The organism is Rathayibacter caricis DSM 15933, assembly GCF_003044275.1.
GTDB lineage: Bacteria > Actinomycetota > Actinomycetes > Actinomycetales > Microbacteriaceae > Rathayibacter > Rathayibacter caricis.
Genome location: NZ_PZPL01000002.1, coordinates 57,672 through 251,932, shown reverse-complemented (window position 1 = coordinate 251,932; position 194,261 = coordinate 57,672). Strand labels below are relative to the sequence as shown.

Genomic DNA, 194,261 nt, shown 5'->3' with positions numbered 1-194,261 from the left:
TAGACCGCCTCGGAGGACGTGTTGACGATCGATCCGCCACCGGCCTCGACGAGGTGTGGGATCGCGTACCGCGCCGTCAGGAGGTACCCGGTGAGATTGACATCGATCATTCGCTGCCAGACTCCGAGGTCGATGTCGACCACATTGGTGTCCTGCTCGACCTGCGACGGGTCGACGTTCGCGGCGACGTTGAAGAGGCCATCGATCTTGCCGTATCGCTCGATCGCGAGATCGATGAGCGCCTTCACCTGCTCCTCGTCGGCGATGTCCAGAGTCGTCGCCACGCCCTCGCCGCCTCCCTCGGCGGCGGCCTGCACGGTGCGCTCGGCCGATGCCGGCGAGACGTCTCCCACTACGAGTCGGGCTCCGCCGGCTCCCAGAATCGCCGCTGCGGCGGTGGCGATACCGCCGGCTCCTGCGAATACGATGACCTTGTCCCTGAGACCCTCCATCGGGTCCTCCTTTTCCTGTCGGTGACGTGACTGCCGCCCGTTGTCGGGCGCGGAGACGGTGCCTACTGGCTGACGCCCGCCTGGACGTCCTGCTCGCGCTGGGTTTCCCTCAGCCGTACCCGATTGGCGCGACGCGCTTCCTGGCGCACCGGATCGGCGACCGGGGCGGCGAGCAGCAGCCGCTGAGTGTACGGATGCTCCGGTTCCGATGTGACGGCGGCGCGGTGCCTTCCTCGATGATCTCGCCCCGGTACACCACCCCGACGCGATGGCTGATGTGTCGCACCACGGTCAGATCGTGGGAGATGAATAGATAGGCGACGCCGGTGCTGCGCTGCACATCGACGAGCAGGTCGAGGATCGTAGCCTGGGTCGACAGGTCGAGGGCGGATACCGGCTCGTCGCACACGATCAGCTCGGGCTCGGGCGCAAGCGCCCGGCGATCGCCACACGCTGCCGCTGGCCACCGGAGAACTCCCGGGGTAACCGCTCGGCCGCGTTCTTCGGCAGCCCCACGCGGTCGAGGAGGTCGAGCACCCGCGCTTGGGCGTCTCGGCGAGTCGCACCCTGCACGACGAGGGGTTCGCTGAGCGTGTCGCCCACGGTCAGGGAGGGGTTGAGCGAGGTGTAAGGATCCTGGAACACGACCTGCAGGTGCTTCGCGAGCTCCCGCCGATGCGTACCCGTCGCTTTGGAGATCTCCTGGCCCGCGAACCGTACGCTTCCACTCGAGACCGGCGCAAGGCCCAGGATGGCCCTTCCGATGGTGGTCTTGCCCGAGCCCGACTCCCCCCACGATGCCCAGCGTCTCGCCGACGCCGATCGAGAAAGACACGCCGTGCACGACCTCGACGGGCGGCTTGCGGAATCCGCTGACGGGATAGCTGACCTTCAGGTCGTTCACTTCCAAGAGGCTGTGGCTCATGATCCCTGCTCCTCGAGGGTGATGGGTCGTGCGGGCGGACCATCCGAGCGGACCGTGCTCTCGTCGAGGATCGCGTCGAGGAGCATTCGCGTGTACGGATGCTTCGGGTCGGCGAATACCTCTCGGGTGCCGCCCGTCTCGACGACCTCGCCGTTCCGCATAACCGCGATGCGGTCGCAGATGTCGGCGACGACTCCGAAGTTGTGCGTGACGAGGATGATCGCCATGCCGATCTCCTGCTGGAGGTCGCGGAGCAGGTCGAGGATCTCGGCCTGCACCGTCACATCGAGCGCCGTCGTCGGCTCGTCGGCGATCAGGAGCTTCGGTCGACTTGCGACTGCACCAGCGATCAGCACGCGCTGGGCCATGCCTCCCGAGACCTGGTGGGGATAGGAGTCGAAGGTGCGCTGGGGGTCCGCGATTCCCACCCTCTCGAGCAGGGCGAGCACCCGCGCCACAGCGTCCTTCCGCGACATGCTCGAGGATGCCCGGAGCCCTTCGACCATCTGGGCACCGATGGTGTAGACGGGATCGAGGTTCGACATCGGCTCCTGGGGGATGTACGCGATGGTCGAGCCCCTCAGCGCATGCAGATCCTTCTGCTTCGCCCCCAGCAGTTCACGCCCTTCGACGAGGACCGAGCCGCGTGTGACGATCGCCTCCGACGGCAGGACGCCCAGGACGGCGAAAGCGGTTTGCGTCTTGCCTGATCCGGACTCGCCAACCAGCCCGAGGACCTCGCCGGGGTTGACCTGCAGCGACACTCCGCGGACTACTTCGACGCGGTCCCCGGAGGGCGACTGGTAGGCGATTCCGAGATCGTGCACGTCGAGCATGGCTCCGGCCTTGTGGTCGGCGGCGCGCTGCTTCACCTCGTCGAGAGCGGTGCCGTTGACGGTGAGTTTCGCCGGGCGGGGACGGGCACCCTCGAACGCGTCCCGAAGGGCGTTTCCGAAAAGGACCAGGCACGCCGTGAGCAGACCGAGCCACAGCGACGGCCAGATGTACTGCAGCGGATCGACATACAGGTTGCGGAATCCGTCGCCGATCATCGCCCCGAAGCTCGGGATCTCCTTCGAACCGACTCCGAGGAACGCGAGCCCCGCCTGCACTCCGATCGCCGATCCGGCGAGGAACGACGTCGCGACGATGATCGGCCCACGGACGACCGACAGGACGTGTCGCGCGAGGATGCGCGTGTTCGTCACGCCGGAGACTCGAGCCGCGTCGACGTAAAGCTCGCGGCCGACGCCGATCGTCTGATTGCGCACGATGCGGTAGATGCCCGGCGACAGAAGCACACCGAAGATGGCCATCGTGTAGCGGTAGTCGCCCGCGGTGAGCGGCATCAGCAGGATGAGCAGGAGCAGACCGGGGAAGGTCATGATCAACGTGAAGAGCCACTCCGTCACACCCCTGACCCGCTGGAAGTATCCCCCGACCAGGCCGGCCGCGGTGCCGATCACCAGCGCGATCGAGGTGCCGATCAGAGCGGAGACCGTCGCGGTGTTCATCGAGTGCAGCAGTCGGCTGAAGATGTCACGACCGAACTGGTCGGTACCGAGGGGGTAGGTGTCGGAGAACAAAGGAAGGTTGTACGAGTCGAGGCGCGCTTCGTTCGGCTCATGCATAGGGAGCACAGACGCGAGCAGCCCGAATACCACCATCACGAGGATGATCGTGCCGGTGATGACAGCCTGCGGATCCCGAATGAGCTTGCCGAATGTGCTGCGGCGGGAGCTGCGATCGGGCGGATCGACGGTCTCCGCGATGACGGGCAGTGTCGCGCTCAATGGACTCTCGCTTTCGGGTTCAGCCAACCATTGGCCAGGTCGGTGATGAGGTTGATGGCGACAGTGAGACCGACGGAGAAAATGACGAGCCCCATGATGACCGGGAAGTCGCCCTGGATGGAGGCGTTGAAGCTGTAGAGACCGACGCCGGGGAGGGCGAATACCTGCTCGATGACGAGCGCGCCGAAGAACATCGACCCGAACTCCAGACCCGCGACGGTAAGCGCCGGCCCCGCTGCGTTGCGCAGTGCGTGACGCAGTACCAGCGCTCTCGTGCTGACGCCCCGCGTACGCAGGGTCCGCACGTAGTCCTTGCGAAGCTCGTCGATCATCGTGCCGCGTACCTGGGTGGCGATGTTGGCGGCTCCCCCGAGGCACAGCACGATGACCGGGATCGTTATCGACCGCACCCATGCCTGGGGGTCATCCTGCGGCGAGGTGTAGCCGCCGGCCGGAAGTACCTGCAGGGTGACGGCGAGAACCGACACGAGGAAAATGGCGACAAGCAGGCCCGGGATCAGGAGACCGCTGAGCATGACGCCCTGCAGCATCTTGTCGATCCAGCCGCCTCGGGCTGCAGCGACAACGCCGAGCACCACGGCGATGACGACGGAGATGATCAACGCCGGGATGATCACCGACAAGGTCACCCCCATGCGACGGGCGACCGCGGAAGCGACTGGCTCCCCCGTGTAGAAGGACTGGCCGAGGTCTCCGGTCAGCACCCGACCGAGCCAGTCCACGTATTGCACGGGGATCGGACGGTCGAGGCCGAGTTCGGCCTTGAGCGCGGCGACGGTCTCGGTGTTGGCGGCGGTCAGAAGCCGGTTGGCCAGGATGCTGTCGAACGAGAAGCTCAATAGCCAGTAGGTGATCGCTGAGACCAAGACGATCAGGATGATGCCTGTCGCGATCCGGCGCGCTGCGTATCTCAGCAAGGAATCCTCGATTTCAAGAGAGGTGGGGGTAGTACGGCAAGCGTGCCGGTCGGCGGGGAAGGTAAGGCAGGCGCGCGGGTCGGCGGGGCCGCCAGAAGCGGTCGGCCCCGCCGGTCAGGTCACTCGGAGACGTCGAACTGGTCGAGAGTCGGGGCGATCTGATAAGAGGTGTTCACGACTGCGTACCCCTCCCGCGCGGCGACCAGCGAGTGGCTCTTGACGATGGGGGCAGACCAGGCGTTCTCGACGCCCCACTCGTTGATCTCCTGGTAGACCGCGCTCGCCTCTTCTGCAGAGACGGCCGCACGCGCTCGGGTGAGCATCTCGGTGAGCTCGGGATCCTCGCTGCCGAAGGGGTTCAGGAATCCCTGCGGCGAGAAGTGACCGAAGGCGACCGTGCCGTCGGGGTCGTTGCCGTCGGGCCAGACCACGAGGGGGAACGACTTGGACGTGATGGCGGTAACCGTGTCTTGGGCCGGGATCGGCTGCCATGTCACGTCGATCCCGATGTCCGCCAGAGCCTGCCCCACAACGGGCTCGAGCTGCCCCGAGTAGATGATGCTCGGCATCGTCACCGAAAAGCCGTCGGGATAGCCTGCTTCTGCCAACAGATCTTTGGCCCCCTCAACGTCGTATTCATAGGTGTCGTTGAGGGCTTCGTCGAAGGCGTCGAAGGTCGGATAGAACACCTGCTCGGATGGAGCGCCCAGTCCGTTCATCGCATTCGCCACGATGTTCTCCCGGTCGAAAGCCATGTTGATCGCCTGCCGAACGCGCACGTCGGCGAGGGCCGGCTGAATGGTGCCGTCCCGGTCGGCGATGATCAAGGTCTGCTGGCTGGTGTTCTCGACCTCGGAGATCTCGATGCCCGGCACTGACTCCAGTGAGGCACGCGAGGCGGGAAGCACGCTCGGTGCGACGTCGACCTCCCCGGAGCGGAGTGCGTTCTCGAGCGCGGTGGAGTCTTCGATGACGCGGACCGTGACGGTTGAGAAGGGGTAGTTGTCGGCGTTCCAGTGATCATCCCGCTTGGTCAGCACATACTCCGCCCCGGGCGTCGAAGCTTCGAGATCGAGGATGTACGGTCCGGAGCCGATCGGATTCTGCCCGTAACCCGGTTCCGCCAGCTCGCCCGCCTTCGCGATGATGCCGGCTGGGCCGGTGAACTTCCGCAGGAGGCTGGGGTCGGGCTGGCTCAGCGTCAGCGTCAGCGCCGTGTCGCTGGTGACCTCGATCGACGCTATGCCCTCGACCTCGCGCTGGCTCGGCCCCGGGGTGTCCCGGATGCGCTCCAGTGTCGCCTTCAGGTCATTCGCGGTCGCGGGTGTGCCGTCCGAGAAGACGAGGTCGTCGCGAAGCGTCAGGTTCATCGTCAGACCGTCTTCGGAGAAGGACCACTCCGTAGCAGCCCTCGGCTCGTACTCGCCGTCTGGTCCGGTGAAGACGAGAGTGTCGTAGACCGACTTCCAGATGTACCCATCCGTGCCCGATGAGGCACTGACAGGGTCCAGCTGGGAGGGCTGCCGCGCCACGGGGATCGTGAGTTCGGTCGGCGCTTGTCCGCCGCCTGTCTCGGTACCGCCGCCACCGGGCGAGCATGCGCTGACACTCAGTGTCGCGACAACGACGGCCGCGGCCGCCGCCAGACGCCATCCGCGGCTGCTTCCGGCGGATGCTCTCAGAGACTGCATAAAAACTCCTTCGTCTTACGCGAGACACGCTTCGTCGCGTTCCGCCGACAATAGCCGTACTGACAACCGATTGCCACTCTTGTACGTGAATCGTTACGAGGGGGCGGAGCGGGCCGTTCAGCATCGTCCGGCGGCAGCCGTTCTTCGACGATTACGCCTTCCGCGATCAGGATCGACCGTCTCGCCGCCTTGCTGTGGCAACCGCTTGTCAAGGCGCTGGTGGTGGTGTTCACTATTACACGGGATGCGCGTCCTGACCTGCACCCGCGTCGCCTGACGAAGGAGTTGGTCGGTGGCCGTGCACAGGGAGATCTCAACACCTCAGGGCGTGCTTCGCGGCGTGGAGTCCGGCGGCGTGTTCACGCTCCTCGGAGTCCGTTACGGCGACGACACCGCGGGAGCGAACCGCTTCCGCGCGCCCCGTCTGCCGAGAGCCTGGGACGGTGTCCGCGACGCGGTGATCTTCGGGCCCAGCGCACCGCAGATCGACAACCGCGACCGCCTCGGTCGCTTGATGCACCCGCGGAACGGCTCTCCGCTCGAAGGCGGCCCCACGAGCGAGGACTGCTTGCGGCTGAACATCTGGGCCCCTGCGGCGCGCACAGGGGAAGAGCTTCCCGTGTTGGTGTGGCTGCACGGGGGTGGCTATCTCGCGGGATCCGGGAACGAGATGTGGTTCAACGGCGACGTACTGGCGGCTACGGAAGAGGTGGTGATCGTCACCGTCACCCACCGACTCGGCATTCTCGGATTCCTCGATCTGCGCGCGGAAGGCCTGCCCGATTCGGCCCACGCCGGAATGCTCGACATCGTGATGGCACTGCAGTGGGTTCGCGACAACATCTCCTCGGTCGGCGGAGACCCCTCTCGCGTCACCATCGCCGGGCAGTCCGGCGGAGGTGCCAAGGTCGCCGCACTCTGCGCCATGCCTGCGGCGACCGACCTGTTCGCTCGCGCGATCATGATGAGTGGGCCGTTCCCCCGCGTCCTTCCGCAGACGGCCGCCTCGGAGTTCCGTGATCGCGTTGTCGGCGCTGCAGAAGGCGGAGTCGCCTCTCTCCTGGACGTCCCGGTCGACGACCTCATCCACCTCCAGGCCGATGCTCTCGCCGCGGCGGGGCTCAGCTTCGGGCCCGAGTCGATGGAGTCCTCGGGTGGTATCGGACCGACACTCGACGCGGTGCACCTTCCCGAGCACCCCTTCTGGCCGGTCGCCACCCCCCGCTTCACAGGCAAGCAGCTGTTGATCGGGTGGACTACCCACGAGGTCGGGTCGCTGTTTGCGGCGGATCCACGATTCACAGTGGACCTCACCGCCGACGAGGCCATCGCGCGGCTGACAGAGCTGGGAGTTCCTCGGGCGGAAGCAGCATTCACGACCACCGCAACCGAGGTGCTCGACGAGAGACCGCACCTCGTCTTCGCGCGGGTTCTGAGTTCAATGCTCTTCGAAGGCCCCGCACGCGATCTCGCCTCGATCGCCGCGACGGTAGCCGACTCGGTATGGGCCTATGAGTTCCGCGAGATGAGCGACGTTCTTGACGGTCTCGTCGGCTCCTGTCACTCGTTGGACATCCCCTACGTGTTCGGCACCGTCGAGCGCATCCCTCTGGTTGGCGTGAATCCTTACCGCGCAACGCTCTCCCGCGAGATGAGCCGCGCATGGGTCCGATTCGCCACGGTCGGCATCCCGGAAGCCGATACGGAGTGGCTGCCGTGGAACGACGATGAACGCTTCGTGCATGCCTTCGCGTGCCCATAGCTCGGCGGAAGGGTCCCATTTCATTGTTCTGGGTCCTGCGACCGCCCGCGGTGGTTGACCACTGCTTCATTTGTAGTACACGGTCCGATCCGCGGGAACGACGACGGGCCCGCCCCACGCAGTGAAGCTGGACCCGACGCGAGCTCCGGTGCGGAGCGCAACGACACGGAAGAAGATGAACATGGCAGGAAAGCTCGACGGCAAGGTCGTCCTGATCACCGGATGCTCCAGCGGACTGGGAAAGCAGCAGGCGCTTCGCATGGCGACGGAGGGCGCGAAGCTCGCGATCTGCGCGAGGAACGAAGAGAAGCTGGCGGAGACGAAGAGGCTCTGCGAGGAGCGGGGCGCCGAGGTGCTCGCGATGACCGTGGATATCACCGACTACGACAATCTCGTCGCGTTCGTCGACGCCACGGCGGCGCAGTTTGGAACGATTGACGTACTCGTCAACAACGCGCACACCATCACCATCCCGAAGCCGTTCCTCGAGAAGACGATCGACGATCTCGACGTCGAGATGCGCAGCTCGGTCTACGCCTACTGGCACCTCATGAAGCTGTGCTTCCCCTACCTCCGCGACAAGGAGGGCGCAGGCTCGTCGATCATCAACTTCGCGTCGGAGGCAGCGGTGTCGGGCGAGGCTTATTACGCGCCCTACGCGGCTTCCAAGGAGGCCGTGCGCGGGCTGTCGCGCAGCGTCGCCCGAGAGTGGGGCCAGTACAACATCCGGATCAACACGCTCTGCCCCAACGGGCTCACCGAGAACGCCTCGGGGGGTCTCACCACCCTGAGTCCGGAGGTGCGTGAGCGCGTGCAGGAGATGTTCATCGCGAATCCGTTCCGTCGTGCGGGCAACCCCTATGACGACGTCGCGCCGGTCACCGTGTTCCTCGCCTCCGACGACAGCCACTGGATCACCGGCCAAAATCTCCACGCCGACGGCGGCGCCCTCATCAACGCCTGACCCGACGCGAGCAACCTGCACCCGTCGCCGACCCCGCTTGAGAGGTCGGGCCGAGACTCCCGTACCGCACGAACCGCACACTGAGAGAGAGCCACACCATGCAGATCGCCGACAGAGTCTTCGCCGTAACCGGAGGCGGCAATGGCATCGGGCGCGAGGTCGTGCTCGCCCTGCTCGCGAAGGGCGGGCACGTCGCAGCACTCGACCTGGACGCGGACGGCCTCGCCGAGACGGTGCGCCTCGCCGGCAGTGATCGCCTCTCCGTACATCCGGTCAACATCTCCGACCGTGCCGCTGTCGAGAGCCTCCCCGACGACATCCTCGTCGTGCACCGGTCAATCGATGGTCTCATCAACGTCGCCGGCATCATCCAGCCTTTCGTCAAGATCGCCGAGTTGGAGTACGGCACCATCGAGCGCGTCATGAATGTGAACTTCTGGGGGGTCGTGAACACCACGAAGACCTTCCTGCCCCATCTGCTCGAGCGGCCCGAGGCGTCCATCGTCAATGTTTCGAGCATGGGGGCGCTCACCCCGGTGCCTGGACAGGCTGCGTACGGCGCGAGCAAGGCGGCGGTGAAGCTCTTCACGGAGGCGCTGTTCGCCGAGCTGCAGGGCACCAGGGTGGCCGCGACGATAGTTTTCCCCGGCGCGATCGGCACGAACATCACCGCCAACTCCGGCGTCACCATGCCAACCATGACCGCCCCCGGCGGTAAGGCTCCAAAGCCGACCACCCCCGCCGAAGCGGCTCGACGCATCGTCGGCGCCGTCGAGAAGGGTAGCTACCGCGTAGTCATCGGCAAGGACGTGACCTTCCTCGACCGGCTGTCCCGCCTCGCGCCGAAGCGCGCCACCCTGCTTCTCGCGAACCAGATGAAGGCGCTGCTCAAGTAGTGAAAGCGCCGCACCTCGCGTCGGCGCCGACAGTGTCGGCCGTGGCTTCCGCCGGCGAGCAGCGAACGGAACATGTCGACCAGCGGACCCGCGAGCTCCGCGCGGACCGAGCACTGCTTCGCGTCATAAGGGGTGTACAACGCATCCCCCATGACGGCCGCTTCGGAGGCGAAGATGATGGAGGCTCCGGCGCCTGGCTTGTCACGCAAGTAGGGAAAGCTGAGCTGCATCAGGCGCCAGTAGGCGTCGACGTCAATCAGCCCGGGCCCGAGGCGGTGTCGACTGGTCACAATGGGGTGTGACCACTGCCAGCGCTGCGCCGCTCGACCCCCCGTACTGGTTCTACAGCAGCCGGACGTTGGATCGCGTCTCGGTGCTCGTGGCCGTTGTGGCGTGCGTGGCATACCTAATCGTCCTGCTCGTGGCATCGGGCGGAGTGGTCGGTTACGTCTCGCTCACGCTCTATGTCGTCGCCCTCTGGATCAGCCGGCGCCGGGGCCTTCAGGGACTGCTCGTCGCCGCGGTCGGAGCGGCTCTCGCGATCACAGCCAGCGACCAACCATGGGCGGGCTGGATCCTGGCGATCGCCCTGCTTTTCTCCCTCGGCCTCCGCGGATATCGGGTCTTCGTCGGAGCGCTGACGGTCGCCGTCACGCTGTACTCCGCTACCGTCTTCAGCGGTTCGACCGACTTCGGCGACCCCGGGGCATACATCGCTTTCAGCACCACCATCGCCGCAGCGGCGACAGGCTCCACAATCCGAGTGCACGAGAGTTATCTCCTCGCCGTCCAGGACCTCGCTCGTGACGCGGTCACCTCACGCGACTCCGAGATCACCAGACGGGTGGCGGAGGAACGGCTTCGGATCGCCCGAGACCTGCATGACGTCGTCGGACATGAGATCGCTGTGATCAGCATGAATTTAGGAGTGATCGACGTGCATCTCGACACCACACAGACCAAGCCTCGCGCCGCGCTCAATACCGCGCAACGAGGAGTCCAGAGCGTTCTCCAGGAGACCCAGAGGATCCTCGGCGTGCTGCGTCGAGGGGAGAAGGATCCGCAGGACGCCGTTCGCGCTATGCCCAGTGCGCAGAGCATCCCCGCTCTGCTCGGGCCGCTCGTTTCCGCTGGAGCACAGATCGAGTCGTCCTTCCCGGCTCAGATGCCACCCGTGGACAGCTCCGTGAGTGTCGCCGCCTACCGGATGGCGCAAGAGGCCCTGACCAATGCCCATCGACACGGGAGTGGACGCATCGACGTCGGAGTGACCTGCCCGGCCGATCACCTCGTCATCACCCTCGACAACGTCGTCGACGGGACGAAACCCCCCTCCGACCAGTTCGGCTACGGACTCATCGGTATGCGCGAGCGCGTCGAAGCCGCAGGGGGCCGACTCGACATCAGATCGACACCCACACGATTCAGCGTGACGGCCACGATGCGCCGCGATGGCGGGGCCGTGTCGTGATCCGACTCATGATCGTCGATGACCAGGAGATGATCCGCATGGGGCTTCGAGCCATCCTGGAGACGCAGGACGACATCGAGCTCGTCGCCGACCTCGACGACGGCTTCGCCGCCCTCTCGACCCTCGACGAAGAGGCGATCGACGTCGTGCTGCTCGATCTGCGGATGCCAGGAATCGATGGGGTAGAGGTGACGCGCAGAATCCGAGTCCGGTACTCCAGCGCTCAGGTGCGGATCCTGATCCTGACGACCTTCGACAACGACGAGAACGTCCTTTCCGCTCTTCGGTCGGGTGCCAACGGATTCCTCAGCAAGGGGGTCAGACCCACCGAGCTGGCCAGTGCTATCCGCGAGGTGTTCGGCGGTGGTGGCGCTCTGTCTGGAGCCGCCGCCCAACTGCTGATCGCTCAGCTCGCCGACTCCCCCAGCGGCGCGACCGATCCGGTGCTCACCGCACGGTTCGACCAGCTCACGGCGCGCGAGCGGGAGGTCGTCACCGCCATCTGCCGAGGTGCGAGCAACGACGAAGCGGCAGCGACGCTCTTCGTTTCACCCTTTACTGTCAAGACGCACGCGAGCAGGGCGATGAGGAAGGTCGGAGCTCGAGACCGCGCCCAGCTCGTCTCGATGGCGTTCGACTCCGGTCTCGACGAGTTTCGGCGATCCCACTGAGGCGAATGTTGTGCAGCGGACCTTCGTCGAGAGCAATTCTCGATGAAGTAGTCCGCCGCCCGCGAGAACACGACGCTGGCGCAGAGCGACATCGGTCTTCTCATCCAACGTCCGGGCGAGCGGCGTCGCCAACCCGACTCGATGCAGAGGACCGGACCCCTTTCCGAAAACCGCGGTCGGCGACAAGTCGTGGGCGGGAAGGCCTCACCCAACTTCGTCAAGCGTCCGGGCCGCGACCCTTGACCAGGGCGGCACTCGCGTCGTGAATCCTTACCTTCACGCGCAGCGGACGAGCAGGGCCAGCTGCTGCACGTGGAACGGGACCAGTCGGGCTCGCCGACAACGCCTACGCCGAGCTCGACTGGCTGCAGGACGGCACTGTCGATCTCGATCGCTCTGCAGTGCACATGCGGGGCACGTGCCGACTGCACCGGCGGCCCTGACGAGCGAGGCGCCAGATGACGGGCAACCCGTCGAGGGCGCTGCGCCGAATCAATCTCGCCGCCATGTACTGCAATCAGACCAGTCCGAGAGGTCCACGGAGATGACGACGTAAGGGCGCTACAGCGGCATCGTTGATTTCAGCGCGGCGCATTCCGCGCCGCCTCTGAGGAGGTCTTCATTTCCGCCGTCATTCTTCCCGCCGCGCCTCCGCGCGCCCGTACGCTCATCGCGGGCGCCCTTCGTGGGCGCCGATCGTCGTGTACGTCCTCTCCGTGATCGGCGGCGCCTTCCTTGCGAGCCTCGGCTCCCTTTCGGCGGTCGGTCTCCGCCGACTCGTCGAAGCGACCTCGTGAGCGCAACGGACTGTCCTCCCGCTGACTGGAGTTCGGCTGAGTCCTTCGCAGCCACGCTCGCCTCAACGCGCGTGCTGACGACGATCGCCCTCCGCGACAGCGTCGAGCTCTATCTGGCGCTGATCACGCTCAACTCTCAGCGCCGCTCATTCTGAGCGTCCCTGCACAAGGCAGCTGGGCATTGGCGCCATGCCGTCTCGTGCATAGCCGCCGTTCCAAGGACGTTCAGGCGCGGTCCGACCCGTGAAGGTGCAGTACCGGCTCGCGCGAGATCTGAGTCGTTGCTGGTTGGCTGTCGCTACGGAGTCTTCGGTCGCAGAACGCTACTGCGAGCCGCCACGCAGGTCTGCAGATCGACACCTCGTCATCCTTCCGAACTGAGGTCTCCTTCGCTGACCGAGACGACGTCAGCGATACGAAAAGGTGGCCGATGCACCAGGCGGCTCGGCCGGTGGCGCACCTCTTCAGCGTTCGGGAGTCTCTATGCCGAGCAGCGCCCGGAGCGCCGATCTCAGTGGTTCATCGAGCTGTGCGGCTGTGGCCGAGGTGGTCGGCTCGACGACGGCGGAGGCGCGCAGCATCACCAGGCCGACAAGTGTGGCGATCGCGAGCTGCGCGCGGAGCATGAGATCCTCGCCCTGCGGCGCGCCCGGTTCAAGTCCGGCTATACCGGCGATGCTCGCGGTGAACGACTCCAGGGTCTCGCGTCGAATCCGGTCAGCACCCTCGTCGCCGGAGGAGCGGAGCAGGAGCAGCATCTGCAGCGGCTCGTCGGAGTCGGGTGAGCGGACCACGCGCTCAATCAACCGGTCGATCAGAGCATCTAGACCCGCAGGCGCTGCCGCTGGGCTCATCTCGTCGACGCTGCGCTGGACGCACGCCGCGAAAAGTCCCTCCTTGGAGCCGAAGTACCGACTGATCAGAGCCACGTTCACGCCGGCGTCGGAGGCGATCCCCCGCACCGTCGCCGCACGATAGCCCTCGGTCGCGAACCTCCGACGCGCAGCTCGAACGAGCTCGTCGCGAGTGCGATCGGCATCGCGCGCGTGCCGCCTCGAATCGTTGCCCGTCATGCGGACCTCCTCGGCCGTGCGCGTTCCCTACGCGACGATAGCCCACCGTGGAGAGATGTAATCAATCGTTGACATGATGTGCTCCCACCGCCATCATCAATAAGTCAGCAGACGTTTACATCGGACGACAGGAGCACCATGACCGCGACCGACCAGCAGGCGCGCACCGCGCCGAAGAAGGCCGGGGGGACGGCGATCATCGCCTACCTTTCCCTCGGCGGTCTCTCCTTCGCTGTCCTGCAGTCGCTCGTCGCCCCGGCGCTCGGCACGATCGGGCAGGACCTCGACGCAACGACGAGCGAGGTCAGCTGGGTGCTCACGGCCTACCTCCTGTCAGCGTCCGTGCTCACTCCGATCCTCGGGCGGCTGGGCGACATGGTCGGCAAGCGCAAAGTGCTCCTCGTCGTCCTGTCGCTCCTCCTGGTCGGCACCGTGCTCGCCGCACTCGCGCCGAACCTCAGCGTCCTGATCCTCGCGCGGGTCCTGCAGGGCGCGGCCGGCGCGGTCATGCCGCTCTCGATCGGCATCGTCCGCGACGAGCTCCCTCCGGAGCGCGTGAGCATCACGATCGGACTGCTCTCGGCGATCTTCGGCATCGGCGCGGGCGTCGGAATCGTCGCGGCGGGTCCAATCGTCGCGGCACTGTCGTGGCACTGGCTGTTCTGGCTCCCCGCGGTGCTCGTCCTGATCGCTCTGCTAGGCGCGATCTTCGGCATCCCCGAGAGCCCCGTCCGCACGCCCGGGCGCCTCGACCTCGTCGGCACCGCGATCCTGTCCGTCGGCCTCGTCTCGGTACTGCTCGCCATCGGCGATGGGCAGTCGTGGGGCTGGGGCGACGTCAAGACCGTCGGCCTGCTCGCCCTCGGCGCCGTCGCGCTGATCGTCTTCGTCCTCGTCGAGCTCCGGGTGGCCGAGCCGCTGATCGACGTGCGCCTGTTCCGCCACCGGGGCGTGTGGACCGCGCACGTCGTCGCCCTGGTCTTTGGCTTCGCGATGTTCGGCACGTTCATCCTCATCCCAACGCTGCTGCAGCTGCCCAGCGCCCTCGGTTACGGCTTCGGCAAGTCGGTCAGCGAGGCGGGACTCTACCTCCTGCCTACGGTCGTCGCGATGATCGTCTCGGGCGTGGCCGCCGGCGCCCTTGTGCGCGCGGTCGGCGCCAAGGTACCGATGATCGTCGGCTCCGTCGCCGTGATCGCCGCGTTCGTCCTTCCTGCTGTGGCGCACGGAGAGGAGTGGCAGATCCTCGTCTCGGGAGTTCTCACCGGCATCGGCATCGGCATGGCGCTCGCGGCGACCTCGAACGCGATCGTGGAGAGCGTGCCCGCCGAGCAGACCGGAGAGGCGATCAGCGCCAACACCGTGCTGCGGACCATCGGCAGCAGCATCGGCACAGCCGTCATCGCCGCACTGCTGTCGTCGAACATCACGGCGCAGGGAGCCCCCACCGACGAGGCCTTCTCGATCGGGTTCTGGGCCTCCGCCGCAGCAGGCGTGCTCGCGCTGATCGCCGCTCTGATCGCGCCGGGCATCCGGCGGCGCGTCGGCGCGTCGAAGTCGACCGACTCCAGCGTCATCCGCGACGGAGCCGGAAGCTCTCGGCGCTCAAGACCCGCACTTCGGGCGCCGAGAGCCGGGTGAGGCGACGAATTTCAGAGCTTCGACCGCGGACCAGCACAGGGATACAAGATCGATGGGTCGGTCTTGCTAGGCCTGGATGTCAGGCTCGAACATTCCGTCGGGCGGTTCGGCGTATGGCAGCGGCTCGCCCGGCAGGTTCTCGTCCGTCGCGTTTGTGAACGGTCCGTCGGTTGCTAGCAGGGCGCCCATGTGGGGTTCAGCGTGATTGATCCACCACGTGCTCATCCCGAGGCCGGCGTCGAGTCTTGAGGTCTCCCAGCTACGCCACAGCGCTTCGATGCGTTGCACTGCCTCGTCGACGCTCCACCAGTCGGCGCGCCAGCGGCCGGTGCCGTTTCCTTTGGCGGAGACGCGGCGGCGGTAGGTGTACCGCCAGTATTTCCGTAGCCACTCGTCTGCGGAGCCGTAGATGAGCGTCGGACCGGATTCGTCCTCGAACGAGTGCTGCACGGCCGCTTCGGCGCAGGCTTGCATCAGCTCGACCCGCTCGGGTGTGAGGGCTCGTTCCAGGGCCTCCTTCGTCATGCCGGCGATAATCCCGGTGATGACGTCCGCAACCTCTTTCGTGGCAATCGCGTCGATGTCGAACGCGCCGAGGAGCGAAGGGCCCGCAGCCTGTCCGTCCGCGTCGACAGCGGGCAAGACGCCGGCGGCTTCCTGAACGTCGCCTCCAGCGAGCGGGTCGTCGTCAATCACGCTGCGCCTCCGCGCGCCTGGCGTCCTCGTTCTCCATCAGAGCCCGCATCGACGCTGCGAGGTCGATCGCCGGTGCCGGCTCGACGGTCGCCACGACGGGCTCGGCGGCCGTCACGACCCGCTGCGCCGACGTCGCGACGATAGGGGCCGGTGCGGTGACGCTCGTCGAGGCCGTTGCGGGGTCGTGTGCGGCGATGGATGCCTTGATTGCCGCGACCTTCTGCTTTGTGCCCTCGTACCAGGGCACGGTGCGCAGCAGCGCAGCGCGGGATTCGGTAGAGAGCAGTACGGCGCGGCCGCGGGGCATTGCTCCGAGCTCATCCACGGTCAAGATCCGCTCGCGCTTCAACGCGGTCGAGGTCGAGCGGACGCCCTTGTTGTAGCTGGCGGAGGTCGTTTCGCGGTCGTAGTCCCCGACGAGCTCGGAGACGTTCTGGAGGAAGTCGTTCTCCTTCACGCTACCGAGGTAGAGGAATGCGTTGGACGCGCTCCACAGCTTCAACATGCCCTCCTTGCCGAACACGGCGACGCCCTGCGACCAGGACTGGAACACCGACATGATCGGGATTCCGCGGGAGCCGAAGTGCGAGTACAGGTCGGGGAGGTCCCGCCACCGGCACACGTTCGCGGCCTCATCGAGGATCCCGACGAGAGGCGTGCGCAGCCGCCCGCCGGGTGAGGTGTCCGCGAGGTCCGTCGCCGCCTCAAGCGTGGCCGCGGTGAGAGCCGTAACGAGGGGGCCGGCGGTGCCGGCGCCCTCCTTGGACAGCGAGTAGAGAGTCCCCGAGCCGCGGACGAAGTCTGCCGCGTCGAACTGCGGCCGCGGGTCCGCGGTGCCGCGGGGGTTCACCCAGTCCGCGACCTGCGTGTTCTTCAAGCACGCCGCCATCTCCTGCGTGGTCGAGTAGACCGACCCTCGCAGCTTCTCAGTCGACTGGATGATCCCGAGCACCGCGTCCCCGGTCATCGGATACCCACCCGAGCGCAGCAGCCGCACCGGCTCTTCGTTCGTGACGTCCGTGAGCCACGCGAACACCTGACTGATCGGCTTCTGCCCGACTGCGGCGGCGAGCAGCATGCCGGCGAGGAGGTTCTGGCCGGCGCCGTCGAAGAAGGCGTCCGTCTTCGCGTCCGTCGCCCGGGATCCCGAGGCGAAGTACTGCGCGAGCTTCGCGGCGCGCACATCGTCGGTGACGTAGGAGAGCGGATTCCACCACCACGTCGCGTCCTCGCGGGCGACGCGCTGCGGGTCGAACACCCACACCGGCCCGTCCTTCTCGCGGACGTCGCGGGTCGCGTCGAGCACATCGCGCTTGTTCGACGTCGTGACGACCGCGCCAGGAGCGACGATGATCGCGGGGATGACCAGGGACGTCGACTTGCCGACGCGGGGGCCGGCGACGACGGTGATCATGTCCTCGAACGAGGCGTAGAGCATCTTCCCCGTCGACACGAGCCGCCCTACCGGCACGCCGGGCGACCCGTCGACGCCCAACCGCTTGGACTTCTTCATCGCCTGCTTGCTCAGCATCGGCGCCAGATCCCGCTCCGTCGCCATGTACCGGGCGGACCGGTCGACGTTCGCGCGGCCCTTCCGGCCGAGCGCCTTCATCCAGAGGAACCACAGTGCGACGAGGGCGATGACGCCGCCGGCGGCTGCGGCGATCATCGTCGCGGACGAGGACCAGGTGACCGTGCCGCGGGCGAGGCCCGACAGGATCTCGAACGGGTCGGAGGGCAGGCCCTCGTTCACGCCGTCGAGCTTCGAGCCGACCGCGACGGACACCCAGGAGATGCCGACGACGGCAATCGCCGTCACGGCGGCGCTGAGCATCAGGCCGTCGGTGCCTGCCTTGCCGGGCTCGCGGCGGCGGTTGTTGGCGGTGGCGCTCATGCGGACTCCTCCGTGTAGATCGGGCCGACCCGCTGCGGGATGCAGTCGTCGGCGGATGCTTGGTGCGAGGTCCCCCACGAGAGGACGGCGAGGCCCCGCTCAGCGAAGGAGACGGGAAGGTCGGTCGTGTGGAAGCCGTGCTCCCCCGGCGCGGATCGCTGGCACGCCCAGCGGTAGCTCTCGAACGCGACCGTCGACGGGCAGCTCACGCGATCACCCGATCCCACTGGTCCCGGGCGACGAACGCAGCCATGAGGCCGATCCCTGTCCAGCACCCCGTGAGCAAGAACCGATCACGATCCGCGGTCCGCTGGCGGGCGTGGATCGCGCTGACGATTGCGGCACCGGCCGCGCTGACCGCGACGCAGCTCGCGCCGAGGGTGACGAGGACGCTCACGGGAGGATCTCCACCACGACCGGGTCGGTCGCCAGCGGCTCGTTCGCGCGTCCGGCGCGGGACGTGGTGTGCCAGAGCTTGTTGGTGTCGTTGACGTCCAGCTCGGCGGCGGTGAGCTGCACCCGGATCGGGATACCTGGCCGGCCGCCCACCTTAATCAGGAACCGTCCGCGCCCGGGAGGCTCGGACTCGTGTCCCGATACCGGGTCCCAGGCCGGCGGGTCCTGCCAGCTCGTGAGCATCGACTGTTCCGCGTTCGACAGCGGAACCGCCGAGGTCAGCAGGGGCATCTCAGCGCCCGGCAGGCCGCCGCAGATGACCATGCCGGAGCGTTCCACGAAGCCCTTGGCCTTCATCTGGTCCTCCTGCGAGGCGAGTGCGAGGAGGTCGGACATGGTGTGGCTGATCATTGCCAGGCCGACTCCGCGGGCGCGGTTGAGGCGGGTGAGCGCGTCGACGCGATCGACCATGCCCTTCCCCGCTCGGAGCGCCCGCCACAGCTCATCGAGGATGACGAAGTAGTGCCGGCGCGGTTCCAGCCCTGCTTCTGCGAGAGCGGAGGCGACGTTGACGGTGCCGAAGCCGGCGGACCAGCAGGCGAGGAGGATGCTGGCCTGCAGGTCGCCTTCGGAGTCATCGATCGAGGACACGTCGTAGACCACCGGCCGGTCCCGCCGCATCGGGGTGGTCGTCTGGCGGGAGAAGATCTCTCCCAGGCGGCCACCGGTGGTGAGGCCGATGAGGGAGGCTTCGAGGTTCTCGGTGATGGCCTTGTAGCGGGTGAGGTCGCCGCGGTCGAGGGCGACCTGGCGAATCTCGTCCGGCGCCGCCTGGATGACGGCAAGGAGATCCGCGAGGACGGGAATGCCCTCGTGCGTCTCGTCCAGGTACTTCAACGCCCGGTCGATAATCGTCTCCTCCCGGTCACTCGGCGGCTCGGAGCGCAGGATCGTCAGCAGCGCGGCGATCATCGTGTGCCGCCGGCCATGAGCGTCCGCGAGCACCTGCGACGCGAGGCGCTGCGACTTCACAGCATGCAAGCGTTGCTCCTTTGAGCCTTCGCCGAGAGCGTCGAGCTCGACGGCCCGCTCGAGCGCCGTGTCGGCGTCGGCGCGGAGGCGCGCGGCTGCGGTGGTCGCTTCGCCGGGGTCGAGGATGTTCAGGTAGCCGCGGCCGCGGCCGAGGGTGATGACCTGCCCGTCCATCGCGCGAATCAGGTCCACGTAGTCGGGCTTCAGATCGCCGAGGACCAGCGGGAGAGTGCCATATCCGGCGAGCCCGGTCGCCATACGGCGGGTGAGCGAGGACTTCCCCAGGCCCGGCTTGCCGAGGACGAACATCGACGGGTTGGAGATCAGCTGCGCCCGCTGGAACCAGCTGATCGGATCGCAGAGCACCGACGCCCCCGTGGCGAGGTTCTTCCCCAGCGGCACCCCGATCATGGGCGTTCCGGTACCGACCGAAAACGGATACAGGCCGCACACCTGCACGGTCGTCGCACGGAACTCATCGGCCGGCTGAATCGACACGGCCTGCCCGCCGCCGCGGCCCAGCCAGCCCGTCGACGTCGGCCGCATCGGGCGCTTCAGGGCCGGCCCCTTCTCGGTCCTCTGCTTCCCGCCCTCATGCGGGATGGCCCGCTTCTTCCATGACCGCCTCGACGGCTTCTCGCGGGTCAGCGGCGACGCCGCGGCGCGGGCCGCGGCACTCTCCTGCTGTGCCTTCCGAGTCCGGCGAGACCCTGCCCGGCTGTCCGCCGCCGCTTCCGCTGCGTCCGTCGACGGCGCATCGACCGCACCCATAGGGACGGCCGTGTCGAGCGCGTCGACGTCGCCGGCCTCCTGGTCGACGGGGGTGGCGCCGGTGGGCAGCTCGTCCCCGTCGATGGAAGCTGTCGCGTCGTCGGCGATCGGGTCGACGGGCTCGGTGTCGCGGTGGCGGGAGAAGAGCTTGGTGGTGATGCTCACTGAGGACCTCCGGCAGTGATCGGTGAGGGGAGAAGGGGCTTAACAGGGGACGGCACCGGACACTCGTCCAGTGCCGTCCCGTGGGCGCTCGTTGTGGTCACAGGGCTTCCCGGACCTCGTTGGGGATGCGCAGGTGCCGCGGAAGGACCAGGCCGAGCGGGAGCGCGGCGGCGAACGCGGAATCCTGCGACCCGAACGCTGGCCGCATCCGCAGCCGTGCGGCCGAGGTGAGGGAGTCGATCGCGGCGCGCGCTTCGGGCTCCTGCGTGCGCTGCATCGTCGTCGCGGTGACGATCAGGCCGAAGTTCATCAGCCCGGCGCCGGAGGCTTCCTCCGCGGCCGTCGCCTGCGCCGAGCGCGTCGAGAGCGTCGACCGTGCGGTCGGCTTGGTCGATGTCGAGGAGTTGAATTGCGCGGCGTTCAGGTCCGCCTCCACCAATGCCGCGGCGCGGGCGGGGTCGATGGGGCGGTAGAGCAGGGTGACGCGCTTGCGTGCGATGTCGCGGTGTGGGGCGAGTAACCGGGCGAGGATACCGGCCTGCACGACGCCGCGCGGTGGCGCAGTCATCGTCCACGACGTCGACACGGCTCCGTCGTGACGGTACGAGTCCCACTGCGCTTCCGCCGCGGCAGGGCCGACGTCCGTCCATGACAGGTCCGCCGTCTCTCCCGCGGCACGGGCCTGATCGATCAGGACTGCCACGTCGGGGTCGTAGGCGGTGCGGATGACTTCGCAGAGCTCTTGCGCGTTGAGGGGGCGTGCGGCGCCGGCGCCGGTCGCGGCGAGGGAGGACGTCAGCCCGGGGATGCGGGCGGCGAGGTCGGACGCGACCTCCTTCGCGTTGCGGCGCTTCCCTCCGATGCGGGCGGTCGCCGTGAACGTGAGGGCGATGTAGGCGCGGATGGTCGCCGAGCCCACGGGATAGGTCTCCACGACCTCCTCGAGCATCGCTCGGGCGAATAGCGGTGCGTCCGGGTCCATCGATCCCTCGACCTCGCCGCGCAGGCGGGTGCCGGTGTCGGGTGCTGTCTCGACGGTGACGGAGGCGGCCTCGATGCCGGGTTCGTCTCCGAGGTTGGCGAGCCAGATGCCGTACTCCGCGACCTGGTTGTTGATCTGCTCTTGATCCACCAGCGCTGCCCCGTCCGGCTCTGTGGCGAGGACCACGGTGAAGTGCCGGGTGGTCGGGGTGCTGATCAGCGCGAACCGGCGTCCGTGGGAGTCCTCGTGCTCGGTGAGTTGTGATGCCGCGGCCAGGCCCGGGAGCTGGAAGGTGCCCCACTTCGCGCGGCCGATCGGGCCGGAGCGGTAGATGTTCGCTCCCTTGCTCTTGGTGCGCCACCAGTTCACGCGGACGACCGTCCTTCCGAGGGCTGATTGCCCGTGCTTGTCCTTGACCGAGACGGTCAGGAGGATGCCGCCGAAGATCCCGGCGACGATGAGTGCCGGACCGAGGCCGGAGAACATGGACGCGATGATCGAGGACACGATTCCCACGAACATCACGAGGGTGGCGAGCTGCCCGAGCCCGCCGAGGCCGGCGGTCTGGGGCTTTCGCCAGTTGCCGTAGGTGCGGGCCTTGACCGGATCGGTCGCGGTAGCGGTGCTGGTCATGGGTTAGCTTCCGTTCTCGTTGCTGCCGGTCGCGTCATCCGTGGCCGCCTTTACGGCCTCCGCAGCGTGCTTCGCGCCTTCTGCGGCCTTCGTGGCGACCGCGATACCGGCGCCGACCGGCCCCGCCGCTGCTGCTGCGCCGCCTGTTGCCACGCCTCCGCCTGCTGTTGCCGCGCCGCCGCCGCTTGCTGCGCCGCCACCCGCTGCGCCGGCATTTGCCCCACCGCCGGAGGCCGACGCCGACCCGGACGGGTCTGCTCCGGGCGACGAGGACGCGGGAGAGCCGGGAGTGGACTTGCTGCCGGTCGGCCCGTCTGTGGACGAGCTGCCGCCACCACCCGACGCACCACCGGAGCCGCCGCTACTGCTGGCACGGACCGCACCCGTCGCGATGTCCCCGGCGCCCGAGACGGCCGCCGCGCCCAGGAGCAGGCCAGCTCCTCCCCCGCCGCCGCCGACGCTGGCGATCGCCGGGACGAGGAAGCGCATCAGTGCGGGCAGGGCTACGAGCGCGATCAGCATCAGCGCGAGGCCTGTGACGATCTGGAACAGGCCCGTGCCGTCTGACTTGAACAGGTCGGTGCCGGTCATGCGGAACGCGATTGCGTAGACGATCGCCGCGGCGGGCTTGTAGAGGATGAACGCGAGGGTCCAGGCCATCGCCTTCTTGAACCACTGGCGGCCGATCTCCGTGTTCGTGAACGACGCGGCGAGAGGGAAGATGCCGGCGAGGACGACGAGCATCGCGCCGCGGAACACCATCAGCGCGATCTGCACGTAGGTCATGAACACCGCGAGCATCCCCAACAGAAAGAGACCGATGAGGCCGATTCCGGAGGTCGCGGTGAGGCTGATCATCGCGAAGATGTTGGTGCCGAAGCAGTTGCTCTCGCCCTGCTGGGACACGTCGCAGTCGGTCGAGTTGTTGAGGATCCAGATCGAGAACTCATCGCCCGCTTGGGTCGCCAGGCGGATGACGACCAGCCCTGCGCCGGCCACGGCGATCAGAGTCAGCACGGAGCCGGCGAGCTCGCGCAGGGGCACCGCGCGCTGCGTCCACACCATGCGGCCGGCGGCGACGAGGATCGCGAGGATCGCGAGCCCGCCCGTGTACCACTGCAACTGACCTTGCACCCAGCCGACGACCGAGGAGGACTCGTTCAGGTGCATCGCCAGCGGCAGGAACCCCGTCACCAGCGCCGACGCGGATGACAGCAGCAGCACCGCCAGTAGGATGACGCCGACGCGGCCCAGGTGAGCTTCGCCGTCGCCGTACCGGCGACGGGAGGCCATCATCACGCCCGCGATGATCAGGGACATGACGGCCAGGCCCGCGCAGACCCACGTCACGTAGCCGAGGATCGTCTCGAACGCCTCCGGTAGCGGCGGGGTCCCGCCGCCGTTCACGCCGCCGCCCTGGTCCACGACGGTGACCGGGGAGGGCACGTTCATCCAGACGGTGCCGAGGGAGGCGATCGCCTTGCCGTAGCCCTCGAGGATGTTGTTGACGAACTGCTGCAGGGCGTCGTTCGACGCCTGCGAGACGATGTCGCCCACGGCGGCCCCGGTCCAGCACGGGACGTCGATGGGAGAGCAGGGCTCTCCGGCGCCCGTCTCGGTCAGCGCGATCACTGGACACCTGCCCAGACGATGTAGCCGCCGAGGTTCTGCAAGGTGCTGGGGCGGTAGGGCGGCTGTCCGTCGTCGGTGACGACGAGTTTCCAATCGCCATCGCTCCACGTCACCGCGGACGGGAAGCTGATCAGCGAGCCCGTGTTCAGCTCGAAAGCGGTGTCGATCGTGGCGTTCTCGCCGTCGTAGGACAGCACCTTGAAGCCGGCGATCTGCACGCTGGTCCCGGTGTTGCTCTGTTGCGTGTCCGCGGCGATCGCCGCGTCACGGCCCGGCCCGGGAGCGGTGAGCTGCTCCACAGCCAGAGGAGCGAGGCGTGCGTCCGAGCCCATCGCCCACAGGTTCGAGACAGCGAAGAGGGCACCTTCGACGGTGTGCACGTAGCAACTCCGCACCCCGACATTGTCGGTCTCCCCCGGTCCAGCCTCAGCGGAGCTCGGGGCGGCCATCGTGCCGACGATGGTCCATCCCGTCGTCGGCGGGGCGGTGAGCGTGCCGCTCTCCTCGAAGCCCGAGAGTCCGCACACGCTCTCGGCCTCAGCTGAGACGGTCGATGTCGGGGTGGGAGTGCCGGGGTCGACGGCGGTGGTGCCGCCGTCCCCGGTGCCCTGGGACGTCACGCCGAGCACGAGGCCCGAGAGGGCGAGTACCACGACGATGGCGGCGCCGACGATGAAGCCCCTCTTGGTGAACGGGTTACGCGGTTCGGAGTCGTTCATGACGTCCCTTGCCTTCCTGGTGATGGCTGTCGTGGTGGCTTCCCTGGGCGCTACGCGCCCATCAGGAAGCCGACGACCGTGAAGGCGGCGGAGATGATGATCACGCCGATGAGGAGTCGGCCGAGCCAGCCGCCGATCTCTCCGCCCTCGCCGCGGCGGGCGGAGACGGTCATGGAGACGCCGAGGATGATCAGGCCGACGACGGCGACGCCGAGGCCGACCCACTTCGCCCAGCCCATGACGGTGGTGAAGGCCTCGAACCCGGGGGGCATGCCGCCCGGGCCCGGGTCGGGCACGACGGCGCCGAGCGCGCCCGCGGTGGTGAGGATGTCGGTCGTTGCTGCGAGCAGTGCAGACATGAGGTGCTCCGTTTCGTGTTGGGTGGTGCGGGGTGATCGGCGCCGCGGTCGCGACGTCGAAGGGGTCCGGTTATCCGGTGGTGAGGGGGCCGTCGGCGTAGGCGACGTCGAAGTGCAGGTGGTTCGGGGAGTCCGTGAACTGCGTGATGTGCTGATAGGTGCTCGAGCGGCACTGGATCTGGCCGGCGCGGGAGCCCTGCGGCACCTGCGGGTCGAGGACCGTCAGCAGCTGCAAGGCGTTGGCGTCGCAGCCGGTCGTGGCCGTGCCATCGAAGGAGAAGAAGTCGACCGCGTTGCCGCCGCCGTTCATCCAGTGGGAGGAGCCGGTGCCGGCGCCCAGGAGCGAGCCTGTGCACTGGCGGTTGAGGTCGGAGACGCCGACGCGCTCGAACGTGTTCAGCGCGATCGTGATCACCTGGAGGATGCGGACGTCAGTGCCGCAGTTCTCCTTCGCGGTCCCCGCGGCCATGTTGCGGATCTGCTGCGCGTATCTGTCCTCAAGCAGGCGCAGCCGCCCCTCTTCCATCGCGGTCACGAGTCCAGCCGCGAGGGCCTGCGCGTCGCCGGAAACGGCAACGCATCCACCGATCGGAGCAGGAGTCGCAGGCGCGGTGCCGGTCGGTGTCGACAGAGCGCTGACCGGTGCGGCGGTCGTTGTCGGAGCGAGCGTGCTGCTGCCGAGGCCGCCCAGGTAGGTCATGATCGCCACGGCGTCGGCGCGGTACTTCGTGTAGTGGTTCGGGTCGGCGTTGCGCTGCACCTTGTTGATCGCGATGGACGGCTCCATCGCCTGCCAGCCCTCGACGGCCACGAGGCGGTCGTAGAAGAAGCCGGCCGAGGTCGTCGGGTCCATCCGCTGCTCGACAGTGCCCCAGCTCGACTGCTGCTGGAACAGGCCGATCGAGTCAGCGACCGACCCGTCCGGGTTGACCGCACCGTCGCCGTAGCTGGTGTTCACCAGGGAGGACTCCCCGATTGCCGTCTGCACGCCGAGCGTCTGCCCATCGGCACCGAGGCCCTTCGCGGCTCCGGCGTTCACGATCAGCGCCGCGTTCACGAGCTGGTCATGACCGTAAGCACCGACCCTCGCGTCTGCCGGAATCGCGGAGACGTCGACCGGTCCACCGCCCGGCAGGCACGCGGCAGCCGCGTCCTCAGCGGCGCCGAAAAACAGCAGCCACAGCAGCAGTGCAATCGCGAGTAACGGTGCCAGCACCGCCGCGAGAACCCCCGCTCCCCCCTTCGTCACCGGGCTATTCCGAGGCCAGCGCGGTGATCTGCTCCACTGCCCAGGGAGTGCTCTCCGTGGTCCGGTGGACGTACACCGAGTACTCCCCCGCGTCGGTGGGGACGAGAATGCGCATCGTGAACGCACCGTCACCGTCTCGGACTGTCGCATCGCCGGTGAGGGTCGTGCAGGGCACGTTCGTCGGGTCGACCGTTTCGTAGGCCACCGCAGCGTGCTGACTGAGGAACGGGTAGAGCTCGGCGATCCACGTGTCGTAGTCCAAGGAGGGTCGGCAGAAGGCGGTAGCCGCCTTCGCGGCGATACCGATCGTGGCCATTTCCACAGCCAGCTCCGGTGCCTGCTCCGCATCACTTGCAGAGGCTTCCGTCGACGGGACGTTCTCCGTCGGTGCGGGCGCAGCCGGCAACCGTTCTGCGGCCGTCGAGGAAGCACCGCCGGAGGGCGCGCTCGCAGCGGACGAGAAGGAAGCGGCGCTGGGGCTGGTGCAGCCGGCAGTAGCGAGAGCGAACGCTACGACCACGACTGCCTTGCCAGGCACCTTCATGTGCATCCCCCAGTGCTCGTGCCGAGACCGGCGATCCCGGTTGCGCGCTACTCCTCACTATAAGGATAAATCTAACTTCTGTAACAGTTGTGCGAATAGATGCAAGGGAACAATCGCGTCACGCAGTGCGCAACCTTCGATCCGAAGGAGGAAACGGCCGATGCGCCAGAATGGGTTCCATGTCGCCTACGCTCCCTCCGCCGTCCAGGGAGGTGATGCACATGCGCGCCCTTACCAGTGAGATTGGCAACCGCGTCCTGCACTTCTTGTCTCAGGAGCCGGCGCGAATCCACGGAGCGACCGTGGCGGAGATTCTCGACGCCGTACCGGAGGCCCGGAACAAGGTGACTCTCTTCGGTTACCTCAACCCGCTCGAGGAAGCCGGAGCGATCAGTGGACGCCCGGCGCCCGGCGTCCGCCACCGGAAGACCGTGACCTACAAGGTCGACTGGGAGGCGATCGATCGCCTGCACGAGGTCAGTCGGGCGTATCAGAAGGGCCAGTCGGACCTCGCTGATCCGCCGCCCGCTATATGACGCAGAAGGCGTTCCCTGTCCCCGCCGGGATCCGCTCGAGCAAGGTCACGCATCGCTGCGCGAGAAGAGCGTCCTCGTCTGCGACCGCCCGAAGTCCTGTGGCGAACTGCAACTCGAAGGCGTCGGCGGCAAGCCACCCCTCGACCGCGAACTGATCCCCTTCGGGTGAGGTCACCGCGACGTCCTCGAATCGTTCTCCGGAGTGGAGCTCGTAGCCGGCCGCGATGACGTCTCGGCCGAACCAGTACGTTTCCAGCGTCACTGCTCGCAGCACCGCGTCCTCCGCGGCATCCTCGAGTTCGGAGACGGGGTAGTGGCGCACGAGGCCCGTCCGCGCGTCCAAGTCGTCGTCAGCCATCGACGGCTCGCGGGTCGCCAGGCAGCAGCGGCAGTCGCAGTCGACGGAGTGGCTGTTACCGAGCCGGAAGAAGTGAACGACGGCGGACCATCGCGTCTCGATGGCCCGGCCGTCGTCGGAGTGTGCACGGTCCACTCGTGATGCGCCATGAAGAGCCCCCATGGCATTAACAGTAGGCCAGTGCTAGCGCTTTCGTTACTGGTGCTGCGAAATCCATCGAGCGATGGTCGAGTCGAAGACCTCGGGATCGACGTTGTACTCGGTGTTGTGAGCGGTAGCCGCCGTCTCGACCATTTCCACAGCGGGCGCGTTCAGCTTCGCGAACCGCTGGGATACCTCCATCGGGAGGGTCGTGTCGCCGGCGGAGTGGAACAGGAGGATCGGGCAGCCCAGCGCCGCGGCGCGGGGCTCGCGCACCCAGTCGAGCGCATCGAAGTCGACAGGCTCAGGGAGGCCGACGAGACGGCTCGCGAGCTTGCTGCGCAAGCCGACGAGGCCGAGGATCGCGACCTGACGAGGCAACCCCATCTCCACAGCGCCCTGCTCGATCGCCGTCTTCCAGTTCAGCGCCGGTCCAACGAGGACGAGGCCCGAGAGCAGGTCGCGGCGGCTCGTGCGCTCTGCAGCCAGCAGCGCCACGCCACCGCCGAGGGACCAGCCGATTAGGACGATCTTCTTCGCGCCATGGGCGGCTGCGTAGTCGATCGCCGCGGCTACGTCGGCCCACTCGCGCTGACCGAGCATCGAGGCGCTGTGAGGAACCGCCGGCCCGTCTCCATCGCCACGGAAGGAGACCACCAGGGACGTGTAGCCGAGCGCGGTCATCGCGGGGACGCTGCGGAGCGCGTGGATGCGCTTGGTGCGGATGCCGTGCACGTGGATCGCCCACGTGCACTCGGCGTTCTCGTCCGGTCCGAACTGCCACGCTGGGCAGTCCCCCAGGGGGCCCGGGACGAGGACCTCCACGAAGTCGGGGTCGACCGCTTCCGGCCCGGCGAAGACGTCGCCCTCGCAGATGACGGCCTTCTCCCCGGCGAAGCTCGCTCCCCAGGTCGACTCGATACGCCGGGTGGTCGCACCTGTCACCGGGTCGGTGTGGATCGGTCGGCTGAGCGTCGCGTGTCCGGTCCGGTCGGTGCGAAAGACCCCGAGGATGCCCGGGGAGACGGTCTTGCCGTCGACGGCAAGGGTCATCGTCTTCCCGTCCTGGCGGAGGATCGGGATCTCAGGCGGGTCGACGGGAAGAACGACCTGCCGAGCGGCGAAGATCGAGCCGACGACGCCAGCGACGGCGAGGCCTCCTGCTGCGGCTGCTCCGACGATCATCTTGTTCATTTGTTCCATCCCATACCTGCTGCTAGCAATTCGCCGTCGATCAAGCGCTCTGCCCGATAAACGGCATTATTTTCGGTGTCATTCAGTTTCATCGCACCGACCATAACGGCATCAGTGACTCGAACTTGAAGCGTCATCAAGCGGACAAGCTTCTTCTCGCTGTCGGTGCCTTCTCTTACGAAGGACACCGGTGGGGCGGAAATCTCCCGCGCTGTCAACATTCCGACGAGATTTCGCGAGCACAGATCGACCGCGACGTCACGAATTGTGCGCCGAAGCGGGAAGCTGCACAGGCCAGCCGTGAACAACAGCGTTCCACCAAAGAATCCCGGCGTGAATACCAAGTAGAGACTGTCTGTCACCAGTGTCGAGTTGGGTGCTGTACGCGCGACGATCATTCCTGTGATTTCACTGACGGAGGCTGTGATGATGAGCCCTCCGCCGACCGTAAAGGGCCAGGAGGCGAGGCGCGGGTACTTCCGGATCTTGAGGATCAGTCTCACGAAAAGAACGATGAGCCCGAGGAAGTAGATGCCGCTGCACAGGATCATCGGGAGCTGTTCGACCGTCTCGTGTGAGAACTTCGGTGACGTCTCCGGACGGTCGATGGCCGCGAAGGCCGCCACATAAGCGCCGATCCAGACGACGAGGAGCCCAAGCGAACGCCAACGCACACGACCGACGTCAGTGACGGCCTCGACCAGTAGCCACAACGCCGTGCCGGCGGCGACGATCATCACGCAGTAGTAGATGTTCGTCCCGCCCAGCAGCCCGTCAGCCTCCTCGAGGGGCAGCCAGGGCCAAGCGCCGAGTGCAAGTAGGGCGACAGACCCGAATCCCGCGGCGACCCACGGCCGCGTCGGCGGCCGCCGGCGCAAAATTATCGCGACGAACCAGCCAAGGAAGTAAGGGACAACGGCGAGGAAAGTGGCGGTGAAGAAGAAGCTTTCGATCGGGCTCACCTAGCCGAACCTCCGCTCTCCTGTCCGGTACCGCGGGTGCATCACCAGCGACACCATCAGGCGGGCGAACTCCTCCGCCTCGCCCTCGATGACGCGGCGAGCCGGAGTGACTTCTTCCCCGTCGAACACGAACTGCTTCGCGTGACGGACGGCGCTGTCGCCGGTCGTGACGCCCATGGACTCGAAGTTCAAAGTGTCGGGAAGCTGCACTTCGCTCGGAGGATGACCGAGGAGAATGTGCGCCAGCTCGTGGAACACATTAAACATCCGATAATATGCTTTTTTTGTCGCTGCGGATAAGAATCTTATATTTGCTCGGCATCAACACGTTTATTGTGACCGTCAGCGTTAGTGCAAGGTAGTTCTCCCAGGACTCGTCACCGCCCTGATACACCTCGATTTCGGCGCCGAGGACTTCCTCGGCCCGCTCAATAATCGCTTCTTCGGTCGACAGTTCTCCCGGGTACTCTTCGGTGAAGATGTCAGCGAAGGCGCGCTCGGCGGTCTGGCGAATCTCGTTATTCACGAGCCACGGGTCGTTCATGAATTTCCCTTCCAGATCGCAGTAGCTACTTGCGCAAAGCGCGGATGGAAGCGGCGATACCGCGGATGGCGGCCGGCGACAGGCTCCCTCCGAGAGACCGAGCGGCCAGAGTCTCAACGCCCTTCGACGCGAGCGCCCGACGCAGCTCGAGGTCCGCTTCGATCATGGCTGTGTCTTCAGACGTGACTAGCTCGGTCAAAAACGCCTCAGGGACTTCAAAATGAGATGCCAGACGGGTGAGCTCGCTTTGTGTCACGCCGAAGTGCGATGTTGCGCCCAGCATCTCGATGATTCGCGGCACTGGGATCCCTGCGACATCATCGTTCGTACCCGCTGGCAAGAGGACGCTTAGGCGCCTAGCGAACTCGGCGCCGTTCGTGAGGACGACCATCTCATCGATCTCTTCAGCGGGTGCACCAAAATCGTCCGCGATCGTGAAGATGTGGGCGACTCTCACACCCAGGACGCGAGCGATGCGCTCGAGGTCGTTGGTGTCGAACATCGCGTCGCCGCGCATGCGGGCGTAGAAGTAGGTCAACGTCATGTCGGTGCGCGCCGCGAAGTCCACGTTGGAGAGGCCCGCCTTGCCCATCAGAGCCTTGATCGCGGCGTGAACGCGCATCGAGTACTCGGACGCGCCGTTACCAGTTCTCGCAGCCATGCTGTCCACGGTAGCCCTCCGTCCGAGAGGACTGTTACTTTCGACAGCCCCCTTCCGGCTTCGGAGGCGGCGCCGGCGCTACGGAGGGAGAGCACGTGCACGACTCTCTTGCTCCGGTGCTGAACCTCGTCCGCCAACGAGGAGGGTCCGCGCAGCTCGTCGTCCTCCGCGACGACGAGGTCCTGGTCGACCACGCCCAGGGGCACGGACCCGATGGCCTCTTCTGGTCATGGTCCGTCAGCAAGCCGTACCTGAGCATCTTGGTGCACCAGCTGGCCGCGGCCTCGGTCCTCGACCTCGATGCTGCCGTGTCCTACTACTGGCCCGAGTTCGCCCGTCACGGAAAGGGCTCTATCACTCTCCGGCAGGTGCTTCACCACCGGGCCGGCTTCTCGACGTCGCGAGGGCTGCTCGGTGACGCGCTCGCGATGACCGACTGGCGTCGCTCCATCCGCAACATCGAAAACGCCCACCTATCGACGGTGCCTGGCGCTGTGCCCTCCTATCAAGTCTTCACCTACGGCTTCATCCTCGGTGAGGTGATCGAGCGCGCGACCCGGAGGCGGCTGCGGCCGCTGATGGATGAGTGGCTGCTCACCCCGCTCGGCGCGACCAACACGATGCTGGGCGTCACTGAACACGCCTTCTCCCGATGCGTGCCCATCCGTAGCTCGGTACCGCTGGCGACGACGGCATTGAACAGCCGCTCCGTCCGCATGGCCGTGATTCCCAGCGCCGGCGTCTCCACGACCGCCCGAGACGTCGCCCGGCTCTACGAGATGCTGCTCAACGACGGACGCGGCCGCGACGGCGCGCAGGTTGTCCCACCCGAGATCCTCCTGCAGGCAACCGCCGCGAGCTCCACCGAAGCTGACGTCGACGGATTCGCACGCACCCCTATTCTCTGGGCGAATGGCTTCCAGCTCGGCGGACGCACCCCGAACCTGTACCCGCCGCTCGGATCCGTCGCCGGACCGCGAGCCTTCGGTCACAACGGATCCAACGTCTGCGTCGCCTGGGCTGACCCGGACAGTCGACTCATCGTCGCCTACCTCACCAACAGAGTCACCTCGGACGGCGCTCGGCACATGACGGCGGTGTCGAACGCCATCGCCAGCATCGGGCTCACCTTTCGAAATGACTGTTAACAATTCTTGCGTAGTATCGTTTACGTTAGGCGAGGCGCGGATGAAGCTGCGCCGCAACTTCGTTACGACGAAGTCCGTCCAGGCGAAGGGAGATGACCATGCTGGTGACCCTCTTGGCGATGGGCGACTCGAAGATCACCGCAGGAGCGCCGATGCGGCGCGCGGACTTGGCGACACACCGTCGACCTAACGTTTCCGTTAACGGAACCGCAGGATGATTTCGCTCATGGCTAGACCGAGCAAGGGACAGCGAGTCCCCATCATGGCGAAACCCGCAGTGCCTCTTGCCGAGGTCATCAAGGCCAACGCGACAGCCGCTGGGCTGAGCTACGGCGAGTACATCACCGCTCTAGCGGCCGAGTCCCTCGGCATGCCCGAGTACGCACCCCGCCCTCGCCGCGACCTCCGCAACGAGCTGCCCATCCCACAGGAGGAACGCACGACGGCCGCTTAAACGAAGGAGGCCCGCCGAAGCGGGCCTCACCAAGTTTCGTAGCCCGCTCCCCCATTGCTGCCAGGCTCCCGGGGTTCGAGCTAATCAAGTCACCAGCCCTCACGGGAGGTTTCTCTATGTCCTGCATCATACCCATGCCCCTGCGCCGATCAACGCCGACCTTCGATGGTCGGCGTGTCGTGGCAGCAACCGACGCCGTTCGAACCTTCGTCGAGGCGCTAGTTGGCGGCGCCGAAATTCCGAGCCGCCGGTTCGTGGACTCGCCGGTCCGCCTCCCTGAGATGTATGCATTCGCTCAGAAGAATGCTCGTATGAGCGCAATCAAGGGTCGTGCAAAGCGAGCGGACAATGCTCCCACCGTGCTGCTTCAGGCGCGCGTCACCCCAGAGGTGCGTGCGGAGGTGCATGCGGCTGCCGCAGCGAGTGGGGTCTCCGTGGCCTACTACCTCGATACGTTCCTGCACCAGCTAGTCCAGGCGAACGGTGCGCTCCCCCGCGTCGCGGCACCGCGACCTCAAGCAGAGGAGCTGCCGATCTCAGCCGCTTAAACGAAGGAGGCCCGCCGAAGCGGGCCTCACCAAGTTTCGTAGCTCAGGATCCCCCATCCGACCAAAGACCGGGATCTCGAGCTAATCAAGTCACCAGCCCTCGCGGGAGGCTTCTCTATGCCCGAAAGAATACATCACGGGCTGGAAGATTCAATGGCGGATCTTTCGGCGCGCCGCAGCGGTGTGCCGTTGGCGACCGACGGCGACGCGTGGTCGTTGTCACGTCGGCTGAGCCCGCGCGATACCGTCCGGACGATGCGCCGCGACGCCTACGGGCGCCTGGGTGAGAACTCCTACCCGGCGGCGTTCCTGGTCTCCCCCGTCGCTCCGAGCACTCCCTGGGCGATCTATCTCGCGGACGACGCCGGCGTTTTCCGGCTGCTCTGCTTCGACTTCGACGGCAAGGACTCGCACGGCGTCGACTCCGACCTCATGGAGCAGGCCGCGGACGACTGCGATGCGCTCTCCGCAGTTCTGCACGATCACCAGGTCCCGCACGTCGTCTGCCAGTCCTCGGGCACGGGGGGCCGCCATCTGTGGGTCGCGGTCCGCGGCGGCGCGTCTGCAGCTGATGTTGCACGGCTGGCGGTCGCTGCTCGAGCCAACTTCCGCACCTTGGATCACGGCATGCTGCGTAACCCGCGAACGGGAGCCGCGCGCCCGCCCCTGTCCCCGCACCGCGACGGCAGCGCGTCGACGCTGCTCCGCGGGCAAGCAGAGGATCTGCTGGACGCGGTGGTAGACGCTGAGTCGCTGCACGCGGTGACACAAGCTCTCGAAGCGAGGCACCCCGCCGTTCGATCGCTTTCGCTCGCCCCTGCCCCTGCCCCTGCCGATGCTGATGCGCAGCACCGCACCCACCGTGGCCTGAGCGCCGCGGGGACCGCCCACATGGCGACCGTCGGCGGTGGCGCGAACCCGTCGTGGACGGCGTTCATGTGCCTGCTCTCTGCCGCGCACGCGGGTTGGACGCTGACCGACGTGGAGCACGCCGCCCGCACGGCGCCGGGCATGGAGCACTACCGGACCAAGAACACCGGCCGCGGCGGCCGCCGAGCTCGCTCACGTGAGGAAGCGGCCGATCGGCTCGGCCGGCAGTGGGAGAAGGCGTTGCAGTTCGCGGCCCTGCACGCTGTCCTCCCCGGGCAGCGCGAACCCCGCGACCTGACCGAGCTCGAGGGTATCGTGGCGGCCGTCGGCGACCTCCTCGACCGGTTCCGGGTGAATCCCGGCCGGTGGGGCCGCACCGAGCGCGCCACCTCGGAGCGGACGATCCTCACCGCCCTCGCCTACCTCACCCTGCACACCGGCAAGCGCACCGTTGCTGCGTCCGTCCGCGATCTCGCGCTGCTCTCCGGCCTGGGTCGCACCACTGCTGCCAGCGCGCTGCGGACGTTGCGCGAGGACGGCTACGTGCAGCTCATCGCCCGCGCCGATGGCAGCAACGCGAGCGAATGGCGCTTGACCGGCACATTTTCCACAGGGTACGAAACCATCCGGACACAACCACTCAATAACCCCCGCCCCCCCGGACAGCTGTTTTCAGAACGCGCGATCCTCCTCGACCTGATCGAGCACGAACTGACCGACGCACGCCACGACCTCTTCACCCGCGCCGGTCTCGGACACCTCGCCGGGAAGGTCTACGCACTGCTGCGCCGTGAAGCCTCCGTCACCGTCGAGGTCACCGCCCGCCTCCTGGGCGTCGGGTCTCGCACCGCAGCGACGAACCTGTCACGGCTCCGCAGTCATCGCCTCATCGTCAAGCACACCGACGGATGGCGCCGAGCGGCTCGCGATCTCCGGACCGCTGCAGCACGAGCCCTCGGAGTCGACGGTCTGCTGGAGGATCGAGCGCACCGGTACAGCGTCGAGCGCGAGGTCTGGGCCTGGTGGCAAGCCGAACTCGCCCACCGCTCCTCTACACCCAGGGAACGCCCACGACGTCGACACGTCACCAGCCGCCCCCTCTTCGAGAACCCCTCCCCCGGTGAGCGCGTCTGGCCGCTTTACCCCCGCGACGCCGCCGGCCGAGGGGATCACCGCGAAGCACTCCACTGGGGACGCACCGGCATGCTCGCCCCCGGCTCCCTCTGGTGGTCCTCCACCGCCGCCTAACCCGCGACGCCCACCCCTACCCCGACCGTGCTCGACCACTCCCCCACCACCGCGCGGAATCACCGTTCGCAGGATCAGTGTCGGAACCTCCGACTTACACTCGGACTGTATCGAACATACGTTCGAGCATGTGAGGAGGCATCCCGATGAGCGTGACGATCGTTGAGAACATCGCGATCCCGGCACAGGGCGTCGTGACACTCGCGTTCCTCGTCGCCGGTGACGCGGTCGCTGCTGGCTTCCCCTCCCCCGCCCAGGACTACTTCGACGGCTCACTCGACCTCAACAACCACCTCATCCGCGACAAGACGTCCACCTTCATCGTCCGCGTTTCCGGCGAGAGCATGATCGGCGCAGGCATCAGCGACGGCGACGAGCTCGTCGTCGACCGCTCCCTCACACCCAAGCACGGCAACGTCGTCATCGCGATCCTCGACGGCGAACTCACCGTCAAACGCCTCGAGCTCACCGTCAGCGGCGTGATCCTCCGCGCCGAGAACCCCGACTACCCGCCGATCCTCGTCCCGGAGCTCAGCGACCTCCAAGTGTGGGGCGTCGTCACCGTCTGCCTGCACCACCTCCACCGTGCGCTCTGAACAGCGCATCGGCCTGGTCGACGTCAACTCCTTCTACGTCTCCTGCGAGCGGCTCTTCGACCCGAAACTCCACGGCCGACCCGTCGTCGTCCTCTCGAACAACGACGGCTGCGTCGTCGCCCGCTCCGACGAGGCGAAACAGCTCGGCATCGAGAACGGCACACCCTGGTTCAAGATCGAACCCCTCATCCGCGCCCGCCGCCTCCCGGAGATCATCGCCCGCTCCAGCAACTACGAGCTGTACGGCGAGCTGTCCGCCCGCGTGATGGAACTCCTCGGCCGCTACTCCGCCTGGCAAGAGGTGTACTCGATCGACGAATCCTTCCTCGGCGTCAACGGAGACGTCGCCGAGCGGGCGAAGATCGGCCGCGCGATGCGCTCCGCCGTCACCAAGAACATCGGCCTGCCCGTCTGCGTCGGATTCGGGCCGAGCAAGACCCTCGCGAAGTTCGTCAACAAGGGCGGCGCGAAAAGGCACCCGCGTCTCGGCGGAGTCTGCGACACCGACTGGTACACCCCCGAGCAGCTCGACGCACTCATGGCCTCCCAGCACGTCACCGAGCTATGGGGTGTCGCCGGCCGCACCGGCAAGCGACTCGCGGAACTGAGCATTCACACGATCCGCGACCTGCGCGACGCAGACCCCGCCCTCATCCGGAAGAAGTTCTCCGTCGTCCTGCAGCGCTCCGTGTACGAGCTGCGCGGCATCGACTGCATCCCCTCGAGGCCGCCCGCACAGTCCGCGACCAGCTGATCTTCTCCCGCTCCTTCGCCACACCCGTCACGACGATCGCGGACATGGAGCAGGTGCTGTCCGTCTACGCGCAACGCGCCGCACACCGACTCCGCGCGCAGGGCTCCGTCACCAAAACCATGAGCGTCTTCGCGTCAACATCTCCCTTCGTCAACGCGCCCTACGAATCCGCCGGCGGACTCGCCGGCTTCCCCGTCCCGACCGACGACCCCGTAGCGATCGTCAAGGCCGCGATCGGCACGTTAGGACCTCGACTCCGCGAAGGAGCCCGTTACGTGCGAGCCGGCGTGATCCTCACCAACCTCTCCCCCAAAGGCTCCCACGTTTACCTCGACTTCTTCGATCCGGTCTTCGACGTCAAAAACCTCGGTGCGACCATCGACGCGGTGACCAAGCGACATGGACGCGCGTCGATTGGGCTGGGCCGCGCCGGTGTCCGGACAGGGCCGGTGTGGTCGATGAAGCGAGACGCGCTCTCAGCGCGCGCTACAACGCACTGGGATGAGCTTGCAACGGCGCATGCTCGGTGACGCTCGTGTCGTCCCCGCAGTCCGCTCGGGCGACCGACCGCCGAAGCAGCAAAGCGGACGGTCGGAGTACGTACGAATACGTCCTGACGTAATTATCGAGCCGCTCGGGATAAATACGGCATGACAGATATATTTATTGCTGTGTTCTGTCCCTGCATCGCTACCGTTGGTGGACCTGGCTGTCCACTGTGCCACCATGCTGCGGACGTGGCAGATAAATACATCATGACGTAAATAATTAATCGAGGTGTCGGTTCTGGAGGTAGATCCACCAGCGGTCTAGCTTAAATAAATACGTCATGACGGAAAGACGTATGTAACGAGCCCTGAGCAGATGTAGGGTTGCGCTTTGGCGGAGCCAATCCAGACCCGATAACCGGACCGCAAGTTTAGAATAAATACGTCATTATGTAAATATTTGTAGCTGATGAGAACGGACCAACAACCCTGGACGCCCACCGTCCGGCGACTCAAGTACGGCTCAACGTGATGAGTCGCAGATTGCACTGACGCCGGGATCTAGCGTCGCGGTCGACACGGTGGCACACGCCGCTCTGTCGAGAATATTTACGTCAAGACGTAAAGACGTACGTGCAGTAAGATTGAAATATGGACGGACAGAAAGGGAGGCGCCGTGGCCATCATCACAGCAGTCGGAAACCGTAAGGGTGGCGTCGGCAAGACGGCTGAGGTTCTCGGTGTCGCGACAGGGCTCATGCTCATGCGTCGGAAGGTGCTGGTGATCGATCTCGATCCTCAGGCCGACGCGTCGACGGCGCTCGAGGCGGAAGGTGACCTCGATGTGTTCGATGTGCTCTACGGGGGAGTGACCGGCTCGATCGGCGAGGCGATCACGAAGTCCTCGTGGACGGGCATCGACGTGGTGCGCAGCTCGGAAGCGCTGTTCCGCATGGAGACCGAGTCGCTCATGGGCGCCGAGGTGCGGCTGAAGACGGTCATGTGGGAATCTCCCGAGCTCGCGGAGTACGACCACATCCTCATCGACCTTCCGCCCGCGCTCGGGCGGCTGACGGTGAACGGGCTGCTGGCTGCGACTCAGGTGCTCGTGGTCACGGAGCCGACGTCGTTCGCGGTCCGCGGAGTGGGGGAGTTCCTCGACACCGTCCGTCAAGTGACGGCGATGCCTCACCTCAATCCGTCGCTGAAGACCGCGGGCATCGTCGTCAACAAGACGTCGAGCCCGCTGACGAGCGAGCATTCGTTCCAACTTGAGGAGCTGCGCGCGGCGTACGGAGATCTCCTCGTGGAGCCGTACTTGCCGACGTGGACGGCCATGCAGGACTCGGCCAGCGCCCGCGTGCCGCTGACCAAGCTGAGCGGCCGTCGGCCGGCGATCCTCACCGAGCGATTCGTCGCGCACGCTCGTCACCTTGAAGGAGTAGCGAAATGAGCAGCATCCAGCGTAAATCTTCGGTCGCAAAGGCTCCGGTCGCGTCCGTCCTCGAGACCCTGTCGCCCGCCCGCCCCTCGGCGGTGGAGACGCCGGTGCCGGCGTCGGTACCGCCCGTCGAAGCGGAGGAGGTGACCGCCCGCCGCCCTGGACCCGGACGCCCTCGGTCCAAGAGACGGATGGAGCCGTTCTCGTCCAAGGTCGAGATCGCACTGCGTGATCGCCTCGACACGTACCTGCAGCAGAACGGCATGACGGTGGTCGACTTCCTTGACGAAGCCATCCGCGATCGGCTTAATAAATAATTACGTCATGGCGTAATTTTCGCGTTCGCTATTCCTCCGCCGCCAAGGGCTCGAGTCGGTGCTCCTAGGACTATCGGATCAGCGGGCGTCGTCAACCTCGAATCACTCCGCCGACCCGATGACCGATCCGTGGTCCGCCATCCACTCTTGCACGGGATCGCCGGTGGCCTGGTGGGCTGGCCTCTCTGAGCGGAAGACATCGACGAACCACAACAAGCGGGATCTACCTGCCGAGAGGTAGTTATGGCAGCCAAAAATGTCACCTCAACCCAGACGTTTCATACCATCGATAATTGCGATTACCGCTACTAGGCTGAGATGAGCGCTCGGCGATGATCGGGCCGGTTTCAAGGGCGAGGAGGCGGGCGTGAAACTCGAGGATCAGCTCGACGGACCCTTCGAGGACCTGTTGGCCGCACCGCTGGATCTCGAGGCGATCGCGCTCGAAGTCCACGAGGTGCGCACGGCCGAGTGGTTCGACGCGGAGCAGGTCCCGTCCTGGGGTGTGTTGCTGCGAGTGACGGCGCTCCTGCGCAGTCCGGTGCCGCGTCTAGTTGATCGCGTCCGGCTGCTGGAGCAGGTCGCCGACGGGCGCGTGCCGCACCGCAATCGGGGCGCGTGTCCGCAGGGTGCCGCTGATGCGGCTGCCCGCGATAGTGTGTGCCGGGCTTGCCAGATCCTCGGCGCACCTCGGGCGTCCTGATGCGTGAGTTCGAGGACGGTCCCGGACGGGATATCGCCGCATCGGTGTCGACTCTCGTCCCGGTGTCGCCCGCGGTCGTGCAGCTGGGGGAGGCGTCGATCGCCGGAAATACCCGACGCGCCTACCAAGGGGACCTGCGTTCGTTTGTGGCCTGGTGTTCAGCGGCGGGGCGGCCGCATCTGCCGGCGTCGCCGGAGACGGTGGCTGAGTACCTCGCCGATCGCGCCGGGATCCTGAACACGGCGGGGGAGTGGCGCTATGCCCCGTCGACGCTTGCGCGCGCTCTGGCTGCGATCAATGCCGCCCACGCGGAGCAGAACCTGCCTCTCCCCGGACACAGCGCTCTCGTTACGCGGACTCTGCAGGGCATCCGCCGCGACCGCCAACGCCCTACCCGGCAAGCGGACCCCCTGCTGCTCAGCGATATCCAAGCGGTCCTGGACCGCATCGACGTCACCGTTTGGCCCGATGGGGTCACGGGGGTGCGGGACCGGCTGCTGATCTTGCTTGGCTGGGCGGGTGCGTTCCGGCGCAGTGAGCTCACCGAGCTGCGCCTGGAGGATGTCGTGCGGCATCGGCAGGACGGCCTGCATGTGCGGGTGCGGCGCTCGAAGACCGACCAGGTCGGAAAGGGCCTGGTCAAAGCGGTCCCGTACGGGCGGGAACCGCTCACCTGTGGGCCCTGCGCGTGGATGCGGTGGCTGCGAATCCTGGCAGCAGCGGGGGAGGGGCGCAGCGCCGTCATGCGGGTGCTGTTCACCGATGACCCGGCGGCGCACGTCTGCCGCAGTACCCTCCCAACCCTGCCAGGGCAGGCTCCGTTGCTGCGAAGGATGCACAAGAGCGGCCTGCCCACCGAGAACCCGTTGGCCGCGCAGTCGGTGAACTTGATCGTCAAACGTCGCGTCACCGCGGTCGGGTTCGATCCGGTCCGGTACAGCGCGCACTCGTTGCGCGCCGGGTTCGTCACCGAGGCCTTGCGTCAGGGGGCGACGACGCATGCGGTGATGCGTCAGACCGGGCACCGCTCAGCGGCGACCGTGGAGATCTACGCACGCGAACGCGACCCCCTCACCGGCAACGCCGTCACCACCCTCGGCCTATGACCACCCACCGCCAGCTCGCGACCATGAACGACGTTCTCGAGCAGCTTCCCGCCTCGTACCGACCGCACTGGCGGCTCTTTGCGGACTGGTGCGCCGCCGTGGACGTGCCGGCAGTTCCGGCAACTTTGACGCAGTTGGGTCGGTTCTTCGCCGCGGTTCCTGCAGCACCCTCCACCGCGACCGCACGGGTGAGCGCCCTTCGCGCTGGTCACTCCCTCCTTGGCGCGCCTTTCCCGGTCGCGCCGACCGAACCTGCCAGACCCGTCCGGGTCGGCGCCGGCTGGGTCAGCGCCACCGACGCGCTGCGAGCGCTTCCGGTCACGCGGTACCCGGCGGGGCTGGTGGGCCGCCGCGACGGGTTCCTGCTTCTGCTCCTGGATCAACTTCACCGGACCCGACACTCGGCCCGCACCGTCACCGAGGCCGACATCACACTGACGCCCGTGCTCACCATCACGGGCATCGTGATTCCTCGGGCGGATGAGTCGGCGGCATGCTGGCGATGCGTGACTACCCGGTGGCTGCGCGTTCTGGGGCCGGCGGCGCTGGGATTCCGCTACACCGTCCACGAGATCCTCGACCCCACCCTTCACCGCGATGACGAGCACGATTGCGCCACTGCTCTGTCTGAAGACTGGAGAGCAGCACCGACTCTGCTCCCCGCCATCGACCAGCACGGATGGCTCGCCCCACACCAGTCACTCAGCACGAGGGCAATGTCCGCCATCACCGCGCACCGTCAACAAGCTGGGCAACTCCCTACCGAGAACCAACTAGCCATGCGCCGGCGACCCTCCGCGGCGTACTCCTTGCAGGACCTCGCGGACGGGTACGACGACGTCGACGCCCGGCTGGCCGAGCTCGTCCTCCGAATGAGCACACTTCTCGCCGACAACGACGACTTCCGCCGCTCCTGATCACGAGCAGGCACATTCATGCTGACCTCGGGTACTGGAACCAGACAGGGCATACTCGCTAGCGTCGGGATATGAGCAGACTCGTCGTCTCCGTCCTCACCTCCCTCGACGGCTACTACGAGGGACCCGAGCACGACCTCTCGACCCTTCCGTTCGAGGACGCGTTCAACGACCACAACCTCCAGATGCTGAGGCAGGCGGGCACCCTCGTCTATGGGAGCCGCTGGTTCCGGAACAACTGGAACACCTGGAGCGCCCTTGTAGCCGACGATTCTGCGAACGACCGCGACCGCGAAACTGCCCACCTCGTCACCACACTCGACTCCCTCGTCATCAGCGACACCCTCACCCGTGATCCCGACGCTCCCTGGGCCGCCACCACCAGAATCGTCCGGCGAGAGGACGCGGCTATCGAGATCCGTGCACTCAAGGCATCCGGAGACCGCGACCTCCTGATGTTCGGCAGCGGAACGACCTGGAACCCGCTCCTCGAGCAGGGTCTCGTCGACGAGCTGATCGTCCTCGTCGGAGCCGGACTCGTCGGCGGCGGCTCCTCCCTCTATTCCGGATTACCGCACCCCGGCCTCAAGCTCCTCGATGCCACGGCACTCGCCGGGTCCGAGCTCGTGCGGCTCCGCTACGACGTCAGCGGCGCGTGACGGCCGACTACGTCTGGGGCGTCTAGTCCACCGTCGACGGCTACGGTTCCGAAGGACCAGCAGCCACCGGAGCGACGGCACGGCGAGGGCAAGCACGAGCGCCGGCACTGTTCGGCGAGGTCCGTGGCATCGCCGAGTCGGCGGCTTTGCCGGTTGGGTCCGCCTGCAGCGTTGCTGTGAGGGCGCACCAACGCCGATCGGCGCTGAGCCCGGAGGTGCGAAACCGACATCTTGTCCTCGCTTTCGACGCGGAGCAGGATGAGGGGCATGACTGATGGGCATGAGGCGCTGGCCATTTTCGTCGGAGACTGGAGTGCCACGGGAACGGCCTATGGTGCGGACCTTGATGGTGCCGAGTGGCGAAGTGTGCACTCGGCCCGCTGGCACTCGGGCGAGCAGTTCGTCGTGCAGGACGAACGGGCGAACGGCCCGTTTGACACTCTGAGCTTCCTCGGCTGGGACGCGGAGCGAGGCACCTACTTCTCGTGGAGCATCGAGAACCACGGATTTGCTCGGGAGTACCTTGTGACCTGCGACGGTGCGAGCTGGACCTTCACCGGAGCTACCGAACGCGCCACGATCACTTTCAGTGACGATGGCCGCACTCAGAATCACCATTGGGAATTCAAGCCCAACGGCGAGTGGACGACTCTCTGCGATCGAGTCGCCACCCGCGTCGAATAATCCTCGAGCCAATCGTCCGCAGGTTCACTCCCTCGCGCGCCCTCAATCAACTCGCGTCGCGGACGACCTGCTCTGTGGGCAGCACCTATTCGGCAACTCCGATCGAACCGGTCTGGTGCTGAAGCGAAGCGTCACCCCCACCACCGGAGTCGAAATCGCCCAGTACTCGCTCAAGCGTTGAACGCCGCGGCCGAACTCTCGCTGTGGGCTCTTCTGCAAATGCACGTGCGCTGGAGTTTGCCTACGCGCCTTGAACGTGGATACGTCGCAGAGGAGGAGCTAGGGCTAGTTGAGTACGTCGCGGAGTTTGGCGGCGAACGCTTCAGGCTGGCCGGCATAGCCGAATTCGCCGCCCATGAATCCGCCGTGGTGGCTCGGGAAGACGGTGGCTTGCTGGCCGAGTCGGTCGGCCAGAGCGATGGCGGTTCGGCCGGTGTAGACCTTCAAGGATTCCTCTCCGACTGCGATCACGATCCTGGTCGGGGCCGCCTTCAATGCATCAATGTCTGGCTGATAGTGGGGCACAGCCCAGGACCGCTTGGAGAGCAGGGGGTCCTCCCGCGCGCCGTCGTCTTCGGTCGGCAGACCGAACGTGGCCGGGTCCGGTGCGGGCTGGGCGAGGTACTCCTCGGTGATGTCACCTTCCCAGGAGGTCATCGCGATGAACGCGGCCATGCCAGCACCGAAACCTTTGTCCTGGTACACCCGGGTGTAAGCCTCCCGGGCGGCTTGGACGGTTTCTGCATCTGGCAGGACGCAGTCGATCGGAGGTTCGTGCGCGATGAGAGTCGCCACGTCGTGCGGGTACGCCGTGACCAGCGCGAGCGCGCCGACCGCGCCACCGCTGCTGGCGAACAGATCCACCGCGCCGGCGCCGAGAGCTTGAATGAGCGCATGAACGTCCTCAGCTTGGGTGTCCGGCTCGTTAGTGACTCCGCCGTCCTTGCGTTCGCTTCGTCCAAGGCCGCGCGGGTCGTAGGTCACGACGGTGCGGTCATCGAACAGAGCGACCTGCGCGCTGAAGCCACTGGCGTCCATGGGCTGGCCGATCATGACCAGAGGCGGACGCCCGTCCAATGTGGGTAATGGCCCGTGGACGTCATAGACGAGATCGACTTCTGGCAGCTCGAGCGTGTGGCGCGACACTGACGGCCTCCTTCTCGGTGAGACAAGTTGACCGGATGCTACGCCGCGCCAAGGTCCTCCCACCAGCACGGGAAGGGCCAGCCTGTGAACTCATCGCGCCCATCGTCCTGAGAATGAATCTAGTGATGACTGGGCGAGGGGCGAGGCCGTCGACATGCTGAGTGTTGAGCGGCGGCGCCCACGCCTTAAATTGTTGAAGACCATGACGTGCCGGCGCCCTTGTCTTGTCACCGGTGCCGTGCAAGTCGCCCTCCGGATCCCTTCAAATGCTGATCGTGAGGTCGTAGGGGTCTGCGCGCCAGCCGCATCCGGGACCGTTGGGTTCGTCGGTGAGGGTCCAGTCGATCGCGTGCTCCTGCTCGTCAAGAGTGTGGCCGGTGTCGTCGAGGAGGGTCAGTTGCACGGAATGGGATGGTGGTCTCCAAAGTCGTAGGTCCACAGGTCGGAGACGGCGTGAGTGACCCAGTAGGAGCGTCCTGTCGAGGGGGCGGCCTCCTGCGAGTGGTAGGCGCAAATACCGTCGGCGCAGAGCCGCACGTCAGTGACGTTGTCGCGATTCTCGCCGGTCACGGTCACGCGCAGCTCGTTGCGGTAGCCGACTTCGTCGCACCCCATCGCGCAGGACGACAGCATGAGGGATGCGGCGCCGCTTGCCACGACGGCGGCAAAAACGTCGAGGCGACATAGCGTCTCGGCTCGCATGGTCAGGTCGTTGATGTGTCGTGCTTGAGTCGCTGCTTCGCCGCGCGTTCTGTGAGGACGGAAAGGTAGTCCTGCACGGGCCGGTCCAGGAGCTTGCTCAGCTCCTCCCGCACGATGGCCTCGATATCGCTCTCGGAGCGATCAGGGAATTTCTTACGCACGGCGGCGGTCGCATCGCGGACGACCTGGTCAGCATCGAGGTCAGTAGTCATGTGTCCAGGCTGAGCCAGAAAGGTTAACGGCGTTTGAGGAAGTGACCACGTTCTCGTCGTCGGGGAACCGGTGGTGTTGTGTGTAGTGCTGACGGCAACCGTGCGGTCACGACGGTGTCCAGGCCATCGACGGGTAGGGAGGGGTGATGTCTCAGCCGATTGTTCTCATCGCGCGGGTGCGGTCGCGCAAGCCGGCGTTGGGTGTGCGGAACCTTCGGCGTCGTCTGTTGGCAGGGGAACGCCGTCCACGGCCGAAGGGCGGATTCGTGGTCGTCATTCCCGGTCTCGGTCCGGTCGTGGTGACGGAAGATCGCTTTGGGTTGAGCCTGCGGATCGCGCTGTTCTCCGCGGAGGACGCGCCGAAGGCGATGAGTGCGCTCGAGCTGTTCCTTGATCCGGGCGGCCGGGACGAGTTCTCCGTCACCTGGAACGAGTAATCCGTGCGGGATGACCTGTGTTCTGAGCAGTTGAGGTGGTAGCCGCTTCGATCACCGTCGACGACGGCGTCGGTCGAGGACCTGGTGCTCGGGCGCTGCTGTTAGGCGACTTGCTCCGTGTCGTCGACGTCCGCTCTCTCGTCGATGAACGAGGCCGGTTCGGTTGCGCGGATGTGGGAGGCGATGGTGCGCGCGAACGCGATCTCGAGGGTGTTGGAGTCCTGCAGGAGTCGTCGTTCGTCGGTGAAGGGGGTGCGCGCTTCGGCGCGGAACACGGGCGGAACTTGGCCGGGATTGAGGAGAGTGATGATTCCGGCGATGGAGCGGCTGCGCGGTCGTCGGGCGATCCACCGGTTCTGGTGAGTGCGGGTCAGGTGCAGAGTCATCGGTCTCGTCGACCCTTCCGTCCAGGTGGTTCGGCGTCTGAATCGAGTGTGCGGCGTGCACGTTTCGGCGGTGTGAGCAGCAGCCGACGATCTCCCCACCATCAGCACCGCGCAGAGAAGAGGCGCTGGCGTTGACGTGCTTCTCTGATCAGTCGCGGGAAACGCAGCGCCGCCCGAACGTTCGCGATTCTCGAATCCAGTCGATGACGTCTTGGTGAATGGATTGCGGTTCGAGTCCGGGCGGGGAGATCGTAGGTGGGCAGGCTTGATCGTGAGGAGAGCGCAATGTCCGAAGTGCAGCCGTTCCGCATCGATGTGACGCCGGTCGAGGTCGAGGATCTGATCGACCGTCTTCGACGAACGCGTTTCGCCGAGCAGCTCCCCGGCGAGGAGTGGGCCAAGGGAGTGCCTGCGTCGTGGTTGAGGACTGCTGTCCAGGCATGGCAGGAGCAGGACTGGTCGATGACGCAGGATCGTCTCAACGCGTTCCCGCAGATCGTCACGGAGATCGATGGGCAGCGCGTCCACGCGATCCACGTGACATCGAAGCACGACGAGGCGACGCCGTTGCTGCTGCTGCACGGCTGGCCGGGCTCCTTCCTCGAGTTCGTGGACCTGATCGGGCCCCTCGTGAACCCGACCGCGCACGGAGGTGACGCGGCGGACGCCTTCCACGTCGTCATCCCGTCCCTCCCCGGACACGGATTCTCGAGTCCTCTCGCGGGCGAGGGCTGGACCGATCTGCGCATGGGTGACGCGCTCGGCGACCTCATGTTCACGCTCGGCTACGAACGGTTTGCAGTGCAGGGAGGCGACGCCGGCGCGTTCATCGGGCCGCAATGCGCTCGAGCTCACCCGGACGCCGTGATCGGCGTGCACGTGAACGCCCTCGTCAACTTCCCCGGCCCCGACGACAACCCCGACGAACTGACCGAGGCGGAGAAGGAGCGGGTGCAGCGGCAGCAGCACTTCCTCGCCGAGATGAGCGGCTACCGGGAACAACAGCAGACCCGCCCGCAGACCCTCGCGTACGCGCTGACCGATTCGCCAGCCGGTCAACTCGCGTGGATCGCCGAGAAGTTCGCAGAGTGGTCCGACCCGCACCACGTCCTCACCAAGGACCCGGCATTTCTGCCGACGCTGCTCGCTGACGCAAGCATCTACTGGTTCACGGGAACCGCCGGATCCTCCGCGAATCTGTACTGGGAGACGATGCACAATCCGGAAGCATGGACGAAATCGGTCTCGGGTGTGCCGACGGCCGTCCTCGTCTCCCTGACGCAGGACGTGGCCATTCGCCGGTACGCGGAGCGGGAGAACCGGATCGTGCGCTGGACGGAGACCGAGCGCGGCGGACACTTCATGGCTCTGGAAGCGCCCGAGGTGTGGCTGGAGGACGTGCGCGCCTTTTTCCGAAGCTTGCGCTGACCGACTTGGCAGTCGGATCAGGTCTGACCTGACCGTTTTTGCCCCGAACAGACGGAACTCAGCTGGGCTTTAGCCGTCCCAATCGGCCCATCCGGCGATGTCGATGCCGTGGTTGTCGGGTGAGGCGAGGGTCCACCACTTGGGGGCTTCGCTGGCGTCCACGATGCGGCCGCCGGCGGTAACAGCAGCCTGCACGCGCTTTTCGGCCTCGTCGGCGGGCACCGAGACGTCGATGTGGGTGCGTCCTCGGCCCGGGCGCGGGGTGCGCAGCTCGTGGAACCAGAGATGTGGTCCGCGTCGCAACGGGTCGAGAAGGTCTTCTTCCCCGACGCGCTCATAGCCGAAGGCTGCCTCCCAGAACGGTCGCGTATCGATGCCGGCGTCTTGGGCCACGGCGATCCCCACGACCTGCAGCATGCTCGGGTCGGACGTGAGGCCGAGTCGATGCGCGACGACACTGACCGCGGCGGCCAGATCGACGTCAGCGACGCTCAACGCTCCGTCCGGTCGGCTGCAGGTACGCACAGTGACGCCTTCCGCGCGCATATCGATGTCGGGAGCATGATCAAGGCGCTCCGCTACCTCCGCGATGCCAACGACGAAGGCGGCGGCCTCCGCGAAAGAGGTGGTGCGGTAGAAGCAGTGAGCTCCCCAGAACAGCACCCGCCAATCCGCTACTCCTGACGCCGCATGGAAATCGCGCGGTCCGAGAATCACAAGCCGGGAAGTACTTTCATCGGCTGCCATCGTCGCCTCCATTCCTGCGGACGCTGTGCTGAATATCGGGACAAATAGCCACGGCCGAATTGACTCCTAGCCGACGGCCCACGGTTCTTTTCGGGGTGGTCTCGACGACGAGTCAGCCATGGGAAGCGACTCAGCTGTGCGTCGTGTTCCCCCGGATCTCGTCGATGCTGAGCTCCGGCGCACCGCCGGCTGCGGCGGCCGGGTCCATCCAGACGAAGTCCCAGTGGTGGCCGTCCGGGTCGTCGAAGCTCTTCGAGTACATGAAGCCGTGGTCCTGCTCGCCGGCGGGCGTCGCGCCCGCGGCGAGGGCCTTCTCGTGAACGGCGTCGACCTCGTCCTTGCTCTCGGCGCTGAGGGCGAGCTGCACCTCGGTCGAGGTGGTGGCGTCGATGATCGGCTTGCTGGTGAACTCGGCGAAGAACTCCCGCGTGAGCAGCATCGCGGTGATCGTGTCGCTGATCACCACGCTGACGGCGTTCTCGTCGCTGAAGCCCTCGTTGATGGAGTACCCGAGCGATTCGAAGAACGCCCGGGACCGGGCGAGATCGGTGACGGCCAGGTTGACGAAGATCGTGGTGGGCATCGGTGCGCCCTTTCTCTGCGGATGTCGGTGGCACGCCGCCACCGAGCGTCATTGAGATGATGATGATGGGTCGACGACAGTGTCAAGAGACTGAAGGCAGCGGTGCGAGTTGGACGAAGGTCGCGGCGGCAGCTGCCGACGCCTCCTCGGCATCTCAGTACGAACGCGACTACCGGGCGCAACTTGACCGCGCGTTCTGATGTCCACTCGGCGTTTCGTGAGGCATGGCCGACCGCTCACCAGAAGGACGCCTCGGGCGAGAGTCGCGGCACGCCCGTATCCGTTGCCTTGTGGAATCGCCTCCGGAATCCTGGAGGCATGTCGGCGCTCATCGAGCGATGGGCGCTCTTGAGCAGTTCCTCGATTCGGGACGACTGACATATGTGAAGCGACGGACGCTAGTGGCCTGCCGAGTCTTCACTGCGTGTCTTGAGTGCTTCGTTCATCGCGATGAAGTCGGGCTTTGTGTTGTCGGTGAGCCACCGGGTGAGGAAGGGTACGGTAACTCCTCGGAAAAACTCTGCCTGGGTGAGGAGGGTGTGACCTGCCGCTGTCGGTTCAAGGGTGAAACTGTGCTCACCGTCGAAGAGCCCGGTGATCAGGAGGGTGCCCTCCCACCGCAGGTGCTCATACCTTCTGACTTCGCGCACCACGGGTTCGAAGACGAGGGCCTCGTCGGTCGCATCGGTGGCGAATCGGAGCGTGCTGCCCGGCTCGAGGGCGCCGGTCATGCCGACAAGCGAGGGGTTCCACTCCGGGTACGCCTCGAAGTCGGTCAAGACGTCCCAAACCACTTCCGGTGGGGCCTCGATCTCGATTGCGGTCTCGATGACGAAGGGGTTGGCGCGTTGCCAGAGCGCCGCGCCAGCGACGATCAGCGCGATGAGCAGGCCGACCAGGAGCGCAGCCCTTCGACGTGCTCGCCGGTGTGCATGCGTTCTGCCGCCTATGCTCTCGGACATGCGTGGAGGCTACGAGTGCGGGGTGAACGCGGCGTGACGCGGCCTCCCCTCGAGTGGCTGTCGAGGGCAGGACGCGCCACGTCGCGCTTCCGGCGCATGCCCGGTCAGTCCTCGGACAGCTCCTCCTGGAGGGCGCGCACTTCGATGCGGCTGCCGAGGGCTCGCGCGGCCTGCTCCGCCCAGGCGGTCGCTGTGGCCTCGTCGTCGGCTTCGATGATCCAGAAACCGCCCACGTACGACGGTGCTGCGACGAAGGGCTCCTCGAGCACTCGGGTCGTCTTCTCCTCGATGTGGACGGTCTTCGCGGTGCTCGGCGGCTGCAGGCCGCCGGCGTAGCGGAAGGCACCGGACTCCTTGAGGGCGGAGTTGAAGGCGTCGACGGCCGTCATCATCTGCTCGAGGAACGCAGGGTCGAGGTCCTGCATCGACTCCATGGTGGGCTCGTCGGCGGTGTCGTGCGGCACGGTCAGGAAGTACTCGGTCATGTCGATTCCCTTTGTTTGATGGTGCGGAGTGTTCAGGAGAGTCGCGGCGAGCGACGCGCCCAGACTTCCGGCACGGCACCAAAGAGCACAGCCTTTCGATCTCGCTCGAAACGCGGATCCCGCGGAACCCGGCTACTGCATGGGTGCCGGGGCAGCGCGTTCAGGAGGCGCCGTTCACGAGCGCTTCTCCGAGCGGAGTCCGGTCGTGGACGACGGAGGAGCCCTCTCGGCGAGAGCTGATGAGGTGTGCCGCGCGGAGGACGCTCAGGTGGTGCGACGCGGTGGAGATCGCGAGGCCCGCGGCCGCCGCGGCTTCCGAGGTGGACAGCGGCGTGTGAAGGCTGAGAAGGATGCGCGCGCGTCCCTCGCCGAGAAGGGCGATCACCGAGCTCGCGGTGTCCGCGGCGGAGCTCGTCCACGACTCCGTCACACCGAGAGCCGGGTAGAACAGGGTCGGGTGGGCTGGGAGCTCGGTCAGCGCCGCGCAGCGGCGGGACATGACCGAGGGTACGAGCACCAGACCGCTTCCTCGGCAGTCGAGCACCTCGTCGTGCCGGGCGAGTTCGACGACGACCGCGTCCGGCTTCCAGTTGATCGCGTCATCGATGGCGTTCACCATCGCACCGATGCCGTCGCTGCTCGTCCGGCGTGATCGGGCAGCGATGTCAGCGCTCAGGATCTGCTGGATCACGGGCCAGTGCGGTGCCAGCACCGCCTCCCACAGCTCCCGCCACGCGTCGCTCACGAGGACGCGGGTGCGCTCCGGGTCGTCTCGAAGCGTGAGGAGCGCGTCACGCTGGGACCCCGTAGCCCGATCGGCCCGCTTGCCGAGATCCACAACCATCGGGCGAAGATCCGCTTCGGTCAATCGCTGATGCTCCTGCTCCGGGGTGAGATCCCATCTCGGCGTCGACGTGAGGAAATCCGGCAGGTACCCGTCGTCACCGATCACGAGCCGCAGAAAATCGAACGCAGCACTCGGCACGCGTCTGCGTGCGCCGCGCAACCACCCCCACTGAAGAGGGTGCGCCTGCGGGGAGGCGAGGACGCGAACCGCATGGCACAACTCGTACCCCGGGGAGACCCCGAACCGGATTGCCGAGACGTCGTCCGACGCCAACCGGAACTCCACCCGCTTTCGACGCACACCGAAAGGCTAACGGCGTAGCCGACGCCCGCTCCATGCTCGAACGAATCGAAGGGAGACGTCATGACCGTCATCATCAACGCCGAGGACATTCGCGTCAGCGATTCCCGGACGCTGCGCTTCGAGGGAATCGCGTTCGGATCCGCCGTCTCCTTCTTTCTCGTCACCAATGACCCCGGACAGGGACCAGGACTGCACCGTCATCCGTACACCGAGACTTGGACCGTCCTCGAAGGCGAGGCGACCATTCGCGTCGGCGCCGAGACGTTCATCGCACTCGCCGGCGACAGCGCAGTCGTCCGCGCCGACGTCTGGCATGCCTTCACGAACACCGGCCCCGGCACCCTCCGTATCGTCTGCATCCACGCCTCGCCCGTGATCATTCAGGAGAACGCCTCCAAGGAGGAGCTCGCGGGGTCCCGGTGACGGAGCCTTCGTCGGTCAGGCCCGGGTGATCTAACTGCAGTCGTAGGCCTGCGGACGCGTCAAACCTGTGGGCGACAACCGGCGTGAGTCGCAATCCAGGGACCCGCAGGTGTGAAGATCACTCTTGAACGAGTCGGCGACCATCCTCGAGTGACTCGCTCCCAAAGGCCCGTCCGCGAGCGGTTGCACCTCGACTTCGCGGTCGGTGATCCAGCGGCGTCGACGGGTAGGTGATACTGGCGGACGAGCTGCGTACTCCGCGAGGAATCCCGACCGACGCGGCTGCACCACACGATCGGGGGCAACGGTCTCGCCTTGCTGCCCGATGGCGAGGTCGTTCATCCCCCAGCGTGAACCTTACGCATTTGCTGTAGCTCAATGCGCTCGTCTCTGAGGCCCTAACAGAGCTGAGGGTCTCTGGATGGTGCCTGCTTCAATTGCGAAGGCTTCGGCGTAGTCGTCGGCAGGCGGGATCTCAGTAATGAGGTCGATGAGAACGCCTGCAGGGTCGGCGAGGATGAAGTGCCGCTGACCGAAAGGCTCGGACCGAATCGCGAGCCGGGGCTCGAGTCCGCCCTCGATGACGAGGCGTTGCCACTCGGCGTCGACGTCGTCGACCTCCATGTTGATGAGCAGCCCGCGCACCGGGTGGCGGAAGCCGTCCGGGATCGTGAGATGGGTGGCATCGACGAAGGCGAGTTCGACGTCCGGGGGGCCAGGCCGGCGAAGGCTCACATACCAATCGGTCGAGAACGTCCGCACGAAGCCGAGGTGCTCAACGTAGAAGGCTGCGGCGTCAGCCACACGGTCGGTCGCGACGACGGGGTACAGGCTCTGCAGTTCCATAACGCTCCTCCATGCACATACCATCGGTATGTTCTGACGGTACGAGGCATACCGCCGGTATGTCAAGATGTGTGAATGCAGCGCAGCGAGCGTGGAGACGCGACACGGCAGTCCCTCATCGCGCACGCGCGCACTCGTTTCGCGCGGCAAGGTTTCGCTGCGGTGTCGTTGTCGCAGATCGTGGCCGACGCCGGGGTGACCAAAGGTGCGCTCTACCACCACTTTGCGAGTAAGAGCGAGCTGTTCGAGGCAGTGCTCGAGCAGGTGCAGTGGGAGGTGGGAGAGCGAGTGGCGGCCGCCGCAGAGGCGGTCGTGGTCCCCGCGGAGGGGTTGTCTGAGCGCGGGTGGCTCGAGCTACTCGCGGGGTGCGAGGCGTTCCTCGACGTGGCCACTGAAGAGGGCACGCGCCAGATCCTGCTCGTTGACGGTCCGGCGGTGGTCGGCTGGTCACGGTGGCGCGATCTGGACGAGGTCAACTCCGCGCGGCATCTCGAGGAAGCGGTGGTCGCTCTTCACATGGCCGGAGCCCTGACGGATGTTGATCCACGGGCTGTCACGCTTTTGCTCTCCGGCGCGTTGAACGAAGCGGCGCTGTGGATCGCGCATTCTGCGGATCGCAAGCGGGACCTCGCAGCCGCGATGACTGCCCTGACCGCCATGCTCGAGGGTGTGCGGCGACCGACGGCGTCATGACCGAAGGCGTGAATCAGATGCTGCGGCGGAGAACGGCCTTGCAGGTGACGTCAGCGACCAGCACGTGACCGCTGGAGTAGTACAGCTTCCTCATACCTTCACACTGCTGAAGCGGCGGCGACGAGACGAGGGGATTGTCAGCGACGACCGCCTTTCTCTAGCGGCGGGGCCGTGCGCGCTCATCCTCGTCGTCGAAGCCGGAGAGCGAGGGCTTCCGAAGCCTCCTAGGTGACCGGGGTCCCTTCTACGTCCACGGCGTTTGTGAGGCGCTCGGTGCAGAGCTGACCGAGCTTGTGGTGTTCGATGGCTCTGCGAGTTCCTCGAGGAGGCCGGCGAGGACTGCGGAGTCCCGTGCACCGAGCAATTCCGCGAGTACTCCTGTCGGGGCGTGGGGACGTCGGGTGAGGATGTCGCGTGCGAGCTCGGTCAGGTCGCTTCCGTCGTGTGCGCTTCTTCAGTCACGAGTGCGAGGGCGACCTCGGCCCTGATCCGACGAGTTGCCCCGATCAACCCCACGGCTCCGACGGCGATCGTCTCGACGATCAGCCCCTCACGCGCTGCCACCCACGCGCGGACATCGGCGGCGCCTCCCGCGTTGGCGTCGAAATGGCTGTCGCTGTTTGCGGAACTCATCGCGTGAACGTGCTCGAGGTGCGGGTCAGCCGATGATGCTGTGCTTGAAGTCGACGCACGGCGTCAGGTCGGCGTCGGGCTGGATCACGGGGCGGTGAGCGAGTGCCGTCATGTGTTGACGGACGCGCACAATTTCAGCCGCGCCATCTGGGAGTTCTTCTACGGGGCGCGAGCTGCACTCGCGCAGCGGCGACAGAGCGCCGCCGATCGGAGGCCGCTTCGCGGCCCGTTCCTGCAATTTTCTTCACCTCTCCGCGGTCTCAACCTATTTCGCTCCATCAGCTACGTGCCACCGATCCCGAACGCGGTCGCTGCGCTCCCTCACATCGCCCGGGATCGGCGTCACTGCGCCGCCTCCACTCAAACGGTTTTCCCCGCCGGAGAGGCAAAGAAAAACGATCAGCCAGAGGGAGACACACCATGAGTCAGCAGCGCGGCACCCGTACCGAGGTCATCACGAGCGAGTACCACGGACCCGGAGCGGACGGGATCAGCCGGACCGCCCGTCAGGTGGTCATCGTCGGCGCCGGTGGCCGTGACCCGGTGACCGAGCAGACCCCGGCCGTGCACCTGGTCACCCGCGAGGGCCGCGCGGGACTTCCCGGGGTGACGTTGCAGCACTTCGAGCCCGTCGACCCGGTGCCCGCGGATCGCGTCGGCTACATGGCCTCCGGCGCCTACGTCGTCGTTCCGGTCGACGTCGCGCGAGCGCTCGACCTGTACCCGGCCGCGTACGCGCTGCACGACCGCAGCGAGACGCCCGCCGACTACCGCGACAACGACTGACCCCCGAGACGAGAAGGAGAACCGACATGCTCACCATCACCCACACCCCCGAAGCCGGAACCCTCATCGAGGGCACCAGCCGCGGCGACGGCAACGCCGAGATCCTGAAGGCGTCCGGCTGGCGCTGGGGCCTCTCCATTGGCGCCTGGTACGTCCCGCAGTCCCGGGACCGCCTGCCGAAGTGGTGGACCATCAACCGTGCCGCGACCGCCCTGCGCGACGCGGGACACGAGGTCATCATCGAGGCCGAAGAGACGTTCCGCCCGGCCATCGAGGCGGAGGCGGCGACCCTCGAGCGCCAGGCTGCCCGGGTCGACGCGCTCGACGCGAAGGCCGACCGCCGCAGCGCGGACGCCGACACCGCCGACGCGGCCGCGCGCCGCGCGTTCGATCGGCTCCCGGAGGGTGGCGAGCCGATCAAGATCGGCCACCACTCCGAGACGCGGCACCGTAACGCGATTGAGAAGGCGCACAACGCGATGGGCCGCAGCGTCGAGGCCGACCGCGAGGCTACCCGCGCCCGCGTCCGCGCGGACGTCGCCGCCCACACCACCGAACACCGCTACGCCCCCGGAATGGTCGCCCGCCGCATCGACCGCCTCGACACCGACATTCGCGCCTGCACGCGGAAGATCGAGGGCAGCTCGCACAACTTCGGCGGCGGCTACATCGGGACGACCGCCCCCGCGACCGGCGCTTACCGGGAGCGACTGCTCACCCAGCGCGCGCAGCTCGAGGACCAGCGCGACTACTGGTCGGACGTCCGCGAGGCGCAGGCCGCCGCGGGACAGGTGACGATCCACAGCCGCGACACGATCGCCAAGGGCGACATGATCAAGCACCGGTTCGGCTGGCACGTCGTGACCCGCGTGAACCCCAAGAGCGTGACCGTCGCGCTCGACTGGAACGACGGAACCCGCCCCTACAAAGTCGCCTACTCCGACATCCAGGGACACCGCACCGCCGCCGAAGTCGACGTCGCCCGCCAGGCCGCGGCCGAGAAGGCAGCCCAGGACACGGCCGCGGCGAGCTGAACGGGAGCGGGCTACCTACCTAGATAGGTAGGTAGCCCTTGAGGGGGCGTCCCCCTCACACTCCCCGGGTGTACCGTTCCGGGGCGCGAGCTGCGCTCGTGCGGCGGCGACGGAGCGCCGCCCGGAGGCCCGGCCGGCGTTGCCGGCCGCTGCTGTTCGCCCGGTGGGCTCACGTTTCTTTGCCGTGAAGCCTCCGGCGGCTCGTCCGCTTCGCTCCCTCGTAGCTACCTCCGGGCTCCGTTCAAGTGGCTGCGCCACCGGCTCCTCCGAGACTTCCGGCACGCGGTCGCTGCGCTCCCTCCCATCGCGCCGAAACTCTCTCCACCCGCCGCCCTGCGGGTTGCACTGCGCCCTCCGGTTGCTCAGGCGGAGAACCGCCTTCTCGGCAAAACAACGAGGGGGAGGGGCAGGGCAGGACCAACCGCCCGGGACCCGCAAGCATCAACGACGAGAGGACTCACCATGACTGACACCGCTACCACCAGACCGCAGGCACCGACCCTCCCGGAGGCGGTCGCCGAGTTCGTGTCCGTGTTCTCCCACGGGGACACCGCCGACGATCTGGCCGTTCGAATGAGCTGCAGTGAGATCGACGCGCTGGCCGGACTCCTGCGAGCATTCGGACGAGACGAGGCCGCGGACCTGTGGATCGCGGAGCACGCGACCGACGACGACGAGGGCGACGCCCACACCCCGGAAGGATCGAAGCGATGACCGAGCAGCAGCAGACCGACGCCGTCGCCACCTACGGGGCCGCCGTCACCGCCTACCTCACGCCCCTCACGCGCATCGACATCGCCAAGGCAGTCGCGCCCCCCCTCGACTGCGAAGAGGTCACCGGGATCGCACATCTGCTCAAGAAGGCCGGTCACCACGAGGCGGCCGACTGGTGGCTCTTCATGCACTCCACACAGGGCAACATCGACGAGTTCGACGACCACGCCGACTACTGGAAGGAGGCGGACCCGTGGCTCTGACCGTCTACTCGAAGCCGTCGTGCGTGCAGTGCACCATGACCTACCGGGTGCTCGAGAAGAAGGGCATCGAGTACACCACCGTCGACATCACGACCAACCCCGCCGCGCTCGCCTACGTCACGGAGGAGTTGGGCTACTCCGCGGCCCCGGTGGTCGTTGCGAGCGACGAGGACCACTGGTCGGGCTTCCGCCCCGACCTCATCGAGAAGCACGCAGCGTGACCGGCCCGGACGCCTCGAGCGACGAGTACCGGGCCGGGTACCTCGCCGGTCGCGCGGACCGTCAGGGCGAGGTCGACTGGTTGGAGAACGAGGCGGATCGGTACTACCGCCTCGCCTACGGCGACGAGCGGCGTCTCCCGAGCGTCGCCGTGACGCGCGCCGAGCTCGAGCAGCGCAGGGCGCTGTCCGAGCCGCCCGTCGAGGTCACCCGGCGCGACGCTCTCGCGTCCTGGGGCATCGAGACGCCCCCCACCGACACCCCCGCGGCCGATGCTGCGAACGAGATCCCGCCGACGTCGACGGGACGACCCACGAACCGAACGAGCAGGAGACGACAGATGAGCACCAGGACGATCACCGGGAACCTCGCCACCGACCCCGAGGCCGTGCAGGCGGGCCGCGTGCAGATCGTGAAGCTGCGCGTGATCGAGAACACGGGAGAGTTCCGCGGAGGGGAGTGGACCGCGCACGAGGCTCCGACGACGCACTTCGTGGAAGCGAAGTTCGAGCTGGGCGAGCACGTGCTCGCCTCTCTCCACAAGGGCGACGGCGTGATTGTCGTGGGTTACGAGCACACTGTCGCCTGGGGTGAGGGAGAGAACCGCCGCACCGGCCGAGTGGTCGAGGCCGACGCGATCGGCCCCAACCTCACCCGCGCGACCGCCGTCGTCACGACGGCCGCGCAGCGCATCCCGCGCCGCAGCGCCGCCCCCGCAGTCGAGTAAGCAGAGAGAGGCGAGGTGCTGCCGGCCTCGAGCAATCAGCCGCGGCGCTCGACCTTGTCGTCCGGTAGCCCGTTCTGGTGCCAACCGATGTTGCCCTCATTCGGGCCGGTGGAACTCTCGTTCCCGCCCGGTGCGGGCCGGGACTCTTCGTACTCAGGCCGGGCCATCTTTGCCTTCCGTGAAGATCCCAAGGGATGTCGTTGAGTCCGGGTCGTCGCCATGGGTGAGGTGCCCCAGCGTGTCGTTCCCGGTGCCGTAGAGCGTTCCTAGATTCGACTCGCTCTCATCATCGTTTGAGCTGTTAGAACCGGCGGTGCTGTCGTCGTAGTCAGGTCGTCCCATTTCAGCTCCCAAGAGTTTCTGCTGCGAAGACGAGCGTCAGGGCAGCTACTGCAAGGGCAAGAGCCGCGAAGCCGACCCATACCCACGTTGCTCGAGCGCGGAGATCGGTCTCGCGTGCGCTCAGCACTGCCGCCTTGTCGCGCACCAGTTGTGTTTCAACCTGCGACGCTGACTGAGTCGAGTCGACGTAGCGATCGACCAGGCGTTGCGCCTCGATGCCAGGCCTCCCGGCGGGACGCAACGCAACGGCCGCGCAGGTGAGTGAAGCGCAAGCTAGAACGAGGGCGAGCACGCCGAAAGCTGCTGCAACCGTCCAGACTTGCGCCGTTGACGCTGCGACGAGGACGCCAGCAGAAACCGCGAGAAACGAAGCTTTCCCGTTGACGCTCGCGGTGCGCTCAGCGGCGTCAGTCCCGAGCCTGTCGAGTTCCTCGTTGATTAGTCGGACTCGAGCAAACTGCGCGCGACCAGCCTCAGCGGCACTCGCTCTCTCGCTGGCTTTGCTCACAAGAGGACAGTACGAGACACCTCTGACAACGCTGGTCAGACGCGCATCCGCACGCCCGAGTTGCCGCAGCTGGGAATGCGCGTCGCGGGCATGCCGGGCCAGCACGGCGTGCCCGCGAGGGGCGACCCCCTCACACTCCCCGACATCCCGTTCCGGGGGCGCGAGCTGCACTCGCGCAGCGGCGACAGAGCGCCGCGAATAGGAGGCCGCGATGCGGCCCATTCCCCGCGTTTTCTTCACCTCTCCGCGGTCTCAACCTATTTCGCTCCAGCGGCTACGTGCCACCGATCCCGGACGCGCCCTGCGGGCTTATTTCGCCCGTGATCGGCGTCACTGCGCCGCCTCCACTCAAACGGTTTTCCCCGCCGGAGAGGCAAAGAAAAACGATCAGCCAGAGGGAGCACCCACACCATGCAGACCACCACCGTTCCGCAGACCACAGCGAAGACCTACCTCACCCTCGCGAACACCCGCGCGGTCAGCGTCCGCGTCGAGGGCACCGACCCGAAGACCACGCCGTCCGTGCTCGTCACCCGCCGCCCTTCGGGGACGTGGGAGGCGTGGCACTCCGACGAGCTGCACGGCTTCACCAGCGGCTCGTTCCGCCTGTGCGTCATGTACGCCCGCCGAGCCGCGATCCGCCGTCACGCCCAGACCGTCACCCGCTGAAAGGACCAGACGATGACCCCCACCGACACAGGCCGCGCCACCGCCGCCCAGCTCGCCCTCATCCTCACCACCCGCCGCGCCGAGTCCGACGAGGACGCCGCCGCCACCGACGCCGAGATCCTCGCGCACGTCCGCAACACGCTCACCCTGCCGGGGGAGGGCACCCCGGGCGGGTTCCCCGTCGCCGACGACGGGACCGACTACGCGGCCGCGCTGATCGCGTTCCTCAGCGCCCCGACCGCGATGTTCGCGCGATGAGCGCCACGGACCTCAACCCGGTTCTGCGGCAGCTGCGCGAATCCGCGGCCCTCCTGCGGAAGCCGCAGGTGCAGGCCGCCGCGGACGGCCTCGGCTAGTCCACTCCGCGGGGACCGGCGGCATGCCTGTCCCCGCCTTCCGGTACGACGCTGGAGAAAGGCTCACCATGACGACCACCACGACTCCCACCGTCGACGTCGACGTGTGGGGGCACACCCCGGCGCTGCGTGACGCGCAAGCGGCCGTCGACGCAGCGACCGCCACCGGCGACCAGGCCGCGGTCGCTGCGGCCGCGCGTGCGCTGATCGTTGCTGCGGCCGCGCACGGCTGGCCCACCGCGACCGCCCTCGTGTTCAAGTACGAGACGACTGGCCCCGTCGCCGGAGTCTGGGGACTCTGGCGACTCCTCGACGCCGACCGGACCGTGCTCCGAGCGTGGGACGGCGACCCCGACCCGATGACCGACGAGTCCGAGGAGGAGTTGGTTGCCCTCGACCTCATCAGCAACCGCCGAGCGACCCAGGAGTACACCGACTTCGGTACCCCCATCGGCTCCACCCTCCTGATGCTCCATACGCTCGCGCTCTGAGCGCGCGTGCGGGCCGACCCGAAACGGGCCGGCTCGCACGAGGGGGAGACCCCCCTCGACCCCCCCCGTCACCCGCGCCGAGCTGCGGTCGGTGTGCTCGGTCTACGTGGCGGTCCCATGCGAGGAGGCCGGTCGAGGTGCCCGCCACACCAGCGCAGCGATTGATGCCACACCGAAAGCGCCGGCGGTGCCGGCGAACAGCGTCAACAGCCAGCCCGGACCGACGACGACTTCTTCCCCGGATTGCCGGATGAACGTGCACTCCAGGCCCAGAGGGAACGGCGTGATCCGTGCCCGCACGCTCCACTCATAATCGACGCCGTTCGACGGCGGCGCCTGCCAGTCGACCAAGCACGTGTACTCCGGATCCCGCGCCTGATAGAGCGCACCGGCGACGGGCACGGCGAACAGGCCAGTCAGCAGAAGAAGCCAGACCACCAGGGCCGCATGGGCCGTACGAGTCATCGACGCCGCGGTCGCGGCCGGTACTTCTTCCCCGCGCGAATGTTCCGGTTCTCGATCACACCCACGACCGCCAGGCCTACGGCCACGGCCACGATCAGGACCCAGCCGAGGACGTTGAACCACTCACCGATGAACGCCGCGTACGTCTGCTCGCCGGCGATCGCGAAGAACATCACCGACGCCCCGAACCACACCATGCCGTTCGCGACCAGAGCGGTTCGCGCCAGAGGAGTGCGGGGAGCGGTCATACCGTCAGCGTCCCACGACCGACGGAGGGCTGTCTTCCCTCCCTCTAAACTCCGGGCATGGTCTCGCCACTCGTCCGCAAGATCGTCAACAAGCACGAGCGCGAGATCCGCCTGATGCAACGCACCCTCTTCACCGACGCCGGAGAGCGGATCACCTCACAGCCCGGCCTCACCGATGCCCAGCTGCACGAGCTCGCACACGCTCGCGCACGGCAACTCCCACGCCTAAGGGGACGATCCCTGACCACGCCGAGGTGTCCGTCCTCATGGACCGCGGGGCCGCCGCAGAACTCGAACCGGACTCCGGCGCCGACCCGACGCTCTCCCTGGTGAGCGTGTCCGTGAAGGGGCTCAACCTCCTCGTCGGCAACTCGGAGATCCTCGAACCCGACGAGTACGCCGCCTGGGCGCAGGCCGTTGTGGGGGAGCAGTGGGCAATTCGCCTTTACGCAGCCGGCGCCCTGTCGGGCAGCAACGACAAGCGGCTCTCCACGTTCTACTTCTACGTCTTCACCGACCACGACGGCCACGCCGTCGACAAACCGGCCGGCTGGTCGCTCCAGCTCGAACCGGTCACCGCGTAAAACCATTCACGGGGCCCCGCATGCCCTGATCTCCCCGTATTCGTAGTCGCGTCACCCTCCGGACAGGACGTCGATCAGCCACAAGAAGGGCGGTACGATCCGCTCCTCGATGAATGGCGCGACGTGCTCCTGGACGTAGGGCCAAACGTAACCTCGAATAATCCCGTGGAGAAATCCCCACGGAATCGGTACTCGTGGTCGGCGTAGCCGCCTGCTATGTCCGCGATGCTTCCCGCGAGGAGTTGAGGTGCTCATTGTGTTCGTTCCTGTCCGCGCCGAACGGTGCTGCTGGCACCCTCGACGTCATGGGTCCACCACCTGACTTGGACGCGTGTCTTCTCAGAGTGACGGTGTGACGCGATTCTGATCCGGGCGCGAAACTCTGACCAGGCGGCCGGATCCGCGTCACTCCGCCGATTAGTGCTCGCGCGAAACTGCTTCGAGAGCGACGAGGCGCGGAGAGCGTCCCGCCAGCAGAAGAGGAGAGGGCCTGCGACTCAGGTGCTGCTCAGCGAGCACCGCGGGTCTGCGGCTCGGGGATCCTAACGGGGCGGAAACCGCGCCGGTTGTCGTCGTCGGTGAGAGCGACTGGCTCCCGCTCAATCGGTCAGGACGGCGCGGGGTTCGTGCAGACGAGCGTGAATATCCAGGCGGGCTACGCGGCCTACGCGACCGACGCGAGGCTGACCGACGCGTCCCATAGAGGACGAGGTTCGGAAGGGTGTCGCTCTTCCGCGCAAATGGCTCCAGGTCGATTCCAGGGCGCAGCCCACGCGATACCTACGGCTGAGGACACATTTTCGGTCGACCCCGTCGATTGAGGGCTTTAGATCGCCGCAGAGAGCCGCGGATGTCGTACTGACGTGGGATAATTTGAGCCGTACACGCAAAGACCCCTGTTGGCACCTGCTGACAGATCAAGGTCAGCGGCCACAGGGGTCGATACGGAATTTCCCGGCAAAGGATTCGTGTCGATCTTAACTCAGGACGCCGGTGGGGACCACCTCTCCACCGGCACTCCCTGGGGGCCGTGCGAGACAGGACCAGTTCACCGTGAACGCATCGACGACCCCTGAACCCACCACCGAGCACACGCCTTCCCTTGTGCACCTGCGTGACTTTGTCCGCGCGCGAGCGAAGGGCCGACGCACTCACGTCGCGCACGACCGCGAGCAGGTCCTCGCAGCTCGAGATGGCAACTTCTTCGCCTTCTTCTACGAGCGTTTCCTCACCGGCGCGATCAACTACATCAACGACGGCTGCCGCGGCTCTGCACTTCACGACGTCATCGAGGCTGCTCCTACGAACAAGCGCGCCAGCTACGAAGCGAATGGCCGCGGCCTGCTCACCTTCCTTGGCGGCGTGAGCGTGCGCTCCGCCCGCCGTCAACAGCGCAACGTCATTGTCATCGATGTGGACGGCACTCAGATGGTGAGCCTGCGCCTCCACCTCATTCTCGAGCTCAACAACGGGGATCGTCTGGCCACCCACGTCTACTTCTCGGAGCAGGCACTCACCCCTTCGGAGATCGCAGTCATGGAGACCTCGATCGCCCTCGCCACGCGGCAGGTGGACAGCGGGGCGATCCCAGCACTTCTGCTTGCTCGTACCGGTGAACTGCGCAGGATCGACACTGGCACTGCCACCGTCGCAGATCGGCGCGACTACCTTCGCTCCGAAGCTGACGCCTACAAGACCGAGTGGGACCGCGGGGCCGAAGCAAGCTGACGACCTTCAGCACCTGCGCGCTCGCGACAGCATCGATCCGTTCAGGGAATCCAGGCAGTCATGGAGCGTGCGCGCAGGCGGCGGCGGCGGCGTTGTAGTTTTTGGCTTCTCTCTGGCCGCGTTTTGATGCCACTACGTGTCGCGCCTAGTCGAGGAGTTCGGTTCGGATCCGAGCGGCGACGGCCTCGCGGAGGGGGCGGACGTTCTCGGCGCTCCAGTCGATCGGGTCGGGGAACTTCCACTTGAAGAACCGGCCCGTCGGAGTCGCGGGGAGGGCGAGGCCCGGCTTCATGGCGACGACGATGTCATTGCCACGGCCGCCCGCGGCCGCGGTATCGATTCGACGCTGCTCGCCGAGCTCATCGCCGCGGCGGACGACGTGGACCTGTCGACGATCCAGGCGAGCATCTTCCCCGAGAACACCGCCAGCCTCACCCTCCACAACCGCGCGGGATTCCGCTGCCTGGACACTCACGAGCGCATTGCGCAGATGACATACGGGCCTGCGGCTGGCCGCTGGCGCGACACAATCCTCATCGAACGGCGGCGCCCCTGATGCCGTGACTCGTCCAGGATCCGCGTGTATTGTGGTCGTCACAACGGGCCGGTTCCCGGAACGTTGCCAGCCTAAGACCCCGCCTCGGTGGGGTCTTAGTTTTTTAAGGCGTCCAGATCCAGTCGTGCCATGTTGACGCGGTGACCAGTCGGCTCAACCGCGCCATCGTCGCCGCGGACTTTGGGTGCGTCTCCGTCACCGTTTGTCGGCGCCGATGCAGGTAGACCGCGAGGTCGGCCGCCTGCACCCCGGCGGCGTTCCTCGAGGATGCAAACTGGATCGGGGATGAAATCAGGTCAAGGCGGCTCGTCAGGTAGCCCGGCGTGCCCAAGGACCGGTAGCTCTCGAACTGCCGTCGGTGTTCCTCCTGCGTCGCGATCTCGTCGGCGACGACGATCACCTCCTCGGTATCGGAGGAGAAGACGTCACGGCGGTACTCGTTCACCCGCTCGAGCAGGTGCTGCAGCACGATCTTGTGCGGCTGCTCCGGGTAGCGGTACCGAGCGTTCAGACGCTTCACATCCACCCCGCGAAACAGGTAGCGGACCTCGGCCTCCTGTGCGACCCGCAGAGCGGCCGCGTAGATGCCCGCCGCCTCACGATGCTTCCCGCGTAGGGGAGCCCACTCGCCGGCGCCGCCCATCAGCTCGTGCCCGTGGAACTCGACATTCGCCGGCAGCCCGTGCTCCGCGGCGATCTGCTCCCGGAGAGCGGCATAGCCGTGCTCGAGCTGCTCCCACTTCTCCTGCGTCGTCACGGCAGCGCCGATAAGTAGAAGTCCTGGGTGTAGGACTCGTCCACGTAAGCGATCAGCATCCGGTCATCATGTCAGCGACCTCCGCCACCATCCGCGGTCGGACACCCCCGGCCCTCTCCGATGGTCCCCGTCTCGCTCCGACGCCGAGAGCGAGCCACACGGCCGACCGATGCTCGGGGTGCCTAGCGTCCACCCCGACGACATCTCGCGAACAATCGTTCGCGGGACGCCAAGGTCGCCAGCGTCGTCCAGGTGCCCTTCGACCCGTTCAACCAGTCTCTTCAGCTCGGCGTGCTTCCGACCCATTGGAAATGACTTCTGTAGGCTTGCGGCAGTGGAGCATGATTAGTCGGTAGAGGTCATGACTATCAGGCTGGACCAGTTGGACACACGCAACCGCGTCGAGACGCTCTACACGATCAGCGCCGCAGCCCGCCGCGTTCAGCGCCGCCGCGCCACCGTCCGGGCCTGGATTCAACAGGGCCTCCTGCCGTTCGAGGTGATCGAAGGCGACCACGCGAAGTATGTCAAGGAGGCCGACCTCCTCGCCGTCTATCGCCAGACGTTGACAGCACGACGTCTGCGCCCGCGCGATGACGCCGGTCGCTTCGTGGCCCGGATTTAAGCGCAATCGCCCACCGCGCCTCGTGTCCCTCCCGCTCGCCATCGATCGGTACCGGGGAGTGCTGGGTGTCTTCTTCCGAACACGGCCAAACCCGCCACATCGCCGAGCTACGCTTGTCGCTAGTGGCCTAAGACTCGGAACCCCGCATCTGGACAACCGCCGACGATTGGACGATGGTCCCTCGTTCGCCGGACCGTGACGCGCACGATCTCTACACTCTGAGTGCCGCAGCAAAACGGATTCGGAAGCGCCGCGCAACCATCCGCTCATGGATTCAGCAGGGTCTCCTCGACTACTACCAGCGCGAGGGCGACCACACGAAGTACGTGAAGCTCGGCGAACTCCAGGCCGTCTACCGGAATCGCCTCACCGCGCCGCGCGACGACGACGGCCGATTCACGCCCTGGATTTGACCAACTCCATACCGTCCACCCCAAAATCTAAAGTGGGGATTGCGGCATGCGCTCCGGCAACTCGTCCTCTTTTCGTTCGCCGCACCGGATCCTTGACTTTGCTCAGACGCAAATTTTGTAAGCTCGCGCTAGGCCGCGAACTGGCTCAAGACCCCCGAAGGCATCGGTTCTTGTGCTCCGGCCGATCGACCCTGCAAACTAGAACCGCCTGCTACACGTGCGCCACGACCAGCCGAACGGCTGGTCTTCTGTGTTAACGGACAACGCACGGAGCGGCTCCGACGCTTCACCGAAACCCGCCGGCCTCGAGCCGGCTTTTTTCATGCCCGGCCCGGATCTGAGCAGCACCAGCTCTCCTGGCCCCCTCCTCATCTGACTACGCGCTTGGTTGCTAGTAGTCAGTGGACCGAGCCGACCGGCTCGGCGTCAAATTGACGCGCTCGCGCGTCCCCCGCGGAGAGGTTCGTTATGGCGATCCTGCTTCCAGAGTTCCCGGAGGAGGTGACCTTCCTGTCCGCTCTCGCGGAGCAGCTCCCCGAGCTGTTCGCGATCGCCGTCTTCGCCCCGCTCGTCTACATCGTCGTGCTCGGCAAGAACGGCAAGCCCGCAGAGCGCATTAGGAAGATCGCCAAGGCCCTCCGCCGCCCGCCCCAGGCGCAGCGGACTCGAAAAAGCGCACCTCCTTCGCGGAGGGGAGAGCTCTGTCTTCGACTGTCTCGATATCCATTAGCTTTCTGAGACAGTCCCTAAGCGCCCGTTCCGAGGTCGGCGTCGGCTGGAACTGCGGAGGTCTCGCCGTCTCAAGAACTTGTCTCGCAGTACTTTGTCGCATCAGGGTGCCCGGAGGGGGTTTCCGAGGCAGAATGTGCTCGTGAGGGTTCTCGGTTATACGCGTGTGAGTACGTCGAGTCAGGATGCGCAGTTGCAGGTCGACGCGCTCGTCGCGGCCGGCGTGCAGAAGCGCGACGTGTTCGCGGACGTCACGTCCGGGAGCAAGACCGCGATAGAGCGGCGCGGGATGAAGAAGCTCCTCGAGTACGCCGAGGACGGGGACACCGTCGTCGTCTGGCGAGTCGACCGTCTCGGCCGATCACTGATCGACGTTCTCAACACGGTGAACCTGTTGCGTGAGAGAGGGGTGCAGGTCCGGTCGATCTCGGACGGCATCGACCCGTCGACGTCGACGGGCCGGTTGATGTTGAACATGCTCGCCACGCTCGCGGAGTACGAGCGGGAGCTCATCATCGAACGCGTCAACGCCGGAATCGCGGCCGCTCGTGCAAGCGGTACCCGCTTCGGCCGACCGCTGTCGGACCCAGCGGTGGTCGCGGACAAGCTCGCGATCGCCGCGGACGCGCGAGCGCGCGGCCGTACTGCGGAAGATGCCGCCCGTCTCGTCGGGTGGAGTCGTGCGTCGCTCTATCGCCACCAGGCGGACGCGGCTCGGCGTGCAGCTTCGGAGGAGCAAGCCACCTCCCAGTAGAGAGGTGATCCAGCCCGGCATCGACGTCGAGCTTCCGCAGACCGCACCTCTATCCGTTGAGCGCAGGGTTTACCCTCACATCAGCTTCGTGGCTCATGCTGGTGGTAGGGGTCAACCACATGGCCCCGCTGGCCTGCCGCTTCTAGTCTCGTGCTCGCGTGAGGGAGAGACCTGGTGAATGCGAGAGTGAAGGTGAACGAGGACCTCTTTGAGCTGGCGGCGGGCACGGATCTGGACTGGCTCAAGCGGGTCTTCCTTGCAGCGCTGCGGGACGCTCCGGCCTTCGTGGCTTTCCGCACCGCGGGGGGAGCGGAGGTATCAGTGCTGATCGCTCCCTCGACGCCGGTCGTCCTCGAGGAGAACGAGGACCCGCTCATCGATTTTGCTCCTGTTGAACTTCTTGACTGGAACGACGACTCGATGACGTGGGGCTACGAATAGCCGCGTTGGGTTGTCACACTTTCCTGCTCGTCAGTCCAGGGAAGGCAAGCTGCGTCGGCGATCGAGAATGTCACGCGCGAGCTGAGCGACATCGAGGCCCTGCTCCCGCGCTTCACGGTCAAGGACAACCAGGGCGTCGTCGGGAGAGATGTGCAGCCCCGCGCCGACGAACCCGGCGGCCTGATGCAGCAGGGCGTTGTGCTCTGTCAAGCGCGCGGAGGTGATCGCGGGTTCCGCCGTGGGGACAGGACGGTCGTCGTCGTGGTCTTGTGCGGTCATCAGAACTCGTCGTAGTGGAACGCGTGCTGCTCGTCGTCGAGGACGGGCTGCGAGACGGTGCGGCGGTTGCTGCGGATCCGGGAGCGGATGTCGTCGACGGCACGGATGACGGCCTCCGTCGTCGCGTGCTTGTCCTCGACGTCGAGCTGAACCGGCACGGCGACGAGCTCGCTGCTCGCGTCGAGCGTCATCTTCGCCTCGACCAGGTGCCCTTCGTCGGTGAAGGCGGGCACCGTCACGACCTCGGAGTGCTGCTGGCGGTCGATTGCGGTGACGAGATCGAGGAGCGCGTCGCCTACGGCGTCGGTGGTCAGGATGCTCTTCGAGGCGTAGGTCAGCTGCTGCACTTCTTCAGTGTCACCACGGCGGGCGGGTGCCCGCACGGGGCTTGCGACGCTGCGCGAACAGAAGGTACCTGTGAGCGCGGTCGGGCGCTCGTCAGGGAGGGCGTCCGTCCACTCCGGTGTCGCCTGGTCAGCACTGCGGCGCCCGTCGGTCACGCCGGCATGCACGTCGCCGACGGGAACCCGCACCGATGCCAGCGCACCAGGACGGTGCGGCGGCCTCTCGTGAGTTCCGATTCGGGTTCAGAACTCCACGTGTCTGCAAACTAGACCTTCCGATACGCGGAGGGAAGAGCGCGAAGGAGCCCGATCGGCACATCGGCTTGATCTATGAAGCGGCGAGTCACCGCGCGGATCTGCCGCTGTGGGTTGGCGGGCCTTTCTACCCGGTGAAGGTCTAGCGTCAGTGGCATCCCGACTTCGGATCTCATGATCGGTCTGCCTTCAGGGCGGACCTGGTCCCGCGGAGCTTTCCGCGCCAGATGCGTTCGCGCACCGCTCGAGAGAGAAAAGGGACAAGGCTCATGGGCGTACTGATCTTCGGTGCCTGGCGGCGTCGGATCGAGTTCGATGACCGGACGCTGTCGCACGTGCAGACCGCGATCCGCACCCGGATGACGCTAGGCGCGCCGTTCCGATTGGCGTGGAGGACTCGTCAGGAGGCGGAGTACCGCTCCTACGCGATCCTCGTCCACCCCAACACTCCGCTCGAGTACCGGTTCGACGACCCGCAACTCGTCGTCCTCAACCGGCTGTGGCTGCGGGAGCTTCTCAGCCCGGCGCTCGGCCGGGACATGGTCGTCATCGACGAACCCGGACGCCCCCGCCGGTCGAACGACGACGATCGCATCGGCTAGTCGCAGGCAACTCGGATGTCCCGCCAGCGAACGCGCCGGAGCTTGCCGGGGGATCGTGCCTCAGCACCGACGGTCGTTGCGGCCACCGATCACTGCGCAACGGAGACGCCGCGTGAGTCATGGAGACGGGTTTGGGCTCATGCGGGGTCGTAGCCGCCCTCCTCGTCCCACTGGTCCAGACCCTCACGAACGGGGACCAGCGCGACCCGGGCGGGGCGCCGCCAGGTCGAGGTCCCGGCATCGGCCCAGGCCGTGGCCGAGCGGGGATCGGCGTCATAGGAGGCCCAGAAGCGTGCATGACGAGCGGCTTCCTCGAGGAGATCATTCGCGTCGTCCGTGATGGGGTGGTGCGCCTTGGAGTCGGAGGCGGTCAGCGATGCGGAGGGGCTGATGGGCGGGGTGTGGACACCCGTCGCGGTGCTGATGAGGACGGTCATGCTCGGACCATACGCCTCCCCGAGGAGCGCGAACGAGAATAGCCGATACTGCTTCCGCTCGACGACTCGAAGTCCGCAGATCACATGATTGCCGCGATTCGGACGATCCTCCCGTCGAGCCCGCCAGTTGTGGATCCGCGTCGATATCACCGAAGCATGACGGTTGTGGCCTGTCCTGGCGTAGCCTCCGTCTCGACCCCGTTCGGACTCCTATTACGTGGCCAGGGCATCCACTTTCGGATGCACTCGAGTCAGGAGCTCCATGGGACGGCTCGTCTACGACTCGCGGCTCGAAGTGGCTTTCGAGGACCGCCTCCTCGCCCATCTTCAGGTCGTCATCGGCACCAAGCTCGGTCGGGGCGAGTCCTTTTACTTCTCCTGGAAAGACGCACCAGCCGTGGGCAACGGTCGCACCTCGATCTGGCTGCACCCCACAAGTCCACTGCTCTTCCGGTACGTCAGCGCCGACCGCATGGTTCTCAACCAGGACTGGATGAGGAAATGGATCGCGGCCTCCTACGCACCCGGTGGGCTGCGCCTCGTGACTGAACCGCGGCCGCAGGAGGAACCTCCCGAGCTCCGCCGTGCACTGTCCCTCCCCACGAACCCGCATCGATGACGACACGATGGGGTTGAGTCCGCCGCTGTCCACGTCGAGCCGACCGGTAGACAGGGCGCTCGGAGTAGCGCAAGGCTGAGACGCCGGCCCAGACCCCGCAGGTAAGACCTCCGTAGTGATATGGCGGTGACGCTCGGTCGTGCTTGTGGAGCTCCCGCCGGGGTGCGGCTGCATCACAGCGTTGTGTTCGGGTCACGATGCTGGGTGCAGCCGCACCTCACACCACAGTCGTCGCCATGCCATGGCGGGGCAACACCCGATCCCGGTGTCTAGCTGCCGCGCATCGATGAGAATGATCTCGGGGTCGTGGTGTGGCCGAGAGAATGAGGCATGACCGGTTCTGAGCTCGATCTTCCCGACGGCTACGAGGCGCTCCTCGCAGCACTTCGCGCGGATGTTCGAGGCGCGCAGTATCGCGCACAGCGGGTCGTGAACACGCATCTGCTGGAGCTGTACTGGCGGATCGGTTCGCGCATCCGCGCGCTGCAGCGTGAGCAGGGCTGGGGGAGCCGAGTCATCGCGCGTCTCGCGGAGGACCTGCGCGCGTCGTTCCCGACGATGAAGGGCTTCTCGCCGAGCAATCTGCAGTACATGCGAGCGTTCGCCGCCGCCTGGCCTGAGGGCGACTCAATTCACCAGCAGCCTGTTGGGAAATTGCCGTGGGGTCACGTCATGCTCCTCCTCGATCGGTTCTCGACCGAGGAGGACCGGAACTGGTACGCCGCGGCCGCGGTGGAACGCGGCTGGTCGCGGAACATGCTCCTGAATCAGATCAAGAACCGGACCCGGGAGCGCATCGGCGCAGCGTCGACGAACTTCGAAGCGTCGCTGCCGAAGGCGGAATCGGATCTCGCGCGGCAGATCTCCAAGGACCCGTACGTGTTCGACTTTTTGGACCTGTCGAAGGAGGCGGCGGAGCGGGACCTCGAGCAGGCGCTGATGGACAGGATCGTGGACACGTTGCGCGAGCTCGGTGCGGGCTTCGCGTTCGTCGGCCGACAGGTGCACTTCGACGTTGCGGGAGACGACTTCTTCCTCGATCTCCTCTTCTTCCACACCGAGCAGCTGCGGTATGTCGTGGTCGAGTTGAAGACGGGCAAGTTCGAGCCGGCCTACGCCGGCCAGCTCGGTTTCTACATCGCCGTAGTCGATGACACGATGCGACGCGAGTTCCACAGGCCGACTGTGGGGATCCTGATCTGCGGAAGCCATAACGATCGCACCGTCCGGTACGCGCTGAGCCAAAGCGCGTCGCCGATGGCGGTGTCGACGTACTCCTATGACACGCTGCCGCCAGCGGAACAGGAAGGTCTGCCCAGCGCGGAGCAGATCTCAGCTGCTCTCGACTGGCCCGACGCCGAACCGCACACAGACGAGCAAGCCTGAGGAGCACCGGTTTCCCAGCAGCCTGCTGGAAAACCGGCGCGACCCAGATTGATGGCCTCGCGTCCGCGGCCTGGCCCCGTTCCGAATCTTTGGTGTCGACCTCAGGCGGCGGCCGCCCCCTGATAAGCAAGCACGACGTCAGATGGAGCATCGTCACCCGCGTGAATCCCAAGACCGTGACCGTCGCCATCGACTGGAACGTCGGGACCCGCCTCTACGCCGTCGCCGACGCTGAGGTGCAGGGCCACCGCACCGCCACCGACGTCGCTGCCAGCGTGGAGGCGGTGGCGAGCTGAGCCGGGGGAGGGCCGTCCCTCTGGCTGGTCGGTGAGGGGCGACCCCCTCACGATCCCCGCGATCCCGTTCCTGGAGCGCGAGCTGCACTCGCGCAGCGGCGACGGAGCGCCGCCCAGAGGTCCGGCCGGCGGTGCCGGCCGCTGATGTTCGCCCGTTGGGCTCACGCTTTTTTGCCGGGAAGCCTTCGGCGGCTCGTCCGCTTCGCTCCCTCGTAGCTACCTCCGGGCTCCGTTCAAGTGGCTGCGCCACCGGCTCCTCCGAGACTTCCGGCACGCGGTCGCTGCGCTCCCTTATTTCGCGCCGAAACTCTCTCCCCCACCGCCCTCCGGTTGCACTACGCACTCCGGTCGCTAAGGCGGAAAACCGCCTTCCTTACCGTTATTTCCGTGGATCCGGGGCAGTTGTAGGCTCCGGAACGCGCCAGGGGTCCCGGGTATGGCTGACCGCCTTCAGCCGACTGATGGCACGCCGTGATTAGCCGCCCGGGACCCCGTAACGGCAGGACCGCTCATTGAGAAACGCGACCAGATCGCCCCGTAAGGACATGCCGGCACAGTCGTTCACGGCGCACCGCACCCCTCAACGGAAGGACCCTGCGTGCCCCAACTCTGGGCCGGTATCGACGCCGGCAAGACCGAACACCACTGCGTCGTCATCGACGGCAACGGAACCAAGCTGCTCTCGCGACGCTTCAGGAACCGAGAGGCGGCGATCCTGACCTTGATGGGCGACGTCGCATCCCTGCCGGGCGGCACCGACGTCGCCTGGGCGACGGACCTCAACTATGGCGGGACAGGACTGCTGCAGACGCTGCTCAGCTCGCACGCGCAGCCGCTGTTCTACATCTCGGGCCGCGTCGTGCACCACGCCTCGGGCGCCTACCGGGGTGAGGCGAAGACCGACGCGAAGGACGCGGTCATCATCGCCGACCAGGCGCGGACCCGGCGAGACGTGACGCTGATGCGGCAGGCCGATGAGGTCACCGTGGAGCTGCGCCTGCTGTCGGCGAGGCGGGAGGACCTGGTGCACGATCGCACTCGCGCCGTGAACCGGCTGCGCGCAATCCTGGTCCACTACTTCCCGTCGCTCGAGAGGGCGTTCAACTACGCGACGACCAGGGGACCGTTGGTGCTGCTCACCCGGTACGCGACCCCCGGAGCGATCGGGCGGATGGGTGAAGCGCGGCTGGCGTCATGGTTGAAGGGGCAGGGCTGCTGGAAGTCCGCTGCGGTCGCGAAGACGGCGGTGGAGGCCGCGCGCGAGCAGACCTCGGTCGTTGTGGGGGAAGAGGCAGCGGCTCGGCTGGTCAGCCGATCCGCGCGTGATCTGCTCCGCATCCGTGACGAGGTCGCCGAGCTCGACGCTGAGATCGAAGCCGTTCTGCAGGACAGCAGCTCCGCGGATCTGCTGGTGTCGATTCCGGGGTTCGGGCGCAGGCTCGCAGCGGACTTCCTCGCCGCAACCGGCACTGACCTCGCCGCGTTCGAGACGCCCGACCGGCTCGCAAGCTTCGCGGGCCTCGCCCCCGTGCCGCGCGACTCAGGGAAAATCTCCGGCAACCACCACCGGCCACGGCGCTACGACCGGCGGCTCTTGAACGCCTGCTTCCAGGCAGCGTTCATCGCGTCGAGGAACTGCCCGGTCTCGCGCTCGTTCTACGAGCGGAAACGTGGAGAAGGAAAGTCGCACAAGCAGGCGCTGATCGCTCTCGCCCGCCGCCGCATCAACGTCATCTGGGCGATCTTCCGCGACCAGACGACCTACAACCCCACCCCGCCCCGCCCGGACGATCCCGTCACCCCGCTTCTGCAGCACGGCCCAGAGTCGCCATCAAGGAGCAGACCCGCCATCGCCCTCGGGGCCGCCTGACGCGCCTAGGTAAGGAGCTCGGCCTGGATCCGGGCGGCGACCGCCTCTCGGAGCGGGCGGACGTTCTCAGCGCTCCAGTCAGTCGGGTCGGGGAACTTCCAATCCAGAAACCGGCCGATCGGTGTCGCGGGGACCCTTCTATGGGTTCGAGTCAACTCGAGCGCGTCGGTAGCTCACAGCAGGCTGAGGTGTCGGCGCTGACTCGTTCAACGATGGGCACGCGCTCGCAGTCGAAGAGAGTCGCGGCTGGGTCTGTGACCGGACCCTGCGCGCTACGCTCGCGCGGGAGCTTCACCGTGTTGAGCACGTTGTCACGGACCGGCAGAGGCAGTCGACGCGCACACGACGACCGTGTCGCCCTCGTCGGCGTAATCGGAGAGCTTCCTCATCCCGGCTCACTGAATCGCGGTCCCACTCCCCGAGGGGACATCTGTGACGATGTCCCGCTTCTGGACGCCGGCCGCCGGCGATCGCGTCGAGCTGCGACTGCGTGTCCTCATCCCGCGGGCTCACACATCGCGGACGTCTTCGCCCCGCTCGGCGAAGGCTTTGAAGTCCTCCATGTGCTGCTGCGACTGCTTGCGAAAGACGCCGGGGAGCAGGAGCCCCGTCACGCGCATCAGGAGGCCGTCGAACCGGAACTCGCTCTCGGACTCCCAGAGCGTGGTCTCCGGGGTCGCTCCGGTGAGACGGTCTCGGACTGCGTTCCACGTGCCCGCGCCGACGAGCTCTCGGTCGAAGTGCACGACGGTCCCCTCGGGGAGAGTGTGCAGGTCTGCCGGCTCCTGCCGTGTGATCGTCTCGGTCACCTCGATGGTCCGTTTTCCCGACCGCATCAGGACCCTCGACGTCGTGCCGAGCCGGCCGTGCGATCCGCGTATCGGTTCGTGCAGCACGACGCCTCGCAGCCACTTCGGGATGTGGGCGGGATCAGCGAGCAACTGCGCGACTCTCGCCACGGGCAGTGCGATCTCGATCGAGTTCGTGTACTTCACGAGATGTCTTCCTTTCCATCGCCCGAGCGCGTTCGCGTGCGCAGGGTGGGTCGAGGCGGTCGCCTCGGTCGCCGCCGCGGCGCCGTCGGCTGGATCAGTCCGCTACTGCCCGACGTCCCGGCGTGAGGCGAGAGCGAGGCGTTCGACGAGATCCTCGGGGAGGGGCTTGGTCTCCGGGAACGTGATGCCGGTCTTGGTGGCCTTCAGCCCGAGTGCGTCGATGTCGTCAGCGTGGGCGGTGATGGCGCCCGGGGAGAGATAGAGACCGCACTGCCTCGTGAAGGCGGCGTAGCCGGCGACGATCGAGTCGCCTATCCGGAACCCCGGCATGTCGTGCTGGATGACCTCCTGCGCGTCCGGCAGAGTCCGCGCCAGCTGTGCACGCAGAGAGGTGAGCAGCGGACGGAACCGCTCCGGCGCGGCGGCGATGTAGTCGTCGTGGTTCGAGATCGTCATCTCGTCAGTCTTCGACGGCGAGGTGCCGACTCGCAACCGCATGAACCACTCATGTCGGACATCGAGGGGAGTGGTCGCGCCACTCCGCTTCGACCTCGGAGATCACTGCCGCTATCGCCTCGGGCGCTTCGAGCATCGGGAGGTGCCCGGTGGGCAGCGAGAGGGAGGGAGCTCCGAGCTCGCGTGCGGACCTGCGCTGCAGTGCGACCGGGAGCTCCCTGTCGCGAGCCGTGATCACGTAACGCGCGGACCGTGCACCGAGGGCGGCGGCCGGGTCTCGGAAGAGACGGGGCGACTCTGCGACCATGTCGGCGATCAGCCGCTCGGTGAGATCGGGATGGAGCCCGGCCGCCACACCTGCACGCACCGCCGATGCGGGCGGACGCGTGCCGGCGAGACGCATCACCAGGTCGGTGATGACCCGCTGAGGCAGAGGGAGTGCCGAGAGGAAGGAGCGCCCGGGTTTCGGCATCACCGCGCTCACGGCCACGATTCCGCGCACGCGATCCCCGAGGCGAGCGGCGACGTGTCCGGCCACGCCGCCACCGATCGAGTGCGCTATCACGACGACCGGACCGGTGCCGGCGAGTCCTCCCACCGCGGCGTCGGCGTGGTCACGGATCCGGGCTCGGGACTGCACCGGGCGAGGACCCACGAGGGAACAGCTCCGATCAGGGAGCATCGCGCGCACGTCGTCCCAGATCCAGCCGGGAAGGCCCGCGCCGCTGAGGAAGAGGTAGGTGGTGTCGTCGTCGGTCATGACCTCAGCCTGATGGCTCGAGATGTCACCCCTATGTCACTATTCGGCAATGAATCGAACCGATCGTCTCTACGCGCTCCGTGAGGAGCTCCGTCGGGCCGGCGCGCGCGGGCGCACCGCCGACCAGCTCGCCGCCCTCTTCGAGGTGAGCGCTCGGACCATCAAACGCGACGTCTCCACGCTGCAGGCCGGAGGGTTCCCGGTCTGGGCACGACCGGGTCGCCTCGGCGGATACGTCGTCGACGAGGCCGCCACCCTGCCGCCGATCAACCTCACCGCGACGGAGGTGTCCGGCCTCGCCGCAGCCCTCGCCGCCTCCGAGCGCGGACCGTTCCATGCGGCTGCCGAGGCAGCGCTCGTCAAGGTCCTCTCCGTGATGGAGCCCGGCGCGCGAAGCCGAGCGACGGCGTTGGCGCAGCGGGTGTGGGTCGATCGCGCTGAGGGCCTCGAGATCTCCCCCGGAGTATGGCGCGCCGTCGAGCGATCGCTCGCCGAAGGGCGGGTACTGCGCATCAGCAGCGTCCACAGCGCAGGAGCGCGCGAGACGCGTCTCGACCCGATCGTCCTCGCCCGCACCCGCGGCGAGTGGTACCTCGTCGGACGCGACCGGGCCGAGCAGACCATCCGCTGGTGGCCCGTCTCACGAATCGTCTCGGCGGGCGTTCTCAGCGAAGCCGCCGAGTCGATCCCTGTCGAGACGATCGGCACGCCACCGTCGACCGCCCGAACCATCTCCCAGCAGCCGTGAGCACCCGTCGAAGTCGGGCCGGAGGATTCCGGGAGAGGTGCAGCTGACCCTCCACGCAGAGCGACTGGACCGCACGATTACCCGATCGTTCTCGGATCGCGCTCCCTACCCTGGTGCGAGAGCGGAATCTCGAATCCGAAGCACTCCGCGAGCGCTTGGACGTCGAGGAGGTCTTTCGGCGCCGGCTCCTGGGGGGGGGTCTTGAAGCACAAGCAGTATTGTTAGATTCGATCCATGACTGAGCTGACGATGGACGCGCTTCTGGCGGCAGAGAAGGCGGGATGGGCATCCCTCATGGAATCGCGCGGAGGCGATTTCTACGGTGCCCTGATGACTCCCGAAGCGGTCATGATCCTCGCCGACGGATCGATCCTCGACCGGGACGCGATCATCGCCAACCTCAACGACGCGCCCGCATGGGACGACGTGAACCTTTCGGATGAACGAGTGGTTCCCGCCGGATCCGACGCGGCAGCCCTAGTGTATCGAGCGCGCGCCATCAGGCGAGGCCAGCCGGCGTTCGAGGCACTGATGACGAGTGTGTACTGCCGGACCGGCGATACTGTTCGCCTCTCGCTCTACCAGCAGACCGCCCTCGGCTAATCGACCGGTGAAACGTGAGCGCTGGCACGACGCTGACTCTCCGCGTGTAGTGCCTGGCTGGCGCCCGCGAGGCGTGCAGCCGGGTCACACAGAACGAGTTCGCGACCGTCCGATCAGGCGATGGCCGATGCCTCCGCCTCACGTGCGCGCCCTCCAGGAGGAGCCCTTTTGACCGGACACGGGAAGCGCGACGTGGCGCGATCGCCGCTCGAAGAGAGGCCGTTCGATCCAAACCTGCACTCCTGCGGCACCGTCGACCCGCACGGGGTCGCGGAACTCGCCCATCCCGAGCCGAAATTCTTCATTGGCGGGATGAAGTCGTACGGCAGGGCGGCGACGTTCCTGCTCGTCACCGGTTACGAGCAGGTCCGCTCGATCGCGGATGAGCTCGTAGGTGATCACGCCGCGGCCCGGCGGGTGCAGCTCGTGCTCCCCAAGACCGGCGTCTGCTCGACCGACATCGGATCCGCCGGAGGGAGCTGCTGCTCATGATCGCGGTCTCCGGGCGATGCTCCCCGAGGACTGGACGGCGGTCGAGGCGATCTACCGCGAGGGCATCGCGACCGGGCACGCCACCTTCGAGGCCGAACCGCCGACGTGGGAGGCGTTCAATGCGGGGAAGCTCGACGTCGGGCGCCTGGTCGCCGTCGACGGCGACCAGATCCTCGGGTGGGCCGCTCTCTCACCCATCTCCAGCAGGCCCGTCTACCGCGGAGTGGTCGAGCACTCCGTCTACGTCGCCTCTCCCGCCCGCGGCCGCGGCACCGGCGCGGCACTCCTGCAGGCTCTCATCGACGCCGCAGACGCTGCTGGACTCTGGACGATTCAGTCGAGCATCTTCCCCGAGAACACTGCCAGCCTCGCCCTCCACGACAGTGCCGGCTTTCGCCGCGTCGGTACCCGCGAACGGATCGCGCGGATGACTTACGGACCAGCCGCCGGTACCTGGCGCGACACGATCCTCATCGAACGTCGACGCTGAGCCTGCAGGTCACCGGAGTCGAAAGTGCAGCACCCCGGACGTGTCGACAAGTCGCTCCCCATCGCGGATCCGGAAGGCCAGCTGTCCGTTGGTCGAGACCACCCGATCATCGTTACGAATCCGGAAAGCCAGCTGCCCGGTCTGCACGTCCACGATCCGGGCGTCGCGGACTCGAAACCGAAGCTGCCCTGTACGCACGTCGACAACACGCTTGCCGTCGTAGCGGTCCTCGCTGGCGTTCATGACCACTTCACTCCTGCGGCGGGAGCCGCACGAGCTGATCGTGCCTCAGACCCCCGACACCGCATCGGGTGACTAGGGCGTGTCTCCTATATGTGGTGGGCTCTGAGGGCAAGCGGGCTGATGTCGTCGAAGTCGAGTTCTCGTTCTCGTGTCCTGAACCGATGAGTAGTCAGCTCGTTTGGAGCGGCTGCTGCCTTCCAACGCGGCTGGCGTGGCTTCCGCTCCGGGAGGATCGGCGTATCGCGGTCCTGCCCTGCTTCAGGCGTCCCAGAACGAACTTCAGGTACAGCCATCATGCATCGAATGCGTCGTGGTTCTCGACGCGGTACGTGAGGTGGGTGAGCTCATCCCAGTTGTCGCTGCTCAGCTGCTCAACGCGCACTCGTCCGGCTGGCAGGAGCGGCGTGCCCTCGCCCAACCAGATCGGCGCGACGAAAAGGTCGAGTTCGTCGACGAGCCCTGTGTTCATCAGCGAGTGAGTCAGGGCGAGTGATCCCCACACAACCAGTGTTCCCTCGCCCTCGCGTCGGAACTGACGCACGTGAGCGTATACGTCTGTGATCACGGTGGCCGGGGTGTGCTCACCCCAGGGAGCGGACTGCAGTGTCGTCGAGGCCACCAGCTTGGGGAGCTGGTTCACCTGGTCCGCGATCGGCTCTTCCGCACTGGGCCAGTACTCGACGAACTTGCGGTACGTCCGACTCCCCAGTAAGACCGCAGCGGCGGTGGAGAGGAACTCGGCGTTGTAGGTCTGACTGCGTTGGTCGGTGTCCTCGCTGATGGCGCTCATGATGTCCATCTCGTCGGTTGGTCCCGACGCGTACCCGTCCAGCGAAATCCACTCCTGCACCACGACACGTGGACGATTCGACGATGACACAGCAATTCCTTCCGATTCGAGTACACCAATACTCGCTGGCCGATCGGCTTGCGCACCAGTGTGTTGACAGAGGTGAGTTATGAGGAGATCGCGACCGCGGCCGCTCCGGCAGCGGTGAGGCCGATGCCGATCCATCGGCCGACACCGATCCGCTCCCGCCCGAAGATCCGTGCGTAAATTACGGTGAAAACGGGGTGTGTGCTGCTCAGGACGGCAGCGAGCGTGAGATTCCCCAGCAGGGTGGCGGTCGCATAGGCCAGATCGGATGCGGCGATGCCGACCCCGATCGCCCCGACCCACGCGGCGTCGCGGACTCGCATTCCGACCTTTTGCCCACCCCTGACCCGCGGCACGGCGAGCAGGATCACGACGAGCGTGAAGGCGATCGTGCGATCGACGGTCAGCGCTCCGACTGGGGTGCCGCTTTCTGTGGCTAGGGCGATGAACAGGAGGTACCCGCCGAATCCCGCGGCCGCGAGCAATCCCCATCCCAGCCCCCCGCTACGGGCATCCCCCTCCTCCTGTGGCGTGAGGATGCCCACCACGACCACACCCGCCACGGCGCCAGCTGCGCCGATCAGAAGAAGCACGGACACGCTGCCGCCGGTCACGACGGCGACCGTCGCGGGCACGAGCGGCGCGAGCGCTGCCGCCGGCGCGACCGTCGAGGCACGCCCCCGCGCGAGCCCGAAGTAGAGCGCTGCGGTCCCGATGATCTCCGACATTCCCGCCAGTGCCCCGAACAGAAGCGTCGGCCCGTGCGGCACCGGCTCACGGAGAATGAGCGCCAACGTGGCCAGGATGAGCAAGCCCGCCGCCTGGGACAGGGCGAGCACTGGGTACGCGCCCCATCGGGCGGTCTGGCGACCACCGAAATAGTCGGTGGCTCCGAGACCCGCGCCGGAGAGCAGAGCAAGCAGCGCCGCCATGGATCAGGCCGCAAGCCGCTTCGTCATACGGATCTCGGTGAACTCGTGTCCCTGGATCTCGTCGGTGCGGGTCGCGCCGTCCACGACATAGCCGGCCGCGCCATACACCCGCTGCGCGTGCTCGTTCTGCTCATGCGTCCAGAGGATCACTCGGAAGCATCCGGAGGCGCGAATCGCGTTCTCGGCCCGCTCGAGGAGGAGCCGTCCGATCCCGTGACCGCCGACCTCCGGGTGCACGAACAGCACCCATAGCTCACCCGACTCGGCTTTCGTCCCGACGTACCCGACCACCCGATCGTCCTTTGCGTCGACGGCGACCAAGAGGACATCAGGCGCCTTGGATTCCTCGACGAACGAGTCCCAGAACGCGGGCTCGAACATCGGCACCATCCGCTCGATGTCGGGAAAGTACGTCCACCCATCGAGCACGGCCGCGTCGAAGACGCCACCGATCGGCTGGGCGTCCCCAGGGCGTGCGGGACGGATCTCGACCTCGAACTCGCTCATGCTACTCAGCGTATGGGCGACCGCTCGCAAGCCGCGGAATTACCAGATCCGACACATGGAACCCTCCGCACTGCTTGATTAGGGCGTGTTTCCCATCTGGATCGTGCGGCTCGCGGCAGTCTGGTCGGGTGAGTTCTGTTTCGCGGTTGAGGGTGTTCACTGATCAGCAGTGGGAGCGGATCGAGCCGCTCCTGCTGTCGAACGTGGGGGGGCGTGGGCACCCGTTCGCTGACAATCGCCGCGTGGTCGAGGGCATCGCGTACCGGTATCGAACAGGAATCCCGTGGCGTGATCTCCCGCGTGACGCGTTCGGGCCGTGGCAAACGGTATGGAAGCGTCACCGCCGCTACGCCGGCGACGGCACCTGGGACCGGGTACTCGCACGGGTCCTCGCCGACGCTGATGCAGCCGGCAAGATCGACTGGGCCGTGTCGGTGGATGCGACGATCGCGCGGGCGCATCAGCACGCGACGAACACGACCCGCCCGGAGCAGGACACAGGGGGCAGGATCGAATCACAAGAATCTTCCTTGGCACGAGGTTGAACCGGCCGGGCATGGCATCGGCCGTTCCCGCGGCGGATTGACCACGAAGATTCACCAGGCCGTCGACGGGCGCGGCCGACCGCTGGCGTTGGTCATCACCGGCGGGCAGCGTAACGACGGAGCCATGCTCGCTCACGTGCTCGCCGAGATCTACGTCCCCCGGCTCGGGCCCGGGCGTCCACGGACGCGGCCCGACGCGGTCATCGCCGATCGCGCCTACACTTCCGGCGTAATCCGAACTGAGTTGCGCCGCCGCGGGATCCGTGCGGTCATCCCAGAAAAGAGCGACCAGATCGGCGCCCGCAAACGTCGCGGACAGCGCGGTGGCCGACCACCCGGTTTCGACGCCACCGCCTACTGCGGTCGGAACGTCGTGGAGCGCTCCTTCGCACTTGCCAAGCAATGGCGTGGCCTCGCCACCCGATACGACAAGCTCGCGATCACCTACCGGGCCGCCTTCACACTCAGCGCCATCCTCACCTGGCTACGCCATATGGGAGACAAGCCCTAGGTCGGGATGCGACCGGAGATGACCGCTGCCGCGACGTCGACCATCACGTCGCGACCGGCAGTGAGGAGCCCGTCTCGGATCGCGATCAATCGGTTCCGTTTGGGCGAGTCCATCGGTGCGTTGTCCACCAGGGCATCAAGAGCAGTGATGAGTCGTTCTGCGGCGACGTCCGGACTCGGCCACTGGCCGACCGCCTCCAGTCCTTCCGGGCGGATCCCGGCGACGTAGTTGTCGCGACCGTCGTACGTGCTCGCGTCCTTGACGACGAGGTGTCGATGGCCGAGATTCGTCAACGCGAGAACCACATCCCGTCGCGATCGGCCACAGAAGGTAGCGATGTCGCTGGACTGCAGGAGATCGTGCTCCTCGAGTAGCCGGGCGACAGCGACCAGAACGGGGTAGTCCCGGGTAGTCCAGACGTCATCCAAACGTGGCAACTGATCCATATCGCGACCCTAGCTGCAAGGCGGACGCCGACCTCTGGTCGGCGCGGTGCTGTGCGCTTCGCGCCTTTTTGCCTGGAAGCCTTCGGCAGCGTACGGGCCTCCGGTGTCCGTGCAAGCCGCTGCGCGGCCGGCTCCTCCGAGGTTCTCGGCACGCGGTCGCTGCGCTCCCTCCCATCGCGCCGACAACCTCTCCCCCTCCGCCCTCCGGGTTGCGCTCCCGCCTCCGACCCTGCTCGGCACGACGTGCCTTCCAGGCAAAAAACGCTGGGAGAGAAGGAAGAACGACCGAGACAGACAGCCCTCGCTGGCTTGACAAACCTGATTGAGAATCCCGGCAAAGAAACGGGGGGAGAGAGAGAACAACATGACCATCAACACGGGCCAGGCCACCCCCGAGCAGCTCGCGCTCATCTGCACCACGCAGCGCGCGGCCAGCGCGGACTACGACACCGCCACCGACGCGGAGATCCTCGAGGACGCCCGCAACACGCTCTGCCCGCCCGGGACGGCCGCCCCCGGAGCGCTGGCGATCGAGCAGGACGGATCCCCGTTCGCGGAGGCTTTGATCGCCTTTCTCGCGCCTGCTATCGACTCCAGGGGAGTGACACCCGACGCACCGGCGCCGAGCGTGGAGGAAGCCCTGGCGGCGTTCCTAGACATGTTCGCGAGTTGGGACCTTGCCGGGGACGTCGCTGCGCGGCTGAACTGTAGTGAGGTCGACGCCCTCGCCGGACTCCTGCGAGCCGCAGGCAGGGGAGAGGCCGCAAACTTGTGGATCGCGGAGCACGCCACCGACGACGACGAGGGCGACGCCTACCACACCCCGGAAGGAACCCAGCGATGACCAAGCCGGAAAACACCGAAGCCGTCACGACGTACCTTGCCGCCGATGCTGACTACAGCGAAGCGGTCGCCACGTTCCTCGCCGCCGCTGACGCTTACGCCGCAGCTCTCGCGAGCGTGGACGTTGCGAGGGCGATCGCGCCGACACTCTCCTGCGCGAAGGTGACCGTAATCGCGCAGATGCTCGAGAAGGCCGGTCACCACGAGGCGGCCGACTGGTGGCTCTTCATGCACTCCACACAGGGCAACATCGACGAGTTCGACGACCACGCCGACTACTGGAAGGAGGCGGACCCGTGGCTCTGACCGTCTACTCGAAGCCGTCGTGCGTGCAGTGCACCATGACCTACCGGGTGCTCGAGAAGAAGGGCATCGAGTACACCACCGTCGACATCACGACCAACCCCGCCGCGCTCGCCTACGTCACGGAGGAGTTGGGCTACTCCGCGGCCCCGGTGGTCGTTGCGAGCGACGAGGACCACTGGTCGGGCTTCCGCCCCGACCTCATCGAGAAGCACGCAGCGTGACCGGCCCGGACGCCTCGAGCGACGAGTACCGGGCCGGGTACCTCGCCGGTCGCGCGGACCGTCAGGGCGAGGTCGACTGGTTGGAGAACGAGGCGGATCGGTACTACCGCCTCGCCTACGGCGACGAGCGGCGTCTCCCGAGCGTCGCCGTGACGCGCGCCGAGCTCGAGCAGCGCAGGGCGCTGTCCGAGCCGCCCGTCGAGGTCACCCGGCGCGACGCTCTCGCGTCCTGGGGCATCGAGACGCCCCCCACCGACACCCCCGCGGCCGATGCTGCGAACGAGATCCCGCCGACGTCGACGGGACGACCCACGAACCGAACGAGCAGGAGACGACAGATGAGCACCAGGACGATCACCGGGAACCTCGCCACCGACCCCGAGGCCGTGCAGGCGGGCCGCGTGCAGATCGTGAAGCTGCGCGTGATCGAGAACACGGGAGAGTTCCGCGGAGGGGAGTGGACCGCGCACGAGGCTCCGACGACGCACTTCGTGGAAGCGAAGTTCGAGCTGGGCGAGCACGTGCTCGCCTCCCTTCACAAGGGCGACGGCGTGATTGTCGTGGGTTACGAGCACACTGTCGCCTGGGGTGAGGGAGAGAACCGCCGCACCGGCCGAGTGGTCGAGGCCGACGCGATCGGCCCCAACCTCACCCGCGCGACCGCCGTCGTCACGACGGCCGAGCGCCGCACCCAGCGCCGCAGCGCCGCCCCGGCCGCCGAGTAGATCGAGAGCACTCATGTACGACTCCCTCCTCGCCAACGTCCTCACCGGGATCGCCCTCGTCCTCCTGTTCGCCGGTGTCGTGACGCTGTACCGCACGCCCGGCCGGAACCTTCCGAGGCAGAGCGGACGCACCGCTCGCAAGCTCTTCCGCGCCTACGTCCTGATGGAGGCCGGGATGGGTGTCTGGATTGCCGCCGGATGGGTCGACGGAACCGACGCCGCCCTGGGCAAAGCGTTCGCGACCGCCCTCTACATCGGCCTGTTGTTCTTCGTCATCCCGAGGATGAAGCGGCTCGTCCGCATCGCGGACGAGAACGACGCCGAAGCGCGCGCGAACGTCGAATAGCCCCTACGCCGAGCCGCCGTCGACCCGGAGCACGTACACGATGACGTGATCCTCTGGGATCTCCGCGCGCACTTCCGCGATCGCATCGGCGCTCGTCGCCGCGCTGCTGTGCACCACCGTCGATGCCGATTCCGCGCGCGTCCGGTGTGCCAGCTCCCACATGCCGCCATCGTCCCATCCGGCGCCGACAGCGGCTCTCAGCTCTCGGTGGGGGAGGGCCGGCGGTGCCGTCCCGTGAGGGGCCGGCCCCTCACCCTCCCCGGTGTTCCGCCCGGGGCGGGGTGCGCTTCGCGCACGTCGCCTGCGGCGACGGGGAGCCGCTGCGCGGCGCTGCTCCGAGGTTTTTTGTTCCTCTCCGCGGTGCAAACCTATTTCGCTCCAGCGGCTACGTGCCACCTATTCCGAACGCGGTTGCAAGCTCCCTTATTTCGTTCGGAATAGGCGTCACTCCGCCGCCTCCACTCAAACGGTTCTTCCCGCCGGAGAGGCACAAAAAAACGATCAGACAAGACGAAAGCCCCGTAGTTGGACTAGAACCACGGGACCCGTCGCGTCGATCCTCGCACAGGGAGAATCGCCATGACCAGCACGACCACCGCCCGCAAGACCACCGCCAAGAAGCGCGCACTCCGGACCACGCCGGAGGAGCGCCGCGAGCAGGCCGCCGCGCTGCACGAGAGCATCACCGAGCAGGTCGAGGCGCTGCGCGACTCCGACCAGTGGCGCCGGTTCCTCTCGTTCGCGTCCTCGTTCCACCGCTACAGCCTGGGCAACCTCCTGCTGATCCTCGCTCAGCGCCCCGACGCCTCCGCCGTCGCCGGATTCCGGGCGTGGCAGGCGAAGGGCCGCCAGGTGCGCAAGGGCGAGAAGGCGATCAAGATTTTCGGCTTCGCTCAGCGGAAGGTCGCCGCCGACGAGGAGGCCGAGGAGGGCACCACGACCAGCACGGACGAGAAGGGGCAGAAGGTCCAGACCTACTACCCGCTCGTGTCCGTGTTCGTGATCGAGCAGACCGACCTCATCGAGGGCGCCGAGGATCCTCGCGACATCGCGCAGAAGCTCACCGGCGCCGAGGATCACGGCGTCATCGAGGCCCTGACGGCCGCTCTCGAGGCCGAAGGATGGACGGTCGAGAGTCGCACCCTCCCCGAGGGAACGCACGGCTACGCCCGCCCCGAGGACGGTCGTCGTCTGCGACACCCTCGCGCCGGAGCAGGCCGCGAAGACCCTGATCCACGAGACGGCGCACGTGCTGATGGGTCACGTTGACGACCTGGAGGAGTACGCGCAGCACCGCGGAGTGATGGAGGTCGAGGCCGAGTCCGTCGCGTTCGTCACCGCCGGGCTGGCCGGGTTCGACGCGAGCGCGTACAGCGTCGGCTACGTCGCGTCGTGGAGCAACTGCGACGCCGACGTGATCCGCGGCACCGCCGCGCGCGTGCTCACCACCGCGCACCGCATCGCCGCGATCCTCGACGCCGACGACCACGAGAGCGAGGACGGCGAGAGCTGAGAGGCGGCGGGCCGGCCTTCGGGCCGGCCCGTGAGGGGCGACCCCCTCACACTCTCTAATGGTTTCGGCTGGCCTGGTGCTGGCTGTCAGGCTGGTTCTGGCTCGCTCGGGCGTGACTCATCACACTCGTGACCGCAGTGTCTTGGCGGGGACCCGTCCGTTCGAGCAGCCAATACCGGCGTGACGCTGCGATGGCTTGATAGAAGGTTGTCCGCGACTTCGGTCGCGTGACTCGTTAGAGAGATGCCTCCGCGGCGCATCCCACCCGGATGACCCCTGAGGAGAAGAGGCCGCATGATCGTCGCCCACCACTACGACCACGTCGTCGGAGTCGACACCCACGCCCGAACGCACACCTACGCGATAGTCGCCACCAAAACCGGCGAGATCCTCGGAACGAAAGCGTTTCCGGTCACGACGGCGGCGATCGATAGAGCGATCGCTTGGGCACGAGATCTTGCGGGTGGGTTGGTGCTGTTCGCGATGGAGGGCACAGGCTCCTACGGTGCATCGTTGGGCCGGGCATTGAAGCGTGCCGAGGTCGCATTTTGCGAGGTACGTCCGCCGAAAAAGTCGAGCCGCGTCCGCGGCAAGACTGATGAGATCGACGCGATCGCTGCCGCGACCTCGGCGATGGGCATCGAGCTCGACGCACTGATCCGCCCGAAAGCCGACGGGCTACGCAACGCACTTCGCGTGAGGCTCGACGCTCGCCGCGACATGGAGATCCGTCGCACAAGCGCACGCAAGCAGCTAAATGCGCTGGTCCGCACCGCAGACTTCGGCCTCGACACCAGGCGAGCGCTCACTGATCGCGGGGTGCAGAAGCTCGCCGACTTGGACGTACACCATGACGATGTTGCGCAGCGCATCATCCGAGGCGAGGCCGTTCGACTGGCGTCGACGGTGATCGAATTGGGGCGACAGATGCGCGAGAACCGCGAAGCTCTGGCCGAGCTCGTCGAGCTGCTCGCACCTGGCGTGCAGCAGATCTACGGCGTCGGTCCGGTGACCGCGGCTGTTGCGATCGCGGCCTACTCCCACCCGGGTCGGGTGCGAAACGAGGCGGCTTTCGCTGCCCTCGCAGGAGTGAGCCCAATCCCGGCGTCGTCAGGTAACACGACTCGACACCGCCTCAATCGAGGCGGTGACCGGCAACTGAATCGCGCGCTCGACGTCGTCGCCCGTGTGCGCATGGTGTCAGAGGAGCGCACCCGTGCCTATGTCGATCGCCGCACCTCTGAGGGCCGCACGGCTCGCGAGATCCGGCGGTGCGTGAAGCGGTACATCGCTCGCGAGATCTTCAAGGCGCTGGAGGCCCGGATGGGAGCATCCTCGGCCACTGCGTGATCGTTTGTCCGCAGTTGCTGGCCGCGCCGCCGAGGTGCGATGGGATCGCGCTGGCGAATCGGCCTGCACTCCACCGATACGTTCCTTGCGCCGTCGGTGACTGCCTGGCTGTCAGTCGTCTCGCGGTGTGGAGGTCAGCGCAGAGACCAGGGCTGAGACGAGCCGCGGTAGCGCGTTGGGTTCGGCGGACGCGTGGGCGGGGTCGAGCTGCCCGATCGACAACCCGCGGCAATCGGGACGGCTGAGGAGTTCGACGAGTGCGGGCTCGAGGAGGGCGATGGTGGGTCCGCTGTTGCGCCCGTTCACGTTCTCAGCGATCGGCGCGTCGAGGAAGTCGAGGACGTCGACGTCCAGATGCACGACGAACGGGCCGGGGGAGAGGATCCCGAGCGCTTGTCGCGCCGCGCCTCGAGGGTCGTCGCAGAGTGCCGCTTGATCGACGATCGCGAGACCGAGGGCGCCGGCCTGCTCGCGTTCCCACTGGGTCGTCTCCCGCGTGGGGTCTGCTCCGAGATACACGAGATCCGGAGGCTGCAGCAACGGCCGCCGGCCGGCCGCCACGACCAGCTCGGCGGCGGCGCCGTCGAGGGCCAGAGCGTGCGCCATGCCCATCCAGCTGAGGGAGCCCTCCGTGGTCGAGTGCGGCGTGTTCAGGTCCAGATGCCGGTCGATGTAGACGAGGCGTGGGCGCTCCCCGCGTTCCGCCATCGCGGCGCACAGGCCGACGGCGACCATGCAACTGCCACCGAGCACCAGGATCCGCTCACCCTCCGCTAACAGCCCCGCAGCGGCCGCGGAGAGCTCGAGCATCGCCTTCGCCTCCTCGCCCACGTTCTGCGCGAACGGACTCTCGCGATCGGGCGACCATCGGCGCATCGTCAGATCGCCCGTGTCGACGACCTCGGCGCCCGCAGCCCGCAGTGCCGCGATGAGTCCTGCCTCCCGCAGCGCGGCGGGCGCCCGCTCGACGCCCACGCAGTACGCGCCGGCGCTGTTCGGCACTCCCAGGACGGTGACCTTCATCGGATGCTCCTCTCGAGGATGTTAACCGCGCCGCCCGACCGGGCGCGGGCGCGGTTAGTCCGTGGTGTCGCCTCGGAGGCGCTGCTTGACCGCGCGCTCGGTGAGCACGGAGAGGTAGTCCTGCACCGGTCGGTCGACGAGCTTGGTCAGCTCCTCGCGCACGAGCGCCTCGACTTCGGCGCCGGAGTGATCGGGGAACTTTGCGCGCACTGCGGCGGTCGCGTCGCGGACGACCTGGTCGGCGTCGAGGTCAGTGGTCATGACGTCAGCTTGAACGAGGATCGCGGCGACGTCCAGAGGGCCTCGCGGGGATGCAGTGGTCGGATCTTGATCCAGCCGCCCGAAGGCGGGACGCTGGGGCGGCGATCGGTGAACTCGTCGTTCCTGACGCGCGAGGAGGGTCGGATGGGGAAGATCGTCGTCAGCAGCATGGTGAGCGTCGATGGCTATACGGAAGGCGCCGGCGGTGATGTGTCGCAGATGCCGATGGATCTCGCTTTCGCTGAGCACAACGCGGATCGGGTCCGCGCGGCCGGCCGTCTGCTCTTCGGAGCGGTGAGCTACACCGGGATGATGCAGTACTGGCCGAAGCAGGTGGACGATCCGGAGGTGATCCCGGAGGACCGCTACGTCGCGTCCCGTTACGCGACAGATCTCGGTATCACCGTGGTGTCCGACAGCCTCTCGCGCGCTGATATCGCCGTCTGGGGCGACCGCACCGAGATCGTCGCGCGCTCGGTCGCGCACGATCATCTGAGGAGGCTGCGGGAGACCGAGACTGGTGACATCCTCGTGTTCGCAGCCGCACCCTCTGGACCGATCTGCTCGCTCACGGCCTGGTGGACGAGCTGCATCTGCTCGTCGGCCCGAAGATCGTCGGAGGCGACGCCCGCGCGTTCACCGGCCTCCCGCAGATCGATCTGACGCTGCTCGGAGTGCGCACGTGGAAGGACTCGAGCACAGTCGCTTTGTCCTACCGCCCGAGCAATGCGCGCGCGGGGACCCCGCGCGACGTCGACTACAACTGACGAGGCCGCATCAGGGTCGCCGTCACCGTTCAGTCGACCCGGGTGGCGACACGGTCGCAGAGGGTGACCCACGCATCGTCGGGCCTGAATTCCCAGTGGTGGGTCTGTGTTCGGCCGTCGGCACTGAAGGTGATCGTCGCTCGTTCCGTCTCGCCTGAGAACGTCCAGACCTGTCCGTCGCGACGGACGAGGTACTCGCGGGCGAAGCCGTGATTCTCGATGCTCCAGGAGAAATAGGTCTCCCGCTCGGGGTCCCAGCCCAGGAAGCTCATCGTGTCGAACGGACCGTTGGCCCGCTCGTCCTGGACGACGAAGAAGTCTCCGGTGTGCCACCTCGACGAATGGACGCTGCGCCATTCGGTGCCCTGCCGGTCCGCCCCGTACGCCGTTCCGGAAGCGCTCCAGTCGCCGAGAAAGACCGCTAATGCCTCATGCTCGTTCGCCATGCCCGACATCCTCCCTGACGTGCAAGGGCGCGGCAAGACGTGCTCGAGCGGCCCACTCGGCGGAGGTTTGTACTTGTTCGGCATTCGCTTGCACACTGGCGGCATGAGCAGCGAAAACGACGTGCGCCGGCTGGCGCTCGATCTGCCCGGAGTTGAGGAGCGTTCCGCCTACGGCACTCCCGCGTTCTACGCCGGGCCGAAGATGTTCGCCCGACTGCACGAGCAGACCAGTGTGCTCGTCTGCTGGCGAGTAGATCTCGGCGAGCGGGAGGCGCTGCTGCAGGAGGACCCTGACACCTACTTCACCACCGTCCATTACGACGGGCATCCGAGTGTGCTCGTGCGCCTCGAGCGTGTCTCTCCCGCTCGCCTCGGCGAGCTTCTGCGCGACGCGTGGGAGGCACGCGCTCCTGAGCGACTGCGCCGCGCCGCCCCGTCTGAGTGAGCGGCGCCGACGAGAGTCGGCCGCGCTCCTCGGCGATCCATTCGGCGAGGGACGGACGGGCATCCCGGTGAGCCATGCCTGGCACCGCCGACGTGGGGCCGGGTATTGCGGCAATGCTGACCAGACGCCCGACCGAAGTGAACCTGGAGAGAACCTGCGGGTGACAGGAAACGGTAGGTTCCGCGCATGCGACTGTCGATACCACCGGCTCAGGCGAGCTGGCACCACACGGGAGCGAGAGCTGCTTTCGAGGTGACCTTCTTCAAGGACGTGAGCGCCGGCGGCCATCGATTGACCGGCCACACCACTGCACAAGAGTCCTCCGCGTTGTGGTCCGTCGGCTACGACGTAGCGGTGGACAGCTCATGGAGGACGGCCACGGTGTACGCAACCACTGTGACTCACAGTGGAAAGAGCGATCTGACTCTGACCCGCGGCTCCAGCGGAGGATGGACGGCGAACGGCGAGCCGCGACCCGATCTTGACGGGTGCGTCGACGTGGATTTCGAGTCGTCCGCGGTGACCAACACACTTCCTCTCCACCGTCTTCACTTCGTGAGGGGAGTCGGTGTCGACGTACCGGCGGCGTTCGTTCGAGCTGAAGACCTTCGCGTAGAACGTCTTGAACAGCGCTACACCCTGCTCGAGACGGGCCCGGAGCAAAGCCTGTTCCACTACGAGTCGTCGACTTTCGAGTTCGCATGTGATCTGCGTTTCGACAGCGCGGGGCTCATCATCGAGTACCCGGGAATCGCGTTCAGAGAAGGGTAGGCAAGAGCCTGGCGGAACACCACTTGTATCCGCGGAACCCTCGAGGCTGCAGCAGCTTGTGAGGTGGTCGGCCGACTACGGTTCACCGGTCCAGGCTGAGCCGTTCCGTGATCGCGTCAGACGCCGGCGCCGAGGTCAGCGAGGCCGGTCGAGAGGATGCCGGTGAGAAGGCGTGCGTGGTCACCGGTGGGGTCGAGGTCGGGGTCGAAGACGGTCACGGAGGCGCCGAGCGCTGCGGGAGCGAGGCGGCGGAGTAGGTCGATGAGCTGGCTTGCGTCCAGGCCGCCCGGGTCCGGGCTGTCGACCGCGGGCATGACCGTCGGGTCGAGGACGTCGACGTCGAGCTGGAGCCAGTATCCGGCTTCCGCGACCGAGCGCGCCCGCTCCGCTGTCGCTGCCGCTCCTTCGCTGATCGCCTGGCTCGCCGGGATCACGAGGCCGAGGTGCTGACGCGCGTCTGCCGCATGCTCGTCGTCGTTCCGGTGCCCGATGTGGACGGCGCGGGATGCGCGAAAGTAGGGTCCGGCGCCGTCGATGTCCGCGATCGACGGATTATGAAGCCCGATGGCGGCCGCGAGATCCTCACCGGCGACACTCGCGCAGTCCTCGCTTGTTCCGGGCCGGCGGAAGTCGGTGTGTCCGTCGACGTGCACGAGACCCGCTCGTCCACGTTTCGCGAGGGCAAGGCCGAGGCCGATGAGGATGCTGCAATCGCCGCCGAGGACGAGCGGAGTGCCGCCGCTGTCGAGAATCAGCGCAAGCCGATCCGCAAGAAGGCGAGCGTGCGCCGTCATCACCGCTTCGTTATGGACGATCCCGGTCGGCCGGATTGCGTCGTCGTCCAGGTAGCGTCCAGCGAGGACAACTCCCGCGTCCCGCGCTCCTCTGCTGAGAAAATACTCGTGGAGACCGGCGTCGCGGAACGCTTCCGGCGCCTTCCCCGCGCCCGGGACACTGCCTGGGGTAGAAGGGCGGAGCCCGAGATTGCTCGGCGCGGAGAGCAGCGTGATCACACTCTCAGCGTGGCAGAACGCACGCCGAGGAGGCGCAGAAGCCGTCCCTAGAGGAGACGTTCAACGCGACGTTTCTGGACTATTCTGCGATGGACACGGACGAGGACCGTCACCTCTTCGCCGCGATCGAGGAGTGCGGCCGCGGTGGCCGATCCGACATGTCCGTTTCCGCTGATCACAATAGACATCAAGCTCCCCGCTCGTCCTCAGAATCGTCCCTTCAGACGACTCCCTCACCGGCGATCCGTCACCGTGCCGGCTCTCGAATTCCAGCCGATTCGGATCTGCGAGGAGCGCCGGCCGCGGTACTGACGAGCGTCGTTCGCGGCACGCTAGCGGTGGCATCTCGTGGTGCGTGCTGGGACACTGGGCGCATGGATGTGGGGGCGCTCCGGAGACAGACGCCGGGATGCGCGAATCGAACGCACCTGAACAATGCAGGCGCCGCGCTGCTGTCCGAGACGACGCTGGAGGCCATGCAGGGCATGCTCCGGCTGGAGTCAGAGCTGGGCGGCTACGAGGCGGAGGACGCGGCCCGCGAGGCGATCGCAGGCACCTACGACAGCCTGGCGCAGCTCGTGGGCGGGACAGCCGAGGAGATCGCCCTGTTCGACAACTCCACCCATGCCTGGAACGCCGCCTTCTACTCGGTACCTCTCGGTCCCGGCGACCGGATACTGACGGCCGCCGACGAGTACGGCAGCGCCGTCCTGGCCTACTGGCAGGTTGCGCAGCGAACCGGAGCGGAATTGGTCGTAGTGCCGAACGACGAGAACGGCCAGATAGACCTCGAAGCTCTCGCTGACCTGATTGATGAGCGAACGAAGCTCATCGGCGTCACCTGGATCCCGACCAGCGGCGGTCTTGTCAACCCGGCGGCCGCGGTCGGCGCTATCGCCCGCGCGCACGACGTCCTCTTCCTCCTCGACGCCACGCAGGCCGTCGGCCAGCTCCCCATCGATGTCGAGGCACTGGGCTGCGACCTGCTGACCGGGACCGGCCGCAAGTTCCTCCGCGGACCCCGAGGGACCGGGTTCCTGTGGGCCGGCCCGCGGGCCGTGGAGCGACTGGATCCGAACGTGGTCGAGATCGGCTCCGCCGCCTGGGACGGCGGGACGGACTTCCGCTGGCGACCGGGTGCCGGCCGTTTCGAGACCTGGGAGAAAAGCTACGTCAACGTCGTCGGCCTCGGATCAGCCGTCGATCAAGCCCTCGAGCTCGGTCTCGACGCCATAGCCGAACGAGCGACAGGCCTCGGAGCGCTACTTCGCGACGGACTCGACGCTCTCCCTGGCGTTACGACGCACGACCTCGGTGCGCAGCGCTGCGCGATCGTCACCGCATCCATCGCCGGAGTCTCCGCGCAGGAGGCAAAGGACCGCCTAGCCGAGGAGCGCATCGCGGTGAGCACGACCGTCCCCGAGCACAACCAGTTCGACACCGTCCTGCGCGGCATCCATCCGCTCCTTCGCTTCTCGCCGCACTACTTCACCACCGAGGACGAGATCGACCGCACCCTCAACCACGTCAGACGCATCGCTGCCTGAGGAATTGGGCACCGCTCTAGCGGCGCGAGAGAACCGATCGCCAGCGGCCCGCCCGAACACGAGTCCCGTATGGGGATCATGAGGCGGTCAGCGTCCGACAGCATTCCTTGTGGGGATTGCGCTTCGAGCTAGTGCTACCCGACGCGACAGCTCGGGCTCGACCGCGACAACGTCAACGGGAGCACGATTCGGCTCGACAGGAGAGGCGTAGTCACGCAGAGTTCCGATTCGAGCGACCAGTGGTAGAAGGTCGCGGGAAGGGCCGTGACGGCGGCGCCGTAGCCGACATGATCCGGCCAGTCGGTGAGAACCTCTTGCGGTCCTGGTCCGCACGAGCAATCGTAATCGTGCAGGCCCCGACCGTGAGGAGAGCGCAGTGCCCGAGGTGGAACCCTTCCAGATCAATGTTCCCCCGGCCGAGGTCGACGACCTCCTCGACCGCTTGCGGCGGACGCGGTTCCCTGATCAGTTGCCGGGGGAGGTGGGAGCGAAGGGCGTCCCCGTGGAGTGGCTGCGATCAGCTGTCGCGGCATGGCAGGAACAGGACTGGGTCGCGGTCCAGGACCGACTCAACGCGCATCCGCAGATCGTCACGACGATCGACGGTCAGCGGATCCACGCGTTTCACATCCGGTCGACGCAGGAGACGCAATGCCCCTGCTGCTTCTGCACGGCTGGCCCGGCTCCTTCCTCGAGTTCGTCGACCTCATCGGTCCGCTCGTCAATCCGACCGCGCACGGCGGCGAGGCGGAGGACGCCTTCCACATCGTCATCCCGTCCCTACCCGGGCACGGCTTCTCCACTCCGCTGGCGGGAGGGGGTTGGACGGACCTGAGGATGGGCGCGGCCCTGGGCGAGCTGATGCTGCAGCTCGGCTACAAGCGCTTCGCGGTCCAGGGCGGTGACGCGGGCGCGTTCATCGGCCCACAATGCGGGCGAGCCCACCCCGATGCCGTTCTCGGGATCCACGTGAACGCCCTCGTCACCTTCCCCCGTCCTGACGACGACCCGGACGAGCTGACCGACGCGGAGAAGGAGCGGCTGCGCCGGCAGCAGCAGTTCCTCACCGAGATGAGCGGTTACCGGGAGCAGCAGCAGACCCGCCCGCAGACCCTCGCCTTCGCGCTGACCGACTCGCCGGCCGGTCAACTGGCCTGGATCGCGGAAAAGTTCACGGAATGGTCGGATCCGGCCCACGTCCTCACCGAGGTTCCGGCTTTCCTTCCCACGCTGCTCGCCGACGCGAGCATCTACTGGTTCACCGGCACCGCCGGCTCCTCGGCGAATCTTTACTGGGAAACAATGCACGACCCCGGAGCCTGGACAAAACCCGTCTCGGGCGTGCCCACCGCCGTCCTCGTCTCCCTCACCCAGGACGTCGCAATCCGCCGCTACGCCGAGCAGGAGAACCGGATCGTGCGCTGGACGGAAACCGAACGCGGAGGGCACTTCCTCGCGCTGGAAGCCCCCGACGTCTGGCTCCAGGACGTCCGCGAATTCTTCCGAGACCTGCGCTGACACCAGGGTTCCGATCCGGATTCGTCAACCGACCGTCCCGATGTACAGCAGCGTCAGCCCAGCAAACTTGCCCGTGGCGCCGAGGCGGGCGGCGACGTTGAGCGCACCGAACGCTGTGACAAAGCTTGTGCCGAACAGACCGGGTCGCTCGACACCGATCAGGGATTTCGTCGGTTGCGCCTGTCGACGGAGGGCGTGAGGCTGTTCGAGTGGGTGGAATCGCTGCTGTTCTCGTCATCGACATGCAGGTCGGTGTGCTCGGCGACTGCCATGACGCGCAGGGGGTGACAGCGCGGTGCGCGGCACTGGTTGATCGTGCTCGATCCGGTGGGGCTGTGGTGATCTGGATTCAGGACCACGACGATTTCCCGCCCGAGTCTTCGCCGTGGGAGCTGGTTGACGTGCTGCTGCCCGCTGCGAAGGAGGTTCGTGTGCGGAAGACCCGGCGCGACTCCTTCGTCGGGACCGACCTGGAGGGGATCCTCCGACGCCTGGGAGTGGAGCAGCTGGTGGTGTGCGGGGCGCAGACCGATTTCTGCGTCCAGACGACCACGTTCTCCGCCGCGGTGCGAGGGTTCGACGTGGTGCTCGTCAGTGACGCGCACACGACGGTCGCCGCGGAGCACGACGGTGTCGCCATCACCGCGCAGCAGATCATCGCTCACGCGAATGCGCAGTTCGCAGGCTTGCGATATCCCGGGCAGCGATTCGGTGTTGCGCCGCACGACCGCATCACGTTCTCCTCGCAGACGCTTCAGATCGCGACACCGGAGTAGTCGCAGGAGCACGTCGACCAGTGAAGGAGGCGCCATGCGCGCTGCGCGGTTTCCGCTCGTTCCCCCTCGCGCTGCGACAACCCACGACGCCGGCGAGCTCGTGCGGTTGCGCCATGCGATGTTTCAAGACATGGCGAGCACGGGTTCCGCAGCACGACCGCGGACGGTCGAGGCCACCGAGTGGTACGCCGCCGCGGAGCACGAGATCTCGGCCCGACTGGAGGACGGCTCCCTCGCCGCGTTCGTTCTCGACGATCCCCACTCTGGTTCGCCTCGACTGATCGGCTGCGCTATCGCCCACCTGACTAGGCGCTTACCCGGACCCGGCTTCCCGACGGGCCTCTCGGGTGAGCTCTCGAACGTCTATGTCGAAGTCCCTCACCGCGGAGTCGGGCACGGCAGAGAACTCGTCCGCGCCGCCCTGCGCTGGCTCGACGTCGCCGGCTGCGAGGTCACCGACCTTCATGCGACGCCGGACTCCGAACGGATCTACCGCGCCCTGGGCTTCGATCCTCCGGTATCACTGGCGATGCGACGACTCCACCCGGATCTCGTGTGCTAAGGGTGCGGTGACGGCCGGTAAGTCAGCTCGACAGTTCTCCCGTCGAGTGCGCGGGTGTCGAGCAGCTCGAGGTCGTAGTCGGCCAGTCCTGCGTAGATCGAGCTGACCCCTGTGCGGCCGGTGATGACGGGGAACACGGTCACCGCGATGCGGTCCACGAGCCCGGCGGCGAGGAGCGACCGGTTCAGGGTCAGGCTGGCTTGGGAGCGCAGCGGCAGGTCCGACGTCTCCTTGAGGCGTCCGATGACCTCCACCGCGTCACCCGACTCGATGGTCGCGTCAGGCCAGCCCAGCGTGTCGTGCAGCGTCGAGGACACGACGGTGGCGGGCATCGCGTGCAGCCGGCGGTTCCATTCGTCGAGGGCGTTCGGGTCGGTGCCGGCGGCGAAGATCTCCGCGACCTCGCGGAAGGTCGTCGCTCCGTAGACCATGCGCAGCGGCTGGGCGAAGAGGCCTACCCGCCACTCGAGCAGCTCGGGGCCCTGCCGCGACCAGTAGCCTCCCCAGTCCACGCCCTCCGGGCCCGTGTCGTAGGACCCGTATCCGTCGAGGGTGGCGAAGACGTCCCAGGTGTAGAGGGCGGTCATCGGCTGCTCGCGTCGTAGCGGAGCCGGACGAGCTCGGATCCGGGGAGCACGGCGGCGTCGAGGAGGGTGAGGCCGGGGTGCGGTTCTCCGGAGTAGAGGGGGGATCCGCCGCCGGCGAGTCCGGCTCCGACGAGGACGATCAGTTCGTCGACGAGGCCCTCCTCGAGGAGCGGGTTCCAGGTCGTTCCGCTTCCGAACATCAGGAGGTCGCGGTCGCCGCCCGACTTGAGCGCGCGGATCTCGGCGACCGCGTCCTCGCGCGGCACGGTCCGGGTCGTGGCGGCCCAGGGGGCGTCGGGATCGGGCGTGAGGGAGTCGCTGATGACGAGCGAGTCGAGGGTCATGACGAGGTGGGCGACCTCGCGGTCGCGGTCGTTCGCGGAGTTGTCGGCGGCGACGGCGCTCCAGCTGTCCCAGTTGTTCCGGAACCAGCGGCTCCCGTAGACGAGGGTGCCCGCCCGTCTCAGCAGCTCGAGGTTGTGGTCGTTGAACGCGTCCTCGAACGGGAGAGCCGAGAGGTCGTGCCCGGCACCCTCGTAGTAGCCGTCGAGGGAGGTGAGGACGGAGACGACGAGTCTGCTCATGACCCGACGCTACCGAGTCCGCCCCGTCCGGTTCCAGTGCCCGGATCAGCCTCCGTACTCGCGTGCGGAGCGTACCTGGATGCGCGGTTCGCCGATCCTGGTGAAGGCGACCGTCATCCATTCGCCCCAGGTGCCGTCCTCGCGGCGGATCTCCCATCGCGCCGTCATCGCGTCCGGAGCGGCGAAGGTCAGGGTCGCTCGAGCGCTCTCGTTCCCGCTGCGGTACGTTCCGTCCTCCTCGAACCGACCCGACGCGTGTTCGATGCTCCCGTCCGCGTCGAACGAGGTCTGGTCGAAGGTGCGCGGCGCGCCGGGGCGAGGGGTGAAGATCTCGAGTGCTTCCCTGCGGGCGCCGAGGATCTCGACGTCGACGCGGTGGACGAGGTGCCGCTCGCCCGGGAACCACTCGTAGACGTCCCAGCCGTGCCACCGCTCGCCGTTGTGCTCGCCGCCGTCGACGATCCGGCCCTCGGATCGCCACGTGCCGGTGAACCGGTCCAGAAGCCTGTGCAGTTCGCTCATCGACCCAGGATGCCCAGCGTCATCGTCGTCGGCAACGTCGGCGATGGACCCCGCGATGCCCCTCGGACAGGTGGCGCCCGATCCGGAGTACGTCGTAGCGTCGGTCCATGGCGATCGACGGCGGGATCGTGGTGAGGAACGCGGTCGCGAGCGATGCGCCGCGGCTGGGTGAGGTCTTCGATGCGGCGGTGCTCGACGGGTGGACGCACCTCGAGCGCATCGAGGAGATCGTGCCGATGTTCCCTCCGGAGTTCTGGGTCGAGGCCGTGGCCGAGACGGGTTCGTCGGACGTGCTGCTCGTGGCCGAGCTCGACGGCCTCGTCGTCGGATACTCCGGCACCCACGGTGACGACGGCGAGCTGTACGTCCTCTTCGTCCATCCTGCCGCCGGCAGGCGCGGAATCGGGCGGCTCCTGCTCGAGGCCGCGGAGGACGAGCTGCGCGCTCGGGGCCGGGACGAGGTGTTCCTGTGGACCCACGACGCCGACACCCGCGCTCAGCACGTGTACGCCGCCGCCAGGTACGCGCCGACCGGAGCGCGGCGGAAAGGCGAGATCCACGGCCGCCACTACGTCGAGGTCGAGCTGCGGAAGCCGCTGACCGCCTCGAACGCGTAGTCCTGACGTCGATGTCTGCTGGATCGCGGACGTGACGAGTTCCTACGATGCGTGCATGAGCATCGCGAAGCCTGACGTCGTCTCCGCGTCCGAGTGGGACGCCTCCGTGGCCGTCCTCCGGGAGCAGGAGGAGCGTCTGGCTGCCGTGCTCGAGGAGACCGCGGCGGCGCGCAAGCGGATGCCGATGGTCCTCGTCGAGGACGAGTACCTGTTCGAGGGCCCGGAGGGCGTCGTGCGGCTGATTGATCTGTTCGAGGGGCGCAGTCAGCTGATCCTCTACCGCTTCTTCTTCGAGGAGGGAGTCGCGGGCTGGCCCGACGCGGGGTGCGCGGGCTGCTCGTCCTGGGCCGACGGCGTCGGCGACCTCGGGCTCGTCCACGCGCACGACGTCACCTTCGCCATGGCGTCCCCCGCCGAGCAGCCGCAGCTCGCGGCGTACAAGACGCGCATGGGCTGGGACGACATGCCCTGGTACACGATCAGGACACCCTCCTTCACGAGCGACTTCGGGGCGACGGAGTGGTTCGCGCTCAACGTCTTCCTCCGCGACGGCGACAAGGTGTACCGCACGTACTTCCTCCAGAACGGAACCGTCGTCGGCGGCATCGGCAGCGTCAACAGCCTCCTCTCGCTCACGCCGTACGGCAGCCAGATGGAGGGCGAGGACGTTCCCGACGGGTGGCCGCAGGCGCCGCGCGCGTTCTGGATGCGCCGCCACGACGAGTACACGGAATCCGCCCCCTCCGCCGTCACCGGTTCCTCCGAGAGCTGAACCGGGCGGGAGATTCCGGCGCGGATCGACGGAGTCCCGCGAAGCCGACTCGGCCGGTCAGGGTTCGAGAGAGGCCAGGCCCTGCCCGGTACTCGGATCCCAGGGGATGGACTCGTGGTCGTGGACGATCCGCCATCGACCGTCGATCTTCTTCCAGACCAGCGTGGCACGCACCCACATGGAGACTTCGTCGCCCGATAGCAGGGTTCCGGTGACGTGGTAGAGGAACGCCGTCGCGCCGACGCTCCCGTCCACGTCGATCCGGAGGTCATGCACCTCGTAGCCGGGCCCGTCGGCGTAGCCATCGAACCAGGCCCGCGTCTGCTCCGCCACCTGATCCGATCCGCGGAGCCGCAAGGGAGGCAGGACGTTGAAGGCGAGGATCTCGGGGTCCTGCGCGTCGGCAAGGTACTGCGCATCGCGCGACGCGATCGCCTGCACCCGCTCGTCGATGAGAGTCCGGAGTTCCGCTGCCGCAGTGTTCTCAGTCACTTCTTCAGGGTGGCACCGGACGAGGCACGCGCCAAGAGGTGATCTATGGCGCTCCTTGGCCGTCACCACTCGTGCTCGCGGTCGCGCAGCTGCGTCGTCCGCGCAGAGATCCGAGCCGACCGACGTCCTTCCGGTCCGGGCCGACAGCGACGAGACTGGCGACATCGTCAGGTGACGCTCGAACGAAGGAGTTGCGGTGCCGGACCCGGTCGTGCACGTCGAGATCACGGGGCGCAGGCCCGACCTGCTGCGCGCGTTCTACTCAGCGATGTTCGGCTGGTCCGCGGAGCCGGGTGCCCCGGTCTCTCCGGCCGTGTCACAGTCCGATGCGTACGCCTTCAACTCGCCCGGTTCGGCTGCTGGCGCCGTACCCGTCGGCCTCGGCGGCGGAGAGGAATTCGTCTCCGCCGTGGTGTTCTACGTCGGCGTGGAGGACGTCGCAGAACGCCTGGCCCGCGCGGTCGAGCTCGGCGCGACGATCGTGGTCCAGCCGTCCGTTCGTCCCGATGGGGCGGTGGTCATCGCGCAGTTCGCGGATCCGCAGGGCAATGTCGTCGGTCTCGCGGGCCGCGCCTGACCGTCATCCTCTCGCCCACGGAGCAGTCGAGCAGTCTCAGCAGCACATGGAGGACTTCAAGGCCTTCGCCGAGCGGTGCGAAGACGTTCGCAACGACCAGCAGAACATGCGTGCCGCGACGGCAGTGGCGCATTCGCTGGCACGTCACCTCACCTGAGGTTCGCCCGCCGGATCCGCGGGCGGAAAGGCGGCCAGAGGGGGCTCAGCTGTGCGTCGTGTTCTCTCGGATCTCCTCGAGGCTGATCTCGGGCGCGCCGCCGGCGGCGGCCTCGGGGTCCATCCAGACGTAGTCCCAGTGGTGGCCGTCCGGGTCGTCGAAGCTCTTCGAGTACATGAAGCCGTGGTCCTGGGTGCCGGCGTCCGTCGCGCCCGCGGCGAGGGCCTTCTCGTGAACGGCGTCGACCTCGTCCTTGCTCTCGGCGCTGAGGGCGAGCTGCACCTCGGTCGAGGTGGTGGCGTCGATGATCGGCTTGCTGGTGAACTCGGCGAAGAACTCCCGCCTGAGCAGCATCGCGGTGATCGTGTCGCTGATCACCACGCTGACAGCGTTGTCGTCGCTGAAGCCCTCGTTGATGGAGTAGCCGAGCGACTCGAAGAAGGCCCGGGACCGTGCGAGATCGCTGACGGCCAGGTTGACGAAGATCGTGGTGGGCATCGGTGCGCCCTCTCATCCGGGGTGCCGGCGGCCCGCCGCCGCCGGTCGTCCCAGCATGATGATGAGCGATCGGCAATGGTGTCAAGCGACGGAGATGGTCTCCGCGGGTGGGGCGGAAGATCGCAGTCCTCATGATGAGCTCACCTTCGGTGGGGCACATCGTCACCTTTGCGCAGTGCGGCCTGCTCATGCGGATCGACGGAGCTGATCAGCCGTAGGCGTGCGGGGCGGGGCCTCTTCGGGTGAAGCCCAGCCCCGACTAGCCCCAGGCGACCACTCTCGATTCGTAGCCAGCACGGCGTCGAGTTTGGTTCCCGCCGAGAGTGGAAGTGGCAGGGTCGCCGCCAGTAGGACCTTTTACACCGCCGCGCCGGCCGGGAACGAGGAGTATCAGCCGTCGCTGTCAGAGGATCTCTAGATCCGAGAGAGGAACGTGCGGATGCGGTCGAGGGCGAGCTCCGTCGCGGCAGGGTCGTACGAGGGCAGCGAGTTGTCCGCGAAGAGGTGACTGTCGCCGCTGTAGGTGAAGACGTCAGCCTGGTCGGTGCCTCCTGTGGCCACCAGCTCGCGAGCCGCGTCGAGGTCTCCCTCGAAGGCGAAGAACTCGTCCTGATCCATGCCGTGGATCTGCACGGGAAGGCCGTCGGGCCACGGTCCGAAGGAGCCCTCGCCAGTCACCGGGAAGCACGCGTCGAAAAAGATAGCGCCCCGCGCCCCGGGTCGGCTCTGAGCGAGTCGCTGTGCATGCGAGACGCCCCAGGACATGCCCGCCAGGACGAGATGCTCCGGGAGAGCTTCCATCACGGCGTCAACCTGCTCGCGGACCCGGCGCGGGTCGAGAGACTTCATGTACGCGAAGCCGTCCTCCATGCGTTCGAAGACCTTCCCATGGAACAAGTCCGGGGTGTGCAGGACGTGACCGTCCTCCGAGAGCGCGTCCGCGAGAGCAGTGACTCCAGGAGTCAGGCCCTGAATGTGATGGAACAGAAGGATGTCGACCATGACGTTGCGCTCCATTCGTGGGAGAAAGTTCAGCTCTAGCAAGGTAGTTCGGTCAGGTCCCGCGCGAAGGAGATCGTGGCTACGGCTTCGTTGCAGGCCTTTACCCAATGCGCGCGCCGACACTCCCGCTTGACGCCGGCAGCGCGTAAGCGCTCGTCCGCATGGCCATTGTGCATCGCGAGGCTTGCGAGATGAACACAACTCGTGACGATGACGGCGCTCTTCATCGTCGATCAGGTACGGAGTCCGATCGGCGGAACGCGAAGTGTCTGATGAGGTCTCGACGAGGGATCACGTTCTCCGGCAAAGTACTTTTACGCGGCGTTCGCGTATCGGTGGCGAACGTGAGTGGCAGCACTCTCTCCGCTCAGGAGAGGCGAGCAGGACAGACCTTTTTTGTGGGGACGAGATGCGACTGACCTTCTACTTCCAGCCCGTCGAGGACCTCGGCGCGGCCGTCGAGCACTACCTGGGTCTGGGGTGGACGGAGGCGTGGCGCGAGGGCGAGCACACCGTCGCCGTCCAGATGCCCGACGTCGAGGTCCAGCTCATGCTCGATGACGCCGAGGACTGGGGCGGCGCCGGCCCCATGTACCTCGTCGAGAACCTCTCCGCCTGGCTCGCTGCGCACCCGGCATCACCGGCGGGCGCGATCACAGAGATACCCGGAGGTCGCGTGGCCGAGATCGCAGGTCCCGGACACGCGTACTACGTCTTCTCTATGGACGCTCCGGGGTGAGCGCACTCGCCACTCGCGTCCGGGCGTGGCGTCCGGTGCTCACTCGGCGGGGATGCGGCCCGCGGGGACCGCTGCGATCGCGTCGATCTCGACGAGGACCCCTGGCCTGGCGAAACCGGCGACCATGAGGACGGTGATCGCCGTGGGGTGCGCACCCCAGACGGGGCCGGTGGCCGCGAAGGCGGCCCGGACGTCGCTGCCCTCGAGGAGATGGATGGTGAGGCGGGCCACGTTCTCGGGGCTGGTCCCCGCGGCGTCGAGTACCGCGAGCACGTTGCGCATCGCCTGAGCGGTCTGCTCGGCGAGACCCGTCATTAGGGCCCCGGTGGAGTCGATGCCGTTCTGGCCGCCGACGTACACGGTGGCGCCGGACGGGACGAGGACTCCGTGGGCGAACGCCGGGTTCGCCGGCAGGCCCTCTGGGTTGACGAGGGTGGTGAGTTCCGTCATGTCATTCTCCTTCGTGTCGGTGTCGGTCGTAGTGGGCGCGGGCCTTGGCGCGACCGCCGCAGCGCTGCATGGAGCACCAGCGGCGGGATCCCGGTCGGGAGACGTCCAGGAAGATCAGACCGCAGTCGTCCGCCTGGCAGTGCCGCAGGCGATCGGAGTCGGCGGAGAAAGCGATGACCGCTTCCTGGGCGAGGGTGGCGAGCATCTGATCGGCGGTCGGAGCGGGAGGCTGCTCGGTGCCGCCGTCGAGGAGCGGACCGACAGCATGCGCCGACGCGTGGGCGTTGATCGTGTCGACCTGCGCCGGCTCCGGCCGAGAACCACCGGCGATCGCGCGGGCCGCGAAGGTGACCGCGGCGCGGAGCTCCCGGGCACGCTGGTACACCGGATCGCTCACGGGAGCGCCGGGCTCCTCGAATCGAGACGTCAACCAGGTCCCGAGGTCGGCTGGCGAGCGCAGCGATTCCCACTGCGGGTTCCCGTAGCCGAAGTCGCCCGTGTAGGCGAAGTCCAGCGCGAGGGATCCGGAGTCGAAGAACCAGCGGCGACCGTCCGATCCGGTCATCCACGTCCCCACAGGGGCAGCGGCACTACGCATCCGCGTCCTTACGCGAGGGTGCATGGATCATTCCCATGTAGCGGCCGCCCTCGGCGAGCTCATCGAGCATGACCGCGATGCGCCGCTCCCGCGTCGCGACCGCTTTCGCTCGGGAAATCCAGCCCAGGTAGTCGTTGCGCTGGTACGCGGGTCTCTGGTCGTACGCCGCCCTCACTCCGTGCTCGTCGAGGAGCGCAGCGATGTCGTCGGGGAGCGGATGGCGTGATCGGACCATGGAGACACCCTAACCACTAAGACCGGTTGTAACAACGGTGATGTTCTGCGTGAACGTCAGAGCACTCTCCCGCGTCACAGTGGTGGTCGCCCGGCTTCGCATTTCGCCCTGCCGGGCGCAGGGGAGGGCCATCTGAAGCGGTGCAGGCGTGGCAAGACGTCCACACCGACGCGGCGCTTAGCATGGCCATCGCCAACTCATGCACACCCCGGCCGATGCCACTCGACGGGTAGCGCCAGTGCATCGAAACTTCCTGAGCTGGTCGTGCCAGAGGACAGGCGCTGCCGCGCCTGGGTTGACTCCGACCCATAGAAGGGTCCCCGGTCTTCCCCGTGCCGGGGGCGCGAGCTCCGCCCGCGCAGCGGCGACGGAGCACCGCCAGGAGGAAGCCGCTACGCGGCTCGTTTTCTGGTTTTCTTCACCTCTCCGCGGTCTCAACCTATTTCGCTCCACCGGCTCCGTGCCACCCATTCCGGACGCGGTCGCTGCGCTCCCTTATTTCGCCCGGAATGGGCGTCACTACGCCGCCTCCACTCAAACGGTTCTTCCCGCCGGAGAGGCAAAGAAAAACGATCAGCCAGAGGGAGCACCCACACCATGCAGACCGCCACCGATACCGGCCGCGCCACGGCCGAACAGCTCGCGCTCATCCTCGACACCCGCCGCGCGGAGTCCGACGACGACGCTACCGCCACGGACGCCGAGATCCTCGCGCACATCCGTAATACGCTCACCCTTCCCGGCGAAGGGGCCCCGGGCGGATTCCCCGTCACCGACGACGGCACCGCCTTCGCCGCCGCGCTGATCGCGTTCCTCACTCCCGCCGAGAAGCAGGACACCGGCGCTGCCTTGGCCGCTTTCCTCACCCCGACCTCGGAGACGGTGGACGAGCGTGCGGCGCGCATCGAGTCGAACCGGCGGGCGGATGAGGGGTGGCAGGCGCTCTCCCCGGCGGAGCAGGCCGCGCAGATCGCGGCCGTCGAGCGGGTGGAGAACCCCGGCGGGCCGTGCGACTGCGCCAACTGCTACGAGCCCGCCGATCGGTAGCCGCGCGGTGCGGGCCGGCCTGCGGGCCGGCCCGTGAGGGGCGACCCCCTCACACTCTTCAATGGTCTCGGCCGGCCCGGTGCCGGCTGTCAGGCTGGTTCTGGCTCGCTCGGGCGTGACTCATCACACTCTTGACCGCAGTGTCTTGCTGGGGACCTGTCCGTCCGAGCGAGCCTGAACCGGTGTGACGCTGCGATGGCTTGATAGAAGGTTGTCCGCGACTTCGGTCGCGTGACTCGTTAGAGAGATGCCTCCGCGGCGCATCCCACCTGGATGACCCTTGAGGAGAAGAGGCCGCATGATCGTCGCCCACCACTACGACCACGTCGTCGGAGTCGACACCCACGCCCGCACGCATACCTACGCAGTAGTCGCGACCAAAACCGGCGAGATCCTCGGAACGAAGGCGTTTCCAGTTACGACGGCGGCGATCGACCGAGCGATCGCCTGGGTGCGAGGCGTTGCTCGCGGGTCGGTTCTGTTCGCGATGGAGGGCACGGGCTCCTACGGTGCATCGTTGGGTCGGGCGCTTCAGCGCGACGGGATCGTGTTCTGCGAGGTCCGTCCGCCTAAGAAGTCGAGCCGCGTCCGCGGCAAGACTGATGAGATCGACGCGATCGCTGCCGCGACCTCGGCGATGGGAATCGAGCTCGACTCGCTGACTCGACCGAAAGCCGACGGGCTGCGCAACGCTCTCCGGGTGACGCTCGACGTCCGCCGCGACATGGAGATCCGCCGCACGAGTGCACGAAACCAGCTCAACGCGCTGGTCCGCACCACAGACTTCGGGCTCGACACGAGGCGAGCGCTCGCTGATCGTGGTGTGCAGCGACTCGTGGATCTCGACGCTCAGTGTTCTGACGTTGCGGAGCGCATCATCCGAGCAGAAGCGGTCCGGCTCGCGTCGACGGTGATCGAACTCGGTCGACAGATGCGTGAGAACCGCGAGGCGCTGGCCGAGCTCGTCGAGCTGCTCGCACCCGGATTGCAACAGATCTATGGTGTCGGCCCAGTCACCGCTGCTGCCGCGGTTGCGGCGTACTCGCACCCTGGTCGGGTGCGGAGTGAGGCCGCCTTCGCATCCCTTGCGGGAGTGAACCCCATCCCGGCGTCGTCCGGGAACACGACTCGGCATCGGCTGAATCGAGGTGGCGACCGGCAACTGAATCGTGCGCTCGATGTGATCGCCCGAGTGCGCATGGTGTCGGAAGCGCGCACCCGCGCCTACGTTGACCGACGCATATCTGAAGGACGGACCAGTCGTGAGATTCGACGATGCGTGAAGCGCTATATCGCCCGCGAGATCTTCAAGGCACTGGAGCTGCGGATGGGCACGGCGCTGGCCGTGGTGTGACTTGGCGGCAGGTCGAGCGGGTGCCGCCAGGAGGGACGACACCCGCTCGCATGGCTTGAATCAGATCAGCTCGAGGTGCGGCCCGCGGTGGACGGCGAGGTAGGCGCGGTTGCGGAGCGCGTTGGCCTCTTCATCCGTGAGCGTCCGGTCGAGCGGGCGGAGCGTGATGCGGATGAGCGCATTGAGCTGCCCTGGCCGGATCCCGAGTCGCTTCTGAGCGCCTTCGGGTAGGAGCTCACTGGCTGTCGTGGCGAGGACTTGCACGCTCTCGATCGAGGTGGCATCGATCCCGAGAGCGGCGCGGATCCGGTCACCGATGGTCTCCTTGTCGTCGTCGCGGTTCACGACGACCGAGATGTCTCGGCTCACAGCGGGCATGGACGAGACCGGACGCCAGGACCGAAGATCGACCATCTGCTCTTCGATGCGCGGATCGGTTGAACGCAGGAGACGGATGTCATCGATCCGCTTTCGCAGCATGAGCGCGCGATCCAGCCCCATCCCGAGAGCAAGCCCTGACCAGACGGACGGGTCGAGACCCGATCGCAGGAGGAGCCCGGGTTCGATCAGTCCGCACTCGGCCAGTTCGAGCCAATCGCCTTCAACCTGGACGTCGAGTTGGTAGCCGCCGGTCGTGTACGGGTGCACCGCAGGAACTGCCCGCCATCGTGCGCCCGGAAGTACCGCGTCGACCAGAGCGCTGAGCATGCCATCGAGGTCGTCCTTGCCCATCCGTGCACCGTTCGACACGCGCCACAGGTCGACCTGGTGCGGCTCGCCGACGTGTGTGCGGTCGATGGAGTCCCGGCGGTAGACGAGGCCGGGGAGGACGTAGAGGCGATCGTGATCACCGCCGGAGTCTCCGCCGGCGAGAGCCCGGAGGAGGGGCGGGATCATCGCGGACGTGTGGGTGCGGAGCATCACGGTGTCGCTGACGTACCGCGAGTACCGCTGGTCGCGAGTGACCGCGGAGGCGTCGAAGCCGAGGCGGTCGTAGTTGTCCTCGACTGCGACCAGGGGATTCGAGCGCACCGTCGTGGCGGGCACACCCCAGGTCTCCGTGAGCGAAACGGTGACGGCATCAAGGAGGAGTTGCAGGGCGTGCTCGCCTTGTGCGGGATCGCTTAGGTCTCGGAGAGCGAGCGAGGTGCCGAGGTCATCGGCGGAGAGATAGGAAGGCATGACAGTCCATTTCGAGTCGGAGTGAAGGGGAGACCCCTCGACCGACCCGACGCACGGACTGATCTACGCGCGCACGCCCAGCCCCGAACGACCGGTGACCGGTCGAGGGCTGAGAAATCGCAGCGTCAGATGCATGTCGTTCACTCTACTTCCGGCGCCCGCCGGGATGGCAAGACTCCGCTCCAAACTCCTCCGAAGCGCCTACTGCTGCCGACTGAGCGCGACCCACCGCTTGACGTTGATCCATAGAAGGGTCCCCGGCATCCCCGTTCCGGGGGCGCGAGCTCCGCCCGCGCAGCGGCGACGGAGCACCGCCAAAAGGAAGCCGCGATGCGGCCCGATCACCCGTTTTCCTCACCGGCTACGCGACACCGGATGCTATCCGGCGGATGGGGGAGTCCCGCCTTGCCCGATGGCTTCGCTCGCAGGGCTGCCGAACTGCGGTTGCGACAGCCTCCGCCGCGGTCGCTGCGGCGAAGAGCCAGCAGACCGTTCTCCCGGGCCAGGCGATCGCATCCGAGCTCGCGCGTCGCCTCGCGCACGACGTCATCGCGCTCGAGGCGCGCATCGCGGAGATCGATCAGCTCATCGCCGCCCGTGTCGAGACGAGTCGTGCCGCCGAGCTCCTGCAGTCCATGCCCGGCTTCGGACCCCTGCTCGCGGCCGAGTTCCTCGCGTCAACCGGCCCCGACCTCAGCGCCTACGTCAGCGCTGATCGGCTCGCCGGTGTCGCGGGCCTCGCGCCAGCACCACGCGACTCGGGACGGATCAGCAGCAATCATCATCGACCTCGCCGCTACGACCGGCGCCTGTTGCGCGCCTGCTATCTCGCAGCGATGGTCAGCGTCCAGCAGAAGACCGAATCGAAAGTGTTCTACGACCGGAAGCGGGCTGAGGGGAAGTCGCACAAGCAAGCCATCCTCGCGCTCGCTCGCCGTCGTCTCGACGTCATCTGGGCCATGTTTCGAGACGACCGCAGCTACACGCCTCCAGCACCCTTTGGGTGTGAGTTTGAGGGAACTGCAACTACGCGTGCGACCCCAAAGGAACCTCAAACGGTGGACTCGGCTAGGACCGAGTTCGCTGCTGCCTGACTGATACGAGGTGAGCCAAAGGCCCTTGGCCTGTCAGCCTTCGGGCAGCTCCCAACCATTCGCTCGACAGGAGCTAGCGAACGCCGCGCTGGCCGTCTGGAACGCCTCGTCGTCGCCACCCTCAAGGGCCGTCTCCATGGCGGTCACCGCTTCCGTCAACTCGTCGGGGTCCTCCGCGCTCAGCGACTCAGACATCGTCCGCAGCAGCTGCTCACGGCGACCCTCTTGCTGTCCTGCGCTGCCTTCGCTTACCCAGGAGGAGTGGTTGCTACACGCATCCGTGGCTGATGTGGTGAGCCCGCCCGAGCAGGCCGAGAGAGCAATCAACATCGCCGCAACCGGCGCGAGTGTCAGTCCCCTGACGAGGAGGCCTCGGCGGACGAGAGATCGACTCGTGGAGACCTCTTCGCGCATGCATTGAGGCTACTGCTGGCGCGGCCGGACGGAGCCGGCCGGAGGAGCCTGCGGCGCTGTTGACAACCTGATTGAGATTCTTCACCTCTCCGCGGTTTCAATCTATCTCGCTCCGTCGGCTACGTGCCGCCTATTCCGGACGCGGTCGCAAGCTCCCTTATTTCGCCCGGAATAGGCGTCACTCCGCCGTCTCCACTCAAACGGTTCTTCCCGCCGGAGAGGCACAAAAAAACGATCAGACAAGACGAAAGCCCCGTAGTTGGACTAGAACCACGGGACTTGTCGCCTCAATGATCGCACATTGATCAAGGAGAAACCATCGTGAACACCACCACCACCGGGACCATCGAGCACCTCGACCCGACCGCCCTCGTCATCGAGCAGAACGTCCGCACCAGCGCCCCGCTGACCAAGGACTTCCTCGACTCCATCCGACAGAGCGGCATCCTCTCGCCCGTCCTCGGACGCCGCGACGAGCACGGCAACGTCATCGTCCGCGCCGGACAGCGCCGCACCCTCGCGAGCCGTGAAATCGGCCTCGCGACGATTCCCGTCTACGTCGTGGAGGGCGACGACAAGACCGCCGAGCGGATCGTGCAGCAGATCATCGAGAACGACCAGCGCGCCGAACTCACCACCGCCGACCGCACCGCCGCGTGGGCGCAGCTGTCGTTCGAGGGCCTGTCGGCCGCGAGCATCGCCAAGCGCACCGGCACCAAGGCCGCGACCGTGAAAGCCGAACTCGCGGTCGAGGAGTCCGCGGTCGCGCGGACCGCGCTGCACGAGCACGAGCTGACCCTAGACCAGGCCGCGGTCATCCTCGACTTCGAGGATGACGAGGAGGCGCGCGCCGACCTGATCGCCGTCGCCACCACCAACCCCGGCCAGTTCGCCCACACCGCGGAGCGCTACCGCAAGGCACGCGCCCGCCGCGTCGCCGTCACGTCCGGTACGGGATCCTCTAGCAAACCGTTGACCGGGTGCTCGTGCCGGTGGTCGCGAACCGGCGTTGGTACTCGTGCGGGGTCACGCCGAGTTGTGCTCGGAAGGCGCGGCGGAGTGCGTCTGCGCCGGCGAATCCGGCGCGGGTGACTGCTTCGGTGACGGTCGCTCCTTGTTCGAGCGCGGTGCAGGCGGCGTGCAGGCGCACGGAGTCGACGTAGGCGCGGGGCGTAGTTCCTATCTCGGTGTTCAACAGGCGCGTGAGGTGGCGCGGGCTCATCGCTGCGCGGCGGGCGAGAGCGTCGGCGGAGTGATCCGCGGCCGGGTCGGCGGCGATCGAATCGGTGACCGCGCGCAATGACGGTGTGTTCGGCCGGGGGATCAGCAGGGAGGGGGAGAACTGGGACTGCCCGCCTGGTCGTTGCAGGAAGACGACGAGCGCTTGGGCGACTCGGCGGGCGAGGTCGCCGCCGTGGTCGAGTTCAAGGAGAGCGAGGGAGAGGTCGATGCCTGCGGTGACGCCAGCGGAGGTGTGCACGTTGCCGTCGTGGACGAACAGCGCGTCAGTCTCGACGGCAGCGGCGGGGAACGCGGCGGCGAGCGTCGCGATGTACTTCCAATGCGTGGTCGCCCGTCGCCCATCGAGCAGGCCGGCGGCACCGAGAAGGAACGCGCCGGTGCAGATAGCGGTGAGGCGGTCCGAGCGTGGCGCCAAAGCGCGTAGCGCGTCGATGAGGCCCGGCGCAGCAGGGGTGGTGGGGAGTAGATCGCCACCGGTGACGATCAGGGTGTCCAGGTGGGGCAGCTCGCCCTCCACGGCGGCGTCCGCCTGCACGTGGAGGCCGTTCGACGCGCGGACCGGGCGTCCGCCCGGGGAGAGGACGAGCAGCTCGTAGTTGCCGCCCTCGTTGTTGGCCTCCGCGAACACTTCCATCGGACCTGTGGCGTCGAGGGACTTGAAGCCGTCGAAGATGACGACCCCGACGAGGTGCGGGCTGCGCGTAGCGCTCACTGGCCGCTCCTGTCTGGTTTCTCCGCCTGCCGGTCCGGATTCTCGACGCGCCGCTCCGGCCGTGGATCAAGGCTGAAGGGGTCAGACATCGACAAGGAGAATCATGGCTCAGACCATCGCCGGCATCACCATCCCGGACACCGCCCTCACCCGCGAAGCCGCCGAACTCGTCCGCGACGAGGCCGGCGACACCCTCTTCGACCACTCCTCCCGAGTGTTCCTCTTCGGTGCACTGAAGGGACGCGCGCGGGGCCTCACCGTGGACCTCGAGCAGCTGTACGTCGCTGCCCTGTTCCACGACCTCGGCCTCACCTCCCGGTACCGCAGCAGCATGCAACGCTTCGAGCTCGACGGTGCGGACGCGGCCCGCGACTTCCTCCTCGCTCACGACCGCTCCCACGACGTCGCGCAGACCGCGTGGCTCGCGATCGCGCTGCACACCACCCCGGAGATCCCAACCCGGCTGGCGCCGGAGATCGCCCTCGTGACGGCCGGCGTCGAGACTGACGTCCTCGGGCTCCAGCTCGAGGAAATCAGCCTCTCCGACCGGGCGGCCGTCACGGACGCCCACCCACGACCGAACTTCAAGCGCGACATCCTCGCCGCGTTCAACGACGGGATGAAGCACCGCCCGGATTCGACGTTCGGGACCATGAACGACGACGTGCTCGCGCACTTCGATCCGAGCTTCCGCCGCGGGAACTTCGTCGACGTCATCCAGAGCAACGCCTGGTCCGAATGACACCCGCGGCCGCACAGCTCCGCTCATCGCGCCCGAAGGGCACTCGCTGGTGAGCGCGACGCACAGCGTCGTCCTGCTCGTGCTCGTGCTCGCGTGGCTCGGAGCGTGGATCGCCGCCGTCCGGAGCATCGCCTCCGCAGCGACGCCCCTCACTCCTGCCGCGCGCGGCGGCTGGATCGCGGCCGCGATCATCCTTCCCGTCCTCGGACCGATCCTCTGGTTCGCGGTCGGCCGACACTCGCTCGCGCAGAGGTGAACGACATGCCCCCCACCCCCTTCCAGGAGTACGCCCACGGCATCTTCCAGGTGCTCGAGTCCGGCGACGCGGACCTCGCCCGCGCGATCGCGGCCCCGACTTTCGGCAACAGGGAGGCGACCTCCGGTCCGGCCGCCTGCCAGCGCCCGGGACCCGCCGGGCTGCTCGCATCGAGCGCGTGGATGCGCTCAGCGTTCGATGATCTCCACTTCGAGATCCTCGATGAGGGCTACACCGACTCCGGAGCCTGGCTGCACCTGAAGATGCAGGGACTCCACTCGCGGCCGTTCGTGCAGTACCAGGACGGCAAGCCGGCCCAGGTGCTCCCGCCGACCAGACGTCGCATCGACGCCGAGCAGATGCACGTCCTCACCATCACCGACGCCGGCGTGACCGGCCATAAGGCCGTCCGGGACGACCTCACGATGCTCACTCAGCTCGGGGTGTTCCCGCCCAGGCCGGGGCTCCTTGCCTCGATGGCGCTGTTCACGCTCACCGGCCGGCGGCGTCGTGCGGTCACGGAACTCGAAGCGACCACTGAGCGGGCCGGGGATATCGGCAGCGTCCACCTGTAGACCGGTCGCAGGTGCGGCGTCAGATGACGTCGTTGAGGATCTGTCCGAGCTTCGCGATCGTGTCTTCGTTGCGCCGGTAGTACGACCACTGACCCGCCCGGGTGACCGTCACCAGATCCGCCCGCTGCAAGCTGGACATGAACTGCGACGCCGTGGACTGCGACACCTCCGCCCGCGCCTGGATGTACTTCAGGCACACCCCGTGCTCCTTCGTTGCCGAGTCCTCCGGCGCGAAGGACTCCGGGTCCTTCAGCCAGCCCAGGATCGCCAAACGGGTCGGGTGTCCGAGCGCCTTGAAGACCGGCACCAGGTCGAAGCTTTCGGCTGCAACGTCCACACAACGAGCGTATCGGTAAATCGCGATTATGTGCTAGACCTTTGCTCATCGCTAAATCGCGATGAACCGACATGCACCTTGTCCGCCGTAGGAGGCGCCCGTGACGATCCTCGAGAAAGACCATCGCGTCGGCGCCGTGCGCGGCACGGCCCTGTTCGTGGCCGCCATCGTCGGACCTGGCATCCTGACCCTGCCCGCCCTCGCGGCGGCGCAGGCAGGGCCGGCGTCCCTGATCACGCTCGGGGTGCTGCTGGTCGTCTCGGCGCCCATCGCGTTCACCTTCGCCGCGCTGCATGCGGCTACTCCGACCGCGCACGGCATCGCCGGCTACGCCTCCGCCGCCTTCGGCTCCCTCGCCGGCCGACTCGTCACCGCCTGGTTCCGCTACGGCGTCCCCATCGGAGTCCCCGCCCTCGGCCTCATCGGAGGCGAGTACGTGGCCGAAGCCACCGGAGGCGACAAGGCCACCGTCGTCACCGTCGCCGCCGCGATCTGCGCCGTGGCCGTCATCGCGAGCATCCTCTATCGGGCCGGGAGCGGGATCCTCACCCTCCTGCTCTCCATCGCCCTCATCCTGCTGATCGCGACCACCGCCGTGCTCGCGCTCCCGCACGGAGACACGGCGAACCTCACCCCGTTCGCGCCCAACGGCGTCGTCGCGGTCGCCGCATCAGCGCTCGTGCTCACCTGGGTCCTCACCGGCTGGGAAGCGGTCACCAACTTCACCGGCGTGCTGCGCGACCCGCGCCGCACCCTCCCGAAGGCGACTGCCGCGACGCTTGTCATCGTCGCCCTGCTCTACGCCGCCGTTGCCGTGCCCGAGATCCTCGTCCTCGGTCCCACCGCCGGCGGCAGCGCCGCACCGGTCGCCGCGCTGCTGCGCATCGCCGTCGGACCCATCGGCGCCGTCGTCGCCGCGATCATCGCCGTCATCATCGCGACCGGCAACAGCCTCGCCTACGTCGGAAGCCTCGCTGAGCTCGACTCCCGCGCAGCCGGCGCTCCCGAAGGAGCGCGAGCGCAGCGATCAGCCCGACTCCGCGCCCTCGCCGTCCCCATCGCGATCATCATCGCCGGGCTCGCCGCCGCGGCACTCACGCCGATCAGCACGGACGAGTTGGTGTCGCTCTGCGCCGGATCCCAGGTTCCCGTCTACATCCTCGGGCTCGCCGCAGGCATCAAGATCTTCCCCGCCTACTCGCGTCTGTGGTGGCTGTCCGTGTTCTCCACCGCAGCCGTCGCCGTCCTGCTCGTCCCCGCCGGGTTCTATCTGCTCGTCCCCGCCGTCATCGCCGTGGCCGTCGTTGGTCAGAGCCGAATCGCGAGGCGCGCGGAAGTTGCAGACCGCTGACCCCAGCGCATTTGAAGGCGTCCCGTATGGGGATCGTTCACCGGGTCGGCTTGGCGTCCGTTGAGGGGTGGGTCAGCGGCGCTGGTCAGCCGAGGTCGGCTCGCATGACTGGTCGGCTGGGGTAGGTGCGTCCGATCTCGTGGAAGCCGGCGGCCGTGAAGATGGAGACCGTTCCGGTGAAGAGCGCGGAGGGCGAGGGCCGTGTGGTGGACATGGTGACGTCGACGGGGTGCCCGTCGAGGACTGATGCGCCGTTGGCGCGTGCGTGGTCCACGGCGGCGAAGAGGAGGGCGGTGCCTACGCCCTGGCCTCGGGCCTCTCGGCGGAGGTTGATGCAGGTCACCCACCAGGCGGCAGGGTCGTCTTCGAGGATGCGCTTCAGTGCTGTGTTCCCGGTGATTCCGGGGAGCGTGTGGCGCGGGACGACTCGGGTCCAGCCGACGGGCCGATCGTCCACGTAAGCGAGCACACCGATCGGGACGGCTGAATCGCGCAACTCTGCACGGAGCGCGTCCTCGTTCGTCGCGTGGTCGTGGTGACGAAAGCGTTGGCACCAGCAGGAGTCGGGCTTGCCTGCGCGAGGTCCGAACGCGGTTCGCACATCGGCCCACTCGCGATCAGTCGCAAGCTCTGTTCGCAGCGTCATGCAGGCATCCTTCTCCTGCAATCAAGCTTCCGGTAGGGATGCTTGGCATCCGGCGGGGACGTGGAAGTGCGCAATGGCACCGGGTCAGTCGCGTAGGTCCCTTGCCACATCGCCCGATGTTTCCGCGACGGTGTCTTCGAACAGGGTGCGGTTGTTCAGGATCACCCGAAGACGCATCGATGCTTCGGTCGCGATGGTCACGATGGCCACGCCGTCTTTGGTCTCAGTGCTGACGGTGGGAAGTTCGGAGAGAGGCTCATTTGCACTTGAGGAAGTCATGCCCGAACAGTAGACGGCGTAGCCGGGTCGTTCACCGGGCGATCCCCTACCCGGTCAGCGCAGTGCCCAGAAGGGCAGTGACGCGACGACTCCGCCGAGCAGGATCAGGACGATGGCCGTTGTGGGTGATGCTTTCACGTCGCCCGTTCCGAGTCGTGCGGTGATGCGTGAGAGCACGGCGTGGGTGCGTTTGCGGGCGAGGATCCCGACGACGAGGAGTGCGAGGCAGGGCAGGCAGTAGATCACCGCGTAGCCGGCGAGAACGAGCAGCCCTTCGCCGGGGGTGAGGCGGGCGTCGAGGAGTCGTTCGATGGCGATGAAGTACGGGAAGGCGTTGGGCAGGTCGGCGCCCGTGAGCAGTGCGCCGAACGGCAGCGCCGTCCAGGGTGTGAACCAGGAGGGGAGAGTGATTGGTTTGCGTGCGCGGGTCCGGAATCGGCGGATGCCGGAGATGACCAGGACGAGACCGGCGGCGGCGAAGGCGGCGTAGCGGATGCCTTGCACGATGCCGTCGACGGCGCCCGCGGCAGCTCCCGCGCCGAGGAACAAGGCGGCGCCGGCGCCGAACACGGTGAGCGCTGCACCGAGGACGGTCACCAGTGCCGTCAGAACGGGGCGCCGGGGTGCAGCAAGGAGGATGAGCGTCACGGCGACGATCGTGGCGGGGTTGAACGCATCCAGCGCTGCGAGCCCGGCGATCGCGAGCAGAAGCGGCCCGCTCATCGGGGAGTCCGCCGGGGGAAGTGCACGATGACATCGATGAAGCGATCGAGCTCCGCCTGGGTGGGGGCCGGCTCGATGCCGGCGAGGACGTTCGCAGCGAGCCCGTCTCCGACGAGACGGATCACCCTCGCACGGGTGGCGTCGCCCGTCTCGTCCTGGATCAGCGCCTCCCACCGGGACGTCGCCTCCCGCGACGCTGCGGCCACGTCATCGCCGGGCGTCTCGACCGCGCGGTGCGCGATCGCCAGCGCCCGGAACAACGCGATGTCATCCCCGGTGGGCACCGAGATGCGCAGCCACGTCTCCGCTGCCCGCCGCTCGGCCGCCGCAGCGACCATCGCCGCGTCGACCTCCTCGAGAGCTGCCAAAGCCAGGCCTCGCACGAGCGCGGCGCGCGACGGGAAGTGATGCACGAGGCCGCCCTTGGAGACGCCGGCCGTGGCCGCCGTCTCGTTCAACGACGGGACGACTCCGCGTTCAAGCGTCAGTCGTCGGGCGGCGTCGAGGATGAGGGCTCTGCGATCCATGAGCACACCGTATAGACAAACCGACCGGCCGGTCGGTCGCTCTCGGATTTCCCTCAGATGTCTTCAGGAGGTCGACCGTGGGCGTCCAATGAGGGGTCGCTCACCGATACACGTAGACGCGACATCGAGCGCTGTCGTTTCTCACGATTGCCTGCACAGCTCGTCGCGACCTCTCAATACTCGTGCAGATGACCGTGAACGTTCAGATCTTCGAGGTCGTCTGCACAATCGACGTGAGCGTGCCCGAATCGTCAGCCTCAGCAGTGGCGCGCGAGCCCTTCGACGGTCGAAGGAGCAGCGCAGCGCTTACCCCGCCGACCACAGCCGCAACTACACCGAGCCCAGCAGCGATGGCCGCGGTCATTGGGTCACCGGCGACGGCAGCTACGCAGGCCGCACCACCCCACGGGGCGCCCGATCCTATGGCCGGTCCCACAGGGCTGATCATCGGGGACGTCTCCGTCGCTCGTCCCGACCGATGGGTGATCAGGATCGCCCCAAACCCTCCGGCGACGGCCGTCAGGGCACTGACCCCACCGATAACGGCGCCCACGATCATCAAGTACGCGAAGGAACTCCACCCACCCTGATCGCGATAATCGGGGTTACCCGTGAGGACCAATCCCAGACCGAGCAGCGCACCCAGCACCACGCCAACTGGTACAGCACAGAGAGCGGCCCTCCGGTGACGATGGATGATTTGCCGCATGGGGCCACGCTAACCGGAGAGTCGTCTACCGGTGCAGTTCTGACACTCGGACAGACACGGCATCTCCTCGTCCCCTGATCGGGTCGACTGGCTGCACAGCGATCCTGTTCGAGGATCAGAGGGTGGGGAACCAGCTCGAGTTGTCCACGATCCACAGCGACACGGAGTTCCAGAGTCCCGTGATGACGAGGACGCCGATCGCGATGAGGAGGACGGCGACGGCCTTGTTGGCGTAGGCGCCGATGCGGCGCAGCCATCGGCGTGAGCGTGCTGCGCGGGCGAGGACGAGTCCGAGCAGGAACAGCGGGGTGAGCATGCCGAGGAAGTAGACGAACCCCAGCGCGACGCCGAGTCCCGCGGTGTCGATGTTGGAGGCGAGGCCGTAGGCGATGGCGAGGGATGGGCCGAGGCAGGGGTACCAGACTGCGGCGCAGCTGACTCCGAGCAGCAGTGCTTTCGCGGCCGAGCCGCCTGGGGTGGAGGTCTTCGTGATCCAGGGGATCCGGAGGACGCCGAGGGAGTAGAGGCCGGCGGCGATGAGCAGTCCGCCGGCGATTAGCGTGTACGGCGGACGGGCGAGGTTCACATTCGCGCCGAACGCGAGAAGCAGCGCTACTGATCCGATCAGCACGAGCGCGGCGCCGACCGCGAAAGCAAGGATCGACCACACCTGCCGAGACGGTCGAGCCCGTCCGTCTCCTGTCGAGGTGAGGGCGCCGACAATGCCAGGGAGGATTGGCGCAGCGCAGGGGGAGAGCAGAGCGAGCGCGCCCGCGAGGAACGCGGTGCCGAGCTCGGGGAACATGCCCTCACCCTAGTTTCCGGAAAGGGCGTGTCCTGGTCCTGCGCTTCCTAGGCTGACCTCGTGACCTGGACAAGTCGACCGCGCAGCATCGCAAGGGTGACCACTCGAACCCTCGCCGTCACGGTCATCTTTGCCGCAGTCGTGGCCTCGCTCAGCGGGTGCTTCACCACCGCTGAGCGTCCTCTGCTCACTTTCGCGGACCTCGACCGGGCAGCGACCGACGCCGATACGTTCCCGACGTTGCCCCCGCGGGCCTCGTGGTCGGAGATGGACGAGACCAGCTCCCGGCTCGTCGGCCGAGTCGGAGACCGATCACTGTTCCTGGCGCGAACGAGCGATCTGGAGACGACGTGCTTGACGAGCTTCGCTGACGAGGACACGTGGGACCAGAGCTGCGGGGCCGGCGGGTTCGATGCCACGATCGGCCGCGACACGTTCCACGTCATCCCGGACGGCGGGGGAGTCGAAGAGACGTGGACTCCGCTCAGTGAGAACGTCTACGTCGACAGCCCTGGTGTGCGGTGACGACGATCGAGGAGCTGCGACTGGCGCTCGTTCCCGTGTTCGAGGAGATGCTGCACGAGGACGAACGCTCGTCGCTTCGGCTGCACTTCGTGCGGCTCTCACAGTGGCCTGACGGTTCTCCGCTGAGTCCTGCGGATCGCTTCGAGGACGGCAGCGTCGTCGCGCTGTATGGAGCGTTTCGGCGCCGGTAGTTGAGCCCCGGAAGCGGAGCGCGGCCGTCCCGTAAGGGGATGGTTGACCGGTCGTTCTAGGTGATGAGGATCAGAGGCCCGTGCTGCTCTCTGTCTTAGCGTGCTGCAACCATGGACGAATGCTTGATCGGCTGAACCTCCCGGCGTCGTTGTTTCCTCCCACTGGCGACTTCCTCATCCGGAGAGCAACAGGCGACGACCTGCCGTCGCTCCTGCAACTGCTGTTGGAAGACCCCATCAGCGCCGCTCGCGGAGACGCCCTCAGTGGTGTCGACCACGCGGTCTACGCGACTGCGCTCGAGCGGGTCACCAGCGACCCCGGAAATGATCAGCTCGTCGTTATCGCGGAGGGCGGCGACGTGGTGGCCTCGCTGCAACTCACGTTGATACCGGGACTGGCCCGGAAGGGGAGCACGAGACTCTTGGTCGAGGCGGTACTCGTCGCCAGCGAACGACGCTCCGCCGGCATCGGCTCCGCGCTGATGCAGTGGGTCACTGAGCGAGCAGCGATCGACCTGGATGCGTCCATCGTTCAGCTCACCTCAGACGCGGCGCGCACCGATGCCCGCCGGTTCTACCAGCGGCTCGGCTTCACCGACTCTCACGTCGGCTTCAAGTACCACGTCCCCACGCGGTAACGCCCCGTCGCTCAGTTCAACTGGGCGGAGTGTCCGCGCGGTTCTCTCGCTTGAGTCGGCGCTTCACTGCGCGCTCGGTGAGGACGGAGAGGTAGTCCTGCACGGGGCGGTCCTGAAGCCCCGTCAGCTCCTCGCGCACGAGGGGCTCGACCTCTTCGCCGCTGCGGTCGGGGAACTTCTTGCGCACGTTGGCCGTGACATCGCGGACCACCTGCTCGGGGTCGAAGTCAGTCGTCATGGATGCATGATCCACTCTGAAAGTGAACGAGGCGAGGCCTCCGGTAGGGGGTGGGTCAGCGCCGCCGTCAGCCAAGGTTGGCGCGCATGACCGGTCGGCTGGGATAGGTGCGCCCGATTTCGCGGAAACCGGCGGCCGTGAACATGGACACCGTTCCGGTGAAGAGCGCGGAGGGCGAGGGCCGCGTGGCGGACATGGTGACATCGACGGGGTGCCCGTCGAGGACTGATGCGCCGTTGACGCGAGCGTGGTCAATGGCTACGCGGAGGAGCGCGGTGCCCACACCGCGGCCGCGGGCTTCTCTGCGGAGGTTGACGCAGGTCACCCACCAGGCGGCGGGGTCTTCCTCGAGAACGCGGGTCAGCGCTGCATTACCGGTGATGCCAGGGAGCGTGTGGCGGGGAACGACCCGGGTCCAGCCGACGGGTTGATCGTCCACGTAAGCGAGCACACCGATCGGGACGGGTGAATCGCGCAGCTCTGCCTGGAGCGCGTCCTCGTTCGTCGCGTGATCATGGTGACGGAACCTCTGGCACCAGCAGGAGTCGGGCTTCCCTGCGCGTGGTCCGAACGCGGTTCGCACATCGGCCCACTCGCGTTCCGTCGCAAGCTCGGTTCGCAGCGTCATGCAGGCATCCTGCTCCTGGATACCAGAGTCCGGTAGGGGATCCCCATACGGGACGCACGTGAATCACGTCGCTCGCTCGGCGACCGCGAAGCGGTTGTACTGGTCAACGGACGTTTTGGGTTCGGCCGGACATGTTCTAAATGTGGCCCAGAATTCTGAGGAGACCGTCATGAGTGCATATCCGGAGCGCGAACGTCTTGATGACCTTCTCGATCGATCAGCTCCGCCGACGAGGACGATCACCGGGCCCGTGTCCGCCGAGCTCGACTTCTTGCAGAACGCGGTGCAGGAGGAGACGTCGGAGGCCGGTCGACGGAAGAGGTGGGCGCGGCCGGTGGTCACGGGCGTGGCGACTCTCCTGCTGTTCGGTGGAGCTGCGACAACAGCAGCCGCGACCGGGCTGTGGCAGCCGCCTTGGTGGGCGGACGAGGCTCTCACCTCGTTCAGCTACACGCTGCCCAGCGGCGCCGAGTGCAATCACCTGGTCGGCGTCGTGCAGGGCTCCGACCCGGAGTCGATCGCCATCGTGGAGTCGTTCTACCGCGACACCGACATCGACGCCTTGCTCAACGAGGACGCGATCGACACCGCGATCGCGCAGATCCGATCCGAGGAGAACATGTTCGTCAACGACGACGGATCCAAGGAGCCTGCTGGTTGGGGGACGGCGCAGTACAGCGCCGACCATGAGTACGACTCCGCTGTGTCCCGCATCCTCATGAACGCCGTCGACGCGAAGCTCGACGCCGAGGGTCTTCTCGGGTTCGACCAGAACCTGACCTACCTCGGCAACGGTAACTGCCCCGGAGCCGACTGGTGAAGCGCCGACACGAAGGCCGGGCGGAAGAGCTGTCAGAGGTGCTCGCGCGCGAGCGCGGCGACCTGCTCCGCTACCTCGAACGGCGCCTCGGTCATCACGACGCCGCCGACGCCCTCGCCGACGTGATGCTCACCGCGTGGCGCCGAGCACACCTCCTCCCTCGTGAGGCGGAGCCGGCGCGGATGTGGCTGTTCGGCATCACCCGCAACGTCCTGGCGAACAGTGAACGCAGCGAACGACGACGCCTCACCCTCGCCGACCGACTCCAACGCGTCCTCGCGACCGCCCCGGTCGAAGTGCAGCCCGCGGACGACGGAGCCGACGTGCGCGACGCGATCGCCCGCCTCGCTCCGGAACAGGCCGAACTCATCCGACTGGTCCACTGGGACGGATTCACCATCGCGGCCGCAGGACAGCTGCTGGGTATCAGCGCGTCAACCGCGCGGACCCGATACCTCCGAGCCCGCACAGACCTTCGCGCAGCCCTCACCCCACCAGAGGCACCATCGCAGCCAACGGAGCAGCTGACACCGGATGACATCACACCGGCACGAACAGGAAGGCGCTAATGCTCCCCACGCACGAGAGTCGCATCGATCCAGCCGACATCTCGCTTCCACCCACGGAACCGGTCGACATCACCGCCTTCGCCTACGACTGGCTCGAGAAACACCACGGCAGTGCCTAAAGCTCGTCACGCCGAGGGTGTCAGTGACCGATCCTCGCGCGGGACATCTCGACCAGCGATGCCAGTGAGAGCGGCACACCTAGACTCCTTCGCATGACCGCTCCGTCATCCATGGAAGCGTCTCGGCGCCGGCGACGTCCGGCGCGTCGTCGCCTGTCCTTCTTCGGCGTCCTGGGCGAGCTGCTGATGACCGCAGGGGTGCTCGTTCTGCTGTTCCTCGCCTGGCAGCTGTGGTGGAACGACGCCGTGATCGCAGGCCGGCAGGAAGATCAAGCAGCCAAGCTGCGGCAGAGCTGGGGCGAGGACGGGCCACCCGCTGAGGTGCCGTCCGAGCCGAGCGCTGAGCCGGCCGCGCCCGGTGACCCGGTGATCGCGCCGGTCGCGGCCATGGACACTACTTTCGGGAACCTCTACATCCCCCGGTACGGCGAGGGGTGGGTGCGCACGATCGCTGAGGGAGTCGACGCGGAGAACGTGCTCGACGTGGGCAGCATCGGTCACTACCCGGGCACGCAGATGCCCGGCGAGGTGGGGAACTTCGCGATTGCCGCGCACCGCTCCGCTGCCGGCGGTGGAATGCACCTCATCGATGAACTGCAACTGGGTGATGCGATCTACATCGAGACCGCCGACGGCTGGTACACGTACCGGTTCCGGAACCTCGAGTACGTGCAGCCCTCCGAAGTGCAGGTCATCGATCCCGTCCCCTGGACGAACGACGTCGCTCCGACCGATCGGCTGATCACCATGACGAGCTGCAATCCGCTGCTCTCGACCGCGGAGCGGATCATCGCCTACGGCGTCTTCGAGTCGTGGCAGCCGCGCTCCGCAGGAGCGCCCGTTGAACTCGCTGCCTCCCTCGCGAGCTGACGGACCCGCACTGTCGTCGTCATGCAGATGAGGGCGGCCCACGAAAAAGCGTCCGCAGCAGTCTGTTGTGCTCTACTTCGCTGGCCCGCCGCCAGCCGTAGGACGCGACGATCACGTATGTCGTGCCGGCCTCGTCAACTTGGAGTCGTCCGCCGGAGAGGCCACCGGTCTCCACTTCTTCATCGATCCACACGAGCAGTTGCGAAGTCCAGTCTGCAGCGTCTCGCGGCGTGGCGTAGAGCCAGGGCTGATCACCTCCAGATGACGGCAACGCGATCTTGATTCGAGCGGCCTGGCCACCATGTTGCACGAGCCGAAAATCGAGTAGGCCAGCGACCAAGGTCACATCTTCGATCCGATAGTCGTATTCAGGGACCGGGGGACGCCGCCTCACACCGACAGCTGCGACAGCTGCGGCGAGCTCAACATCTGGCAACACAGGCTGATCCTCTCAAACGCCCAACCGGGGATCCCTGCCTGCAACAACCTCGGACCGGTCGACGTGAGTTTCGACTATTTCCGTCTGCGCGTCGTCAGTTTGGGGTTCTGTCGGACATGTACAGAGTGAAGCCCCTTCGAGTGCACAGGAGTAGATCATGACCACCGAACCTCACGATGTCGGAAACGATCGGGCGATGAACGCGCTCCTGGACGAATCGGCGCCGCCGACCCCTCTGTCCGATGCCGTCCCCGACGCTGCCCTTCGGGAGATGGTTCGCGGGGTGGAGTGGGACGCGCGACGCGGCCGACGGTCCGTCACACCTCGAGCCCTCGTGATCGGCACCGTCGTCGCTCTCACGCTGGGCGGCGCGGGCGCGGCAGCGGCAGCAACGCTCTCCGGGTGGGAGCCCTGGGTGGAGAACCCGGACTCCGTTGTCCACTTCACTCTGCCCAGCGGAAGAGCATGCGAGTTCCGCAGCGTCGCCAGGGAAGGCGACCCTGAGGACATCAAGGAGGCGCAGAAAGTGCTTCGCACCACTGACGTGCTTGCCCTCGCAGACGTCGATGGCGAGCTGGCCCGGATCGTCGCTCGGGACGTGACTGTCCGCGGCGAGAACGGTGACACGGTTGTGCCTGCTACCGAGATGTACTCGGAAGACGAGCTGTACCGCCAAGCCGTCGTGGGCGCGATCACCAACGTCGTGTGGGACGAGCTTGAAGAGCGAGGAGTGGTCGATCCTGTCACTGGCTCAGACCTCTCCCTCGGAGGCCAAGACGACTGCGCAGACCTCACACAGTGAGCCGCCGCGACACCCAAGCCGATCGCGTGGTGACGATCCTCGACGCCTCAGCCCGTGATCTTCTGAAGTACCTCGAACGCCGAGTCGGTGCCGACGACGCTCCCGATGCGCTCTCCGAGACCATGACTATCGCGTGGCGCCGGTCATCATCCATGCCCCTGTCGGACGAGGACGCCCGCCTCTGGCTGTTCGGAGTCGCGCGGAACGTCGTCCTGAACACCAGTAGGACGCGCCGACGCCAAGACCTTCTTGCCGAGAAGCTTCGCGGCACAGTCGAAACCGTCGGCGTGATCGGAGAATCCTCTGACGTCGCCCTCGACGTTCAAGCAGCACTGAGCAAGCTCGCTCCGGAGCTGTCGGAACTCGTGCGGCTCGTGCACTGGGACGGCTTCTCTCTCAGCGAGGCAGCTCAGATCGTCTCCGTCCCGCCATCAACGGCGCGGAGTCGGTACCAGAAGGCGAAGCGCGAGCTCGGTGACCTGCTGTCACCGCCCCCTCCGAGCGAGCGCTCGGGTCCACCTAGAAGCGCCAACATGGCCTCATGAGGCGACTGATCTACCGGAGAGCCGTTCTCCGTGCTGTTCCCCTTGGCGTGTTGCTGGGAACGCTGCTCGGTCTCGGCCTGACCTTGGGTAACCCCGACTACCGCGAACAGGGTGGGTGGAGCGCCATTGCATACTTGCTAGCGGTCGGAGCCATTGTCGGTGGCGTCAGCGCCCTTGCTGGCATCGCTGGAGGACTCGTGGCGATTCTGATCACTCACCGGCTGAGGCGAGCGACGGAGCCGTCCTCGCTGATCGGCCCTGTCGGACCGGCCGTGGGGTCGAGTGCTCCGTGGGTCGTTGCGGCCAGCGCGGCAGCCCTTATTGGTGACTATCTGACAGCGGCAATCGCTGTTGGTACCGGGGTCGTGGCGGCCGTAGTCGGCGGGGTGAGCGCTGCACTACTTCTTCGACCGTCGAGTCGTTCAAAGGCCACTACTGAGGACTGATCGACACCGCATGCTGCGTAGGAACTGCAGAGAACCGCGAACACTCAAGTGTTCGCGGTCGTCTGCACAAGTACCGCGAAAGTGCGAAGCGATGTGCAGGCGACCGCGAGAAACGACAACGTCTCTCGACGCCTCGGAAGCGTCCGGTGAACGATCCCTATCGGACGCGAGCGGACGGTGTTTGCATCCTTCAATCGACGCGCGTTCTCAGTCGGTTCATCGTGGCGATCCCGCCTCCGACTCCGAGGATCGCAAGAAGGATGACGACGGGCATCGGTACGCCGAGGTTGATTGCGGCGACGATCACGAATCCGTCGAAGAGCGAGATGAGGGTGAAACCCACGTGATCAACGAAAGCGACTTGCCATCCAGGGTGAGCGGCCCGCACGGCGGCCGCCGCCTGGATGGCGCGGAGCAGGGTGTACAGGCCGAGCAGGATGAGGCCGACGTCGACAGCCCGCCTGGCATCCTCCATCTGCGACCACTCCGCGACGACCGCGACTGCCAGCCCGATCACGAGCACGATCATGGCCGCGACGTAGAGCAAGAGCACAGCGCGCTTGGTCGCGAGACGGGGCTGGAGAGCCATGACCAGCCCGAGAGCGAAGCCGACGACGCCGGCTGTCGCGTGGACAGCGATCGAGAGTGCGTACACCGGATGACCTTTCATCGTCGGCAGGGTTGCCAACTAAAAGTAAACACGTCAATATTTGACTATGCAAGAGTCTCTGCCAGGCCTACTCCATGAGATCGTCGGTCTCCTCGATCGCTCGGCGGCCGCGATCCTGAAGCGCGAGAACGGGCTGTCCTACCGGCAGTACTACGTGCTCTCCGCGATCGCCACACTCACCCAGACCACGCAACGCGAACTCGCGGAGCACATCGGTCACAGCGACGCGGCCGTGAGCCGAATGATCGCGACACTCGCCAATGCCGGTCTCGTGACAGTGGCCGTTGACCCCGACCACCGACGTCGTAATCTCGTGGAGCTCACACCCGAGGGCGTCGTCACCGAGCAGCAAGCCGGCCGATTGCTGAATACCGCGCTGGCCGATCTGTTGACTCAGCACGGCATCGACGAATCTTCGCTGCTGCACTCTGCTCACCAGCTCCGAGCCGCGCTCCGCGGGGCCGGGTGGGCCCCGCGACCGCTCTCGCTTGAACCGTGATGAGGAAACGCGGGATGCTTTTGCTCTGCGTCGCGACGATCGCCGCCCTCCTGGGGACGGGCGTCGCTGTGACCGCGGTCCGAGCAGCCGGCTACCCGGCTTTCTGGCGCGACCGCGCGAACGAACTGATACCAGCCGATGCGTTACGGCTTATCGCACTGGGGGACTCCTCAATGGTCGGCGTCGGCACCCTCGACCCCATGAACGGGATCGCCGGACGCGTCGCCCGCGACCTCGAGCAGCAGACCGGGCGCCCGGTGCATATCACGAACCTCGCCGTGAGTGGATCAACGACAGCTCAGATGCTCCGCGAGCAGCTCCCCCAGGCGCCCTTGGCAACCGCCGACATCGTCATCGTGTCCACACCGAGCGACATGGAATCCCGGGTCCCGCTCGATGAATACCGCCGCGACGTCGACCAGCTCACCGCCCTGCTGCCTGCTGATCGGACGGTCATCAGCGATCTTCCCCTCGAACCCGGCCGCGACTCCTACCAGGCCATCCTCACCCAGTCGACAGACAACGCCTCCATCGCCCGAGCCGACTTCGCGACCGTCTTCAACGGGCACGGACGCCGACTCGACATCTTCTCCCTCCTCCCACCCCACCTCAACGACCGCGGCTACAACTTCTGGTCCACCGCATTCCAGGACCCCACCCGCCGCATCGTGCGGCGGGGCCCCACGTCAGGCTGAAGCAGCGACAGACCACCCAAGATCGACACCACAAGGCGAGCCGCCGCCGCCGATCCAGCACCGCCTCGACCTGAGCGCGGAAACCGCCCGGTCAGCGACCCCCTAACGGACGTTCCCGGCGTTCCGGTTGCGTGAAGATCCATGGGTAGCAGTTACCTCATCTCCTGACAGGAAACCGAGCAAACCGACCGGCCGGTCGGTTTCGCGCTACGGTCTCCTCATGGACCGCAAAACACTCATCCTCGACGCCGCCCGCAAGCTCACACTGGAACGCGGCGTCGTCCCATCGCTGAACGAGACGGCGGCGACAGCCGGCGTCTCCAAAGGCGGTCTGGTGCACCACTTCCCCACCCGCGCGGCCCTCGTGCAGGGGCTGGCCGTCGCCGCGCTCGAAGAGGTCGACGCCGCGATGGTTGCGGCGGCAGCCTCGCGCCGCGCGGCGGAGACATGGCTGCGGATCGCGGTCCCGACCGGCGAGGACGTCGCCCTGTTCCGTGCCCTGGCGATCGCTCATCGCGCGGTCGAGTCGCCGGGCGATGATGTGGCTGCCGCTTCGCGTGAGGCGACTGCGCGGTGGGAGGCGATCATTCAAGACGAGACGGGCAATGCGATGCAGGCGCGGATCATCCGCCTCATCGGAGACGGGCTCTCCGCGAACATCATCGCCGGCATCGAGCCGGCGCCCACGGAGGCGGAGCTCGACGCCTTGCTCGAAGCCCTCCTCGGCCCCTCCGGACGGAACCGGCGATGAGCGGCCCGCTGCTCCTCGCGATCGCCGGACTCGCCGTCATCGACGCGTTCAACCCGGCAACGATCGTCGCCGTCACGCTCATCCTGCTCGCCGCACCGAAACGACCAGCGCTGACCGCGCTCGTGACCGTCCTCGGCGCAGCCCTCACCGTCTTCGCAGCCGGCGCCGCCCTCTTCCTCGGAGCAGGGGCCGCGGCCACCGCCGTCGACGGCATCGTGCAAGGCATCCGCTACGTCGCGATCGCCGGTGCCGGACTCGTCCTCGTCATCACGGGCATCCGCCGATTCACGACCCGCCCTCGCAGAGCGATCGCGCTCCCGCCCTGGTTCACGCCGTGGACCGCACTGCCGTTCGGCGCGCTCCTCACCGCCGCCGACCTGCCCAACGCCTTCCCCTACTTCATCGCCATCGAACGACTCCTCGACGCTCGCCTCAGCCCCAGTGAAGGGCTGTTCGTCTTGACCGGATACGCGGTGATCTACTGCCTGCCCTGCCTGATCCTCCTGGCCATCGGGATCCTCGCCCGCAAGCGCACACACGCAGCGCTCTCCCGCGTCGCCACCCGGTTCGGCACAGGCGACGTGAAAGCATCCCCGACCGCAGCCGTCATCCTGATCCTGCTCGGCCTGGCCATCGCGTCGCTGCCCTTCTGGGCGCTGCGCTGATGGCGTGGGGATCGTCCGGTGGACGATCCCTTTACGGGGGCAGTCGCCTCGACTCAAAATGGTCCGAGGCTGTCGGGAACGGCCGCTTGGTGGCCGCCACCGGACGGGACCTTGCGAGGGCGGTCGTGGACAGCGCGAAGCAGAAGCAGTGGCAGCTCTTGCTGGAGATTTGTTGAACTAGTCCGGCGCATGGAATACCGGTCGGACGAATACGGAGGTGCGATGAAGGTCATGCTTTTGATGCGGTCCGACGGCAGCTACGCCGGAGGCGATGCCGCCGAGGACTACGCGGCATGGGCGGACTACGAGGCGTCACTGAAGGCGGACGGTGTTTTCGTTGAATCGGCCCAGTTCGCTGATGCCGCCGGTGGCACCTCCGTCGGGACCGATCTGGCCAAAGCGGATCAGGAGGGCGGCGCTTCATCCCCTTCCCAGATGGAGGGGCATTCCACGCTCGTCGGGTACTACGTGCTGGATTGTCCGGATCGGGACGACGCACTCCCTTACGCCCGCCGCGCCCCCCTCTACGGCTCGGTCGAGGTGTACGAACTGGCACAGCACTGAGCCTGAACTTCGTCGGTCGAGCCCCCGTCGGTTGGTGACCCGTCGCATCGCTGAAGGATGGATCAGCGGACGGGTGGGCGCCGAGACGGCTTCGTCGCAGCTGGTCAGTAGCGAGGTAGCACGGACCACTGCTCCGCACGCCGTGCTGGTGCTGGACTGTCACATCTTCGGCCGTTTTCACCGCTGGACGTCGTCGGCGTCCGTTACCCCTGAGGGGTCAACGTATCGAGGGTCTGGACGCTCCAGTCCGAACAGTCCATCAGCTGTACCTCCTTACCGGTGAGCAGGGCTAAAGTTCTGCCGCCGCGCATTGTCGCCACATCGTGCACGGGGGCGCAGGGGCGTTGCTCGAGGACTTCCGCGTCGTGGGTGAGGCGCAGTAGTGAGTACTGACCTTCGGACGTTTCGTGGATGAGAACCCAGGTGTCTGTGGCGGGATCGTGGACGACGTGCCGGAAATGGTCGGCCAGTCTTGCCCGCTCTCGCCCGCTGGAGTCGATGATGCGCAAGGGTCCTCCGACCTCGGCGATCACCAGATGGTCGCCGTCGCTGGCCGCAGACACGAGCGCAGCGCTCGGCACCGGAATCCGGGGTCCCAGCGGATCCAGCGATCGGTCCAGCAGGCGACACCAGTCGCTGCCCACCCCCAGGGAGGTATCCGGCCGCAGCGCGAACACCCGCCTCACACCGCGCAGGGAACGCACCTCATGACCGGTGGCGGCCGCCAACACACGGGTGGTGCTCCGGTTGTAGCTCACGGCAACGAGGCCTCCGGCCAGAGCCGTCACGATCTGCACGTTCGTGCGGCTGCGGTCCTGCCAGAGCCGCTCTCCCGTCAGGTCGTATCCGCTCACGCCGTGACGCTCATACGCGCCGACGACCACCACCGGGTGCTCCCCGGGAACCAGCGCCACCCGCCGGCCGCCGAAGTCGTACATCGTGTCGAACTCGGCGCAGCGCGCAGCGTGCGCCAGAGACCACACACCCACTGCACCATGGAACTCCGCGGCGACCAGCAGGTCTTCTTCCCAAGGCGGGGCGGCCACTTCGCGCAGGTCCTTCACCAGCGAGCACCTTCTTCACGCGCATCCATGGTCATGCTGAGGGCAAGTCAGCTGCGTTTGCGGCGTCGCTGACCGGAGGCGACGCCGACGACGAGGACGAGTGCCACGGCGATGACGATGACGATCTCCATTGAGCTTGCCTCCTAGGGGCTCGCGCATCGATGACTTGCCCGACTTCTCGTGATGCCGGTCGACGTTGCAGGCTCATCCTACGAAGCGTGTTGCTCGAGCAGGTGCCTGGTCTGTCTAGGAATTGATCACCGCATACCGGAATCACGCCGTCCACCAGGCGTCCGGTAGGGGTCGGTGATCGGACAATTTGCTGGGCGATCAGTCGACGCGGGTAGCGACTCGATCGCAGAGGGTGATCCACTCTCCATTGGGCGTGAACTCCCAGTGGTGCGTCTGGGTGCGGCCGTCGTCGCTGAAGGTGATCGTGGCGCGTTCGGTGGCTCCGCTGAATGTCCAGGTCGCCCCGTCGTGGGTGACCAGGTACTCGCGGGCGAATCCGTGGTTCTCGATGCTCCACGAGAAGTACGTGCCGCGCTCCGTATCCCAGCCGAGAAAGCTCAGAGTGTCGAACGGGCCGTTGGCGCGTTCGTCCTGAACGACGAACTGCTCGCCCGAGTGCCAACGGGCCGAGTGCACGCTGCGCCACTCGGCGCCGGCGAGGTCCGCGCCGTAGGCCGTTCCCGTGGCGCTCCAGTCTCCGAGGAAGACGGCCAGCGCCTCATGCTCATCAGTCATGCCCCGATCCTGCTCCGCGTGGAGAGTGGAGGACAAGACCTCGGTCTCGGGCAGCGGCCGACCGTCGCTTCTTCACCTAGGGCGTCCCGATAGCCGATCCTTCAGCGATGCGACGGGTCACCAACCGACGGGGGCTCGACCGACGAAGTTCAGGCTCAGTGCTGTGCCAGTTCGTACACCTCGACCGAGCCGTAGAGGGGGGCGCGGCGGGCGTAAGGGAGTGCGTCGTCCCGATCCGGACAATCCAGCACGTAGTACCCGACGAGCGTGGAATGCCCCTCCATCTGGGAAGGGGATGAAGCGCCGCCCTCCTGATCCGCTTTGGCCAGATCGGTCCCGACGGAGGTGCCACCGGCGGCATCAGCGAACTGGGCCGATTCAACGAAAACACCGTCCGCCTTCAGTGACGCCTCGTAGTCCGCCCATGCCGCGTAGTCCTCGGCGGCATCGCCTCCGGCGTAGCTGCCGTCGGACCGCATCAAAAGCATGACCTTCATCGCACCTCCGTATTCGTCCGACCGGTATTCCATGCGCCGGACTAGTTCAACAAATCTCCAGCAAGAGCTGCCACTGCTTCTGCTTCGCGCTGTCCACGACCGCCCTCGCAAGGTCCCGTCCGGTGGCGGCCACCAAGCGGCCGTTCCCGACAGCCTCGGACCATTTTGAGTCGAGGCGACTGCCCCCGTAAAGGGATGGTCTCGCGGGCGCTACGCCGGGAAGGGCGGCGCGTGCAGCGGCGCCGCGGCGATGGGCGGAGGCCTTCAGTGCACATTGCTCGAAGTCCCGACCGATGGTGAGTCTTCGACCGCAATCTGACGAATCAGATCGGGGTGCTCCCGCGACTCGAGGTCCCGCGTCGAAGTGCCGATGTAGCGCTGGGGGTGCGCGTCGCGATGCTCTGGCGAAGTCGCTGGTGATGAGGTCGCGGAGCAGGCCCTCGGTGGTGTCCATGACGACGAAACGACGGCACGTGCGCTCAGCCTACGGACGGGGCCGCCCGCGCCCTCCGATCCACTTGAGGATGCCGGTCGTGCCGACCGAGACCACGGCGACCAGGAGGAGGAATGGAAGGACACCCAGAAACAGGAACAGTATGAAGCTGTCTGCACCCGCGAACCCATCCATACGCCGATCCTAGGTTCTGCGCGTGGCCCCGGTAGGAGGTCCACCAGCCCTCACGAGGAGGAAGTCGGACCAGCCACCTCGCTCCCGGGATGTCGAGGCTGCAGCACTGACCGATGGGCCTCCGGCGCATCCTCGGGATCAGCGACGTGTGAGATGCGGGTCGACGAGATCGGCAGATCAGCTGTTCAGTTCGGGGATCGACCAGCGCGACGGCTGCTCCGGCGGCGGCGGTCTCTCCTGCCTGGACGCACGGGGAGCACGGCGGCGAAGCGGGTCAAGACGGTGCTCACTGTCTCGAGCGTCCGGTCGTCGTACTCGTCGAGTGCCGCCTCGAGCGAGATCTGCGAGGAGCGGAGGAACGGGGCTGCGCGCTCTCGTGCCGCCTCGGTCGCCCGCAGTGTCACGATGCGGCGGTCGCCGCTCTCGCGACTCCGGGCGACGAGGCCCTGCCGCTCGAGCCGGTTCACGAGCGCGTTGGTCGCACCGGAGGTGAGGCCGATGCGCGAGGACAGCCGGCCGGGCGAGAGCGGGCTGTCCTCGTCCTCGGCCCAGAGGATCTCGCCGAGCGCCGTCCCGTCGGTCGTCGGCAGGTCCAGCCAGCGCGCCAGCTGATGAGCGGAGTCCTGGTAGCTTACCGCGTACCACCGCAGAGCCTCGAGCATCTGCTTCCTCGGCGTCGTCATTCGGTCTCCTCGCACTCGGAGCGGATCCGGTCGAGTGCAGCGCTGCTCTGTCGGACCTCGGATATCTTCATGGTGATAACACTTCACTGTGATTGTATGGCGCAGCGCGGTCGCGATCGACGTGTCCGCGCGTCCCTGCATTCAGCTCGAGAGGCGCACAGTGACCCGTCGTCCGTTCCGACCGCTCTTCTGGTCGCTGTCCCAGCTCGGTTCCCGCGTCCGGTTCACGCCCTCGGTCGCCGGTGGCCTCACGACCATCGCGCTTCCCGCCGAGACAGGATTGGTCATCCCGACGAGGCACGGGCCCGTGAGAGCCGTCGTCGTCCGGCCGGCGTCGGGGCCCGCAGACTCCGACCCCCCTGTGGTCCTGCAGCTGCACGGCGGCGGGTTCCTCAACCGGTACCCGGAGCAGGACCGCCATATCGCTCGTTATCTCGCGTCGCGACTCGGGGCGGTGGTCGTGCTGCCGGACTACTCCACCGCACCAGGAGCGCAGTACCCCGACGCGGAGGAGGAGATGGACGACGTCGCACGCTGGGTAGGAGCCTCCGGGCGGACGCACGGATGGGACGGGTCGCGTCTGCTGCTCTCCGGGATCAGTGCGGGCTCGAAGCTCGCGATCAACATCTGCCAGCAGATCCACACGAACGGAGGCGTTCGACCGCTCGCCGTCTCGCTGATCGTCCCCGTCACGGACATGAGCCGGACGGACCGCACCTCCCCGGCACGACGACCCGTGATCAGTCCCTTCGTCCAGCGGCTGGTGGCCTGGGCGTACGTCCCGGACGTGACGAGGCGTCGGGAGGCACTGGCATCACCGCGATACGACCCCTCGGTGCCTCTCGCCATGCCGCCGACCCTCATCCAGACTGCTGAGTACGACACGCTCGCCACCGAGGGCCGCGAGCTGGCGCTCTCCCTGCGAGCCGCGGGAGTCCCCGTCGTCCACAAGACCTACGCCGAAGCGGACCACGGCTTCTACTCCCAGAAGCCAGTATCCCGGGTCGACGAGATGCTGGGTGAGATCGTGGACTTCTTCGCGGAGCGTCTCACACACTCCCGGGTAGCAGGACCGCCTCCGGCGTAGCACTGGATCATGTAGTCGAGGAGTTGTCGCTGCCGAAGAAGTGACTTCGCACCAGAACGGAGTGCCAGGGCCCCGGCCGGCTGACCCGTATGGGGATGGTCGTCAGGCACTCTGAGTCAGGAGTTGCCTTCGGTCCACCAGGACTCGTCAGGAATGTTCTGCCCGACCGCAGTAGACGTGATCGCGTCACGTAGTTCTGACCAGGGTGTCGGGGGGCCGGCCAGATCGATCACGGCTTTGAGTCCGATGCTGCTGTTCCCGACGGCCTCGAGAGCGTCGTGGCCGACGACGTAGAAGTTCCATTGCGAGAGGTCGAGCGGTCGGTACTGCTCGTGTTGTTGCGCGGTCTGCACGCAGAACACGTAAACGTGTGCGTTCAGCTGCTTGCCTGCTGGGTTGTACCCGTAGTCGGGATGATGGCGGGTCGCTCGCAGTCCGCTGAACCGGATCGGACTCAAGGTGCGTTGCTTCCAGGCCTGGAGGTAAGCGGAGCTCTTCACCTCGATGCGGATGTCTCCGAGGGTCAGGTCGTACGCGTCCCATTCGGTCCGAGTGACGTCGCTGAGACCGACCGCTCTCGCAACTAGGAACTCGGCGAGGTAGCCGCGAGCGTTGTTCGTGCGGAGGTCGCTCAGAGCGAACCGCCAGAAGTCGGAGACCGTCGCCGGTACGCCGTTAAAGCGCTCCGGACCAGCGAGAACCGCAGCGGGAGGAGGCTCGATCCAGGCTTCGTCCAACACGGCTCGACCCTAATCCGTTGGAGTGGGTTCTCGTTGGTCGGTGGAGTCGCCCGAAGTTCATCGAGCGAAGGACTCTGCAACAGCCCGTATGGGGGTCGTGATTCGGCCGCGCGGGATGAACTCTCGAGACGCCGAGTTTTCGGGACGCTCGATGTCGCATTAGACCCGCCCGATGAAATGCCCGATGCTGGGACGTCAACTGACACACTGAGTGAATGGCAGCACTCGTGGGATACGCCCGCGTCTCGACCGACAAGCAGGACGCGACCGCGCAGCGTGACGCGCTCGAGGCGGCCGGAGTTCCGTCGGAACGGATCTACGTCGATTCAGGTCTGACGGGCCGCAACCGCGAGCGTCCCGCTCTGCGTGAGGCGCTTGCGGCGTGCGACACCGGATCCACTCTGATGGTGACGAAGCTCGACCGGCTTGCGCGGTCGATCACCGACGCGCGCGACATCGTCGACGAGCTCACGCGTCGAGGGGTCAAGCTCAGCATCGGGGGCTCGGTGCACGACCCGGAGGACCCGATCGGCCGACTGCTGTTCAACGTCCTCGCGATGGTCGCCGAGTTCGAAGGCGACCTAATCCGCTCCCGCACCAAGGAGGGCATGAAGATCGCGAAGGCGAAGGGCCGGCTGCGCGGACGGGCGCCGAAGCTCTCGCCGAAAATTGAGGCGCACCTGGTCGCCGAACACCACGCCGGGAACTACACCGTCGCGGAGCTCGCGGCCGAGTTCAAGGTCGCTCGATCGACCGTCTACCGGGCGGTGCAGCGTGCGCAGTTGAAGGACGTCCGAACCGCGGAGGTCGCGCTGGCCCTGCCGCCCGCGGACGAGTCTCTGTGAGCTCGGACGCTCGCCGTACCGCGGACGAGAGAGCTTTGGCGCGCCTCGAGGAGCTCTACGCAGAGATGCCCGCACTGTCATGCCTTGGCCTCTGCGAGCAGTCCTGCCACCAGCACATCGACGCCTCAGGGGCCGAGCGGCGACGGCTACTCGAACGGGGAGTCGACCTCGACGCGCCTACCGCTGACGGAGCTTGCCCAGCTCTGACGCGAACCTTCGGCCGGGGTCGCTGCAGTGTGCACGCCATCCGACCCACCATCTGCCGACTGTGGGGCTCGTCGGCAGCAATGCCCTGCCCACATGGTTGCGTGCCCGAAGGCGGCCGCGTCAGCGACGCCCAGGCGATGCGGTGGATGCTCACTAGCTACGACATCGGCGGCCACGATGACACGTCGCCTGGGGTGCGCCGGCTGCTCGAGCAATGCCTCAACGACGAATACGCCTCCGCACTGCTCAGTCGATTCCTCCGAGGTGACCGGAGCATCTCCGCACAGCTTCGCGAGCGGATCCTTCAGCTCCGAAGCTGAGGGCGACCAGTCGCGGCTCCTGCCTCACCCGGAGCGAAGGTGTTGCGACACGTCTAGGCCTCGGCTCAGATGTGTCGCTCAACGGAAGAACCGGCCCTAGTGCAACGCGCGTCGCGCTACCGAGGACGCGTTGCGTTGAGGTGTACCCCAGCTTGGCGAGCCAAGGAGTAGTGCGACCAGGGCTGTGGAGCGTGGCTCTTTGTGCAGCGAGCTGACCCGCGACCGAGCCTCGGTGGTATTCGTTTGCGACACGGACGTCCTAGCCGAGAAGTTGAACCAGGCGCCTGGCCTACCGCAGGCGGATACCGTTACTATCAGATAGTGAAAATATCTGATTTGGCTCGGTTGGCGGACGTTCCTCTGTCTGCCGTGAAGTACTACCAGCGCGAAGGCCTCGTCCCGGAGGGGGTCCGGTCCTCAGCGAATCAGGTCGATTACAGCGACAAGCACGTGCAGCGAGTGCGGCTGATTCGCGCTCTGATCGAGACAGGTGGGTTGTCGATCTCTGCCGCAGGGGAGGTCATCGGGGTCCTCGATGCCCCGGATATGCCGATGGCTGAAACGTTCCGCGTCGCGCAACATGCGATGAGCACTCCGCGGGTCATCGAGTCCACGCCGACTGCTGCCAGCCGTGCTCGTGTCGTCGCCGTCGCGCAGCAGCAGGGCTGGTGCTTCACCGAGGACAACCCTGGGATCGATGCGGTAGCTCGCGCCCTTGATGGGCTGCTCGCCATCGGGTTCGACGCGCCCGATGACTACCTGGGTGCCTATGCGACTGCCGCCACATCCGCGGCGGACGCGGACGTGAACGCGCTCACGTCACTCTCCGGACCGGACGAAGTGGCCGAACTGATGGTCGTTGGCACAGCCCTCGGTGATCCGCTCTTCGCCGGGCTGCGCCGTCTCGCTCAACAACACGCCACGTCGACCTTCTTTCCCATCACCGACCCGAACGGAAACGACTCATGACCACGAACCCTCGCCACGTTGTCCTTGGCGGCAACGGTGTCATCGGCCGTGAAACGCTGCGCGCTCTGATCGCGGCCGGCGAACGACCGACTTCTGTTGGCAGGCGTCCATCGACCATCGCCGAAGCGCAGTCCCTGACCGCCGACCTCCTCAGCGCCCGCGACGTCACACACTCCCTACGAGGCGCCGAAGTCGCCTACCTCACGGCAGGCCTCCCGTACTCGGCCCGCGTGTGGGCGGATCACTGGCCTGTCATCCTCGACAACGCGATCGCCGCCGCGCTCGAGAACGGCGTCCACCTCGTCTACCTCGACAACGTCTACGCCTACGGCCCCGTCGACGGCGTCATGACCGAACAGACCCCCCTCGCGCCACGAAGTAAGAAGGGCGAAGTGCGTGCTGCTGCGCTGCGCTCTCTCCGAGCGGCCCAGTCGCAGGGGCTGACAGTGACGATCGGACGAAGCGCCGACTTCTACGGCCCCGGTGCGACAACCAGCGTCTTCAACACCTTCGCCCTCGACAAGATTGCCGTCAACAAGACGGGAACCTGGCTCTTCGACGCAGACCAGCCGCATTCCCTCACCTACACACCCGACATCGGCAAGGCTCTCGTGACCCTCGGAACCAACCCCGCCGCCCGAAACGGAACGTGGCACCTGCCCACTGCGCCCGCGATGACGGGGCGCCAGTACCTAGAAGTTGCTGCTGGACCCGGCGCCCGCACCGCCGTGATGCGACCAACCACGATGCGTCTCGGGGCGCTGTTCAACCTTGCAGCCCGCGAAACACTCGAGATGGACTACCAATACACCCGCCCCTACCTCTTCGACTCACGAGCATTCGAAACGACCTTCGGAGAGACCGCAACACCGACAGCCCGGGGCGTCGCCGCGTCGCTTGTCCAACGATGAGCGACCTACTAAGCCGTCCACGTGACCTCTCCCAACCGAAGAATGCGAGCCGACAGGTCGCGAGAATGCACTCGTTGCGCGGGTCTGTGTGCGGAACGACTCGTCGGGCACCCGAAAGCTTCGACATCGCCTCCACCTGGGACAAGTGACGTCAAGGAGCGACACTCGCGTGGATGGCCGAGCGGCCCTTCGATCCGGCTAGGACGGGTCCGACTCCGGAGTAGGTAGCGGCACCTGCAGATCGGTGGCCGTGAGGGGTGTTTCGGTCAGCCGGCGGGTGAGCGCATCACGTTCCGCCGTGAGGGAGGCGATGGTGGGTCGGTCCAGGCGGGGGTCGGCGATGTCGCTGAACGGGCTCTGCGTGTCGGTGCGTGCGGCGACGACGGCGGCGTACTTCGTGGCGGCGCGCTTAACGTCGGCGGCGGCGCTCTCGATGCGGCCGCGGTGGCTCTTCTTGCCGGAGGCGAGTTCGGCGTGCTTCTCGAGCGCGTCGACGAGCTTGCGGTGAGCTGATTCGATCTTCTTGGACATGCCTCCATCTTCGCCTGCTCACGGGCGTCGCCTCTATCGGAGCGATCACGCGATGAAGAAGCGGTGGTCGAGAGAGTTCACTGTCTGGTCCTCGCGCGCCGGCCCGGGCGCGCGGAGACTGACCGCATGGCTGTTCCTGGACGCATCGAGTCATCGGCTGTTCCTGTGGGGAACGTGGCCATGGCGGTCGCCGCCGTGATCGCAATCGGCGCGGGTTTGGCCACTGCCGCCGGCACACCGCCGCTGGGACTGGTGTTCGTCGGAGCAGGCGGTCTGCTCCTGGCGGGGCTCGTCTTGCGTCTTCTCGGGAGCCGAGGGCTCGCTGCTCGATCGTCGGGGGAGCGCCGTTGGAGCGCCCCGGCGGTGCTGGTCGCTGCCGCTGCCGCAGTGGTGCTCACTCCGGTCGTGTACTGGGCGGGGATGGCGTACGGCTCGTCCTGGTTGGAGTGGGATCCGGTGCACTCGACCAACGTCTATGTCGAGCGGCCCGGCGGGTTCGCTGTTCTCCTCGCGGCTCTCGTCGTGTGCGCTGCGCTGGTCTTGTTCGCTGTCGCAGCCGCTCTGATCGTCGCGGCGCAGATGGTGACCCGGCAACGGCGGTGAGGGTCTCGCACCGTTCACCGGACGCTTCTACTGTCGGCGTCATGGCGATCGCGAAGCTTGTCCCTGTTCGACCGGACGGGAAGTCGATCGTCCTGAGCGTGCTGGCGGTAGCGGTCGGGGTTCTCCTGCTGGGGCATGCGGCCGTGCAGGGGATCGGCGCGGCGATGTTCTGGGGACCGTGCTGGTCCGAGGGCTACGACAGCGTGGCGTGTAACTTCTTGCAGTATCAGGCGCCGACGCCTGCGTGGGTTCTGCCGTTCTGGGTCTGGTTCGTGGAGGTGCTGCTCGCCCTTGTCGTGATCGCCGGCTGTGTTGTGGCGGGGCGGCGTCTGGGGACGGCTGGTCTTGCGCTCGTTGCGGTGCTGATGTCGAGTGTTCTCATCGACTTGGTCTTCACGCCGATGGTCAATGGCGGCTACTCCTCGGCGGATGAGCCGCCGGGGTTCGGTCTGATCGGTGCGGGCTTTCTCGCGGTCGGGGGAGTGCTGATGTTCCGCGTCGCGGTCCCGTACCGCCGCCCGCTGACCTGACCGCTCCTTTTCGCGCGGCTAGGCGCTCGACATCTCCGTCTGCGGAACGGCGGTACGTCCGGGAAGCGGCGGTCGTGGTGAATAGGTGCTGCGTCCGATGGTGTCAGGGTGGTGAATCGGGTGTACCCCAGGTCGGCAGGCCGAGGGAAAGCGCGACTGAGGCATGGAGCCCTCGAACCAGCGGTCACATCAGCCAATCGCCGGTTGTTCTCACGAGACTCACGCGTGCGTGGCCCATCCCCTTTCGCGACTGTGATTCAGAGGGCGCTCGGCGGTACTGGCGGCGGGTCGGGGATCTCGAAGACAGCCGAGCGCGGCCACATCAGCGTCGGCATGCGCAGACGGCGCGGACTGCCGAAGTTCTGCGCGACGCCGAGGAGGTCAGTGGCGTGCGTGAGGACCTGTTCAGCGTGAGCGGGGTGCACCCAGTGCGGCCCTGAGAACGCCGCGATCAAATCTTCGAGGACTCGGATGGTGTCTTGCTGACTCTCGTCCCGGAAGGACATGACGGCTCGACTCGGTAAAGGGGGAAGCCCTCTCAGCCCAGCAATGACATCCGTTCTCAGACGAGAAGGTTCGTGCGCCTCCGCGACGCGGCCGGCGCCCTTCACGATACGCCCGCCAACCTTCACGAACGATGTCGATTTGAGACCAGGTGAGACGCCAGGAGTATGACGTGGGCTGCTCCCGCTTTGCCGATGTCAGCTGGAGCGGGCGGCCAGCGTGGAGACGCCGGCGCCGGAGAGCTCGGCGCAGTACGAGGCGCGTCCGGTCATGGCCATGATGAGGGCGAGCGTGCTGCCGCGCACAGCGTCACCCTCTCCGAGGGTGATGCCGGTGTCGACGGCTTCTAAGCGCAGGCCGCGCACCCGCTTCTTGGCGATGACCACCTGATCGGTGCCCGCGTAGTAGCGCAGCAGCGCGGTGAGGGTCGCGGCCGGGTAGTCCCTGACAAGGCCGAGTGGCCGGCGGATGTCCTCTCCATGAACGACCATCTCGCCCAGCAGGGCGCGGCGTGGAAGGGGCGGTGACGTGCGGCTTCCAATCGTTGCCCGGAACCGGCTCAGCGTCTCCCGAGGTGATGCGCCGAGCTGCTCGCGGAGACGGTCATCCACCTGCTTGTCGAAGTCGAACCGTGCACGCACGACGCCCACGAACCAGCGCGGCCCGGACACGACTCCGCTGACCGTCAGGTGCGCGAGCACCTCCCTCACCGTCAGACCCGCACAGAGCGAAGGAGTCGACCACAGCAACTCGGTCACCTGCGCCAACTCGTCTGCAAGAGCTTCGCGCTCGACGTCGATGCTCTGCCAGATCGCGTTTCGCTCCACGCCGCAATTCTTCCGTAACAGCGTCCGAGCACCGATCCCGATTGGGACGGCCAAGCACACACCTGCCACTTGCATCCGCTGCGCTCGAGCGAACGAACAACTCCGAGCGACCTCGAGTTTAGAACCACCTGAGATGCTTCGCGGAGTGCGGCGGCGGGGTTCACGGAGTCAGCGGAGCGTCCGATCCAGGCGAACGAATGCTCGGTGGCTCCGCGGCCGGGAAGGCCCGCATCTACGAGTGCAACGTCGCAGCCGCGATCGGCCAGGTGGTAGGCAATTGCCGCGCCGATGATCCCTGCTCCGATCACCACGACGGAAGCAGTTGAGTCTCCTGTCTTCACCTGCTCCATGCTGTCAGCTTCTCTCGGAGTGAACGTCTCGATCGAGTTGCGGCAGGCTTCTCGGCGTTCAGTCCGGTTCCTCGTCCCAGGCGATCAGCGGCGGTCGTTGGACGATGCGGGGCATGGGTCCCGTGTTGTCGATCGTGCGCGTGGGCTGGTGATAGCCGGCGGCATGCGCGATCGCGGTGAGAGCGTGTCGCGCGTGCTCGTAGTCAAGCTGCTGAGTGACGTGGCGGATGGAGATGTGGGTGCCCTCCACGAGGGCGGCGGCGAGGGTGAGGATCGCGAGGTCGGCGCTGGTGAGGCCGGTGCGTCCGTGGAGCGCGCGGCCGTAGTCGACGGCGTAGACACCCCACCCGGTGTCGTGCAGAATCCACGGCTCGTCCGCGTTCGCGAGGCCGGTGCGGATGAGCAGTTCGGTCGCCGCCTCGCGTCCCTTGTCGCCGGCCGCCCAGGCGCGCAGCTCGTCGTCCGGGTGTGCGCTCGTCATGCTGCTTCCGATCGTTTCGGGTGCACTGCTGCTGGTGTCGATTCTTTGAGGCCATCCATCCGATAAGCAGAGCGTCGGCCGAAAGGGGCGAGGCCGTCAAGTGTGACCCGGAGGGTCATCCCCGGAGGGGACGCGGAGCGCTCTTGACGGTCTCGATCCGGAGGCCAGAGTGCCGCGTCGGATGGACGGCCGGACGTGACGGACGCGCTACAGGTAAGCGGAGGTGACGCTACAGGTAAGCGGAGGTGAGCAGCGCGTGAGCCTAGGCGCGCGCTTTGTCGTGCATCATTCGCTGTGCTCCGGCGTAGAAGCCGGTGTCTCCTCCGTCGCACGTCGGGTGGACCGTCGAGCGCGAGGAGCTGCGCCAATGGTGCCGGGAGCGCGGGCTCCGGTGGCGCGCAGTTCCTTGTCGCTCCACCCGGAGGCGAGCGCGGCGTCCCACGCTTTGCTGTGGGCGTCGCGTGCGTCTTTCACTGCCTGGTCCGCGATGTCGACGTCGTTGGTCGCCGCGACGAGGGAGCGCACTGCTGCGACCCGTTCTTCGACGGATCGTTCGAGCAGTTCGCGTGCGGAGGCGGCTGCGGTGTCGGGGTCGATTCTCTTGTCTGCCATGCCGCCAGGTTAATCGAGTCGCCCTGCGACCACCACGCTCGATCCTGCTGCGCGGATCGAGCGCCGGCCACCTTCGGCGGCGAGGGGCTTTCGATCCCAATTGTAGGAGCAAGCTATAAGTTTACCCGTGGTAAACCGCTTGCGCCCCTTCCGCTGCGCGGCCGGGTCGGCGCATACTGGTCGTATGGTCCCCGCCTGGGGGCGGGTTCGCTGCGCTGGGCCGGAAGGACGGTGAGGGTCGTGTCGGAGTCGTCACGAGAGGGTCGGTTGTTCGGCCGGCGCCGTCGCGCGAACGTGCCCGGTGTCGCTGCGCGGTCGAAGCGCTACGAGGTGTCGGTCACGCCCGAGGAGGATGCGCACCTGCGCGCCCGTGCCGAGGTGCTGGAAGTGACGGTGCCGCGACTGCTGTTCGAGTCCGCGATGAACGCCCAGGTGCGCACGGACACGGAGTGGCGGTTGGTGGTTGCTGAGCTGTTCCGGGTGTCGAAGCTGTTGCAGAAGACGTCGGACAACATGAACCAGCTCGCGCGGTTCGCGAACAGCACGGGCCAGTTCCCGGCCGAGGCCGTTGAGGCTGCGGAGGAGTACCGACGGGTGCGACGCCTGATCGAGGCGACGGCAGACCGGCTCGGTGGACGGTGAGAACGAACATCACGCGCGGCACGCGCATGCGTGGACTGATGGGCTACCTCGTCGGTCCCGGTAAGACGAACGAGCACGAGGAGCAGCACCTGATCGCGGGGGATTCCGCGATCATGGCTGAGTACGGGCATGAGGTTTTGGACGGCGCTGCGGCTGCGGCGATCGCTGCGGATCTGGACCGACCGCGGGAGCTGTTCGGCGTCGAGGTGACGCGCAACAAGGTGCGCACCGACGAGGACGGCGAGGCTGTTCGGGACTCGGCCGGCGCGATCGTGAAGGATCGCGTGGCGGCGGATGTGTGGCATTGCTCGCTGTCGCTGGCGGCGGAGGAGGGCCAGCTCACAGACGAGCAGTGGGGCCGAATCTCGACCGACTTCGTGCAGCGGATGGGGTTCGCCGGCGAGGACATCGGCAAGGCCGATTGCCGGTGGGTCGCGGTGCGTCATGGCCTGTCGAAGAACGGCAACGACCACGTGCACATCGCCGTGTCGCTGGTGCGCGAGGACGGCACGAAAGCGTCGGTGCACAAGGACTACGAGCGGTCGCAGACGATCAGCCGTGAGCTGGAGCGCGAGTACGGGTTGCAGGTCTACCAGGCGCCGGAGCGCGAGTTCCCGGAGCGCGGTGTGCGGCCGGGAGCGCGTGAGTCCGCTGCACGTCGCGGGCACGTCGAGCCAGACATGCAGCGCCTCGAGCGCGCGGTGCGCGCTGCCTCATCCGCGTCGCAGGATGAGAGCGAGTTCGTTCGCCGTCTGCGCCAGGGCGGGGTGCTGGTGCGGCCTCGTTTCGCGACGGGCCGTGATGATGTGATCGCCGGCTACTCGGTCGCGCTGCGGCCGACGAACGGCGAGAAGGCGATCTGGCACGGCGGCGGCCGGCTCGCGCGCGACCTGACCTTGCCGGAGCTGCGGAAGGGCTGGCCGGACCAGCCGGAGTCCGCGTCGGATGCGGCATCCGAATGGCGCGCTACAGCGAAGAATCCCTGGCAGTACACGCCGGTCAACCCTGGCCGGGAGACGGCGGAGCCGGCCCCCGAGCTGTTCGAGGCGTACGCGGCGGACATGGACCGGCTGCACGACTACATCAGGTCCGTGGACCCCTCCGACAAGGCCACGTGGGCGCACGTCGCGCGCGAGACGGCCGGCGCCTACGCGGCGTGGTCCCGGCGCATGGAGCCCACCCCGGGACCGCTCGCGGACGCTGCGCGATCGCTCGCCCGCTCGGCGCACCTTCGGGCGCACGAGACGCGCCCGCGGCCCGCGATGATGCCCTCGACGGCGGCGTACTCCGCACTGATCATGGCCGCGGCGGGGAACAAGAAGAATGCAGCCGCGGAGCTGCTGCTGCTGAACCAGTTCGCGCGCTTGACGCACGCGGTCGCGTCGGCTCACAAGGCAGCCGGTGATGCGCGACGGATGCGCGAGCTGTCGCAGACGTTGCGGGGTCAGTTGTCCGCTGTACGCGATGGCTACCAGGTCGTCGTGAAGGCCGAGAAGGTCGCGGAGAACGAGCGGGCCTGGCAGGCGCTCCCGGAGGAGCTCAAAGACGTTCGACGGCTGTCCCAGACCAACTTCGGGTCGGGCAGTCCCGTGCCCACGAAGCTCACCAAGGCTGACCGGGAGCGCGAGGAAGCGATGCTCGCGGACCGCGCCCGACAGTCTCGGCAGGGACCTGACCAGGACCGCGGCGACCGTGGCCGATAGACGATTCACCAAGGCAAGGGGAGGAAGTCATGAGTGACGACGACGAGGTAGGCCAGGAGGTCGGTCAGAACGTCCGGATCGCGTTGACGATCGCGATGCAGATGGGTGAGAAGTTCGCCCGGCTGCGCGAGGAGCTGGCCCGCGACGCGCAGGCACGCTCCGCCGCGCAGGCGCGCGAGCTGTCGGCCCGTTTCGACGCCGAGCGCGGCGCTGCACGCGCGACGTTGCAGGTTGCGGACCGGCCCGACTGGTGGGAGAAGGCGAGCATCCAAGACATCTCGAAGGTCGCGGAGACGGCGCAGGCGTGGAAGAACCACGACCCGATCGCGGAGCGCGCGTCGGTCCTCGTGCAGCACGAAGTGTTCGAGCGCTACGGCGTCGATACCGCCGTGCTGCGCGACGCCGCCGGTCAGGCGAAGTCAGAGCTGGACCGGGCGAAGGAATGGGCCACCAACTCCGCGCCGGAGCACTACCACCGCCACGACGACGACCGCCTCACCATGGACATACGCGGCCGCGCAGAGCCGGACGTGAACGCGGAGCGCGCTCTGATCACCGACTACCGCGCGGCGCTTGCAGGCGACGCCGGCACCCTCGAACTCTCCGCGGCCGAGGAATGGAAGCGCGACACCGACCCGGCCGGGTTCCAGGACTACCGCGTGCAGACGTCGATCGACTGGAACGACGGAGAGTTCCGCACCGCGGACCCCGCGGCCGTCGCAGCTGCACGAGCCGCGCTGGTCGAGGAGTGGAAGGACACGGTAGCTCCCGAGCATGTTCGAGCGGGAGCGGAGGTCACGGAGGCGCAACTGCTGATCGCGGAAGCCGACCGGCTCGACCGCGCCAACGACGCATCCGCCCAGGTCACACCGACCGAGATCCCGATCGACGCCGCGCGGCGCGCCGACGAGCTCGAGCAGCAGGCCGCCCAGTACGACCGCGACGCGGAGGTCGGCGGTACGCCCACGCAGAGCCCCGAGGAGCTGCGCACCCTGGCCGAGGACGCTCGATCCCAGGTCGCCCTCTACCGCGACGATCGCGGCATCCAAAGCGCCCCTGACGGCGTTCCTGCGGCGGCGGACGAGGGACGTGCAGCCGCGGCCCGTTCCGAAGGGGAACTCGCATATGACAGCGCCGAGCGCCGGGCGCACACCGCGAACGCGATGCAGGCCCAGGACGTCCCGCAGGAGCAAATCAACGCGCGAATGACCATGGACGCCTCCTTCGCGACTCCCGCTCGTGGAGCGGACCCCGCCGCGCGCACACCAGTCCCGTCGACGCGCGGCGGACGTGGGCAGGGCCGCCAGATCGAACGATCCGAACCCGGCCGCTGACGCCGAAACAGGAAGGGCCCGCGACACCATCAGGTGTCGCGGGCCCTTCCTCGTTTACGTCGATCAGTGCGGATTACCCAACGGGTTGGGCTGGTTCGGCCCGGGCGTCGACGGCGGCTTCGGCGGCGGATTCTGCTGCTGTCCCATGAGAATGCTCCTTTGCGTTCAGGGCCATCAGTGTGGAACTACGAAATGGGGATTGGCTGGAGATGCCTCAGTCCATCAGCCACCGGCATCCCTGCCAGGTGGGGATTGCGCCCATCTCCAATGTGCTCATGAGGATGCACGCCGACACGACCGACACATAGACGCGCGTCCCCGCCGGCACCTAGATACCTACATAGGTATTCAAGCGAACACCGTTGGGGCCAAAGCGCGTCGACATTCTTCGCTCGTTTTCCAGTGAGCCTCCGATAATGGAGAATATGTCACTTCACGGCCTAGGGGTGATGGCTGCTCGGGCTGAGGGCGAGGTCGTCTACGACAGCTCTGAGCGCGCTCGCGTGGAGCCGCGCGAACGGCCTGAGCAGGGCAGGTAGCTCGTCAGCACGCTTCGAGACTTGCGGGAGAATCGATCTCATGCCTTCTGACGCCGTTAGCCTCCCCGCCGACTACGCGGTCGTGCTGATTCGGCTCAAGGACCAAGTCCGCACGGCGCAGTACACGGCGCAGCGAACGGTCAACACGCAACTGATCGAGCTATACTGGAGCATCGGGCACGAGATCCTTCGTCAGCAGGACGCGCACGCATGGGGGAGCGGTGTGGTCGGTCGTCTCGCCGATGACCTGCGTGCTGAGTTCCCGACGATGACGGGGTTGTCGCGCCGGAACCTGCTGTACATGCGGTCCTTCGCGGCCGGGTGGGCTGACCTCCGAAATGTGCCACAGCCCGTGGCACATTTGCCGTGGGGTCACATCCGGGTCCTCATCGACAAGCTCGATGAGCAGGAGAGGCGGGACTGGTACGCGGCATCCGCGGTCGAGTTCGGGTGGTCCCGAGACGTGCTGCTGAACCAGATCAAGAACCGAACCCTGGAACGCACCGGGGCGGCTCCGTCGAATTTCCTCGACCGGCTCCCCGCCGGGGATTCCGAGTTGGCGCAGCAGATCGCGAGAGACCCGTACGTCTTCGACTTCCTCGACCTGACTGAAGGTGCCGCTGAGCGGGACTTCGAGCAGGCACTTACGGACCGGATCACGCAGACCCTCGCAGAACTCGGCGCCGGCTTCGCCTTCGTCGGTCGACAGGTGCACTTCGAGGTCGACAGGTCGGACTTCTACATCGATCTGCTCTTCTTCCACGTCCGTCAGCTCCGCTACGTCGTGATCGAGCTGAAAAAGGGCGCGTTCGAGCCGTCCTTCACCGGGCAGCTCGGGTTCTACATCGCGCTCGTCGACGACCAACTTCGCGACGCCGCGCTGCACCGGCCGACGGTCGGGATCCTCATCTGCGGCGACAAGAGCGACCGAATCGTCCGCTACGCCCTGGGACGAGTCGACTCTCCTATGGCCGTAGCCACCTACACCTACGAGTCCCTGCCACCCGAGGAACAGCGTGCGCTCCCGGATGCTCAGCACCTGATCGATGCCATCGCTGCTGACGGTAGGGACGACGAGGCTCGCCGGCCGCAGAGTGGATAGTCGAAGTCAGAGCTCGCATAGTCGCGTCGAGTCGACTGACTGCTGCCGCTGAAGTCCTGCGGTTGCAGAGAGGGGGCGGCTGGAGGGTGCGCAGGCGCACTGGTCTACGCAATTGGCCAGCAGCCTGTTGGCGAATTGACGATGGCTCACTGCGTCCCGTTTCCGATGCTCCGACAGCTCCTCCCCCGCCTTACGCGCTTCTCCGATAATGTTCGTTATGTCAGTTCCAGTGTTGCCGCCCTTCGCGCTCGGGATGGCTCTGCGCTCTCCGCGCCTTCGGACCCTGGCCCTCTGGACCGAGGCCACGAGACCCCCTATGACTGGTGGAGTGCCATGCTCTCGCGCCTGTCGCTTGAGGAGCTCGAGGCGCGAGAGCCGGCCTATCTGCGATCAGCATCGGGTTGCACGTCCCCCTGCGTTGGGACGTCGCCGCGGCCGGCTCAGCTCTCCGGTGGGGGCCCAACTACTTCAACGTCGAGCTCCGCACGCGCTTGTTCGAATGCCGCTACCGGGAACCACGGTTCGCCAGACTCGTCGGGTGTTCGCTCCCGCGTTGGCTCGTTCATGAACTCGAAGAACGGCTCAAAGATCCCGGTCGTGAGCAGGCCGAGCATTTGGGTGTCGCTGCGCTCGAAGCGGAATGAGTGGATGGTACCGGCGGGCGCGTGCAAGAAGTCACCGCGGGTAAGCAGGATATCGGTGCCGTTCGCTTCGATCCGGGCTCGTCCGTCCAGGCAGAGAAAGTTCTCTGTGTGCAAGTGATGGCGGTGCCGCGGAATCCACGGCGACCGCGCGCCGCGAGTGTGCATCGCGAAGTAGCTTCCGTCGGTATCGCGTGCGCGAGCGAGGTAGGAGTTGAGCTGTGCGTGACTCGCCCAGCGCTCCCCGTCCGCCGCTCGCACGATCCGCGATCGTCCCGATGCGGCAGGATCCTCACCTGTGCCGGCGAGTGTGACTCCGTACTCTGCGCCGAGGTCCGCCCACGAGGCCGGGTCGAGAAGTTGCGCCTCGGACTGATGCGAATGACCGGAGAACGCTGCGCCCATTCGGACGAGCTGCTCTTGACGCCGACCTTCCGAGGAGTAGTGGAGAATCCGGTTTGTGTGTGCGCGCATCGTCCATCCGACGAGGTCACCGGCGGCGATATGCGCTGAATCTCCCGGGGTCAGGCGATGAAGGGCACCGTCGAGATCGAGCTCCACGACTCCGTCGACGACGAAGAGGAATAGTTCCTCCTCGGCGCGAGCGGCGGGGACGCGCGCGCCGAGAGGACCGCTGACCCAGGCGGCGGCGAAAGCGGCTCCGGTGTCGATGGGCCGTGCGATCTCGGTGACGAGCATCCCGCCGACGAGGGTTCGCCGTCCCTCGCCCGCTGCGATCGCGTAGGGCACTGCCTCGCCGGGGAGATCATCGAACAGTACCGCGAGGCTCGAGTTGCGCTCGACATTGGTCTCGGTCATCGAAGTGCCTCCTCGCTGTTGGTGAGGACGTGGTCGAAGAACGTCATCGCTGTGTCGAATGATGCATGGGGGTGGGCCGTCGTGAAGTCTGCGAGAGCGGGTGTGGAACGGCGCACCGTTTTCGCGTCGGGTTGCGAGTCGAGGCGTCCGACGTCGAGGACATGGTCGGGACCGAGTTCAGCGACGTCTCCGGGGTTGAGGAAGCCGTGACCGAAGCCGTCGATCAGATAGAGAGCGGCGTCCGAGCCAGCTTCTGCCAGGGCGTCGTAGAGGCGTTCGCTGTGCTCGGCAGGGACCAGCAGGTCGGCGTCGCCGTGCAGGATCAGGATCGGAGGAGCCCCCTGATGGGCTCGACGGGCCGGGCTCGCATCCAACGCGGCCTCGAGGTGCTCCCCCACTGGACCTCCCAGCAGCTGCAACTCGGGTGCGTCTGCCGGTGCGTCCGCGCTGAGCCCTGCCAGATCGGCCGGGCCGTACCCGTCGATTACGGCTTGCACCGAGGTGTCACCCGATGGTTCTCCCGCCGCGTACTGGTCGATGTCGCCGGTCAGACCGGCGAGGGCCGCGAGGTGACCGCCGGCCGAAGATCCCCACAGACCGATCCGAGCAGGGTCGATGCCGTACTCGTCGGCGCGCTCACGGAGAAAGCGCAGCGCCGCCCGCACGTCGAGCAGCTGCGCCGGGTGCGGAGCAGCTGAGCTCAGTCGGTAGTCGATGCTGACGCACACGTAACCGGCCGAAGCAAAGCGGTGCAGATCCGGTCGCGCTGTCCGGTCCTGCATCCGCCAGGCTCCGCCGTGCAGCCATACGAGCAGTGGCAGACGTTCAGTGCTGGCGGGGCGCGCGAGATCGAGAAGCAGTTCGGGCGCGAAAGAGATATCCGTGACAAGCACGGACGGATGAGTGGACACGATGGTCCTCCAGGGGGGTGAGCGGCTGGGCCCCGGTCTCCCGGACCTCATGCGACTTCCGTCGCGGGTCCGGTTGTATGGCCTCACAAGACCACTCGTGAAGAAGTTTACGCCGCTTCACCAGGTGTATGAGCCATGCCCCCCTGTTTTCAGTGAGTGGTCGTCTCGCGGAGTACTCGCGCGTCCCAGGCCTGCAGCTCGATAAGGTGCCCGGCCGGGAGGGTCTGTCGCCGTCCATCGGCGCCGGGAGTGGCGGCGAGATCCTCGCAGGCGACAGGCAGGACCAGGGTGGCCGCCTGCCAGGAGTAGTTGTGCACGAATCGCACTCCTCCGGCAGATCTGTCGGCGCGGGGCGATCCTCCGGTCACGCGCACCGATTCCGGGTGGCTGCAGCCGGCGATCCACTTGTCGTTCGCCGCTCTCGGCACCGCCCAGCGGAGAAGGGCTGCACCGAGGGCGGGGTCGGGCTGCGTTCCGATGACGGTGATCCGCCCGTCGCCGTGCTCCCGGGTCGTCGCAGGGGCCCACTCGGAAAAGTGGGGGTGCTCGTAGTCGAAGAGCACTTCGGTGCCGGTGTCTGGCTTCAGCCCATCGATCCAGAGGCGAGCGACGGCTCCTTCCGGCAGCGGGAGACCGGCGCGGCCGAGGACGACCGTGTCGCCGGCGTTGGAGAACTCGTCGTACGAGACTCCGGCGGCGTCCGCCAGGCGGGCAGGCTGCCGGTCGGTGCGTGGACGCGCCTCCTCGTCGGCGTAGCCGGTGCGGATTCCTAGGAGCAGATGTCCGCCGGCATGGGCGTACTCACGGAGCCAGTCGAGCTGCTCGTCCGAAGCGATGTAGAAGCCAGGAACGACGAGAGCCGGAAGCTCGGCGACGACGTCCCGCGGGTCTCGGGCGAACAGGTGCCGAGGCTGCTGCACCCGAACCTGCAGGTGGGCGTCGAAGGCCGCCCGGTACCACCCGTCGACGATGCGCTCGTACGATCGGGGGTCCGGCTCGGTGAGCCCGAAGGGCGGCTGGAAGGCCATTCCCCATTTCGAATCGGTCGAGTAGAGGATGCCCAGGTCGGCGTCCGGTACCAGGTCGAGCACGTCGGATCCGGCGTTCGCGAGCTCCGCGCCCAGTGCCTGGATCTCGGCGTAGATGCGGCCCGGCTGTCCGGAATGCGGGAGGACACCGCCCCAGTAGGTCTCTGCGCCGTAGGGGAGGGAGTGCCAGTGCCAGTACTCGATAGCGGCGGCGCCGCGTGACACGAACGCCCAGGCCGCCTGCCGCAGCTGGCCGCGGTAGGGCGGTTCGTTCAGGCTCGATCCCCAGATGGACGTCGCGCCCGTTTCTGTGACGAGGAAGGGTGCTTGCTTCGTCGACCACATCCGGTCCGCCGTGCGGTACAGAGTCCATGCCCCGGTCGTGTACCAGGTCTGAACCGTGTCCAGATCCGCCGGATCCGGCAGTTCAAGATGATGCTGCATGCGGTAGTAGGGGTTGCCAGACGTCACGTCGAGCACGGCGCCGGCCGAGTCGTCCTGGAGAGCGGGACGGTCGTAGGACAGGCACGTGGTGATGAACTGCTCCGGCGCCGCGTACTCGCGGACGACGTCGCGCTGCCACGCCAGCATCTCGGTGGTCAACTCGGCCTGGAACCGTCGCCACGCCAGGTCGTACTGCGGGTGGGTGTTGTTATCGGGCGTCCAAAGGTCGGCCCAGGTCGACAGGCGGTGAGACCAGTAAGCGAGCCCCCACTCTTCGTTGAGTCGGTCGACTGTGACGTACCGGTGTCGGAGCTCGTCGGTGAAGCGCTGGAACACTCCGTGGTTATGAAGGATCTCGTTCCCGGGCTCGTTGTCGACCTGGAAGCCGATCACCGAGGGATGGTCCGCGTATCGTGCCATGATCGCCCGCACCACGCGCTCGGCGTGGAACCGGTAGGCGGGGTGCGTGAAGTCCGCCTCCTGCCTCGCTCCCCAGGAGATCAGACGTCCTGTCTCGCGTTGGCCGGCGATCTCCGGGTGCTTCCGCGCGAGCCACATCGGGATCGCGTAGGTCGGGGTGCCGAGGATCACCGAGATTCCGCGGGCGTGCGCCGCGTCGAGGACGGCCTGCATCCAGTCGAGGTCGAAGACTCCGTCTTCGGGTTCCCAGGTCGACCAGACCGATTCGCCGACGCGGATGACGGTGAAGCCGGCGTCGATCATGGTGTCGAGGTCGCGTTCGAGGTCAGGGCTGCGCTGGTACTCGAGGTAGTAGGCGGCTCCGAAGAGGACGCGATCGGCGAGGAGTGCAGGCATGAGGATGTTCTTTCTAGGCAGGGTCGAAGCAGGCGGAAACACGGGGCCGAAGGGCGCGGAGCCGGGGATTAGAGGTGGGGTGCGCGCGCTGGGGGCGGGGCGGTGGTGTCGCGGATGACGAGTTCGGTTGGGACGGCGTGCTGCCGTGATGTCAGGGCCCGGCCCTCGATCGCGTCTATCAGGCGAGCCATGCCTGAACGGGCGATGACCTCGAAGTCCTGACGGATGGTGGTGAGGGGTACGGCGAGGTAGGCGGCGACGGGAATGTCATCGATCCCGACGACACTTACTTCTTTCGGGACCGAGAGCCCGGCCAGCTGTAGTGCTCGGATGGCTCCGATCGCCATTTCGTCGTTGGCGGCGAGGACTGCGGTGACGTCGTGCCTGCTCGCGATCTCGTGTCCTGCCGCGAATCCGGAGTCGACGCTCCAGTCGCCGCGAAGCTCGACACAGGTGGGTATCCCTGCGGCGGAGACGGCGTCCCGGTAGCCGAGTAGCCGGTTTTGGCTCGTTGCCCATCCCGGAGGTCCTGCGATGTGCAGGATTGACCGGTGTCCAAGATCGATCAGGTGCTGCGTGCCCGTCCGCGCCGCCATCCGGTCGTCAGCGCCGACGGTGATCCAGTCAGTGGAGTCGGCCGACTCGTTGTCGAGCGAGAGGACGGGGACCCCGGTCGAGAGCAGCTCCGACGGGTGCAGGTCGTCTGCGGGCTCGGAGACGATGATCGCTTCGACCCCGCGACCGCTGAGGTCACCGAACGCCGCACGGACACTGGCCGGCGTCCCGTCCGGGGTATGTGCCACCGCGATTGAGTAGCCGGCCTCGCGGGCAGCTCGCTCCACCCCGGCGGAGATGGCGGTGGGGCCGAAGAGCGCACTGCCGGTGGAGACGAAGCCGATCGTGCGGCTGCGAGCGGAGGCGAGCGCGCGGGCAGCCGAGTTCGGTCTGAAGTTGAGCGTCTCGATGGCGGCCTGAACACGCTCCTGAATGCCGGGAGAGACGTGGGGCTCCCCGTTGACCACCCGCGAGACGGTCTTCTGGGAGACGCCGGAGAGCCGCGCGACATCGACCATTGCGGGAGGCCGGACAGCTCCTGTCCGCCTGGCGGGCTGGGTCATGGCAGTCTCCTCGAGGTCAGCGGATCAGGCACGCGAACAGTCTGGCGTTCCTCATGAGCATCGGTGGCCGGACGAGCTGCACCCGTCCGGCCACCGAGCTCGAGAGGGGTGACTAGCCGCCGTTGACGGCGAAGCCCTGGTCGTTGCCGTAACTCACGATGGCGTCCTGCCAGGTGGCCAGACCTTCCGACAGCGGCTGGTCTCCGGTGTAGGAGGAGCCGAGATTGTCGTTGAAGATCGATACGGCGTACGCCTGGAACGGCAGGTACTGCCATCCCGAGGAGACCGTGGTTGCAGCCTCGGCGAGTACTTCGTTGACCTTCTGGCCGCCGAAGTACGGGAACTCCTTGTTCGTGAACTCGTCGGACTCGATGTCGGAGACCGTCGCGGGGAAGGTTCCGGCCTCGAGTCGCACGCCGACGCCGTCACCGGCGTTCGAGAACTCGGTGAAGCCGTAGGCGAGCGCCTTCTGCTCACTGGCTTCCGTCACCGAGAGCGCGCTTCCGCCGTTCTCGGAGTTCATCGTCTCTCCGGCCTCGTACTGGGGCATAGGAGCGGCACGCCAGTCGCCGGCCGCGTCGGGAACCCCACTTTCGAGGTTGACGGGCATCCACGCGCCGATCAGGAGCGAGTTGATGGTCCCGTCGCTGAGACCCTTGTACCACTCCTCGGACCAGGTGGTGATCGGAGCGGCGAGGCCCTCGTCGAGGACCGGCTGCCACATGTCGGTGAACTTCTTCGCGCCTTCGTCCTCGAGGTCAACCGTGATGTCGCTGCCCGAGGCCTGGAACGGGCGGCCTCCGGCCTGCCAGATCATGCTCTGAGTGAAGCCGGCGTCGCCTGCGTCGCCGACGAGGTACTTCGACGGGTCGGCGGCGTGCAGCGTCCTCGCCGCCTCGACGTACTCCTCCCAGGTGGTCGGCACGGCGATGCCGTACTGGTCGAACGTCGCCTGGTTGTAGAACATCGCCATCGGCCCGGAATCGAGCGGGAGCCCAAAGATGCCGTCGTTGATGGCGACGGAACCCCAGGTGCCAGTGGTGAAGGAGTCCTCGAGATCGCCCGCACCGAAGGCCGACAGGTCGGCGAGATCTCCGGTCAGAGCGAACTGAGGAACGGCGGAGTACTCCATGTGCATGACGTCGGGGATGCCGGATCCGGCCTGGATCGCGTTCTGCAGCGCCGTGTAGGCGTCGGTGCCGGTGCCGACGTTGGCGAGCTCGACGTTGACGTTCGGGTAGGCCTTCTCGAAGGCATCGATCATCGGAGGGAGGGTGGCGTCCCAGCCCCAAACGAGAAGGTCGCCTCCCTTGTCGAGGGCGGCGGCGACGTCGGACGCATCGACCTCCTCTGTGGGGCCGGAAGCTCCGGGACTGCAGGCGGTGAGCGATGCGATGACGGTGACGGCGGCGAGGCCGGCGAACACGCGTCGTCGAGTGATCGTGCGGGACATGTCTTCTCTCTTTCGAAGGAATGGAGTGGTGTGGGAAGGGATGGACAGGGGATTCACTCCTTGACGGAGCCAGCTGCGAGGCCGGACTGCCAGTAGCGCTGGAGGAGGAGGAAAGCGGCGATCAAGGGGATGATCGTGAGCAGGGAGCCCGTTACCACGAGGTCGAAGACCGCCTGCCCGCCGACCGTCGACGCCTGCGCGTTCCAGGCGTTCAACCCGACGGTGAGGGGGTACCACGCGGGATCCCTGAGCATGATCAGGGGCAGGAAGTAGTTGTTCCAGGTGGCGACCGTGGTGAACAGCAGCACGGTCACCGTTCCCGGCGCGAGGAGGGGAAGGGACACCTGCCAGAAAGTGCGGAACTCGGATGCTCCGTCGACCCTGGCCGCCTCGAGGAGCTCCGCCGGCACGGCCTGGCTGGCGAACGTCCACATCAGGTAGAGGCCGAACGGTGAGATGAGCGAGGGCAGGATGACCGACCACGGGGTGTTCGTGATCCCGAAGGACGAGAACATCAGGAACGTCGGCACGGCCAAGGCGGTGCCGGGGACGGCGACGGCGCCGATCACCACGGCGAAGACGGCCTTCTTCCCGGGGAACGAGAACTTCGCCAGGGCGTAGCCCCCGAGCACCGCGAGCAGAGTCGCCCCACCGGCGCCGACGACGACGTACAGCACCGTGTTCAGGAGCCAGCGGACGAAGATCCCGTCGTTGTAGGCGAGCGTGTTTCCGATGTTGTCGAACAGGGCGAACGAGCTCCCGAAGGCGAAGCCGAAGGTCGAGAGCAGATCGTCCTGGGTCTTCGACGCCGAGATGACCAGCCACACCAGCGGGAGGAGCGTGTAGACCAGCACGATCGCGGTGATCGCCGTGAGGAGGAGGCTCCGACGGGGCTTGTCCACACTCCTGCGGCGACGCGAGCGCAGCCGCGGCGGGCTGGAGATCCCGCGGCGTGGAGCGTCCGGCGAGGCGGTGATCGAGGGGCTGACGGTCGACGAGGTCATGCGACGTCCTTTCCGGTGCTGCGCAACTGGACGACGTAGGCGATGACCATCGTGATGACGCCCATGATGATGGCGACCGCTGCGGCGTAGTTGTACTGCTGCCCGCTGAAGGACAGGTTGTACGCGTAGAGGTTCGGAGTGAAGAACGTCGAGATCGAGTTCGGCGCCAGCTCTCGGAGGATGCTCGGCTCGTTGAAGAGCTGGAAGCTGCCGATGATCGAGAAGATCGTCGCGATGGCGATGGAGCCGCGGATCGCAGGGAGCTTGATGGCCCTGATGACGTGCCACTGATTGGCGCCGTCGAGTTCGGCGGCCTCGTACAGCGACTCCGGGATCGTGCGCAGCGACGAGTAGAAGATCAACATGTTGTAGCCGACGAACGACCAGGTAACGATGTTGCCGATGGCCGCCAGGATGAAGTCCGGCCCGAGCGGGTTGGGGATCGCCCATCCGAAGAAGTCGTTGATGTAGCCGACGAGACCGAATCTCGGTCCGTACATGAAGCCCCACATGAGCGCGGCGACGACGGCGGGGACCGCGTAGGGCATGAAGACGGCGATCCGGAAGAAGTCCTTGCCGTACAGGCGCGCCGAATCGATCGCGAGGGCGACGAACATCGCGATGACAAGCATGATCGGGACCTGGATGACGAGGAAGAGGGCGACCCGCGTCACGCCCGACCAGAACTGCGGGTCGTTAAACGCCCGCACGTAGTTGTCGACTCCGACGAACTGGGTTCCGCCGAGCAGCTGCGTCCGGAAGAGGCTGATGTAGATGGAGTAGAGGATCGGGGCGACGAAGATCACGACGAACACCAGCATGAACGGGAGCAGGAAGTTCCACCCACGCCACCGGTTCCGCCGCTGGACTGCCGAGATGCCTGGGCGCCTTCCTGGGTTCACGACCGCCGTCATGACGGGGCCCCGAGTCCCCTGCTGTGCTCGCGCAGGTCCGTCGTTCTCATGCAATCTCCCTTGATGCGTGACTACGCAGTCAGTCTTGTGATCTGGACTGTACGTATACCTGACTACGCTGTCAAGTCAAAAGAGGTACGAGCGTGAGCGGGGCTGGATGGCCAGCGCGGATTGCAGCGCAGAGAGCGGCTCGTTCAGGGGCAGGCGACGGTGGCGTAGTTCGAAAGGTCGTCGCCACCTTTATCGGTGAAACGGGTGGTGTGATGTGACTGGAGGACCCCTGAACGGGGGCCAAAAATAGGTGGCGTTACTCATGGTGGCGTTGTCATCTTTGAAGCTACTGTGAATCGACTCCAGGTTTTCTCTCGATCGCACCTCTGCGATCTTGGCGACTGACCTCTGACACTCGGCAGAGCCTGGACGACTCTGAAGGAGAAATGACCTCGTGAATCCCCGTCCAGGTCGTCCTCGAGTGCGTGGCGCACTCACTTGGACGGCCGCACTCAGTGCTCTCCTCATTGCTGTCCCCGCAGCGACGAGCGCCACCGCCGCCACAGCTGACCAGCCCTGGCTCGACTCGTCACTCGCTCCGGAGACGAGGGCGCAGCTCGTCCTTGACGAGATGACGCTCGAGCAGAAGATCGCTCTCATCGAGCCCTACGGCGATCCGCACCCCATCCCCGAGCTGGGCCTCCCGGCGATCCGATACGTCGACGGTTGCTGCAGCATCGGCGATAAGGCCGGTGTCCAAGAGACAACAGTGTTCCCCGCAGGGCTGTCATTGGCATCCAGCTTCGACACGGACCTGGCCTACCGTTACGGCGAGGCCCAGGGCGACGAGGCGTTCCTGCTCGGCGGCAACTCTGTCGGAGCGCCAACTATGGAGATCATGCGTTCTCCGTGGCAGGGACGCACTAACGAGGGCTTTGGCGAGGACCCGCTTCTCAGTGGCCTCATCGCGGCGGGGCAGGTCAACGGCATCCAGAGCGACGAGGGCGTCCTCGCCGTCGTCAAGCACTACGGCATGTACGACCAGGAGGCTCGTCGTGTCAGCGTCGACGAGCAGGTCGATGATCGGACTCTGCAGGAGGTGTACAACCGCAACTGGGAGAAGATGATCGACGTGTCCGACCCGGGCTCGGTCATGTGCGCATTCTCGAAGACCAACGGCGTCGCTGCTTGCAACAACGAGCAGCTGCTCACCGACACCCTTCGTAACCGGTTGGGCTTCGAGGGCTTCGTGACGTCCGACTACAACGCCTGCGTGGCGATCACCGCCTACGAAGCGGGCGCCGACTGGTGCAGCCCCTTCAACACGTGGGACTCGGCCGAGCTGGCCGCAGCTGTCCAGGACGGAACGGTACCGGCCGCGGCGATCGACCGCGCGGTGTACAACGTGCTGGTCGCATTCTTCAAGCACGGACTCGTTGACAATCCCGTGCCAGGAGCGTTTGTGGACCCGGCCCCAGCGACCGATGCACTTCCGTCCGCGCTTCTCGATGAGAACGAGACGATCGCCGAAGAGGTCGCGATCAAGGGTTCGGTTCTTCTCCGCAATGAAGAGGGAGCTCTGCCGCTGGATTCTGACTCGCTTGACTCCATCGCCGTCATTGGCGCCGACGCCGACTTCAACATCTCCGGCAACAACGGGTTCGCCGCTTCTCCTGCGCGCCTGACGACAATCGTCGACGGGATCACTGAGGCAGCCGGCGACGGAGTAACCGTTACTCACGTTGACGGCACGGATCCGGTGGGCCTCGCCGGAACCCTCCCCGGCCTCGAGCCCGTTCCCTCCTCCGTTCTCAGCACCCCGGACGGCAGCGCTGACGGTGTGCTCGCGCAGTACTTCGCTAACCCCGTTTTCGCCGGCGACCCGTTCGCCACTCAGGTGGAGCCTCAGGTCGAGCAGCGTGCTGGCTTGTCTGCGGGACCAAACAACCGGTCCCAGGTCACGCCCATCCCCATCCCCGCAGTGCTCAACCCGGCCGCGTCGATGCGTTGGGACACCGTCCTGACGCCGACCCAGACCGGCGACTATGAGCTCGGCCTTGACCTTCTTGGATCGGCGACGCTCTCCGTCGACGGCCAGGCTGTTGTAGTCGCTGATGCCGACACCTTCGCTACCCAGTCCGTGACGCTCCCTCTCGTCGCTGGAGAGTCTTACGACATCCGCATCGACTACCGAGCCGACGCCCCCAATCAGGCGGGGCAGTTCAACGAGGCGGCACTGGCGATGATCCGCTTCGGTTGGACTCCTCCGTCGACACTTGCTAACCCCGGCATTGTCGAAGCCGCCGTCGCCGCGAAGGCTGCTGACGTCGCCGTCGTCGTGGTCCGCGACTACGCAGGTGAGGGCGCCGATCGTGGCACGCTGACCCTGCCGCAGGCTCAGGACCGTCTGATCGAAGCCGTGGCAGCTGTGAACGACCGGACGATTGTCGTGATGGCGACCGGCGGCCCCGTTCTGACCCCCTGGATCAACGACGTCGACGCGGTCCTCGAGTCCTGGTACCCCGGCGAGGCCCAGGGCAAGGCAGTCGCCAAGCTGCTCTTCGGCGACGCTACCCCCACGGGCAAGCTGCCGTTCACCTGGCCCAGCACCGAGGAGCAGCCCGCCGAGATCGGCACGACTACCCCGTTCGCGCAAATCAACATCGAGAATCCGGTCGACACGCACGATGAGGGCATTCTGATCGGCTACCGCGGCTACCTGGCCAACGACGTCGAACCGCAGTTCCCGTTCGGCTTCGGCCTGTCGTACCCGAGCTTCGAGTACGGACCGACCGTCACCGCTTCTTCGGTGGACGTGGCGGGGACCGATCCCGTAGCGACCATGGCCAGCGTGACGGTCAAGAACACCGGAGAGACTGCCGGTACCGAGACCGTCCAGCTCTACACGGGCGCTCTTCCGACCGACGTTCCGACCGCCGAGCGCTCGCTCGCCGGCTTCGCACAGGTGAACCTCGCAGCGGGTGAATCGAAGACTGTCGAGATCACGCTCGACCGCCGCGCCCTGCAGTACTGGGATGCAACAGCGCAGGACTGGGTCACCCCCGCCGGCGACGTCGCACTCTTCGCCGGCAGTTCAGTGGCCGACACCCCCTCGACCGGGTCCGTCTCGATCGGAGCGGCCGACACGACCGCACCGACCGTGACGATCACCGCCGACCCCGCCACCCCCACCGGCTCGAACGGCTGGTACCGCGACCCGGTTCAGCTCACCGTCACCGCAGAGGATGCCGAGGGACCTGTTGCTTCGCTCGAAGCAAGCATCGACGGCGGCGCCTTCGCTCCCGTGACGGGACCGATCGCCATTGAAGCCGACGGCGAGCACACGGTCGCCGCCCGCGCAGTGGACCAGGCAGGCAACTCTTCCGAGACCGCCACCTGGACAGGCAAGATCGACCGGACCGCCCCGACAGTCGCTGCGGAGAAGCGCTCGGGCTACCGACTCGTCCTCACCGCGAACGACGAAACTTCCGGAGTGGATGTCATTCGGTACCGCTACGTCCTGAAGTACTCCGGACGCACCGTCAACGGACCGTGGCTCGAGTACAAGAGGGCAGTGCCGATCAGTGACGGCAAAATCCTCAAGGTCGAGTACCGAGCCACCGATGAGGCAGGCAACAGGAGCGCCTCGGGCATCTACCGCAAGTAGGTTCCCCACGCACCGCAACCGTCGATGCCCGTCGCACCCCTTCTCAGGGTGCGGCGGGCATCGTCTCGTCGGCCCATGTGACCCGCAAGAGGCACAGAACTCCGTTTGACAGGCGCGTGAGGGCAACCCAAGATGGGGACAACGGCAATGGTGTCGTTACCATCGACTAAAGAGGTGCCAACGAATGCCCCCTCGAATCCGATCACTGCAGCGTCTTCGCGCCGCTGCTCTCCTACTCACCGGCATGGCGATGGCTGGGGTCCTCGCCCTGACTGCCAGCGCTCCCGCGTCGGCGGCTGCCGCAACACCGGGACCCGCATCCAGCATCGCGGCGTCGGACATCCGCGGATGGAACTGGGCCGATGCCCGAGACAACTACGTCTGCGGCAATGTCGTCCCCTCAGGTCTCTGGGACTCGGACAGCTACGCAGCCGTGCATTCGAAAGCGACCGCTGTGGCCGATCAGCTGGCGGCACGGGGGGCAAACACCGTCCGCCTCCCCATGAACGTCACAACCGTCGGCGGGTCCTGGTGGAACTCCTACCAAGCAGCCATCGACGCCATCACTGCACGGGGAATGAAGGTCGTCCTGGCCGAATGGGACCAGGAGTGCCTGGGCACCTACGCCCGGGACGGGCGCATGGACCAAGGCTGGGAGGGGATGTGGGACGCGATCGTGGCCCGCTACAACTCGAACAGCAGTGTTCACTTCGAGATCTTCAACGAGCCTTTCGGCTACTCGACGCCCGAGTGGCTCGATCAGGCCGCCACGTGGATAAACCGCTACCCGCAGATCGATCGTTCCCGGATTCTCGTCCCTGGCTCCGGTATGAGCTACAACACGACCGACGCTGGTCGTGACACCCGCTTCTCGGGCACGAAGCTGGCGTTCCACACCTACGCCGAGTGGCAGCCCGCCCGCACCTACGATCAGTGGCGCTCCCAGATCCGCGAAGTCGTCGGTGAGTTCGCGAACCGCGCTGTCATGACCGAATTCGGAACCTACCTCGCGACCGGTTACGACTTCAAGAACGCGGCGAGCACGGAGAATAACGTGCAGTACATCCGGGCGCTCACCGACGAGTTCGCGGCTCAGAGGATCGGCTCCATCCATTGGGTGGGCGTGCGGGACAACGATCAGTGGCGCATGTTTACCCTTTCTGGAGCTACCCAGAACGGGAACGGGTCCACGATCGGGCTGGCCGTCACGAATCAGTCCGCCCTTGATCGCATCCACATCGGTTGGCGCATGTCCCAGACCGCCGCGTCGAAGTCGATCGTGAGTGCCGCCTCCGGCGAATGTCTCGACGTGCCGGGGCACAGCGTGACGCCGAGTACTCCGGTGACGATCTACGACTGCTCGGGCGCGAGCAATCAACGGTGGCGGCTTGGGGTCGACGGGACGATCGTCGGAGTCGAATCGGGTCTGTGCCTGGATGTTGCCGGATACAGCGTCGCGCCCGGTACGACAGTGCAGACCTACACCTGTAACGGCGGAGCGAACCAACGCTGGCGGGTGACCACCGGCGGAGCGATCGTCGCCGAGCAGTCCGGCCTCTGTCTCGACGTCTGGAACGCGGGTACCGCGAACGGTAACGCCGTGAAGGTGTACACCTGCTCGGGCGCCCGCCACCAGAGCTGGTCGCTGACCTGACCGCACGGCGTGACCGGCGTGCCAATTCGAGGCGCCGGTCACACCTTTCGAGCGGGCGCCGCCGTGCTCGAACGCACCACGAGCGACGTCTGGATACGGACGGTCTTCGAGCGGAACTCGTGGTCATCAATCTTTGCCAGCAACGTATCGAAAGCGGTACTGCCCACGAGGTCGAACCGCTGGTGAATCGTCGTGAGAGGCGGCCACAGCGAGACCGCCTCGTCCACGTCATCGAAACCGACGACGCTTACCTCGGCCGGCACCTTGATCCCAACCTCATGAAAAGCCCCGATGATCCCGAGAGCCATCTGGTCATTTGCGGCAAAAACAGCGGTCGCTTGGAGGTTCTCGCGAAGTAGCACGCCAGCCGCGTAACCGGAGCGCGGCGTCCAGTCTCCACGAATCGGTTCAGGTACTCGGCGGCCGGCGGCGACCAACGCTTCCCGCCAGGCGTCCTCGCGATGGACGGCAGCGAAGGAACTAGACGGGCCCGTAACATGCCACACGGTCCGATGGCCCAGATCGATTAAGTGCTGTGTTGCCAACCGCGCCCCCTGGCGCTGATCGGTATCGATCACCGGGTAGTCTGGCCGTTCGTTCGAATCGACGACAACGACCGGTAGTCCGCTCGGAAGCTGGGCGATCGAATGATCCATCAAGTTCTGATCGAGAACAATGACGACGCCATCAACGTCCTCCCGCCGCATCCGGGTGAACGCAGCGGACACGTGCTCCTGGTCCGCCGTTTCGATCGCAACGAGAGTGAGCGAATAGTCCGCGGCGGCACACGCCGCCGCGATCGCCTCCAGCGTTCGAACGTTGCCGATCGTTCCCAAACCGAAGACGATGACTCCGACGTTGCGGTAACGCCCTGAACGCAACGCGCGAGCCATCCGGTTCGGCTGATAGCCGATTTTCCTCATGGCCTCGAGAACACGCTCCCGAGTCACGGGGTCAACGTTCTCGTGCTCATTGGCGACACGAGACACCGTGATCGGAGCAACACCGGCTAGAGCGGCTACATCAGTGAGAGACGGCCGGCGATGAAGCCGACGCCGGGCCGACGCCGTCGAATCGTCCATCGGCTGCACGCCCTCAATTCCTGATCGCTAATCCGAGATTTCCTAAGTTTATCCTGCTCGTCGTGAGACACCGCGTGCCCTGCTGCGAGCCGACGAACTCACACCGCCGTCCCGTCGGTGCCGGGCTACTCCCTCGGGTGAAGAAGCAGAGGTGAGATCGGCTTCTAACAGACGAGAACCGGCGGAGCGCTACGCCCGCGTTCGACCCGGCGGCCGGATCCGCCGATACGCCCTCGACTGCTGGTCGAGCCGGCTGGTGCTGCGCAGGCCAGCTCGATAACGACAGTCGGGCCCGCGAACAGTCCGGTCAGGTGACACTTCCGATCAACTCGGAGAAGTCTGGAGGACGTTGAGCTGAGCGACCTGCAGCGCTCATGAGGAGCCGATATGGTCTACACTTTCCTCGACGCGCGCGTCTTCCTCCGGCTTTATACCCACGCATGTCTGTGCGTGAACCCGAGCCGGGACGCCGCCAGGAAATCCCGTGAGAATTTTCACTCGACCACGCGTTATCGCACTCATCGCGCTTGGCCTCGCCGCGGCCGTCTTCGCACTCAGCATGGGCTTCGGTCCACGCTCACAGCGCCCGGACCCACAACCGCCGTCCGCCTCCGCTACGTCCTCCCCCGCCGAGGCGACCACATCAGCACGGACGCCACCGAACGGCACCCTGTTCGTCGACACCGCCGGGGCTCCCATCCATGCCCACGGCGGCGGCATGCTGGAGCACGACGGTGTCTTCTACTGGGTAGGAGAAAACCGGAACGAGTCAAATCGCTTCGAGTCCGTGTCGCTCTACAGCTCGCCCGACCTGGCGAACTGGACTTTCCAGCACGACATCCTCACCCAGGCCTCCGCGCCGGACCTCGTGGGCGCCACCATCGAGCGACCCAAGCTGCTCTTTAACGAGCCGACCGATTCCTTCGTGCTCTGGATGCACTGGGAGAACGGAGTGGACTACAACCAGGCAAGAACAGCCGTCGCAGTGTCGCCGATGATCGACGGAGACTACGTCTATAAGCGCAGCTTCCGGCCCCTGGGTTACGAGAGCCGGGACCAGACCGTCTTCCAAGCAGAGGACGGCTCGGCCTACCTCGCCTCCGCCACTTCAAGCAACGCTGATCTCAACATCTACCGACTTTCCGACGACTTCACCGAACCGGTAGCTCTGCTCACAACACTGTGGCCGGGTGCCTACCGGGAGGCCCCCGCGCTCTTCCAGCGGAACGACACATACTTCCTCATGACGTCGGGAGCCACTGGCTGGGACCCCAACCAAGCGATGTACGCCACGGCACCTGATCCGGCCGGACCTTGGAGCGAACTTCTACCCGTTGGAGACGCCGAGGCCTTCGGCTCGCAGGCGGCATTCGTCCTCCCCGTCGCCGGGTCCTCGCGCACGAGCTTCCTCTACCTCGGTGACCGATGGGCGGGAGCCAGAGACGCGCCAGTGAACGATTCCGACTACGTGTGGCTACCCCTCACCTTCCCCACCGAACGCTCGCTCTCCCTCGAGTGGTCGACTGCATTGTCGATCTCAGTGTCCGAGGGGACCATCGACGGCGTTGCCCCAGGAACGCCGTTCCGAGAGTTTCATACCGCCACCGACGACCGCTGCCTCGATGCACCCGGAATGGAGGGGGATGCGACGGCGATCATCTATGACTGCAACGGCGGCGCCAACCAGCAGTGGCAGACGATCCCCGTCTCCGACGAGGAGATCCTCGTGCGATCACGCACGGAGGGGACTTGCATCACCGTCCGGGGACAACTCTTGGTTCTGGAAACGTGCTCCGGCTCGGCAGAGCAGATGCTAAGTCTCGTGCCCGAAGGACCCAAGTTCCAGCGCCTCGCCTTCGAGGAGTCATGCCTCACGGAGGGCGACGAGCGCAGTGCAGTCCTCGACGCGTGCTCTCGCCAGCTTCTGTTCGATCCGACATCCTGACCCGTCCGCCTGGACTGATTGATTCCGGACAAGGTTGGCCACCGGCTCGGCACCGTCGGCCCGGGGTTCGCGAACGCCCACTCGCATCTCTTCCACCGGGCCCTCCGCGGCCGCACGCATGCCGAGGGAGGGGACTTCTGGCGGTGGCGGGAGGAGATGTGCGCCGTCGCCGGGACGCTCGATCCCCGCCTTTACCGCTCCCTCGCCCGCGCGGTCTTCGGAGAGATGCTCTCCGCCGGCTACACCGCAGTCGGCGAGTTCCACTACGTCCACCACCGACCGGGTGGCGCGCCGTACCGCGAACCCGAGCATGCGATGGAGCGCACCGTCGCCGACGCCGCGCAGGACGCGGGCATCCGGCTCACCCTCCTCGACACCCTGTACCTCGGAGGCGGTCTCGGCAGAGGACTCGAACCCGAGCAGCTGCGATTCGGGGACGGAAGCGCCGCCGCGTGGCTCGACCGCTGGCATCGCCTCCGCTCCGATCTGGCTGGCCACCGCGATGTGCTCCTGGGGGCCGCCATCCACTCGGTGCCCGCCGTACCCGAGCGGGAGATCTCCGCGCTGGTCGCCGGCCTGCCTGCTGATGTCCCGCTGCACATCCATTTGTCGGAGCAGCCCCGTGAGAACGAGGAGTGCCTCGCCGCCACTGGACTCACGCCCACCGAGCTGCTCGCCCGAGCAGGTGCTCTCTCGCGCCGGCTCTCCGTCGTGCACGCGACACACCTGTCCGACTCCGACCACGACCTCCTCGGCGGGGCCGGAGTAGCGGTCGTGATGTGTCCGAGCACCGAAGCCGACCTCGGCGACGGCATCGGGCCGGCTCGTGCACTCGCCGCGCTTGGCGCCTCCGTCACCATCGGCTCCGACCAGAACGCCGTCATCGACCCGCTGCTCGAGCTCCGAGGACTCGAAGCAGGGGAACGCCTCGCCCGCCACCGCCGCGGAGTGTTCTCACCCGCCGAGCTCTGGCGAGCGGGCACCGTCGACGGCTACCGCGCACTCGGATGGCGCGGCGGTATCTCCGTCGGAGCTGTCTGCGACCTCGTCGAGCTCGACGAGGAATCGATGCGGACCCTCCGAGCTCCTGCCGAGGCGCTGCCGCTGGTGGCGACTGCCGCCGACATCCGCACCACCATCGTCGGCGGACGCCTCGTCGACACCACCGGCACTACGGGGCTGCTCGCCGCCGCGCTCGATGCGCTCGACGAGGCGCGCGAACGCACCGACGAACCCAAAGCCCAGATCAGCGGAAGGCCCCTTCGATGACCTCCTCCCACCTCCTCACCGATATCGGCACCCTCGTCATCAACACGCCCCGAGACGGCTCCCGCCCGGTCATCGGCGACCTGGGCACGTGGACCGATGCCGCAGTCGTCGTCGAGGACGGACTCATTGCCTGGATCGGAGCGGCGTCCGACGCCCCCGCCGCCAACACCGTGACTCGCGTCGGCGGACGCTCGGTCATCCCCGGCTTCGTCGACTCGCACAGCCACGTCCTCTTCGCGGGCGACCGCTCGGCCGAGTTCGAGGCACGCATGGCAGGAAGCCGCTACTCCGCCGGTGGGATCCGCTCGACGGTCACCGCGACCCGGGCCGCCTCCGACGACGAACTCCTCGCGAATGCGCAGCACCTGCTGAGCCAGGCGCATGCGCACGGCACCACCACCCTCGAGATCAAGAGCGGATACGGCCTCGACCTCGCGACCGAGGAACGCCTCGTGCGTTTGGCCGCGCAGCTCACCGACGAGGTGACCTACCTCGGCGCGCACGTCGTTCCGACCGAATACGCCGAGCGACGTGAAGAGTACATCGACCTCGTCATCGGCGATATGCTCGACGCCTGCGCCTCATGCCCGCTGGATCGACGTCTTCTGCGAGACCGGAGCCTTCACCCCCAACGAATCGCGCCAGATCCTTCTCGCTGGGCGCGATCGCGGTCTGGGCGTGCGCGTGCACGCGAGCCAGCTCGGCCCGGGCGAGGGCGTTCGACTCGCCGTCGAGCTTGATGCCGCGAGCGTCGACCACTGCACCTACCTCACCGACGACGACATCGCCGCGCTCAGCCGCTCTCAGACCGTCGCTACCCTGCTGCCCGGTGTCGAGTTTTCCACTCGACAGCCGTACCCGGACGCCCGACGACTGATCGACGCAGGAGTCCACGTCGCCCTCGCCAGCGACTGCAACCCGGGCTCCTCCTTCACCTCGTCGCTCCCCTTCTGCGTCGCTCTCGCCGTCCGCGAGATGGGGATGACCTCGGCCGAAGCTGTGTGGGCAGCGACCTTCGGTGGCGCGACGGCGCTTCGGCGCGATGATGTCGGGACGCTTCGCGTCGGCGCACGAGCAGATCTCGTCGAGCTCGACGCACCGGATCCTTCGCACCTCGCCTATCGGCCTGGTGTCCAGCTGATCCGGAGGGTATGGCGCCGCGGGACGCTCGTGGCTCGGTGACCGGAACCGGTCCCGTATTACCAGAGCGACTGTGCTCTCCCCTTCATATGGCGCTCGAGGACTACAGCGAGCCGCTAACCGATGCCGATGCCGATCGGTCGTCGCGACGGCTACCACCCGTGCCCTGAACGACGTCGCTGCCCGTTGGAGTGGGGCCAACGAAAGGGAGGCCACGCATTACCGCGACCCCTCTTCCTGACTCGAACCTGCATGAGTATCGATTCTGAGGCGTCAAAGAAGCTGCCGTCACGCCAAGGGGGATGCGGGGTAGCACGCCGCTCGAATGCGAGCCCGAAGTGGCGAGGAGAGCGATGTCGACGTCGCCGGTGCCCTGCTGATTGTCGGCCATCGCGGTGCCGGCGACGCCGAGCAGGAGAAATCCTTCCGCAACTCCGGCGGCGCCGCGGATGCGGAGGGAGCGGATGTTCATTACACCTGTTCTCTGTTCCGCGGTCTGCATCATCGCGGACACGCTCGTGAAGGAAGCCCGCCCGGGCTGGAGGAAGGGGGTTTCCGGCCCGGGCGGGCGGTCAGGGCGAGGAGCGACACGTCGCAGCCTCGGATCGGTGGGCGGGGGGCGCAGCGCTGATAGCGGCTGTGCCCCCGTCGTGTCAGCAGGTGCGGGCGGGGTATGCGGTCGTCGACGTCGTGGTCACGGTCTCACCCGAGACGACGCCGGTGCCGGTGATGGTCACCTGGCCGGCGGGTATCGTGGTTAGGCGGGTCGTGAAGGCGGAGCTCGTGTTCGAGCCCGGCTTCACGGCGGCCGTTGTCTTCGAGCCATAGGCGCTGTTGACCGTCACATCGACGTTCGAGGCGCTGCCATTGGAAACGATGGTCGTGAGGACTACCTTGCCCGCGACGCAACGGCTCGTGGCCGTCGTGGTCAGGGGGAGGGTCGCCGGATCGCGCACTGTCATGGTGTCCCAGACCAGCGGGCCGCTGTCGAAGGCGACAGCGATGCGTGCCGTCGTTCCTCCGGTGAGCGAGGCGGGCAGCGTAATGCTGCCGCGCTGCGAGGAGTCGAACGCGACGACTCCGAGATCGGTCACGGCGTCGCCGACGAGCGCGTACGCGTGCCCGTCCACTCCGGCGTGCCGAGCGGTGCCGGCTCGGTTCGTCGCGGTCGCGTCGAGCGCGACGGCGGCTCCCGGTGCGACCTGGTCGGTGCCGATCAGGCGCTCCGACCGGGTGGCGGTGGTCAGAGCGGAGGCGGTGGGCGCCAGCTGGACGAGTGTCCAGTCCTGCGAGCCGTCGGTCGCCGACGGCTGCAGCGTGACGGGCGAGCTCGCGCTCGCTCCGGAGAGGTAGAGCGAGGTGTTGCGCGTCGACTGGAATCGCACGGAACCGTCGGTGGCGGGCACCAGGTTCCAGAGCCCCGGAGCGGTGTTGTCGACCCACAGGCCGAGGCGCTGACCCGAGGAGGCGCCGCCGCCCCAGATCGCCGCTTCGCGACCGCCGGCCTTGTTGAGCAGCGTGTAAGCGCCTCCGGACTTCTCGGTGAGGTGCCAGTACTGCGAGTCGCCGACCGCGGCGGACGCCGCTTCGGAGGCGACACTCGGCGTGTCGGCGTTGCCGATGTTGTCGTCGTTGTCGTTGCCGCCGGTGCCGAGGATCTGACCGGTCTTGCGGTTGACGAGCTGGTAGTAGGCGCCCTGCGAGTCGCCGAGGTCGACCTCGCCGTGGCGGATGGTCGCCTGCGTGCCCGGTCCGCCCCAGGTGGCCTGGAGGATCACGACGCGACCGGTGCCCTGTACGTACTGCAGGTTGCGGCTGTAGCCGCCGCCGAGCGGGGTCTGGTACTCGGTCCATGCGCCGTCGCTGCGGCCGCTCTCGTTGACCCAGATGTTGCCGCTGTTCGAGCCGTTGTACAGGATGCGTCCGTCGGGCAGTGTCACGAGGACGGGGCTGCCGCCGCGGGCGTGGACACGGGAGCCGGGAGCCTTGGGCAGTGCGGAGATGTTCTGGCCGTCCGGGTCGCCGTCGGCGAAGAACCGCAGCGGGTCGTCGGCGACCTTGTACCGGACATCGTCGCCTCCGCCGAAGTACTCGAAGGTGAGGAACCACTTGCCGTCGGTGGTCGGTGCGACGGTCGTCATGCCGGGCCGGCCGCCTCCGATCTGCGTCTTGCCGTTGCCGCGGTCCTCGGTGAAGCCGGCGGCATCGACGGTGATCGGGCCCCAGCTCGAGGAGGCGCGGCCGTCCCAGGTGCGGTGCGCGAGGATCTGCCCGATCGAGTCGGGTGCGGTCGCGTTGGCGGGGTCGGGGATCGCGACTCCGGTCGTGGCGTCGAAGCCGAGGTAGTCGTTCTCGTCGGAGTAGAAGACGACGAGCTTCCCGTCGCGCACGATGAGGTGCGGCTCCCAGACCGGGTCGACCTGGCGGTTCGTGTTCGCGGTCGCGATGTTCTGGCCCTTGGCGCCGGCGCTGCCACCCTGCCAGCCTCCTGCGGCGACGATGCTGCGGATCGACCAGGTGGCGCCCTCGTCGGTGCTCGCGTAGAGGGCGATGCCGACGTCGCGCCGGTCGCCGTCGTTGTTCGGCAGCCAGTTCGGGTCGGCGGCCTTCTGCTCCCGGTAGTACTCGTCCTCGCCCGAGACGACGGTCGCGAGGAGGAGGGTGCCCGCGGCCAGATCGCCGACGGCCTGGGGCAGGACGTAGAGGTAGGGGTTGGTCCAGTTGCTGGTGTACTCCGCGTACTGCGGGTCGGAGGAGAGGGAGGCCGGCGCTCCGACCCGCGAGAGCGGCTGCCACGAGTCCCCGTCGTCGTCGCTCGAGTAGACGGGCATGTCCTGCCCTGCTGCGCCTCCGGAGGGCGCGACGATCGACTCCTCGAAGGCGGCGACGATCCGGCCGCTGGGGAGCTGTGCCGACTTGGGGTAGATGGCGCAGTTGCCTCGGCCCTTGAGGCAGGGCTGGTTCGGGTCGAGCTGGTAGACGATCCCGCTCTGCGGCACGTACGCCTGGGCGGTGAGTGCGGAACCGCCGAGCATCGCCACCGCGAGGGTGAAGACTCCGAGCGCGCGGCCCGCCGTTCGGCCGAGGGGCCGTCGTTCCTTCATGAACATCGTTGTTCTCTCCTGAGATCTCTGGGGGGGAAGGAGGGGAAGGGCCCGGGCGGTCGGCCGCCCGGGCCCCGGGGTCGTGCTACTCATTGACCGAGAAGCCCTGCGAGTCGCCGTAGGTGACGAGGTTGTCCTGCCAGTCCTTCAGCCCCTCGTTGAGGTCGGTGCCGTTGGCGTAGGCCTGGCCGACGGTGTCGGGGAAGACGCTGTTGGCGTAGACCTGGAACGGCAGGTACTCGAAGCCCTCGACGACGTTCTTCGAGGCGTCGACGAGGACCTTGTTGATCTCCTGGCCGCCGAAGTACTCGGGCGTGGCGTTCAGGAAGTCGTCGGCCTCGAGCTGGGCGGTCGTGGAGGGGAAGCCTCCGGTGCCGAGGAAGACGTCGATGCTCTCGTCGGAGCTGTTGAGCCAGCGGAGGAACGCGGCCGCGAGAGCCGGGTTCTCGGACTGCTTGATGACCGACTGGGCGCTGCCGCCGTTCTCGGCGGTCGCGGCGGAGCCGTCGTAGCTGGGCAGCGGAGCGACGCGCCAGTCACCGGCACCGTCGGGGACGGAGTTCTCGAGGATCCCGGGCATCCAGGCGCCGGTGATCAGTGTCGCGATCGAGTCGTTGCCGAGGGCGGTGAACCACTCGTCCGACCACGTGGGGATGGGCGAGAGCAGGCCGGGCTCGAGGAGCTGGTTCCAGGTGTCGGCCCACTTCTGCGTGCCCTCGTCCTGCAGATCGATGGCGATGTCGGTGCCGTCGGTCGTGAAGGGCGTGCCGCCGGCCTGCCAGATCAGAGGGTCGGCGAAGCCGGGGTCGCCGGCGTCGTTGGTGATGAACTTCGACGGGTCGGCCGAGTGCAGCTTCTGCGCCTCCTGGATGTACTCGTCCCAGGTGGTCGGGACGGCGAGGCCGTACTGGTCGAAGACCGTCTTGTTGTAGAGCATGACCATGGGGCCGGAGTCCTGCGGGAGGCCGTAGAGGCCGCCGTTGAGGTTCACGGCGCCCCAGGTGGAGGCGGTGTAGGAGTCCTCGAGGTCGCCCATCCCGTAGGGGGTGAGGTCGAGCAGGCCGTCCGAGAGGGCGAACTGCTGCATGGCGTAGTACTCGATCTGGGCGACGTCGGGCGCGCCGGAACCGGCCTTGATGGAGTTCTGCAGCTTGGTGTACTCGTCGGTCGCGGTGCCGGCGTTGACGACCTCGACGTCGACGTTCGGGTACTCCTTCATGAACGCCTCGGCCTGCGCCTCGCCCGAGGGGGTCCAGGTCCAGTACGTCAGGCTGCCGCCCTTCTCGAGTGCTGCGTCGAGGTCGTCGGCCGATCCTGCGGCGCTCGAGCCGGAGCCCGAGCTGCACGCGACGAGGGACATCGCGGCGAGACCGGTGACGACGAGGCCCGCGACAGTGCGGGCACGCCGCGCGCCTCTGCGGAGGTTGAACATGGGTGTTCCTTTCACTTCGTTGTGGTGATGCAGGGGTGAGGAGGGAGAAGAGTCAGCCCTTGACGCTGCCGGCGCTCAGGCCGGACTGCCAGAAGCGCTGGAGGACGAGGAAGATCAGGACGATCGGGATGATCGTGATGAGGGAGCCGGTGATGACGAGGTTGTAGATGGGGTCGGCCGAGACCCCGCTCGCCTGCGAGCTCCACTGGTTGAGGCCGACGGTGAGCGGGTACCACTGGGGGTCGCTCAGCATGATCAGCGGCAGGAAGTAGTTGTTCCAGGTCGCGACCACCGAGAAGAGCGCGACCGTCACGACTCCGGGGGTGAGCAGCTTGAGAGAGATGGTGAAGAAGGTGCGCATCTCGCTCGCGCCGTCCAGTCGCGCCGCCTCGAGCAGCTCGGTGGGCACCGAGTCGATCGTGTAGACCCAGACCAGATAGAGCCCGAACGGCGTGATCAGCGACGGGATGATGATCGACCACGGGGTGTTGGTCAGGCCCAGCTGGCTGAACAGCAGGAACGTCGGGACGGCCAGCGCGGTGCCGGGCACAGCGACTGCACCGAGGACGACCGCGAAGTACGCGCGGCGTCCCGGGAAGCGGAACTTGGCCAGGCCGTAGCCGCCGAGGGTCGCGAGGAGGGTCGCACCGCCGGCGCCGACGACGACGTAGAGGAGCGTGTTCCCGAGCCAGCGGAGGAAGATCCCGTCGTCGTAGCGGAAGGTCTCGATCATGTTGTCGACCAGCGCGAAGCTGTTGCCGAACCCGAGGCCGAACGTGCTGAAGAGGTCCGCCTGCGTCTTCGACGCGTTGATGACGAGCCAGAGCAGCGGGATGACGGCGTAGAGAAGGAACAGGATCATGACGATCGTCAGCGCGATCGACTTGCGGGGGCGGCTGATCGTCGATGCCCGTCGCGCGCTCGGGTTCACCGTGCGAAGAGTGGTGATGCTCACAGGTCGTCCTTTCGGCTGCCGCGCAGCTGCACGACGTAGGCGATCACGGCGGTGATCACGCCCATCACGATCGCGACTGTCGCCGCGGTGTTGAACTGCTGGCCTGCGAACGAGAGGTTGTAGGCGTACATGTTCGGGGTGAAGTAGGACGAGATCACGTTCTCGGCGAGGGGCTTCAGGACGTTGGGTTCGTTGAAGAGCTGGAAGCTGCCGATGATCGAGAAGATGGTCGCGATGACGATCGCTCCCCGGGCGGCCGGCAGCTTGATCGCCCGGATCACCTGGAAGCCGCGGGCGCCGTCGAGCTCGGCCGCCTCGTACAGCTCGGTGGGGATCGTCTTCAGCGCCGAATAGAAGATCAGCATGTTGTAGCCGATGTACTGCCAGGTCACGATGTTGCCGATCGATGCGAGGATCCACGACGCCGTCAGCGGCCTCAGCACGTCCGACCCCAGGAAGTCGTTGATGTTCGCGGTCAGGCCGAAGTTGTTCCCGTAGAGGAACCCCCAGATCAGCACCGCGACGACCGCGGGCACGGCGTACGGGAGGAACAGCATCATCCGGAACAGGCCCGCCCCGTAGAGGCGGACGCTGTCGATGGCGAGGGCGGCGACGAGTGCGAGCACGAGCATGATCGGGACCTGCACCAGCAGGAACAGCACGACGCGCAGGAACCCGTCCCAGAACTGCGGGTCGCTCAGCACGGCGATGTAGTTGTCGACGCCGACGAAGGAGTTGCCGCCGATGATTCGGTTCTGGAAGAGGCTCAGCCAGAGCGCGTAGACGAGCGGGGCGATGAAGACCAGCACGAACACGAGGGCGAACGGCCCGGTGAACTGCCAGCCCGTCCAGTCGCGCCTGGCACGCGTGGGGGTGGCTCGCACTGGAGTGGAGTCGGGCGCGACGGTGGGTCTGCGCTCTGCGAGCTCCTGAATGGTCACCACTGGTGCGCCTCCTCGGCGTCGATGCGGAGGACGCGCACGTCCCAGGGACCGAGGCGCAGCTCGGCGGCGGCGGGGAACGCCTCACCCGAGAACGCGTCGGTGGCCGGGGCGGCGAGCGTCACGCAGCGCTCGTTCCAGCCCCAGTTGAAGGCGAAGTGGAACCGCGCGCCGGAGGCGGTGCCGGAGGTGACCGTCACGGACCCGTCGGTCGCGACGACTCCGGCTGCGACCCTCTCGCCGAGAACCCACGAGAGGATGTCGGCGGCGAAGGCGGGGTTGGGGATCGTGCCGACGACCGTGATGTCGCCGGAGCCGCAGCGGCTTGTGGTTACGGCGGGGAACCGCCCGAAACGTGGGTGCGTGTACCCCGCCAGCTCGGTGGCGCCCTCGGGCCGGAGGCCGTCGACCCAGAGCGTTCCGCGCGCCTCTGCGGACACCGTGAAGTCTGAACCTCCCGTCACGCCGAGCGGCGCTTCCAGGTTGGAGAACTCTTCGTAGCTGACGCCGGCAGCGCCGGTCAGACGGGCGGGAGCGACCTCGATGCGGGCGCGCGCCTCCTCATCCGCGTAGACGCTGCGGGGTCCGAGGACGAGGTGCCCGCCGTGGGCGGCGTACTCGCGCAGCAGCTCGAGGTCTTCGTCGGTGCTGATGTAGAGGCCGGCCGCGATCACGACGGGGAATCGCTTCGCGAGCTCCGCGGCGCCGAGGTCGCGCGCCTGCTCGACGTGCAGGATCCGCGCCTGACGCCCGGAGTCGATCACACCGCGGTAGAAGGAGTCGACGATGCACTCGTAGGACTCCTCGTCGGGGCGGCCGTCACGGGGGAAGGGCGGCATGAACTGCATCGCGTAGCGGCTCGGCGTGGACCAGAGCACGGCCGCGTCGGCATCGGGGACGAAGCCCTCGAGCGCGCCGCCGAGGCTCTTCAGCTCGGCGCCGATCGCTGCGACCTCGTCGTAGACGCGACCGGGGACGAGGCTGTGCGGCAGCACACCCCCCCAGTACGTCTCGGCGCCGAATGGGAGCGTGTGCCAGTGCCAGTACTCGATCATCGCCGCGCCGCGCGACACGAAGGCGATCGCGACCTGCTTCAGCTGGCCCGGGTACGGCGGGAAGTTCGCCTCCGCCGCGTCGATGGCCTGCGCGTTGGTCTCGGTGACGAGGTAGCGCTGCTGCTTTGAGGAGTAGAGACGGTCGGCCTGCCGGAACAGGCCGGCAACTCCGGAGGTGGTCCAGTAGTTCGGGTGCTCCCGGTCGACGCCGGCGTCGAGATGGTCCTGCATCCCGTAGTACGGATTGCCGGAGCCGATGTCGAGCGCCTCGAAGACGGTGCGGTCGTCGACGCCCCGGCGGGGGTACTGGAGGCACGTGGTCACGAACTGCGCCGGGGTCGAGTACTCGCGTACGATGTCGGCCAGCCAGGCGATGAAATCGGTTGTGACCTGCGCCTGGTAGCGGCGCCAGGCGAGGTCGTACTGCGGGAACGTGTTGCCGTCCGGGCGCCACAGCTCGCTCCAGTCGTCGATCCGGTGCGACCAGTAGGTGAGGCCCCACTCGCGGTTCAGCGTCTCGACGTCGCCGTACTGCTCGCGCAGGCTCCGGATGAAGCCGGTGAAGACGCCGTGGTTGTGCAGCAGCTCGAGTCCGGGCTCGTTGTCGACCTGATAGCCGATGATCGCCGGGTGTGAGGCGTAGCGGCCGATGACCGCGCGGATCACGCGCTCGGCGTGGAACCGGAACGCGGGGTGGGAGTAGTCGACCTCCTGGCGGGCACCCCAGGCGATCTTCTCGCCGGTTCGCCGCTCCCCCGCGATCTCCGGGTAGGCGGTCTGCAGCCACGGCGGCACCGCGTAAGTCGGCGTGCCGAGGACGACGCGGATACCGCGCTCGTGCGCCTCGTCGAGGACCCGTTGCATCCACTCCAGCTCGAAGTGCCCCGACCACGGCTCCCAGGTCGACCATACGGACTCGCCGACCCGGATGACCGTGATGCCGGCCGCGACCATCAGGTCGAGATCCTCGACCAGACGATCCGTCACGTGGTACTCGGGGTAGTAGGCCATGCCGAAGAGGATCTCGGCGGGCAGGGAGGGCGTCGATGCGCTCACGGGGGCACTCCATCGTGGTTTGCGCCGAACTGTTCTCGATAACAGTTGGCGAAAGCGATTGTTATCGATAAAAATAGAAAGCGCAAGTGACGACGGGGGGGGCGATGTGACGACAGCGTTCGAGAGCGCGCCCGCCGAGCCGACCGACAAGGTCGCCACGATCTACGACGTCGCCCGGGTCGCAGGAGTCTCGCACCAGTCGGTGAGCCGCTACATGCGCGGACTTGACATGCGCCCCTCGACCACGGCGAAAATTCAGAAGGCGCTCGAGACCGTTCACTACCGGCCGAACCTCACCGCGCGAGCGCTGATCTCTGGGCGCGCGACCCGCATCGGGGCGCTCACCCACGAGGTGAACCAGGTGGGGCCCAGCACGATCATCCGGGGAGCCACCGTTGCCGCCCGCGAGGCCGGGTACCTGCTCGATGTCATCACCCTCGACATGGGCGACGTCGACGAGCTCAGCGACGCGCTGCAGCTGCTGACCCGGTACGAGCTCGCCGGCATCCTCGCCTTCGCCTCGACCGACAGCACACGCGCCGTCTTCGAGCAGACCGATTTCCGCGTGCCCGTCGTCATCGCTGCCGAGGCCGAGCAGACCGGCCTCCCCGCGGACCCCGAGCACCGCGGCATCGAGGAGCTCGTCGACCACCTCGTCGGGCTAGGCCACCGGCGCTTCCTGCACATCGCCGGCCCGGAGACGTGGTCGGCCGCACGCAACCGACTCCGCGCCATCAACGCTGAGCTCCGGCGCCATAGCCTGCCCGCGGCCGACGTCGTGCATGGCGACTGGTCGGCCCGCTCGGGATACGACACCGTGATCGCCCTACCCGATGACCGCATCCCCACCGCGATCGTCGCCGCCAACGACCAGATGGCGCTCGGAGCCGTCCGCGCGCTCGGTCGCCGCGGTCTCGGGGTTCCCACCGACGTGAGCGTCAGCGGCGTCGACGACACCCCCGAAGCCGCCTACTTCTCGCCCGCACTCACCACCATCCGCCTAGACTTCGCCACTCAGGGCCGCGCCGCCCTTCGAGCCCTCCTCGCTCGAATCGACGGTAAGACGGCAACCGTTCCATCGGATGGGCCGAGCGCGACTCTCGTCGTGCGGGAATCCACAGGACCCGCGCGCAGAACCGCGATTCCTGCCGGGTGATAGACGGCAGCGTTCGCGTCCGTCTCTCGGAGCTGCTCGGGCGTCCTGAGCGTCAGGTGTCCGCGCCGCCCCCGCGCCGTCATCACCAAAACGCGAGCTGCACTCATGAAGGAGCGCCGGAGCTAGGGTGCGTCTTTGCCTCCGGCTGGGAATGAAAAGACGTTTCGGCCTGCGCCCAAGCATCGGGAGCGGTCGCGGCCTACCAACAGAGACCGAGCTTTGTTGTCCGTGCCTCCACGGGTCAAACCTCGAGGGCGCCTTGTGGTCTGCAGCGCGGCCGGCTGGCTCAGGTGCACATAGAATCGAGGACGAAGCGTGATCGGCGTCGGCGGCCAGTCTAAAAATTTGATCGCACGTAGCCTGCGCTTCGCAGCGTGATACGGCTAGTTGGGCGTACACCCATCAACCTGGGACCGTAGCGGTGACTACCGCGGAAGTGTCCTTGGCGTCGAGCTCACAGGTGCGGACTAGCCGACTGAAGGAAGCGGAGAACAGTGACGGGCATCACCGCCAGCAACAAGAAGAGCCTTGTCTTGGTCTCGGGGAGGGCGCATCCGGCACTGGCGGAGGCTGTCGCCGCCGAGCTCGGCACCGAGCTGGTCCCAACCGAGGGGCGCACTTTCTCCGGAGGCGAGCTGTACGTGCGCTACGGCGACAGCGTCCGCGGAGGCGACGTGTTCGTCATGCAGTCGCACACCTCGCCGATCAACGAGTGGCTCATGGAGCAGCTCATCATGGTCGACGCCCTCAAGCGCGCCTCGGCCAAGCGCATCACCGTCGTCGCGCCGTTCTACCCCTACGCCCGGCAGGACAAGAAGGGCCGCGGCCGCGAGCCGATCTCGGCCCGCCTCGTCGCCGACCTCTTCAAGGCCGCCGGAGCCGACCGCATAATGTCGGTCGACCTGCACGCCGCGCAGATCCAGGGCTTTTTCGACGGCCCCGTCGACCACCTCTTCGCGATGCCCGTCCTGCTCGAGCACTTCCGCAAGAGGCTCGACCCTAAGACCCTGACCGTCGTCTCGCCCGACATGGGCCGCGTCCGCGTCGCCGACATCTGGAGCGACAAGCTCGGCGTGCCGCTCGCGATCATCCACAAGCGCCGCGACCCCGGAGTGGCTAACCACGTTTCTATTCACGAGATTGTCGGAGACGTCAACGGCCGCGTGTGCCTGCTCGTCGACGACATGATTGACACGGGACGCACGATCGCTAAGGGTGCTGAGGCGCTCAAGAATGCCGGAGCAATTGGGGTCGTGGTCGCCGCGACCCACGCGATTTTCTCGGAGCCGGCACGCGAGCTTCTTAGCTCCGAGTTCATCGACTCCGTTGTCGTTACCGATACGCTGCCGCTGCCCGATGAGAAGAAGTGGGACCGTCTCACCATCTTGCCGATCGCACCGTTGTTGGCGCGCGCGATCCATGAGGTGTTCGAGGACGGGTCCGTCACCTCGATGTTCGATGGTGACGCATAGCCAGCACGCAGTTCTAGAGCGGGCGTGACCGTCGGAGATGGGCTGATCGCATTGGAGTGTTCAGGGGAGCCGAGCAAGGCATTCGAGCTTGCCGGTGCGTGCATCGCGTCTGCTCAGATCGGAACGATCGGCTTGCCTACCGGATGGACGACTTCAAATACTCGACTTGTGAGGTTCCAGCGGAGGCCGCAGTTGATCTGGTCGCTTCGCAGTCGATCGACCGGGCCTTGGCGTGATTCGATGGGGTCGGCACGAATAGTCCTAGCAGCAGGGCATTCCTTGTTTTGCGCGCCGATCGCCGCGGCTGAGAGACGGCGCCTCTTCGGGTGAGGCACCGCCCTTACCTCGGACTGCACCGTCCTGCAATCTTCGAAGCGGACGTCCGATCGGTTTGGTCTGTCTTCTGCATCGCACACGAGGATCGGAGTGAATGAACGGGCAAGTGCGAGATTCACCGGCGCGGGTTGAAGCGACCCAATGGGTGAGAACACCTGGGATCGGGCTCTACGGATTCGCCGGTCCCGGCGGCGCCGCGACCTCGGACGCGAGGCGTAGCACCGTACCGGTCAGTGCAGGTGGCTTCCGCCGTTGATGTCGATTGTGGTGCCCGTCAGGTAAGCCGCGCCGTCGGAGGAGAGGAACGCGATGACCGCGGCGACCTCGTCGACCGACGCGGTGCGGCCGAGTGGGATCGCGTCCACGATCGCCTGTTCCTGCTCCGGAGTTGATCCGACGCGGATGGCGGTGTCGACCGCGCCCGGAGCGATGGCGTTGATGGTCACTCCGCTGTCTCCGAGTTCGCGAGCGAGTGCTTTGGTGAAGCCGACGACGGCGGCTTTCGCCGCGGAGTAGGGCACCTTGCCGAAGACGCCCCCTCCGCGTTGCGCGGAAACCGAGGACATGGTAATAATGCGCCCCCAACCGGTAGCGAGCATGTCAGGCAGGAAGGCTCTCGTGACGAGGTAGGTGCCGGTCGCGTTGACGGCGAGGACCGTGTTCCACAGCTGAAGGGTCGTCTCGAGGAATGGCACGGGCGAGGTGATGCCGGCGATGTTCGCCAACGCGCCGACAGGGGCGAGTCGGTCCGCTGCGACCTCGGCCGCGACGGCAGCGTGCGCTGATGCCACGGATCGCTCGTCTGCGACGTCGATGCGCGTGCCGAATGCCGAGACACCGTATTCGTCGGCGATGTCGAGAGCTGTGACGCCGGCGAGGGTGGCATCGAGGTCGAGGATGACGACGTCCCAGCCGTCGCGGGCGTAACGGCGGGCTGTGGCGAGGCCGATCCCCTGCGGCGAAGTCGCTCCGGTGACGACGGCGGTGCGAGTGCTCATATGTTCCTCCTGGGAGTATTTGCGCCCCCGGCAGTCGAGCGGCGAGATCAGTCGCCGAGCTCGTCGACGACGACACCGCAACGATATTCCCGCTGCTGTCGACAGTCAACAATTAGTCGTTGACAGGAATGCAGGGACCGCGCACACTGGTCCGCAGTCGTCTAGAGCGACGATCAACGAGGATGGAAGGTGTTCGATGAGCAACGACGCTCTGCAGATGCGCGGACCCGTGCACGGAACGAAAGACGTCAAGCGGGTGGCCGTCGGCTCCAGCGTGGGCGCGGTCATTGAGACCTACGACTTCATCGGCTTCGGCACCGCCGCGGCCCTCTACTTCGGAACCGTGTTCTTCCCAGGTACCGATCCCGTGACCGGGACCCTTTTCTCCTTCGCCACCCTCGGGGTCGGCTTCGCCGCTCGCCCGATCGGCGGAATCATCGGCGGGCATCTCGGGGACAAGGTCGGCCGCAAGCCGGTCCTCGTCACCTCGTTGATCGTCATGGGCCTGGCCACATTCCTCATTGGTCTGCTGCCGACCTACGAGAGCGTCGGCGTCCTCGCGCCGATCCTGCTCGTCGTCGTCCGCATCGTGCAGGGACTCGCCTTCGGAGCCGAGTGGGGCGGCGCGATTCTCATGACCTACGAGCACGCGCCATGGACGCGAAAGGGCTTCTTCACCGGACTCGTGCAGGCCGGATTCCCCGTCGGTCTACTCCTCGCGAACCTCGTCTTCCTGTCCAGCGGCGCCCTCCCGGGCGACTGGGCCTGGCGCGTCCCGTTCCTGGCCAGCATCGTCCTGGTCGCCGTCGGCCTGATCATCCGCTCCAAGGTGCCGGAGTCCCCCGTATTCGAAGACGTCAAAACGGCCGGCATCATCGTCAAGTCCCCGATCACCCGGGTCATCCGAGACGACTGGCGCAACATCGTGCGCGGCATCGGGCTACGGATCGCCGAGACGGCCGGCTACGCCGTTGCGATCACCTACATGATCAGCTACCTCAACACCACTGAGCTCGCCGACCGCACCGAAACGCTCACGGCACTATGCATCGCTGCTGCCCTCGGAGTCTTCGCCACTCCGTTTTGGGGAGCACTCACTGACCGTGTCGGTCGACGGCCGGTCTACCTCTGGTCGACCGCGTTCGCCGTGCTCTTCGGCGTCCCCATGTTCCTCCTGGTGAACACCGGATCGTTCCTCTTGATCATCATCACCTTCGCCGTGGCGTACGGAATCTGCCAGAACTCCCTCGCCGGCGTGCAAGGCGCTTGGTTCCCCGAACTGTTCCAGGCACAGACCCGCTCCTCCGGCGCATCGCTCGCCTACCAGATCTCCGCGATGGTCTCCGGTTTCACTCCCTTCGTCACCACGCTGCTCTTCCTCTCCTACGGCTGGGTGGGCCCGGCCCTCCTCTTCAGCGGGTACGCCGCGATCGGCCTGGTTGCCGCCTTCCTCACGAGGGACACGTGGGGCCCACGCGAGAGACGCCTCGCCGCCGAGGCTGCCGCCACCACTCCGCAGACCGTCTCCCTCTGATGCATCGCCTTCGAAAGGACCCGTCATGACCTCCCTCCCGGACACCGTCACCAGCGAAGCACCGGACACCGCAACCGCTCTCGCTGAGCCGATGACCGCGCTCGAGCGGGTGCGCCGGATCGATGACGCGGCCTACCGCATCCGCCATCACATCCTCGACATGGGCGAGGTCCAGGGCCAGGGCTATGTCGGCCAGGGCCTCGGTGCCGCCGATCTCCTCGCCACCGTCTACACCGACCAGCTCCGCTACCGTGCCGAGGACCCGGAGTGGGACGACCGCGACCGATTCCTCCTCTCGACCGGGCACTACGCGATCGGGCACTATGCCGCCCTCGCCGAGGTGGGAATCATCGCGGTCGACGAACTCGTCACCTACGGATCCGACGACTCGCGCCTTCCGATGTCGGGGATGGCGACCTACACGCCGGGCATGGAGATCTCCGGTGGCTCCCTCGGTCACGGCCTCGGAGTCGCCGTCGGCATGGCCCTCGGCCTGCGCCTGCGCGGCAACAACGCCCGAGTGATCAACTTCCTCTCCGACGGCGAGATCGACGAAGGCTCTACGTGGGAGGCTGCGATGTCGGCCCACCACCACCAGCTCGGCTCCATCATCGCCACCGTCGACGTCAACGCCCTCCAGGCCGATGGAAAGACCGACACCGTGCTGCGCACTGAGCCCCTCGTCGCGAAGTGGGAAGCCTTCGGCTGGTTCGCGCAGCGCGTCGACGGCAATGACACCACCGCACTGCAATCCGCCTTCGAGGAGGCATCTCGGCGTTCCTCGCCCATCGGAGTACCCGCAGTGATCCTCTGCGACACGAGAGTGGGACGCGGAGTGCCGCTGCTGGAGAACCGCGAGAAGGCGCACTTCATGCGCATCGACGAGAACGAATGGCAGATCTGCCGCGACCAGCTGACCGCGGCCCGCGAAGGGAACGCAGCATGAACACCACCACCCCCGCCCCCAAGCTCAAGACGTCGGCGATGATCGCGTCGTTCGCGGATCCCGGCCAGAAGACCGCCTCGGCGCCCTTCGGCCATGCCCTCGCGGCGTTGGCCGAAACGGATCAGCGGATCGTCGGCCTCACCGCCGACCTCGGCAAGTACACCGACATGCACGTGTTCCAGCATGCGCACCCCGATCGCTTCTTCCAGATGGGAATGGCCGAGCAGGTACTGTTCGGTGCCGCCGCCGGACTCGCCGAGACGGGATTTGTGCCCTTCGCCTCGACGTACTCCGTCTTCGCCGCTCGACGCGCCTACGACTTCCTCTGCCTCGATATCGCCGAACCGAACCTCAACGTCAACATCGTCGGAGGCCTGCCAGGCTTGACTACTGGCTACGGTCCGAGTCACCAGGCGACGGAGGACATCGCGATCTTCCGCGGGATGCCGAACCTCACGATCGTCGACCCGTGCGATTCGACCGACATCGAGCAGGCAGTGCCGCAACTCGCTGCGAGCAGCGGCCCCTCCTACCTCCGGCTCCTGCGCGGGAAGGTCCCGACGGTGCTGGACGAGTACGACTACCGCTTTGAGCTCGGGAAGGCCAAGGTGCTTCGAGAGGGCGCCGACGTGGTCTTCGTCTCCAGCGGTCTGATGACGATGCGAGCCCTTCAGGCGGCGAAGGCCCTCGCCGCGCACAAGGTCGACGTCGCCGTCGTGCACTCCCCAACCATCAAGCCCTTCGACGCCGAGACCGTCGTCGCCCAACTCGACACTCCGCGTCTTGCCGTCACCCTCGAAAACCACTCCGTCGTCGGCGGCCTCTTCGAGACCGTCGCATCCGCCCTCGTGCAGCGCGGAGTCGGACGCCGCGTCGTACCGGTCGCGCTCCCGGATGCCTTCCTCGACGCCGGCGCCCTGCCCACCTTGCACGAGCGCTACGGGCTCACCACCGAGCGGATCGTCGTGAAGGTCCTGTCCGAGCTCGGCTGAACTCTGTCGCCTCGTAGACTCGGGGCGACCGTCGACATCTTCCTGTCGACACCGCATCGCAACCAGCGAGGACATGATGGCCGCTGATTTGACCGCTCTCCTGGGCCTCGAACGCACGAATCTCCGTCAACTCGCCCTCGGTGCGCTCCGTCGGGCCATCACCTCCGGTGAGATGACCCCCGGAACCCACCTCTCCGAGGTCGACCTCGCGCAGCGGCTGCAGATCAGTCGCGGCACGCTGCGCGAGGCGATGCGCGAGCTGCAGCAGCAAGGACTCATCACTAGCGGGCCCCGCGGCCGCATGCTCGTGCGCGTACTCACCCCGAAAGAGATCCACGACATCTTCATCGTCCGCGGCGCACTCGAGTCGCTCGCGGCACGACTAATCATCGAGGGCGAGCACCGCGAGACAGCTGTGCACCAGCTGCGCTCCGCTCTGTCCAGGATGGCGACCGCGACGGGTCTGGAACTCGAGGAACGGATCGAAGCAGACCTCGACTTCCATCGCACCCTCATCACCATCACCGAGAACGTCACGCTTCTCACTTCGTGGGAAGCGCTCGAAGGGTCGATTCGCATGTCGATTATGTATGGAGGATTTGAGCGGGCTACCGAGAACATGAGCGTGGACCGTCATCGGGAGATCGTCGATGCCATCGGCACTGTCGACGTCTCTCGTGCGCGGGAGACGATCATGGCGCACATGCGAACCGCATCGCGGAATCTGGTCCAGGCCGATTCGGACGCCATCTAGGTCGTTGTAGCAGCTGAGGGAGCTGTCGCTTCGCAACAGGCGTAGCCCACGAGGGGCAGTTAAGGCGCGCCGATCGGCGTCGACAACGACAAGCTATCTAATCAATCGGGTCGACGAACTTCCCCGCCGCGACGTCCCAGGAACGACCGGGAGCAACGATTGACAACCCATAGGAGCACTCGCGCACGGGCAGGGGTGACCGTTCCGCCGCTCAAGGTGGGGAACATTCGGAAGTTGATCTGCTTGACCACGTCTGACGCGATTGCTATTAGCGGGTCACCTTTCGGGACGCCGAGCTCTCGAGCTACTAGTCGGCGCATGAGACGGAACAGCACGCGGCCGACGAGGGTGCCTTGCATGTCCCCGAGAGCGGTGTCCAGGCCGAATCGTCCCGCCTGCGGGGCCTCGTTCGAAGGCAGTCTCCGTCCGAGGAGAGCCTCGAATCCGGCCCGTGTAAACGCGTCCGGGTTGACGTGCTCGTACGGGTTCGGCGCCTTGGAAGTCTGAGCATGCGGCGAGAAGCTCGCAATTTTGATCTCCACCGTCTGTCGGATGTCGCGCGATGATGCTCCGACGTGTACGTAGAACTGGCCCGGTTCGACCACCCAGCCCTGCGTCTCCACGTCCCAGTAGGCGAAGGCCCTGTTGTCGAGCTGGAAAGTGACGATCGAGTCCTCGTCGGGAGCGAGATGCACCTTCTCGAACGCACGCAATTCCTGAGCCGGTCGGTAGACGCTCGCCTTAGGATCCGAGACGTAGATCTGGACGACTTCGGAACCTGATCTCACGCCGACGTTCTTGATCGTCATGGTCAACGTCACCGAGAGGTCGGCCGAATCGACGGAGCCCGATTGCAGGAGGGTGGCCTCTCCCCACTGGAAGGTCGTGTACGAGAGACCGTGACCGAACGGGAAGGCGACCTCGACCTGGGCTGTGTCGAAATAGCGGTACCCGAGAAAGATGCCTTCCCGGTACTCGGTCTGCTTCGGTCCAGCCGGGAGACTGGACACTGGGTGGTCGGAATATCGGGCGGGGAAGCTCTCCGCCAGTCGGCCGCCGGGCTCCGAGACTCCGAGCAGAACGTCGGCTAGTGCCGAGCCGCCGGCCTGACCTCCCAGGTAGGCCTCGAGGATGGCAGGCACCTCGTCCCGCCACGGCATCTCCACCGGCGAGCCGTTCATCAGAACTACGACGGTTTGCGGGTTCGCGGCCATGACGGCGGCGACGAGTTCGTTGTGAGCTGGAGGTAGTTGCATGTGGCGTCGGTCAACGCCCTCGGATTCGAGAACCTCCGGAAGTCCGATGACCACGAGGGCGATGTTCGCCATGCTCGCCGCGTTCGCGGCGTCCGCGAGCATCGACGGCGTTGTGGTGCTCTCTGTTCGGTCGTATCCCGGGGAGTACGTGACATCTTTGGCTCCGACCGCGCAGCTGAGGACGTCGGCGAGGTCGTCCAGTCTGGTCGGCACGACGTTCGAACTCCCCGCCCCCTGATAACGAGGGGTTTTCGCGAACGCGCCGATCAGCGCAATGGTCTTGCCAGCGGCAAGGGGAAGCATGCCGCCGTCGTTCTTGAGAAGAACGGTGCCTTCCGCCGCTGCCCGTCGAGCGAGCCGATGGTGAGATTCGTGATCGATTACCGATGACATGGGGGCGGGCCGCTTCGCGAGATCGAGCACACGGCCCGCGGCCTCGTCGAGATGGGTAATCGCGATCTCGCCGCGTTCGAGGGCCGTGAGGATGCCTCGGGCGGGAAGGGGTCCCGGCATCGTCAGGTCAGTTCCCCCTCGTAGGGCGGCCACGCCGTCCCAAGCGGCTCCCCAGTCGGAGACGATCAGGCCGTGGTAGCCCCATTCCGCGCGCAAAAGGTCCTTGAGAAGCCAGGTGTTCTCTGTGCAGTGGATGCCGTTCAGCTTGCTGTAGGCCGCCATGATCGTGCGAGGCTTTTCGTCGATCACGGATCGTTCGAAGCTGGCGAGATAGAGCTCGCGGAGTGCCCTCTCGTCGACGTAGACATCGATTCCGTATCGGCGTTGCTCGGCGTTGTTCGCCGCGAAATGCTTCAATGATGCTCCCACGCCTGTGCTCTGCACCCCGCGTATCCACGCTGAAGCCATGCCGCTGGAAAGAGCCGGGTCCTCGGAGAAGTACTCGAAGTTGCGGCCCCCGAGAGGAGTTCGCTTGAGATTGGCTCCCGGGCCGAGTAGCACGTCGATCTCGGCGGCCGCAGCCTCGAGTCCGAGTGCTACGCCCACCTCCTGCATGAGCGCCGTATTCCAGCTGGAACCGAGCGTCACCGCCGTCGGGAAGCATGTGGCGGGCAGCGAATCGAACATCCCCAGCGAAGCTCCATCCACGTGTCGCCGAACCCCGTGAGGGCCATCGACGAGGCGCACCGAGCGGACGTTCAACCGCTCGATAGCGACGGTTTCGGAACCGCTCGCCCCGACGACGAGTGACACCTTCTCGTTCAGGGTCAGATCGGACACAAAGACGTCGTCGGCACCCGTGGTCCGCGATTCTGAAGAGGTGGAGGTCATATGCTTCAGCCTTTCAAGAGTCCAGCAGTAGGGGGAGGAGGGGGCGGAACGCGGCATCGGTCATTTCACAGATCGGATGGGTAGGAGGAGGAGGCCACCCACCACACAGAAGACGAGAGCGATGACGAAGACGGGAGAGAACCCCATCCCGGTCCCGACGGCCGCCGCGCCCGCGAGGGGTCCCAGTAGCTGACCGGCGTTAGTCGCCAGAGCGAGGAGCCCGAGGTCTTTGCCTCTCGAGTCCTCGGAGGGGAGGAGCTCACTGAGGAGCGCTGCGTCGACCGAGAAGAACATGCCGAGCCCGAGCCCAGCGATCCCGGTATAGACCAGGAATCCGAGCGGCTCCGGCACGAGCGCGGGTATGACGACACCGACCCCGATGATGATGGCGGACGCGACGGTCACCGCTTTGCGGCGGTGGATCAGGTCGGAGAGTGGACCCGCTGACAGCGCCCCGACTAGCGACCCGATGAGATTGACGACGGCAGCCGTGCCGAGCAGCTGAGCTGACTTCACTTCGTCAAGTCCGAGGTGCTCGCTGAGTACGAAGAATTGCAATGCGCCAACGGTGTAATAACCGAGGATGACTCCGAGGCGGCCGAAGAAGGCCCAGTAGAAGTCCGGCGCGTTGCGGGGGAAGCTGATCGATGCGAGCAGTGAAGAGCTCCGGCGGGTGACCGGCTCATCTCGATTCGAGAAGTCCGGAGCGCACGCGAGGTACGCGACCGTCAGGACGAGGGCGACGACAGCGAGCACCAGAAACGCTGCCCGGTGATCGGGTGCGAACGCGGATGCGGCCACTACTCCGACGGTACCGCCGATGAGAGTGCCAGCTCCCAAGGCGGTCGATACAACTCCCCTGCGGTGGCTGGGAACGCGATCAGGGATGACTGGCGTCAGAGCGCCCAAGACGATGTTGATGCCGACGGCCTGGAGCAGGAAGCCGGCCCCCAACGAGGGCACCGAGTCGGCGAAGGCGAGCAATATGGTTGCGCCAGCCGAGACCACGCCTCCGATCAGCACCCAGGGGTTTCGCTTGCCGAAGCGGCCACGTGTCCGATCCGAGATAGTGCCGAAGGTCAGGATCGACAAGAAGGACACGACGGCTGCCAAGGCGGCGAAGATAGCGAGCAGCGTCACCTTGTCCGACGGTGCCGCTTCCGCCAGCCGTGCCGGGAGCAGGGCTATCGACGTGCCCAACGAAGGGGCGAAGACGGCAACAGCCGCGAAGAAGATCCCGAAAGACAACCGAGCAAGGCCGGTTCGAGACCGGACGGCTCCTGGATTAGGGGTACCGGTGGGAACGTTGAGGAGGGGGGGCGGACATCATTATCCGTTCTTGAGGTGAAGACCTCAGCGCGCGCGAGAATCGTTGCCGACCACTTGGTCGGTAGCGTCACTTTAGACCGCAGGAGGGACACGTGCAACCACGGCCAGTTGCGCGCGACGAGCTACTCTGCGAACAAGCCATCAGCGAAGTCCGCCCAGAGTGCGAGGACGGGCGCGGTCTCGTCTCGGAGCCAGAGCAATTGCAACCCGTCGAGAAAAGCGATGATCCGCAGAGCCGCGCTCTCAGGGTTGGGGTGGATCAACGAGGCCACCTCAGTGATAGCGATCCGGAGGTTGGCGAGACGCTCCCCGAAGTACTGATGGGCCGGATGTGCGGGATCGAGCGACTCTGTCGCGAGCACGGTGAAGAGGCGGACGATCTCCGGTCGCTCGAAGTTTCGCGCGACCACCTGGTCCAAAAGCTCCCGTGCGGTCGCCCGATCGAGATCGGGAATGGCGAGAAGGTCGGCCGGAGAGGGATCGCCTTGATCGCGATACTTCAGCAGCTCGACGAGCAGGTTGTCCTTGGTGGGGAAATGATGAAGCACACCCGACTTCGCCATCCCTGCCGCGTCAGCCACGTCCTGCAGTGCTACCCCGTTGAAGCCGCGCTCGGAGAGGAGACGTGTTGCGATGTGGAGGATCTCCTCGCGTCGCGCCTCGGGGGCGAGTCGTCGTCGTCGAACGGGGGTCTGTGTCATTTCGTCTCCAAGACATTGTCGACGGGCCCACCATTGAACCTCGTCAAATTTCCCACGACTCGATCTCTCCCGTCGTCGTAGCGCCAGCGCGTGTAACGACGGGTTGCATGGTCGGGCTCTTGGGCCGCCGCCCGTCACCGGACGATCGGCCCGTCACCCGCCGACCGATCCACGGCTGCACGAGTTCCCTCCAGTAGACGCCGCTGGACCTGTGCCGCAACTCCTCTACGACCGGATCGAGCGTCTGCTGGACCTCGACGCCCAGGGCTGCGGGAATTTTTCGGGCAGCATGCAGGTGACCCGCGGTGTTCAAATGCAGCCTGTCTGGTGCCCAGAAGCGGAGGTCGTACAACGTTTCGTCGAACCAGTTGTCGACGACTGTTACGTTGTCCTTCCCATCCCACTTCTGGATGCCGAGAGCGAACCGGTCACCCCTTGTCTCGATGACGTGGCCGAGGGGAAGATGCCGCGTCATGTTCGCCACCGTCACGAACACAACATGGATGCCGCTCTCGACGGCTCGGTCGATGGCCACCTCCAGGCGTGCGAGGTTCGCGGTGATCGAGACCGTCGGCCGGATGATGTCGTTGTTGCCTCCGCTGATGCTCAAGAGCTCGGGTCGCAGTGTGATCGCGGGCTCGAGCTGTTCCGCGAGCAGAGGATCGAGGAGCTTGCCGCGGATGGCGAGGTTCGCGTGAGTGACGGTTGTCGTCGATGCGTGTACCAGACCGTGGGCGACGAGATCTGCCCAGCCTCGATGGGAGCCATCGGGCCGGTCGCCACCGAGCCCTTCGGCGAAGCTGTCCCCGATGGCCGCGTAGCTTGCGAAGGCCCTGCTCATGATCTGGCCCGCCTCAGTCCTTCGCTCACGGACGAGGCTCGAGGAGCTGGAGGAGGCGGCCGGCGAGCTGCTCCCGCGCCCGAGCAGATTCCGGAACATCAGGGGTGATGATGAAGTCGTGCCACATGCCTTCACCGACCATCAAGATTGACTGCGCACCGGCCGTCTCGAGTGCGGCCGCGAGACGGACGCAGTTGCTGAGGAACGGATCTCGTGTGCCGGTGACGATGACGCACGGGGGGAAGGAGGAGGTGAAGGCATTGTATATGGGAGAGATCAGCGGGTCCTGCGCCTGGGCCTTACCCCTGTATCGGGCCGCCAGTTTGTCGAGCTGACCTTTCCACCGGATCAGGGGGTCTCGGCCTTCATTGGCGACGTAGCTGTCGCCCATTCCGGTGAGGTCGGTCCAGGGTGTGCTGAGACCCAGGGCGGCGGGCAGCGTCGAGCCGGCGGCACCGAGGCGCAGCGTGACCGCTAGAGCCAAATTCCCACCCGCGGAGTCACCGAGCAATACATACCTCTGGCCTCGGGTTGAAATCAGGGACTGAATGGCGGCCACGCACTCGTTCAGGGCCACGGGGTAGACGCTCTCCGGCGACAGCGAGTACTGGATCGAAACCACGGGCAGCCTCAACAAGACCGACATCATGGCAGGGTAGGCGTCGTCGGCATCGCCGAGCATGAACGCGCCGCCATGGATGTTGACGACGTACGCCTCGGAGGCTGCGGACACGCCGGGTGGGGTGAATTCGACCAGGTCGATCCCGTCAAGTTCATGCCTTGTCGTGGTGACTCCCGCGCCGGTCGCGTGGATGTCGAGTAACTTCTGCCGGTCCCTCGACTCGTTCTTCCGAGCGATCTTTGCGATGAGGCGGGTCACCGGGCCGGGTATGCGCGCAGCGCTGTTCGATCTAAGAAATTTCTGCGCCTCGGGGCTAAGCAAGGACCGCTCTTGTCGGGTGATCCGAACCATTCTTCTTTTCCTCACGATCTCCAGGGACAGCCGCGACAGCGCGCCTCAGGCGAGGGCATGTGTCGCTCGAAAGTCCCGGTTGCTCACGGGCGGGCACGTCCGACGAAATAGTCCATCGTGCTGTTGACTCCGAGGAACCTCATGACAGTGTCGAAGCCCCTGACAGGAAAGACGCGAAGCACCGGTAGAGCGTGGAGCAGGCGCGGCATGACCAGTCGGCTGTTCCCACGCTCGACCGAGGCGAGAATCCGTTCGGCGACGTTCTCAGGCTTGAGGATGGGGAGCACAAGAGGGAACTTGGTCTTCACTCCATCGAACATGCCGGTATCGATATAATAAGGGCACACGACGAGGGAGTTTACTCGAGCACGCTTCTTAGCCAACTCGACGCGGAGCGATTCGGCGAAGCCAAACGCTGCGAACTTGCTCGCCGAATAGTCGGTCTGCCGGGCGACTCCGACGAGTCCCGCGGCGCTGGAGATTGTTACGACAGTGCCGCGGTCACGGGCCATCATCCCGGGGAGGAACGCGCGCGTGGTCCAGAACAGAGCCAGGGTGTTCACACGAAAAGTGCGCTCGATGGCCTCGTCGGACGCATCGAGGAGGTCCTTGCCTGTGACAACACCCGCGTTGTTGATGAGGACATCGATCGGGCCCGCGTCCTGGGCGGCGACCTCGACCGCGGCACGATCGGAGACGTCGACCGCGGCTGCGCGTGCGCGGTGGCCTCTGCCGGTTATCTCCGCGGCTACACCGGCGGCGGTCGCCTCCGACAGGTCCCAGATGACGACTTCGGCACCGCGGCGCGCAGCTCCGAGGGCGAGGAGGCGGCCGATGCCGCTACCGCCTCCAGTTACGAGCACGATCTGTCCGTGAAGGGGATGACGCATGAGTCTGGTTTTCCTTCTTAGTTGATGCGGTTCAAGATGCGAACGGCGAACGTGAGGAGACGGGCCCATCGCTCGTCCCCAAAGCCACGAGGTCCGCCGGCGGGAATGAGTCGCTGCCGAGCAATCGTCTGAGCCTCGGTGTATTTGAGAACGCCCTCGGCGCCGTGGCGGCGCCCTAGGCCAGAGGTCTTCATGCCTCCCATCGGTGCGTCATGAGATGCCCAGGTGGGGGCGTACCCATCGTTGACGTTGACGGTCCCCGCTTCGACGGTGCGGGCGGTCGAGTCGCCCCTGCCCCGCGACCAGACGCTGGCGTTCAGGCCATAGCTGCTGTCGTTCGCTCGATCCACTGCCTCGGCGTCAGACGCCACCCGGTACACACTGACCACCGGCCCGAAGGTCTCCTCACGGGCGATAACCATCTGCTCTGTGACGCCGGTGAGCACCGTGGGCTCATAGAAGTAGGGTCCAAGGTCGGGACGCGCCCGGCCTCCAACGATGAGCTGTGCGCCGTGCGCAATCGCGTCGTCGACGTGCGCGGACACCGTGGCAAGCTGACGTGCGCTGATGAGCGACCCCATGTCAACGCCCCAGGCCAGACCGGGCCCGACGCGCATGGCTCGCACGTTTTGGCCGAAGGCGGAGATGAACTGTTCCCACCGGTCGTCGTGCACATAAATCCGTTCCACGCTCACGCAGAGCTGACCAGTGTTCGAGAAGCATGCGCGGACGGCACCCGCAGCCGCCCTCTCGACGTCCGCGTCTCTGAGAACCAGCATCGGGTTCTTACCGCCGAGTTCCGCAGAAAAGCCGACAAGTCGCCCGGCGCACTGCTGCGCTATCTTGCGTCCGGTCTCGGTCGATCCGGTGAACATGACGTAGTCGGCGCGCGCGACAATCGCTCCGCCGATCTCCGCACCATCGCCGACGACGACGTGTAGAAGGTCGTCGGGGATACCCGATTCGCGCAGCAACGCGGCCATCCGAAGTGCGGTGTGCGGAGTCTGAATGTCGGGTTTGAGCACCACTGCGTTCCCAGCGACCAGAGCAGGAAGGACATCGCTCGCTGGAAGAGTGAAGGGATAGTTCCACGGGGTGATGACCCCCACCACGCCCTTCGGCACCCGCCGCTCGGTGACGTGGGTGAGAAACGGGAAAAGCCCCCGCCGCCGACGGTCGCTCAACACCTTGCCGGCGTTGTGACCGAGGTAGCTCGCCCAGCGGGAGACGTCAGCGATTTCCTCGAAAGCGCTTGCGCGATTCTTGCCCGTCTCGAGCTGGATGAGGTCAAGCAGCTGATCCCGATTTCTCAGGACGAGCGTCGCAAAGCGTCGTGCAACGAGTTCACGTTCGGAGAGTGGCCGCTCCGCCCAGCTTAATTGTGCGTTCTTCGCGACGATGAATGCCGCGTCGACGCCCGCGATCGACGTCCGGGGCAGGTGCCCGACAAGGCAACCGTTGAACGGCGAGTGAACGGCGATGTCATCGTCGCCGCGGCGACGGGAAGAGGTGCTGGCGGGAGCGTCAGTGCTCATACGCCGAGGCTACCGACCGAGTGGACGGTAATGCAAGTGCATCACGCGTGCGTCTTCTTCCGAGGCGCCGAAGTGCTTCATCGGATGCTCATAACCGACGGCTTCAAGGTCGGGTATCACGCCGACGTCCGAGGAGGACAGCATGACCCGTATTCCCGAGCCGGAATTCACGCCGCAGGGCCCCGTCTACCAGGGTCGCCGCCTCGACCGCCCGCACGAGGAGGTCGTCGATCAGGGCCTCCTCTTCGACGTCGGCACGCTGTTCAGCCGCCGCCGTGTGCTCTCCCTGATCGGCGTCGGCGCCGCCACCGTGGGGTTGGCGGCCTGCGGGGCCGATTCGAGCGGTGGTGCCGACTCTTCTTCGGTCGGCGGATCGGCCGGCGGCGGAACCTCCGCGACTTCGACGGGCGAGATCCCCGACGAGACGGCCGGACCGTATCCGGGCGACGGCTCCAACGGCGCCGATGTCCTCGAGAACGCCGGTGTCGTTCGCAGCGACATCCGCTCAAGCATCGATGGCGGAACGACCGCCGAGGGCATCGTGATGACCCTGACCCTGACGATCCTCGATATGGCCAACAACGGCGTGCCGTTCGAGAATGCGGCGGTCTACGTCTGGCACTGCGACGCGGGCGGGAGCTACTCGATGTACTCCTCCCCCATCGAGGACGAGACCTACCTGCGCGGCGTCCAAGTCGCCGACCGCAGCGGTGCAGTCACCTTCACCTCGATCTTCCCCGCCTGCTACTCCGGCCGCTGGCCGCACATCCACTTCGAGGTCTACCCCGACGTCGCCTCGATCACCGACTCCACCAACGCGATCGCCACGTCGCAGGTCGCCCTCCCGGAGGACGCTTGCACGAGGGTCTACGCTCTTGACGCTTACGCCGGCTCCTCGGCGAACATGGCGCAGGTCTCTCTGACGGACGACAACGTCTTCGGCGACGACGGGGGCGCTCTGCAGCTGGGCACCGCGACCGGCGACGTCACCTCCGGCTACACCGTGGCCCTCACCGCGCGGGTCGATACGACGACCACCCCGACCGCCGGCGCAGCTCCGAGCGGAGGCGGCGCCGGCGGACCCGGCGGAACACCGCCCAGCCGTTGATCCCGAACCCGCGAACTCGGACGGACGTATCACCGTCGTGAGGCGAGTGCGACCGCGGGTATCGCGGCTCAGGACTCAGATGACACCCTTGCGGAGCAGGAAGCAGCCGTAGGGTCCGGGGTCAGAGGTCCGAATGACGGCGAAGGCGCGTCGCGCCGCGTCGTAGAAATCGAAGCGCTCGAGCGCCCCTACGGTGACGGGGCGCCCCTCCGCCCTGTCGACGACGGCTTGGATGCGCTCGTGGACGGGCATGATGCGGCTCGCGTCGCCGACGACCTTCATCCGCTGGACGGGCGCAGGTACGAAGGTGTCGAGTGGCAGGAGGGTGAGGATCGCCTCCGTCGCCCTTGGCAGGTCGCAGCCCGCCATGTCGATGACCTTGCCGTGCATCGTGTGGGTCGCGATGCTGGCGGCCGGGTGGTTCACGTCGCAGAGGAGGAGGTCGTCACCGTGTCCCATGGACATGAGCACCAGGAGAATTTCGGCGGTCAGGACGCTGTCGATTCCTTTGAGCATGGTCGTCTCGTCTTCCTCGTCGATGGAGCAGGGCCGTCCCGGCAGCGCGGTAGCGCTGCCGGGACGGCTTCGTAGTGTCGTCAGCGCGGTAGCGCTGCCGGGACGGCTTCGTAGTGTCGTCGGGACCGCAGCCCGGCGCAGTGCTATTCGCGGGCGGCGTTGCGAGTGTTCAGCTGATCGAATGCGACGGCCACCAGGATCAGGAGGCCGATGGCGATCTGCAGGTAGAACGAGTTCACCGCGAGGAGGTTGCCTCCGTTGTTGAGCACCCCGATGAGCAGAGCACCGCAGGCGGCGCCGATCGCGCTGCCACGAGCACCGGCGAGGCTAGCGCCTCCGATGACGCAGGCAGCGATTGCCTGCAGCTCGAAGCCTGTTCCTGCCGTGGGGACTCCGGCTCCGA

General features: G+C 66.7%; 223 protein-coding genes and 5 pseudogenes (1 of these 228 only partly in view). 116 read left to right on the top strand and 112 right to left on the bottom strand.

Annotated elements, in window-relative coordinates:
* The 6 genes from C1I63_RS19310 to C1I63_RS19290 all read right to left on the bottom strand — a co-directional run.
* Positions 1 to 452: SDR family NAD(P)-dependent oxidoreductase (locus C1I63_RS19310; protein ID WP_146168514.1), on the bottom strand; the 452-nt coding region annotated here is incomplete at its 3' end.
* Between the two features lie 109 nt (positions 453 to 561).
* The gene (locus C1I63_RS20470) at positions 562 to 861 is read right to left on the bottom strand and encodes a hypothetical protein (protein ID WP_425326994.1); all 300 of its coding nucleotides are present in this window, start codon (positions 859 to 861) and stop codon (positions 562 to 564) included.
* Between the two features lie 2 nt (positions 862 to 863).
* Complete coding sequence (locus tag C1I63_RS20465; protein ID WP_425326996.1) at positions 864 to 1,202, bottom strand: ATP-binding cassette domain-containing protein; 339 nt, start codon at positions 1,200 to 1,202, stop codon at positions 864 to 866.
* Positions 1,203 to 1,373: 171 nt separating this feature from the next.
* Positions 1,374 to 3,170: a dipeptide/oligopeptide/nickel ABC transporter permease/ATP-binding protein gene (locus C1I63_RS19300; protein WP_211315686.1), complete on the bottom strand. Its 1,797-nt coding sequence runs from the start codon at positions 3,168 to 3,170 to the stop codon at positions 1,374 to 1,376.
* Complete coding sequence (locus C1I63_RS19295; protein WP_107576174.1) at positions 3,167 to 4,108, bottom strand: ABC transporter permease; 942 nt, start codon at positions 4,106 to 4,108, stop codon at positions 3,167 to 3,169. The genes C1I63_RS19300 and C1I63_RS19295 overlap by 4 nt, the downstream gene beginning before the upstream one ends.
* 119 nt (positions 4,109 to 4,227) lie before the next feature.
* A complete protein-coding gene (locus C1I63_RS19290) occupies positions 4,228 to 5,799 on the bottom strand; it encodes an ABC transporter substrate-binding protein (RefSeq protein WP_107576173.1) in 1,572 nt (523 codons plus the stop codon).
* A 292-nt stretch (positions 5,800 to 6,091) separates the two neighbouring features.
* Between C1I63_RS19290 and C1I63_RS19285 the strand changes: the two genes are divergently transcribed.
* From C1I63_RS19285 to C1I63_RS19265, 5 genes are all read left to right on the top strand, one after another.
* Entirely contained in the window at positions 6,092 to 7,561 is a 1,470-nt protein-coding gene (locus tag C1I63_RS19285; RefSeq protein WP_107576172.1) for a carboxylesterase/lipase family protein, read from the top strand.
* A 181-nt stretch (positions 7,562 to 7,742) separates the two neighbouring features.
* Positions 7,743 to 8,525 carry an SDR family NAD(P)-dependent oxidoreductase gene (locus C1I63_RS19280; RefSeq protein ID WP_159989490.1) on the top strand — a complete coding sequence of 261 codons (783 nt, stop codon included), beginning with the start codon at positions 7,743 to 7,745 and terminating at the stop codon, positions 8,523 to 8,525.
* A gap of 98 nt (positions 8,526 to 8,623) precedes the next feature.
* Complete coding sequence (locus C1I63_RS19275; RefSeq protein ID WP_107576170.1) at positions 8,624 to 9,421, top strand: SDR family NAD(P)-dependent oxidoreductase; 798 nt, start codon at positions 8,624 to 8,626, stop codon at positions 9,419 to 9,421.
* A gap of 298 nt (positions 9,422 to 9,719) precedes the next feature.
* The gene (locus C1I63_RS19270) at positions 9,720 to 10,892 is read left to right on the top strand and encodes a sensor histidine kinase (RefSeq protein ID WP_107576169.1); all 1,173 of its coding nucleotides are present in this window, start codon (positions 9,720 to 9,722) and stop codon (positions 10,890 to 10,892) included.
* An 8-nt stretch (positions 10,893 to 10,900) separates the two neighbouring features.
* Positions 10,901 to 11,563 (top strand): response regulator transcription factor, encoded by a 663-nt coding sequence (locus C1I63_RS19265; protein ID WP_244907290.1) that lies wholly within the window; start codon positions 10,901 to 10,903, stop codon positions 11,561 to 11,563.
* Between the two features lie 1,261 nt (positions 11,564 to 12,824).
* Here the strand turns inward: C1I63_RS19265 and C1I63_RS19260 are convergent.
* On the bottom strand, positions 12,825 to 13,433 hold the full coding sequence (locus tag C1I63_RS19260; RefSeq protein ID WP_107576167.1) for a TetR/AcrR family transcriptional regulator: 609 nt from the start codon (positions 13,431 to 13,433) through the stop codon (positions 12,825 to 12,827).
* Positions 13,434 to 13,571: 138 nt separating this feature from the next.
* On the opposite strand from C1I63_RS19260, the gene C1I63_RS19255 reads away from it, so the two are divergent.
* Positions 13,572 to 15,074 (top strand): MFS transporter, encoded by a 1,503-nt coding sequence (locus C1I63_RS19255; RefSeq protein ID WP_107576166.1) that lies wholly within the window; start codon positions 13,572 to 13,574, stop codon positions 15,072 to 15,074.
* A gap of 66 nt (positions 15,075 to 15,140) precedes the next feature.
* Here C1I63_RS19255 and C1I63_RS19250 read toward each other — a convergent pair whose 3' ends face one another.
* The 11 genes from C1I63_RS19250 to C1I63_RS19575 all read right to left on the bottom strand — a co-directional run bounded on the left by C1I63_RS19250 (position 15,141) and on the right by C1I63_RS19575 (position 26,146).
* Positions 15,141 to 15,770: a DUF4913 domain-containing protein gene (locus C1I63_RS19250; protein ID WP_107576165.1), complete on the bottom strand. Its 630-nt coding sequence runs from the start codon at positions 15,768 to 15,770 to the stop codon at positions 15,141 to 15,143.
* A complete protein-coding gene (locus C1I63_RS19245) occupies positions 15,763 to 17,664 on the bottom strand; it encodes a type IV secretory system conjugative DNA transfer family protein (RefSeq protein WP_107576164.1) in 1,902 nt (633 codons plus the stop codon). The genes C1I63_RS19250 and C1I63_RS19245 overlap by 8 nt, the downstream gene beginning before the upstream one ends.
* Positions 17,661 to 17,873 (bottom strand): hypothetical protein, encoded by a 213-nt coding sequence (locus C1I63_RS19240; protein ID WP_107576163.1) that lies wholly within the window; start codon positions 17,871 to 17,873, stop codon positions 17,661 to 17,663. The genes C1I63_RS19245 and C1I63_RS19240 overlap by 4 nt, the downstream gene beginning before the upstream one ends.
* Positions 17,870 to 18,061: a hypothetical protein gene (locus C1I63_RS19235; protein WP_107576162.1), complete on the bottom strand. Its 192-nt coding sequence runs from the start codon at positions 18,059 to 18,061 to the stop codon at positions 17,870 to 17,872. Before C1I63_RS19235 ends, C1I63_RS19240 begins: the two co-directional genes overlap by 4 nt.
* On the bottom strand, positions 18,058 to 19,863 hold the full coding sequence (locus C1I63_RS19230; protein ID WP_425326993.1) for an ATP/GTP-binding protein: 1,806 nt from the start codon (positions 19,861 to 19,863) through the stop codon (positions 18,058 to 18,060). The genes C1I63_RS19235 and C1I63_RS19230 overlap by 4 nt, the downstream gene beginning before the upstream one ends.
* Positions 19,864 to 20,125: 262 nt before the next feature.
* Positions 20,126 to 21,643: an SCO6880 family protein gene (locus C1I63_RS19225; RefSeq protein ID WP_204162184.1), complete on the bottom strand. Its 1,518-nt coding sequence runs from the start codon at positions 21,641 to 21,643 to the stop codon at positions 20,126 to 20,128.
* Positions 21,644 to 21,646: 3 nt separating this feature from the next.
* Entirely contained in the window at positions 21,647 to 23,275 is a 1,629-nt protein-coding gene (locus C1I63_RS19220) for a TrbL/VirB6 family protein (protein ID WP_107576161.1), read from the bottom strand.
* Positions 23,272 to 23,994, bottom strand: a complete 723-nt coding sequence (locus C1I63_RS19215; RefSeq protein ID WP_107576160.1) for a DUF8175 domain-containg protein — start codon at positions 23,992 to 23,994, stop codon at positions 23,272 to 23,274. The genes C1I63_RS19220 and C1I63_RS19215 overlap by 4 nt, the downstream gene beginning before the upstream one ends.
* Before the next feature lie 50 nt (positions 23,995 to 24,044).
* Positions 24,045 to 24,353, bottom strand: coding sequence for a hypothetical protein (locus C1I63_RS19210; RefSeq protein ID WP_107576159.1), 309 nt, complete (start codon positions 24,351 to 24,353; stop codon positions 24,045 to 24,047).
* 70 nt (positions 24,354 to 24,423) lie between these two features.
* Complete coding sequence (locus C1I63_RS19205; RefSeq protein WP_107576158.1) at positions 24,424 to 25,410, bottom strand: hypothetical protein; 987 nt, start codon at positions 25,408 to 25,410, stop codon at positions 24,424 to 24,426.
* 196 nt (positions 25,411 to 25,606) lie between these two features.
* Complete coding sequence (locus C1I63_RS19575) at positions 25,607 to 26,146, bottom strand: hypothetical protein (protein ID WP_211315698.1); 540 nt, start codon at positions 26,144 to 26,146, stop codon at positions 25,607 to 25,609.
* 302 nt (positions 26,147 to 26,448) lie between these two features.
* Here C1I63_RS19575 and C1I63_RS19570 point away from each other — a divergent pair, with 302 nt between their 5' ends.
* Positions 26,449 to 26,682: a hypothetical protein gene (locus tag C1I63_RS19570; RefSeq protein ID WP_146168512.1), complete on the top strand. Its 234-nt coding sequence runs from the start codon at positions 26,449 to 26,451 to the stop codon at positions 26,680 to 26,682.
* On the opposite strand, the gene C1I63_RS19190 is transcribed toward C1I63_RS19570, so the two are convergent.
* From C1I63_RS19190 to C1I63_RS19165, 6 genes are all read right to left on the bottom strand, one after another.
* Positions 26,675 to 27,175 carry a hypothetical protein gene (locus C1I63_RS19190; protein ID WP_211315697.1) on the bottom strand — a complete coding sequence of 167 codons (501 nt, stop codon included), beginning with the start codon at positions 27,173 to 27,175 and terminating at the stop codon, positions 26,675 to 26,677. The two genes, C1I63_RS19570 and C1I63_RS19190, sit on opposite strands and share 8 nt — an antisense overlap.
* 60 nt (positions 27,176 to 27,235) lie before the next feature.
* Positions 27,236 to 28,375, bottom strand: coding sequence for an alpha/beta hydrolase family protein (locus C1I63_RS19185; protein ID WP_159989486.1), 1,140 nt, complete (start codon positions 28,373 to 28,375; stop codon positions 27,236 to 27,238).
* Positions 28,372 to 29,337 (bottom strand): hypothetical protein, encoded by a 966-nt coding sequence (locus C1I63_RS19180; RefSeq protein WP_107576153.1) that lies wholly within the window; start codon positions 29,335 to 29,337, stop codon positions 28,372 to 28,374. The genes C1I63_RS19185 and C1I63_RS19180 overlap by 4 nt, the downstream gene beginning before the upstream one ends.
* Positions 29,338 to 29,514, bottom strand: coding sequence for a hypothetical protein (locus C1I63_RS19895; protein WP_159989485.1), 177 nt, complete (start codon positions 29,512 to 29,514; stop codon positions 29,338 to 29,340).
* 82 nt (positions 29,515 to 29,596) lie between these two features.
* The gene (locus C1I63_RS19170) at positions 29,597 to 29,881 is read right to left on the bottom strand and encodes a hypothetical protein (RefSeq protein ID WP_107576151.1); all 285 of its coding nucleotides are present in this window, start codon (positions 29,879 to 29,881) and stop codon (positions 29,597 to 29,599) included.
* A 25-nt stretch (positions 29,882 to 29,906) separates the two neighbouring features.
* The gene (locus tag C1I63_RS19165; RefSeq protein ID WP_146168510.1) at positions 29,907 to 30,542 is read right to left on the bottom strand and encodes a helix-turn-helix domain-containing protein; all 636 of its coding nucleotides are present in this window, start codon (positions 30,540 to 30,542) and stop codon (positions 29,907 to 29,909) included.
* A 116-nt stretch (positions 30,543 to 30,658) separates the two neighbouring features.
* Between C1I63_RS19165 and C1I63_RS19160 the strand changes: the two genes are divergently transcribed.
* From C1I63_RS19160 to C1I63_RS19105, 13 genes are all read left to right on the top strand, one after another.
* Entirely contained in the window at positions 30,659 to 31,690 is a 1,032-nt protein-coding gene (locus C1I63_RS19160; RefSeq protein WP_170116444.1) for a serine hydrolase domain-containing protein, read from the top strand.
* A 262-nt stretch (positions 31,691 to 31,952) separates the two neighbouring features.
* The gene (locus C1I63_RS19155; protein WP_146168509.1) at positions 31,953 to 32,144 is read left to right on the top strand and encodes a hypothetical protein; all 192 of its coding nucleotides are present in this window, start codon (positions 31,953 to 31,955) and stop codon (positions 32,142 to 32,144) included.
* Positions 32,145 to 32,947: 803 nt separating this feature from the next.
* Positions 32,948 to 34,810, top strand: a complete 1,863-nt coding sequence (locus C1I63_RS19150) for a hypothetical protein (protein WP_146168508.1) — start codon at positions 32,948 to 32,950, stop codon at positions 34,808 to 34,810.
* Positions 34,811 to 34,956: 146 nt separating this feature from the next.
* Positions 34,957 to 35,406: a LexA family protein gene (locus tag C1I63_RS19145; protein ID WP_107576146.1), complete on the top strand. Its 450-nt coding sequence runs from the start codon at positions 34,957 to 34,959 to the stop codon at positions 35,404 to 35,406.
* Positions 35,396 to 36,160 (top strand): Y-family DNA polymerase, encoded by a 765-nt coding sequence (locus C1I63_RS20405; protein WP_328612396.1) that lies wholly within the window; start codon positions 35,396 to 35,398, stop codon positions 36,158 to 36,160. The genes C1I63_RS19145 and C1I63_RS20405 overlap by 11 nt, the downstream gene beginning before the upstream one ends.
* 44 nt (positions 36,161 to 36,204) lie before the next feature.
* Positions 36,205 to 36,690 (top strand): DUF4113 domain-containing protein, encoded by a 486-nt coding sequence (locus tag C1I63_RS20400; protein WP_328612395.1) that lies wholly within the window; start codon positions 36,205 to 36,207, stop codon positions 36,688 to 36,690.
* A gap of 634 nt (positions 36,691 to 37,324) precedes the next feature.
* Positions 37,325 to 38,101 (top strand): ParA family protein, encoded by a 777-nt coding sequence (locus C1I63_RS19135; RefSeq protein WP_236553712.1) that lies wholly within the window; start codon positions 37,325 to 37,327, stop codon positions 38,099 to 38,101.
* Positions 38,098 to 38,406, top strand: coding sequence for a hypothetical protein (locus C1I63_RS19130; protein ID WP_107576145.1), 309 nt, complete (start codon positions 38,098 to 38,100; stop codon positions 38,404 to 38,406). The genes C1I63_RS19135 and C1I63_RS19130 overlap by 4 nt, the downstream gene beginning before the upstream one ends.
* A gap of 367 nt (positions 38,407 to 38,773) precedes the next feature.
* Positions 38,774 to 39,109, top strand: coding sequence for a hypothetical protein (locus C1I63_RS19125; protein ID WP_107576144.1), 336 nt, complete (start codon positions 38,774 to 38,776; stop codon positions 39,107 to 39,109).
* Positions 39,109 to 40,215: a site-specific integrase gene (locus C1I63_RS19120; RefSeq protein WP_107576143.1), complete on the top strand. Its 1,107-nt coding sequence runs from the start codon at positions 39,109 to 39,111 to the stop codon at positions 40,213 to 40,215. The genes C1I63_RS19125 and C1I63_RS19120 overlap by 1 nt, the downstream gene beginning before the upstream one ends.
* Positions 40,212 to 41,132 carry a hypothetical protein gene (locus C1I63_RS19115; protein ID WP_107576142.1) on the top strand — a complete coding sequence of 307 codons (921 nt, stop codon included), beginning with the start codon at positions 40,212 to 40,214 and terminating at the stop codon, positions 41,130 to 41,132. The genes C1I63_RS19120 and C1I63_RS19115 overlap by 4 nt, the downstream gene beginning before the upstream one ends.
* A 71-nt stretch (positions 41,133 to 41,203) precedes the next feature.
* Entirely contained in the window at positions 41,204 to 41,791 is a 588-nt protein-coding gene (locus C1I63_RS19110; RefSeq protein ID WP_107576141.1) for a dihydrofolate reductase family protein, read from the top strand.
* Positions 41,792 to 42,058: 267 nt separating this feature from the next.
* The gene (locus C1I63_RS19105) at positions 42,059 to 42,475 is read left to right on the top strand and encodes a DUF1579 family protein (protein ID WP_159989481.1); all 417 of its coding nucleotides are present in this window, start codon (positions 42,059 to 42,061) and stop codon (positions 42,473 to 42,475) included.
* Between the two features lie 285 nt (positions 42,476 to 42,760).
* Here C1I63_RS19105 and C1I63_RS19100 read toward each other — a convergent pair whose 3' ends face one another.
* The 4 genes from C1I63_RS19100 to C1I63_RS19090 form a co-directional block, all read right to left on the bottom strand.
* Complete coding sequence (locus tag C1I63_RS19100) at positions 42,761 to 43,621, bottom strand: alpha/beta fold hydrolase (protein WP_107576139.1); 861 nt, start codon at positions 43,619 to 43,621, stop codon at positions 42,761 to 42,763.
* A 262-nt stretch (positions 43,622 to 43,883) separates the two neighbouring features.
* Positions 43,884 to 44,024: a hypothetical protein gene (locus C1I63_RS19890; RefSeq protein ID WP_159989480.1), complete on the bottom strand. Its 141-nt coding sequence runs from the start codon at positions 44,022 to 44,024 to the stop codon at positions 43,884 to 43,886.
* Positions 44,015 to 44,323: a hypothetical protein gene (locus C1I63_RS19095; protein WP_107576138.1), complete on the bottom strand. Its 309-nt coding sequence runs from the start codon at positions 44,321 to 44,323 to the stop codon at positions 44,015 to 44,017. The genes C1I63_RS19890 and C1I63_RS19095 overlap by 10 nt, the downstream gene beginning before the upstream one ends.
* Positions 44,324 to 44,325: 2 nt before the next feature.
* Positions 44,326 to 44,535 (bottom strand): three-helix bundle dimerization domain-containing protein, encoded by a 210-nt coding sequence (locus tag C1I63_RS19090; RefSeq protein WP_107576137.1) that lies wholly within the window; start codon positions 44,533 to 44,535, stop codon positions 44,326 to 44,328.
* Between the two features lie 146 nt (positions 44,536 to 44,681).
* On the opposite strand from C1I63_RS19090, the gene C1I63_RS19565 reads away from it, so the two are divergent.
* On the top strand, positions 44,682 to 44,972 hold the full coding sequence (locus tag C1I63_RS19565; protein WP_146168507.1) for a hypothetical protein: 291 nt from the start codon (positions 44,682 to 44,684) through the stop codon (positions 44,970 to 44,972).
* Positions 44,973 to 45,073: 101 nt separating this feature from the next.
* Here the strand turns inward: C1I63_RS19565 and C1I63_RS19085 are convergent, their stop codons facing one another.
* On the bottom strand, positions 45,074 to 45,358 hold the full coding sequence (locus C1I63_RS19085) for a hypothetical protein (protein ID WP_107576136.1): 285 nt from the start codon (positions 45,356 to 45,358) through the stop codon (positions 45,074 to 45,076).
* A 255-nt stretch (positions 45,359 to 45,613) separates the two neighbouring features.
* Here C1I63_RS19085 and C1I63_RS19080 point away from each other — a divergent pair, with 255 nt between their 5' ends.
* Positions 45,614 to 46,786 (top strand): epoxide hydrolase family protein, encoded by a 1,173-nt coding sequence (locus C1I63_RS19080; protein ID WP_244907282.1) that lies wholly within the window; start codon positions 45,614 to 45,616, stop codon positions 46,784 to 46,786.
* 69 nt (positions 46,787 to 46,855) lie between these two features.
* On the opposite strand, the gene C1I63_RS19075 is transcribed toward C1I63_RS19080, so the two are convergent.
* The 5 genes from C1I63_RS19075 to C1I63_RS19055 form a co-directional block, all read right to left on the bottom strand.
* On the bottom strand, positions 46,856 to 47,533 hold the full coding sequence (locus C1I63_RS19075; protein ID WP_159989478.1) for a VOC family protein: 678 nt from the start codon (positions 47,531 to 47,533) through the stop codon (positions 46,856 to 46,858).
* A 130-nt stretch (positions 47,534 to 47,663) separates the two neighbouring features.
* Entirely contained in the window at positions 47,664 to 48,116 is a 453-nt protein-coding gene (locus tag C1I63_RS19070) for a VOC family protein (protein ID WP_107576133.1), read from the bottom strand.
* Positions 48,117 to 48,514: 398 nt separating this feature from the next.
* Entirely contained in the window at positions 48,515 to 49,078 is a 564-nt protein-coding gene (locus C1I63_RS19065) for an SRPBCC domain-containing protein (RefSeq protein ID WP_107576132.1), read from the bottom strand.
* A 104-nt stretch (positions 49,079 to 49,182) separates the two neighbouring features.
* Positions 49,183 to 49,563, bottom strand: coding sequence for a YciI family protein (locus C1I63_RS19060; RefSeq protein ID WP_107576131.1), 381 nt, complete (start codon positions 49,561 to 49,563; stop codon positions 49,183 to 49,185).
* 160 nt (positions 49,564 to 49,723) lie between these two features.
* The gene (locus C1I63_RS19055; RefSeq protein ID WP_280523139.1) at positions 49,724 to 50,515 is read right to left on the bottom strand and encodes an ArsR/SmtB family transcription factor; all 792 of its coding nucleotides are present in this window, start codon (positions 50,513 to 50,515) and stop codon (positions 49,724 to 49,726) included.
* Positions 50,516 to 50,773: 258 nt separating this feature from the next.
* Between C1I63_RS19055 and C1I63_RS19050 the strand changes: the two genes are divergently transcribed.
* Positions 50,774 to 51,136: a cupin domain-containing protein gene (locus C1I63_RS19050; RefSeq protein WP_107576129.1), complete on the top strand. Its 363-nt coding sequence runs from the start codon at positions 50,774 to 50,776 to the stop codon at positions 51,134 to 51,136.
* Between the two features lie 375 nt (positions 51,137 to 51,511).
* Here the strand turns inward: C1I63_RS19050 and C1I63_RS19045 are convergent, their stop codons facing one another.
* Positions 51,512 to 51,982, bottom strand: a complete 471-nt coding sequence (locus C1I63_RS19045; RefSeq protein ID WP_211315696.1) for a VOC family protein — start codon at positions 51,980 to 51,982, stop codon at positions 51,512 to 51,514.
* 75 nt (positions 51,983 to 52,057) lie between these two features.
* On the opposite strand from C1I63_RS19045, the gene C1I63_RS19040 reads away from it, so the two are divergent.
* Positions 52,058 to 52,675, top strand: a complete 618-nt coding sequence (locus C1I63_RS19040) for a TetR/AcrR family transcriptional regulator (RefSeq protein WP_107576128.1) — start codon at positions 52,058 to 52,060, stop codon at positions 52,673 to 52,675.
* A gap of 426 nt (positions 52,676 to 53,101) precedes the next feature.
* Here the strand turns inward: C1I63_RS19040 and C1I63_RS19035 are convergent, their stop codons facing one another.
* Complete coding sequence (locus tag C1I63_RS19035; protein WP_107576127.1) at positions 53,102 to 53,308, bottom strand: hypothetical protein; 207 nt, start codon at positions 53,306 to 53,308, stop codon at positions 53,102 to 53,104.
* A 420-nt stretch (positions 53,309 to 53,728) separates the two neighbouring features.
* Here C1I63_RS19035 and C1I63_RS19030 point away from each other — a divergent pair, with 420 nt between their 5' ends.
* The 6 genes from C1I63_RS19030 (at position 53,729) to C1I63_RS19005 (ending at position 57,051) form a co-directional block, all read left to right on the top strand.
* Complete coding sequence (locus tag C1I63_RS19030; RefSeq protein WP_107576126.1) at positions 53,729 to 54,094, top strand: hypothetical protein; 366 nt, start codon at positions 53,729 to 53,731, stop codon at positions 54,092 to 54,094.
* A gap of 26 nt (positions 54,095 to 54,120) precedes the next feature.
* Positions 54,121 to 55,128, top strand: a complete 1,008-nt coding sequence (locus C1I63_RS19025; protein WP_107576125.1) for a DUF3560 domain-containing protein — start codon at positions 54,121 to 54,123, stop codon at positions 55,126 to 55,128.
* Between the two features lie 462 nt (positions 55,129 to 55,590).
* A complete protein-coding gene (locus tag C1I63_RS19020) occupies positions 55,591 to 55,842 on the top strand; it encodes a hypothetical protein (RefSeq protein WP_107576124.1) in 252 nt (83 codons plus the stop codon).
* The gene (locus C1I63_RS19015; protein ID WP_107576123.1) at positions 55,839 to 56,105 is read left to right on the top strand and encodes a hypothetical protein; all 267 of its coding nucleotides are present in this window, start codon (positions 55,839 to 55,841) and stop codon (positions 56,103 to 56,105) included. Before C1I63_RS19020 ends, C1I63_RS19015 begins: the two co-directional genes overlap by 4 nt.
* Complete coding sequence (gene nrdH, locus C1I63_RS19010; RefSeq protein ID WP_107576092.1) at positions 56,096 to 56,326, top strand: glutaredoxin-like protein NrdH; 231 nt, start codon at positions 56,096 to 56,098, stop codon at positions 56,324 to 56,326. The genes C1I63_RS19015 and nrdH (C1I63_RS19010) overlap by 10 nt, the downstream gene beginning before the upstream one ends.
* Positions 56,323 to 57,051, top strand: a complete 729-nt coding sequence (locus tag C1I63_RS19005) for a single-stranded DNA-binding protein (RefSeq protein WP_107576122.1) — start codon at positions 56,323 to 56,325, stop codon at positions 57,049 to 57,051. The genes nrdH (C1I63_RS19010) and C1I63_RS19005 overlap by 4 nt, the downstream gene beginning before the upstream one ends.
* Positions 57,052 to 57,394: 343 nt before the next feature.
* On the opposite strand, the gene C1I63_RS19560 is transcribed toward C1I63_RS19005, so the two are convergent.
* Complete coding sequence (locus C1I63_RS19560; RefSeq protein WP_146168506.1) at positions 57,395 to 57,901, bottom strand: hypothetical protein; 507 nt, start codon at positions 57,899 to 57,901, stop codon at positions 57,395 to 57,397.
* A 411-nt stretch (positions 57,902 to 58,312) separates the two neighbouring features.
* On the opposite strand from C1I63_RS19560, the gene C1I63_RS19000 reads away from it, so the two are divergent.
* From C1I63_RS19000 to C1I63_RS18990, 3 genes are all read left to right on the top strand, one after another.
* Positions 58,313 to 58,570, top strand: coding sequence for a hypothetical protein (locus C1I63_RS19000; RefSeq protein ID WP_107576121.1), 258 nt, complete (start codon positions 58,313 to 58,315; stop codon positions 58,568 to 58,570).
* A 12-nt stretch (positions 58,571 to 58,582) separates the two neighbouring features.
* Positions 58,583 to 58,828 carry a hypothetical protein gene (locus C1I63_RS18995; RefSeq protein ID WP_107576120.1) on the top strand — a complete coding sequence of 82 codons (246 nt, stop codon included), beginning with the start codon at positions 58,583 to 58,585 and terminating at the stop codon, positions 58,826 to 58,828.
* Positions 58,829 to 58,994: 166 nt separating this feature from the next.
* Positions 58,995 to 59,417, top strand: a complete 423-nt coding sequence (locus C1I63_RS18990; protein WP_107576119.1) for a hypothetical protein — start codon at positions 58,995 to 58,997, stop codon at positions 59,415 to 59,417.
* Between the two features lie 102 nt (positions 59,418 to 59,519).
* Here the strand turns inward: C1I63_RS18990 and C1I63_RS18985 are convergent, their stop codons facing one another.
* Together C1I63_RS18985 and C1I63_RS18980 are read right to left on the bottom strand one after the other, a co-directional pair.
* Positions 59,520 to 59,855, bottom strand: coding sequence for a hypothetical protein (locus tag C1I63_RS18985; RefSeq protein WP_107576118.1), 336 nt, complete (start codon positions 59,853 to 59,855; stop codon positions 59,520 to 59,522).
* Between the two features lie 23 nt (positions 59,856 to 59,878).
* On the bottom strand, positions 59,879 to 60,130 hold the full coding sequence (locus tag C1I63_RS18980) for a hypothetical protein (protein WP_107576117.1): 252 nt from the start codon (positions 60,128 to 60,130) through the stop codon (positions 59,879 to 59,881).
* Positions 60,131 to 60,396: 266 nt separating this feature from the next.
* Here C1I63_RS18980 and C1I63_RS18975 point away from each other — a divergent pair, with 266 nt between their 5' ends.
* From C1I63_RS18975 to C1I63_RS20220, 3 genes are all read left to right on the top strand, one after another.
* The gene (locus tag C1I63_RS18975) at positions 60,397 to 60,714 is read left to right on the top strand and encodes a hypothetical protein (RefSeq protein WP_211315695.1); all 318 of its coding nucleotides are present in this window, start codon (positions 60,397 to 60,399) and stop codon (positions 60,712 to 60,714) included.
* Between the two features lie 1,053 nt (positions 60,715 to 61,767).
* Positions 61,768 to 62,442, top strand: a complete 675-nt coding sequence (locus tag C1I63_RS18970; protein ID WP_146168504.1) for a hypothetical protein — start codon at positions 61,768 to 61,770, stop codon at positions 62,440 to 62,442.
* Positions 62,443 to 62,578: 136 nt separating this feature from the next.
* Positions 62,579 to 62,998 (top strand): GNAT family N-acetyltransferase, encoded by a 420-nt coding sequence (locus C1I63_RS20220; protein WP_236553710.1) that lies wholly within the window; start codon positions 62,579 to 62,581, stop codon positions 62,996 to 62,998.
* Between the two features lie 103 nt (positions 62,999 to 63,101).
* Here C1I63_RS20220 and C1I63_RS18960 read toward each other — a convergent pair whose 3' ends face one another.
* Positions 63,102 to 63,755, bottom strand: a complete 654-nt coding sequence (locus C1I63_RS18960) for a DUF3800 domain-containing protein (RefSeq protein WP_107576114.1) — start codon at positions 63,753 to 63,755, stop codon at positions 63,102 to 63,104.
* Positions 63,756 to 64,116: 361 nt separating this feature from the next.
* On the opposite strand from C1I63_RS18960, the gene C1I63_RS18955 reads away from it, so the two are divergent.
* The 5 genes from C1I63_RS18955 to C1I63_RS18935 all read left to right on the top strand — a co-directional run bounded on the left by C1I63_RS18955 (position 64,117) and on the right by C1I63_RS18935 (position 66,717).
* Complete coding sequence (locus C1I63_RS18955; protein ID WP_107576113.1) at positions 64,117 to 64,380, top strand: MerR family transcriptional regulator; 264 nt, start codon at positions 64,117 to 64,119, stop codon at positions 64,378 to 64,380.
* 173 nt (positions 64,381 to 64,553) lie between these two features.
* On the top strand, positions 64,554 to 64,793 hold the full coding sequence (locus C1I63_RS18950) for a hypothetical protein (RefSeq protein ID WP_107576112.1): 240 nt from the start codon (positions 64,554 to 64,556) through the stop codon (positions 64,791 to 64,793).
* A gap of 468 nt (positions 64,794 to 65,261) precedes the next feature.
* Positions 65,262 to 65,531, top strand: coding sequence for a hypothetical protein (locus C1I63_RS18945; protein ID WP_107576111.1), 270 nt, complete (start codon positions 65,262 to 65,264; stop codon positions 65,529 to 65,531).
* A gap of 133 nt (positions 65,532 to 65,664) precedes the next feature.
* A complete protein-coding gene (locus C1I63_RS18940; RefSeq protein ID WP_107576194.1) occupies positions 65,665 to 66,276 on the top strand; it encodes a recombinase family protein in 612 nt (203 codons plus the stop codon).
* Between the two features lie 186 nt (positions 66,277 to 66,462).
* Positions 66,463 to 66,717, top strand: a complete 255-nt coding sequence (locus C1I63_RS18935) for a hypothetical protein (RefSeq protein ID WP_107576110.1) — start codon at positions 66,463 to 66,465, stop codon at positions 66,715 to 66,717.
* 30 nt (positions 66,718 to 66,747) lie between these two features.
* Here the strand turns inward: C1I63_RS18935 and C1I63_RS18930 are convergent, their stop codons facing one another.
* Together C1I63_RS18930 and C1I63_RS18925 are read right to left on the bottom strand one after the other, a co-directional pair.
* Entirely contained in the window at positions 66,748 to 66,996 is a 249-nt protein-coding gene (locus C1I63_RS18930; RefSeq protein WP_107576109.1) for a hypothetical protein, read from the bottom strand.
* Positions 66,996 to 67,343: a hypothetical protein gene (locus C1I63_RS18925; protein ID WP_107576108.1), complete on the bottom strand. Its 348-nt coding sequence runs from the start codon at positions 67,341 to 67,343 to the stop codon at positions 66,996 to 66,998. Before C1I63_RS18925 ends, C1I63_RS18930 begins: the two co-directional genes overlap by 1 nt.
* Before the next feature lie 521 nt (positions 67,344 to 67,864).
* On the opposite strand from C1I63_RS18925, the gene C1I63_RS18920 reads away from it, so the two are divergent.
* Positions 67,865 to 68,197, top strand: a complete 333-nt coding sequence (locus tag C1I63_RS18920; protein WP_107576107.1) for a DUF7882 family protein — start codon at positions 67,865 to 67,867, stop codon at positions 68,195 to 68,197.
* A gap of 137 nt (positions 68,198 to 68,334) precedes the next feature.
* Here C1I63_RS18920 and C1I63_RS18915 read toward each other — a convergent pair whose 3' ends face one another.
* Positions 68,335 to 68,634 carry a hypothetical protein gene (locus C1I63_RS18915; protein WP_146168502.1) on the bottom strand — a complete coding sequence of 100 codons (300 nt, stop codon included), beginning with the start codon at positions 68,632 to 68,634 and terminating at the stop codon, positions 68,335 to 68,337.
* A 262-nt stretch (positions 68,635 to 68,896) separates the two neighbouring features.
* Between C1I63_RS18915 and C1I63_RS18910 the strand changes: the two genes are divergently transcribed.
* From C1I63_RS18910 to C1I63_RS18900, 4 genes and pseudogenes are all read left to right on the top strand, one after another.
* Positions 68,897 to 69,253: a DUF7882 family protein gene (locus tag C1I63_RS18910; protein WP_204162183.1), complete on the top strand. Its 357-nt coding sequence runs from the start codon at positions 68,897 to 68,899 to the stop codon at positions 69,251 to 69,253.
* 330 nt (positions 69,254 to 69,583) lie between these two features.
* On the top strand, positions 69,584 to 70,639 hold the full coding sequence (locus C1I63_RS18905; protein ID WP_107576105.1) for a PDDEXK nuclease domain-containing protein: 1,056 nt from the start codon (positions 69,584 to 69,586) through the stop codon (positions 70,637 to 70,639).
* 161 nt (positions 70,640 to 70,800) lie between these two features.
* On the top strand, positions 70,801 to 70,935 hold the full coding sequence (locus C1I63_RS20305; protein ID WP_268893237.1) for a hypothetical protein: 135 nt from the start codon (positions 70,801 to 70,803) through the stop codon (positions 70,933 to 70,935).
* A 598-nt stretch (positions 70,936 to 71,533) separates the two neighbouring features.
* Positions 71,534 to 72,706 (top strand): annotated as a pseudogene (locus tag C1I63_RS18900) (IS110 family RNA-guided transposase); the annotation flags it as partial.
* Between the two features lie 608 nt (positions 72,707 to 73,314).
* Here the strand turns inward: C1I63_RS18900 and C1I63_RS18895 are convergent.
* From C1I63_RS18895 to C1I63_RS18885, 3 genes are all read right to left on the bottom strand, one after another.
* Positions 73,315 to 73,800 carry an SRPBCC family protein gene (locus C1I63_RS18895; protein WP_107576104.1) on the bottom strand — a complete coding sequence of 162 codons (486 nt, stop codon included), beginning with the start codon at positions 73,798 to 73,800 and terminating at the stop codon, positions 73,315 to 73,317.
* 102 nt (positions 73,801 to 73,902) lie between these two features.
* Positions 73,903 to 74,256 carry an iron chaperone gene (locus C1I63_RS18890; RefSeq protein ID WP_107576103.1) on the bottom strand — a complete coding sequence of 118 codons (354 nt, stop codon included), beginning with the start codon at positions 74,254 to 74,256 and terminating at the stop codon, positions 73,903 to 73,905.
* Between the two features lie 49 nt (positions 74,257 to 74,305).
* Positions 74,306 to 75,016 (bottom strand): alpha/beta fold hydrolase, encoded by a 711-nt coding sequence (locus C1I63_RS18885; protein WP_107576102.1) that lies wholly within the window; start codon positions 75,014 to 75,016, stop codon positions 74,306 to 74,308.
* Positions 75,017 to 75,065: 49 nt separating this feature from the next.
* On the opposite strand from C1I63_RS18885, the gene C1I63_RS18880 reads away from it, so the two are divergent.
* The 4 genes and pseudogenes from C1I63_RS18880 (at position 75,066) to C1I63_RS18865 (ending at position 77,349) form a co-directional block, all read left to right on the top strand.
* Positions 75,066 to 75,764 carry a helix-turn-helix transcriptional regulator gene (locus C1I63_RS18880; RefSeq protein WP_107576101.1) on the top strand — a complete coding sequence of 233 codons (699 nt, stop codon included), beginning with the start codon at positions 75,066 to 75,068 and terminating at the stop codon, positions 75,762 to 75,764.
* 234 nt (positions 75,765 to 75,998) lie between these two features.
* Entirely contained in the window at positions 75,999 to 76,367 is a 369-nt protein-coding gene (locus tag C1I63_RS18875; protein WP_107576100.1) for a DUF4440 domain-containing protein, read from the top strand.
* A gap of 219 nt (positions 76,368 to 76,586) precedes the next feature.
* A pseudogene (locus tag C1I63_RS18870) lies at positions 76,587 to 76,859 on the top strand (flavoprotein); the annotation flags it as partial.
* Positions 76,860 to 76,875: 16 nt separating this feature from the next.
* Positions 76,876 to 77,349 carry a GNAT family N-acetyltransferase gene (locus C1I63_RS18865; protein WP_107576099.1) on the top strand — a complete coding sequence of 158 codons (474 nt, stop codon included), beginning with the start codon at positions 76,876 to 76,878 and terminating at the stop codon, positions 77,347 to 77,349.
* A 9-nt stretch (positions 77,350 to 77,358) separates the two neighbouring features.
* On the opposite strand, the gene C1I63_RS18860 is transcribed toward C1I63_RS18865, so the two are convergent.
* The 4 genes from C1I63_RS18860 to C1I63_RS18845 all read right to left on the bottom strand — a co-directional run bounded on the left by C1I63_RS18860 (position 77,359) and on the right by C1I63_RS18845 (position 79,908).
* Entirely contained in the window at positions 77,359 to 77,592 is a 234-nt protein-coding gene (locus C1I63_RS18860) for a hypothetical protein (RefSeq protein WP_211315694.1), read from the bottom strand.
* Between the two features lie 292 nt (positions 77,593 to 77,884).
* Entirely contained in the window at positions 77,885 to 78,445 is a 561-nt protein-coding gene (locus C1I63_RS18855; RefSeq protein WP_170116443.1) for a dihydrofolate reductase family protein, read from the bottom strand.
* A 104-nt stretch (positions 78,446 to 78,549) separates the two neighbouring features.
* Complete coding sequence (locus C1I63_RS18850) at positions 78,550 to 79,401, bottom strand: DMT family transporter (RefSeq protein WP_107576097.1); 852 nt, start codon at positions 79,399 to 79,401, stop codon at positions 78,550 to 78,552.
* Positions 79,402 to 79,404: 3 nt separating this feature from the next.
* A complete protein-coding gene (locus tag C1I63_RS18845) occupies positions 79,405 to 79,908 on the bottom strand; it encodes a GNAT family N-acetyltransferase (protein ID WP_107576096.1) in 504 nt (167 codons plus the stop codon).
* 128 nt (positions 79,909 to 80,036) lie between these two features.
* Here C1I63_RS18845 and C1I63_RS18840 point away from each other — a divergent pair.
* Positions 80,037 to 80,964 (top strand): IS5 family transposase gene (locus C1I63_RS18840; protein ID WP_107576095.1). Its coding sequence is split into 2 segments (ribosomal slippage): positions 80,037 to 80,408 and positions 80,410 to 80,964, totalling 927 coding nucleotides; the frame shifts between segments, so codons are not numbered across the junction.
* Here the strand turns inward: C1I63_RS18840 and C1I63_RS18835 are convergent.
* Positions 80,961 to 81,410 carry a hypothetical protein gene (locus C1I63_RS18835; protein WP_146168501.1) on the bottom strand — a complete coding sequence of 150 codons (450 nt, stop codon included), beginning with the start codon at positions 81,408 to 81,410 and terminating at the stop codon, positions 80,961 to 80,963. The genes C1I63_RS18840 and C1I63_RS18835 overlap by 4 nt on opposite strands.
* Before the next feature lie 364 nt (positions 81,411 to 81,774).
* Between C1I63_RS18835 and C1I63_RS20025 the strand changes: the two genes are divergently transcribed.
* Genes C1I63_RS20025 through C1I63_RS18810 form a run of 5 tightly spaced genes read left to right on the top strand, consistent with a single transcriptional unit; the run spans position 81,775 to position 83,851 of the window.
* On the top strand, positions 81,775 to 82,254 hold the full coding sequence (locus tag C1I63_RS20025) for a hypothetical protein (RefSeq protein WP_211315693.1): 480 nt from the start codon (positions 81,775 to 81,777) through the stop codon (positions 82,252 to 82,254).
* Positions 82,251 to 82,559, top strand: a complete 309-nt coding sequence (locus C1I63_RS18825) for a hypothetical protein (RefSeq protein ID WP_107576093.1) — start codon at positions 82,251 to 82,253, stop codon at positions 82,557 to 82,559. Before C1I63_RS20025 ends, C1I63_RS18825 begins: the two co-directional genes overlap by 4 nt.
* The gene (gene nrdH / locus C1I63_RS18820; protein WP_107576092.1) at positions 82,550 to 82,780 is read left to right on the top strand and encodes a glutaredoxin-like protein NrdH; all 231 of its coding nucleotides are present in this window, start codon (positions 82,550 to 82,552) and stop codon (positions 82,778 to 82,780) included. Before C1I63_RS18825 ends, nrdH (C1I63_RS18820) begins: the two co-directional genes overlap by 10 nt.
* Positions 82,777 to 83,505: a single-stranded DNA-binding protein gene (locus C1I63_RS18815; protein ID WP_107576091.1), complete on the top strand. Its 729-nt coding sequence runs from the start codon at positions 82,777 to 82,779 to the stop codon at positions 83,503 to 83,505. The genes nrdH (C1I63_RS18820) and C1I63_RS18815 overlap by 4 nt, the downstream gene beginning before the upstream one ends.
* A gap of 13 nt (positions 83,506 to 83,518) precedes the next feature.
* On the top strand, positions 83,519 to 83,851 hold the full coding sequence (locus C1I63_RS18810) for a hypothetical protein (protein ID WP_107576090.1): 333 nt from the start codon (positions 83,519 to 83,521) through the stop codon (positions 83,849 to 83,851).
* A gap of 3 nt (positions 83,852 to 83,854) precedes the next feature.
* Here the strand turns inward: C1I63_RS18810 and C1I63_RS19885 are convergent, their stop codons facing one another.
* Positions 83,855 to 84,013, bottom strand: coding sequence for a hypothetical protein (locus C1I63_RS19885; RefSeq protein WP_159989463.1), 159 nt, complete (start codon positions 84,011 to 84,013; stop codon positions 83,855 to 83,857).
* Between the two features lie 417 nt (positions 84,014 to 84,430).
* On the opposite strand from C1I63_RS19885, the gene C1I63_RS18805 reads away from it, so the two are divergent.
* From C1I63_RS18805 to C1I63_RS18800, 3 genes are all read left to right on the top strand, one after another.
* A complete protein-coding gene (locus C1I63_RS18805; RefSeq protein ID WP_236553723.1) occupies positions 84,431 to 85,120 on the top strand; it encodes an ArdC family protein in 690 nt (229 codons plus the stop codon).
* A complete protein-coding gene (locus tag C1I63_RS20215; RefSeq protein WP_483407222.1) occupies positions 85,107 to 85,364 on the top strand; it encodes a hypothetical protein in 258 nt (85 codons plus the stop codon). The genes C1I63_RS18805 and C1I63_RS20215 overlap by 14 nt, the downstream gene beginning before the upstream one ends.
* Positions 85,365 to 85,658: 294 nt before the next feature.
* Positions 85,659 to 86,714, top strand: coding sequence for an IS110 family RNA-guided transposase (locus tag C1I63_RS18800; protein ID WP_107576089.1), 1,056 nt, complete (start codon positions 85,659 to 85,661; stop codon positions 86,712 to 86,714).
* A gap of 111 nt (positions 86,715 to 86,825) precedes the next feature.
* Here C1I63_RS18800 and C1I63_RS18795 read toward each other — a convergent pair whose 3' ends face one another.
* Positions 86,826 to 87,737 carry an arginase family protein gene (locus C1I63_RS18795; protein ID WP_107576088.1) on the bottom strand — a complete coding sequence of 304 codons (912 nt, stop codon included), beginning with the start codon at positions 87,735 to 87,737 and terminating at the stop codon, positions 86,826 to 86,828.
* 54 nt (positions 87,738 to 87,791) lie between these two features.
* Positions 87,792 to 87,998 (bottom strand): three-helix bundle dimerization domain-containing protein, encoded by a 207-nt coding sequence (locus tag C1I63_RS19880; RefSeq protein WP_159989462.1) that lies wholly within the window; start codon positions 87,996 to 87,998, stop codon positions 87,792 to 87,794.
* 144 nt (positions 87,999 to 88,142) lie between these two features.
* Between C1I63_RS19880 and C1I63_RS19875 the strand changes: the two genes are divergently transcribed.
* Positions 88,143 to 88,661 carry a dihydrofolate reductase family protein gene (locus tag C1I63_RS19875; RefSeq protein ID WP_170116442.1) on the top strand — a complete coding sequence of 173 codons (519 nt, stop codon included), beginning with the start codon at positions 88,143 to 88,145 and terminating at the stop codon, positions 88,659 to 88,661.
* Entirely contained in the window at positions 88,577 to 88,765 is a 189-nt protein-coding gene (locus C1I63_RS20460) for a hypothetical protein (RefSeq protein WP_170116441.1), read from the top strand. The genes C1I63_RS19875 and C1I63_RS20460 overlap by 85 nt, the downstream gene beginning before the upstream one ends.
* A 29-nt stretch (positions 88,766 to 88,794) precedes the next feature.
* Here C1I63_RS20460 and C1I63_RS18780 read toward each other — a convergent pair whose 3' ends face one another.
* Positions 88,795 to 89,211 (bottom strand): DUF1579 family protein, encoded by a 417-nt coding sequence (locus tag C1I63_RS18780; RefSeq protein WP_159989460.1) that lies wholly within the window; start codon positions 89,209 to 89,211, stop codon positions 88,795 to 88,797.
* Between C1I63_RS18780 and C1I63_RS18775 the strand changes: the two genes are divergently transcribed.
* Together C1I63_RS18775 and C1I63_RS18770 are read left to right on the top strand one after the other, a co-directional pair.
* Positions 89,210 to 89,656, top strand: a complete 447-nt coding sequence (locus tag C1I63_RS18775; RefSeq protein WP_236553722.1) for an MmcQ/YjbR family DNA-binding protein — start codon at positions 89,210 to 89,212, stop codon at positions 89,654 to 89,656. The two genes, C1I63_RS18780 and C1I63_RS18775, sit on opposite strands and share 2 nt — an antisense overlap.
* A gap of 186 nt (positions 89,657 to 89,842) precedes the next feature.
* Positions 89,843 to 90,427, top strand: coding sequence for a putative glycolipid-binding domain-containing protein (locus C1I63_RS18770; RefSeq protein ID WP_107576083.1), 585 nt, complete (start codon positions 89,843 to 89,845; stop codon positions 90,425 to 90,427).
* A 116-nt stretch (positions 90,428 to 90,543) separates the two neighbouring features.
* On the opposite strand, the gene C1I63_RS18765 is transcribed toward C1I63_RS18770, so the two are convergent.
* Positions 90,544 to 91,440, bottom strand: coding sequence for an arginase family protein (locus C1I63_RS18765; RefSeq protein WP_107576082.1), 897 nt, complete (start codon positions 91,438 to 91,440; stop codon positions 90,544 to 90,546).
* 89 nt (positions 91,441 to 91,529) lie between these two features.
* Between C1I63_RS18765 and C1I63_RS18755 the strand changes: the two genes are divergently transcribed.
* The 5 genes and pseudogenes from C1I63_RS18755 to C1I63_RS19870 all read left to right on the top strand — a co-directional run bounded on the left by C1I63_RS18755 (position 91,530) and on the right by C1I63_RS19870 (position 95,843).
* Positions 91,530 to 92,987 (top strand): aminotransferase class V-fold PLP-dependent enzyme, encoded by a 1,458-nt coding sequence (locus C1I63_RS18755; protein ID WP_244907278.1) that lies wholly within the window; start codon positions 91,530 to 91,532, stop codon positions 92,985 to 92,987.
* A 376-nt stretch (positions 92,988 to 93,363) separates the two neighbouring features.
* Positions 93,364 to 93,626 (top strand): annotated as a pseudogene (locus C1I63_RS20210) (epoxide hydrolase N-terminal domain-containing protein); the annotation flags it as partial.
* A gap of 12 nt (positions 93,627 to 93,638) precedes the next feature.
* Positions 93,639 to 94,505, top strand: coding sequence for an alpha/beta fold hydrolase (locus C1I63_RS18750; RefSeq protein ID WP_244907276.1), 867 nt, complete (start codon positions 93,639 to 93,641; stop codon positions 94,503 to 94,505).
* Between the two features lie 209 nt (positions 94,506 to 94,714).
* Positions 94,715 to 95,281 carry a cysteine hydrolase family protein gene (locus C1I63_RS18745; RefSeq protein WP_236553721.1) on the top strand — a complete coding sequence of 189 codons (567 nt, stop codon included), beginning with the start codon at positions 94,715 to 94,717 and terminating at the stop codon, positions 95,279 to 95,281.
* Between the two features lie 130 nt (positions 95,282 to 95,411).
* Positions 95,412 to 95,843: a GNAT family N-acetyltransferase gene (locus tag C1I63_RS19870; RefSeq protein ID WP_159989458.1), complete on the top strand. Its 432-nt coding sequence runs from the start codon at positions 95,412 to 95,414 to the stop codon at positions 95,841 to 95,843.
* On the opposite strand, the gene C1I63_RS18735 is transcribed toward C1I63_RS19870, so the two are convergent.
* From C1I63_RS18735 to C1I63_RS18725, 3 genes are read right to left on the bottom strand one after another with little or no spacing between them, the layout of a single operon-like run.
* On the bottom strand, positions 95,840 to 96,430 hold the full coding sequence (locus C1I63_RS18735) for a dihydrofolate reductase family protein (protein ID WP_107576079.1): 591 nt from the start codon (positions 96,428 to 96,430) through the stop codon (positions 95,840 to 95,842). The two genes, C1I63_RS19870 and C1I63_RS18735, sit on opposite strands and share 4 nt — an antisense overlap.
* Positions 96,427 to 97,014, bottom strand: a complete 588-nt coding sequence (locus tag C1I63_RS18730; RefSeq protein ID WP_107576078.1) for a dihydrofolate reductase family protein — start codon at positions 97,012 to 97,014, stop codon at positions 96,427 to 96,429. Before C1I63_RS18730 ends, C1I63_RS18735 begins: the two co-directional genes overlap by 4 nt.
* 45 nt (positions 97,015 to 97,059) lie before the next feature.
* On the bottom strand, positions 97,060 to 97,536 hold the full coding sequence (locus C1I63_RS18725; RefSeq protein ID WP_107576077.1) for a hypothetical protein: 477 nt from the start codon (positions 97,534 to 97,536) through the stop codon (positions 97,060 to 97,062).
* Between the two features lie 107 nt (positions 97,537 to 97,643).
* Here C1I63_RS18725 and C1I63_RS18720 point away from each other — a divergent pair, with 107 nt between their 5' ends.
* The gene (locus C1I63_RS18720) at positions 97,644 to 98,153 is read left to right on the top strand and encodes a GNAT family N-acetyltransferase (protein ID WP_107576076.1); all 510 of its coding nucleotides are present in this window, start codon (positions 97,644 to 97,646) and stop codon (positions 98,151 to 98,153) included.
* Positions 98,154 to 98,208: 55 nt separating this feature from the next.
* Positions 98,209 to 98,925, top strand: a complete 717-nt coding sequence (locus tag C1I63_RS18715) for a DUF899 family protein (RefSeq protein ID WP_211315692.1) — start codon at positions 98,209 to 98,211, stop codon at positions 98,923 to 98,925.
* 57 nt (positions 98,926 to 98,982) lie between these two features.
* On the opposite strand, the gene C1I63_RS18710 is transcribed toward C1I63_RS18715, so the two are convergent.
* Positions 98,983 to 99,483 carry a YybH family protein gene (locus tag C1I63_RS18710; protein ID WP_159989457.1) on the bottom strand — a complete coding sequence of 167 codons (501 nt, stop codon included), beginning with the start codon at positions 99,481 to 99,483 and terminating at the stop codon, positions 98,983 to 98,985.
* A gap of 130 nt (positions 99,484 to 99,613) precedes the next feature.
* Here C1I63_RS18710 and C1I63_RS18705 point away from each other — a divergent pair, with 130 nt between their 5' ends.
* Entirely contained in the window at positions 99,614 to 99,994 is a 381-nt protein-coding gene (locus C1I63_RS18705) for a VOC family protein (RefSeq protein WP_107576074.1), read from the top strand.
* 202 nt (positions 99,995 to 100,196) lie between these two features.
* Here the strand turns inward: C1I63_RS18705 and C1I63_RS18695 are convergent, their stop codons facing one another.
* Both C1I63_RS18695 and C1I63_RS18690 read right to left on the bottom strand, forming a co-directional pair.
* Positions 100,197 to 100,649: a VOC family protein gene (locus C1I63_RS18695; RefSeq protein ID WP_107576072.1), complete on the bottom strand. Its 453-nt coding sequence runs from the start codon at positions 100,647 to 100,649 to the stop codon at positions 100,197 to 100,199.
* Between the two features lie 414 nt (positions 100,650 to 101,063).
* Positions 101,064 to 101,693 (bottom strand): dienelactone hydrolase family protein, encoded by a 630-nt coding sequence (locus C1I63_RS18690; protein ID WP_244907273.1) that lies wholly within the window; start codon positions 101,691 to 101,693, stop codon positions 101,064 to 101,066.
* A gap of 367 nt (positions 101,694 to 102,060) precedes the next feature.
* Here C1I63_RS18690 and C1I63_RS18680 point away from each other — a divergent pair, with 367 nt between their 5' ends.
* On the top strand, positions 102,061 to 102,390 hold the full coding sequence (locus tag C1I63_RS18680; RefSeq protein ID WP_107576071.1) for a hypothetical protein: 330 nt from the start codon (positions 102,061 to 102,063) through the stop codon (positions 102,388 to 102,390).
* 39 nt (positions 102,391 to 102,429) lie between these two features.
* Here the strand turns inward: C1I63_RS18680 and C1I63_RS18675 are convergent, their stop codons facing one another.
* From C1I63_RS18675 to C1I63_RS18665, 3 genes are read right to left on the bottom strand one after another with little or no spacing between them, the layout of a single operon-like run.
* On the bottom strand, positions 102,430 to 102,840 hold the full coding sequence (locus C1I63_RS18675; protein ID WP_107576070.1) for a RidA family protein: 411 nt from the start codon (positions 102,838 to 102,840) through the stop codon (positions 102,430 to 102,432).
* A 1-nt stretch (position 102,841) separates the two neighbouring features.
* Positions 102,842 to 103,405, bottom strand: a complete 564-nt coding sequence (locus C1I63_RS18670) for a CGNR zinc finger domain-containing protein (RefSeq protein ID WP_107576069.1) — start codon at positions 103,403 to 103,405, stop codon at positions 102,842 to 102,844.
* A 25-nt stretch (positions 103,406 to 103,430) separates the two neighbouring features.
* Positions 103,431 to 103,673 (bottom strand): YdeI/OmpD-associated family protein, encoded by a 243-nt coding sequence (locus tag C1I63_RS18665; protein ID WP_107576068.1) that lies wholly within the window; start codon positions 103,671 to 103,673, stop codon positions 103,431 to 103,433.
* A gap of 597 nt (positions 103,674 to 104,270) precedes the next feature.
* Here C1I63_RS18665 and C1I63_RS18660 point away from each other — a divergent pair.
* Together C1I63_RS18660 and C1I63_RS18655 are read left to right on the top strand one after the other, a co-directional pair.
* Positions 104,271 to 104,720, top strand: a complete 450-nt coding sequence (locus tag C1I63_RS18660) for a hypothetical protein (RefSeq protein ID WP_107576067.1) — start codon at positions 104,271 to 104,273, stop codon at positions 104,718 to 104,720.
* A gap of 298 nt (positions 104,721 to 105,018) precedes the next feature.
* A complete protein-coding gene (locus C1I63_RS18655) occupies positions 105,019 to 106,074 on the top strand; it encodes an IS110 family RNA-guided transposase (protein WP_107576066.1) in 1,056 nt (351 codons plus the stop codon).
* A gap of 60 nt (positions 106,075 to 106,134) precedes the next feature.
* On the opposite strand, the gene srmL is transcribed toward C1I63_RS18655, so the two are convergent.
* Entirely contained in the window at positions 106,135 to 107,256 is a 1,122-nt protein-coding gene (gene srmL, locus C1I63_RS18650) for a PheS-related mystery ligase SrmL (RefSeq protein ID WP_107576065.1), read from the bottom strand.
* A 389-nt stretch (positions 107,257 to 107,645) separates the two neighbouring features.
* Between srmL and C1I63_RS18645 the strand changes: the two genes are divergently transcribed.
* Positions 107,646 to 108,350: a transposase gene (locus tag C1I63_RS18645; protein ID WP_107576064.1), complete on the top strand. Its 705-nt coding sequence runs from the start codon at positions 107,646 to 107,648 to the stop codon at positions 108,348 to 108,350.
* Between the two features lie 33 nt (positions 108,351 to 108,383).
* On the opposite strand, the gene C1I63_RS19555 is transcribed toward C1I63_RS18645, so the two are convergent.
* A complete protein-coding gene (locus C1I63_RS19555; RefSeq protein ID WP_146168500.1) occupies positions 108,384 to 108,764 on the bottom strand; it encodes a hypothetical protein in 381 nt (126 codons plus the stop codon).
* 321 nt (positions 108,765 to 109,085) lie between these two features.
* Here C1I63_RS19555 and C1I63_RS20205 point away from each other — a divergent pair.
* Positions 109,086 to 109,616, top strand: a pseudogene (locus C1I63_RS20205) (ParB/RepB/Spo0J family partition protein); the annotation flags it as partial.
* Positions 109,617 to 109,725: 109 nt separating this feature from the next.
* On the opposite strand, the gene C1I63_RS18635 reads toward C1I63_RS20205, so the two are convergent.
* Positions 109,726 to 110,718: a GlxA family transcriptional regulator gene (locus C1I63_RS18635; RefSeq protein ID WP_244907271.1), complete on the bottom strand. Its 993-nt coding sequence runs from the start codon at positions 110,716 to 110,718 to the stop codon at positions 109,726 to 109,728.
* A gap of 103 nt (positions 110,719 to 110,821) precedes the next feature.
* Between C1I63_RS18635 and C1I63_RS18630 the strand changes: the two genes are divergently transcribed.
* From C1I63_RS18630 to C1I63_RS18620, 3 genes are read left to right on the top strand one after another with little or no spacing between them, the layout of a single operon-like run.
* Complete coding sequence (locus C1I63_RS18630) at positions 110,822 to 111,460, top strand: HD domain-containing protein (RefSeq protein ID WP_107576062.1); 639 nt, start codon at positions 110,822 to 110,824, stop codon at positions 111,458 to 111,460.
* A gap of 49 nt (positions 111,461 to 111,509) precedes the next feature.
* Positions 111,510 to 111,716 (top strand): PLDc N-terminal domain-containing protein, encoded by a 207-nt coding sequence (locus C1I63_RS18625; protein ID WP_159989456.1) that lies wholly within the window; start codon positions 111,510 to 111,512, stop codon positions 111,714 to 111,716.
* Between the two features lie 5 nt (positions 111,717 to 111,721).
* Positions 111,722 to 112,291 (top strand): ester cyclase, encoded by a 570-nt coding sequence (locus tag C1I63_RS18620; RefSeq protein WP_107576060.1) that lies wholly within the window; start codon positions 111,722 to 111,724, stop codon positions 112,289 to 112,291.
* Between the two features lie 19 nt (positions 112,292 to 112,310).
* On the opposite strand, the gene C1I63_RS18615 is transcribed toward C1I63_RS18620, so the two are convergent.
* Positions 112,311 to 112,628: an ArsR/SmtB family transcription factor gene (locus tag C1I63_RS18615; protein ID WP_107576059.1), complete on the bottom strand. Its 318-nt coding sequence runs from the start codon at positions 112,626 to 112,628 to the stop codon at positions 112,311 to 112,313.
* 100 nt (positions 112,629 to 112,728) lie between these two features.
* Between C1I63_RS18615 and C1I63_RS18610 the strand changes: the two genes are divergently transcribed.
* The gene (locus tag C1I63_RS18610; RefSeq protein WP_107576058.1) at positions 112,729 to 113,979 is read left to right on the top strand and encodes an amino acid permease; all 1,251 of its coding nucleotides are present in this window, start codon (positions 112,729 to 112,731) and stop codon (positions 113,977 to 113,979) included.
* A gap of 85 nt (positions 113,980 to 114,064) precedes the next feature.
* Here the strand turns inward: C1I63_RS18610 and C1I63_RS18605 are convergent, their stop codons facing one another.
* From C1I63_RS18605 to C1I63_RS18585, 5 genes are all read right to left on the bottom strand, one after another.
* Positions 114,065 to 114,625 (bottom strand): GNAT family N-acetyltransferase, encoded by a 561-nt coding sequence (locus C1I63_RS18605; protein ID WP_107576057.1) that lies wholly within the window; start codon positions 114,623 to 114,625, stop codon positions 114,065 to 114,067.
* A gap of 84 nt (positions 114,626 to 114,709) precedes the next feature.
* Positions 114,710 to 114,904: a hypothetical protein gene (locus tag C1I63_RS19550; protein WP_146168499.1), complete on the bottom strand. Its 195-nt coding sequence runs from the start codon at positions 114,902 to 114,904 to the stop codon at positions 114,710 to 114,712.
* 54 nt (positions 114,905 to 114,958) lie between these two features.
* A complete protein-coding gene (locus C1I63_RS18600; protein WP_107576056.1) occupies positions 114,959 to 115,627 on the bottom strand; it encodes a GAP family protein in 669 nt (222 codons plus the stop codon).
* A complete protein-coding gene (locus C1I63_RS18595; protein WP_146168498.1) occupies positions 115,624 to 116,154 on the bottom strand; it encodes a TetR/AcrR family transcriptional regulator in 531 nt (176 codons plus the stop codon). Before C1I63_RS18595 ends, C1I63_RS18600 begins: the two co-directional genes overlap by 4 nt.
* Before the next feature lie 824 nt (positions 116,155 to 116,978).
* On the bottom strand, positions 116,979 to 117,668 hold the full coding sequence (locus tag C1I63_RS18585; RefSeq protein ID WP_107576053.1) for a cytochrome c biogenesis CcdA family protein: 690 nt from the start codon (positions 117,666 to 117,668) through the stop codon (positions 116,979 to 116,981).
* Between the two features lie 96 nt (positions 117,669 to 117,764).
* On the opposite strand from C1I63_RS18585, the gene C1I63_RS18580 reads away from it, so the two are divergent.
* From C1I63_RS18580 to C1I63_RS18570, 3 genes are all read left to right on the top strand, one after another.
* On the top strand, positions 117,765 to 118,193 hold the full coding sequence (locus C1I63_RS18580; RefSeq protein ID WP_107576052.1) for a hypothetical protein: 429 nt from the start codon (positions 117,765 to 117,767) through the stop codon (positions 118,191 to 118,193).
* Positions 118,190 to 118,384: a hypothetical protein gene (locus tag C1I63_RS18575; RefSeq protein ID WP_107576051.1), complete on the top strand. Its 195-nt coding sequence runs from the start codon at positions 118,190 to 118,192 to the stop codon at positions 118,382 to 118,384. Before C1I63_RS18580 ends, C1I63_RS18575 begins: the two co-directional genes overlap by 4 nt.
* A gap of 119 nt (positions 118,385 to 118,503) precedes the next feature.
* A complete protein-coding gene (locus C1I63_RS18570; RefSeq protein WP_107576050.1) occupies positions 118,504 to 119,022 on the top strand; it encodes a GNAT family N-acetyltransferase in 519 nt (172 codons plus the stop codon).
* 16 nt (positions 119,023 to 119,038) lie between these two features.
* Here C1I63_RS18570 and C1I63_RS18565 read toward each other — a convergent pair whose 3' ends face one another.
* Positions 119,039 to 119,260, bottom strand: a complete 222-nt coding sequence (locus C1I63_RS18565) for a three-helix bundle dimerization domain-containing protein (protein ID WP_107576049.1) — start codon at positions 119,258 to 119,260, stop codon at positions 119,039 to 119,041.
* Between the two features lie 67 nt (positions 119,261 to 119,327).
* Positions 119,328 to 119,888 carry a GNAT family N-acetyltransferase gene (locus tag C1I63_RS18560; protein WP_107576048.1) on the bottom strand — a complete coding sequence of 187 codons (561 nt, stop codon included), beginning with the start codon at positions 119,886 to 119,888 and terminating at the stop codon, positions 119,328 to 119,330.
* A gap of 250 nt (positions 119,889 to 120,138) precedes the next feature.
* On the opposite strand from C1I63_RS18560, the gene C1I63_RS18555 reads away from it, so the two are divergent.
* From C1I63_RS18555 to C1I63_RS18545, 3 genes are all read left to right on the top strand, one after another.
* On the top strand, positions 120,139 to 120,708 hold the full coding sequence (locus C1I63_RS18555) for a hypothetical protein (RefSeq protein WP_107576047.1): 570 nt from the start codon (positions 120,139 to 120,141) through the stop codon (positions 120,706 to 120,708).
* Entirely contained in the window at positions 120,705 to 121,277 is a 573-nt protein-coding gene (locus C1I63_RS18550) for an RNA polymerase sigma factor (RefSeq protein WP_342353126.1), read from the top strand. Before C1I63_RS18555 ends, C1I63_RS18550 begins: the two co-directional genes overlap by 4 nt.
* Before the next feature lie 212 nt (positions 121,278 to 121,489).
* A complete protein-coding gene (locus tag C1I63_RS18545) occupies positions 121,490 to 122,266 on the top strand; it encodes a class E sortase (RefSeq protein ID WP_107576046.1) in 777 nt (258 codons plus the stop codon).
* A 19-nt stretch (positions 122,267 to 122,285) separates the two neighbouring features.
* Here the strand turns inward: C1I63_RS18545 and C1I63_RS19545 are convergent, their stop codons facing one another.
* The gene (locus tag C1I63_RS19545) at positions 122,286 to 122,612 is read right to left on the bottom strand and encodes a hypothetical protein (RefSeq protein ID WP_146168497.1); all 327 of its coding nucleotides are present in this window, start codon (positions 122,610 to 122,612) and stop codon (positions 122,286 to 122,288) included.
* Positions 122,613 to 122,862: 250 nt separating this feature from the next.
* Here C1I63_RS19545 and C1I63_RS18540 point away from each other — a divergent pair, with 250 nt between their 5' ends.
* Genes C1I63_RS18540 through C1I63_RS19540 form a run of 3 tightly spaced genes read left to right on the top strand, consistent with a single transcriptional unit; the run spans position 122,863 to position 124,498 of the window.
* Complete coding sequence (locus C1I63_RS18540; protein ID WP_146168496.1) at positions 122,863 to 123,507, top strand: hypothetical protein; 645 nt, start codon at positions 122,863 to 122,865, stop codon at positions 123,505 to 123,507.
* A 29-nt stretch (positions 123,508 to 123,536) separates the two neighbouring features.
* Positions 123,537 to 124,052 carry an RNA polymerase sigma factor gene (locus C1I63_RS18535; RefSeq protein ID WP_244907269.1) on the top strand — a complete coding sequence of 172 codons (516 nt, stop codon included), beginning with the start codon at positions 123,537 to 123,539 and terminating at the stop codon, positions 124,050 to 124,052.
* A complete protein-coding gene (locus tag C1I63_RS19540; protein ID WP_146168495.1) occupies positions 124,049 to 124,498 on the top strand; it encodes a hypothetical protein in 450 nt (149 codons plus the stop codon). The genes C1I63_RS18535 and C1I63_RS19540 overlap by 4 nt, the downstream gene beginning before the upstream one ends.
* A 190-nt stretch (positions 124,499 to 124,688) precedes the next feature.
* Here the strand turns inward: C1I63_RS19540 and C1I63_RS18530 are convergent, their stop codons facing one another.
* Entirely contained in the window at positions 124,689 to 125,153 is a 465-nt protein-coding gene (locus C1I63_RS18530) for a hypothetical protein (RefSeq protein ID WP_107576044.1), read from the bottom strand.
* Between the two features lie 61 nt (positions 125,154 to 125,214).
* On the opposite strand from C1I63_RS18530, the gene C1I63_RS18525 reads away from it, so the two are divergent.
* The 5 genes from C1I63_RS18525 (at position 125,215) to C1I63_RS18505 (ending at position 128,342) form a co-directional block, all read left to right on the top strand.
* Positions 125,215 to 125,667, top strand: coding sequence for a MarR family winged helix-turn-helix transcriptional regulator (locus tag C1I63_RS18525; protein ID WP_107576043.1), 453 nt, complete (start codon positions 125,215 to 125,217; stop codon positions 125,665 to 125,667).
* Positions 125,667 to 126,362 carry an SGNH/GDSL hydrolase family protein gene (locus tag C1I63_RS18520; RefSeq protein ID WP_107576042.1) on the top strand — a complete coding sequence of 232 codons (696 nt, stop codon included), beginning with the start codon at positions 125,667 to 125,669 and terminating at the stop codon, positions 126,360 to 126,362. The genes C1I63_RS18525 and C1I63_RS18520 overlap by 1 nt, the downstream gene beginning before the upstream one ends.
* Before the next feature lie 220 nt (positions 126,363 to 126,582).
* Positions 126,583 to 127,113, top strand: a complete 531-nt coding sequence (locus C1I63_RS18515) for a TetR/AcrR family transcriptional regulator (RefSeq protein WP_107576041.1) — start codon at positions 126,583 to 126,585, stop codon at positions 127,111 to 127,113.
* Positions 127,110 to 127,778: a GAP family protein gene (locus C1I63_RS18510; RefSeq protein WP_107576040.1), complete on the top strand. Its 669-nt coding sequence runs from the start codon at positions 127,110 to 127,112 to the stop codon at positions 127,776 to 127,778. Before C1I63_RS18515 ends, C1I63_RS18510 begins: the two co-directional genes overlap by 4 nt.
* A 222-nt stretch (positions 127,779 to 128,000) precedes the next feature.
* Positions 128,001 to 128,342, top strand: coding sequence for a YciI family protein (locus tag C1I63_RS18505; protein WP_170116439.1), 342 nt, complete (start codon positions 128,001 to 128,003; stop codon positions 128,340 to 128,342).
* Positions 128,343 to 128,545: 203 nt separating this feature from the next.
* On the opposite strand, the gene C1I63_RS18500 is transcribed toward C1I63_RS18505, so the two are convergent.
* The 4 genes from C1I63_RS18500 to C1I63_RS18485 all read right to left on the bottom strand — a co-directional run bounded on the left by C1I63_RS18500 (position 128,546) and on the right by C1I63_RS18485 (position 131,961).
* On the bottom strand, positions 128,546 to 129,406 hold the full coding sequence (locus C1I63_RS18500) for a hypothetical protein (protein WP_107576039.1): 861 nt from the start codon (positions 129,404 to 129,406) through the stop codon (positions 128,546 to 128,548).
* Between the two features lie 330 nt (positions 129,407 to 129,736).
* On the bottom strand, positions 129,737 to 130,153 hold the full coding sequence (locus tag C1I63_RS18495) for a DUF1579 family protein (RefSeq protein ID WP_107576038.1): 417 nt from the start codon (positions 130,151 to 130,153) through the stop codon (positions 129,737 to 129,739).
* A gap of 155 nt (positions 130,154 to 130,308) precedes the next feature.
* Positions 130,309 to 130,650: a YciI family protein gene (locus C1I63_RS18490; protein ID WP_170116439.1), complete on the bottom strand. Its 342-nt coding sequence runs from the start codon at positions 130,648 to 130,650 to the stop codon at positions 130,309 to 130,311.
* A gap of 813 nt (positions 130,651 to 131,463) precedes the next feature.
* Positions 131,464 to 131,961, bottom strand: coding sequence for a MarR family transcriptional regulator (locus C1I63_RS18485; protein ID WP_211315691.1), 498 nt, complete (start codon positions 131,959 to 131,961; stop codon positions 131,464 to 131,466).
* A gap of 361 nt (positions 131,962 to 132,322) precedes the next feature.
* Here C1I63_RS18485 and C1I63_RS18480 point away from each other — a divergent pair, with 361 nt between their 5' ends.
* On the top strand, positions 132,323 to 133,048 hold the full coding sequence (locus tag C1I63_RS18480; protein WP_170116438.1) for an alpha/beta hydrolase fold domain-containing protein: 726 nt from the start codon (positions 132,323 to 132,325) through the stop codon (positions 133,046 to 133,048).
* Between the two features lie 116 nt (positions 133,049 to 133,164).
* On the opposite strand, the gene C1I63_RS18475 is transcribed toward C1I63_RS18480, so the two are convergent.
* Positions 133,165 to 133,788: a hypothetical protein gene (locus tag C1I63_RS18475; protein ID WP_107576035.1), complete on the bottom strand. Its 624-nt coding sequence runs from the start codon at positions 133,786 to 133,788 to the stop codon at positions 133,165 to 133,167.
* Positions 133,789 to 134,003: 215 nt separating this feature from the next.
* Between C1I63_RS18475 and C1I63_RS18470 the strand changes: the two genes are divergently transcribed.
* From C1I63_RS18470 to C1I63_RS18455, 3 genes are all read left to right on the top strand, one after another.
* Positions 134,004 to 134,633, top strand: coding sequence for a recombinase family protein (locus tag C1I63_RS18470; protein ID WP_107576034.1), 630 nt, complete (start codon positions 134,004 to 134,006; stop codon positions 134,631 to 134,633).
* Between the two features lie 848 nt (positions 134,634 to 135,481).
* On the top strand, positions 135,482 to 136,129 hold the full coding sequence (locus C1I63_RS18460; protein ID WP_107576032.1) for a MerR family transcriptional regulator: 648 nt from the start codon (positions 135,482 to 135,484) through the stop codon (positions 136,127 to 136,129).
* Positions 136,126 to 137,040 carry an NAD-dependent epimerase/dehydratase family protein gene (locus tag C1I63_RS18455; protein WP_107576031.1) on the top strand — a complete coding sequence of 305 codons (915 nt, stop codon included), beginning with the start codon at positions 136,126 to 136,128 and terminating at the stop codon, positions 137,038 to 137,040. The genes C1I63_RS18460 and C1I63_RS18455 overlap by 4 nt, the downstream gene beginning before the upstream one ends.
* Positions 137,041 to 137,238: 198 nt before the next feature.
* On the opposite strand, the gene C1I63_RS18450 is transcribed toward C1I63_RS18455, so the two are convergent.
* Complete coding sequence (locus tag C1I63_RS18450) at positions 137,239 to 137,571, bottom strand: hypothetical protein (RefSeq protein ID WP_107576030.1); 333 nt, start codon at positions 137,569 to 137,571, stop codon at positions 137,239 to 137,241.
* A 126-nt stretch (positions 137,572 to 137,697) separates the two neighbouring features.
* On the opposite strand from C1I63_RS18450, the gene C1I63_RS18445 reads away from it, so the two are divergent.
* Together C1I63_RS18445 and C1I63_RS18440 are read left to right on the top strand one after the other, a co-directional pair.
* Complete coding sequence (locus C1I63_RS18445) at positions 137,698 to 138,174, top strand: hypothetical protein (RefSeq protein WP_146168492.1); 477 nt, start codon at positions 137,698 to 137,700, stop codon at positions 138,172 to 138,174.
* A 41-nt stretch (positions 138,175 to 138,215) separates the two neighbouring features.
* Positions 138,216 to 138,704 (top strand): hypothetical protein, encoded by a 489-nt coding sequence (locus tag C1I63_RS18440; protein ID WP_107576028.1) that lies wholly within the window; start codon positions 138,216 to 138,218, stop codon positions 138,702 to 138,704.
* A gap of 257 nt (positions 138,705 to 138,961) precedes the next feature.
* Here the strand turns inward: C1I63_RS18440 and C1I63_RS18435 are convergent, their stop codons facing one another.
* The 5 genes from C1I63_RS18435 to C1I63_RS19535 form a co-directional block, all read right to left on the bottom strand.
* Entirely contained in the window at positions 138,962 to 139,210 is a 249-nt protein-coding gene (locus C1I63_RS18435; RefSeq protein WP_107576027.1) for a hypothetical protein, read from the bottom strand.
* Between the two features lie 195 nt (positions 139,211 to 139,405).
* Entirely contained in the window at positions 139,406 to 140,035 is a 630-nt protein-coding gene (locus C1I63_RS18430; RefSeq protein ID WP_170116435.1) for a maleylpyruvate isomerase family mycothiol-dependent enzyme, read from the bottom strand.
* On the bottom strand, positions 139,963 to 140,418 hold the full coding sequence (locus tag C1I63_RS20200) for an FAD-dependent oxidoreductase (protein WP_342353128.1): 456 nt from the start codon (positions 140,416 to 140,418) through the stop codon (positions 139,963 to 139,965). The genes C1I63_RS18430 and C1I63_RS20200 overlap by 73 nt, the downstream gene beginning before the upstream one ends.
* A gap of 25 nt (positions 140,419 to 140,443) precedes the next feature.
* Positions 140,444 to 140,866 (bottom strand): hypothetical protein, encoded by a 423-nt coding sequence (locus tag C1I63_RS18420; protein WP_107576024.1) that lies wholly within the window; start codon positions 140,864 to 140,866, stop codon positions 140,444 to 140,446.
* Between the two features lie 285 nt (positions 140,867 to 141,151).
* Positions 141,152 to 141,478 carry a hypothetical protein gene (locus tag C1I63_RS19535; RefSeq protein WP_146168491.1) on the bottom strand — a complete coding sequence of 109 codons (327 nt, stop codon included), beginning with the start codon at positions 141,476 to 141,478 and terminating at the stop codon, positions 141,152 to 141,154.
* A 267-nt stretch (positions 141,479 to 141,745) separates the two neighbouring features.
* Between C1I63_RS19535 and C1I63_RS18415 the strand changes: the two genes are divergently transcribed.
* The 4 genes from C1I63_RS18415 (at position 141,746) to C1I63_RS18400 (ending at position 146,798) form a co-directional block, all read left to right on the top strand.
* Complete coding sequence (locus C1I63_RS18415; protein ID WP_244907267.1) at positions 141,746 to 142,120, top strand: plasmid mobilization protein; 375 nt, start codon at positions 141,746 to 141,748, stop codon at positions 142,118 to 142,120.
* Positions 142,117 to 143,823 carry a relaxase/mobilization nuclease domain-containing protein gene (locus tag C1I63_RS18410; protein ID WP_107576023.1) on the top strand — a complete coding sequence of 569 codons (1,707 nt, stop codon included), beginning with the start codon at positions 142,117 to 142,119 and terminating at the stop codon, positions 143,821 to 143,823. Before C1I63_RS18415 ends, C1I63_RS18410 begins: the two co-directional genes overlap by 4 nt.
* 29 nt (positions 143,824 to 143,852) lie before the next feature.
* Entirely contained in the window at positions 143,853 to 145,157 is a 1,305-nt protein-coding gene (locus C1I63_RS18405) for a hypothetical protein (RefSeq protein ID WP_107576022.1), read from the top strand.
* Between the two features lie 579 nt (positions 145,158 to 145,736).
* Entirely contained in the window at positions 145,737 to 146,798 is a 1,062-nt protein-coding gene (locus C1I63_RS18400; RefSeq protein ID WP_107576021.1) for a PDDEXK nuclease domain-containing protein, read from the top strand.
* A gap of 440 nt (positions 146,799 to 147,238) precedes the next feature.
* Here the strand turns inward: C1I63_RS18400 and C1I63_RS18395 are convergent, their stop codons facing one another.
* The 7 genes from C1I63_RS18395 to C1I63_RS18365 all read right to left on the bottom strand — a co-directional run bounded on the left by C1I63_RS18395 (position 147,239) and on the right by C1I63_RS18365 (position 155,946).
* Positions 147,239 to 148,258, bottom strand: coding sequence for a cupin domain-containing protein (locus C1I63_RS18395; protein WP_107576020.1), 1,020 nt, complete (start codon positions 148,256 to 148,258; stop codon positions 147,239 to 147,241).
* Positions 148,255 to 149,169, bottom strand: a complete 915-nt coding sequence (locus tag C1I63_RS18390) for an alpha/beta hydrolase (RefSeq protein ID WP_159989436.1) — start codon at positions 149,167 to 149,169, stop codon at positions 148,255 to 148,257. Before C1I63_RS18390 ends, C1I63_RS18395 begins: the two co-directional genes overlap by 4 nt.
* A 149-nt stretch (positions 149,170 to 149,318) precedes the next feature.
* Positions 149,319 to 151,457 (bottom strand): beta-galactosidase, encoded by a 2,139-nt coding sequence (locus C1I63_RS18385; RefSeq protein WP_107576018.1) that lies wholly within the window; start codon positions 151,455 to 151,457, stop codon positions 149,319 to 149,321.
* A 68-nt stretch (positions 151,458 to 151,525) separates the two neighbouring features.
* Entirely contained in the window at positions 151,526 to 152,575 is a 1,050-nt protein-coding gene (locus C1I63_RS18380; protein WP_107576017.1) for a LacI family DNA-binding transcriptional regulator, read from the bottom strand.
* 112 nt (positions 152,576 to 152,687) lie between these two features.
* A complete protein-coding gene (locus tag C1I63_RS18375) occupies positions 152,688 to 154,028 on the bottom strand; it encodes an ABC transporter substrate-binding protein (RefSeq protein WP_107576016.1) in 1,341 nt (446 codons plus the stop codon).
* A 53-nt stretch (positions 154,029 to 154,081) separates the two neighbouring features.
* Positions 154,082 to 155,032 carry a carbohydrate ABC transporter permease gene (locus C1I63_RS18370; protein ID WP_107576015.1) on the bottom strand — a complete coding sequence of 317 codons (951 nt, stop codon included), beginning with the start codon at positions 155,030 to 155,032 and terminating at the stop codon, positions 154,082 to 154,084.
* On the bottom strand, positions 155,029 to 155,946 hold the full coding sequence (locus C1I63_RS18365; RefSeq protein ID WP_107576014.1) for a carbohydrate ABC transporter permease: 918 nt from the start codon (positions 155,944 to 155,946) through the stop codon (positions 155,029 to 155,031). Before C1I63_RS18365 ends, C1I63_RS18370 begins: the two co-directional genes overlap by 4 nt.
* A 622-nt stretch (positions 155,947 to 156,568) precedes the next feature.
* Here C1I63_RS18365 and C1I63_RS18360 point away from each other — a divergent pair.
* Positions 156,569 to 159,604 (top strand): glycoside hydrolase family 3 C-terminal domain-containing protein, encoded by a 3,036-nt coding sequence (locus C1I63_RS18360; protein ID WP_146168490.1) that lies wholly within the window; start codon positions 156,569 to 156,571, stop codon positions 159,602 to 159,604.
* Between the two features lie 244 nt (positions 159,605 to 159,848).
* Positions 159,849 to 161,258 carry a ricin-type beta-trefoil lectin domain protein gene (locus C1I63_RS18355; protein ID WP_170116436.1) on the top strand — a complete coding sequence of 470 codons (1,410 nt, stop codon included), beginning with the start codon at positions 159,849 to 159,851 and terminating at the stop codon, positions 161,256 to 161,258.
* A 38-nt stretch (positions 161,259 to 161,296) separates the two neighbouring features.
* Here the strand turns inward: C1I63_RS18355 and C1I63_RS18350 are convergent, their stop codons facing one another.
* Positions 161,297 to 162,340 carry a LacI family DNA-binding transcriptional regulator gene (locus C1I63_RS18350; RefSeq protein WP_107576185.1) on the bottom strand — a complete coding sequence of 348 codons (1,044 nt, stop codon included), beginning with the start codon at positions 162,338 to 162,340 and terminating at the stop codon, positions 161,297 to 161,299.
* A gap of 484 nt (positions 162,341 to 162,824) precedes the next feature.
* Here C1I63_RS18350 and C1I63_RS18345 point away from each other — a divergent pair, with 484 nt between their 5' ends.
* The 3 genes and pseudogenes from C1I63_RS18345 to hutI all read left to right on the top strand — a co-directional run bounded on the left by C1I63_RS18345 (position 162,825) and on the right by hutI (position 166,736).
* Entirely contained in the window at positions 162,825 to 164,285 is a 1,461-nt protein-coding gene (locus C1I63_RS18345; protein ID WP_107576011.1) for a family 43 glycosylhydrolase, read from the top strand.
* Positions 164,286 to 164,303: 18 nt separating this feature from the next.
* The gene (locus tag C1I63_RS18340; RefSeq protein ID WP_107576010.1) at positions 164,304 to 165,554 is read left to right on the top strand and encodes a formimidoylglutamate deiminase; all 1,251 of its coding nucleotides are present in this window, start codon (positions 164,304 to 164,306) and stop codon (positions 165,552 to 165,554) included.
* Positions 165,551 to 166,736, top strand: a pseudogene (gene hutI / locus C1I63_RS18335) (imidazolonepropionase). The gene C1I63_RS18340 and the pseudogene hutI overlap by 4 nt, the downstream one beginning before the upstream one ends.
* Positions 166,737 to 167,347: 611 nt before the next feature.
* Here the strand turns inward: hutI and C1I63_RS18330 are convergent.
* The 5 genes from C1I63_RS18330 to C1I63_RS18310 all read right to left on the bottom strand — a co-directional run bounded on the left by C1I63_RS18330 (position 167,348) and on the right by C1I63_RS18310 (position 175,237).
* A complete protein-coding gene (locus C1I63_RS18330) occupies positions 167,348 to 169,798 on the bottom strand; it encodes an RICIN domain-containing protein (RefSeq protein WP_107576184.1) in 2,451 nt (816 codons plus the stop codon).
* An 85-nt stretch (positions 169,799 to 169,883) separates the two neighbouring features.
* Positions 169,884 to 171,230, bottom strand: coding sequence for an ABC transporter substrate-binding protein (locus tag C1I63_RS18325; RefSeq protein ID WP_107576009.1), 1,347 nt, complete (start codon positions 171,228 to 171,230; stop codon positions 169,884 to 169,886).
* 52 nt (positions 171,231 to 171,282) lie between these two features.
* Positions 171,283 to 172,092, bottom strand: coding sequence for a carbohydrate ABC transporter permease (locus tag C1I63_RS18320; RefSeq protein WP_107576183.1), 810 nt, complete (start codon positions 172,090 to 172,092; stop codon positions 171,283 to 171,285).
* Positions 172,093 to 172,181: 89 nt separating this feature from the next.
* Positions 172,182 to 173,126 (bottom strand): carbohydrate ABC transporter permease, encoded by a 945-nt coding sequence (locus tag C1I63_RS18315; RefSeq protein ID WP_425326995.1) that lies wholly within the window; start codon positions 173,124 to 173,126, stop codon positions 172,182 to 172,184.
* Positions 173,123 to 175,237: a beta-galactosidase gene (locus tag C1I63_RS18310; RefSeq protein ID WP_244907266.1), complete on the bottom strand. Its 2,115-nt coding sequence runs from the start codon at positions 175,235 to 175,237 to the stop codon at positions 173,123 to 173,125. Before C1I63_RS18310 ends, C1I63_RS18315 begins: the two co-directional genes overlap by 4 nt.
* Before the next feature lie 106 nt (positions 175,238 to 175,343).
* Here C1I63_RS18310 and C1I63_RS18305 point away from each other — a divergent pair, with 106 nt between their 5' ends.
* Together C1I63_RS18305 and C1I63_RS18300 are read left to right on the top strand one after the other, a co-directional pair.
* Positions 175,344 to 176,393 carry a LacI family DNA-binding transcriptional regulator gene (locus C1I63_RS18305; RefSeq protein WP_159989428.1) on the top strand — a complete coding sequence of 350 codons (1,050 nt, stop codon included), beginning with the start codon at positions 175,344 to 175,346 and terminating at the stop codon, positions 176,391 to 176,393.
* Positions 176,394 to 176,887: 494 nt separating this feature from the next.
* Complete coding sequence (locus C1I63_RS18300) at positions 176,888 to 177,865, top strand: ribose-phosphate diphosphokinase (protein WP_107576006.1); 978 nt, start codon at positions 176,888 to 176,890, stop codon at positions 177,863 to 177,865.
* Between the two features lie 566 nt (positions 177,866 to 178,431).
* Here C1I63_RS18300 and C1I63_RS18295 read toward each other — a convergent pair.
* Positions 178,432 to 179,199 (bottom strand): SDR family NAD(P)-dependent oxidoreductase, encoded by a 768-nt coding sequence (locus tag C1I63_RS18295; protein WP_107576005.1) that lies wholly within the window; start codon positions 179,197 to 179,199, stop codon positions 178,432 to 178,434.
* A gap of 196 nt (positions 179,200 to 179,395) precedes the next feature.
* Between C1I63_RS18295 and C1I63_RS18290 the strand changes: the two genes are divergently transcribed.
* From C1I63_RS18290 to C1I63_RS18275, 4 genes are all read left to right on the top strand, one after another.
* Complete coding sequence (locus C1I63_RS18290) at positions 179,396 to 180,733, top strand: MFS transporter (RefSeq protein WP_107576004.1); 1,338 nt, start codon at positions 179,396 to 179,398, stop codon at positions 180,731 to 180,733.
* 25 nt (positions 180,734 to 180,758) lie between these two features.
* A complete protein-coding gene (locus tag C1I63_RS18285; RefSeq protein ID WP_107576003.1) occupies positions 180,759 to 181,679 on the top strand; it encodes a transketolase in 921 nt (306 codons plus the stop codon).
* Positions 181,676 to 182,671: a transketolase family protein gene (locus tag C1I63_RS18280; RefSeq protein WP_107576002.1), complete on the top strand. Its 996-nt coding sequence runs from the start codon at positions 181,676 to 181,678 to the stop codon at positions 182,669 to 182,671. The genes C1I63_RS18285 and C1I63_RS18280 overlap by 4 nt, the downstream gene beginning before the upstream one ends.
* Positions 182,672 to 182,747: 76 nt before the next feature.
* Positions 182,748 to 183,425: a GntR family transcriptional regulator gene (locus tag C1I63_RS18275; RefSeq protein ID WP_107576001.1), complete on the top strand. Its 678-nt coding sequence runs from the start codon at positions 182,748 to 182,750 to the stop codon at positions 183,423 to 183,425.
* A gap of 101 nt (positions 183,426 to 183,526) precedes the next feature.
* Here the strand turns inward: C1I63_RS18275 and C1I63_RS18270 are convergent, their stop codons facing one another.
* The 7 genes from C1I63_RS18270 to C1I63_RS18240 form a co-directional block, all read right to left on the bottom strand.
* Positions 183,527 to 185,965: a beta-glucosidase gene (locus C1I63_RS18270; RefSeq protein WP_159989427.1), complete on the bottom strand. Its 2,439-nt coding sequence runs from the start codon at positions 185,963 to 185,965 to the stop codon at positions 183,527 to 183,529.
* Between the two features lie 60 nt (positions 185,966 to 186,025).
* Entirely contained in the window at positions 186,026 to 187,213 is a 1,188-nt protein-coding gene (locus C1I63_RS18265; protein ID WP_107575999.1) for an MFS transporter, read from the bottom strand.
* 203 nt (positions 187,214 to 187,416) lie between these two features.
* Entirely contained in the window at positions 187,417 to 187,995 is a 579-nt protein-coding gene (locus C1I63_RS18260; RefSeq protein WP_107575998.1) for a TetR/AcrR family transcriptional regulator, read from the bottom strand.
* A gap of 43 nt (positions 187,996 to 188,038) precedes the next feature.
* Positions 188,039 to 188,836 (bottom strand): SGNH/GDSL hydrolase family protein, encoded by a 798-nt coding sequence (locus C1I63_RS18255; protein ID WP_204162185.1) that lies wholly within the window; start codon positions 188,834 to 188,836, stop codon positions 188,039 to 188,041.
* A 25-nt stretch (positions 188,837 to 188,861) separates the two neighbouring features.
* Positions 188,862 to 189,716: an alpha/beta hydrolase gene (locus C1I63_RS18250; protein WP_159989425.1), complete on the bottom strand. Its 855-nt coding sequence runs from the start codon at positions 189,714 to 189,716 to the stop codon at positions 188,862 to 188,864.
* A gap of 176 nt (positions 189,717 to 189,892) precedes the next feature.
* Positions 189,893 to 190,699, bottom strand: coding sequence for an SDR family oxidoreductase (locus C1I63_RS18245; protein WP_107575996.1), 807 nt, complete (start codon positions 190,697 to 190,699; stop codon positions 189,893 to 189,895).
* Between the two features lie 17 nt (positions 190,700 to 190,716).
* Entirely contained in the window at positions 190,717 to 192,234 is a 1,518-nt protein-coding gene (locus tag C1I63_RS18240) for a succinic semialdehyde dehydrogenase (protein ID WP_107575995.1), read from the bottom strand.
* Positions 192,235 to 192,376: 142 nt separating this feature from the next.
* On the opposite strand from C1I63_RS18240, the gene C1I63_RS18235 reads away from it, so the two are divergent.
* Positions 192,377 to 193,342 (top strand): intradiol ring-cleavage dioxygenase, encoded by a 966-nt coding sequence (locus C1I63_RS18235; RefSeq protein ID WP_107575994.1) that lies wholly within the window; start codon positions 192,377 to 192,379, stop codon positions 193,340 to 193,342.
* Between the two features lie 75 nt (positions 193,343 to 193,417).
* Here the strand turns inward: C1I63_RS18235 and C1I63_RS18230 are convergent, their stop codons facing one another.
* Both C1I63_RS18230 and C1I63_RS18225 read right to left on the bottom strand, forming a co-directional pair.
* On the bottom strand, positions 193,418 to 193,858 hold the full coding sequence (locus C1I63_RS18230; RefSeq protein ID WP_107575993.1) for an RbsD/FucU family protein: 441 nt from the start codon (positions 193,856 to 193,858) through the stop codon (positions 193,418 to 193,420).
* 143 nt (positions 193,859 to 194,001) lie between these two features.
* Positions 194,002 to 194,261, bottom strand: partial view of an ABC transporter permease gene (locus tag C1I63_RS18225; protein ID WP_107575992.1) — the 3' portion only. It continues 805 nt past the right edge of the window; only the last 260 of its 1,065 coding nucleotides appear in the window; its start codon lies beyond the right edge, outside the window; it ends in the stop codon at positions 194,002 to 194,004.

Bases quoted from the DNA above. Each gene is read 5' to 3' on its own strand.
- C1I63_RS19290 (WP_107576173.1), bottom strand. From the start codon at position 5,799: ATGCAGTCTCTGAGAGCATCCGCCGGAAGCAGCCGCGGATGGCGTCTG.
- C1I63_RS19280 (WP_159989490.1), top strand. From the start codon at position 7,743: ATGGCAGGAAAGCTCGACGGCAAGGTCGTCCTGATCACCGGATGCTCC.
- C1I63_RS19275 (WP_107576170.1), top strand. From the start codon at position 8,624: ATGCAGATCGCCGACAGAGTCTTCGCCGTAACCGGAGGCGGCAATGGC.
- C1I63_RS19265 (WP_244907290.1), top strand. From the start codon at position 10,901: ATGATCGTCGATGACCAGGAGATGATCCGCATGGGGCTTCGAGCCATC.
- C1I63_RS19260 (WP_107576167.1), bottom strand. From the start codon at position 13,433: ATGACGGGCAACGATTCGAGGCGGCACGCGCGCGATGCCGATCGCACT.
- C1I63_RS19255 (WP_107576166.1), top strand. From the start codon at position 13,572: ATGACCGCGACCGACCAGCAGGCGCGCACCGCGCCGAAGAAGGCCGGG.
- C1I63_RS19245 (WP_107576164.1), bottom strand. From the start codon at position 17,664: ATGAGCGCCACCGCCAACAACCGCCGCCGCGAGCCCGGCAAGGCAGGC.
- C1I63_RS19230 (WP_425326993.1), bottom strand. From the start codon at position 19,863: ATGGGTGCGGTCGATGCGCCGTCGACGGACGCAGCGGAAGCGGCGGCG.
- C1I63_RS19225 (WP_204162184.1), bottom strand. From the start codon at position 21,643: ATGACCAGCACCGCTACCGCGACCGATCCGGTCAAGGCCCGCACCTAC.
- C1I63_RS19215 (WP_107576160.1), bottom strand. From the start codon at position 23,994: ATGAACGACTCCGAACCGCGTAACCCGTTCACCAAGAGGGGCTTCATC.
- C1I63_RS19210 (WP_107576159.1), bottom strand. From the start codon at position 24,353: ATGTCTGCACTGCTCGCAGCAACGACCGACATCCTCACCACCGCGGGC.
- C1I63_RS19575 (WP_211315698.1), bottom strand. From the start codon at position 26,146: ATGAAGGTGCCTGGCAAGGCAGTCGTGGTCGTAGCGTTCGCTCTCGCT.
- C1I63_RS19185 (WP_159989486.1), bottom strand. From the start codon at position 28,375: ATGAACAAGATGATCGTCGGAGCAGCCGCAGCAGGAGGCCTCGCCGTC.
- C1I63_RS19895 (WP_159989485.1), bottom strand. From the start codon at position 29,514: ATGGGCGTCACGACCGGCGACAGCGCCGTCCGTCACGCGAAGCAGTTC.
- C1I63_RS19170 (WP_107576151.1), bottom strand. From the start codon at position 29,881: ATGAACGACCCGTGGCTCGTGAATAACGAGATTCGCCAGACCGCCGAG.
- C1I63_RS19165 (WP_146168510.1), bottom strand. From the start codon at position 30,542: ATGGCTGCGAGAACTGGTAACGGCGCGTCCGAGTACTCGATGCGCGTT.
- C1I63_RS19155 (WP_146168509.1), top strand. From the start codon at position 31,953: ATGGCGAAACCCGCAGTGCCTCTTGCCGAGGTCATCAAGGCCAACGCG.
- C1I63_RS19150 (WP_146168508.1), top strand. From the start codon at position 32,948: ATGCGCCGCGACGCCTACGGGCGCCTGGGTGAGAACTCCTACCCGGCG.
- C1I63_RS19145 (WP_107576146.1), top strand. From the start codon at position 34,957: ATGAGCGTGACGATCGTTGAGAACATCGCGATCCCGGCACAGGGCGTC.
- C1I63_RS20400 (WP_328612395.1), top strand. From the start codon at position 36,205: ATGGAGCAGGTGCTGTCCGTCTACGCGCAACGCGCCGCACACCGACTC.
- C1I63_RS19130 (WP_107576145.1), top strand. From the start codon at position 38,098: ATGAGCAGCATCCAGCGTAAATCTTCGGTCGCAAAGGCTCCGGTCGCG.
- C1I63_RS19120 (WP_107576143.1), top strand. From the start codon at position 39,109: ATGCGTGAGTTCGAGGACGGTCCCGGACGGGATATCGCCGCATCGGTG.
- C1I63_RS19115 (WP_107576142.1), top strand. From the start codon at position 40,212: ATGACCACCCACCGCCAGCTCGCGACCATGAACGACGTTCTCGAGCAG.
- C1I63_RS19110 (WP_107576141.1), top strand. From the start codon at position 41,204: ATGAGCAGACTCGTCGTCTCCGTCCTCACCTCCCTCGACGGCTACTAC.
- C1I63_RS19105 (WP_159989481.1), top strand. From the start codon at position 42,059: ATGACTGATGGGCATGAGGCGCTGGCCATTTTCGTCGGAGACTGGAGT.
- C1I63_RS19095 (WP_107576138.1), bottom strand. From the start codon at position 44,323: ATGCGAGCCGAGACGCTATGTCGCCTCGACGTTTTTGCCGCCGTCGTG.
- C1I63_RS19090 (WP_107576137.1), bottom strand. From the start codon at position 44,535: ATGACTACTGACCTCGATGCTGACCAGGTCGTCCGCGATGCGACCGCC.
- C1I63_RS19565 (WP_146168507.1), top strand. From the start codon at position 44,682: ATGTCTCAGCCGATTGTTCTCATCGCGCGGGTGCGGTCGCGCAAGCCG.
- C1I63_RS19085 (WP_107576136.1), bottom strand. From the start codon at position 45,358: ATGACTCTGCACCTGACCCGCACTCACCAGAACCGGTGGATCGCCCGA.
- C1I63_RS19075 (WP_159989478.1), bottom strand. From the start codon at position 47,533: ATGGCAGCCGATGAAAGTACTTCCCGGCTTGTGATTCTCGGACCGCGC.
- C1I63_RS19070 (WP_107576133.1), bottom strand. From the start codon at position 48,116: ATGCCCACCACGATCTTCGTCAACCTGGCCGTCACCGATCTCGCCCGG.
- C1I63_RS19065 (WP_107576132.1), bottom strand. From the start codon at position 49,078: ATGTCCGAGAGCATAGGCGGCAGAACGCATGCACACCGGCGAGCACGT.
- C1I63_RS19060 (WP_107576131.1), bottom strand. From the start codon at position 49,563: ATGACCGAGTACTTCCTGACCGTGCCGCACGACACCGCCGACGAGCCC.
- C1I63_RS19050 (WP_107576129.1), top strand. From the start codon at position 50,774: ATGACCGTCATCATCAACGCCGAGGACATTCGCGTCAGCGATTCCCGG.
- C1I63_RS19045 (WP_211315696.1), bottom strand. From the start codon at position 51,982: ATGGAACTGCAGAGCCTGTACCCCGTCGTCGCGACCGACCGTGTGGCT.
- C1I63_RS19040 (WP_107576128.1), top strand. From the start codon at position 52,058: ATGCAGCGCAGCGAGCGTGGAGACGCGACACGGCAGTCCCTCATCGCG.
- C1I63_RS19035 (WP_107576127.1), bottom strand. From the start codon at position 53,308: ATGAGTTCCGCAAACAGCGACAGCCATTTCGACGCCAACGCGGGAGGC.
- C1I63_RS19030 (WP_107576126.1), top strand. From the start codon at position 53,729: ATGAGTCAGCAGCGCGGCACCCGTACCGAGGTCATCACGAGCGAGTAC.
- C1I63_RS19025 (WP_107576125.1), top strand. From the start codon at position 54,121: ATGCTCACCATCACCCACACCCCCGAAGCCGGAACCCTCATCGAGGGC.
- C1I63_RS19020 (WP_107576124.1), top strand. From the start codon at position 55,591: ATGACTGACACCGCTACCACCAGACCGCAGGCACCGACCCTCCCGGAG.
- C1I63_RS19015 (WP_107576123.1), top strand. From the start codon at position 55,839: ATGACCGAGCAGCAGCAGACCGACGCCGTCGCCACCTACGGGGCCGCC.
- C1I63_RS19000 (WP_107576121.1), top strand. From the start codon at position 58,313: ATGCAGACCACCACCGTTCCGCAGACCACAGCGAAGACCTACCTCACC.
- C1I63_RS18995 (WP_107576120.1), top strand. From the start codon at position 58,583: ATGACCCCCACCGACACAGGCCGCGCCACCGCCGCCCAGCTCGCCCTC.
- C1I63_RS18990 (WP_107576119.1), top strand. From the start codon at position 58,995: ATGACGACCACCACGACTCCCACCGTCGACGTCGACGTGTGGGGGCAC.
- C1I63_RS18980 (WP_107576117.1), bottom strand. From the start codon at position 60,130: ATGACCGCTCCCCGCACTCCTCTGGCGCGAACCGCTCTGGTCGCGAAC.
- C1I63_RS18975 (WP_211315695.1), top strand. From the start codon at position 60,397: ATGGACCGCGGGGCCGCCGCAGAACTCGAACCGGACTCCGGCGCCGAC.
- C1I63_RS18955 (WP_107576113.1), top strand. From the start codon at position 64,117: ATGACTATCAGGCTGGACCAGTTGGACACACGCAACCGCGTCGAGACG.
- C1I63_RS18950 (WP_107576112.1), top strand. From the start codon at position 64,554: ATGGTCCCTCGTTCGCCGGACCGTGACGCGCACGATCTCTACACTCTG.
- C1I63_RS18945 (WP_107576111.1), top strand. From the start codon at position 65,262: ATGGCGATCCTGCTTCCAGAGTTCCCGGAGGAGGTGACCTTCCTGTCC.
- C1I63_RS18930 (WP_107576109.1), bottom strand. From the start codon at position 66,996: ATGACCGCACAAGACCACGACGACGACCGTCCTGTCCCCACGGCGGAA.
- C1I63_RS18920 (WP_107576107.1), top strand. From the start codon at position 67,865: ATGGGCGTACTGATCTTCGGTGCCTGGCGGCGTCGGATCGAGTTCGAT.
- C1I63_RS18915 (WP_146168502.1), bottom strand. From the start codon at position 68,634: ATGACCGTCCTCATCAGCACCGCGACGGGTGTCCACACCCCGCCCATC.
- C1I63_RS18910 (WP_204162183.1), top strand. From the start codon at position 68,897: ATGGGACGGCTCGTCTACGACTCGCGGCTCGAAGTGGCTTTCGAGGAC.
- C1I63_RS18905 (WP_107576105.1), top strand. From the start codon at position 69,584: ATGACCGGTTCTGAGCTCGATCTTCCCGACGGCTACGAGGCGCTCCTC.
- C1I63_RS18890 (WP_107576103.1), bottom strand. From the start codon at position 74,256: ATGACGATCTCGAACCACGACGACTACATCGCCGCCGCGCCGGAGCGG.
- C1I63_RS18885 (WP_107576102.1), bottom strand. From the start codon at position 75,016: ATGACCGACGACGACACCACCTACCTCTTCCTCAGCGGCGCGGGCCTT.
- C1I63_RS18880 (WP_107576101.1), top strand. From the start codon at position 75,066: ATGAATCGAACCGATCGTCTCTACGCGCTCCGTGAGGAGCTCCGTCGG.
- C1I63_RS18875 (WP_107576100.1), top strand. From the start codon at position 75,999: ATGACTGAGCTGACGATGGACGCGCTTCTGGCGGCAGAGAAGGCGGGA.
- C1I63_RS18865 (WP_107576099.1), top strand. From the start codon at position 76,876: ATGCTCCCCGAGGACTGGACGGCGGTCGAGGCGATCTACCGCGAGGGC.
- C1I63_RS18860 (WP_211315694.1), bottom strand. From the start codon at position 77,592: ATGAACGCCAGCGAGGACCGCTACGACGGCAAGCGTGTTGTCGACGTG.
- C1I63_RS18850 (WP_107576097.1), bottom strand. From the start codon at position 79,401: ATGGCGGCGCTGCTTGCTCTGCTCTCCGGCGCGGGTCTCGGAGCCACC.
- C1I63_RS18845 (WP_107576096.1), bottom strand. From the start codon at position 79,908: ATGAGCGAGTTCGAGGTCGAGATCCGTCCCGCACGCCCTGGGGACGCC.
- C1I63_RS18835 (WP_146168501.1), bottom strand. From the start codon at position 81,410: ATGGATCAGTTGCCACGTTTGGATGACGTCTGGACTACCCGGGACTAC.
- C1I63_RS20025 (WP_211315693.1), top strand. From the start codon at position 81,775: ATGACCATCAACACGGGCCAGGCCACCCCCGAGCAGCTCGCGCTCATC.
- C1I63_RS18825 (WP_107576093.1), top strand. From the start codon at position 82,251: ATGACCAAGCCGGAAAACACCGAAGCCGTCACGACGTACCTTGCCGCC.
- C1I63_RS18810 (WP_107576090.1), top strand. From the start codon at position 83,519: ATGTACGACTCCCTCCTCGCCAACGTCCTCACCGGGATCGCCCTCGTC.
- C1I63_RS19885 (WP_159989463.1), bottom strand. From the start codon at position 84,013: ATGTGGGAGCTGGCACACCGGACGCGCGCGGAATCGGCATCGACGGTG.
- C1I63_RS18805 (WP_236553723.1), top strand. From the start codon at position 84,431: ATGACCAGCACGACCACCGCCCGCAAGACCACCGCCAAGAAGCGCGCA.
- C1I63_RS20215 (WP_483407222.1), top strand. From the start codon at position 85,107: ATGGGTCACGTTGACGACCTGGAGGAGTACGCGCAGCACCGCGGAGTG.
- C1I63_RS18800 (WP_107576089.1), top strand. From the start codon at position 85,659: ATGATCGTCGCCCACCACTACGACCACGTCGTCGGAGTCGACACCCAC.
- C1I63_RS18795 (WP_107576088.1), bottom strand. From the start codon at position 87,737: ATGAAGGTCACCGTCCTGGGAGTGCCGAACAGCGCCGGCGCGTACTGC.
- C1I63_RS19880 (WP_159989462.1), bottom strand. From the start codon at position 87,998: ATGACCACTGACCTCGACGCCGACCAGGTCGTCCGCGACGCGACCGCC.
- C1I63_RS19875 (WP_170116442.1), top strand. From the start codon at position 88,143: ATGGGGAAGATCGTCGTCAGCAGCATGGTGAGCGTCGATGGCTATACG.
- C1I63_RS18775 (WP_236553722.1), top strand. From the start codon at position 89,210: ATGCCCGACATCCTCCCTGACGTGCAAGGGCGCGGCAAGACGTGCTCG.
- C1I63_RS18780 (WP_159989460.1), bottom strand. From the start codon at position 89,211: ATGGCGAACGAGCATGAGGCATTAGCGGTCTTTCTCGGCGACTGGAGC.
- C1I63_RS18770 (WP_107576083.1), top strand. From the start codon at position 89,843: ATGCGACTGTCGATACCACCGGCTCAGGCGAGCTGGCACCACACGGGA.
- C1I63_RS18755 (WP_244907278.1), top strand. From the start codon at position 91,530: ATGGACACGGACGAGGACCGTCACCTCTTCGCCGCGATCGAGGAGTGC.
- C1I63_RS18750 (WP_244907276.1), top strand. From the start codon at position 93,639: ATGCCCCTGCTGCTTCTGCACGGCTGGCCCGGCTCCTTCCTCGAGTTC.
- C1I63_RS19870 (WP_159989458.1), top strand. From the start codon at position 95,412: ATGGCGAGCACGGGTTCCGCAGCACGACCGCGGACGGTCGAGGCCACC.
- C1I63_RS18735 (WP_107576079.1), bottom strand. From the start codon at position 96,430: ATGACCGCCCTCTACACCTGGGACGTCTTCGCCACCCTCGACGGATAC.
- C1I63_RS18730 (WP_107576078.1), bottom strand. From the start codon at position 97,014: ATGAGCAGACTCGTCGTCTCCGTCCTCACCTCCCTCGACGGCTACTAC.
- C1I63_RS18725 (WP_107576077.1), bottom strand. From the start codon at position 97,536: ATGAGCGAACTGCACAGGCTTCTGGACCGGTTCACCGGCACGTGGCGA.
- C1I63_RS18720 (WP_107576076.1), top strand. From the start codon at position 97,644: ATGGCGATCGACGGCGGGATCGTGGTGAGGAACGCGGTCGCGAGCGAT.
- C1I63_RS18715 (WP_211315692.1), top strand. From the start codon at position 98,209: ATGAGCATCGCGAAGCCTGACGTCGTCTCCGCGTCCGAGTGGGACGCC.
- C1I63_RS18695 (WP_107576072.1), bottom strand. From the start codon at position 100,649: ATGCCCACCACGATCTTCGTCAACCTGGCCGTCAGCGATCTCGCACGG.
- C1I63_RS18680 (WP_107576071.1), top strand. From the start codon at position 102,061: ATGCGACTGACCTTCTACTTCCAGCCCGTCGAGGACCTCGGCGCGGCC.
- C1I63_RS18675 (WP_107576070.1), bottom strand. From the start codon at position 102,840: ATGACGGAACTCACCACCCTCGTCAACCCAGAGGGCCTGCCGGCGAAC.
- C1I63_RS18670 (WP_107576069.1), bottom strand. From the start codon at position 103,405: ATGACCGGATCGGACGGTCGCCGCTGGTTCTTCGACTCCGGATCCCTC.
- C1I63_RS18665 (WP_107576068.1), bottom strand. From the start codon at position 103,673: ATGGTCCGATCACGCCATCCGCTCCCCGACGACATCGCTGCGCTCCTC.
- C1I63_RS18660 (WP_107576067.1), top strand. From the start codon at position 104,271: ATGCAGACCGCCACCGATACCGGCCGCGCCACGGCCGAACAGCTCGCG.
- C1I63_RS18655 (WP_107576066.1), top strand. From the start codon at position 105,019: ATGATCGTCGCCCACCACTACGACCACGTCGTCGGAGTCGACACCCAC.
- srmL (WP_107576065.1), bottom strand. From the start codon at position 107,256: ATGCCTTCCTATCTCTCCGCCGATGACCTCGGCACCTCGCTCGCTCTC.
- C1I63_RS18645 (WP_107576064.1), top strand. From the start codon at position 107,646: ATGGGGGAGTCCCGCCTTGCCCGATGGCTTCGCTCGCAGGGCTGCCGA.
- C1I63_RS19555 (WP_146168500.1), bottom strand. From the start codon at position 108,764: ATGCGCGAAGAGGTCTCCACGAGTCGATCTCTCGTCCGCCGAGGCCTC.
- C1I63_RS18630 (WP_107576062.1), top strand. From the start codon at position 110,822: ATGGCTCAGACCATCGCCGGCATCACCATCCCGGACACCGCCCTCACC.
- C1I63_RS18620 (WP_107576060.1), top strand. From the start codon at position 111,722: ATGCCCCCCACCCCCTTCCAGGAGTACGCCCACGGCATCTTCCAGGTG.
- C1I63_RS18605 (WP_107576057.1), bottom strand. From the start codon at position 114,625: ATGACGCTGCGAACAGAGCTTGCGACTGATCGCGAGTGGGCCGATGTG.
- C1I63_RS19550 (WP_146168499.1), bottom strand. From the start codon at position 114,904: ATGACTTCCTCAAGTGCAAATGAGCCTCTCTCCGAACTTCCCACCGTC.
- C1I63_RS18600 (WP_107576056.1), bottom strand. From the start codon at position 115,627: ATGAGCGGGCCGCTTCTGCTCGCGATCGCCGGGCTCGCAGCGCTGGAT.
- C1I63_RS18595 (WP_146168498.1), bottom strand. From the start codon at position 116,154: ATGGATCGCAGAGCCCTCATCCTCGACGCCGCCCGACGACTGACGCTT.
- C1I63_RS18585 (WP_107576053.1), bottom strand. From the start codon at position 117,668: ATGTTCCCCGAGCTCGGCACCGCGTTCCTCGCGGGCGCGCTCGCTCTG.
- C1I63_RS18570 (WP_107576050.1), top strand. From the start codon at position 118,504: ATGCTTGATCGGCTGAACCTCCCGGCGTCGTTGTTTCCTCCCACTGGC.
- C1I63_RS18565 (WP_107576049.1), bottom strand. From the start codon at position 119,260: ATGACGACTGACTTCGACCCCGAGCAGGTGGTCCGCGATGTCACGGCC.
- C1I63_RS18560 (WP_107576048.1), bottom strand. From the start codon at position 119,888: ATGACGCTGCGAACCGAGCTTGCGACGGAACGCGAGTGGGCCGATGTG.
- C1I63_RS18545 (WP_107576046.1), top strand. From the start codon at position 121,490: ATGACCGCTCCGTCATCCATGGAAGCGTCTCGGCGCCGGCGACGTCCG.
- C1I63_RS18540 (WP_146168496.1), top strand. From the start codon at position 122,863: ATGACCACCGAACCTCACGATGTCGGAAACGATCGGGCGATGAACGCG.
- C1I63_RS19540 (WP_146168495.1), top strand. From the start codon at position 124,049: ATGAGGCGACTGATCTACCGGAGAGCCGTTCTCCGTGCTGTTCCCCTT.
- C1I63_RS18525 (WP_107576043.1), top strand. From the start codon at position 125,215: ATGCAAGAGTCTCTGCCAGGCCTACTCCATGAGATCGTCGGTCTCCTC.
- C1I63_RS18520 (WP_107576042.1), top strand. From the start codon at position 125,667: ATGAGGAAACGCGGGATGCTTTTGCTCTGCGTCGCGACGATCGCCGCC.
- C1I63_RS18515 (WP_107576041.1), top strand. From the start codon at position 126,583: ATGGACCGCAAAACACTCATCCTCGACGCCGCCCGCAAGCTCACACTG.
- C1I63_RS18510 (WP_107576040.1), top strand. From the start codon at position 127,110: ATGAGCGGCCCGCTGCTCCTCGCGATCGCCGGACTCGCCGTCATCGAC.
- C1I63_RS18505 (WP_170116439.1), top strand. From the start codon at position 128,001: ATGAAGGTCATGCTTTTGATGCGGTCCGACGGCAGCTACGCCGGAGGC.
- C1I63_RS18495 (WP_107576038.1), bottom strand. From the start codon at position 130,153: ATGACTGATGAGCATGAGGCGCTGGCCGTCTTCCTCGGAGACTGGAGC.
- C1I63_RS18490 (WP_170116439.1), bottom strand. From the start codon at position 130,650: ATGAAGGTCATGCTTTTGATGCGGTCCGACGGCAGCTACGCCGGAGGC.
- C1I63_RS18485 (WP_211315691.1), bottom strand. From the start codon at position 131,961: ATGACGACGCCGAGGAAGCAGATGCTCGAGGCTCTGCGGTGGTACGCG.
- C1I63_RS18470 (WP_107576034.1), top strand. From the start codon at position 134,004: ATGGCAGCACTCGTGGGATACGCCCGCGTCTCGACCGACAAGCAGGAC.
- C1I63_RS18455 (WP_107576031.1), top strand. From the start codon at position 136,126: ATGACCACGAACCCTCGCCACGTTGTCCTTGGCGGCAACGGTGTCATC.
- C1I63_RS18450 (WP_107576030.1), bottom strand. From the start codon at position 137,571: ATGTCCAAGAAGATCGAATCAGCTCACCGCAAGCTCGTCGACGCGCTC.
- C1I63_RS18445 (WP_146168492.1), top strand. From the start codon at position 137,698: ATGGCTGTTCCTGGACGCATCGAGTCATCGGCTGTTCCTGTGGGGAAC.
- C1I63_RS18440 (WP_107576028.1), top strand. From the start codon at position 138,216: ATGGCGATCGCGAAGCTTGTCCCTGTTCGACCGGACGGGAAGTCGATC.
- C1I63_RS18435 (WP_107576027.1), bottom strand. From the start codon at position 139,210: ATGTCCTTCCGGGACGAGAGTCAGCAAGACACCATCCGAGTCCTCGAA.
- C1I63_RS18420 (WP_107576024.1), bottom strand. From the start codon at position 140,866: ATGACGAGCGCACACCCGGACGACGAGCTGCGCGCCTGGGCGGCCGGC.
- C1I63_RS19535 (WP_146168491.1), bottom strand. From the start codon at position 141,478: ATGGCAGACAAGAGAATCGACCCCGACACCGCAGCCGCCTCCGCACGC.
- C1I63_RS18405 (WP_107576022.1), top strand. From the start codon at position 143,853: ATGAGTGACGACGACGAGGTAGGCCAGGAGGTCGGTCAGAACGTCCGG.
- C1I63_RS18400 (WP_107576021.1), top strand. From the start codon at position 145,737: ATGCCTTCTGACGCCGTTAGCCTCCCCGCCGACTACGCGGTCGTGCTG.
- C1I63_RS18395 (WP_107576020.1), bottom strand. From the start codon at position 148,258: ATGACCGAGACCAATGTCGAGCGCAACTCGAGCCTCGCGGTACTGTTC.
- C1I63_RS18385 (WP_107576018.1), bottom strand. From the start codon at position 151,457: ATGCCTGCACTCCTCGCCGATCGCGTCCTCTTCGGAGCCGCCTACTAC.
- C1I63_RS18380 (WP_107576017.1), bottom strand. From the start codon at position 152,575: ATGACCCAGCCCGCCAGGCGGACAGGAGCTGTCCGGCCTCCCGCAATG.
- C1I63_RS18375 (WP_107576016.1), bottom strand. From the start codon at position 154,028: ATGTCCCGCACGATCACTCGACGACGCGTGTTCGCCGGCCTCGCCGCC.
- C1I63_RS18370 (WP_107576015.1), bottom strand. From the start codon at position 155,032: ATGACCTCGTCGACCGTCAGCCCCTCGATCACCGCCTCGCCGGACGCT.
- C1I63_RS18365 (WP_107576014.1), bottom strand. From the start codon at position 155,946: ATGACGGCGGTCGTGAACCCAGGAAGGCGCCCAGGCATCTCGGCAGTC.
- C1I63_RS18360 (WP_146168490.1), top strand. From the start codon at position 156,569: ATGACGCTCGAGCAGAAGATCGCTCTCATCGAGCCCTACGGCGATCCG.
- C1I63_RS18355 (WP_170116436.1), top strand. From the start codon at position 159,849: ATGGCGATGGCTGGGGTCCTCGCCCTGACTGCCAGCGCTCCCGCGTCG.
- C1I63_RS18350 (WP_107576185.1), bottom strand. From the start codon at position 162,340: ATGGACGATTCGACGGCGTCGGCCCGGCGTCGGCTTCATCGCCGGCCG.
- C1I63_RS18330 (WP_107576184.1), bottom strand. From the start codon at position 169,798: ATGAAGGAACGACGGCCCCTCGGCCGAACGGCGGGCCGCGCGCTCGGA.
- C1I63_RS18325 (WP_107576009.1), bottom strand. From the start codon at position 171,230: ATGTTCAACCTCCGCAGAGGCGCGCGGCGTGCCCGCACTGTCGCGGGC.
- C1I63_RS18320 (WP_107576183.1), bottom strand. From the start codon at position 172,092: ATGATCCTGTTCCTTCTCTACGCCGTCATCCCGCTGCTCTGGCTCGTC.
- C1I63_RS18295 (WP_107576005.1), bottom strand. From the start codon at position 179,199: ATGAGCACTCGCACCGCCGTCGTCACCGGAGCGACTTCGCCGCAGGGG.
- C1I63_RS18290 (WP_107576004.1), top strand. From the start codon at position 179,396: ATGAGCAACGACGCTCTGCAGATGCGCGGACCCGTGCACGGAACGAAA.
- C1I63_RS18285 (WP_107576003.1), top strand. From the start codon at position 180,759: ATGACCTCCCTCCCGGACACCGTCACCAGCGAAGCACCGGACACCGCA.
- C1I63_RS18280 (WP_107576002.1), top strand. From the start codon at position 181,676: ATGAACACCACCACCCCCGCCCCCAAGCTCAAGACGTCGGCGATGATC.
- C1I63_RS18275 (WP_107576001.1), top strand. From the start codon at position 182,748: ATGGCCGCTGATTTGACCGCTCTCCTGGGCCTCGAACGCACGAATCTC.
- C1I63_RS18270 (WP_159989427.1), bottom strand. From the start codon at position 185,965: ATGACCTCCACCTCTTCAGAATCGCGGACCACGGGTGCCGACGACGTC.
- C1I63_RS18260 (WP_107575998.1), bottom strand. From the start codon at position 187,995: ATGACACAGACCCCCGTTCGACGACGACGACTCGCCCCCGAGGCGCGA.
- C1I63_RS18255 (WP_204162185.1), bottom strand. From the start codon at position 188,836: ATGAGCAGGGCCTTCGCAAGCTACGCGGCCATCGGGGACAGCTTCGCC.
- C1I63_RS18245 (WP_107575996.1), bottom strand. From the start codon at position 190,699: ATGCGTCATCCCCTTCACGGACAGATCGTGCTCGTAACTGGAGGCGGT.
- C1I63_RS18240 (WP_107575995.1), bottom strand. From the start codon at position 192,234: ATGAGCACTGACGCTCCCGCCAGCACCTCTTCCCGTCGCCGCGGCGAC.
- C1I63_RS18235 (WP_107575994.1), top strand. From the start codon at position 192,377: ATGACCCGTATTCCCGAGCCGGAATTCACGCCGCAGGGCCCCGTCTAC.
- C1I63_RS18230 (WP_107575993.1), bottom strand. From the start codon at position 193,858: ATGCTCAAAGGAATCGACAGCGTCCTGACCGCCGAAATTCTCCTGGTG.